Genomic DNA, 229,942 nt, shown 5'->3' on the forward strand with positions numbered 1-229,942 from the left:
GTGACGAACCGTGGCTCGTGCAGCACCTTGCGGACCTGCTCGGACAGCAGGGGCAGCGCGTTGCGGATCGACGTCACCTGCAACCCGGCCACGTTGTCGTGGTCGTTGCGCAGGCAGTGCAGCCCGACGTAGTCCGGACGGTAGACGTGGAAGGCGTTCTCCACGTGCATGGACAGCGTCACCGAGCCCGCGTTGCCCTGGAACTTCTCCATGCCCGGCACCGGCACGACGTCCTGCACCAGCGCGCCGCTCTTCTCCTCCTTGAAGGCGATGAGCTCCCCGAGTTGCAGCCCGAGCAGCACCTGCGCGGCGGCGGGCACGGTGGACTCGCGCTGCGCCGAGCCGGCCACCGTGGGCGTGCACGGCAGCTCGTCGGCGTCCACGGGCAGGTTCCGCACCAGCAGCACGGCGTCGGGCCCGGGATCCCAGGCGAAGCGCCGCACCATCTGGCGCAGGCGTACGGGCAGGTTGCTGGAGAGTTCGCGGGCCGTTTCGAGCCAGGCGGCCGAGTCCACCAGGCGCGGCGGTCGGCCCGCCAGGTAGCGGGCGATCGTGTCGACCTCGATGTTCTCCTCGCGGGTCAGGACGATCGATCGGTCTGTACTGCGTGTGGGCTGGACGTCGACGGTCACGCCGAGCCTCCTCTGCTGAGGTCCGAGACGGTGTGGGGGTTGAGCGATCGGTCAGTCGTCGTCCTCGTCGTCGTCCCAGAACGCGTCCTGCAGGTGCTCCGCGAGCTGCCGTGGCGTCGGGTTGGCGAACAGGTCGGCGAGCTGTACCGGCATCGACAGTTCGGTCCGCACCCGCTGCACGAGCTGGGCGCCCAGCAGCGAGTGGCCACCGCTGGCGAAGAAGTTCGAGTCCGCGTGCAGGCCCGGCCGGTCGAGCATCTCGGTCCAGATCCCGACCAGGGCGGCGGTCGTCTCGTCCGGCGGGTCGACCTCGGCCGCCGCCCGCGCCGCCGCGAGCGCGACGAGGGCCGCGCGGTCCACGGTGCCCGCCACGGTGACCGGCAACTGGCTCAGCACGACCAGGTCGGGCGTGAGCGGCAGGGCGGCACGGGCGTGCTCGCGCAGCCGCTCCGCCACGTCGGGCTTGCGGGACTCGACGAACGCGACGACCGTGCCGTCCTGCGCGTCGCCGGTGGACCCGACGGCGGCGACCGCCTCCACGTCCGGGTGGGCGGCGAGGACGGACTCGATGTCGCGGAGGTGGATCCGCTGGCCGGCGACGCGTACGTGGGCCGACAGGGGGCCGACGACGTCGATCCGGCCGTCCGGCAGCAGTCGCGCGAGATCCCCGGTGCGGTGGAACCGCCCGTGCGTGGGGTGCTCGCCGAACCGGGCGGCGGTCAGCTCCGGCCGGCCGTGGTAGCCGGCGGCCAGCGTGTCGCCCGCGACGCACAGCTCCCCGCGTACGCCGATGCCCAGCTCGTGATCGGTGCCGGGCTCGGTGACGAACACGCGGGTCGCCGGGAGGACACCGGTGCCGTCCCGTCCGCCGTCGAGCGCGGCGTACCCGGCGACGCCGGGCGTGGTGTAGCCGTGGTGCGGCGTGCAGCCGGTGGCGCGCAGCTGCGCGGCGAGCGGGCGGGGGAGCGGTTCGTGGGCCACCAGGACGGCCCGGCCCGCGAGCCGGGCGCCCGCGTGCTCGACCACCTGGCGCCACACCGCCGGCGACGCCTGCACCACGGTCACGTCGTGCCGCTGGACCAGCTCGCCGAGCGCGTGGCCGTCGGCGCGGGCCTGGTCGGGGGCGACGACGACCCGGCCGCCGGTGGTCAGCGCGACCAGCAGCTCCGTCAGCGCCGCGTCGGTGGCGGCGCTGCCCAGCCAGGCGGTGACGGCCGGCCCATTGGCGGCGACCCGCTCGGCGAGCCGCGCGACGGCGCAGGCCAGCGCCCGGTGGGTGACGGTCACCGCGAGCGGGGCGGGCGCGTCGAGGTCGTACTCCAGGTAGGCCACCGCGTCGAGGTCGACAGCGGACGGCGCGTCGGTGCGGACCGCGTCGGTGGCGGCGGGGATGGCGGGGATGGCGGGGATGCGTACCGCGCCGGGCACGGGGAGGCCCTCGGCCGCCAGCACCGGGGCGGCACCCGAGTCGGCCAGCCGCGCGGCGAGGTCGGGGATCGGCTGGGTCGGATCGAGCAGGACGCAGCGCCTGCCCGCCAGCCACACGCCGAGCCACGCGGCGGCCAGCTCCGCGCCGCGCGGCGCCAGCACCGCGACCGTGCTCCCGTCCGAGGCGGCGACCAGGTCCCGGGTGGCGAGCGCCGCCGACCACAGCCGGCCGTACGACACGTCGTCCGCCCCGTCCCGCACCGCGACGAGGTCCGGGCTCGCGGCGGCCGTCGCGTGCACGGCGTCCAGCACGGACGCCGTGGTGGCCGTCTCCGGCGCCGACGCCGGCAGGGCGAGGTCGTCCGCGCCCCGGCGGGACAGCTGCGCCACCGGCCGCTCCAGGTCGTCGCCCAGCCGCACGAGCAGCGCGTCGTACCGTTGCAGCAGCAGCCCGACGTCGGCGGCGTCGAAGGCGTCGACGCAGAACGCCGCGCGGACGGTGGTCGCGTCCTCGCCCGGCATGATGAAGAACTCCAGGTCGAAGCGGCTGTAGCCGTTCTCCACCATGACGTGGCGCAAGGGCATCCCGGTCAGGGTGGCGGAGGCGTCGACGGTGCCGGGCACGTAGTTGAACAGGTGCCGGAAGAACGAGCTGCGCCACGACGACGGCGCGTCGCCGAGCACGGCGGGGGAGACGTGCTCCAGCGGCACGTCGGCGTGGCTGATCGCCTCCAGGAAGGTGCTGCGCGTCTGCTTGACGACGGCGCGGAAGTCGGCGTCCGGGTCGACCCGCACCCGCAGCGGCACCAGGTTCGCGTGATAGCCGATGGCGTTCATGCTGCGCTGGTCGCGCACGTTCACCGGGGTGCCGATGACCACGTCGGAGCCCGCGCCGTGCTGGGCGAGCAGCACCGAGTACGCCGCGAGCAGCACGACAGCCTCGGAGGCGCGCAGTTCGCGCTGGAAGCGGCGCACCACGGCGCGGGCCGGCGCGGAGAGCTCGTGGTGGACGGTGCGGGCGCGCAGGGACGGCGCCCCGACGGGCGGCAGGGCGCACCACAGGCCCGCCTCGGCGGCCCGCAGCCCGTCGAGGTTCTTGCGCCAGTACGCGACGCTGCGCTCGTTCGGCGTGCGCTCCGCTAGCGCGGCCATCGGGGCGTCGTCGGGCCGGCCGCCCGCCGCGAGCGCCTCGTAGCCGGCGAGCAGTTCGCGGAGCAGGATCGTGGTCGACATGGCGTCGAAGTTCAGGTGGTGCACGACGACGCAGCACACGTCGGCGTCCGCTCCCGCGCGGATCCCCGCCCGCAGCAGGGGGCGGCCGTCGATCTCGAAGGGCTCGGCGGCGAACGCGGTCAGGTCGGCGTCCATCCCGTCGTCACCGGCCGGGATGTCCACCACGGGCACGTCGAGCTGGTCGGCGGCGAGCACCTCCCGGGTCAGCGTCGCGTCGTCGGAGCGGAACACGGTGCGCAGCACCTCGTGCCGGGCCAGCACCGCCCGCAGCGCCGCCGTGAACAGCCCGCGGTCGATCCGGCCGGCCACCTCGAAGGCGACCGCCACGTTGTTGACCCCGGTGTCCGGCACCAGCCGCTCGAGCAGCCACATGGCTGCTTCCTTCCTGCTGGCCGCGATGCTCATGCTCACTCGTCCCCTCGGTCGGTGTCGGCGCAGACCTCGGCGAGCCGCGCCACGGTCCGGTTTTCCAGCACGTCGCGCAGCGACAGGGTGAGCCCGCGCCGGCGTGCCTCGTTGACCAGTTGGGCGGCGCCGAGGCTGGTGCCGCCCCGGACGAAGAAGTCGTCGTCGACGCCGATCGAGGAGACGGCCGTGTAGGTGGCGAAGAGCTCGCAGAGCAACGCCTGCAACTCGTCGGCCGGCGCCCGCCCACCCGGGGTCGCCGCGACCTCCGGCGCCGGCAGGGCCGCCGTGTCGAGCTTGCGGTTGACGGTCAGCGGCAGCGCCGGGAGGCTCACCACGGCGCTCGGCACCATGTACTCCGGCAGCGTCTCGGCGAGGTCCTTGCGCACCTGCTGCGCGTCGATCCTCGCGCCCTCCCCGGGCACGACGTACGCGACGAGCTGCTTGACCTCCGGCGTGTCCGTACGGATCACCGCCGCCGCGTGCCGCACCTCGGGACGGCGCAGCAGTGCCGCCTCGATCTCGCCCAGCTCGATGCGGTAGCCGCGGATCTTGGCCTGGTTGTCGACCCGCCCGCAGAACTCGTACTCGCCGTCCTCGGTGGGCCGGACCCGGTCGCCGGAGCGGTACATGCGCGAGCCGGGCGGGCCGAACGGGTCGGGCAGGAACCGCTCGGCGGTCAGGCCCGGCCGGTGCAGGTAGCCCCGGGCCAGCTGGCCGCCCGCGATGTGCAGCTCGCCGATCTCGCCGGGCCGCACCGGGCGCAGCTCGTCGTCCAGCACGTGGTAGCGCACGTCGGGCATGGGCTGGCCGATGGGCAGCGGCCCCGGCGGCACCGGCTGGTCGGGCTCGATGACCACGGTGCTGCACCCGACGGTCGTCTCCGTCGGGCCGTACTCGTTGACGACCCGCGCGCCGGGGTGCCGGCGGCGCCAGGCGTCGACGGTCTCGCCGAGCAGCAGCTCGCCGCCGGCCATCAGCTCCCCGGTCGGGGACGCCTGGGCCGGCAGCGCGGTGAGCAGCGGGATGTGCGACGGCGTCACCTTCACGAAGGTGGGCCGCTGCTGCCCGGCCGGTCCGGCGGCGGGCGTGCCCATCTCCTCCAGGGCGCCGATGTGCACGCAGCCGCCCGTCATCAGCGGCGCGTAGAACGCGGTGACCGTCAGGTCGAACGCGAACGAGGAGTGCAGCAGCGCCCGGCCGCGTACGCCCGGGTAGGAGCGCACGACGTGGCGCAGGTACGTGCCGAGCTGGCGATGCTCGATCATCACGCCCTTTGGGCTGCCGGTGGAGCCGGAGGTGTAGATGACGTACGCGACGTTGGCGGGCCGCAGCGGGGCGAGCCGGTCGGCGTCGGTGACCTCGGTGTCCGGCTGCCCGGCGTACGCGTCCGGGTCGTCGAGCAGGACCCGCGGCAGGTCGGCCGCCGGCACCGCGTGCTGGTCGTCGCCGGTGGTCAGCAGCAGCATGGGCCGCGCGTCGGTGAGCATGTGCTCCAGCCGCTGCGGCGGGTAGCTGAGGTCCAGCGGCAGGTAGGCCGCCCCGGCCTTGAGGGTGGCGAGGGCGGCGACCACCAGGTGCGCCGAGCGGATCCCGATCGCCACGAGCCGCTCCGGGCCCGCGCCGAGCGACACCAGCCGGTGCGCGAGGCGGTTCGCCTCGGCGTCCAGCTCGGCGTACGTCCTGTGGTGCTCGCCCCACATGACGGCGATGGCGTCCGGGGTGCGCCGCACCTGTTCCGCGAACAGGTCGGTGAAGAGCGCGGGCTCGCCGCCCGCCGGGCCCGGTGCCACCGCGCTACCCCGCGATCCGCTGACCGGCGTCCGCACCGGTCATCAGGCCGGAGACCGTCGCGGCGACGTCGGGGTGACGCAGCATCTGGTCGTGGTCGACGGCGAGCGGGATGGTGCGCCCGAAGCCCTGCCCGCGCTGGGTCGAGTGCGCGGAGGTGATCGCCGTCGCCGTCGCCCACTGCGGGGCGGGGTCGATCTCCGTCGCCGCCCGCAGGTAGCCGACGAACGAGGCGAAGCTGCCGCCCAGTTCGGCCCGAACGTCGTCGTCCAGGCCGAGCCGGCGGCCCGCCACGTCGATCGCGTCGGAGAAGATCCCGGCGAGCGCGGGACCGATGAGGGTGAGGTCCTCGAGCCCGTGCTTCTCCTGCACCGCCTGGCCGTCGGCGTGGAACGCCGCGATCTCCTCGGGGGTGAGGATGGTCCGCAGCGCGTCCGCGGCGGCGTGGAAGTCCCGGTACAGCCCGACGATGTTCGGCAGCTCCGGGTCCAGCAGGACCAGCCTCGGCGCCTCGTCCTGCGACTCGGCCAGCCGGGACGCGAGGGGGGCGGCGAACACCGCGCCCACGCAGTAGCCGATCACGGTGTCGACGGTGCGTTCCCGCCGGCGTACGCCCTTCGCCCACCGCTCGACGTAGTCGGCGCCGGACATGGTGTCCTCGGCGCCGGAGGCGGGTGCCACGGTCTCCCAGATCTCGCCGGGCGCGCTCAACAGGGGCACCAGGTCGCGGAAGCACGCCTGGGTGCGGCCGGTGCTGGTGAAGTCGACGGTGAGCGTGAGGCCGCCCGGCCCGCCCTTGCGCAGTATCTGCCAGGAGTTCTTCTTCACGATGGGATCCCTCGTCGTAGCGGTGCGTACGTTCGTCGTTCAGGGGGTGCGGCCCGTGCGCTCCCGGTCGCGGGCGCTCAGACGCGGGCGCTGTCCTTCAGGTACCGCAGGATCACGGCGCCGCCGAGCACGACGGTCCAGCCCGCGAGCACCACGGCGGCGAGCCCGAGCCGGGCGGTGTCCTCGAACGGGCTGTGTCCGATTTCGGCCAGCCAGTGGCTCGGCATGATCGCGGACGCCGTCTGCATCCAGTCGGGGAACGCGACCGACGGGACCAGCGCGCCGCCGAGCACGCCGAGCAGCATGTGCGAGACGGAGGTGAGCACCTGCACGCTCTCGGCCGTGGCGACCTGGCCGATGAAGACGCCCAGCAGCGCGAACGGCAGCGTGCCGACCCACACCCCGAGCACCAGTTGGAGCCAGCCGCCCACCGGCAGCCGGACGCCCTCCAGCAGCGCGCCGGTGAGCGCCACCGCCGTGATCGCCGGTAGCGCCACCACCATCGCCGCGGTCAGCTTCGCCGCCAGGTAGGAGGTCGGGGACAGGGGGGTGATGCGCAGTTGGCGCTGCCATCCGGTGGACCGCTCGATCGCCACCCTGGTGCCGACGTTCAGCGCGACGAAGAGCGCCCCGAAGGCGGCGAGACTGCCGAGCAGGTGCTCACTGAAGTTGATGCCGGCGCCTCCGCCGGCCAGGTTGGCCTGCATCATGTCGAACAGGTTGGCCTGCATCAGGTAGAGCAGCGTCGGGAACAGGAACGCGACGATCCAGAACTTGCGGGCCCGGAGCACCCGCTTCACTTCGAGCTTGAGGAAGCCGGCGCTCATCAGGCGGCCCCGCCCTTCGTCGCGGTGAGGGCCAGGAACGCCTGTTCCAGGCCGAGGGCGCCGATCTCGACGTCGTACGCCTGGGGGAAGCGCGCGAACAACTCGCGGGCGGTGGCGTCGGAGTCGGAACTGACGATCTCGACGCGCTGGCCACGGGCCTCGGCGGTCATCACGCCGGGCAGCAGGCGCAGCTGCTCGACCGTCGCGTCCGGGACGGTGGCCGACAGCGAGCGGCCCGCCACCACGGAGCGGATCTCCGTGACCGTGCCGTCGGCGATGATCTTCCCGGCCTGTACGAGCACCACCCGGTCGGCGAACTCCTCGGCCTCCTCCATGTAGTGGGAGGCGAACACCACGGTGCGTCCGGAGTCGGTGAACTCCCGCATGGCGGCCCAGAACACGTGGCGGGACTCGACGTCCATCGCCACCGTCGGCTCGTCCAGCACCAGCAGCTTCGGGTCGGACACGAGGGTCATGGCCAGCCGCAGCCGCTGGCGCTGACCGCCGGAGAGCCGGCTGCGGCGGTCGGCGACGTCGGTGAGGTCGGTGCGGCGCAGCACCTCGGCGATCGGCAGCGGGGCGGTGTGCAGCGACGCCACCATCGTGAGCAGCTCGCGGATCGACACGTCGTCGAGCAGGGCGCCGTCCTGGAGCGTCGCCCCGATGACGCCCCGGGTGATGGCCTCCCGGGGGGTGTGCCCGAAGACGCGGATCTCGCCACGGTCGGGGCGGGTGAGCCCCAGGATCATGTCGACGAGCGTGGACTTCCCCGCACCGTTGGGCCCGAGCAACGCGACCACCTCGCCGGGAGCGATCCGCAGGTCGATGCCGTTGACGGCGCGCACGTCGCCGTAGCTCTTGTGCACGTCCGCCACGTCGATCGCCTGTGGGTCCACCGCACCGGGCGTGGGTGTGGCCACGAGGTTCGCGATTGCGTTGCTCATTGATTTCCCCATTTAGATCGGTGCGGGTATGCGAATAGTATTTAGCAGCGCTAGGGAGCGGGGAGCCAGGAATTCCGGGGCCGCCGCCGCGAGAATTGGCGTCCGAGGCGCCTTATTCCGGGGTGGTGAGGGGTGACCGTAGGGGTTACCCCGCGATGGCCGTACCCGCCATCGTCGGACCTGTCGTGGTCCTGGGCTGCGCATTCCGTGGCCCGTGCGGGGAGGTGTTCGTGACACGTCAGAGGCGGAACGGTGACGGTCATTCGTCGACCGTCGACGCGGGAACGGATGTCATGGGTCGTGACGACGCCACGGCCGAGTTGTTCGCCTTTCCACACACCGACTTCTTTCGGGAAACTGTGACGGGCACCGAACGGGAATTGGCCGGTAATCGGCCCGTCAATTCCGCCGCCCCGCGAACCGTCGCGACCGGCCGGCCCGATCACCAGGTGGTGAGCTGACATGGACCGCCTCGCCGCCGCAGCCGAGCGGGCCGACCGGCTCGGGCCGATGCTCGGCACCTTCCTGCACCGCTTCCCTGTCGACGACCCCGGCACGGACGGGCCGCTGCGCGGCACGCTGATCGGCGTCAAGGACGTCGTCGCCGTCGCCGGCGCGCCGAGCACCTGCCAGAGCGTCGTGCACGACGCGGGCTGGTGGGCCGACCGCGACGCGACCGTGGTGGCACGGCTGCGCGCGGCGGGCGCGGTGATCGTGGGCAAGACCACGATGGCGGAGCACGCGCTGTCCCGGCCGGACCCGGACGCGTCCTTCCCGGTGCCGCGCAACCCGTGGGACCCCCACCGGTGGACCGGCGGGTCGAGCTGCGGCAGCGCCAACGGCATCCCCGCCGGGTTCTTCGACGCGGGTGTCGGCACCGACAGCAACGGCAGCATCCGGATCCCGGCCGCGCTGTGCGGCGTGACCGGGCTGAAGCCGACGCAGGGCCTCCTGCCGGCGGCGGGTGTCCGCCCGCTGGCGCGGTCGGTCGAGACGGCGGGTCCGCTGGCCCGTACGGCCCGGGAGTGCGCGCGGCTGCTCGCCGTGATGGCGGACCGGCCCGCGGAGCTGTCCCGGCCGGCGCTCGCCGACCTCGCGGGCGTCCGTGTCGGCGTCCCGGGGGACCTCGTGCGGTACGCCGCCGCGCTGACCGACGACACCGCCGCCGCCTTCGACGCCGCGCTCGACGAGCTGCGGGCCGCCGGGGCGGAGGTCGTCGACGTGCCCCTCGACGAGGCGTTCCCGCTCTTCGCCGCGCAGCTCGTGACGATGCTGGTGGAGGCGTTCGAGGTGCACGGGGCGCAGTTCCGGGCGCGCTGGAACGACTACGGCCGGCCGTTCCGGTGGAACGTCGCGCTCGGCGGCGTGCTCCCGGCGGAGACGTACCTGCGGGCCCAGCGGGTGCGTGGGTGGGGCGCCGAGGCCCTGCGGGCGCGGTTGCGGGACGTCGACGTCATCGCCACGCCCGCCTGGCCGTCCGCCGCCCCCCGCTACGACGACCAGGCCAGCCTCCAGACGATCTCCTTCCTGCCCAGCATCTGGAGCGCGGTCGGCTTCCCCGCGCTGGCGCTGCCGATGGGGGCCGACGGCGACGGGTTGCCGCTGTCGCTGCAACTGGCCGCCGCCCCCGGCCGCGACTTCGAGCTGGCCGCCGTCGCCGACGTCTACCAGCGGCGTACGGGCTGGCACGAGCGCGAGCCGAAGCTGGAGGTCGTGACGGACCTCGCGGCGGTCTGCGCCCCGGAGGCGCCCGCCGACGGGGTCGACCCCGTCCGGCGGGAGCGGCTGGCCCAGGCGTTCGGCGAGCTGGGCGTCCCGCTGGGGGAGGGGGACCTCGACCAGGTGACCATGACGTGGTCGAAGGTCCAGGCTCTCGCGGGGGTACTGCCGGAACTCCCGGTGGACGTGCCGCCGTTCGTCGCCACCACCGGGTGAGCCGCCGGGGGCGGGCGTCGCGCACGTGGCGGACGCACGGGTGAGGCATGCGTACGACACGGTCGGAACGTGACGCGGCGGGGGTTGGTTCTGTCGCCGGTCGACGGCAGCCTGTGAAGCATGGATGACGTCGTGATCGAAGTGGACGGGCTGCGGCGCAGCTACGGGGAGTTCGAGGCGGTGCGGGGGATCTCGCTGCGGATCCAACGAGGCGAGCTGTTCGCCCTGCTGGGCACCAACGGTGCCGGCAAGACCACCACCATCGAGGTCCTGGAGGGACTGCAACCGGCCACCTCCGGCCGGGTCCGGGTGCTCGGGCTGGATCCGGTGCGGGAGCGGGCCGCGCTGCGTCCCCGGACGGGGGTGATGCTCCAGCACGGCGGGTTCACCGGTGCGCTGACCGTCCGGGAGACGGTGGAGATCTGGCGCTCCCTCACCGTCCGGCCGCAGACCACCGCGGAGGTGCTGGACCTGGTCGACCTCGGCGACCGGATGAACGTGGCGGTCGAGCAGCTCTCCGGCGGCGAGGGCCGGCGGCTGGAGCTGGCGCTGGCCGTGCTCGGCCGCCCGGAGGTGCTCTTCCTCGACGAGCCGACCACGGGCATGGACCCGGCCTCCCGGCGCCGCACCTGGGACGTCGTCCGCGAGCTCCAGAAGGGTGGGACCACCGTCCTGCTCACCACGCACTACCTGGAGGAGGCGGAGGTCCTCGCCGACCGGGTGGCCATCATGCGGGGCGGGAGCATCGTCGCCACGGGCGCCCCGGAGGACGTCGTACGCACCCTGCCCGCCCGGATCAGCTTCCGGCTGCCGGCGACGGACGCCCTTCCCGACCTGCCGCACGCCGCCCGCATGGTCGAGGGCGACCGGGTCACGTACGAGTCCCGCCAACTCCAGAGCGACCTCACCCGGCTGCTCGAATGGGCCAACGCGGGCGACATCCGACTGGCTTCCCTGTCGGCCCGACCGGCCACCCTGGAGGATGTCTTCCTGGACATCGCCGCCGACCACGACCAGACCGACCAGCACGCGGAACCGGAGGCCGCCCGATGAGCGGGACGATGACGACGCAGAGCCCCACCACCACCGCCACCCCGCGCGACCGGGCGACCAGGCCGCTCTGGCAGATGGCCGCGATGCTCAAGATGGAGCTGCTGGCGCTGCGTCGCAACTGGACGGCCACCGCCATGTCCGTGGTGACCCCGCTGATGATCGCCATCCTGCTCATCAGCGAGTACGGGGGCGAGGCGGTGGCCGGCGTCCGCCGGGTCGTCAGCATCACCACCCTGATCATGGTCTTCCTGGTGCACCACCACCTGACCACCGTGTACGCGTCGCGCCGCCAGGAGTTGGTGCTCAAGCGGCTGCGGGCGGGGCTCGCCTCGGACCGCACCATCCTGCTCGGCACGGCCAGCAGCACCGTGGCGATCTTCCTCGCCCAGTTCGTCGTGCTGGTCGGTTACGCCCTCCTGGTGCTGGGCCTGCCGATGCCGAAGAACCCGCTGGTCATGGCGCTGGCGCTGCTGATCGGGTCCGCGATCATGGCGGCCTTCTCGGCGGCGCTCTCCGCGATCACCCGCAGCTCCGAGGCGGCCATGCTGACCACCCTGCCGACCCTGGTGATCTTCCTGGCCACGCCGGGTGCGCTGCTGCCGCTCGGCGCGCTGCCGGAGTCGCTGGAACGGATCCTCTGGTTCCTGCCCATGGGGCCGTTCACCGAGATCATGCGCGTCGGCTGGCTCGCCCGCACCGACGAGGGCCAGGCCCTGAGCTTCGCCGGGACGCTGGTCGAGACGCTGCCCTCCTTCGGGGTGCTGCTGGTCTGGCTGGCGGTGTCGCTGTTCACGGCCGCCCGGTACTTCCGATGGGAGCCCCGGCACGGATGATCGAGGTCATCGCGCCACCTGGCATCGGGAGCGTGAGCATGGAGCGGGCGCAGGTCGAGCGTGACGTCGGCCTGCGCCGCGCCCGTGCCGTCACGTTGAGCACCGTCGGCAGCGGCGTCCTGGGCACGTTGCTGCTGGCCGCCGTCGGACTGTCGCGGGAGGAGGATCCCCGCTGGGCGGCGGCCGGGGCGGTGGGCGTCGTCCTGTTCGTCGCCGCGCAGAGCGGAGCGCTGTACGGGGCGATCACCCCGTGGCTGGCCGAGCCGACGCGGCGCCGCCTGCTCGCCGGGTTCGTCTGCGCCGCCGTGCTCTCCGTACCGCTGGTCGGGCCCGTGGGCGGGCCGGAGTGGGCGACCTGGGGATTTCTGGGGGCGTCGGTGATCGGCTCGGTGTCCCTGCTGCGGCAGTGGTGGGCCGCCGGCCCGGCGGTGCTGCTGTCCGTGGCGACGGCCGCCGGGGTGGCGGCCTGGAACGGGGCCCCGGTCCGCGGCCAGGTCACCATCGTGCTGGTAGCCGGCCTCTCCATGGCCGCGTGGAACGCCCTCCAGCTCTGGCTGTGGGGGCTGCTCGTCCAGGCGCAGCGGGGACGGGCCGCCCAGGGGCGGCTCGCGGCCACCGAGGAGCGGCTGCGCTTCGCCCGCGACGTGCACGACCTGCTCGGGCACAGCCTCTCGGTCATCGCGCTCAAGGCCGAGCTGGCGTCCCGGCTGGCGGCGACGGACGCCGGGCGCGCCAGCCGGGAGGCCGCCGAGGTGCAGCGGCTGGCCGCGTCGGCGCTGGTCGAGCTGCGCGAGGTGGTGCACGGGTACCGTGCGGTGGACCTCGGGGACCAGATCGCCGCGGTCGAGCAGGTGCTGCGTTCCTCCGGCATCCGCTGCGCGGTCGCGCTGCCGCCGGACGACGTACCGTCGGAGATCGCCCGGCAGCTCGTCGCGGTGCTGCGGGAGGCCAGCACCAACGTGTTGCGGCACAGCCGGGCCACCTGGTGCACCATCGAGATCAGCCAGGACGAGGACGAGGTACGGATGACAATGACGAACGACGGCGCCGAGGGGGCGTCGCCGGACCGGCACAGCTTCGGGCTGCGCGGGCTGGCCGAGCGGCTGGCCGAGGCCGGGGGGACCCTGCGCCACCGGATCGACGACGGGGTGTTCCGCCTCGACGTGACGGTACGGACCCGCCCGTGATCAGGGTGCTGCTCGCCGACGACGAGGACCTGATCCGCGCGGCGCTGGCCGCCCTGCTCGGTCTGGAGTCCGACCTGGAGGTGGTGACCGAGGCGCCGGACGGGCGGGCCGCCGTGACCGCCGCGCTCGCCCACCGGCCGGACGTCGCCGTGGTGGACCTCCAGATGCCGGCCCTGGACGGGCTGGAGGTGACGGCGGAGCTGGCGCGCGTCCTGCCCGCCTGCAAGGTGGTGATCCTGACCGGGCACGGCCGGCCGCCGCACCTGCAACGCGCGCTGGCGGCCGGGGCCAAGGGGTTCCTGCCCAAGGGCGCGCCGGGCGGGACGCTCGCCGACGTCATCCGCCGCGTGCACGCCGGCGGCCGGTACGTCGATCCGGCGCTGGCCGCCGACGCGCTCACCGCGCCCGAGTGCCCGCTCACGCCGCGCGAGCTGGACGTGCTGCGGCTGGCCGAGTACGACACGCCGGTGGCGGAGGTGGCCCGGCGTACCCACCTGTCGGCGGGCACGGTCCGCAACCACCTCTCCGCGGCGGTCAGCAAGCTCGGGGTGGCCAACCGGGCGGAGGCGTTCCGCACCGCCCGGGACAACGGCTGGCTCTGACGGGCCCGCTCAGATGAGCACGCTCCAGGTCACCGGGCCGACGAGACCGTCGACGACGAGGCCGTTGCGGCTCTGGAAGCTGCGTACCGCGTTGGTGGTGACCGCACCGAAGCCGCCGTCGACGAGGAGGCTCGCCCCCCGGGCGTTGAGCGCGGTCTGGAGGCCGCGCACCAGGTCACCGGAGTTGCCCTCCCGCAGGGGCAGCACGAGCGCGGTCCAGGTGATCGGGCCGACCATGCCGTCGGCGTAGAGGCCCCGGCCGCTCTGGAACGACCTGACCGAAGCGGCGCAGCCCGGCCCGTAGACCCCGTCCACCACGACGGAGACGCCGCGCGCCCGCACCAGGTACTGGATCACCCGGGGCACCCAGCCCGAGGCGCCCTGGCCGACGCTCGGGTAGCCGGTGCTGCCCACCGGGGCCGTGGAGCCGAGGGTGATGCCCCGGTTGGCCAGGAAGACCCGGGGGTCCATCGAGGTCAGCCGGGGGTTGTGGATCTCGAAGTGCAGGTGCGGGCCGGTCGAGTTGCCGGTGGTGCCCATCAGGCCGACCAACTGGCCGCAGCTGACCTGCTGGCCGGCGCTGACCAGCACCCGGTGCAGGTGGCCGTAGTAGGAGAAGTAGCCGTCGGCGTGGTTGATGTGGACGCTGTTGCCGGTGCGGCCGCCCAGCGGACCGCTCGCGGTGTCACCCGGGTACGAGTTGGTCTTGATGTCCCGGACGGTCCCGGCGGCCGTGGCGTAGACCGGGGTGCCCTGGCTGTTGGCCACGTCCCAGCCCAGGTGACCGGGCCGGCTGGGGCTCTTGTAGCCGGAGGTCAGCGTGCCGCGCGTCGGGTTGCTCCAGCCGGCGACGGCGGCCATCGCGGGGCTGGGCAGGCCGACGACCCCGATCCCCACGCCGACGCCGAGCGCCGTGAGGAGGGTGCGGCGTCGGGCCGGTAGGTGGCTCAGGCCGGCTGTCTCCGGTGCGTCACACATGTTGCCTCCGATGTTCGTCCCGAGGGGGCGGTTGGACGATGGAGACCGGATCGTAAATCTTCTATATCGTCGGGGGCAATGGTGAAACTTTCCTACGGCCCGTCACGCACCGTGATTCGACGGGGTCGCGGGCCCGGGGTGCGCCACGGACGATTGCCGTCAACTTCAGGTTGACGGTCGACCGTCGTCAACCTATGGTTGACGCATGACGGAACCAGTGCAGATGAACAACCCGGTACGCCTGGACGACCTGATCCAGGCGATCAAGAAGGCGCACACCGATGCGCTCGACCAGCTCACCGACGCGGTCATCGCGGCCGACCACCTCGGCGACGTCGCCGACCACCTGATCGGCCACTTCGTCGACCAGGCCCGCCGCTCGGGCGCGTCCTGGACCGACATCGGCCGCAGCATGGGCGTCAGCAAGCAGGCGGCACAGAAGCGCTTCGTGCCGAAGGCGGACGAGACGCCGCTGGACCCGCAGCAGGGCTTCGCCCGGTTCACCCCCCGGGCCCGCAACGTGGTGATGGCCGCGCAGAACGAGGCCCGCGCCACCGGCCACGCCGAGACCCGCCCCGAGCACCTGGTGCTGGGGCTGCTCAGCGAGCCGGAGGCGCTGGCCGCGAAGGCGATCGTCGCCCAGGGAGTGTCGCTGGAGCGGGTGCGCGAGGCCGCGACGGCCGCGCTGCCGCCCTCGTCCGGCGAGGTGCCCGACCTGATCCCGTACGACGCCCAGGGCAAGAAGGCGCTGGAGCTGACCTTCCGGGAGGCCCTGCGGCTGGGGCACAACTACATCGGCACCGAGCACATCCTGCTCGCGCTCCTGGAGCACGAGAACGGTGCCGGCGCCCTCAGCGGGCTCGGCGTGACCAAGGCCGCGGTCGAGGCCTCGGTGGCGGCGGCGTTGCGGGCCGTCCAGGAGCAGGGCTGACCCGGCTCAGGGCGCGGCGGGGAAGCCGTAGCGGGCGGCGTGCTCGGGATCTGTCGGGTCGACCTGACGGATCCCGGCGTCGGCGAGCCGCTTGTTGACCTCGTCGAGCCGCTCGCGCACCAACCGGGCCTCCTCCTCGGTGACCCGGCCCCGGTGCGGCCGGCCGGCGTGCTCGATCGTGCCGTAGTCGACCCGTTCCGCGCCCTTGCGGGCCTTCGGCGGGCGGACCCGCTCGGCCGTCTTCAACAGCTGCGCCATCGGCACGTCGGTCGCCATCGCGTCGAACTCGCTCGCGGTGAGCACCACCCGGCGCGGCTCGCCGTCGCCGTGCCGGTCGTGGATCTCGACCACCGCGACGTCCAGCGCGGCGTCGTCGATGCCCTCCACCTCGACCGGGGTGGCGTCCAGCCGCACGGGCCCCGCGACCAGGTCAGGGTGCTCCAGGACGACGACGCGGACCACCTCGTCGTCGGGCTGGATGACCGTGCCGCTGAAGTCGGAGACGTGGATCGTCTTCTTGCCCATGCGCGGAGCTTCTCCTGTCGTAGGCCGGGATGCCGGACCAGAAGAAATTACCCGACAGGTGTGCGAAAGCCGCCGGTGGACCGTCCGGGTGTGTCGCGCAGCCGCCCCCCGCCACGCGGGACGGTCAGCGGGTGTTCAGGCCGCCGCGCGAGGCGGCGCCGGCCGGCTGCTTGTCCACCTCGCTCCACGGCAGCGCCTCGGCCCCGGCGCGGTGACCCCGGTACGCCGACTGGGCCGGGAACCGCCCGGTGGCCTCGGTGGCCCGCCAGAGTCGCTCGGGGGCCTGGTGGTACCGGTCGTTCGGCTGATTCGGCATGACCATACCGTCCCAAACAAAGTTGTCCATGTATGAAAATGAATATGACGGACGGTCGATGCGTCTGGTTCCCGTGATCGGCCGCCGTCCCACGAACCCGCGGTCATCGACGTACCTGTACGTCTACCCGCCCGCCGCGCTGCCCAACCCTCGACGCCGGCCCGCGTGCCACGGCGCCGGGCCCGCCGGGTCACGGGACGCCGGGCGGGCCCGCCCCGTGACGGATTCCGTGACGTGGTGCCGCCGTGCCCGCGTACGGTGATCGTCGGCGAGGCGGGCCGGGTGTCGGCGGCCCGGACGCCGAATGACCACGACGGCCGCGGGGAGGTGGGCGGCGATGCTCGACCGGCGGCTGCACCTGCACCTGGCGAGCTGGCTCGGCCAGTGGCCGGCGGGGCCCGGGCTGCACGTGGTCGGCTCGCACCGGCGGGCCCGACCGGCCTGGGACGGCCGGCTCCGGCCCGCCGTCGCGGTGACCGCCGGCGCGAGCACCGTGCTCTCCGTGGCTCCCGACCGGGTCGCGGCGGTCCGCGAGCTGGCCCGGCTGCCGGGCGGGCCGCCGCTTCCGGCGCTGCCCGCCGCGGCCGGACGACCCGGCTGGGCGGTGCACGACGACGTGTTCCGGTGGAGCGTGGCGCCGGCCCCGCTGCCGGACGTGGGGGAGTGGACACCTCCGGGCGCCGCCGGGCTGCCGTCCTGGCTGCGCCTGTTCGACCGGCCGGTGCTGGTGGTGCGCGACGCCCGGGGGCGCTATCTGGCCGGGGTCGGGATCAAGCGGCACGACGCGTACGGCCACGAACTCGCCGTCGGCACCGTGCCGGCGGCCCGGGGGCGGGGGCTGGCCCGGCGGCTGGTCGCCCAGGCGGCGCGCCGGGTGCTCGACGAGGGGGCCGTCCCGACGTACCTGCACGACCCCGCCAACACCGCCTCTGCCCGGGTGGCGACCGCCGCCGGCTTCCCCGACCGGGGCTGGCGCTCGTTCGTCGTCTACCCGCCCCGAGCGCGCCCGGACCCACTCTGACCGCGTGCCCCCTCACGGCGGGGCGCGGACCGTGGATCCCGGGCCGGATCCACGGTCCGCAGTCTCCCCCAGGGTCCCGCAGGTGACGTGCGCACCGATCACGCTACGTAACTGTGGGGGTGAAGGCAAGATGCCGTAGGTGCGATCCGGGTGTCGAATAACGGACTTGACCTGCGGCTACTCGGGGGATGGCGTCGTAAGGGTCAGTGACGCAGCGTACGAATGAGGTCGAGCACCTGCCGGGTCACCGGGCGCAGCACGCGCAACCGGGACAGCCCCACCAGCCGGTCGACCAACGGCACCGCACCGTCGATGAGCTGCCGGGTGCGGGTCTGGCCGGGCGAGCGGTCGTAGACCCAGTAGAGCACCACCCCCATGTACCCCAACCAGAGCAGCTCCGGCAGGTGCGGGCGCAACTCCGGGTCGACCCGGGCGGTGGAGCCCTCCAGCGCCTCGGCGAAGAGACCGATCGCCGCCTCGCGCGGGCCGGACGACTCCGCCGAGAAGGGGCTCAGCGGGGAGGTCGGCTCCGCCGCCGTCTTGAAGAAGCTGGCGGCGAAGGAGTGCGACGGGGTGAGCACGTCGATCCCGGCGTGCATCACCCCCGCCAGCCGGGCGGCGAGGTCGGGTTCCCGGGCGAGCACCGGCCCGGCCGCCGCCCGGTGCTCCACCTGGGAACGGGCGTAGAACTCCTGGATCAGGTGTTCCTTGGAGCCGAAGTAGTAGTAGGCGTTGCCCACCGCCACCCCGGCCTCCTGGGCGATGGCGCGCATGGTGGTCCGGGCGTACCCGCGCTCGCGGAACAGCCGCATCGCGGTGTCCAGGATGAGCTGCCGGGTCTGCTCGCCGCGCGCGGTCGCCGGCTCACCCGCAGCGGTCGTCGGCGCAGTCTGCTCGGTCATCGGGGTCACCGTATCCCGCCAGGTCGTCGCCCGGCTCCGCCCACGGGTCGCGAACGCGTTCGCGGACCGAGGCGGCGGCGGCGACCACCCGCCGGGCCAGAGGGAGCAGGTGCGGTCGGGCCAGCCGCTCGGCGGCGCCCCGGTGGTCGGCCAGGGCCCAGAGGCAGGCGAACCAGGCGCCGTCCCCGGCGTACACCTCGCCGGTGTCCGCGACCACGGTCAGGTCGCGCAGCGTGGCGTCGTGGTCCAGGCCGGGGAAGCGCCGCCGGGCCTCGGCCGAGCCGGCGGGCACGAACTCCAGGGGTACGAGCTGGGCGCGGGACGCCAGCCAGCGCCGGGCGGACCGGCAGAGTGGGCAGTGCGCGTCGTAGAGGACGGTGAACCCCCGGACGCCACCGCCCCCGTGCGCGGTGGCGTCCGGGAGTCCGCCCGACCCGAGGGGCCTGACGGTCATCGGACGGGCGGGCTGCCGGCCGGCCCGGTCTCCGCCCCCGGGCCGGCGGGGTGCGGGCCGGTAGGGCGCGGGCCGGCGGGCTGAGCGCCGGCGGGCTGGGCGCCAGCGGGGTGCGGGCCGGCAGGGTGAGCACCGGCGGGGTGCGGGCCGGCGGGATGCGGGCCGGCGGGGTGCGGGCCGGCGGGATGCGGGGCGGCCGGGTGCGGGCCAGCCGTGTGCGGGCCGCGGGGCGCGGGCGGCATCGGCAGTCGGCCGACCGGGGCGAGCGGCGGATGGGTGGCGAACTGGCGCAGCCGACCACGGCGGTACCGGCCGAGCGCGAAGACGTTGAAGAAGTGCAGCGCGCCGAGCACCAGCAGCACCAGGCCGATCTTGAGGGACAGCTCCTCCATGGCCTGGGCGGTGGACCCGACCGGGTCGGGGTGCTTCATGGCCACCGTGACGTAGCCGAGGTTGAGCAGGTAGAAGCCGACGACGAGCAGGCTGTTGACGGCCTTGGCCAGCCGTTCGTCGGCGAAGACCTCCTCCAGGAAGACCAGCCCGTTGCGCGACAGCGCCCGGGCCACCCAGACGGTCAGCCCGATGCTGATCGCCAGGTAGACCAGGTACATCCAGACCTTTGTATCCATCGCCGACGCCCCTTTTGAACGTGTTCAAATGTTGTCGCCTCAGCGTAGGCGACTTCTTGAACACGTTCAAGAGGGGCGTCGTGACCGTCGGCGTGGTCCGGTCGGGCGGGGGTCGGTAAGGTCGAGTCGCGCCGGTGCCGGCGCGACCTTCGACGGTGAGGCGGCCATGGACCGGGGTGAGCGGAACGCGGAGCCGGGCCAGGTGGTCCTACGCCCGGCCGGTGAGATCGACATGGCCACCGCCGGCGAGTTCGAGGCGACGCTCACCGAGGCGCTGCGCCGACCCGGCGTCCGGGAGGTCGTAGTCGACCTGGCCGACCTGCGGTTCCTGGACTCCAGCGGCGTACGCGTCCTGGTGCACGGCGTCTCCGTGGGCCGCGAGCGCGACGTGACGATGCGGGTGACCGGCCCGCAGCCGGGCGTGGCGCGGGTCCTTCGGATCACCGGGGTCGGCACCCTGCTCGGGCTCGTCGACTCCGACGCCGACGAATCCGTCGCGCGGGGATGGCGCGGGCTGGACTGACTCAGGGCTCCGAGTTCGCCGCCGCGGCGGCGGACCACTCGACCAGTAGCAGGGTCGCGTCGTCCTGGTGCGTCCCGCCCTGGTGTTCCGTCACCGCGTGACTGAGGCGGCGCAGCGTCTCCGCCGCCGGGCGACCGGAACCGATGTGCCGCTCGGCGAGATCCGCCAGGCGGGAGAGCCCGAACATCTCGCCCGCCGCGTCGCGCGCCTCGGTGACTCCGTCCGTGTACAGCAGCAGCCGGTCACCGGGCTCCAACCGGGTCCGCGCCACCTCGACGCGGCCGTCGGGCAGGCCGAGCGGGAGCCGGCGGCCCCCGGTCAGCCCCTGCACGGCCCGTCCCCGGCGCAGCAGCACCGGCGGCGGGTGTCCCGCGTTGACGTACCGCAGCGTTCCGGAGCCGGTGTCGAACTCGGCGAGCACGGCGGTGACGAACCGCGCGTCGTCCCACTGGCCGGCGATCGCGGCGTCCACCGCCCGGACCAGGCCGGGCAGGTCGGAGCCGGTACGCCGGGCCGCCCGCAGCGCCGCCAGCGCCACCGAGGTGGTGAGCACCGCCGGCAGGCCGTGCCCGACCCCGTCGAGGATCGCCAGCGTCAGGGTTCCGCCGTGCACCGCGTAGTCGAAGGCGTCCCCACCGACCTCGTAGCAGGGCTCGAGCAGGGCGCTGACCACCGCCTCCGAGGTGGCGAAGGTCAGCGGCGGGAGCAGGTTCCAGAGCAGCTCGGCGGAGACCCCCATCGGCCGGCTGCGCCGCACCCGGTGCAGGGCGTCCCCGTAGTCCCTCTTGCTGGTGACCAGGTGGCCGACGAGCCCGGAGACGAGCCGGCAGCCGTCCCGTAGCGCCCCGTCGGCGAGGTCGGCGTCGGCCGGCGGAAACACCTCCAGCAGTCCCAGCCGGTCGGTGCCGTTGACGATCGGGACCCACAGCCGGGGCGGTGGCCCCTGCCCCGCGTGCACCTCGACCTGGGTGAAGGCCCGCCCCGCGAGGCTGGTGTCGATCGGCAGCACCTCCGGCGCCGCCCGCCTCGTCCCGGGCAGCGGGCGCAGGCCGTGCTGCTCGGCGTCGACCAGGTACACGGTCGCCGTCACGCCCAACGGCCCGAGCGCGGCGTCGACCGTGGCGGCGAGCTCGTCCGGGGGCAGCCGGTGGGACCGGGACACGAGGTCGGCCAGGGCCCGGTGCCATGGGTCGGTGGCGGTCATGCTGTCGCATACCCCGGCCGGGCCCGGTCGAAGCGGCCGGGCCCGCCCGTGAGTGACCGCCACCTGCCGGCGCGTACCCCCGGTGCCCGCGTCAGCCGGTCAGGCCGAGCACCTCGGCGGCCGCGCGGCCGCAGGCGTGGCTCGCGCCGTACGTGGTGACGAACGCCCGTACGCCGGCCGGACGCCACCGGGAGGGCCAGCCCATCTCGACCACGGTCACCGGGTGCTCGGCGGCCAGCGCGGTCACCAGGTCCGCGCCGCCCGGCAGCCGGTGCAGATGGCGGCCGACCAGCACGATCGGCCGGTCCCCGGCGAGCTGGCGCAGGGCGGCCGGCCCGGTCTCGGTGGCGACCACCCGCAGCTCCTCCGTGCCGTCCAGGTGCGGGCCGAGGCCCCACGGCACCCGCCCCTCGGCGATGGTCGACGCGGCGTGCAACTGGACGATCAGCGGGCGGTCCAGGCCGGTCAGCTCCCCCTCCACCCGCACGGCGCGCCGCGCCGCGGCGTACCCGAGTCCGTCGGGGGCGGCCGGCGTCGTGCCGGCGGTCCGGGTCCAGGCGGCGAGCGCGGCGGCGCGGCCGGCCGCCTCCTCCACCCGCGAGCGGTCCAGGCGGCCGTCGCCGAGCGCGCCGACGATCTCCGCGACCACCCGCTCGACCAGCTCGGCGTCGACCTGGGCGCCGATGCACAGCAGGTCGGCACCGGCGGCCAGGGCCCGGACGGCGGCCGGGCCGACCCCGCCGGCGGCCACCGCGGCGCCCTTCATCTCCAGCGCGTCGGTGATGACGGTGCCGGTGAAGCCGTACTCGCCGCGGAGCAGGTCGACCAGGACCGCCCGGCTGAACGTGGCGGGGCCGTCGCCGGTCAGCGCCGGCACCCGGATGTGCGCGGTCATGACGGCCCGCGCGCCGGCCTCGACGACAGCGGCGAACGGCGGCAGGTCGCGCCGGCGCAGCACGTCGAGCGGCACGTCCACGGTGGGCAGTTCGTGGTGGGAGTCGGCGACCGTCGCGCCGTGGCCCGGGAAGTGCTTGGCGCAGGCGGCGACCCCGGCGGCCTGGAGGCCGGTGACGGCGGCGGCGGAGTGCGCGGCGACCCGGGCCGGGTCGGCGCCGAACGAGCGGGTGCCGATCACCGGGTTCTCGTCGGCGGTGTTCACGTCCACGGTCGGCGCGAGGTTGACGGTGACGCCGAGGGCGGCCAGCTCCGCGCCGATGGCCTCGTAGACGCGGCGGGTCAGCGCCACCTCGTCGATCGCGCCGAGCGCCGCGTTGCCCGGGTACGGGCTGCCGGTGGCGTGCGCCAGCCGGGTGACGTCGCCGCCCTCCTCGTCGATCGCGATCAGCACGTCCGGGCGGCCGGCCCGCAGGGCGGCGGTGCTCGCCGCCACCTGCCCCGGGTCGTGGACGTTGGTGCCGAACAGGGTGTGCCCCGCGAGCCCCTCGGCGACCAGGTCGACCGCCCAGCCGGGAGGAACCGGCCCCGGGTACGCGGCGAGCAGCGTGCCGAGCGCGAGCCGGCGCAGTCCTGGATCCAGCCCCACGTGATCTTCCCCTTTCGTCCCCGCGGCACGGAAGTCGTACCGGCGGGGGTCGGTGACGTACCGGGTCGGCCGACCACCCCGCTCCCGGGCGGCCGATACGCTGTCGGCTACCCGCTCGCAGGTCGGTTTACAGTTAGCAAGGTTTACCAAAACTAGAGGACGTGGCATGAGTGCGACCCGGCTGCCCGGCACCCCCCGCCTGTTGCGGGCGCTGAACGACCGCGCGGCGTTGGAGCTGCTGCTGGAGCGGGGGCCACTGACCCGGGCCCGGCTCGGCGAGCTGACCGGGTTGTCCAAGGTCACCGCGTCCCAGCTCGTCGAGCGGCTGGAGGAGCGGGGCCTCGTCACGCGGGTCGGCGAGCAGGCCGGCGGGCGGGGGCCCAACGCCCAGCTCTACGCCGTGCGGCCCGGCAGCGCGCACGTGGTCGGGGTGGACGTGGGCGCCGACCGGGTGGTGGCCGCCTGCGCGGACATCACCGGGGCGGTGATCGGCCGCGTCGAGCAGTCGGTCCGCGACACCGACGACCCCGTCGGGGTGGTGCACAACGCGGTCGTCCAGGCCGCGAGCAGCGCCGGGGCGCAGCTGTCGAGCGTACGGCGGATCGTGCTGGGCACCCCGGGCCTCGTCGACCCGGGGACGGGCGACATCACGTTCGCCTTCAACCTGCCCCGTTGGCACACCGGTCTGCTGGCCGCGCTCCGGGACGACCTGCACACCCCGGTGGTCTTCGAGAACGACGTGAACCTGGCCGCCGTCGCCGAGGCGCAGTCGGGCGCGGCCCAGGGACTGACGGACTTCGTGCTGGTCTGGGTCGGCGCCGGCGTCGGCCTGGCGATCGTGCTGGGCGGCCGGCTGCACCACGGCAGCAGCGGCGCCGCCGGCGAGATCGGCTACCTGCCGGTGCCCGGGGCGCCCATCCCGCGTGACGTGTCCCGCCGGGCGAAGCCGGCGTTCCAGCAGCTGATCGGCGCGGACGCGGTCCGCGACCTGGCCCGCGCGCACGGCTACCCGGACGACAGCGGCGCGGTGGCGGTACGGGCGGCGGTGGCCGACGGCACGGCGGGCGGTCCCATGCTCGACGAGGTGGCCCGCCGGCTGGCGCTGGGCGTGGCGAGCACCTGCGTGGTGCTGGACCCGCCGCTGGTGGTGCTCGCCGGCGAGGTCGGCCAGGCCGGCGGGGCGGCGCTGGCCGAGCGCGTGCAGCACGAGGTCGCGGCGATCACGCTGGTCCGTCCCCGGGTCGTGCCGACCGGACTGACCGAGGAGCCGATCCTGCGGGGTGCGCTGCGTACCGCGCTGGACGCCGTCCGCGACGAGGTCTTCGGCTCGACCGTCGGCTGACCGGGGCCGGCCGCCCGCCGGCGCGGACCGCGCGCCGGACCCCGCCGACCAGGGTCGGCGAGGTCGGCGGCGGTCCGGCGTCATGTGAAGGAATATTTCATCGCGGTCCGGGATGCTGCAAGGTCCTGCCGCGCTCGCGCCCGCATCGTCGACGGCGGCCGGGCGTCACATCAGGTCGCGGCGGCGGAACGCCACGAAGGCGGCGGCGACCAACGCGCCGGTCAGCCCGAGCAGCAACACCAGCGCCGGCTGCCAGGTCACCACGTAGAGGCCGTTGCAGGAGTTGGAGACCCCGTTGTCGCACGCCCGGTAGTCCCAGAACTCGACCCGGCCGTTGAGCAGGGCGGCGGCGTAGCTGGAGAGCATGTACCGGTCCACCTTGACGACCTCCAGGATCTCCATCACCAGCCGGGCGCCCAGCTCCCACACCACCAGGTAGCCGGCGATCGCGCCGAGCGCCGCCGAGGTGTGCCGGCCCAGGGTGGCGACGGCGAACCCGACCACGGTGAGCAGCAGCACCAGCAGCATGCCGCGCCCCCAGTTCGCGCCCAGCGAGCCCCAGAACTCCCCGTCGAGCCGCCCCGGCCGCCCGGCGACCTGCGCGATCAGCCAGAACGTCCCGAGGTACGCCGCCGAGGCCAGCACGGACAGCAGCGCCGTCCCGCCGAGCAGCGTGCCCAGCTTGGTGCCGAGCACGGTCATCCGCCGGGGACGCCAGAGCAGCAGGTTGACCACGCCACCGGAGTTCAGGTCGGCGCCGATGTAGGAGGCGCCGACCAGGAAGCCGAAGAGCGCGAGGAAGGCGATGAGGAAGTAGAGCAGCGGCTTGGCCTCCTCGGCGAAGGTGAACACCCCGGCGAGGTAGTCGGACGCCACGGGCGCCCGCTCCGCCAGAGCCGGGTCGACCTCGCTGCAGTCGTCGGGGACGTACTCCTGCACGTCGTCCGCCTGCACGACGCCGCGCTGCCGGTCCAGGCAGAGCTGGTGGGTGCGCTCCAGTTCGCTGCGCGCCGCGGCGGCGGACTGCTGGGCGTCGAAGACCTCCTGGGCGGTGGGCCGGTGGGAGCTCGCCAGGGTGGTCGCCGCCGTGACGCCGAACGCGAGCACCAGCAGGACGAGCATGAGCTGCACGAAGCGCCGGGCGCCGAGACGCTCCAGCTCGGCACGGACCAGGTTCACGCGTCCACTCCCCGCTCGTCGAGGTCGATCACCGGTTCGGAGGGCCCGCCGTCGGGCAGCACCGAGTCGTCCACCTGCCGGGGCAGCGTCGGGTGCGCCGCCGGGCCGGTCAGTTCGAGGAAGGCGCTCTCCAGGTCGGGCCGCAGCGGGGTCAGCTCGCGCACCCAGAGGCCCGCCTCACCGAGGGTGCGGCTGACCTCGGTGGCGTCGTCCACGTCGGCCACCACCAGGTGGTCGTCGTGCCCGGTCGCCGCCAGCCCGGCCGCCGTCAGCAGCTCCACCGCCCGCTGCGGATCGTCCACCCGCACCAGCAGCTCGTGCCGGTCGAAGCCGGCCAGCACCTCGTCGACGCGCCCGGCGGCCACCCGCCGGCCCCGCGAGATGATCGTCACGTGGTCGCAGATCAGCTGGATCTCGGCCAGGATGTGGCTGGAGACCAGTACGGTCACGCCGGCCTCCGCCAGCGAGCGCATCAGGTCCCGCATCTCCCGGATGCCGGCCGGGTCCAGGCCGTTCGCCGGCTCGTCCAGGATCAGCAGCTCCGGGTCCTTGAGCAGGGCGGACGCCACCGCCAGCCGCTGCTTCATGCCCAGCGAGTAGCCCTTGACCCGTTCGTCGCCCCGGTCCCGCAGGCCCACCTGCTCCAGCACCTCGTCGACCCGGGCGACCGGCACGCCGCCGGCCCGGGCGAGCAGGCGCAGGGTGCGGTGGCCGGTGAAGTTGCCGAAGAACTGCGGGCTCTCCACGATCGCGCCGACCCGCCCGGCCACCAGGGGCAGCCCGTCCGGCGAGGGGACGCCCAGCACCGTCATCCGACCCGCGTCGGCCCGTACCAGCCCGAGCAGGGCGCGCAGCGTGGTGGTCTTGCCCGACCCGTTGGGGCCGAGGAAACCGTGGATCTGGCCGGCCTCCACCAGCAGGTCGAAGCCGTCGACCGCCACCCGGCGGCCCTGCCGCACGCTGTGGAAGGTCTTGCGCAGCCCCTCGATCTCGATGACCGCGCTCATCCGCGCGGCTCCCTGCTCCGACCGGGCATGGACCGTCCTCCGCTTGTGGTGACCAACGACACGGCGCCCCACCCTATGGCCGGGGCGCCGCCCGTGGGGGGCGCCCCGCGTTGCGTGGTTGGATGGTCGGGTGACTGGGGACGAGGATCTGGTGGTCAGCCTCGACGGCGTCGGCGTACGCCGGGCTGGCACGGCACTGCTGCACGACGTCGACTGGCGGGTCGAGTTGGACGAGCGCTGGGTTGTGCTCGGGCCGAACGGCGCGGGAAAGACGACCCTGCTCAACCTCGCCGCCGGGCGGCTGCACCCGACCACCGGCACCGCCCACGTGCTCGGCGAGCGGATCGGCCGCACCGACGTCAACGAGCTGCGGACCCGCATCGGGCTCTCCACCGCCGCCCTCGCCGAGCGGGTGCCCGCCGAGGAGCGGGTCAGCGACGTCGTCGTCACGGCCGCCTGGTCGGTGCTCGGTCGCTGGCGGGAGAGCTACGACAGCAGCGACGAGGCCCGGGCCCGCGCCCTGCTGGGTCAGCTCGGCATCGGCGGCCTCGCCGAACGCGCCTACGGCACCCTCTCCGAGGGGGAACGCAAGCGGGTGCAGATCGCCCGCGCGCTGATGACGGACCCGGAGCTGCTGCTGCTCGACGAGCCCGCCGCCGGGCTCGACCTGGGCGGGCGCGAGGACCTGGTCGCCCGGCTGGCCGAGCTGGCGTACGACCCGGACGCCCCGGCGCTGGTGCTGGTGACCCACCACGTGGAGGAGATCCCGCCCGGCTTCACCCACGCGCTGCTGCTGCGCGAGGGCGGCGTGGTGGCGCAGGGGCTCCTCGACGACACGCTGACCGGGGACAACCTCTCCAAGACCTTCGGGCTGCCGCTGGTGGTCGAGCGCTCCGGCGACCGGTTCACCGCCCGCGCCGCCTGACCGACGCCCCGGCCCGGACGACAGCCACCGGCCGGGGTCCTAGACTTCGCCGCAGCGCAACCCGGCGGCGAGGAGGTGGCGATGCGGCAGACCCGGGTCGTCGTGGTGGGCAGCGCCAACATGGACCTGGTGGGCACCGCCCCCGCCCTGCCCCGACCGGGGGAGACCCTGCTCGGCACCGACTTCGTCATGGTGCCCGGCGGCAAGGGCGCCAACCAGGCCGTCGCCGCCGCCCGGGCCGGCGCCTCCTGCGCGTTCCTCGGGGCGATCGGCTCCGACTCGTTCGGCGTCACCCTGCGGGCGCGGATCACCGCCGCCGGGGTCGACACCGGGCAGCTCCGCACGACGTACGGCACGTCGGGCGTGGCGCTGGTGATGGTCAACGCCGAGGGCGAGAACGCGATCCTGGTCAGCCCGGGGGCCAACGCCTCGATGACCGGCCTGACCGAGCCCGAGCTGACCGCCGTACGCGGGGCGGACGTGCTGCTCGCGCAGCTGGAGATCCCGGTCGCGACGGTGACCGAGGCGGCCGTCGTCGCCCGGGCGGCCGGCACCCGGGTGGTGCTCAACGCCGCCCCGGCCGTGCCGGTGCCGCCGGAGCTGCTGGCGGCGACCGACCTGCTGGTGGTCAACGAGACCGAGGCACAGGCGCTCACCGGGCGCGGCCGGGACGAGCCGTCGGCTCTGCTCGACCTGGCGCCCCGGGCGGTGCTCACCCTCGGCGCGGAGGGCGCCTGGTACGGGGACCGGGACGGCACCGCCGTGCACGTGCCGGCGGTCAAGGTCGACGTGGTGGACTCCACGGCCGCCGGGGACGCCTTCACCGCCGCGCTCGCCGTGGCCTGGGGCGAGGGCCGGGACGTGGTCGACGCGGTGCGCTGGGCGGCGGCGGCCGGGGCGGCCTGCGCCCGCCGACTCGGCGCCTCCGTCGCGCTGCCCACCCGGGCCGAGATCGACGAGCTGTACGTCCCCGCCTGATCCGGTCGACCCACCACCCGGGGGAGTCCGTCCGACAGGATCAGCGCGACGATCCGCGACGGTGCGCGGCGGTCACGCCTCGGCGTCGTCGGTGAGCTTCTCGCCCCGGCGGCGGAGCATGCCCAGCCCGGGGATGCCGGCGACGGCGAGCTTCAGGTCGCGGGTGACGTCGAGCAGGTCGTGCAGGTCCGGGCCGACCCGGTCCAGGGTGGCCAGAATCGGCAGGATGTCCGCGGTCAGGTGCTGCTTGAGCTTCGGCAGCTCGTCGACGAGCCGGATCGCGGCGTTCACCTCCTCGTGGCTGAGCTGCTCGACGAAGCGGTTCGCCATCGGAGCGCCCCGGCGCAGCGCCGGCTCGTACGCCGTCAGCAGCTCCGCGGCGGTGGCCGCCGCCTCCGCTGCGGTGCCCACGGTGCCGGCGGCCCGTACGGCCACCGCGTCGGCCTCGGCGACCACCGCGCCGGCCGTACGGGACACCTTCTCCGCCTCGCCGACCACGACGGCCGCGGCGGCCGCCACCTCGGTGGCCGTCTCGATCGCGGTGGTCGCGGCGGCGCTGATGACGGCCACCTCCCGTACCGCGCCCTCGGCGTCGGTGAGCACCCGGTCGGTGCGGTCGAGGGTCTGCTCGATCCGGTCCACCACACCGTCGATGCGGTCCACCACGCCGTCGACCCGCTTCAGCAGGGCCTCCACCGAGTCCAGCACGGCGAACGCGCGGGCCGGCACGGCGGCGAACGAGGCCGCCGAGCCGAGGGCCTGGTCGAGGGCGGAGCGGGTCAGACCGACGACCGCGGCGGGCCGGGGGAGGGGAATCACCATGGCACCAAGTGTGCGTCGCCCGCGCCCGCACCGCCGGACAGGGCGGCGGGAGCGGGGTCAGGAGTCGGTGTACTGCTCGACCGCGCGCTGCACCGCCCGGTAGATCTGCCCAAACCGCAGCGCGTCCGGGGTGCGCAGCAGCAGCACCTCCCGGCCGTGGTGCTGGACCCAGAGCTCGTGCACCTTGCTGCCCCGCTCGTAGGAGCGGTCGAGCCAGCCGAGCGGGATCTCCAGGAAGGGGGCGAGGGCCAGCGCGCCGACCACGCACGCGGCAAGAATGATCAGCGCCAGCTGCCACTCGCCCCGGTCCTGCGCCGACCAGGCCAGCGAGAGCACGCAGACCACCGCGACCAGGGGAGGCAGCGAGAGGAGCAGGACCAGGACGCCGCGCCCCAGCACCCGCCCCCGTACCGCCAGCGTCTTCGGCCCCTGCGCATGCCAGACGTACGTCACGTCGGCGATCGCCACGGCGTGGCCCCCGGCCCGGATCGACTCCGACGTCACCTGCACCGCGTCGTCCCGGTAATAGATGGTCATCACTAAGCCTAACCACTGCGGGGCGGGTCGCGCCGCTCGCGCCGCCCGCTCCGGCGGAGGTGGCGTCGGGCGGGTCGCGCCGGGCGGAGGTGGTGCCCGGCGGGGTCATGTCGGGCGGAGATGGTGTCGCGTCGGCCCTATGGAGCTGAATCGTCTATGACATCGCCCTCTGGGTCGCTGGCGCTCGTCCCGATGCCGGACCGGCTGAGTCGTTCACGTCATCAGCTCGAAAGGACGCGCGAGGCGCATCCGCCGCTGCCGCGCGACGGGTGCGCCTGGATCCGCCTCGATCCGTTCTCCGGACCGGCGCCAACGGCAAGGCGTTGGAACGTCACCGCAAGGGTGTCCGAGCGACCCCGGAGTTGGTCCCCGGAGCCGGCCACGGCCGGGCAGCTGTCGAGCTGCCCCGTTCATGGGACCGCCCGGGGCGTGCGAGCCGGGGGCCGACTGGCGCGCCTGCCCCGTCGGGCGGGGCAGCTCGACAGCGCGGGCGGCAGGCCATCTTGCCCGACGAGGGGCCTCAAGGCCCGCGTCGCCAGCGCGTCGTCCCTGGCGGCCCGGACGTCCCTGGCGGCCCGGGCCGCCAAGGACGGCCCGGGGCGGTACCGTGACCGGTCATGACGGAGCAGGAGCGCAACGTCGAGGTGGTCCGCCGCTACCTGCGGACCTTCGTCACGAAGGACCTGGCGGAGTTGCGCGCGGTGGTCGACGAGGACGTGCTGATCTACGGTTCCGGCACGCCGGTCCGGGGGCGGCAGCACGTCGAGGGGGCTGTCACCTCGCCGGGGCTGACGGTGCTCGATCAGGAGATCGTCGAGATCTTCGCGGCTGGCGACCGCGTGGTGGTGTCGCTGGCGCAGACCTACCGGCGGGACGCCACCGGCGCGACGGCGGTGCAGAGCGCCTGCAAGATGTACCGGCTGGCCGGTGGCCGGATCGTGCAGTTCTGGGGCGAGCAGGACCTGTTCGGACTGCTGCGCGGCCTGGGCATGCTGCCGGACGGGCCGATCAGGTTCTAGCGGCGGCGGGGCGACACGGGCTGGCCCGCCTCGACGGCCCGCTGCACCGCCCGGTAGATCTGGCCGAAGCGCAGCGCGTCGCCGGTGCACAGCAGACGCACCGGCTGGCCGCGCCAGCGGGCCCAGATCTCCAGCTGCCGGCTGCCCCGGGCGTACGAGCGGTCGAGGTGCTCGAAGAGGAAGTCGGCGACCGGGCCGACCGCGAGCCCGATCAGCACCGAGGTGCCGACGATGGCGATGGTGACGGTGAGGGAGCGGTCCAGCCAGAGCGCCAGCGCGATGCCGAGGGCGGCGGCGACCAGGGGGCCGGCGAGCGCCGCGCCGATCGCGCCGCGTCCGACGAGCACCCGCCAGGACCGGCTGCCGCGTTGGTGCCAGACCATGCTGATGTCGGCCAGCCGGAAGGTCCGGCCGTCCACCCGGACGGCGGTCGAGGTGACCTGCACGGACCTGTCGTCGTAGTACGTGATCATGGCGGTACTCCCGGTGGCGGGCCTGAGACCACAGTACTTACCCCAACGATCCGGGCCGTAAGGTTGGCACGCGACTTCGACGAGGAAGTGAGGGCCAGCGTGGGCGAGTTCGTGCGGTTGGAGACCAAGGACGGCATCGGCACCATCCGGCTGGAGCGGCCGCCGATGAACGCCCTGAACACCCAGGTGCAGGAGGAGTTGCGCGCCGCCGCCGCGGCGGCCACCACCGACCCGGGCGTCCGTGCCGTCATCGTGTACGGCGGGGAGAAGGTCTTCGCGGCCGGCGCGGACATCAAGGAGATGGCCGACATGTCCTACGTGGACATGGCGGACCGGGCGGCCGGCCTGTCCAGCGCGCTCGGCGCGATCTCCCGGATCCCCAAGCCGGTCGTCGCCGCGATCACCGGCTACGCCCTCGGCGGCGGCTGCGAGCTGGCGTTGGCATGCGACTGGCGGGTGGTGGCCGAGGACGCCAAGCTCGGGCAGCCGGAGATCAAGCTCGGCATCATCCCCGGCGCGGGCGGCACCCAGCGGCTGGCCCGCCTGGTCGGCCCGGCCCGTGCCAAGGACCTGATCATGTCCGGCCGGATGGTCGACGCCCAGGAGGCCCTGCGGATCGGCCTGGCCGACCGGGTCGCGCCGGCGGCCGAGGTCTACGACACCGCGGTCGAGCTGGTCCGCCCGTACCTCACCGGCCCGGGGCAGGCCCTGCGCGCCGCCAAGCTCGCCGTCGACGCCGGTCTGGACATGGACCTGAACTCCGGCCTGGCCTGGGAGAGCCAGCTCTTCGCGGCGCTGTTCGCCACCGACGACCGGCGAGAGGGCATGGCGGCGTTCGTGGCGAAGCGCAAGCCGGACTTCACCGGTCGTTGACCGGCCCCGGGCCGGCGGGGTGACCCGCCGGCCCAGGCATCGAGTCGAGAACTGTTCACATTCCGCCTACCGGTGAGTAGCGTGTGACTCCGGCCATGCGGACGAAGGGAAGAGCGGCGATGACGGAGCGGATCGAAGGTCACGGCGGGGAGCTCGCACTCGCGGCGCTGCGTGCGTACGGGGTGCGGGAGATGTTCACCCTCTCCGGCGGGCACGTCTTTCCGCTCTACGACGCCGCGCACAAGACCGGCTTCCCCCTCTACGACGTACGGCACGAGCAGTCGGCGGTCTTCGCCGCCGAGGCGGTGGCGAAGCTCCAGCGCCGACCCGGCCTCGCCGTGCTCACCGCCGGCCCCGGCGTCACCAACGGCATCTCGGGGCTGACGAGCGCGTACTTCAACGCCTCCCCGGTGCTGGTGCTGGGCGGCCGGGCCCCGCAGTTCCGCTGGGGCTCGGGCAGCCTCCAGGAGATGGACCACCTGCCGCTGGTCGCCCCCGTCACCAAGCACGCCGAGACGGTGTTCAGCCCTGACGACATCCCGCGCGCGGTGACCGCGGCGCTGACCGCCGCGCTCACCCCGCACCGGGGCCCGGTCTTCCTCGACTTCCCCCTCGAGGCGGTCTTCTCGGTCTCCGACGCCGAGCTGCCCGCGCTGCCGGGCATCGCGCCGGTCGAGCCCGACCCCGACGAGGTGGCGAAGGCGGCCGGCCTGGTCGCCGCCGCGAGCCGCCCGGTGATCATCGCCGGCTCCGACGTCTATGCCGGGGACGCGGTCGACGCCCTGCGGGCCGCCGCCGAGTCGCTCCAGGTGCCGGTCTTCACCAACGGGATGGGTCGGGGCGCGCTGCCGCCGGAGCACCCGCTCGCCTTCGCCAAGGCCCGTCGCGTGGCGCTGCGGGGCGCCGACGTGGTCGTGGTGATCGGCACCCCCCTCGACTTCCGGCTCAGCTTCGGCGACTTCGGCGACGCCCAGGTGGTGCACATCGTCGACGCGCCCAGCCAGCGGGCCGCGCACGTGCAGCCGGCCGCCGCCCCCGCCGGCGACCTCCGGCTGATCCTCACCGCCCTGGCCGACCACCCGGGCGACCGGGCCGACCACGCCGACTGGATCGCCGAGCTGCGTACCGCCGAGGACGCCGCGAAGGCCCGCGACGCCGAGGAGATGTCCGCCGAGACGGACCCGATCCGGCCCGCCCGGGTCTACGGCGAGCTGCGCAAGGTGCTGGCCCGCGACGCCATCACCATCGGCGACGGCGGCGACTTCGTCTCGTACGCCGGCCGCTACCTGGAGCCCGCGCAGCCCGGCACGTGGCTCGACCCCGGCCCGTACGGCTGCCTGGGCACCGGCATGGGCTACGCGATGGGCGCCCGGGTCAGCCACCCCGACCGGCAGATCTGTGTCCTCATGGGCGACGGCGCGGCCGGCTTCTCGCTGATGGACGTGGAGTCCCTCGCCCGGCAGAAGCTGCCGGTGGTGATCGTGGTCGGCAACAACGGCATCTGGGGGCTGGAGAAGCACCCGATGCGGGCCATGTACGGCTACGACGTCGCCGCCGACCTCCAGCCGGAGCTGCGCTACGACCACGTCGTGAGTGCCCTCGGCGGGGCCGGCGAGACGGTGGCGAAGGCGGGCGACCTCGGCCCGGCGCTGCGGCGGGCGTTCGACGCCGGCGTGCCGTACCTGGTCAACGTGCTCACCGACCCGGCCGACGCGTACCCCCGCTCGTCGAACCTGGCCTGAGCCGGGCCCGCTGCCGTCGCCGGGAGGCCGGCGACGGCGGCGGGCTCAGGACGCGGGCGTGGACCCCTCGGGCCGGTCCTCCTCGCGCGGCGGCTCGCCGTCGCGGCGGCGCATCTCGTCCTCGCGGCGGCGCAGGTCCTCCTCCCAGCGGCGGAACAGCTCGCCGTCCTCGCGCCGGGAACGCTCGCCGAGCGAGCGGAGGAACTCGGGGTCGTCGTCGGGGGCGACCGGGCGGGGCCGTTCCCGGGGCGGTAGGAGCCGGCCCTTCGGCGTTCCGCCGGCGAGCTGCCCGGGGACGCGCTCGCGCCCGGCGGCGAACCAGGCGAGGGAGCCGAGCAGCGGGAAGAACAGGATGATCAGCACCCAGGCGATCCGGGGCAGGGCTTTGATCTCGCCCTCCTCGGCGGAGAGGCAGCTGATCAGCGCGCAGACGGCGAGGACGATCTGCACGACGAAGAGGAGGACGTAGAACCGGGCCATGCGTCAATCATGGCGCACCGGGCCCCGTCAACCCAGGCCGCTCGCCGCCAGGAGGGTGCCGAGCAGCGCGAAGCCGGCCGTGGCGAGGGCGACCAGGGGCAGCGACCGCCCGTAGCCGGGGAACGGACCGGTGCCGGTGGCCCGCCGCCAGCAGACCGCCAGCGCCGCGCCCCAGCCCAGCACGGCGACCCCGGCGACCAGCGCGCCGAGCGTCCCGTCGGCGGCCGGGCCGGTGAGCGCGAGCCGCACGGTCAGCACCATGATCACGGTCAGCGCCAGCGCCGTACGCCGCCAGGCCAGCCGGGTCCGCTCGGGTTGCAGCCCGGGGTCGCGCGCCGGCCGGTCCCGCCGTGGCGGCTCCGTCTGGTGGCTCACGGGCCGCCGACCGCCCGGGCCAGCACGGCCGCGACCAGCAGCAGCGCGCCGAGGCCGACGGCGAGGGCGAGCACCGCCGGGAAGCGCGAGGCGGGCAGCTCCTCGCCGAGCCGGATGGCCCGCTCCGTACGCGCCCAGTGGTCGACCGCCCGCACGGCGACCGTGCCGCCCAGCAGCAGCAGTGCGACGGCGATCGCCTCGCGCAGGTGCGCCAGCGGCAGCGGCGGCAGGAACTGCGCGGCGGCCAGCCCACCCGCGACCAGCGCCAGCCCGGTACGCAGCCAGGCCAGGAAGGTCCGCTCGTTGGCCAGCGAGAACCGGTAGTCGGGGGTGCTGCCGACCGCGCGCAGTTCGCGCGGGTCGAACCATCGCCTGATCGCCTGCCACACGTGGCTATTATCCGTTTCCGTCCGGTCGTAGCCTGGTGCGGTGACGGATCTTGACGTGACGACGCTGCGGAAGACCTACGACGACCAGTTGCGGGCGCTGGTGCCCGACCCGTTGCCGGCCGGGGTGGCGGTGGAACGGGACGGCCCGCTGATCCGCATCCTCGGCCTCGACCACGGCGGTTTCCTCACCTACCGCGACCTCGGCGGGCTCAGTGGCGCGGCGCTGGACGCGCTGATCGCCCGGCAGGTGGAGATCTTCCGGGCGCGCGGCGAGTCGGTCGAGTGGAAGCTGCACGGCCACGACGAGCCGGCGGACCTGCCGGACCGGCTGCGCGCGGCGGGATTCGTGCCGGAGGAGCGGGAGACCGTGGTGATCGGGCTGGTCGCGCCGCTCGCCGCCGCGCTTCCGGTCGTCCCCGAGGGCGTACGCCTGCGCGAGGTGACCGCCCGGGCGGACCTGGACCGGATCGTGGCGATGGAGGAGGCGGTCTGGAACTCCGACCGCAGTCACCTGGCGATCGCCCTGGAGAAGGAGATCGCCGCCGACCCGCAGTCGATCACCGTGGTGGTGGCCGAGGCGGGCGACGAGGTGGTGAGCGCGGGTTGGGTGCGGTACGTGCCGGGGACGGGGTTCGCCACGCTGTGGGGCGGTTCGACGCTGGCGCCGTGGCGCCGCCGGGGCATCTACCGCGCGCTGGTCGGCCATCGGGCCCGGCTGGCGGCCCAGCGCGGCCGGACGTTGTTGCAGGTGGACGCGTCCGACGACAGCCGGCCGATCCTGGAGCGGCTCGGTCTCGTCCCGGTCACGACCACCACCCCGTACGTCTACACTCCGTGATCATGGAGCAGCGGTTGACGGCCGAGGAACGGCTGACCCTCAAGACGGGCGCGTTCGGGGCGGTGTTCCTGGTGGCCAACGCGGATCCGGGGATGCTCGCCCTGTTCCGGGAGAGCTTCGCCGCCTCCGGTGCGATGGCCGACAGCAGCGGGGTGGTGAAGGAGGCGCTGACCAGCGGTCCGCTGCCGAAGTTGCCCCGGGACTCGGCGCTGGAGATCGAGGCGGTGGTGCTGCCGGCGCTGGGCAGTTCCGTGCGGATTCTGCGGGAGAAGTCGCCCGGGGACGTGGCGGGCTACCGCGAGGTCGTGCTGTCCGCTGCCGAGCGGGTGGCCGCCGCGCACCGGGGGGTGGCCCCGGCCGAGGCGGCGGTCATCGAGCGGATCCGGGACGCGCTCGATCAGCCGGCGTGAGCCGGGTCGGCGACCAGAGCGCCCGGACGGTGGCCCGGACGCAGCGGTCGCGGAGCCGGCCGCAGGCGCACCGGTACGCCTCGGGCCGCGTTCGGCGGCAGCGGTGCCGCGGGACGTCGGGACGACCTTCGCTGGCCTTTTCTGACATTTCGTGACACCTCCCGATTCGTCAGATTACCCGCCCGCGGGGCCGTTCGTGAGCTGTGTCACCCTGAGGTTGCCGGAGGCGGATGCTACTGGCAGGTAACATTGCGCCGTGGGCAACTGCACAGCACCGCGCGGTTGACCGGCGTCAACGGACGCGCGAGGCTGCGCCCCAGACCGGGCGAGCGATCGCAACACCAACAGGAGGGTCGTCGAAGCGCGATGAACATCGTCGTACTCGTCAAGCAGGTGCCCGATTCGGGCGCGGACCGCAGCCTGCGTGCTGACGACAACACCGTCGACCGCGGTTCGGCGAACAACGTGATCAACGAGATGGACGAGTACGCCATCGAGGAGGCGTTGAAGATCAAGGAGGCGCACGGGGGCGAGGTGACGGTTCTGACGATGGGTCCGGACCGGGCGACCGAGTCGATCCGTAAGGCGCTGTCCATGGGTCCGGACAAGGCCGTGCACGTGGTGGACGACGCCCTGCACGGGTCCTGCGCCGTGGCCACCTCGAAGGTCCTCGCTGCCGCGCTCGGTCAGTTGAACGCCGATCTGGTGTTGTGTGGCAGCGAGTCGACCGACGGCCGGGTGCAGGTCCTGCCGCACATGCTCGCCGAGCGGCTGGGCATCGCGGCGCTGACCGGCGCCCGCAAGCTCACCGTGGACGGCTCGACCCTGACCGTGGAGCGGCAGACCGAGGAGGGCTACGAGGTGGTCACCGCCACCGCGCCCGCCGTGGTCTCCGTCTGGGACACCATCAACGAGCCGCGCTACCCGTCCTTCAAGGGCATCATGGCCGCCAAGAAGAAGCCGGTGCAGACGCTCTCCCTGGGTGACCTCGGCGTCGCCCCGGCCGAGGTGGGCTTCGAGGGCGCGACCAGCGCCGTGCTGGAGCATTCGAAGCGCCCGCCGCGTTCCGGTGGGGCGAAGGTCACCGACGAGGGCGACGGCGGCGTGAAGCTGGTCGAGTTCCTCGCCACCGAGAAGTTCGTGTGAGGGGTTGGGGTCATGTCTGAGGTTCTGGTCGTCGTCGAAGCCACTCGGGAGTTCGGCGTCAAGAAGGTCACCCTGGAGATGCTCACCCTCGCCCGCGAGTTGGGCACGGCGAGCGCGGTCGTGCTCGGTGGCCCCGGTGCCGCGGAGGCGTTGAGCGCCAAGTTGGGTGAGTACGGCGCGGAGAAGATCTACGCGGCCGAGAGCGAGGAGATCGACGGCTACCTGGTGGCCCCGAAGGCGACCGTGGTGGCCGAGCTGGTCTCGCGCGTGCAGCCGGCGGCGGTGCTGTTGGCGTCGTCGCAGGAGGGCAAGGAGATCGCTGCCCGGCTGGCGGTGAAGTTGGACAACGGCATCCTGACCGACGTGGTCGGCCTGGCCGCGGACGGCACTGCCACGCAGGTGGCGTTCGCCGGTTCCACGATCGTGAAGTCGAAGGTGACCCGTGGTCTGCCGCTGGTGACGGTCCGGCCGAACTCGGTGAATCCGGTCCCGGCGGCGGCCGCTCCGGCGGTCGAGCAGCTGACCGTCGCGGTGGCGGACACCGACAAGCTGGCCAAGGTCGTCGACCGGGTCGCCGAGCAGAAGGGCTCCCGCCCGGAGCTCACCGAGGCCGGCGTGGTTGTCTCCGGTGGTCGTGGTGTGGGTAACGCCGACAACTTCAAGCTGGTCGAGGAGCTGGCCGACCTGCTCGGCGGCGCCGTGGGGGCGTCGCGCGCGGCTGTGGACTCCGGCTACTACCCGCACCAGTTCCAGGTGGGCCAGACCGGCAAGACGGTCTCCCCGCAGCTCTACGTCGCGCTCGGTATCTCGGGTGCGATTCAGCACCGGGCCGGTATGCAGACCTCGAAGACGATCGTCGCGGTCAACAAGGACGGCGAGGCGCCGATCTTCGAGCTGGCCGACTTCGGTGTGGTGGGCGACCTGTTCAAGATCGTCCCGCAGGCCGCGGACGAGATCCGCAAGCGCAAGTGAGCTGACGTCCGTCCGAGTGAGGGCCGGGAACCGTGGCGACGGTTTCCGGCCCTCGCCGTTTCTCCGGCCGCCGGAACGAGCCGCCGCAAGCTGGCCCCAGACGCGACTGGCGGCCAGAGGATGGGCACCGAACCATCGGGGGCTGAGCCCGCGGGAACCGCCGGCCGGGGCCGGCGATGGGAGCTGATCGGCGGGCCGGGGAGCTGAGCCGGCCCGCCGATCAGCCCGTCAGGGTGCCCCTCACCAGGCTCTTGCCGGAGTGGGCGGTGTTGTTGTCGTACGTCTCGGCGGAGACGTCGACAACCGAGTATGCCTCAAGGTCCACGTTCGGCGGCAACGGCAGCAACTCGTCCGTCGCGTCGCCGAGCACGCCGACCGAGAACATCTTCATGGTCCGCGGGTCGATGAGCCACACCTCGTAGTACCCCGGGACGTCCGGGAGATTCGCCAGGTGCAGGTGCAGCCGGCCGTCGTCGAAGACCCGGGCCTTGCCGTTGGCGTCCGGCGGCGTCTCCCCGTACGCCTTCAGCGGCGCGCTGGCCAGCACCACCCGCTGCGGGGCGGGCTCCGGCGTCGACCCGGTCGCGTCGAGCACGGCGACGGTGCCGACGACCCCGATCGCGGCGGCGGCCACCGCCGTCGCGGCGGTCACGGCCCAGCGCGACCAGCGCCCACGCCTCGGCGCGAGGAGCACCCCGCCCGACCGGTCGGACGGCCGTTCGCCCGAGGGGCGCTCGTCGGGCGACCGCTCGGCGCGCGGCCCGGGCAGCGCCGGGAGGGTCTGCGCCGCGCGGATCTCCGTGACGATGCCCTGCCAGACGTGCTCCGGCGGATCGGGCAGGTCGTGCAGGCCCTGGGCGTCGGCGCCGAGGCCGGCCACGTGCTGGAGGGTCTCCATCTCGGCCCGGCAGTGCGCGCAGGTGTCGAGGTGGGTGTTCTCTCCGGCGTCCGCCTCGGTCTCACCGAGCGCCAGGAAGACCAGCCGGTCGTGGTCCAGGTGCGGCACCGTCCACCTCCCATCTGCGTTTCAAGCTCGCCATGCCGCGCCGGATGTGACTCTTGACCGTGCCGAGCGGCACCCCGGTCACCGTCGCGATCTGCTGGTGGGTCAGGTCGTCGAAGAACGCCAACTCCAGCATCCGCCGCTGGTCGTCGGGCAGTCGGGCCAGCTCGTCGGCGACCACCAGCCGGTCGACCACCGTGTCCGGATCCGGGCCGGTCGGCGCCGACTCCGGCAGCTGCCGGACCGTATCGACCACCCGGGTCTCCCGCGCGGAGGCTCGCAGCCGGTCGACCACCTTGCGGCGGCCGATGCCGAGCAGCCAGCCGACCAGCGAACCCTTGGCCGGGTCGAAGGTCTCCCGCCCCAGCCAGGCGGCGACGAAGGTGGTCTGGGTCACGTCCTCCGCGTCGCTGCGGTTGGCCAGCGTGCTGGTGGCCAGGTGCAGGACCGCCCGGCCGTACCGGTCGTACGCCTCCCGCAGTGCCCGTTCGTCGCCCGCACGGAAGCGGGCGGCGAGGTCGTCCTCGGGTGGGTACGGCTCCTGCCGTGCCGCTGTCACAGGGCGGCTCGCCTTCCAGGGGGCATGCCCGACTGTAGCTCCCACAGCCATCGCCCCCACCTCCGGTCGGTCTGGTCTCAGCAGCTCTTCGCTCCGCGGGCGGCTCTCGGATGCGGCTCCGCCGGACGAAAAGAAGTTGCCTCCGGTCGCATCCGGCGGCGGTGGACCGGGCGTAACTCGTTTTGCACACCAGGCCTGACGAACCAGCACCAATCATCAGGAGGCAGACATGCAGCTCTCGTACTTCCGTCGGGTCGCCGCGGGCGGCGCGGTCGCCGCGCTGACGTTCGCCGGAGCCGGCGCCCTCACCGCCACCCCGGCGTACGCCGCCACGTCCAAGGTCTCCGTCGTGCACGGCATCCCGGACACCCCGGTCGACGTGTACGTCAACGGCGAGAAGACGCTGGACAACTTCAAGCCCGGCGACGTGGCCGGCCCGCTGAACCTCGAGGAGGGCGCGTACGACATCGCCCTCACCAAGCCCGGCGAGCCGATCGCCCAGGCCATCCTCAGCGTCGACGACGCCGCGGTGCCGGGCGGCGCCAACATCAGCCTCGCCGCCCACCTCGACGCCGCCGGCAAGCCGAAGATCACGCCGTTCGTCAACGACACCGGCAAGGTGGCCGCCGGCAAGGCCCGGCTGATCGTCCGGCACACCGCCGCCGCCCCGGCGGTGGACGTGCGCGCCGGCGGCACCCCCGTCTTCGAGGACCTCACCAACCCGAACGAGGCCAAGGGCGACGTCGACGCGGGCGCCGTCAAGGCGGACGTGGTGCTCGCCGGCACCGACACCGTGGCGATCGGGCCGGCGGACCTCGACCTCAAGGAGGGCACCGCGACGATCGTGTACGCCATCGGCTCGGCCGAGGCGAAGAACCTCGGCGTCGTGGCGCAGACCATCACCGGCCTGCACTCGGCCCCGGCCGGCGTGCCCAGCGGCGACGGCGGCCGGGCCGGCACCGGCGTGGACACCTGGTGGTACGTGCTGACCGGCGCCGGCGTGCTGCTCCTGGTCGGCGGCGGGGCGCGGGTGGCCACCGCCCGGACCGGTCGCCGGTGACGGTGCGCCACCGCGGGGCGCTGGCGGCCGTGGCCGCCGGCGTCGCCGCGCTCACCGTCGCGGCCGTGGTCGCCTGCGGCTCCCGGCCGGCCGGGGACGTCGGCGCGACCGAGGCCGCCGACCTGGCCGGCGCCACTGCGAGCCCGCCGGCCGCCGGCCCGTCGGTGCCGGTCACCCGGGGCGGGCTGCCCGGCGGTACGCGGACCGTCCCGCCCGTACGGCTGGTCATCCCCGCCATCGACGTCACCGCCACGGTCGACGCGGTGGGCGTCAACGGCGCGACCGGCGAGTTCGAGGTGCCGCCCAGCGTGGACCGGATCGGCTGGTACCGCCACGGCCCCGGGCTGGAGGCGCAGGCCGGGTCGGTGGTCGTCGCCGGGCACGTGGACAGCGCCACCCAGGGCGAGGGCGCCTTCTTCCGGCTCCGCGAGCTGGACCGCGGCGACACCCTCACCGCCGCCGGCGGCGACGGCGTCCGCAGGGAGTACCGGGTCGTCGCCCGGGAGGAGTACCGGAAGACGAAGATCCCCCTCGACCGCTACTTCGCCCGGGACGGCAAGCCCCGGCTGACCCTGATCACCTGCGGCGGGCCGTTCGACGCCGAGGCACGCCGGTACCGCGACAACATCGTGGTCACCGCCGTGCCGGCCTGACCGGATCGCCGGTTCCACGCGGGCGCGGGCCGGGACGGGAGCGCACGCCTCCCGCCCCGGCCCCGCACGGCCTACTCCGGCCTCCGCCGGGTCCGGCTGCGGTCGTAGGCTCAACCGTGATGGCTTACCTGGATCACGCGGCGACCACTCCGATGCTCGACGAGGCACTGGAGGCGTACGTCGCCACCGCCCGCGAGGTCGGCAACGCGTCCTCACTGCACGCGGCGGGCCGCCGCGCCCGGCGACGGGTGGAGGAGTCGCGGGAGCGGGTGGCCGCCGCGCTGGGCGCCCGGCCCTCCGAGGTCGTCTTCACCGGCGGCGGGACCGAGAGCGACAACCTCGCGGTGAAGGGCATCTTCTGGGCCCGCCGGTCCGCCGACCCCCGGCGGGACCGGGTGGTCTCCAGCGCCGTCGAGCACCACGCCGTGCTCGACGTGGTGGACTGGCTCGTCGACCACGAGGGGGCCGGCGTGGGCTGGCTCTCCGTCGACGCCGCCGGCCGGCTCAGCCCCGACGAGCTGCGCGCCGAGCTGGCCGCCCACGGCGACCGGGTCGCGGTGGTGACCGCGATGTGGGCCAACAACGAGGTCGGCACCGTGCAGCCGGTCGCCGAGCTGGCCGCGGTCGCCGCCGAGCACGGGGTGCCGTTCCACACCGACGCGATCCAGGCGGTCGGGCAGGTGCCTGTCGACTTCTCCGCCGCCGGGATCGCCGCGCTGACCGTCACCGGGCACAAGCTCGGCGGTCCCGCCGGGGTCGGCGCCCTGCTGCTCGCCCGCGACGTGTCGGCCACCCCGCTGCTGCACGGCGGCGGCCAGGAGCGCGACGTGCGCTCCGGCACCCTCGACACCGCCGGCATCGTGGCCTTCGCGGTCGCGGTGGAGTCGGCGGTCAAGGGCCAGCAGGAGTACGCGACCCGCGTCGCCGCGCTCCGCGACGACCTGGTGGAGCGGGTCCGGCACGCGGTGCCCGAGGTCGTCTTCAACGGCGACCCGACCGACCGGCTGCCGGGCAACGCGCACTTCTCCTTCCCGGGCTGCGAGGGCGACGCCCTGCTGCTCCTGCTGGACGCGCAGGGCATCGCCTGTTCGACCGGCTCCGCCTGCTCCGCCGGGGTGGCCCAGCCCTCACACGTGCTGCTCGCCATGGGCGCCGACGACGACCGCGCCCGCTCCTCGCTGCGCTTCACCCTCGGCCACACCAGCACCCCCGCCGACGTCGACGCCCTCATCGCCGCCCTCCCGGCCGCCGTCGAGCGCGCCCGCCGCGCCGCCGCCCTCCGCACCCCCCGCTGACCCTCCTTCCCCTCCCACCCCCGCCCCACCCGTGGGCCGATCATGCAGTTGTGGTGCCCGAACCGTAATCTTTCGCGGCATTCGCCCACCACCACAACTCCATGATCGACGAGGCGGGCGGGAGGACGGGGAGGGCGGGTGGGTGGGGGAGCAGCGTGGCGGGTGGGCGGGGTGGGTGGGTGGGGGTGGGGCGGGGATAGGGTCGGTGGGGTGAAGGGAGTGAGCCGGTGAGGGTGTTGGCGGCGATGTCGGGCGGGGTCGACTCGGCGGTCGCGGCGGCGCGGGCCGTCGAGGCGGGACACGACGTGACCGGCGTGCACCTGGCGCTGGCCCGCAACCCGCAGACCTATCGCACCGGCGCGCGCGGCTGCTGCACGCTGGAGGACTCCCGGGACGCCCGGCGGGCCGCCGACGTGATCGGCATCCCGTTCTACGTCTGGGACATGGCCGACCGGTTCCACGAGGACGTGGTCGACGACTTCGTCGCCGAGTACGCGGCCGGCCGTACGCCGAACCCCTGCCTGCGCTGCAACGAGAAGATCAAGTTCGCCGCGGTGCTGGACCGGGCCGTGGCCCTGGGCTTCGACGCCGTGGTCACCGGCCACCACGCCCGGCTCGGCGCCGACGGCCTGCTGCGCCGCAGCGTCGACCTGCCCAAGGACCAGTCGTACGTGCTGGCGGTGCTCACCCGCGAGCAGCTGGACCGGTCGATCTTCCCGCTCGGGGACTCGACGAAGGCGCAGGTCCGCGAGGAGGCCGCGCGGCGGGGGCTGGCGGTGGCCGACAAGCCGGACTCGCACGACATCTGCTTCATCGCTGACGGGGACACCCGCGGCTTCCTCGCCCAGCGGCTCGGCGAGGCGCCCGGCGAGGTGGTGGACGCCGCCACCGGCGCGGTGGTCGGCAGCCACACCGGCGCGTACGCGTACACGGTCGGGCAGCGGCGTGGCCTGCACCTGGACCGTCCGGCGCCGGACGGCCGGCCCCGCTACGTGCTCTCCATCACGCCGAAGACCAACACCGTGACCGTGGGCCCGGCCGAGGCGCTGGAGGTCTCCCGGGTGCGCGCCGAGCGTCCGGTGTGGACGGGCGGCCCGCGCCCCGACGCGCCGCTGGAGTGCGAGGTGCAGCTGCGGGCACACGGGGACGTGGTGCCGGCGACGGTCGAGCTGACGGCCGACGGGCTGCGCGCCGAGCTGCGTCGCCCCGTCCGTGGGGTGGCCGCCGGCCAGGCCGTCGTGGCGTACCGGCCGGACCCGGCCGGCGACGTCGTGCTCGGCTCCGCCACCATCGCCGGCTGACCGGGACCGGGAACGTGCCTCCGGCGCGGGCGTCGGCAGAGCGTCCCCGTCCGGTCCCGGGCGGCCGGCGTCCGCGTACCGGATAGTCTTCGGCCGTGGCAGATCAGGTGTGGCCCTGGCCGGCCGGCGCGGCGACCGGCATCGGTTCGCTTCCCGGCACCGACATCGCCGAGGCGCAGCGGGTCGTCCTCGGCGAGCTTCCCGCCCTGCCCCACCTGCCGGAGCTGCCGGGCCGGGGCCCCGGCGCCGACCTCATCGGCCGGACCGCCGGCCTGCTGGTCGAGCTGCCGGTGGAGCTGTACGCCGCCCGCTGGCGGATCGCGCCGCGCCCGGGACGGGACGTGCGCCGCGCCCGCGACCTGATGGAACGCGACCTCGACCAGCTCGCCGAGCAGGCCGAGGAGTACGCGGGGCCGGTCAAGATCCAGGTCGGCGGCCCGTTGACCCTGGCCGCGTCCCTGGAACTGCCGATCGGCGGCCGGATGCTGCGCGATCCCGGCGCGGTCCGGGACCTCACCAACTCGCTCGCCGAGGGGCTGCGCGGGCACGTGGCGGCGGTCGCCCGCCGGCTGCCGCGCGCCACCGTGCTGCTCCAGCTCGACGAGCCGTCGCTGCCGACGGTGCTCGCCGGGCGGGTGCCCACCGAGAGCGGGCTCGGCGCGTACCGGGCCGTGGATCCGAGCGTCGCCGCGTCGCTGCTGCGTACGGTCGTCGAGGCGGCCGGGGTGCCGACCGTGGTGCACTGCTGCGCGCCGAACGTGCCGCTGGAGCTGATCCGCTCGACCGGCGCCGTCGGCGTGGCCCTCGACCTCGGCCTCGTCACCGACCTGGACCCGCTGGGCGAGGCGATCGACGCGGGGCTCGGGCTGCTGGCCGGCGCCGTGCCCACCACGCCGTCGGCCGCCGGTCGCGCGCCGACCTCGGCGCAGGTCGCCGATCGCGTACGCCAGCTCTGGGACCGCCTCGGGTTCCCCCGCCGGCAGCTTGCCGAGCAGGTCGTGGTGACCCCGGCCTGCGGCCTCGCCAACGCCACCGGGCAGTACGCGCGCGCGGTGCTCGCCGCCTGCCGGGACGCGGGTCGGCGGCTCGCCGAGGACTGACGTTTGCCGTCGTACGGGCGGGGCAGGAAGGCCGACATGATCGGACAACTGCGCACCGTGGTCATCGACTGCCCCGACCCCCGGGCCCTGGCCGGTTTCTACGCGGAGCTGCTGGGCCTGCCCCTCGACGGCGACGCCAGCGACGACGGCTGGGTCGTGATCGCCGGTTCGGGGCACCGGCTCGCCTTCCAGAAGGCACCCGACCTGCGCCCGCCGACGTGGCCCGACCCGGAGCGCCCCCAGCAGTTCCACCTGGACGTGCAGGTGGCGGACGTCGAGGTGGCCGAGAAGCGGGTGCTGGAGCTCGGCGCGCGGCGGCTGCCCGGCGAGGGCGACGACTTCCGGGTCTACGCCGACCCGGCCGGTCACCCCTTCTGCCTGGTCTTCTCCGACTGACCCGGGCCCGTCACGCTCCGGGCGGTCCGGCACGCCCTCGCGGCCGGGTGGCGGGTGCCGGCGACGGCGTCGAGTGGTGCGGGTTGCGGGCGGGCGGCATGATCGCGGGAATGATCGACACCTCGCTCCGGCGGGCCGCCGGCTCCCTCTTCGGCCTCGCCTACGGTGACGCGCTGGGCAAGCCGACCGAGTTCCTGACCGTCGCCGAGATCGTTCGCCGCTACGGGCCGGCCGGCCCGCGTGACCTTGCCGGCGACCCGGCGCTGGTGACCGACGACACGCAGATGGCGCTGGCGGTCGGCTGGGCGCTGCACGACGCGCCGGCGCCGACCCCGGAGGCGGTCGAGCCGCTGCTGCGGAGGCGTTTCCTCGACTGGGCGGCCAGCCCGGAGAACAACCGGGCGCCGGGCATGACCTGCCTGCGCGCCTGCGCCGAACTGGAGCGCGGGGTGCGCTGGCAGGAGGCGACGGTGGCCGGCTCGAAGGGCTGCGGGGCCAACATGCGGGTCACCCCGGTCGGCCTGGTCGACGTCGACCTCGACACCTTCGCCGGGCTGGCCCAGCTCCAGGCGGGGCTGACCCACGGCCACCCGACCGGCCTCGCGGCCAGCGAGCTGACCGCGTACGCGGTGCGGCTGCTGCGCGACGGCGCGGCGCTGGCGGAGCTGCCCCGGCTGCTCGTCGACCGGGCCCGCGACCAGCGGCGGGTCTACCGCGCCGACTGGCTCGGCGACCTGTGGCAGCGCCCCGGCGTGGACGCGCCGGAGGACTTCATCGCCCGGGGCTGGGACGAGTGCCTCGCGGTCCTCGGTCGCCTGGACGCCGCGCTGGCCGCCCCGGACGACGGCGGCGACCCGTGCCGGCACACCGGCGAGGGCTGGATCGCCGAGGAGGCGCTGGCCACGGCCCTGTTCTGCGCGATCCGGCACGCCGACGACCCGGTGGCGGCGCTGGCCAGGGGCGCCACCACCGCCGGCGACTCCGACTCGATCGCCGCGCTGGCCGGCGCCTTCGTCGGCACCGCGCTGGGCATGGCGGCCTGGCCCGCCCCGTGGGCCGCCCGCATCGAGTACGCCGACCAGCTCACCACCCTGGCCCGCGCCTGGGACTGACCCGCGAAGCTTCCCCGGCCGGCGGCACCGGCGGCGCGGCCGCCCCGGACGGCGGGCCGCCACCGTCGCCGGCGGCCACGCTGCAACGCGGGTCAGGCGCCCGGCACGGTCGCCCGTTCGGCGCGGGTCAGGCGCCCGGCACGGTCGCCCGTTCGGCGCGGGTCAGGCGCCCGGCACGGTCGCCCGTTCGGTGCGGGTCAGGCGCCCGGCAGGTGGGGGAGGCGGCGGATGCGACGCCACAGGACGGGGTCGCAGTCGCCGGCACGGCGGGAGAAGTCGGCGAGCGGGACGTGCGCCGGCTCGGCCAGGTCGACGAAGCTGTCGTGGTCGGCGTCGGGGTCCCACTCGCGGGTCGGGATGCGGATGTGGTCGTCGCGGGCGCTCTTGTCCTGACTGGTGATCTTCAGGACGTCGGCGCCCCCGTCGTCGGTCCGCAGCACCAGGCAGGGCCGCACCTTCGAGCCGGTGCCGTCGGCGTACGGCACGTCGGCCCACCAGATCTCGCCGGGACGCGGCGCCCCGGCGGGAGACCGCTCGGCGGTACGCGGTCGGGGCGGCGCGGTGGACCGGCCGGGACCGCCCGACGGTCTCCGGCGGCCGGGCCGGGTGCCCGGTCGACGGGGCGGACGCGGAGCGGCGTCACGGCCGCCCCGCCGCCGATCGTTCCACGCCCAGCCGGCGGCCACGGCCAGCACGATCACCGCCGCCCAGAGCAGCCATTCCGGCATCCGTACCCCCGCCTGGTCAGTGGGCGCGGCGCGGACGCCGCGGGTTCGACGGCGGAGCGGATCCGCCCCCGCGGCCCCGCCGTCCGGCGATCCTCGCACGGCCGGGGCCCCCGCGCCGATCGGGCGCGACGGGTGGCCGGCGGATTGTCCCACCGGACCGATACGGTGCCGAGGTAGCGGAATCACGGGAGGTCGCACGGTGTCCGAGGAAACCATTGCCCAGCAGGTCACTCCGGCACAGGAGGCGGCGGCCGGCGCCGAACCGACCCCCGACGCCCGGGAACGGCACGCCACGCTCAGCCAGGAGCTGACGGAGCACCAGTACCGCTACTACGTGCTGGACGCGCCGACCATCCCCGACGCCGAGTTCGACCGGCAACTGCGGGAGCTGGAGGCGCTGGAGGAGCAGTTCCCGGCGCTACGCACCCCCGAGTCGCCGACGCAGCGGGTCGGCGGCACCTTCTCCACCGACTTCACCCCCGTCGCCCACGCCGAGCGGATGCTCTCGCTCGACAACGCCTTCGCCGACGAGGAGCTGGCGGCCTGGGCCGAGCGGGTCGAGCGCGACGCGGGCGGGTCGGTTCCCTACCTGTGCGAGCTGAAGGTCGACGGGCTCGCCATCAACCTCACCTACGAGCGCGGGCGACTGGTCCGGGCGGCGACCCGGGGCGACGGCCGCACCGGCGAGGACGTCACCGCCAACGTGCGCAGCATCCGCGACGTGCCGGGCCAGCTCGCCACGTCGGCCGAGTTCGGCGACGTGCCCGAGTTCGTCGAGGTCCGGGGCGAGATCTACTTCCCGGTGGCGGCCTTCGCCGACCTCAACGCCGGCCTGGTCGAGCAGGGCAAGCCGCCGTTCGCCAACCCGCGCAACGCCGCCGCCGGCAGCCTGCGCCAGAAGGACCCGCGGGTCACCGCCTCCCGGCCGCTGCGCCTGGTGGTGCACGGCATCGGCGCCCGCCGTGGCTTCCAGCCGGTCACGCAGTCCGAGTCCTACGCGGCGTTGAAGGCGTGGGGGCTGCCGACCAGTGACCGCTGGCGGGTGGTGCCCGACCTGGCCGGTGTCGCGGAATACATCGCCCACTACGCCGAGCACCGGCACGACGTCGAGCACGAGATCGACGGCGTGGTGGTCAAGGTCGACCCGGTCTCCATCCAGGGTCGGCTCGGCTCGACCAGCCGGGCGCCGCGCTGGGCGATCGCCTTCAAATATCCGCCGGAGGAGGTGAACACGAAGCTGCTCGACATCGACGTCGAGGTCGGACGCACCGGCCGGGTCACGCCGCGCGCCGTCCTCCAACCGGTCAAGGTGGCCGGCTCCACCGTCGCCTACGCCACCCTGCACAACGCCCGGGAGGTCGAACGCAAGGGCGTCCTGATCGGCGACATCGTGGTGCTGCGCAAGGCCGGCGACGTGATCCCCGAGGTGCTCGGCCCGGTGGTCGACCTGCGTCCCGCCGACGCCCGGCCGTTCGTCATGCCGACCACCTGCCCGGCCTGCGGCACGCCGCTCGCCCCGGCGAAGGAGGCGGACGTCGACATCCGCTGCCCCAACTCGCGCACCTGCCCCGGTCAGCTGCGCGAGCGGGTCTACCACCTCGCCGGCCGCAAGGTGTTCGACATCGAGGCGCTCGGCCACAAGGGCGCGGCAGCACTGCTCGACGCGGAGGTCATCACCGACGAGGGCGACCTGTTCTCGTTGGACGAGAAGCAGCTCGCGCGCTCGCCCTTCTTCGTCAACAAGGACGGCACGCTCGGCAGCAACGCCGTCAAGCTGCTGGACAACCTGGCCGTGGCCAGGGAACGCGACCTGTGGCGGGTGCTGGTGGGCCTGTCCATCCGGCACGTCGGCCCCACCGCCGCGCAGGCGCTCGCCCGGCACTTCCGCTCCATCGAGGCGATCGACCGGGCCGGCGAGGAGGAGCTCTCCTCTGTCGACGGCGTCGGGCCGACGATCGCGGCGAGCATCCGGGAGTGGTTCGCCGTCGACTGGCACCGCGAGCTGGTCCGCAAGTGGCGCGAGGCCGGCGTACGGATGGCGGAGGAGGCGGTCGACGAGGGGCCGCGTCCCCTGGAGGGGCTCACGGTCGTGGTGACCGGCACGCTGCCCGGGTTCAGCCGCGACCAGGCGTCCGAGGCGATCCAGAGCCGGGGCGGCAAGGTGAGCGGGTCCGTCTCCAAGAAGACGTCCTTCGTCGTGGTGGGTGAGAATCCCGGCTCGAAGGCCGACAAGGCGGCCAGCCTGAAGGTGCCGGTGCTGGACGAGGACGGCTTCCGGGTGCTGCTCGACGCCGGCCCGGAGGCCGCCCGGGAGGTCGCCCGCACCGAGGAGTGACGACCGGGCGGAGGCGGCCACCGCCCCGGCGGGGCAGGCAGGACGGGGCGACCGACCGGGCCGCGACGGCGGGAGGCGCCCGGTCGAGATACCAACTTAATTACGACTACGACCGATTCGCGACTGTCGTGCCGGGCATTGAGACACGGAGGGCGTTTCATTGGTGGCACGGCGTGCGACCGGTCACGCCCGTGGACAGAGCCCTCGGGAGGTGTGATGGAGTCCGCGGACTCGCGAAACTCCGTTCCGCCTGGCCGGGCACGCCCGTTCTTCGCCTTCGTCTGGTCGGTGGCCGCGCTGGCGGCGGTGCTCTGCGTACGCCCGCTGCTCGACCTCTCGGCCGAACTGCCGCGACTGCCGGTGGCGTTCTGGGTGATGGCGGCCCTGGCCGTCGGCTGCGACGCGCGCCCGTTCGTCCCGCCCGGGCGCCGGCAGACCTCCGCGGTCTTCCCGTCCACCTGCTTCACCTTCGCCATCCTGCTCGGCTGGGGGTTCGGCCCGGCGGTCCTGGTGCAGGCGGTGGCCGTCGTCGTCTCCGGCTGGCGGATGGGCCACGCCCCATGGCGGACCGCCTTCAACGCCGCCCAGTACGCGGCAGCGCTGGGCGCCGCGTACGCGGTCACCTGGCTGGGGCCCGGCAGCATCTTCGACGGCGGCCGGCTGCGCGGCACGGACGTGCTGGCGGTGGGCGGCGCGACGGTGGCCTGGTTCGCCGTCAACTACGCGCTGGTCAGCACGGCCGTCCGGCTGCGCTTCGGCGACCGGTGGTGGCCCAGCCTGCGGCAGGGGCTGGGCTTCGAGCTGCTCTCCACCGGCTCGTTGCTGCTGCTCGCTCCGGTGCTGGTCGCGGCGGCGCGGGCCAGCGCGGCGCTGATCCCGCTGGTGCTGGTGCCGCTGTTCGCCGTCTACCGGATGGCCCGGCTCAGCGTCGAGCAGCAGCAGCTCGCCTCGCTGGACCCGCTCACCGGCCTGCCCAACCGCAAGGCGTTGCTGGCCGAGGTCGGCGAGCAGGTGCACGTGCACTCCGAACGGGCGGCCCGCGGCGAGCCCGCCGCCCGGCTGGCCCTGCTCCTGATCGACCTCGACCGGTTCAAGAACGTCAACGACGCGCTCGGGCACGCGGTGGGGGACCGGCTGCTGGTCGAGGTGAGCGCGCGGCTGACCGACGTGGTCGGCGAGGGCATGGTCGCCCGGCTGGGCGGGGACGAGTTCGCCATCGTGATGACCGGCCTGGCCGACGTCGACGAGGCCCGGGAGCTCGCCGGCCGCGTGGTGCGGGCGCTGGCCGAGCCGGTGTCGCTGGACGGGTTGCCGCTCGACGTGGGCGGCTCGATCGGCGTCGCGCTCTTCCCGGAGCACGGCGAGGACTTCGCGACCCTGATGCGCCACGCCGACGTGGCGATGTACGACGCCAAGCACCGCAACGACACCGTGGCGGTCTACGCGGCCGAGTCCGACCACAACTCCGCCGAGCGGCTCGGCCTGCTCGCGGACCTGCGCCGGGTGCTCGAGGCGGGCCGTCCCGAGATCGCCCCGCCCGCCGGGGACGGTGCCGGCGCCCCGGGCGACGACGGGGCGGTGGCCGTCCCGGCGGGACCGACGCCGGGCGGCCGGCTGCCGGGTGACGGGCGGGCCGGCGGCGCGCGGGGCGGGGACGGGGCCGAACTCCCGGCCGACGTCGCCGGCCTCACGCCCGGCTCCGGCCTGACGTCCGGCTCCGGCCTCACGCCTGGCTCCGGCCTCACGCCTGGCTCCGGCCGCTGGCGGCTGCGCCGCCGCCGGCCGCGGCCCGGTCCGCCGCCCGGCGACGAGCTGATCAACCGGATCGTGACCGCCGCGGACCCGATCCGCCGCCGGACGATGGCGGCGGGGGAGATCGGCCCCGACCGGGGCGACGGTCCCGGCCGCCGCAACGGCGCCGGGCACCCCGGCGGGCAGGGCGGCGCGGTCGTACGCCGGCAGGGGCCGCCCGTCGACGACGGCGCGGGGGATCGCGGCGGCGACCTGGCCCCGACGGGCCGGCGCGGTGCCCGGCACGGCGCGGCCGGCCGGCGGGACGCGGACACCGCTGCGGCCGTCGACGCGGGCGAGATCACCATGTACTACCAGCCGCAGGTCGCCATCGCGACCGGCGAGGTGGTCGGCGTGGAGGCGCTGCTGCGCTGGCGGCACCCCCGCCGGGGGATGGTGGACCCGGAGGAGCTGATCCGGGTCGCCGAGCAGAGCGCGGTGATGCGGCTGCTCACCCGCCGGGTGGTGGACGACGTGGTGGAACAGCTCGCCAAGTGGTCGGCCGCCGGAATGGGCCTGCCGGCGGCGCTCAACGTCAGCGTGCGGGACCTGCACACCGGGGAGATCGCCGACCAGATCGCCGACCGGCTCGCCCGCTACGGCGTGCCGCCGCAGCGGCTGCAACTGGAGATCACCGAGGGCGCCCTGATGGCCGACCCGCGTCGGGTGCTGGCCACCATCACCCGGCTGCACCGGATCGGCGTGGGCATCTCGTTGGACGACTTCGGCACCGGCTACTCCTCCCTCCAGCACCTGCGGCGGCTGCCGCTGTCCGAGGTGAAGGTGGACCGCTCCTTCGTGCTGGGGATGGCCGAGGACGCCGACGACGCGGCGATCGTCAAGTCGACGATCGAGCTGGCGAAGGCGCTCGGGCTGCGAGTGGTCGCCGAGGGCGTCGAGGACGAGCGCACCTGGCGCATGCTGCACGCGGCGGGCTGCGACGCGGCACAGGGCTGGTTCTACGCCCGCCCGATGCCGGCCGAGGAGCTGGTCGGCTGGCTGGCCCGCTACCGGCCGGTCCGCCCGACGCCCAGCCCCGACGCGGAGATCCCCCGTCGGCACGCCCGCTGAGCCACCCCGCCCCGCCCGGCGCGGCCGTCGGCACACGACGCCCCGCCGCGCCGGTCGCGCCGTGTCCCGGCCGGCGGTCCGGTGGCGCGGGCTCGGAGGGGAGTTGGAGGCGCCCCGCCGCGCCGGAGGGGGAGTCGGGGACGCGCCGTCGGGGCGGAACAATAGACTCGCTCCGGTCACCGCGCGTCACGCATCTCGGCCGCGCGGCCGACACCCGGTCCGACCCGCAGCACCGTCACGAAGGGGGCACCGATGGCCGCCATCTCCCGCGAGGAGGTCGCGCACCTGGCGCGACTGTCGCGGCTAGCCGTCTCGGAGGAGGAGCTGGACACCTTCGCCGGCCAGCTCGACGTGATCCTCCAGGCGGTCGCGCAGGTCGGCGAGGTCACCGCGGCGGACATCCCGCCGACGTCGCACTCGGTGCCGCTGACCAACGTCCTGCGCGACGACGTCGTGGTGCCCGGGTTGACCCCGCAGGAGGCGCTGTCGGGTGCGCCCGACGCCGAGGAGCAGCGGTTCCGCGTACCGCGGATCCTGGACGAGGATGTGGCGTCATGAGCGATCTGATCAGACTGACCGCGACGGAGATCGCCGGGCTCGTCGCCGCCGGTGAGGCCTCCGCCGTCGAGGTGACCCGGGCGCACCTGGACCGGATCGCCGCCGTCGACGACCGGGTGAACGCGTTCCTGCACGTCGACTCCGAGGGCGCGCTCGCCGCCGCCGCCGAGGTCGACGCCCGCCGCGCCGCCGGCGAGGAGCTGGGCCCGCTGGCCGGCGTGCCGGTCGCCGTCAAGGACGTGCTGACCACCAAGGGCGTGCCGACCACCGTCGGGTCGAAGATCCTGGAGGGCTGGCGCCCGCCGTACGACTCGACGATCGTGCAGCGGCTGCGCGCCGCCGGCACGGTGATGCTCGGCAAGACCAACATGGACGAGTTCGCGATGGGCTCCTCCACGGAATACTCGGCGTACGGGCCGACGCACAACCCGTGGGACCTGAGCCGCATCCCGGGCGGCTCGGGCGGCGGCAGCTCCGCGGCGCTGGCCGCGTACGAGGCGCCGCTGGCGATCGGCTCCGACACCGGCGGCTCGATCCGCCAGCCCGGCGCGGTCACCGGCACCGTCGGCGCGAAGCCCACCTACGGCGGCACCTCCCGCTACGGCCTGGTGGCGTTCTCGTCCTCCCTGGACACCCCCGGCCCCTGCGCCCGTACGGTGCTGGACGCCGCGCTGCTGCACGAGGTGATCGGCGGGCACGACCCGCGCGACTCCACCTCGATCCCGCAGCCCGTGCCGGACGTGGTGGCCGCCGCCAGGCTCGGCGCGACCGGCGACCTGACGGGCGTGAAGCTCGGCATCGTCACCGAGTTCGCCGCCGAGGGCGCCGAGCCGGGCGTGCTGGCGGCGTTCCGCGAGTCGGTCGACGCGCTGGCCAAGCTGGGCGCCGAGATCGTCGAGGTGTCCTGCCCCCACTTCCGCTACGCGCTGCCGGCGTACTACCTGATCGCCCCGAGCGAGGCCTCCTCCAACCTGGCCCGGTTCGACGGCGTCCGCTTCGGCCTGCGGGTCGGCGACGACGGCAACCGGTCGCTGGAGGAGGTCATGTCGCTGACCCGGGAGGCCGGCTTCGGCGCCGAGGTCAAGCGCCGCATCATGATCGGCACGTACGCGCTCTCGTCGGGCTACTACGACGCCTACTACGGGCAGGCGCAGAAGGTCCGCACCCTCATCACGCGGGACTTCACCGCGGCGTTCGAGCGGGTCGACGCGCTGATCTCGCCGACCACCCCGTTCGTGGCGTTCCCGCTCGGGGCGCGCACCGCCGACCCGTACCAGATGTACCTGGCCGACCTGTTCACGATCCCGACGAACCTGTACGGCGGGCCGGGCATCTCGGTGCCGTGCGGGCTCTCCGACGGGCTGCCGGTCGGTTTCCAGATCATGGCCCCGACGATGGCCGACGACCGCATGTACCGGGTCGCCGCCGCGCTGGAGAGCGCCGTCGGCACGTTCACCCCACCGGCACTGTGAGGCAGGAGCTCAGATGACGACGACACTGCCCGCGTACGACGAGGTCGTCGCGCGCTACGAACCGGTGATCGGCCTGGAGACCCACGTCGAGCTGGGCACGAACACCAAGATGTTCTGCGGCTGCCCGACCGACTTCGGTGGCGAGCCGAACACCCGGGTCTGCCCGGTCTGCCTGGGCCTGCCCGGCTCCCTGCCGGTCGCCAACCGGGCCGCCATCGAGGCGACGATCCGGATCGGCCTGGCGCTGAACTGCTCGATTGCCGAGTGGTGCCGCTTCGCCCGGAAGAACTACTTCTACCCGGACATGCCGAAGGACTTCCAGATCAGCCAGTACGACGAGCCGCTGTGCTTCGAGGGCTACCTGGACGTCGAGGTCAACGGCGAGCTGGTGCGCATCGGCATCGAGCGGGTGCACCTGGAGGAGGACACCGGCAAGACGCTGCACGTCGGCGGCGCCACCGGTCGCATCCACGGCGCCACCGAGTCGCTGGTCGACTACAACCGGGCCGGCATCCCGCTGGTGGAGATCGTCACCAAGCCGGTCCCCGGCACCGGTGCGCTCGCCCCCGAGGTGGCCCGCGCGTACGTCACCGAGCTGCGCGACGTGCTCCGCTCGCTGGGCGTCTCCGACGTGCGGATGGAGGAGGGGTCGCTGCGCTGCGACGTGAACACCTCCCTCAACCTGCCCGGCGAGGAGTGGGGCACCCGCACGGAGACCAAGAACGTCAACTCGCTGCGGTCGGTCGAGCGGGCGGTCCGCTCGGAGATCATCCGGCAGGCGTCCGTGCTCGACGCGGGCGGCCGGATCACCCAGGAGACCCGGCACTTCCACGAGGACACCGGCGACACCACGCCGGGCCGGTCCAAGGAGACCGCGACCGACTACCGGTACTTCCCGGAGCCCGACCTGGTGCCGCTGGCGCCGGACACCGCATGGGTCGCCGAGCTGAAGGCCGCCCTGCCCGAGCTGCCCCGGCTGCACCGCCGGCGGCTCCAGGAGCAGTGGGGCCTCTCCGACGCGGACATGCAGTCGGTGCTCAACGCCGGTGCCGTCGAGCTGATCGAGGCCACGGTCGCCGCGGGCGCCACCCCGGCCGCCGCCCGCAAGTGGTGGCTGGGCGAGCTGTCCCGGCGGGCCAACGAGACCGGCGTGGAGCTGGCCGACATCGGGGCCACCCCGGCGCAGGTCGCCGAGCTCCAGGGCCTGGTCGACGCCGGCAAGCTCAACGACAAGCTGGCCCGTACCGTGCTGGAGGGCGTGGTGGCCGGCGAGGGCTCGCCGACGCAGATCATGACCAACCGGGGCCTGGAGGTCGTCTCCGACACGGGCGCGCTCACCGCCGCCGTGGACGAGGCGATCGCCGCCAACCCCGACATCGCCGACAAGATCCGCAGCGGCAAGGTCGCCGCGGCGGGAGCCCTGGTCGGCGCGGTCATGAAGACCACCCGTGGCCAGGCCGACGCCAAGACCGTCCGCGAGCTGATCCTGGAGCGCCTCTCCGCCTGACCTGAAAGGAAGGGCACCTTCCTGACGTTTTCCGGATAGGAAGGTGCCCTTCCCTACACCTGAGCCGCCGCGTGCGTCCGTCGTGCGCGGCGGCTGTGCACGCCGCGCAGCCCGCCCGCCCCCGACCGGCCGTCAACGGTGACTGCCGGACCCCTGGAGTCGACCGTGAACCGTACCGACCTCGACGTCCTCGACGAGATCCAGCAGCGGGTGCTCTGGCTCGCGACCCGGATCGTGGACGCGGCCAACCACGACCGGGACACCGGCGACGGGGTGAAGGTCGGCGGGCACCAGGCGTCCAGCGCCTCGCTGGTCACCGCCATGACGGCGCTGTGGTTCGCGCACCTGGACGCCGAGGACCGGGTGGCGGTCAAGCCGCACGCCTCGCCGGTCTTCCACGCCATCCAGTACCTGCTGGGCAACCTCGACCGCTCCTACCTGACGAGGCTGCGCGCCCGGGGCGGGCTCCAGTCGTACCCGTCGCGGACGAAGGACCCGGACGAGGTCGACTTCTCCACCGGCTCCGTCGGGCTCGGCGCGGCGGCGCCGCTCTTCGCCGCCGCGACCCGGCGCTACGTCGACGCGCACTTCGGCGCCCGCCCGCACTCCCGGTTCGTCGCGCTGATCGGCGACGCCGAGCTGGACGAGGGCAACATCTGGGAGGCCGTCGCCGACCCGGCCACCACCGGCCTGGGCAACGTGACGTGGCTGGTCGACTTCAACCGGCAGTCGCTGGACCGGGTGGTGCCCGGGGTGCGGATCAACCAGTGGCGGGGCCAGTTCGAGGCTGCCGGCTGGCACGTGGTGGAGGTCAAGTACGGCCGTCGGCTCGCCGAGGCGTACGCCCGGCCGGGCGGCGAGGCGCTGCGCGACTGGATCGACGCGATGCCCAACGAGCAGTACCAGTCGCTGTTCGGGCTCACCGGTGCGGCGCTGCGCAAGCAGTTCCTCGACGGCGCACCCGACGGCATCGAGGCGTTCATCGCCGACGTCGGCGACGACGAGCTGGGGCCGCTCGTCACCGACCTGGGCGGGCACGACATGGCGGCGATGCTCGACGCGTACGCCCAGTGCGACGCGGTCACCGACCGGCCCAGCGTGGTCTTCGCGTACACCGTGAAGGGTTGGGGTCTGCCGATCGCCGGCAATCCGCGCAACCACTCGGCGCTGCTCACCGCCGAGCAGGTCGACGCGCTGCGCGCCGCGCACGGGCTGACGCGCGAGACCGAGTGGGACCGCCTGGACCCGGCGTCGGAGGCCGGCATCCGGGCCGGCGCGCGCCGGGAGGCGCTGTCCCGCGCGCCCCGCGAGCGGGCGCTGGGCGTCACCGTCCCGGAAACGACGCGGGTACGCGCGAACAAGCCGATCTCGACGCAGGAGGTCTTCGGCCGGGTGCTGGTCGAGCTGGCCCGCAACCCGGAGGTGGGCCGCTACCTGGTCACCACCGCGCCGGACGTGGCGACCTCCACCAACCTGGCCGGGTTCATCAACAAGACCGGCGTCTTCGCCCCGACCGAGCAGCGCTCCTGGACCGAGGACCGGATGCTGCGCTGGACGGAGAGCCCCGCCGGGCAGCACATCGAGCTGGGCATCTCGGAGATGAACCTGTTCCTGCTGCTCGGGCAGCTCGGCCTGTCGTGGGACCTGTCGGCGCAACCGCTGCTGCCGGTCGGCACGGTCTACGACCCGTTCGTGCTGCGCGGCCTGGACGCGTTCCTCTACGGCACCTACTCCGGCTCCCGGTTCGTGGTCGCCGGCACCCCGTCGGGCATCACGCTCGCCCCGGAGGGCGGCGCCCACCAGTCGACCATCACCGCCTCGGTTGGCCTGGAGCTGCCCGGGGTGACGTTCCTCGAACCCGCGTACGCGGCCACCCTGGACTGGCTGCTCTGCGACGCGCTGGGCCAGATCGCCGGCGGGGCCGCCCCGTCGGCGACCGCCGCTCCGGCCGAGGACGGGGCGTACTACTTCCGGCTCAGCACCCGCCCGATCGACCAGGCGCCCTTCGAGGCGGCGCGGGCCCGGCTCGGCGACGCGGTGCTGCGTCGGCAGGCGGTCGCCGGGGCGTACCGGCTGGTGGACGCCCACGAGGCGTACCCGCACCTGGCCGACGCCCCGGTGGTGCAGCTCGCCGCCTCCGGCGCGGTGCTGCCCGAGGTGCTCGCCGCGGCGGCGGAACTGGCCGAGGAGGGCATCGCCGCGCACGTCGTCGACGTCACCTCGCTGGACCGGCTCTACCGGGCCTGGCAGCGCACCCTGCGCCAGGGCGTACGCACGGCCACCGTGCCGAGCGTGCCGGGCGCGCTGCGCTCGGCGTTCGTCGACCGGGTGCCGGTGGTGACGGTGCACGACGCCGCCTCGCACGCCATGGCCTGGCTCGGCTCGGCGCTCGCCGCCCCGGCGGTGCCGCTGGGCGTGGACGAGTTCGGCCAGTCCGGCAGCGTCCACGAGCTGTACGACCTGCACGATCTGCTGCCCGGCAGCATCGTCAACGCCGCCCTCGCGGCCCTGTCCCTGCGCTGACCCGCAGGAGCCTGTCGCGGCCCGTCACCCGCCGCGCGGGCGGGCGCGGTTGCGGGTGGACGGCGGCGGCTGGGCGGGCCTGCGGCGTGGGTGCAGGAGGGCGGCCGGGACCCGGTCCCCAGCCTTGTGCTGCGAGACGCTCGAGCCATCGCCGAGCAGCGTCAAGGCCTCCTACGGTCATCCGGCGCAGGGCCAGCCGACGATCGCGGGGCTGATTACCGACAGTAGTTCAGGCCCTGTGTGACGGAGTGTGATGGCGAGCGAGAGGTGCGGCGGTGCCGCTTGCGCCCTTTGCTCTGCAGCCACGGATGCACCATGCCTCTGAACAGCTACGGCGCAAAACGCGCCCGGCGAATGCCGACAGCGGATCGTTGCTGTCAGTCACTGGTGCATCCATGGCTGCAGAGCAAAGCGTCCGAGGGCGTGGTCGGCACCGAACGAGGTCGCTTACTGAAGGTGACGGCGGCAGGTGACGGACGGCGGCGCGGTGACGGCCGCAGGTGGCGGACGGCGGCGTGGTGACGGCCAAGAACGACCGCTCGATGCCGTCGATGGCCAGCATCACGACCGCGGCCACCTCGGCGTGCGCGACGACTCGGGGACCAAGGCCGGGCGATCAGGGGCAGGGCAGGGCAGTCGGAGGCGCGGCGGTCAGGCGGGGCGCGATCACTCGCGCGGCGTTCGGGGCGTGCCGGGTCGACGCGGCGGCGGTCAGCGGGTCGGGGTGGGGGTGACGGGGACGGGAGCACCGGCCTTCGGGTCCTCCACGACGTGCCGCTCCAGGTTCACCTGCGCCTGCCCCGTGCCGCCGACGGTGATGTCGTCGTACGCCTGGAGCAGCTTGTCCTTGTCGAAGTAGAGCACCGTCATCGACAGCGGGGTGGGCTTCTCGCCCTCCAGGCCGCGCAGGCCGGCACCGCCCGTGGACCCCTGCACCATCAGCTGGGTGGGTCCCTTCCCGGGCACCTCGGGCAGCTTCGAGACCTGCCGGTCGTGGGTGTGCCCGGCGAGCACCAGCGGGCACGCGCCCGACAGGGGACCGGCGGAGGCCGGGTCGTGTACCAGCGCGATGTTCACCGGGCGCGGCGAGCTGCCTACCGTGGCCGCGAGCTGGTCGCCGACGCCGATGAGCTGGTCCGCGGTCTGCTGGGTGAGACCGCTGCCCGCCGGCGAGGTGTTCTTGTCGGGGGTGAAGCGCGGGTCGCCGATGCCGGCGATGGTCAGCCCCGCGACCGTGGTGGTCGTGTTGCTCAGCACGATCGCGTTCGGCTGGCGGGCCACGGCCGCCGCGGTCCGCCCCGAGTCGTGGTTGCCCCGGATGTAGACGTACGGCTTCCTGAGCAGGCCGATCGAGCCGACGTACGAGGCCTCCGGCTCGGAGCCCCAGTCGGTGATGTCCCCGGTGTCGATCACCACGTCGATGCCGAACTGCTCGACGACGGTGCGGATGAGCTGCCAGCCGGTCGGGTTGAGGTGCATGTCGGAGACGTGCAGTACGCGGGTCGTGCCGGGGGCGGGCTCGTAGACCGGCAGCGACGACACGGTGGTGTAGAGCTGGCTGACGTTGCCGACGATGCGCTGGAGCTGCTCGGCGTACCGGGTGTAGTCGTTCGCGATCCGCCGGGCGTCACCGACGATCGCGGGGGCGTTGACCAGCAGCCCCTCGTAGCGCGGCTCCTCGATCGACTCCGGCCGGATGGTGGCCGCGGCGGTGCCGAGGCTGCTGGCGGTGATCACCAGCGCCAGCCCGCCCGCCCAGGCCGCCCGGCGGGTGTCGCGGAAGAGCAGCAGCGCCAGCAGCAGGGTGACCAGCACCGCCGAGGCGAGCGTCCGCAGGCCGAGGCGCAGCACGCCCTCGCGGACGTCGTCGACGGCCGACTGGCTGGCCCGGTTGATGCTCGCCGGATCGTCGAGCAGCGCCTCCGTGCGGCTCTGGTCCAGCGCGCCCAGCTCCACCGTCAGGTGGGTCGGCCCGTCGTGGCTGTCGAGCAGCAGTGCGCCCAGCGGCGGGATGTCGACGGTGGTGCCGCCGCCCAGCGCCGGCGCGACCGTGAGGTCGGCCTGGAACGGGCCGATGTCCGTGCTGACGCGGCCACCGGCGAGCACGCCGATCACCACGCCGACCAGGGCTACGACGAGGACCGCCAGGGTCCACCCGGTCGCGCGGAGGGCGCGCCGGCCGGTCCGGTCGGCGCCACCCCGCCGGAGCGGGCGCGGGGCAGGACCGGTCGCCGGGGCGTCCTCGTCCCGGTTCGCGTGCTGTTCGTTCTCCTGGCCGTCCATGGTGAGATTCTGACCTGCCCACTGAAGGATCTTGGGAAACCCGGATGAGCCGGTGCGTCAGCTCCGGCCGGCCCCGCCGCCCGCGAAGACCAGCCGCAGCAGCCGGTCGTCCTCGGGTTGCGGCTGGCCCCGCCCGTCGTGGTTCGAGGTGCTCACCCAGATCGAGCCGTCGGGAGCGGCGGCCACGGCACGCAGCCGCCCGAAGCGGTCGGTCAGCAGCTCGCGCGGCTGGCCGAGCACGGTGCCGGTGTCGGTCAGCTCGACCAGCCAGAGTCGCTTGCCGCGCAGGCACGCGGTGACGAGCAGCCGGTCCACGGCGGTGAGCCCGGAGCAGGACGCGTCCGACGTCGGCCACTGGGCGATGGGGTTGACGAAGCGCTTGTCGTCGCCGCGCCCCTCGACCGTCGGCCACCCGTAGTTGCGCCCCTTGGTGACCTGGTTGATCTCGTCCCAGGTGTTCTGGCCGAACTCCACGGCGTACATCCGCTTGCCGGCGTCCCAGGCGATGCCCTGGACGTTGCGGTGGCCCAGCGACCACACGGGGGAGTTCGGGAACGGGTTGCCGGGCGCCGGCTTGCCGTCCTTCGTGATCCGCAGGATCTTGCCGCCGAGGCGCTTGACGTCCTGCGCCTGCGGCCGGTCGCCGGCGTCGCCGGTGCTCGCGTAGAGCAGGCCGTCCGGGCCGAAGGCCAGGCCGCCACCGTTGTGGATGCCGGCCTTGGGGATGCCGGTGAGGATCGGGGCCGGCGTGCCGCCCAGCTCCAGCCGGGCGATCCGGTTGTCCCGCTCGGTCGTGTAGTAGACGAAGACCGACTTGTCGCGCTGGTAGTCGGGCGAGACGGCGATGCCCATCAGCCCGCCCTCGCCGGACGCCGCCACGTCTGCGATGGTCTGCACCGGGGTGACCTTCAGCCCGTCGGGCCCCGACTCGGGGCCGACCCGCAGGATCCGGCCGCTGTCGCGCTCGGTGACCAGCGCGGCGCCGTCGGGCAGGAAGGCGATCGCCCACGGCACCCGCAGGCCCTTGGCCAGCACGGTGGTGACGACCTCCTGGCCGGCGCCGCCGGGGCTCGCCGTCGCCGACGGCGTCGGGAAGGTCGGCGGCTCACCGGCCGGGTCGGGCTCCGGCTCGCCGAGGCTGCAACCGGCGGTCGCCAGCAGCAGCGTCGCGCACGAGGCCGCCAGGGCCGTCCGGAGACGGCGGGTGCGGGGGTACGGGGGACGGGCGCTCACCCGGCCCAGGGTAGCCCGCCGGAACGTCCCACCGGGGTCGACGGATCGGACCGACTCGGTGGGGCGGTCAGATCGCCCGGACGGCCAGCAGCGCGACGTCGTCCTCCCGGTGGGGCGCGGCGGTCAACAGCAGGTCGCAGAACTCGCCCAGCGGCAGCCGGTCCGTACCGCCCAGCCGGGCGACCAGCTCGGTCATCCCCTCGTCGATGGACCGGTCCCGCCGCTCGATGAGGCCGTCGGTGTAGAGCAGCAGGGTGTCCCCGGTGGCCAGGTGGGCGTGCCGGCTGGTCCGCCGCACCGGACGGTTCAGCCCGAGCAGCGGCTCCGGCGTCCCGGCGAGCACCTCCACCGTGCCGCCGGCCCGCACCACGAGCGGCGCGGGGTGGCCCGCGTTGCACCAGGTGACCCGCTGGCCGCCGGCGTCGTCGGCGCGCAGCCGCACCAGGGTGGCGGTGGCCGCGGCGGGGATGCGCAGCCCGCGAATCGTCTCGTCCAGGCGGCTCATCAGCTTGTCGACCGCGTCGGGCCGGCCGTACGCGTTGCCCCGCACGAGGTTGCGCAGCTGTCCCATGGTCGCGGCGGCCTCGATGTCGTGCCCGGCCACGTCGCCGATCGCCGCGATCAGCTCCCCGCCGGGCTGACGGAAGGCGTCGTACCAGTCGCCGCCGACCTCGACCCGGTCCGCCGCCGGCTGGTAGCGGGCGGCCAGTTCGAGGTCGTCGGTGACGGGCAGCCGCGGCAGCATGCTGTGTTGCAGGACGTGCGCGACGTGCCGCTGTTCGCCGTACATCCGGCTGTTGCCGATCGCCTGTCCGGCCCGGCGGCCGATGTCCTCGGCGATGAGCAGGTCGCTGTCGTCGAAGTGCCGCCGTTGCGGCCCGTTGATCAGGGTGATGCAGCCCAGCACCCGCCCGGCGTCGGTGATCGGCACGCTGAGGTGCGAGGAGAAGCCGAGGCGGGCGGCGATCTCCGGCATCTCCGGCCCGATCGTGCCCCGCCGCACGTCGGCGAGGGTGGCGGCGCTGCCCAGCACGGGCCGCCCGGTACGCAGCACCGCCCGGGTGATCGAGTCGGGGCTCAGCCCCGTGCGCATCAGCTCGGCGAAGCGGGCGACGTCGGGGGCGCGGGCCGGGTCGCGGTGCGCGGCGGTCACGTCGCGCGGCGCCCCGTCGGGCCCGACCAGGGTCACCAGCGACCAGTCGGCCAGCAGCGGCACCATCGTGTCGCGCAGGCGGCGCAGCGCGGTGGCCACGTCGAGCGTCCCGGCCAGGGTCCCCGCCAGCCCGGCCAGCAGCTCCAGCCGGCCGTTGGCCTCCTCGGCGCGCCGCCGGGCCTGCTCGGCGCCCTCCAGGGCGATCCGCAGCCGCAGCTCCGAGGAGCAGGCGGCGGCCAGGTCGGCGAGCGTCCGCAACTGCTCGGCGGTCCAGTCGCGCGGCTTGTCGTCGATCGCGCAGAGCGACCCGAGGACGCGTCCCTCCAGGTCGGTCAGCGGCATCCCGGCGTACGCCACCACGCCCAGCTCGGGCACGGCGAGGTTGTCCCGCAGGGCGGGATGGAGCCGGGCGTCCGGCAGCACCATCGGGGTGCCGAGGTCGACGACGTGCTGGCAGAACGAGTGGCTCAGCGGGGTCTGCCGCCGGGCGGCCCACGGCCGGGCCAGGCCCACCTCGCCGGGGAAGAACTGACGTTCGGCGTCGACCAGGGAGACCAGCGCGACCGGCACGTCGAGCAGGTCCCCGACCAGCCGGGCGAACCGGTCGAACGCCTCGTCGGGGGCGGCGGTCAGCCGGGTCTCGGCGAGGGAACGCAGCCGGTCGGGATCGCGGAGCGCCGGGATCGGGTCGGCCCGCTCCGGGGTGTCGTCGCGGGAGCCGTCGGTCATTGACCCACCTGTCCGTGCCGGATGGAGGCCGACCGGCACTCCGGTCCTCCCTTATACCCCCTCCGGACCAGAATCGACGCGGTCGCCGGAGCGTCGCCCTGATCACCTCAGCCGCGTCGGGCGGGCCCGTCCGGGTGCCGGGGGCCGCCCCGCGCGGCGGGCACCCTCGCCGGGGGCTATCGTCGGCGGGCGTGAAGGTATGGATCCCGCACCAGGCCGGCCGGACGCTCCTCGGTGAGCTGCCGCCGGAGGTCACGGTCGAGGTGGCCGAGGACGTCTCCCGGCTCCCCTCGGAGGCTGCCGGCGTCCGGTTCTGGGTGCCGCCCTTCCTGGCCGGCGGGGACGCCACCGCCCTGCTGGGCGAGCTGCCCGACCTGGCGGTGGTGCAGCTCCTCTCCGCCGGGGCGGACGCGTGGGCCGGCCGGGTCCCGCCCGGCGTGACGCTCTGCGACGCCCGGGGGGTGCACGACCCGTCCACCGCCGAGTGGGTGGTCGCGGCGATCCTGTCCCAGTTGCGCGGCTTCCCGGCCCTCGCCCGCGCGCAGGCCCGGCGCGACTGGGCGTACGACGAGGTGGCCCCCACCGACGAGCTGACCGGCAAGCGGGTGCTGATCGTCGGGGCGGGCTCCATCGGCACGGCGGTGCGGGACCGGCTCGCGCCCTTCGAGGTGAGCTTCACGCTGGTGGCCCGGACCGCCCGCCCGGAGCAGGGCGTGCACGGCGTCGAGGAGCTGCCGGGGCTGCTTCCCGAGGCAGACGTGGTGGTGCTGCTGGTGCCGCTGACCGAGCACACCCGGGGGCTGGTCGACGAGAGGTTCCTCGCCGCGATGCGGGACGGCGCGCTGCTGGTCAACGCCGCCCGTGGGCCGGTGGCCCGGACTCAGGCACTGGTCGCCGAGCTGCGTACCGGCCGGATCTCGGCCGCGCTGGACGTCACCGATCCCGAGCCGCTGCCCGCCGACCACGAGCTGTGGGCGATGCCGAACGTGCTGCTCACCCCGCACGTGGCCGGATCGGTGCGCGGCCTGCTGCCGCGCGCGTACCGGCTGGTCGGCGACCAGGTCCGCCGGTTCGCCGCCGGCGAGCCGCTGATCAACACGGTGGTGGACGGCTACTGAGCGGTGCCGGCGCGACGGTGCTCAGCCGGTCGCGCCGGGCAGGGCCTGGCCGGTGGCCGAGATCAGCCGGGGCAGGTCGGTGCCGCGTACGGCCGGCAGCGTGACGCGCTGGCCGTCGTCGAGCCGGGCGACCGCCCGGCCGCGCGGGTCGGCGGCCAGCTCGACGACCCGGTCCCAGCTGATCCGGCGCTGCCCGACCAGCGCCCGCAGGCGCAGCTCGTGGGCGTCCGCGTCGGTGCCGGCCCGCCACGCCCACACCGTGACGGCGAGCGGGACGAGCAGCACCGGCAGCAGGTACCACCGGGCGCCGGCCACCGGCAGGGCACCGAAGAAGGCGACGATCGCGGCGGCCAGGATGGCCTGGTTGTGCCGGAAGTGGACGGTGTCGGAGCTGCTCACCCTCCGATGATCCCACCCCCGCCGGCCCCCGTACGCGCCGGGCGGCACCGGGGCGCACCGCGAGCGTCAGTGACGGGGATCACGGTCGACTCGGCGTCACCGCCTTCCTGTCCGCTCGTTCACGTCTGGTGGGCAGCGGACCGACCCCGGGTCCGGCGCCCCGCACCGTCGCACCGCCCGTGCCCCCTCACGAAGGCGACCGCCGTGCCCCTCGCGTACCCGCAACGCGCGTCCATCCCCCGTCCCACACTGCCGGACACCCTCGTCCTCGCCGCCGTCGCGCTGCTCCTGCTCGCCGGCGCGGCCGGTCGGGTGCCCGCCCTGGCCGTCGTGGCGCTGGCCGGCGCGGCCAGCTGCGCCCTGGCCGGCGCGCGGCTCTCCCGGCTCACCGCCGTCCCGCCGCCGACCCTCGCACCGGTCCCCACCCGGTCCCGCGCCGCCCGCCGGCGCGCGGCGCCGCCCCGACGCGTCGCCGTGCTGCTCGACGCCGCGGTCGTGACGGCGGGGCTCACCGCCGCAGTGCTCCCGCTCGCCGAACCGGGCCGACGCTCCGCCGTCGTCGTGTCGGGGCTCGCCGCCTCCGCCGCGTTGTTCGTCGCGGGTCTGCCTCCGGCGGCGCGGCGACCCCGCCCGTCCGCCCGGGTCCGGCTCCGTGGGGCCGTCGACGCGACCGCCGCCGGCCTGGGGCTGGTCCTCGCCGGCTGGCTGCTGCTGCCCCGCGACGCCCTCGACCCGCCGGTGCGGTTCGCCGTTGCCGTGGTCCTGGGCGGCCTCGCGCTCGCCGTGCTCATGGTGCTGACCGGGCCGCAGCGGCGGACCGGCGCGGCCCGCTGCCGGGGCGGGGCGGCGCTCACCCTGTCCGGGCTGGTGGTGCTGGCCGTCCTGCAGACGGGCACGGCACCAGAACGGGCGGCGCTGGTGTCCGTACCCCCGCTGGTGGGTGGGGTGCTGCTGACGGCGGCGGGGGCGCGGCGGGCGACCCGTCCGGAGCCCGACCCGCCCGCCCCGCCGACCAGGGTGTGGCCCCGGGCCGTGGTCCCGGCCGCCGCGGCGGTGGCGGCCGTCGGATGGCAGCTCCGCGACGGCGGGCCGCCGGACCTCACCGCGGTCCTGCTCGCGCTCGCGCTGGCCCCGCCGTTGGTGCTTCGCGACCTGCTCCGGGCGCACGATCCGGCGCAGCCGACCGGCCCCGGCGACCCGCCGGTCGGGCACCGCCCGGCGGACCCGGACCGGTCCGGCGCGCCCGTGGACCGGCCGGCGCTGCTGCGGGCCCTCGCCGCCCTCCGGAACGCGCCGGCCCCCGCCGGCGCGCTGCTCGTCGTCGACCTCGACGGACCCGGCCCCGCCTCCGACGGGCACCAGGGCCGCGAGGACGTGCTGGCCGAGGTGCTCCGCCGGGCCCGCGCGGTGGTCGGCCCCCGGGACCTGCTCGCGGACGTCACCGCCACCGGCTTCGCCGTGGTGACCGAGGTCGGGCCGGTGCTGGCGTACGCGCTGGGCACCCGGCTGCTCGCCGCGCTCACCGAGCCGTACCGCGCGGCGGGCGGGCTGCTGCGGCTGCGGGCCGGCATCGGGCTCGCCGAGATCGGCAACGGCGGCCCGGAGGACGTGCTGCGCCAGGCGGACCTGGCCCGGCGGCGGGCCGTTCAGCTCGGCCGGGACCGGGTCGAGTGGTACGACGCCTACCTGGAGGAGCAGCTCGTCCGTCGGCTCGACCTGGAACGGGAGCTGCCCGGGGCGGTCGCCCGGGGCGAGTTGGACCTCGTCTACCAGCCGGTGCTCGACCTGACCGACCGGCAGCCGGTCGGCACGGAGGCGCTGCTGCGCTGGCGCAGCCCGGTGCTCGGCACGGTGCTTCCCGCCGAGTTCCTGCCGGTGGCCGAGGACCTCGACATCGTGGGCGAGCTGGGCTGCTGGGTGCTGGACCGGGCCTGCCGGCAGCTCGCCGCCTGGTCGGCGGGGAGCCGGCAGCTCTGGATGGCGGTGAACGTGACCGTCCGGGAGCTGACCTTCCCCGACTTCGTGCCGCGAACGGCGGCCGTGCTCGACGCGTACGGGTTGTCGCCGGACCGGCTGGTGGTCGAGGTGGCGGAGCCCCGGGTGGGTGCCGAGCTGCCGACGGTGGTGGCCCGGCTGGCCGGGCTGCGCTCGCTGGGCGTGCGCACCGCGCTGGACGACTTCCGGGCCGAGCACGCCTCGCTGGCGCAGCTCCGCCGGTTGCCGATCGACCTGCTCAAGGTCGGCCCGCAGCTGGTGGACCCGGCGGACCCGCAGCGCCCGCTGATCGACGTGGTGGTGAACGTGGGGGACCGGCTGGGGCTGGACATCGTGGCCGAGGAGTTGGAGTCGGCGAGCCTGGTCGACGGCGCGCGGGGGGCCGGCTGCCGGTACGGGCAGGGCTTCGCGCTGGCCCGCCCGGCCACCGCCGAGCGGGTCGAGGCGTACTTCGAGGAGTTCCCGTCGGCCTCGCGCTGACCGGGCGGCGACGTTCCCCCGCCCCCGCCTGGTTGACTCTGACACCGTGTCAGGGCCGAACGTGTGAGGGGCCATGTTCACCATCGGAGACTTCGCCAGGCTCGGCCGCGTGTCGGTCCGCATGCTGCGTCACTACGACAGCATCGGGCTGCTCCGCCCGGCCGCCGTGGACCCGCACACCGGGTACCGGTCCTACCGGGCCGAGCAGCTCCGCCGGCTCAACCGGGTGATCGCCCTCAAGGAACTGGGACTCACCCTCGGGCAGGTGCGGGCGATCATCGACGACGCCGTCGAGGTCGCCGAACTGCGCGGCATGCTGCGGCTGCGCCGGTCCCAGCTGGAGGCTCAACTGGCGGCCGACACCGCCCGCCTGGCCGGGGTCGAGGCGAGGCTCCGCATGATCGAGACGGAGGGGCGGATGACCAGCCAGGACGTCGTACTCAAGGAACTGCCCGCGGTCCGGGTGGCGGAGCTGACCGGGGTGGCCCGCAGCTACGAGACGCCGGACATCTCCACGGTGATCCAGCCGCTCTACCCGGAGCTGTTCCGGCGCCTCGGCTCGGCGGGCGTCGTGCCCTCCGGCCCGGGGCTGGCCTGGTACGAGGCGACGGGGGAGGGCGAATCCGTCGTGGTGCACGCCGGGGTGACGGTGGCCGCCGACCCCTCGGCGGCCCGGGACTTCGGCGTCGTCGACCTGCCCGCGGTGCCCACCGCGGCGACGATCATCCATCACGGGCCGATGGACGAGGTGGAGGGCAGCATCCAGGTGCTCGCCACCTGGATCGAGGCGAACGGCTGGCGGGCCGACGGGTACACCCGCGAGTTGTACCTGGACTACTGCCCGGACGAGCCCGAGAAGGGCGTCACCGAACTCCAGTTGCCGGTGGTCGCGGCGTGAGCGGCGGCCCGACCCGGGTGCGGGTCGGGCCGCCGGTGGTGTCGGAGGCGGCCGGTCCGGCCGCCTTCGACACCGGCGTCACCGCAGGTAGGGGCCGGTGTCGCCGACCTTGCCCGGCGCCGGGTTGCCCGGCAGGTCCAGCACGTACACCCGCAGGTTGCCCTGTCCGCTGACCGTCGCCGTCAGGGTCCCGTTGGTGACCGTCCGGACGTCGCCGGTGACCGCGTCGGTGTAGCGGCCGTTGGGCACGCCGGTGAACGTCGCGCTCCCGGAGACCGTGACCAGCGCGAAGCTGTCCAGGCCGCCGGCGGTGAAGCGCCGCTTGTACGCCATGGAGTTGCCGCTGATCCCCTCGGTCGAGTACTGCCCCTTCTGCAGGGCCGGCACTGCCCGGCGGATCAGGTTGAGCCGCTGCACGTGCTTGACCAGCGGCTTGTCCAGCGTGCTGGCCACGGGGCCGGTGGCCGAGGCGACCCGGCCGAAGCCCGCCGCGGTGACCGTGCCCGCCAGGTGACCGCCGTAGTAGGCGCGCCCGGTGGTGGCCAGCGGGCAGGTCGGCCCGCAGTCGATCTTCGCGCCCTTCTGGAACTCGATCTCCGAGCCGTAGTAGAGCGTCGGGATCCCCCGGAACGTCCACATGAGGCTCATGTTCTCCGCCCAGGCGCCGGTGCCCCCGGTGTAGCGGGTGTTCGACTTGTTCGGGCCGTAGTCGTGGCTGTCGACGTACACGACGTTGTAGGTCGCGTCGTTGTAGCTGTCGTCGGAGTCCTTGCCGTTGCCGAAGGCGTTGTTCGCGTCGCCGAAGTTCATGTGCATGCGCATGTCGATGACGTTCATGCCGGAGAACTTCGAGCGGTCCGGCGCGTGGTAGGTGTTCCCGCGCAGGAACGCGTTGTCGCTGGTCGGCTGCCCGTTCGGGCCGAGCAGCTGCTCGTGGTCGTACTGCTCGATGGCGGCGCGCACGTCGTCGGGGCTGTACTCCTTGCGCTCCTTCCAGGTGAAGAACTGCGCCGAGTGGTTCACCGAGCCCCGGTTCCACTTGTCGTTGACGAACGCGGCGACCTCACCGAAGACGTAGAAGTCCCGGCCCTTCTCGCCGTGCCTGGCCAGCGCGTGCTGCTGGATCGCCGGCAGGAAGCGCCGGTTCCAGGTGACGCGGGGGATGTGCACGGCGGTGTCGATGCGGAAGCCGTCGACCCCCATGTCGATGAACTTGTTGTACGTGTCGATCAGGTACTTCTGCACGGTGGCGTTCTCGGTGTTGAAGTCGGCCAGGTCCTCGTGCAGCCAGCAGCTACGTGAGTCCTCGCCCTCCCAGTTGCCGATCCAGCACTGGTGGTACAGGTCGGCCGGGAAGAGCTTGCTGGTCGGGGTCGGCCACTGGCACTCGTAGAGGCGGAAGCCCTCGGGGCTGGTGCCGGCCGGGGCACCCCAACGCGGGCACTGGTTGCCGGTCGGCGCGGTGGTCGACCAGACGTCGCCGTTGTAGGGCCGTCCCTTGGCGAGGGCATTCTGCGCCGGGGTCAGCTCCGGGTCGGTGCCGGGGTGCTCGACCATGGGGTCGTACGAGCGGCCCGGCTCCTGCTTGCTGTACATCCACTTCCACTGCTCGTCGCGGGCGCCGTACACCGTGGGGGTGAACAGGCCCTTGGCGCCCCAGCGGGAGCTGTGGTTGTAGACCACGTCCTGGAAGACCTTGATCCCCTTGGCGTGCGCGGCGTTGATCAGGTCCTGGTAGCTCGCGCCGGGGCTCTCCAGCCGCGGGTCGACCCGCTGGAAGTCCCAGCCGTGGTAGCCGTGGAAGTCGTAGTCGGACCGGTTCAGCACGACCGGGGTGATCCAGAGGGCGGAGAAGCCGAGCCCCTTGACGTAGTCGAGCTTGTCGATCAGGCCCTTGAAGTCGCCGCGGAACATCGGGTCGTCGTTGGCCGCGTTGCCCGACTTGACGTGCTGGCTGCCGCCCCGGTTGTTGGTGGCGTCGCCGTCGGCGAACCGGGCGGTCATCACGAAGTAGATGCTGTCCTCGCGGGGGTCGCCGCCGAGCGGGGTGCCGGCCGCGGGCGGGGGCGTGCTGGTGCCGGTGGTGACCGCCACGGGGGCACTGGCCGGGGAGGTGTTGCCGGCCGCGTCGTACGCCCGGACGGTGTACTCGTAGCGGGTCTGCGGGCTCAGCGCGTCGTCGACGTGGCCGGTACCGGCGGTGGTCACCGTGACGGTGCCCTGCGACCCGCCGGTGCGGGTGAGCCGGTAGCCGGTGACCCCGCGGTCGTCGGTGGCCGCGGCCCAGGAGACCGCGACGCGCAGCCCGTTCGCGGTCGCGCCCAGCCCGGTGGGGGTGGACGGCGCGGTGGTGTCCGGCGTGTCGGGCGGGCACGGTGCGGCCGCGCCGGCGGTCACCACCCCCGCCTTGACGGTGCTCACCCCGGCGCCCAGGGTGTAGTCCGCGCCGTTGTTGTTGTCCCAGGCGCCGGCGCCGTTGTTGAACGCCGCCCGGAGCGTGGCGGCGGTGCCGAGGTCGACCACCCGGCGGGCCCATCCGGCGCAGCCGGCCTGCATCGGCGCGCCGGGGACGGTGGTCCAGGCCCCGCCCGCGGGCTGGTAGTGGATGTTCGCGGCGGCCCAGCCCCTGGTCCCGACGTGGTACCAGACGTCGGCCGTCCGGCCGGCCGGCGGGTTCGACGGGGTGGGCGTGGGCGAGGGGGTGCCGGCACAGGGGTCGCCCGTGCCGACCACGCCGTCCGCGACGGTCACCGTCCCGGTGCCGGTGCGGTAGTTCGCGCCCCGGTTGTTGTCCCAGGTGGCGCCGTTGTGGTTGAACACCACCTGGAGGCCGGTGGCGGTACCGGCGTCGATGGTGCGTTTGCGCCAGCCGGCGCACGCCGCCTCCATCGCCACCCCGGGCACGGCCGTCCACGCGCCGCCGTCCGGCGCGTAGTGGACGTTGACCTGGCCGGTCCAGGTGGCGGCGGGTCGGTAGTAGACGGTCACGGAGTTCGCGGCGGAGGCGGTGCTGAGCGGGGCCAGCCCGACGGCGATCCCGGCGGCCAGCGCGGCCGCGATCGTCCGTCGTCGTCGTCCGGTGCTGGGATGCATCGGAGCTCCTCGGGGGTGGTAGTCGGCGAGGGCCGAGGGGGACGGGGTGCCTTGCGTGACAGCCGTCGACTGTGGGGGATTGTCCGGACCGGACAGTGACGTGACGGATCACGTCACAGGATGACGAATGTTTCTGCAAGGTCTTGCAAGTGGCGAGAAAGTTACCACCATCAACGTCACGACACCAGACGTTCACACTGATCGGACAGAGGCCCGCCGGCCCCGGACGTGCGGAGCCGGACGGATGGCGGCTCCGGCCGCTACGGCGCACCTCGGGGTGGTCAGTTAACCGGTTAAGGTGGACGGCGCCTACGGCTCACGCCGTCGCCCCGGCCGGGAGGCCGACGGGCGGGGCGCCCGGGTCGGCGCGGTCCGGCTCAGCTCGCGCGCGGCGGGGCCGTGCTGCCCCGGGGCGTGAGGTGGGCGGTCCCGTCCTGCACCTGCCGGGCCGGCGCGCCGCCGATCACCGCCAGCAGTTCCCGGGCGGCGTGCGCGCCGTACGCCGGGATGTCCCGGCCGAGCGCGGTCAGCGGCGGGTGCACCAGCTGGCAGAGCGGCGAGTCGTCCCAGGCCACGATGGACACCTCGCCCGGCACGGCGAGGCCCATCTCCTGGGCCACCGACAGCCCCGCTATCGCCATCACGTCGTTGTCGTAGATCACGGCGGTGGGGCGGCCGGCCGAGCTGAGCAGCCGCCGGGTGGCGCGCGCCCCCTCCTCGCCGGTGTAGTCCGACGGCACGGTGACCGCGTCGGCCAGACCGAGCCGGCGGCACACCTGGGTGAACGCCTCGGTGCGGATCTCGGTGTGCAGCAGGGCGGGCAGGCCGCCGACGCGGGCGATCCGGCGGTGGCCGAGGGCGACCAGGTACTCCACGGTCTCGACCAGCGCCGCCGCGTCGTCGGACCAGACGCTGGCCAGCCCGCCGGTGCCGCCCGGGCCGCCGATCACCACCGCGGGCAGGCCCAGCTCCTCCAGCACCGGCACCCGGCGGTCGTCGGCGCGCAGGTCGCAGACGAGGACGCCGTCGACGCGGCGCTCACCCCACCACCGGCGGTAGACGGCGACCTCCGCCTCCTGGTCGGCCACGACCTGGAGGGTGAGCGCGTACGACCGGGCGGAGAGTTCGGCCTCGACGCCGCTGATCAGCTCCATGAAGAACGGCTCGATGCCGAGCGTGCGGGCGGGGCGGCAGAGGGTGAGGCCGACCGCGGCGGCGGTGGCCCCGGAGAGGGAGCGGGCGGCGCGGCTCGGGTTGAAGCCGATCTCGGCGGCGATGGCGAGGATCCGCTGCCGGGTGGCCTCGGAGACCCCGGGCTGGCCGTTCAGCGCATAGGAGACCGCCCCCTTGGACACCCCGGCGCGGCGGGCGACGTCGGCGATCGTGGGTCGCTTCACCGGCGTACTCCTCCACTCTCCCGCCCGGGCGGGTGTCACCACGAGGCCGGGGCGACCGGCGGCGGTCCACGCTACTGCACCCGGCCCGGGGAAGGCCGGCGCGACCGGTGCGCGGCGTCGGGCCGGTCGCCGGCTTTCCCGGTTAAGTGATCTGGTGTGGCTCGGCTCAATCCCTTGCCGCACCGCCAGCCTGCGTTCCGCTGTCTCGCAGGAATGCCTCCACCTCCCATGATCGCGCTCCCATGACAGGTGCAGATTACCGTGAGACACCGATCGTGACTGCCCGTTGACAGCGCCGAAACTGCCCCGTACGGTGGCGGAACTTATCCGGTTCAGTCAACGACTCTCGATGTCGGGAGCGTTCCCATCTGGCGCGGAGGATGACATGAGACGGTCCTTGACGCACTGGGCCAGGGCGGCCGCCGTCGGCGCGGTCAGCCTGGTCATGGTCGCGGCGTGCAGTGGCAACAGCGGAGGTGGCGGCGACTCCCAGGCGGGTGGCCAGGTCACCCTGAAAATCAACTTCTGGGGCGACTTCGGGCTCGACGAGCTCAAGGCGAAGTACGAGGACGCCAATCCGAACGTCAAGATCAGCCTGAACACCGGCGAGTACAACGCCCAGCACGAGGACCTCCAGAAGAAGCTCGTCGCCGGCTCCGGCGCGCCGGACATCGCCGCCGTCGACGAGGGCTTCGTCGTCCAGTTCCGCGGCCAGGCCGACAAGTTCGTCAACCTGCTCGACAAGGGCGCCGGCACGTACGAGCAGAAGTACCTGCCGTGGAAGTGGAAGCAGACCCTGACGCCCGACGGCAAGACCCAGATCGGCCTCGGCACCGACGTCGGCGGCCTGGCCATGTGCTACCGCACCGACCTGTTCAAGGCCGCCGGCCTGCCCACCGGGCGCGACCAGGTCTCCGCGCTCTGGCCCACCTGGGACAGGTTCATCGAGGTCGGCCAGCAGTACACGGCCAAGAGCGGCAAGAAGTTCATCGACGCCGGCACCAACATCTTCAACCCCGTCCTCGGGCAGCAGCCGGTCGGCTTCTACGACGAGAGCGAGGCGCTCAAGATGGACGGCGGCCCCAAGGTCGCCTTCGACGTGGCGGCCCGGACCATCGCCGCGGACCTCTCGGCCAACCTCACCGCGTTCTCGCCCGAGTGGAACAGCGGCTTCGTCAAGGGCAACTTCGCCGTGCTCGCCTGCCCGGCCTGGATGCAGGGGCACATCAAGAACACCGCCCCCGGCACCAGCGGCAAGTGGGACGTGGCCGCGATCCCCGGCGGGGGCGGCAACTGGGGCGGCTCGTTCCTGACCATCCCCAAGCAGGGCAGGAACGTCGACGAGGCGTACAAGTTCGTCGAGTGGCTGATCCAGCCCGAGCAGCAGATCGAGATCTTCAAGAAGGTCGGCAACCTGCCCTCCCAGCCGGCGCTCTACCAGGACCCGGCGATCAAAGACTTCACCAACCCCTTCTTCAACAACGCCCCGGTGGGTCAGATCTTCTCCAAGACCGCGGAGAGCCTGACCCCGCAGTACCTCGGCAAGCGCAACGGCCCGACCCGGGTGGCGGTGGAGAACGTGCTCAACCGGCTGGCCACCGGAAACCTGAAGGGCAAGCCCGACCAGGCGTGGACCGAGGCGGTCAAGGAAGCCGAGAAGGCCGCCAGGTCCTGACCGCGCGCCGGTCGGGGCGGGCCCGCGCCGCGCCCCGACCGGCCCTTACTTCGGTGCCTGGAGGTGCCCCGATGTCCACCACCCGCGCCGCCCCCACGGCGCCCCGGCCCGGCCAGGAGCCCGGCGCGACAGCCGAACGCCGGGGCCGCCGACCAGAGCCGGGCGGCTGGCGTACCCGGTTGTACCGCTTCGACGTGCGCTACGTGCCGTACCTGCTGATCGCCCCGTTCTTCCTGCTCTTCGCCGTCTTCGGGCTCTTCCCGATCGTCTTCAACGGCGTCGTCGCCCTGCGCCACTGGCGGCTCGACGATCCGACGCTCACCGGCTGGGCGGGGCTGGAGAACTTCCGCCGCCTCTTCACCGACGACGACTTCTTCAACGCGCTCGCCAACACCTTCGGCATCTTCCTGCTCTCCACCGTGCCGCAGCTGCTGCTGGCGCTGATCGTCGCGTCGCTGCTGAACCGGAAGCTGCGGGCCCAGACCTGGTTCCGGGTCGGGGTCCTGCTGCCGTACATCACCCCGGTGACGGCCTCCACGCTGATCTTCTCCGTGGTCTTCGCCCGGGACACCGGCATCGCCAACTGGGCGCTGTCGCTGCTCGGCATCGGCGAGACCGAGCCGATCGACTGGCGGTCCGCGAAGTGGTCCTCGTGGATCGCCATCGCCACCATGGTCAACTGGAAGTGGATCGGCTACAACGCGCTGCTCTACCTGGCCGCCATGCAGTCCATCCCGCGCGACGTCTACGAGGCCGCCGCCGTCGACGGGGCCGGGCCGTGGCGCCAACTGTGGCGGATCACCGTGCCGATGATCCGGCCCGTGGTCATCTTCACCGTCGTGCTCTCCACCATCGGCGGCCTGCAACTGTTCACCGAGCCGATGCTCTTCGACGCCAACCCGGCCCTGGGCCTCGGCGGCGACGACGGGCAGTGGCAGACCGTCGCGCAGCTCATCTACAAGGTCGGCTGGCGGGACCTCAACCTCGGCTACGCCGCCGCCATGTCCTGGGCGCTCTTCCTGGTCATCCTGCTCGTCGCGGCGATCAACGCCGTCATCACCAACCGCCTGGGAGGTGGTAAGCGGTGAGCGCGAGGAGTGAGCTTGCGAGCCCCGCAGTCGCGAACGAAAGGTGGCACAGGTGAGCGCCTCGAATCCCCGGCGGGGGGTGCTTATGGGCCGGGCGCCGCAGCACATGCCCGGCACCGTCTGGACCTACCTGTTCCTGAGCGTCGTGATCGCGTTCTCGGCGTTCCCGCTCTACTGGATGTTCGTCATCGCCACGAACACCGACGAGGCGCTGGCGCAGATCCCGCCGCAGGTGCTGCCCGGCGGTCAGCTCGTCACCAACCTGCGGGAGGTCTTCTCCATGCAGGACGTGTTCTTCCTCCAGTCGCTCGGCAACAGCGTGATCGTGTCGTCGGTGGTGACGGCGTCGGTGCTCTTCTTCTGCGCGCTGGCCGGCTTCGCCTTCGCCAAGCTGCGGTTCAAGGGGCGCAACGCGCTGATGGTCATGGTCGTCCTGACCATGACGGTGCCGAACCAGCTCGGCGTCGTCGCCCTCTACATCCTGATGGGCCGGATGCCCGGCGAGGGCGGCTGGAACGGCACCCTCCTCGCGGTGATCGTGCCCGGCCTGGTCACTGCGTTCGGCGTCTTCTACATGCGGCAGTTCATCCTCGACGCGGTCCCCGACGAGCTGGTCGAGGCCGCGCGGATGGACGGCGCGAGCACCATGCGGATCTTCTGGAGCGTGGTGGTGCCGGCGGTCCGGCCCGCCATGGCGGTGCTCGGCCTGCTGACCTTCGTCGCCACCTGGAACGAGTTCCAGTGGCCGCTGATCACCCTCGGCGGCACCGACTACCCGACCTCGATGGTCGCCCTCTCCGACCTCGCCAGCGGCAACTACGTGCTGTACCGGCGGGTGCTGGCCGGCGCCCTGGTCGCCACCCTCCCGCTGCTGGTGATGCTCTTCATCGGCGGCCGTCAGATCGTCCGAGGAATCATGGAAGGCGCGGTGAAGTCGTGACCCGGCAAGCGTTGCACGAGGGCTGGACCCTGCGGGCGGTGGAGGGGCCGCAGGTGCCGGCCGCGATCGCGGGCCGCGCCGTGCCGGCCACCGTTCCCGGCTGCGTGCACACCGACCTGCTGGCCGCCGGCCTGATCCCCGACCCGTACCTGGACGACAACGAGAAGGGGCTCGCCTGGATCGGCCGCACCGACTGGGTCTACGAGACCACCTTCACCCATCGGCCGGGCGGCGACGAGCGGGTCGACCTCGTCTGCGCCGGCCTCGACACCGTCGCCACGCTCACCCTCAACGGCACCGAGGTCGGCCGCGCCGAGAACATGCACCGTGGTCACCGCTTCGACGTCCGGTCGCTGCTGGTCGCCGGGTCCAACACCCTGGCCGTACGCTTCGACTCCGCCTACCGCTACGCCGAGGCGCAGCGGGACCGGCTCGGGGACCGGCCGAACGCCTACCCGGAGCCCTTCCCGTTCATCCGCAAGATGGCCTGCAACTTCGGCTGGGACTGGGGGCCGACCCTGGTCACCGCCGGCATCTGGCAGGAGATCGGGCTGCACGCCTGGTCCACGGCGCGGCTGGCCGTCATGCGTCCCCTGGTGACCGTCGAGGGCGGCGACGGCCGGGTGGAGCTGCACGTCGAGGTCGAACGGGCCGGCGCCGCGCCGCTCACCGTGCGGGCGACCGTCGCCGGCGCGGCGGCCGAGGCGACGATCCCGGCGGGGGAGCGCACGGCCGTGCTGACCCTTACCGTCCGCGACCCGGCGCTCTGGTGGCCCAGGGGGTACGGCGAACAGCCGCTGCACCCGCTGGAGGTGACCCTGCACGACGCCGACGACCACCCGCTCGACACCTGGTCGCGGCGGATCGGGTTCCGCTCCGTACGCCTCGACACCACCCCCGACGCGCACGGCACCCCGTTCGCCCTGCACGTCAACGACACCCCGGTCTTCGTCCGGGGGATGAACTGGATCCCCGACGACGCCTTCCCCACCCGGATCACCCGGGACCGGTTGGCGCACCGGTTCCGGCAGGCCGCCGACGCGAACGTCAACCTGCTGCGCGTCTGGGGCGGCGGCCGGTACGAGTCGGACGACTTCTACGACCTCGCCGACGAGCTGGGCCTGCTCGTGCAGCAGGACTTCCTCTTCGCCTGCGCCGCCTACCCCGAGGAGGAGCCGCTGCGCGCCGAGGTCGCCGCCGAGGCCGCCGAGCAGGTGGTCCGGCTCGCCCCGCACCCGTCGCTGGTGCTCTGGACCGGCAACAACGAGAACATCTGGGGCTGGCACGACTGGGACTGGCAGGAGCCCCTCGCGGGGCGCACCTGGGGACGCGGCTACTACCTGGAGCTGCTGCCCCGGATCGTCGGCGAGCTGGACCCGACGCGGCCGTACTGGCCGGGCAGCCCGTGGTCGGGCCGCGAGGAGATCCACCCCAACGACCCGGCGCACGGCACCACGCACATCTGGGACGTCTGGAACACCGACGACTACACGAAGTACCGCGAGTACGTGCCGCGCTTCGTCGCCGAGTTCGGCTACCAGGCCCCGCCCGCGTACGCGACGCTGCGCCGGGCGCTGTCCGACGAGCCCCTCGCACCCGACTCGCCGGGCATGGCGCACCACCAGAAGGCGATCGACGGCGACGCCAAGCTCCGGCGGGGGCTCGACGCGCACCTGCCGGCACCGGCGGACTTCGACGACTGGCACTGGCTGACCCAGCTCAACCAGGCGCGCGCGATCCAGCTCGCCGTCGAGCACTTCCGCTCCCACCGGGACGTCTGCGCCGGCACCATCGTCTGGCAGCTCAACGACTGCTGGCCGGTGACCTCGTGGTCGGCCGTCGACGGCGACGGCCGCCGCAAGCCCCTGTGGTACGCGCTGCGCCGGGCGTACGCCGACCGGCTGCTGACCGTCCAGCCCCGCGCGGGTGGCCTGGCCCTGATCGCGGTCAACGACGGGGCGACCCCGTGGCGGGCGACCGCATCGGTGACCCGGCTGACCCTGGCCGGCGAGCCACGGGCGAAGACCACGCTGGAGCTGGACGTCCCCGCGTACGCCAGGATCGAGCTGGCGCTGCCGGCGGAGCTGGCGCGGCCGGACGAGGCCCGGCGCGAGCTGCTGGTGGCCGAGGCGGGCGGGACGGCCGAGCGGGCGCTCTGGTTCTTCGCCGAGGACCGCGACGCCGACTGGCCGGCGGCCCGGTACGACGCGGCGGTCGAGCCGGTCGACGGCGGCCAGCGGGTCCAGGTCACCGCCCGCACGATCCTGCGGGACGTGACGCTCTTCCCGGACCGCCTCGACCCGGCGGCCGAGGCCGACGAGGCGCTGGTCACCCTCCTGCCGGGGGAGTCGGCCACGTTCACGGTGCGCGCGGACGCCCCGCTGGACCCGGCGGCCCTGACCACCCGCCCCGTCCTACGCTGCGTCAACGACATCGCCGGCTGACCCGGCCGGTGCCACGACGGTGATCTTGGCAAGATTCGGCCCCCGGAGGGGCCGTTCCGCACCAAGATCTCCGTCGGGCGCACCCCCAGGGCGGGCGGCCCGGTGCCTGGGGAAGGATCCATCAGGAGCGGAGGGCCGGCCGGGGGCGGGAGCCGACCCGCCGGAGGTCGCACCAGCCACAGGGAGAACCATGATCGCGGAGCACATTCGTGACGCGTCGGCCACGGCGGTCGTGTTCGGTTTCTTCGCGTCCGGCTGGTTCGGCTGGGCGCAGGAGGCGCCGCCCCGGCGGTGGCCACCGTTCCTCGGCGCCGGCTCGGTGCTCTCGTTGCTCACCGCGGTCGCCGGCGGCATCCTGACCTGGCGGCGCTGGTCCGACCCGACGGCCTTCGACGCCGACACCAGCCGTGCCTTCGGAGTCGTCGTGGGCATCGAGTTCGGCGTCGCCGCGCTCGGTGCCGGGCTGCTCGCCCTGCGGCGCCGACGGGACCTGATCCCGGTCTGGGTCGCCCTCGTGGTGGGCCTGCACCTGTTCCCGGTCGCGGCGCTGATCGACTATCCGCTGGTCCACGTGGTCGCCGCCCTGGTGACGGCGACGGCGCTGGCGGCGGTCCCGGTGGCCCGGGCCCGCGCCGTCGCGGTGAGCGCGGTGGTCGGTCTCGGCGTGGGCGCGGTGCTGCTCGCCGCCGCGCTGTCGTCGCTGGTCATCGCTTTGGTGGCGTACTGAGGCGGGCGGCACCTGCCGCAGGTGGAGCGGCGGCCGGGCCGTCCGACGCCCACTCCGGCCCGCAGCGGTAGCCGCCCCTGCCCGACCGCCGTCGCCCCGGATGGGGCGGGTGCGGCCGACGCTGTGAGTTGAAGATTTTCGCAAGTGCTAAAGTTGGCAATTGAATGTGGCGTCGCGTGACGGAGGCTGACGTGTCGGTACCGCTCTACCAGGCGAAGGCGGAGCTGTTCCGCACCCTCGGCCACCCGGTGCGGATCCGCGTGCTGGAGCTGCTCCAGGACGGGCCGAAGCCGGTCCGCGACCTGCTGGCGGCGATCGACGTGGAGGCGTCCAACCTGTCCCAGCAGCTCGCGGTGCTGCGCCGGGCCGGCATGGTGACCTCCAGCCGCGACGGCGCCCTCGTCGTCTACGCCATCAGCACCCCGGACGTGGCGGACCTGCTGGCCGCCGGCCGCCGCATCCTCGGCGCCGTCCTCACCGACCGCGACGCGCTGTTGGACCAGCTCCGGGCCGACGGGCGGGACCGGTGAGCACACTGTCGGTGCGTGACCGGTTCGTCGGGCTGCTGCCACCACGCGCCGACTGGCTGGCGGTGCGCCGCGCGCCCCGGCGCGACCTGCTCGCCGGGCTGACCGTGGCCGTGGTGGCGCTGCCGCTGGCCCTGGCCTTCGGCGTCACCTCCGGCCTCGGGGCCCAGGCCGGGCTGGTGACGGCGGTGGTGGCCGGCGCCGTCGCCGCCGTCTTCGGCGGCTCCCACCTCCAGGTCTCCGGGCCGACCGGGGCGATGACCGTGGTGCTGGTGCCGGTGGTCCAGCAGTTCGGCCCCACCGGGGTGCTGATGGTCGGGGCACTGGCCGGGCTGGTACTGATCGCACTGGCCCTCGCCCGCCTCGGTCGGTACGTCCACTACCTGCCCGTCCCCGTGATCGAGGGGTTCACCGCCGGCATCGCGGTGGTCATCGCCCTGCAACAGGTGCCGGCCGCGCTCGGGGTCACCGATGCGCACGGCGACCGCGTCTGGGCCGTCGCCGCCGACGCGGTCGTCCGGTTCGTCGCGGATCCACGGCCGGTCCCTGTCGCGGTGGCCCTCGGCGTGGCGGCGATGATGCTGCTCGGTGCCCGGTGGCGTCCCGGTCTGCCGTTCTCGCTGCTCGGGGTGGCCGCCGCGACCGTCCTGGCCGAGACCGCTCCGGTCGAACTGGTCCGCATCGGCACCCTGCCCGCCGGCCTGCCCGCGCCCTCGCTGGGCTTTCTCGACCTTGACGCCGTCGGGGTCCTGCTGCCCTCCGCCCTCGCGGTCGCGGCGCTGGCCGCGTTGGAGAGCCTGCTCTCCGCCACCGTGGCCGACCAGATGACCGTGGGCCAGCGCCACGACCCCGATCGCGAACTCTTCGGCCAGGGGCTGGCCAACCTCGCCGCCCCCGTGTTCGGCGGGATCCCGGCCACCGCCGCCATCGCCCGTACGGCGGTGAACGTGCGCGCCGGCGCGAGTTCGAAGCTGGCCTCGCTCACCCACGCCGTCGCCCTCGCCGGGATCGTGCTGGCGGCCGCGCCCCTGGTGGGCCGGATCCCGCTTGCCGCGCTGGCCGGTGTCCTACTGGCCACCACGGTCCGGATGGTCGAGGCCGGGTCTCTGTGGGCGCTGGCCCGCGCCACCCGGGGCGACGCCCTCGTGCTGGTGCTCACCTTCGCGGTCACGGTGGCGCTGGACCTGGTCACCGCCGTGGCGGTCGGGGTGGGCGTGGCGATCGTGATCGCGCTGCGCGCGGTGGCCCGTACGGCCCGCGTGGAACAGGTTCCCCTCGACCCCGGCGAGCACAGCGCCGAGGAACAGGCCCTGCTCGCCGACCACATCGTGGCCTACCGGCTGGACGGCCCGCTCTTCTTCGCCGCCGCGCACAGCTTCCTGCTCCAACTCTCCGACGTGGCCGACGTACGCGTGGTCATCCTGCGGATGTCCCGGGTGAGCACCCTCGACGCGACCGGAGCGCAGGTGCTCGGCGACGCCATCCTCCGGCTCCAGGAACGCGGCATCACCGTGCTGCTCTCCGGCATCGTCCCCGGCCACGACCAGGTGTTGGCCACTCTCGGTGTGGCCGACCAGCTGCGCCGCGACGGCCTGGTCTTCCCCGACACCCCGGCCGCGATCCGGTACGCCCGGGCCGTCGTGCTGCCCGGCGGAGAAGGCCTGGCCGGCGACGACGCTCAGGAGGCGGCCAGGGCTGGGTGAGCAGCGTCGTCACGCTCCGGATGAGGAAGAAAGTGCGAGCGGCAGCGACGAGGTCGGGGTGGTGACTGGCGGCCCGTGCCCGCCGCTACCAGACGATCACGTCGAAGGTGAACGTCTTCCCTGGTTCGTAGCGCTTGACGGTCAACCACGCCCAACGTTTTTCTGTCGTCCGCACACAGAAGGACTGGTCTGTCCGGAGTTGTTCGCTGAGGATGTCGTTCTGTCGGGTGACGGACGTCTCGCAGGCGCTTTCGGACGGCGTCCCGTCGATCACGACGACGTCACCAGGGGTCCGCACCGGTGGGGTCCCGCGGTTCAGATACACGTCCAGGCCCTGGCCGGCCGAATAACCGTACTGGACGTTCCAGTTCGTAGCCGTGGAGTCGAGGTCGAGGGAGTAGCTCATCGAGAGAGTGACTCCCTCGTCGGCGCGACTCGGAGGCTTCACGCCGTCGGAGGTCGGGCTCACGGTGCTGCTCGGAGCGGGGGCGTCGGTCGGGTCGGTGGGACGGCCGGTCGGTGTCGCCGGGAAGGTCGGCGCTGAGGTGGGGGACGTCGGGACAGCGCTGGTCGGTCGGTCGTCGGGGCTGGGGGTCGCCGCGACCGTCGTGGGTTTACCCGTACTCCGGCCCACGATGCGGTCGGTGGCCGCGCCGGTCACCGCCGACAGGACCACCAGGATCATCACCACCACGGTGGCGAGTACGGGGCGGCGCTGCATCCAGAGCCACCCCAGCGCCCAGCAGGCCGCGGCGAGGCCGGCGAGCCCGACCGCCACCACGGCCCAGGCGCCGGCGCTGGTCAGGTACTGCATGACGCCCGCCACCGCGCCCACCACGCCGGCAGCCGTCGACACCAGCACGACCCGTCTGTCCGAAGGTGGTGGACTCGGCTGGTTCACTGCGCCGCTCCGGGTCGCTCACCGGTGCCGAGGCAAAGATCGGGGGACATGGCTCAATTCGACGCCGCACTCCTCAGTGGAGCCAGGAAGTGTTGCCCATCCGACAGTCCTGCTCGGGGCGCGGTTACGGGATGGACAAACGTCCTTGCTGCGCCTCATTGCATCGACAGGCAACAATGACGAGGCATCGACGTCTCTCTCGGGAGGTATTACATGAGTCGTTTTCGTCGCATACTGCTCGCGATGGCGCTCGTCGTCACTGCGGCGCTGCTGGTACCGGCCACACCAGCCAGTGCCGTTGGTCAGCCGGTGAAGATCTGTTTCCAGGTCGGTGAGTTCGGCGGTCGGCCGATCTTCGACTGTCATGAGATCGTGCTGCCGGAGTTCAAACCGAGACCGATCGGGCCGATCGAGTGTCTGAGTTGCCCGCCGGTCTACGAGTTGTGGGACCGGATCGACCCGGAGAAGCGCTTCGAGTATCTGAACCGGCTGGGTCGGGGCATGTCGCTGCTGGGGGAGGCGGCACAGGCCGTGGACCCGATCAAGGCGGAGCGCCTGCGGGAGTTGGCGACGGAGAGCTTCTGGTCGTCGGCGAAACTGCTGGAGGGTTCAGAGGTGAAGCTCCGCCAGGTCGGCTGGGCGGACCTGGAGAACGAGAAGTTCCACGGCGACCCGGATCCGCAGCCGTCGCTGGTGGCGAGCGGGGAGAACCTGGTTGGCGGGCTCGAACTGATGCAGAAGGCGCTCGGTGATCCGCAGCCGGAGCCCAACATCGCGGCGGCGATGGCCCGCTTCGACCAGGCGTACAAGGACCTCGGAACGCTGTTCGCCGGCTGAGCCCTCGGTTGCCACGGGTGCGACGGTCCCGGATGCGTCGCACCCGGTGCACGACACCGTTGTCCTTCTGACGTCGTGGACGATTCGCCGCCGGCTGGTGGCGCGGCGCGGCCCGGACGTCACCGCCTGATGTCACCAACGACTCAGCTCGACAGCGTCGTACGACCCTTCGCCCCAGGCGAAGGGTCGTACGGCGTCACCGTCCCGGGAGCACGGGTTCCCGCTCACGAAGACGGCCCGCCGCGGCGGCTACTCCGGGACGCGGCGGTAGGCGCCGTCGCTGGCCGAGGTGGCCATCGAGGCGTACGCGCGCAGCGCCGCGGACACCGGCCGCTGCCGGTCGACCGGGGTGTACGGCTTGTCGCGCTTCTCCTGCGCGATGCGCCGGGCCTCCAGCACGTCGGGGGCCACGTTCAGCTCGATCGACCGGCCCGGGATGTCGATGACGATCTCGTCGCCGGACTCGACGAGGGCGATCAGCCCGCCGGAGGCCGCCTCCGGGGAGGCGTGCCCGATGGAGAGCCCGGAGGTGCCGCCGGAGAATCGGCCGTCGGTGAGCAGCGCGCAGGAGCGGCCCAGCCCCCGGCCCTTGAGGAACGAGGTGGGGTAGAGCATCTCCTGCATGCCGGGGCCGCCCTTCGGCCCCTCGTAGCGGATCACCACCACGTCGCCGGCGACGATCCGCTTGTTGAGGATCGCCTCGACGGCGTCGTCCTGGGACTCGTAGACCTTGGCCGGGCCGCGGAAGGTCAGGCACTCCTCGGGCACCCCGGCGGTCTTCACCACGCAGCCGTCCGGCGCGAGGTTGCCGTGCAGGATCGCCAGGCCGCCGTCGGCGCTGTAGGCGTGCGCGAGGTCCCGCACGCAGCCCCCGGCGGCGTCGGTGTCCAGCGACGACCAGCGGTTGGTGGTGGAAAACGGCTCGACGGTGCGCACCCCGCCCGGGGCGGCGTGGAACAGCTCGACCGCCTCCGGCGTCGGCGAACCGCCCCGGACGTCCCAGTCGGCGAGCCAGCGCTCAAGGTTGGGGGAGTGCACCGCGTGCACGTCCCGGTGCAGCAGGCCGGCTCGGTCCAGTTCGCCGAGGATGGCCGGGATGCCACCGGCCCGGTGCACGTCCTCCATGTGGTAGTTCGGGGAGTTCGGGGCGACCTTGGCCAGGCAGGGCACCCGGCGGGAGACGGCGTCGATGTCGGCGACGCCGAAGTCCAGCTCGGCCTCGCGGGCGGCGGCGAGCAGGTGCAGGATCGTGTTGGTCGAGCCGCCCATCGCCACGTCGAGCGCGACGGCGTTCTCGAACGCGGCCCGGCTGGCCACCGCGCGGGGCAGCACGGAGGCGTCGTCGCCGTCGTACCACCGCTTGGCGATCTCCACGGCGGTGCGGCCGGCCTCGACGAAGAGCGACCGGCGCGCGGCGTGGGTCGCCAGCGTCGAGCCGTTGCCCGGCAGTGCCAGGCCGATCGCCTCGGTGAGGCAGTTCATCGAGTTGGCGGTGAACATGCCGGAGCAGGAACCGCAGGTCGGGCAGGCCGACCGCTCGATCTCGCCGAGCTGGTCGTCGGTGACGGCCTCGTTGGAGGAGGCGATCATCGCGTCGATCAGGTCGATCTTGGAGTGCACGACACCCTCGATCGCCACGGTCTTGCCGGCCTCCATCGGCCCGCCGGAGACGAAGACGGCCGGGATGTTCAGCCGCAGGGCGGCCAGCAGCATGCCCGGGGTGATCTTGTCGCAGTTCGAGATGCAGACCAGGGCGTCGGCGCAGTGCGCGTTGACCATGTACTCCACCGCGTCGGCGATCAGCTCCCGGCTGGGCAGGGAGTAGAGCATGCCGCCGTGGCCCATGGCGATGCCGTCGTCCACGGCGATGGTGTTGAACTCGCGGCCCACCCCGCCGGCCTCCGCCACCGCCTCGGCGACCAGACCGCCCATGTCCTTGAGGTGCACGTGACCGGGTACGAACTGGGTGAAGCTGTTGGCGATGGCGACGATCGGCTTGCCGAAGTCGTCGTCGGTCATCCCGGTGGCCCGCCAGAGGGCCCGGGCGCCGGCCATCGTCCGACCGTGCGTGGAGGTCTTCGACCGCAGCTCAGGCATGCCCACAAGTGTTACACCGTCGCGGGGACGGCCGGCTGCCGTGCGCGACGTGTCCCAAAGGTTGCACACCCGGCCCCCCACGCCGCGCGCACATCCGGCACAGTTGGGACGTGCAGTTCCCCCCGGGCATGGTCGCGGTCGCGGTGCTGTGCGGGCTGGTCGCCGCGGCGGCCACCGCGCTGTCGGCCGTCGGCGCCCGGCGCAGCGCCGGGCCGCACCGGCAGGCGTACGCGCTGCTCGCCGCCGCGTCCGGGGTGGCGCTGGTCACCCTGCTGGTCGGGGTGGCCGTGGCGCTCTCCACCGCCGGGCATGCGGGGCACGCCCCGGACGGGCACACCGGCTGGGCCGGCGTCGTGTCGATCGGCACGGCGACCAGCGGGCTGCTCTTCTCCGCCGGGCTGCTCCGGCTGCCGGGCGTGGCCACCACGGCGGCGGCCACCGTCCGGCTGGCGCTCGACGGCCTGGTGATGGCGACGGCGTTCTGGTTCGTCGGCTGGGTGGTCTTCTCCGAGCCCACCCGGCTGCTCGGCGACGCCACCCCGGTGGCCTGCGTGCCGATCCTGCTCGCCACAGTCAGCGCGGCCCTGACCGCCGGGCTCGCCCTGATCGTGGCCTTCCGCGCCCCGCCGCCGCGCGGTCGCGCCGCCTGGGTCGGCGCCGGGGCCACCGCCGTGACCTGCGGCGGGCTCGGCATCGCCACCGGCCTCTGCCAGGCCGGGCCGGGCATGGCGCTGGTCGGGGCGGGAGTGCTCGCCGCCGGCCTGGTCGCCGCCGCGTCGGCCGCCCGCCGGCCGGACGCGGCGGACCGGCCGCCCCCCGACCTGATCCGCCGCGACGGCGCGTACGCGTTCGTCCCGATGTTCGCCATGGCCGCCTCGGCGATGTACCACCTGCTCCAGGACGGCCGGTTCGACGCGCTCGGCATCGTCGCCGGCAGCGTGGAGGGCTTCGCCCTGGTGACCCGGCAGTACCTCACGCTGCACGACGTGCGCGGCTACGCCCGGCGGCTGGCCGAGCGGGAGGCGCACTTCCGCGAGCTGGCACACACCGACCAGCTGACCGCGCTGGCCAACCGGCGGGGGCTGTTGCAGGCGCTGCACCGGTGCGCCGAGGCCGGCGCCCCCTGCGTGCTGCTCGGGCTCGACCTCGACGGCTTCAAGCACGTCAACGACATGCGCGGCCACGACGTGGGCGACGCGGTGCTGGCCGAGGTCGGCGAGCGGCTGCGCGCCAACCTGCGCCCCGGCGACGTGGCGGCCCGGCTCGGCGGCGACGAGTTCGCGGTGCTGATGCACGGCCAGCCCGCCGACGCGGACCGGGTCGCCGAGCGCCTGCTCGGCGTGCTCGGGCGCGCCTACGACCAGCCGGAGGGGCCGGTCTTCCTGTCGGTGAGCATCGGGGTGGCCGGCTGGACGGGCGAGCCCGACGTGGAGCTGCTGCTGCGCCACGCCGACCTGGCGCTGCGCTACGCCAAGCAGCGCGGCAAGAACCGGATCGAGCGCTACGACGCCGCGTACGACCAGCTGCTGCGCCGGCGTACCACGCTGGAGCACGAGCTGCGCGGCGCGATCGAGCGCGACGAGCTGCGCCTGGTGTTCCAGCCGGTCGCCTCGCTGCCCTCGGTGCGCCCGGTCGGCGCGGAGGCGCTGCTGCGCTGGCGTCACCCGGTGCTGGGCAAGGTCGGCCCGGACGAGTTCATCCCGCTCGCCGAGGAGTGCGGGATGATCGCCAAGCTGGGCGCCTGGGTGCTGCACCAGGCGTGCCACCAGCTCTCCCGCTGGCTGGCCGACGGCCACGACGTCTGGGTCTCGGTCAACGTGTCCCCCCGCGAGCTGCACGCCCCGGAGTACGTGGTCCAGGTCGCCGAGGCGCTGCGCGCCCACCGGGTGCCGCCGCAGCGGCTGGTGCTGGAGGTCACCGAGCACGCCGTCGCGACGGACCTGGACGAGCTGATCCGGCGGCTGACGGCGCTGCGGCTGACGGGTGTCCGGATCGCGCTGGACGACTTCGGCGCCGGGTACTCCTCGCTGGGCCAGCTGCGCCGCCTGCCGATCGACATCCTCAAGATCGACCACGGGCTGGTCGCGGAGCACGAGCCGGTGCGTCCGGTGGGCCGGGACGGCCCGGCGTTCGCGCCGATGGTCGACATCGTCATGCGCCTCGGCCACCAGCTCGGTCTGGAGGTCATCGCCGAGGGGGTGACCACGCCGACGGAGCTGGCCGCCGTGGTCGCCGCCGGCTGCCGGTTCGGCCAGGGGGCGCTCTTCGGCTGGGGCGTGCCGGCCGAGCACCTGGAGGCGATGCTGGAGGCGGCCACGTCCCCGGGGGCCCGCCCGGCCCCGGCACCCGCCCCGGCCGGCCCGCCCGCGGCGCCGCCGCCCCGGCGGCTGCCGACGCTGCCCGCCCCGCGCCCCTCCGGGCCGGGGTCCGCGCAGGTGGAGCAGGGTTCCTAGCGCCCCGGACGGGTGAAACCCGGCGGTCCGTGAACCAACATGTGGGATCAGTTGACTCATCGCGTGAGATGCGTCAGGCTTGCCGCATGTCGTCGTACCGGTCGCTGCGAGTACTTACCTGAGCGCACTCTCCACGTCGAGAGTGCGCTGGCCCCGTGCAACCTGCACGAGGGCTTTTTTGTTGCCGTCGGACCCATCGACGCCGGGCGTCGCCCCGCGTCACCCGCTCGAACAGCCGCACCCACTCCAGCCGAAGGCCTGAACCGCCATGACGAGACCCACGCCAGAGACACTCGCCCACTCCGCCCGGCGGGCCCGCACGGTCGCCGAGCCCGCGAGCGACGCCGAGCACGCCGGCGCCGCCCGCACCGCGGCCACCCCGGCCGTCCCGGGGGTACGCACACCCGCTCCGGCCCAGGTCAGCGGCGCCGGTTCGCTCGTGCGGTCCCTCGAGGCGCTCGGCGTCGACGTCGTCTTCGGCATCCCGGGCGGCGCCATCCTGCCGGCGTACGACCCGCTCTACGACTCCACCGTCCGGCACATCCTGGTCCGCCACGAGCAGGGCGCCGGGCACGCGGCGACGGGCTACGCCCAGGCGACCGGCCGGGTGGGGGTCTGCATGGCCACCTCCGGCCCCGGCGCGACGAACCTGGTCACCCCGATCGCCGACGCGTACATGGACTCGGTGCCGATCGTGGCCATCACCGGTCAGGTCGCGCGGCCCTCGATCGGCACGGACGCCTTCCAGGAGGCGGACATCCAGGGCATCACCCTGCCGGTCACCAAGCACAACTTCCTGGTGCAGGAGGCCGAGGAGATCCCCCGGGTGCTGGCCGAGGCGTTCCACCTGGCCGCCACCGGCCGGCCCGGGCCGGTCCTGGTCGACATCCCCAAGGACGTCCTCCAGGCGCCCACCACCTTCACCTGGCCGCCGACGCTGGACCTGCCCGGCTACCGCCCGACCCTGCACCCGCACGGCAAGCAGATCCGCGAGGCGGCCCGGCTGATGGCCACCGCCCGGCGCCCGGTGCTCTACATCGGTGGCGGCGTGCTGAAGGCCGGCGCCACGGAGGGGCTGCGCCGGCTGGCCGAGCAGACCGGGATCCCGGTGGTCACCACGCTGATGGCCCTCGGCGCGTTCCCCGACTCGCACCCGCAGCACCTGGGCATGCCCGGCATGCACGGCACGGTCTCCGCGGTCTACGGCCTGCAGAAGGCCGACCTGATCGTGGCCCTGGGCGCCCGCTTCGACGACCGGGTCACCGGCAAGCTGGACTCGTTCGCCCCGGACGCGGCGGTGGTGCACGCCGACATCGACCCGGCCGAGATCGGCAAGAACCGGCACGCGGACGTCCCGATCGTCGGCGACGCCCGGCACGTCATCGACGAGCTGATCGCGGCGGTGACCAACGAGCAGGCGGCCGGCCGACGTGCCGACCTCGCCGACTGGTGGACCCAGCTCGACGACCTGCGCAAGCGGTACCCGCTGGGCTACGAGGAGCCGGCCGACGGCACCCTCTCCCCGCAGTACGTGATCAAGCGGCTCGGCGAGCTCGTCGGCCCGGACGCGATCTACGTCGCGGGGGTCGGCCAGCACCAGATGTGGGCCTCGCAGTTCATCTCCTACGAGAAGCCGTACACCTGGTTGAACTCCGGCGGCCTCGGCACGATGGGCTACGCGGTGCCGGCGGCGATGGGCGCCAAGGTCGGCAAGCCCGACACGGTGGTGTGGGCGATCGACGGCGACGGCTGCTTCCAGATGACCAACCAGGAGCTGGCCACCTGCGCGCTGGAGGGCATCCCGGTCAAGATCGCCGTGATCAACAACGGCAACCTCGGCATGGTGCGGCAGTGGCAGACCCTGTTCTACGGGGAGCGCTACTCCAACACCGACCTCGGCACCCACAAGCACCGCATCCCCGACTTCCTGAAGCTCGCGGAGGCGCTCGGCTGCGTGGGCCTGCGCTGCGAGAACGCCGAGGACGTCGACGCGACCATCGCCGCCGCGATGGCCATCGACGACGCCCCGGTGGTCATCGACTTCGTCGTCGGCAAGGACGCCATGGTGTGGCCGATGGTCGCCGCCGGCACCAGCAACGACGAGATCATGTTCGCCCGGGGCGTCCGCCCGGCCTTCGACGAGGATGACATCTGATGACCATGCACACCCTGAGCGTCCTGGTGGAGAACAAGCCGGGCGTCCTGGCCCGGGTCTCCGGACTGTTCTCCCGGCGCGGCTTCAACATCGACAGTCTCGCCGTCGGGGAGACCGAGAACCCGGACGTCTCGCGGATCACCATCGTGGTCAACGCCGAGTCGTCCCCGCTGGAGCAGGTCACCAAGCAGCTCAACAAGCTGGTCAACGTGCTCAAGATCGTCGAGCTTGACCCGCAGGTCTCGGTCGCCCGGGAGCTGCTCCTGGTCAAGGTGCGCGCCGACCGTGCCGCCCGGGCCCAGGTGCTGGAGACGGTGGGCCTGTTCCGGGCCCGGGTGGTCGACGTGGCGCCGGACACGCTGACCATCGAGGCCACCGGCACCCCGGACAAGCTCGACGCGCTGTTGCGCGACCTCGAACCGTTCGGGATCAAGGAGATGGTCCAGTCCGGGCTGGTGGCGATCGGGCGCGGCTCGCGCTCCATCACCGCCGGACCCTCGCTCCGGGCCGCCTGACCCCGACCCGGCCGGCGCCCCGCGCCGGCCGGGACCGCCCGACCAGTGCCGGCGCGTAGCGCCGCCTGGGACCGACACCGCACAGATCCACGACGGGCCGCCCGGGCCGCCGTACGAAAGGGAAATCATGAGCGTTGAGGTGTACTACGACGACGATGCCGACCTGGGCCTGATCCAGGGCCGCAAGGTGGCGGTGATCGGGTACGGCAGCCAGGGCCACGCCCACGCGCTGTCGCTGCGCGACTCCGGGGTCGACGTGGTGATCGGTCTGCCGGAGGCCTCCAAGAGCCGGGCCAAGGCCGAGGAGCAGGGCCTGCGGGTGCTCACGCCGGCCGACGCGGCGGCCGAGGCCGACGTCATCATGATCCTCGCGCCGGACACCGCCCAGCGCAGCATCTACGCCGAGTCGATCGCGCCGAACCTGGCCCCGGGCAAGGCGCTCTTCTTCGGCCACGGCTTCAACATCCGCTACGGCCTGATCAAGCCGCCGGCCGACGTTGACGTGGCGATGGTCGCGCCGAAGGGCCCGGGCCACCTGGTCCGCCGCCAGTACGCCGACGGCAAGGGCGTGCCCTGCCTGGTGGCCGTCGAGCAGGACGCCAGCGGCAGCGCCCTCGCACTGGCCCTGTCGTACGCCAAGGGCATCGGCGGCACCCGGGCCGGCGTCATCCGGACCACCTTCACCGAGGAGACCGAGACCGACCTCTTCGGCGAGCAGGCGGTGCTCTGCGGCGGCGCGGCGGCGCTCGTGCAGACCGGCTTCGAGGTGCTCACCGAGGCGGGCTACGCCCCCGAGGTGGCCTACTTCGAGTGCCTGCACGAGCTGAAGCTGATCGTCGACCTCATGTACGAGGGCGGCATCGCGAAGATGCGCTACAGCATCTCCGACACGGCCGAGTACGGCGACCTCTCCCGCGGCCCGCGCGTCATCGACGCCCGGGTCAAGGAGGAGATGCGCAAGATCCTCAGCGAGGTCCAGTCCGGCGAGTTCGCCCGGGAGTGGGTGGCCGAGGACGAGGCCGGCCGGCCCAACTTCAGCAAGTGGCAGGCCGAGGGCGCGGCGCACCCGATCGAGGAGACCGGCAGCAAGCTGCGCGGCATGATGAGCTGGGTCGACCGCCCGATCACCGAGACCGCCTGACGTACACCCCCGGCGGCCCGGCCCGGGCGCTCTCCCCGGCGCCCGGACCGGGCCGCTTTCTGTACGCACCGCCACGCCGCGCGTCGTTCACCGGCGCGTCGTCACCCGTTGTGAGGGCACTCACCCCGTAGTCCGGGACATGCCGGCCGGCCGGCCCCCTACGATCGCGGGGTAGGTGCGTAGCCGGCACCTGACGGCCATGGCCCGGATCAGCGCAGGGCGCAGCGCGGCGTCCCGCAGCCCGGCCCACCTCTGACGACAACTACGAGGACCAATGACTCCTGTCGTACTGATCGCCGAAGAACTCGCCCCCGCCGCCATCGAGGTGCTCGCCCACGACTTCGACGTCCGTCACGTCGACGGCACCGACCGTCCGGCCCTGCTCTCGGCGCTCTCCGAGGCCGACGCCGTCATCGTGCGCAGTGCCACCCAGATCGACGCCGAGGCGATCGCCGCCGCGCCCCGGCTGAAGGTCGTCGCCCGGGCGGGCGTGGGTCTGGACAACGTCGAGGTGCCGGCCGCCACCGCGCGGGGCGTCATGGTCGTCAACGCTCCCACCTCCAACATCGTCTCCGCCGCCGAGCAGGCCCTCGCGCTGCTGCTCGCCGTGGCCCGCAACACCGCCAGCGCCAGCGCCGCGCTGAAGGCGGGGGAGTGGAAGCGGTCGAAGTACACCGGCGTCGAGATCCAGGGCAAGACCGTCGGCGTGGTCGGCCTCGGCCGCATCGGCGTGCTCTTCGCCCAGCGGATCGCCGCCTTCGGCACCCGGCTGATCGCGTACGACCCCTACATCCAGCCGGCCCGCGCGGCCCAGCTCGGCGTCCGCCTGGTGGGCCTGGAGGAGCTGCTGCGGGAGAGCGACTTCATCTCGATCCACCTGCCGAAGACCCCGGAGACCGTGGGCCTGATCGGCGAGAAGGAGCTGGCCGTCGTCAAGCCCGGCGTCCGGATCGTCAACGCCGCCCGGGGCGGGCTCGTCGACGAGCAGGCCCTGGCCGACGCGATCGCCGAGGGCCGGGTCGCCGGCGCGGGCGTGGACGTCTACGCCAAGGAGCCCTGCACCTCCTCGCCGCTGTTCGCGTTCGACAACGTGGTCGCCACCCCGCACCTGGGCGCCTCCACCGGCGAGGCGCAGGACAAGGCCGGCCTGGCCGTGGCCAAGAGCGTGAAGCTGGCGTTGCAGGGCGAGTTCGTGCCGGACGCCGTGAACGTGCAGGCCGGCGGCGTGGTCGCCGAGGACGTGCGGCCGCTGCTGCCGCTGGCCGAGAAGCTCGGCCGGGCCTTCACCGCCGTCGCGGGCGGGGTGGCCGCCAGCGTCACCGTCGAGGTGCGCGGCGAGATCGTCAACCACGACGTGTCGGTGCTGAAGCTCGCCGCCACCAAGGGGCTGTTCAGCTCGGTGGTCGAGGAGCAGGTCACCTACGTCAACGCGCCGCACCTGGCCGCCGAGCGCGGCGTCGAGGTAACGCTGGTCGCCCAGTCCGACTCGGCCGACCACCCCAGCCTGGTGACCGTCCGCGGCGCGCTGCCCGACGGCCGTACGGTCAGCGTCTCCGGCACGGTGACCACCGCTGGCGGCCGCGACGTCCTCAAGCTCACCGAGGTCGACGGCTTCGACGTGGAGATCGGCGCGGAGGGCATCCTGGTCTTCCTGCGCTACGTCGACCGCCCGGGCGTGGTCGGCACGGTCGGCACGCTGCTCGGCGAGGCCGGCGTCAACATCGCGGCGATGCAGGTGGCCCGCCGCGAGGCCGGCGGCGAGACCCTGATGACCCTCACGGTCGACCAGGCGCTCGGCGCGGACCTGCTCACCTCGGCGGCGGAGTCGATCGGCGCGGTCGCGGCCAGCGCGGCGGACCTGCGCGACGAGTGACCTGAGCGCGCGACAGCGGGGGCCCGGCGATCCGCCGGGCCCCTCGTCGTGTCCGGGCAGTGGTCAGCCGGGCAGTCGGGCCGGCGGCGGGTAGACCGAGCCGTCCTGCGCGTCGAAGAGCATCAGGTCGTACGCGCCGGCCAGCCGTTCGATGTCGAGCAGCACCTGGTCCTCGCAGGTCGGGTGCAGGTTCAGCTCGATGTGGTCGCTGGCCGCGTGCAGCGGCGCCACCGCCCACGGGGTGCCGGGGCCGGCCGGCCGGTCCGGATAGCTGCCGGTGATGGCGCGGTAGAACGCCACCACCCGCGGGTCCGGGTACCGGTCGACGTGCTGTCCCTGCCGGCACCGCAGCACCGCCGCCCGCACGTCCTCGGGTGTCGCCCCGTCCGCCAGGGCCCACACGCTCAGATCGAAACTCACGGCGGACAGCGTGCCATCCGCCGTTCGCCGCGTCGAAATCGGCCCGCCGGCCCGGATCGGCACGCTCCAGTCACGACGGTCCGCTGTGGAGACCCTTGCGTTGAGTTGCGTCGATTCGCTAGCGTATCGGTGCGGTCACTGGCCGAGCTCGCGGCGTGGGCCCGTCTTCGGGTGACGAGGTCGACGTCGGGCCGACCGGCCCGCACCCCTCGATTGCGCGAGCCACGCGCACTCGTCGCTGACCGGCCCTCACGGTCGTTGCCGAGACCGTGGGGGCCGATCGCGCGTCCGGCCCCCACGCCGACGCGGGAACGGCTCAGCGGCGGTGGGCGAAGAGCACGCGGTAGTCCGACCCGTCGCGGAACCAGTCCAGGCCAGCCGGCCCGGCGGCGTAGAGCGCGGTGGCGTAGGCGTCGGCGACGGCGAGGTCCGGCCCGACGACCGTCGCGGCGGCCAGCTGGTCGGCGGGCTCCCCGGTGTGCGGGTCCACCACGTGCCCCTGCCGGCCGCTCACCCCCGAGGTGCCGACCGCGCCCGCGGTCATCTCCAGCACGAGCGGCGCCCGGTGCTGGTCCGTCGGGTGGTGCACCGCCACCCGCCACGGGCCGCCGTGCGCCGCGTGCCCGCGGACGACCAGGTCGGCGCCGCTGAGCACGGCGTAGTCGTGGATGCCGGCGGCGCGCAGCCGGGCGGCGGCCCGCTCCACCGCCCACCCGCCGAGCAGGCCGCCGGGGTCGAAGCCGCCGGGCACCGCCCAGGCGTCGAACCAGCCGTCGGTGGCCGCCCGCATCGCCGCGCAGCGGTCCACCAGGTCGGCCAGCGGCGGGTACGAGTCGGGGCTGATCTCGCCCCGGCGCAGCCGGGAGACCAGGCTCTCCGGCCGGGTCGGCCCGTAGGTGAGGTCGATGGCCCGCAGTTCCGCCACCGCGTCCCGCAGCGCCTCCCCGACACCGCGACGGCCCAGCCACTCGGGGGCGTTGAGCAGCAGCGAGTATTCCGCCGTGGAGGTCCGCACGGCGTGCTGGACGGCGATGCGGTCCTCGCCGACGGTGCCGGGCCGGTCCACGCGGTGACTGCGGGCGCCCAGCCGCAGGTCCGGCCGGCGCGGCTGGAAGGCCGACTGGTCCACCCATCGGGTCCGTGGCTGCTGGTCGATCCGCATGGCACTGCTCCCTCGCTGACGCCGGCCGCGTCCTCGCGGCCTCCGTCACGGGCCCCCGTTGACCCGCTCGTCATCACGCTAGGCAGCGGAGATGACCCCCCCATGAATGCCACCTGGGAGGATCCTGTGCATCCTCCTTTCCCGCATTCTGGAAGGTCCGTACCGGGAGGCGGGACGGCGGCGTACGGTCGGACGAAACGGCGAGGCGAGGGAGCACAGGGACGTGGCACGGATCGCGGTGGTGGCCGGGGACGGGATCGGACCCGAGGTGGTCGCGCAGGCCCGCAAGGTCATCGACGCCGTGCTGCCGGGGGTGGACGCCACCGAGTACGACCTCGGCGCAGCCCGCTGGCACCGCACCGGCGAGGTGCTGCCCGACTCGGTGCTCACCGAGCTGGCCGGGCACGACGCGATCCTGCTCGGCGCCGTCGGCGACCCGACCGTGCCGCCGGGCGTGCTGGAGCGGGGCCTGCTGCTCAAGCTGCGCTTCGCCTTCGACCAGTACGTCAACCTGCGCCCGTCGCGGCTCTGGCCCGGCGTGGCCGGGCCGCTGGCGAGCGTCAAGCCCGGCGAGGTCGACCTGGTGGTCGTCCGCGAGGGCACCGAGGGCCTCTACGCCGGCGCCGGCGGCGCGCTGCACCGGGACACCCCGGCGGAGGTAGCCACCGAGGAGAGCCTGAACACCCGGCACGGCGTGGAGCGGGTGATCCGCGACGCCTTCGCCCGCGCCGCGCGCCGGGAGCGGCGCAAGGTCACCCTCGTGCACAAGACCAACGTGCTCACCCACGCCGGATCGTTGTGGGCGCGCGCGTTCGAGGCCGTGGCGGCCGAGCACCCCGACGTGACCACGGAGTACCAGCACGTCGACGCCGCCGCGATGTTCCTGGTCACCCAGCCGCAGCGCTACGACGTGGTGGTCACCGACAACCTGTTCGGCGACATCCTCACCGACATCGCCGCCGCGGTCACCGGCGGGATCGGGCTGGCCGCCAGCGGCTGCATCAACCCCGAGGGGACCTACCCCTCGATGTTCGAGCCGGTACACGGCTCGGCGCCGGACATCGCCGGGCGCGGCGTGGCCGACCCGGTGGCGGCCGTACTCTCGGCGGCCCTGCTGCTCGACCAGCTCGGGCACGCCGACGCCGCCGCCCGGGTCACCGCGGCGGTGGGCGTGGAGCTGGCCGGCCGGGCCCCGGGCGCGGCACTGCGCACCGAGGAGGTCGGCGACCGGCTGGCCGGGTACGCCACCTCCTGAGGCCGCCGGCCCCCACCCCGAGGTTCCGACGACGCCGCCCGGCCGCACCCCGGTCCGACGGCGCTGCCCGGTCGCACCCCGGTCCGACGGCGCGCGCACCCGTCCGGCGCTGCCGGTACGCCGGGCGCCGCTACCCGCTGAACGACCGTTCGGGGTAAGTTTCTCGCACCAGATTTCTCGGCATGCGGACCCGTGTGCCGTAGTCCCGCAGGGAGGTCAGCGCGATGAGCGGTGGTGACAAGCTCGACTTCGAGATCCGTCCGAATCCCGCGCCGGTATCCGTCGCAGACCGGGCCGCCCTGCTGGCCAACCCGGGGTTCGGGCGGGTCTTCACCGACCACATGGTCACCATCCGGTACGCCGACGGCAAGGGCTGGTACGACGCCCGGGTCGAGGCGCGGGCGCCGATCCCGATGGACCCGGCCGCCGCGGTGCTGCACTACGCGCAGGAGATCTTCGAGGGGCTGAAGGCCTACCGGACGGCCGACGGCGGGGTCACCATGTTCCGCCCGGAGGCCAACGCGGCCCGGTTCGCCGCCTCCGCCCGGCGCATGGCGATGCCGCCGCTGCCCGAGGAGACGTTCGTCGACTCGCTGCGTCAGCTCGTGGACGCCGACCAGGGCTGGATCCCCGAGGGCGAGGACGGCAGCCTCTACCTGCGGCCGTTCATGTTCGCCAGCGAGGTGTTCCTCGGCGTCCGGCCCGCCAACGAATACCTCTACGTGGTGATCGCCTCGCCGGTCGGCGCGTACTTCTCCGGCGGGGTGAAGCCGGTGACGGTCTGGGTCTCCCCGGACTACACCCGGGCCGCCCCGGGCGGCACCGGCGCCGCGAAGTGCGGCGGCAACTACGCCGCCTCGCTGGTGGCGCAGGCCGAGGCGATCGAGCACGGCTGCGACCAGGTGGTCTTCCTGGACGCGGTGGAGCGGTGCTACGTCGACGAGCTGGGCGGCATGAACGTGTTCTTCGTCTACGACGACGACACCGTGGTCACCCCGCCGCTGACCGGCACGATCCTGCCCGGCATCACCCGGGAGTCGGTGCTCACCCTCGCCGCCGACGCCGGGCACCGGATCGAGGAGCGGCCGGTGAGCTTCGCCGACTGGCAGGCGGACGCCGCGAGCGGCCGGCTCCGCGAGGTGTTCGCCTGCGGCACCGCCGCGGTCGTCACCCCGATCGGGCGGGTGCGCTTCCCCGACGGCGAGTTCCTGGTGGGTGGCGGCGAGCCCGGGCGGGTCACGACGGCCCTGCGCCAGCAGCTCGTCGACCTCCAGCGCGGAAAGGTCGACGACCCGCACGGCTGGGTCCGCCGCATCCTCTGATCCCCCCTGACGGCACCGTCCCCCGCCCCCGCGCCGCCCGGTGCGGGGGCGGCGCCGTCACGGGAGGATGGGGTCAGGTCAGCAGGTGCTCGCGCAGCGCGGTGAGTTGGGCGTCGGTGACGCCGGCGTGGCGCAGGTAGCCCTCCACCGAGCCGTGGGCCTGCCGCAGCTCGGTGAGGAAGAGCGTCATGGCCTCGGCGGGGCAGGTCAGCACCGGCAGGGTGTGCCCCGCCCGCTGGCCGGTGGCCTCGAACCAGGCGCGGTACCGCTCGCCGGCCTCGGTGCTCAGGGCGTAGTCGGCGGCGATGTCGTCGTCGGCGACGCCGAGCACCGCGAGGGTGAGCCCGCAGACGATGCCCGTGCGGTCCTTGCCGGCGACGCAGTGCACGACCACGGGGGCGCTGGCGTCGTCGGCGATCAGCCCGATCGCCTCGGCGAGCCCGGCGGTGCCCGTCCCGGCGAGGTCGGCGTACCGGTCGGCCAGGTAGCGGGCCAGGTCGGTGCCGGGACGGTAGGGCCGCTCGCCCCACTCCGCGTGCTCCGGATGGATGTTGCGCCAGGTCAGGCCGTCGAAGTGGGGGACGCGGCCGTCACGCTCCACCTCGTACGGGCGGCGCAGGTCGATGACCGTGCGGACGCCGAGGGCGGCGAACGCCTCCCGGTCGGTGTCGTCGATGCGGTGCAGCGAGTCGGAACGGTAGAGCCGCCCCGGGCGCACCGTGCGACCGTCGTGGCCGACGTGGCCGCCCACGTCGCGGAAGTTGAACGTCGCGGAGAAGGGGATCCTGCGACCGACCTCGATGGAGTCCACGCTGACACGGTAACGGCCTCCCACGATCCGCGGGAGGCCGTCGCGCGCCGTGCCGGTCAGCGGGCGGTGCCGGGCGGGATGGCCGAGTACGTCTCGCCGTAGTAGCCGCCGAGGCGGTCCCGGTAGGTGGGGTCGGTGTCGGCGGTCTCGTCGTACTCCGGGGCGGCCTTGATCTGGTCCTTGCTCCGGTCGACGTACACCTTGCGCTCGTCGTGGTCGACGTGGTTGACGGTGCCGGCGGGGACCATGACCTTCCGGCCGAAGATCCACGGCCCGGTGTCCACCACGAGGTAGCTGTCGTTGACCTCGTGACTGGCGCTGTCGATCTTGCCGATGCCGCCGTCGGTGGCCTCGACCTTGTAGCCGACCAGGTCGGCGTCGGCGACCCTCGCGGTGTCGCGGTAGCGCCACGGGTCGAACGTGCCGGCCGGGGCGCCGCCGGCGAACTCGCCCTGGCCGCCGCCGCGCAGCGGGTCCGGGCTGCCGTGGGTGCTGTGCGGGTCGAGCCTGTCCATCTGACAACTCCTGCCCCGACTGTCGCCAGTCGTCTCGCCGGTCCGGGTGTCTCTCGTCTGCTCCCGAGGAGCTACCCGGGCCGTCCCCACCGGAAACGGCGGGGCGGACGCCGGGGACGACGCGGGGCGGACGCCGGAGCAAGACGCGGGGCCGGTGCCGGGGACGACGCAGGGCCGGCGCCGCATCGCGGCGCCGGCCCTGCGTGTCGTACCCGTCAGGCGAGCGCGGCCTGGGCGTCCAGGGTCACCGCGGCGGCGTGCACGACGGCGGCGATGCGCAGTCCCTCGTGCACCTGCTCGCGGCTGAAGCCCGCGTTGCGCAGGGTCTTCTCGTGCGACTCCAGGCACACCCCGCAGCCGGTGATCGCCGAGACCGCCAGGCACCAGAGCTCGAAGTCGGCCTTGTCCACGCCCGGCTTGGCGATGATCTGCATCCGCAGCCGCGCCGGGATCGACTGGTACTGCTCGTCGCCGATCAGGTGCTTGGCCCGGTAGTAGACGTTGTTCATCGCCATGATCGCGGCGGCGCCCTTGGCGGCCTCGACCGCCTCCGGCCCGAGGTGGGTGGCCGCCTCGGCCGCGATCTCGCGCAGCACCACCGGGTTGCGCGCCGCGACGGCACAGGCCAGGGCGGTGCCCCACGCCTGCTCCGGCTTCAGCGTGCTGGTGGCGATGGTGGAGCCGAGGTTGAGCTTGATGTCCTTGGCGTACTCGGGCAGAGCCGCCTTGACCGCGTCCAGACCCATGGTCAGGCCCCGGCGCCGGCGAGGAGCTTGGTGGCGTCCAGGGTGTCGCCGCCCTTGTTCCAGTTGCACGGGCAGAGCTCGTCGGTCTGGAGGGCGTCGAGCACCCGCAGCACCTCGGAGACGTTGCGGCCGACCGAGCCGGCGGTCACCATGACGAACTGGATCTCGTTGTCCGGGTCGACGATGAAGGTCGCCCGCTGGGCCACGCCGTCCTCGCCGAGCACGCCGCAGGCGGCGGTCAGCTCACGCTTGACGTCGCTCAGCATCGGGAACGGCAGCTCGCGCAGGTCCGGGTGGTCCTTGCGCCACGCGTAGTGGACGAACTCGTTGTCCACCGACACGCCGAGGACCTGGGCGTCCCGGTCGGCGAACTCCTCGTTCAGCCGGCCGAACTCCGCGATCTCGGTCGGGCAGACGAAGGTGAAGTCCTTCGGCCAGAAGAAGACGACGCGCCACTTCCCCTGGTGCGACTTGTGGTCGATCGACTCGAACGCCTTGTCGGCGTCCAGCGACACGCAGGCGGTGAGTTCGTACTCGGGGAAGCGGTCACCGACAGTGAGCACAGGTCCTCCTTGACAGCGGCACGAGGCCGGTAACTGGATCGGTTCCAGATACTTCCGCAGCTCCGTTTCCGCCGGTCGGCGGCCGGGTGACTTGTGAAGTCGATCACCGACGGCGGGTCGTGCCGGCGAGCCGTTCACCCGTGCGGTACCGGGACCCTCCGTCACCGTCCCGCCATGTGGATTACGCCTCCCAAAACCGGGTCCCAGATGGCAGAGTGGCGATCGTGACCAGCACCGACCTGATTATTCGCACCTAGCGCGCCGGCCTCCCCTCCGCCGAGCGCGCAGACCTCCCGCATCCGCGGGGGGTCTTTTTGTTGCTCTCCGAAAGGACTCCCTGATGACGTTCCAGGTGTACGACACCACGCTGCGCGACGGCGCCCAGCGCGAGGGGCTCAGTTACTCGGTGGTCGACAAGCTCGCGGTGGCCCGCCTGCTCGACGAGTTCGGGGTCGGCTTCATCGAGGGAGGCTGGCCGGGCGCCGTGCCGAAGGACACCGAGTTCTTCCGCCGGGCACGCGCCGAACTCGACCTGAAGCACGCGCTGCTGGTCGCGTTCGGGGCCACCCGCCGGGCCGGGGTGGCCGTCGGCGAGGACCCGCAGGTCCGTGGCCTGCTCGACGCGCAGACGCCGGCGATCGCCCTGGTCGCCAAGGCGGACCTGCGGCACGTCGAGCGGGCGCTGCGCACCACCGGGGCCGAGAACCTGGCGATGGTCCGCGACACGGTGGCGCACCTGGTGGCCGAGGGGCGCCGGGTCTTCGTCGACGGAGAGCACTTCTTCGACGGCTACCGGTCCGACCCGGCGTACACGGCCGCCGTCGTGGAGACCGCCCTCGCCGCCGGCGCCGAGCGGGTGGTGCTCTGCGACACCAACGGCGGGATGCTGCCCTCCCAGGTGACCGCCGCCATCGCCGACCTGACCGCGCGGCTCGGGGTCGGCCCGGAACTGCTCGGCATCCACTGCCAGAACGACACGGCCTGCGCGGTGGCCAACACCGTCGCCGCCGTGGAGGCGGGGGTACGCCACTTCCAGGGCACCGCCAACGGCTACGGCGAGCGCCCCGGCAACGCCGACATCTTCGCCGTGGTCGCCAACCTCCAGCTCAAGCTCGGGCTGCCCGTCCTACCGGAGGGCTGCCTGGGGCAGATGGTGCGGGTCTCCCACGCCATCGCCGAGATCGCCAACATCGCCCCCGACACCCACCAGGCGTACGTCGGGGCCGCGGCCTTCGCTCACAAGGCGGGGCTGCACGCGAGCGCGATCAAGGTGGATCCGCTGCTCTACAACCACGTGGACCCACAGGTGGTGGGCAACGACATGCGGATCCTCGTCACCGAGATGGCCGGCCGGGCCAGCGTCGAGCTCAAGAGCCGTGAACTCGGCCTGGACCTGGCCGGCCATCCGGAGGCGCTGTCGCGGGTCACCCGGCGGGTCAAGGAGCTGGAGGCCGACGGCTGGTCGTTCGAGGCCGCCGACGCGTCGTTCGAACTGCTGGTCCGCTCGGAGCTGGACACCGCCCCCGCCAGGCCGTTCGCGCTGGAGTCGTACCGGGTGCTGGTGGAGCACCGGGAGGATGGCGCGGTGGTCTCGGAGGCGACCGTCAAGATCCGCGTACGTGGGGAGCGGGTGATCGCCACCGCCGAGGGCAACGGTCCGGTCAACGCCCTGGACGAGGCGCTGCGGGTCGGGCTGGCCCGGCACTACCCGGAGCTGCGCGACTTCGAGCTGGCCGACTACAAGGTGCGGATCCTGGAGGGCACCCACGGCACCGGCGCGGTGACCCGGGTGCTGCTGGAGACGGTCGACGGCAGCAACCGCGACTGGACCACGGTCGGCGTGCACCCCAACGTCGTCGAGGCGTCCTGGCACGCCCTCGTCGACGCGCTCACCTACGGCCTCGACCGCGCCCGGGTCTGAGCCGCCCCGGCCCCCACACACCGGCAGCCGGGGGCCTCACCCGACCGGGAGGCGCAGCTCGGCCAGGACGGCGCGGTGGTCGCTGCCCCGCACGGGGTGCACGGTGACTGCGCGCACCGCGATCCGCCGGTCGACCAGCACGTGGTCGATGGTCACCGGCGGGATCGGGTCCCCGTCGTACGGGCCCCAGGTGCCGACCAGGCCCGCGCCGACCTGGTCGGCGGCGTCGACGTAGCCGGTGTCCAGCAGGGCGCGCAGCGGGGCGTGGTCGAGGGTGGCGTTGAAGTCGCCGGCGAGGATCCGCAGCGGCCCGTCCGGGGTGGCGGGCGGCTGCGCCGCCAGGTCGGCGCGCCAGTGGCCGACCTGGTCCACCGCGTAGGGGGCCGACGGGTGCGCCGACTCGACCCGGACCGCCGGCGCCCCGGGGACCGCCACCGTGCCGTAGGCCTGGTCGAATCCCCAGCCGCCGCGGTTGTGCCGGACGCCGCCGTCGCTGATCGGGAACCGCGCGTAGAGGCCGGAGCCGACGGTGCCGGTCTGCGGGTGGAGCTGTCGGTGGGGGAGCAGCCCGGGCAGGCCGAGCCGGTCCAGCTCCGCCTCGGCGTCCGGGGTGAACTCCTGCACGGCGAGCACGTCGACCCGGTGCCGCCGGACCAGGTCGACCAGCGCCCGCGCGTCGCCGGCCCCGGCGAGCAGGTTGGCGGTCAGCAGCCGCACCGTCGGCCCGCCGGTCGGGGGCTGGCCGGACGGCAGTGCCCGGGGCGCCACCACGGCCACCAGGGTTGCCGTGACCAGCGCCGCGACCACCGCGGGCCACCGGCGCCGCAGGGCGAGCGCGAGCACCAGCGGCAGGAGGCTCCCGGCGGCGGCGTACGGGGTGAAGGCGAGCAGTTGCACCAGCGGCCCCCGGTCGAGACCGCCCAGTCGTACCGCCGCCCAGGCGACCCCGGGCGCGACGGCGGCCCAGCAGAGCGCGGTGCGCAGCGGCGCCGTCCGGCGGCCCGTCGCCGGCCGCGCGGTCTCGGTGATCACGGCCGGAGAATAGCGCCCGAGCGCCCGTCCGGCGGTCCCGAACGCGCCCACGCGGCGGCCCCGAAGCATCTCGCGTGACACTTTCGTGAATGGTCCAGCGTTCGCTTCTCACAATTATGTGATCCCGATTCGAGTAATTGACGGGGCGTGATCGACTATTGACCCGCGGCATTTCGTGGTGCTACCTTCCAGTGGGTTGAGACGTCGAAACTCTGAGTAGTAATACCTGCTCAGAGCCGGTGAGAAATCGTTGAAGCGGCAACATCTAGGTGCGGCCTGACGGTGTGGGCTCCAGGCGGTTGTCGCTATTTTCCCGGCCCGAAAAAATGGAAGTCAACCGTCCCGCTTTCAAGTGGGGCCGGTCGAATCCGCACGGTCAACAAAAGGGAGACCTGTCATGACCACACTCTTCCGACGCAAGGCGGCGGCGGTGGCGTTCGCCGCGCTGGCGCTCACCCTGGCCGGAGGCGGGATCGCCGTCGCCCAGCCGGCGGCGCAGGCGCCCGCCGAGGTCGCCCAGCCGGCCGCCCGCCAGCCCGGTTCCGGCAGCCAGCCGGCGGTGACCCCCGCCGAGGCGCGCAAGGCCAGGGCCGCGCTGGCGCAGGGCCCCTCCGCGCTGGCGAGCGCGCCGGGCACTGTCGCCTCCGCCGTCGTCGCCAGCAACGGCACCCTGCTCCGCGGGTCGCCCGAGGTGGTCTCCGCCACCCGGTACGGCCCCGGCGAGTACCACGTGGTGTTCAACTACAACGTCTCGCTGAAGACGTTCGTGGCCACCATCGGCACCACCGACCCGTACAACGTGCCCCCGGGCGGCGAGATCTCCGTCGCGCCGCGGCTCCAGACGCCGAACGCGGTCTTCGTCCAGACCCGCAGCTCGTCGGGGAACGGGGCCGACCGGCCGTTCCACCTGGTCATCGCCAACTGAGCGCCCGCTGACGGCGCCGGCCCCTCACCTGGATGCGGGGGCCGGCGCCGCCGTCCCCGCCGCCCCGCCCCGCCCGCCCCGTCGCAGGGTCGATCATGCAGGTGTGGTGGGGGTTGTGCCCCGAATCGCGCCTTGTGCGGGGCGCCGCAACTGCATGATCGACGCGGGGCTCGGGGGCGTGGGCCGACGCGGGGCTCAGGGGGTGTGGGCGACGCGGGCTCGGGGTGTGGGGGCCGGGTCGGGAGGGTTGTCCCGGTTCGGGCCGCTAAGGGCCGTCCCCGCGCCGATAATCCGACGTTTGTCCGACCGCCGGCACGGGAAGCAAGCACCGTGACGGACATCTCGGACACCCTGGCCAGCGTGCCCAGCCCGGCCGATCCCGATGCGACCCCGGCCGACCTGGAACAGACGCTCTTCGAGGTCAAACGCGTGATCGTCGGGCAGGATCGGCTCGTCGAGCGCCTGCTCACCGCCCTCATCGCAGACGGGCACTGCCTCCTGGAGGGCGTGCCCGGGGTGGCCAAGACGCTCGCCGCGCACACCCTGGCCACCGTGGTCGGCGGCACCTTCTCCCGGATCCAGTTCACCCCGGACCTGGTCCCCTCCGACATTGTCGGCACCAGGATCTACCGCGCGTCGCGCGAGGACTTCGACATCGAGCTGGGCCCGATCATGGCGAACCTGGTGCTCGCCGACGAGATCAACCGGGCCCCGGCCAAGGTGCAGTCCGCCCTGCTGGAGGCGATGGCCGAGCGGCAGGTCTCCATCGGCGGGCACAGCTATCCCGTGCCCGAGCCGTTCCTGGTGCTGGCCACCCAGAACCCCATCGAGTCGGAGGGGGTCTACCAACTGCCGGAGGCGCAGCGCGACCGGTTCATGATGAAGGTGGTTGTCGACTACCCGAGCGACGCCGACGAACTCGCCATCCTCTACCGGATGAGCGCCGACCGGCCCGTCGCCCGGCGGGTGCTCGACCCGCAGCGACTGCGGGACCTCCAGGCCCGCGCCACCCACGTCTTCGTGCACCACGCGATCGCCGAGTACGTGGTCCGGCTGATCTTCGCCACCCGGGACCCCGGCCGGTTCGGCCTGCCCGAGATCGCCCCGCTGCTCGCGTACGGGGCCAGCCCCCGGGCCACCCTCGGCCTGGTCCGCGCCGCGCGGGCCCAGGCGCTCCTGCGCGGTCGCGGGTACGTGCTGCCCGAGGACGTCCGCGAACTCGCCGTCGACGTGCTCGCCCACCGGCTGGTGCTCTCCTTCGACGCGGTCGCCGACGGGGTGGCCGCCGAAGCGGTGGTCCGGCGGCTGGTGGAGGTCGTGCCGCCGCCGCGCGTCGCCACCGCCCACCCGGAACACGCGGCCGACCTGGCGGCGGCATGAGGTGGCGCGGGGCCACCGCGCCGGCCCCCGGGCCGGCCGACCCGGGACTGGCCGACCTCACCGGGGACCGGCGGCTGCGCCGGCTGGAGCTGACCGTCACGCGCCGGCTCGACGGGCTGCTGCACGGCCGGTACCGCGGCCTGCTGCCCGGGCCCGGCAGCGAGACCGCCGGCAGCCGGGAGTACCGGCCCGGTGAGGACGAGGTGCGCCGGATGGACTGGGCGGTGACCGCCCGCACCACGGTCCCGCACGTACGCGAGGTCGACGCCGACCGGGAACTGACCACCTGGCTGTTGGTCGACGCGAGCCCCAGCATGGAGTACGGCACCGCCGAGCTGGACAAGCGGGAGCTGGCCGTGGCGGCCGTCGCGGCGGTCGGCTTCCTCACCGGCGGCGTGGGTAACCGCCTCGGCGCGCAGGTGCTCGGCCCGGACGGGCTGCGCCGGTTCCCGCCCCGCAGCGGACGTACCCATCTGCTGGGGCTGCTCCGGGCCCTGCTGACCGCCCCGCGCGTCGGCGGCCACGACCGCGACGAGCCGGCGCCGGCGGGCCCCGACCTGGCCGACGGGCTGGCCGCCGTGCACCGGGTGGCGCTGCGCCGCGGCCTCGTCGTGGTGGTCTCGGACTTCCTCGACGGACTGCCCGACGACCCACGGCAGGCGCCGTCCTGGGAGGTGCCCCTGCGCCGCCTCGCCGCGCGGCACCAGGTGCTCGCCGTGCAGGTCACCGACCCCCGGGAGCTGGAGTTGCCCGACGTCGGCCTGGTCACCCTCGTCGACCCGGAGACCGGGCGGCGGCGCGAGGTCTGGACCGGCGACCGCGCGCTGCGCGAGCGCTACGCCGCCGCCGCGACCGCCCAGCGCGAGCAGGTACGCCAGGCGCTGCGCCGCAGCGGGGCCACGCACCTGCCGCTGCGCACCGACCGGGACTGGGGCGCCGACATCGTGGGGCACGTGCACGCCCAGCGGCGCCTCGCGGCCGCCCCGGCGCGGGCGGCCCGGGGAGGTGCGGCGTGATCTGGCAGTCGCCCGCCCGGCTCTGGCTCCTGCTCGGGGTGCTCGCCCTGGCCGGCGGCTACCTGCTCATGCAGCGCCGACGCAGCCGGTACGCCGTCCGCTTCACCAACCTGCGGCTGCTCGACCGGGTCGCGCCGCACCGTCCGGCCTGGCGGCGGCACGTGCCGGCCGGGCTCTTCGTGGCCATGCTGGCGCTGCTGGTGGTCGGCTTCGCCCGGCCCACGGCGGAGGTCCGGGTGCCCCGCGAACGGGCCACGGTGATGGTCGCCGTGGACGTCTCCACCTCGATGCTCGCCGGCGACGTGGAACCGGACCGGCTCAGCGCCGCCAAGGAGTCCGCCCGGCGCTTCGTCGACGGCCTGCCGGACGAGTTCAACGTCGGGCTGGTCGCCTTCGCCGGCAGCGCGGCGGTGCTGGTGCCGCCGAGCACCGACCGGGAGGCGCTGCACGAGGGCGTCGAGCGGCTGGTCGAGGGGGCCACCGGGGTGCAGGGCACCGCCATCGGAGAGGCCATCAGCACCTCGCTCGGCGCGGTGAAGGGCTTCGACAGCCAGGCGGCGAAGGACCCGCCGCCGGCCCGGATCATCCTGCTCTCCGACGGGGCGAACACGTCCGGCATCGACCCGATGGAGGCGGCGTCCGAGGCGATCGACATGAAGGTGCCGGTGCACACCATCTCCTTCGGCACCCCGGGCGGCACGGTGGACCGGGGCGGCCGGCCGATCCAGGTGCCCGTCGACGGGCAGACCCTGCGCGCGGTCGCCGAGGAGACGGGTGGCGTGTTCCACGAGGCCAGCACCAGCGACGAGCTGCGCGCCGTCTACGAGGACATCGGGACCTCGGTCGGCTACCGCATCGAACGGCAGGACGTCTCGGCCCGGTTCATCGGTCTCGGGCTGGTGTTCGCCATGGGCGCGGCGGCCGGCTCGATGCGCTGGTTCGCCCGGCTGCCCTGACCCCGTACGGCCACCGTCGAGAAGGACACGTGAGGAGCGTACGCATGGCAGTGCAGACCGGGCTGGGCGAACCGCGCGGCCCCTGGTTCATCTCGCCGGAGCTGGATCCGGACGGGCGGGCCCGGTGGGGCGGGCCCGGACCGGACGGTGGCTCGGCGGGCCGCGGCCCGCGCGGGCGGGTGCTGGCCGCGCTGGCGGTGGTGGCCCTGTCGACCGCCTCCGGGGCGGTGGCCGGCGGCATCGTGGCGGGCCGCGACGAGGCCCCGGGCCCGGCGGCGGCCTCGGCGGCCCCGGTCCCGGCGGAACTGGTGACCGCGGCCGGGAAGACCGTGCCGGGGGTGGTCTCGGTGCTGGTGGGCGGGGCCGGCGGCGCCTCGGCCTCCGGCTCCGGCTTCGCCGTCGACGACCAGCAGCACATCATCACCAACGACCACATCCTGGCCAAGGGGCGCGGCGGCTCGGTGACGGTGGAACTGCCCGACGGGCGGCGGTTCGCCGCCGAGGTCGTCGGGCGGGAGCCGCGCAGCGACCTCGCCGTGCTGCGGGTGCCGCCGTCGGCCGGCCTGGCGGCGTTGCCGCTGGCCAAGCCGGGATCCACCCGGGTGGGGGAGCCGGTGCTGGCGGTCGGCTCGCCGCTCGGGCTGTCCGGCACCGTCACCGCCGGCATCGTCAGCGCCCTGGACCGGCAGGTACGCCTCGGCGACAACCGGCACACCGCCGTGCAGACCGACGCCTCGATCAACCCGGGCAACTCGGGCGGCCCACTCGTCAATGCGCGCGGCGAGGTGGTCGGGGTGAACACGGCCATCGCCACGATCGACGGCAACGGCTCGATCGGCATCGGCTTCGCCATTCCCATCGAACAGGTGCAGCAGACCGCCGACACGATCATCGGGAAGGGTGGCTGAGCTGCGGGCCCGCCGTCGGGGGCGGCCCGGGAATGTGAAAACTGTCGGATACCCGGCGCGAAATGATCGGCCAATGGAAATATCACGCTGAGTATGGATAACTGGCTCGGGTGGAGCGTCCTGGAATCGTGGTCCTCCTGCTGGTGGGCCTGTTGATCGGTACCGGTGTGGGGTCGGCGTACGCCCGGGCACGACGCGGGTGGGCCGACTACCAGACCGTCAAGAAGACCGTGCCCGGCGCCCGGAGCGCCGCGTGGCTGCTGATCAAGGCGGCCACCACGAAGATCGGGGTGATCGCCCTGCTGCTGGTGGGGGCGGTCGCGTACGCCGCCGCCGACTCCGACGGGAGTCCCGACCCACCCGCGCAGACCCCGGGTCCGTCCGCTACCCCGAGCGTCCGGCAGGGGCGCTAGCCTCGGGGGGTGGACGACGGACTGCGGGTGAACGACCGGTGGACCGTTCCCGCCGCCGAGTTGCGGGAACGGTTCTCCCGGTCGTCCGGGCCCGGCGGCCAGGGTGTCAACACCACCGACTCGCGCGTCGAGCTGAGCTACGACCTGGCCGCCTCGCCCGGCGTGCCCGAGCCGCTGCGGGCGCGGGCGCTGGAGCGGCTCGCCGGCCGGCTGGTCGACGGCGTGCTCACCGTGGCCGCCAGCGAGCACCGGGCGCAGCTGGCCAACCGGGAGGCCGCCCGCGAACGGCTGGCCGCGCTGCTGCGCGAGGCCGCCGCCCCGCCGCCCCCGCCCCGCCGGCCCACCCGCCCGTCGCGGGGCGCGAAGGAGCGCCGGCTGGCCGACAAGAAGCGCCGGTCACAGCGCAAGCGCGACCGCCGCGTCGACGGCGACTGACCCGAGACTCCCCACGGGGCCCGGTGCTCCTCGCCGTCATCGACGGGGTCCCCGGCGGCCAGCTCCACGGCTCAGCGGGCAGACCGCTGGCTCAGGGGGTCACGCCCCCCCACCCGTGTCGATGGCGCCGCCTGTTCGAGCAGCGCCGCGCAGACACCGATGAGCCGGGCGCGTAGCTGGCCGGCACGCTGTGCGAACTCGCGTTGACGCGCCGCGTACTCGGCCTTGCCCTCCGGCGTCTCGATGGCCACCGCGGGCTGCCCGTAGGAGGAGAAGTCGTACGGGGACGCCTGCATGTCGAGTAGCCGGATGTCCCTCGCCAGCTCGAAGCAGTCGAGCGCCAGGTCCCCCGGAACCGCGGGCCCCAACTTGGTCGCCCACTTGTGGCAGTCCATCGATGCGTGCAGGCAGCCCGGCTGGTCGAGTTCCACCTGGCTCTCCCTCGTGGGTCGGAGCCGGTTGAGGCCGACCGCGTCCGGGGTGAAGAAGCGGTACGCGTCGAAGTGCGTGCAGCGGATCTGGTGCGACTCGACGACCGCGTCGGTGCCCTCCTGCCCGAGTCGCAGGGGGAGCGGGTGCCGATGCTCACGCTGGCGGTACACCATCGCCCACTCGTGCAGGCCGAAGCAGCCGGTGAAGGCCGGTCGCGACGCGATCGCGGACAACAGGCGGTGGATGAAGCGCACCGACTCGGCCCGGTCGACGAGGAACGCCGCGACGTCGAAGCTCACCGCCCCGTCCGCCGCCGTCGCGTACCAACGCCACTGCCGGTGCGGGGCGGAGCCGTCCGGGCCCGGCGCCAGGGAGACGCCCACGCCCGGGTGCCACCGGCGGAGCACCGAGGGCCGGGTGCCGTAGTAGTCGTACAGGAAGTCGTCGATCGCGTGGCGTTCCCCCGTGGCCCTGCGGGCGCGGTGGCCTGCGGTCAGGGCGTCCGCACGCCTCTCGTGCGCCTCCAGGAGGGCAACCCAGGTCGGCGGGGCGAGGGCGGCGGTCACGAAGCCAAGGGTACGACCGCCGCCCGGCGCCCGGTCAGGGCACGTCCACCCGGACCCCGGCGGAGAACACCCCGCTGCGCAGCTCAAGCTGCTCCGGCGGCGCCTTCCCGGCGACGGTGAAGACCAGCGGCAGCACCGTCCGGCTGCCGGCCGCCATCGGCTGGGCGAAGACGTCCCGGCCCTGGTTGGCGGCCCGGGTCGCCTGCTCGTCGGTGCTGACGAAGTTGCCGTCGGGCAGGTACGCCCGTTGCAGCCGGCCGTGCCAGCTCTGCTGCTCCGGGGTGAGGTTGCGCACCCCGACCGTCGCCTCGCACTGCCGGGCCGCGGCGCCGGGCTCGCACGCGACGCGGTACACGGTGAACTCGAACGCCGACTCGCGCAGCGGCTCGCCGACGGCGCCGTTGACCCCCTGGCCCAGCCACGCGCCGCTGGTCGGCTGGCTGTCGGTGTCGACGGCCGCGACCTGCCGGGTGGCCGTCCAGGCGGCGGTGCCCACCGTGCCGGCGAGCACGACGGCGGCCACCGGGACGATCAGCCAGACGGACGGCTTGCGGCGGAGCTGTTCCGGTCGTGGCGCGGCCGGGCGCGGGTAGACCGTCCCCGGATGCTGGCCGGAGAGGGCCGCGGCGACCGGTCGGCGGCGCCGGCGCCAGGTCCACACCCCGCCCACCGCGAGCACCGTCACCGTGCCGAGCCCGGCCAGCAGCACCGGCGTCCGGCGCCACGGCGGCGTCTCGGAACGCTGGGGCGCGGCGGCCGGCACGCCCGCGGTCCAGGTCGCGGTCGCGCAGTCGTACGGCCGGCTGCCGTCGCGGGCGTAGGCGCAGGCCGGCGCGGTCAGCGGCCGGGCGGGGGCGGCGGCGGTGAGCGCCGTGCCCAGGGTGGTGGTGCTGCGGGCGGGCAGCTTCAGCTGCCAGGTCACCTCGGTGGCCGACTGCCCGGTGCCCCGGGCGGCCCGGGTGGCCCGGCCCCCGGCGGTGATGGCGGTCGCCGAGGCCCCGGGCGGCAGTTCCTGCCGGACGGTGGTGTCCACCGGCGTGCCACCGCTGTTGCGGACCTGGATCCGGTAGCGCGGCGCCGGCGTGCTCTCCGGCACCACCGCGACCGTGACCGGCGGCTTCGCCACCGGCGGGGCGGCCCGGGTCGGGGTGGGCACCGCCGGCGGCGCCGACGGCATCGCCGGCTCCGGGGTCGGCGCGACCACCGGTGGTGGCGCGGCCGCCGCGGGTGGGGCCGCCGCCGGCAGTGCCGGCACGGCGGAGAGAATGCCGAGGCAGTGTACGAACACTGCGAGGGCCCTGTGGTGTCGTGTCGATGCAGGCATACGAACGAACCTCCGGAGCCGACGCTAGGGGCGCGACGACACCGGGCGGGTACGAAGTCGCGAACTCCGCCCCCGCGAGCGGACGGTGTCGTAGGGTGCGCCCTCCCGGCGTCCCGGGCGCGCCTGACTGCGGCCTCGGCCGGGTCGCGGGTCGCCGGGGCTAGATTGGCCTGGTGCGTATCGCTCGTTTTGCTCATGCCAAGGGAATGTCGTTCGGGGTCGTCGAGGGCGAAGCGGAGGCGGGCCCGCAGGGCCTGACCATCGCCGAGATCGAGGGCCACCCGTTCGGCCAGATCACCTTCAGCGGTGCCCGCTGGGCGCTGTCGGACGTCCGCCTGCTCTCGCCGATCCTGCCCAGCAAGGTCGTCTGCGTCGGCCGCAACTACGCCGAGCACGCCGCCGAGCACGGCAGCGAGGTGCCGAAGGAGCCGCTGCTCTTCCTCAAACCGTCCACCTCCGTGATCGGGCCCCGGGACGCGATCCGGCTGCCGATCTTCTCGAAGCAGGTCGAGCACGAGGCCGAACTGGCCGTGGTGATCGGCGCGCCGGGCGCCCGCCGGGCCGACCGGGCCGCCGCGGAGCGGGCCATCTTCGGCTACACCTGCGCCAACGACGTCACCGCCCGGGACCTCCAGCGCTCCGACGGGCAGTGGACCCGCGCCAAGGGCTTCGACTCGTTCTGCCCGATCGGGCCGTGGATCACCACCGGGCTCGACGTCCGCGACCTGGAGATCCGCTGTGAGGTGGGTCGCAATCCGGAGGAGATGGAGGTCCGCCAGCTCGGCCGGACCCGCGACATGGTCTTCGACGTGCCGGCCCTGGTGTCGTACGTCTCGCACGTGATGACGCTGCTCCCCGGCGACGTGGTGCTCACGGGCACGCCGGCCGGGGTTAGCCCGCTGCTGGACGGGGATACGGTCACCGTGCGGATCGAGGGGATCGGAGACCTCACCAACCCGGTGGTGCCCGTCGCCTGATCCGCGTCGAGGCCCCGTTTCCGCAGTTCAGGGGCGGTTTGGGGGACTCGATTTGGCCTGCTGGCACCGGGAGGGTAAAGTTTGATCCCGGCACCGCAAGGGGCCAATGGGGTATGGGGTAATTGGCAGCCCGACTGATTCTGGTTCAGTTAGTCTAGGTTCGAGTCCTGGTACCCCAGCGCAGCCGAGGTTCGCAAGAGCTTCGGGCGCTGGATCTCGTAGGAGACGACTCCGGTTCCCGTTCAGGGGATCGGGGTTCTCTCTGATAGAGTCCAGCGGCACCGCTCGGCAGAGTGGTGCCGCAAGTCAGTTCTGGCCCCGTCGTCTAGCGGCCCAGGACGCCGCCCTCTCAAGGCGGTAGCGCCGGTTCGAATCCGGTCGGGGCTACATCTCAGAACGGCCCGTTCCACTCCGGTGGGGCGGGTCGTTTCGCATGTCCCACGCCGGCGCTGTTCGTTGCCGCGTGGTTGCCTGCGCCGCGACACGGGTGGCAAACGCCGGCGGCTGCGACCCGCCGTGTGCGGCTCGGGCTCGCCCCTGCGGGCCGACCCGTCTCCGCCCCGCCGTGGTGCGGCTCGGGTCCGCCCCTGCGGGCCGACCCGTCTCCGCCCCGCCGTGGTGCGGCTCGGGTCCGCCCCTGCTGGCGACCGGTTTCCGTTCCGGCCGGTCGTGGCCTCGGCCGAAGCGTGGTCTCCGGTCGTCCGATCCTGGTCGTCCGGGTGGTGGAGTGCCGGGACGACCGTCCGGTCGCCCCGATTTCCGTCCCGGTGGGGGCCGCCGCTAGACTACAGCGGCACCGCTCGCAAGGGCGGTGGAAGCAGTGAAGTCTTGGCCCCGTCGTCTAGCGGCCCAGGACGCCGCCCTCTCAAGGCGGTAGCGCCGGTTCGAATCCGGTCGGGGCTACATCTCGAACGGCCCGTTCCACTCCGGTGGAACGGGCCGTTCGGCATTCCACCCTCCCGCCCGGGCTGTCCCCGCGCGCGGTACCCCCGCCCCTGGCCGCGCCGCTGCCGGTCGTGTCGACCAAGAAGTTTTCGCCCGGTCCGGGGTCGAACCCGGGCGGAAACTTCTTGATCGACACGGGGCCGATGGGCGGCGGTGGGGGTGAGCCGGCGGGTGGGCCGGGGTGGGTGGGGTGGGTGGGGGCGTCAGAGGCCGGAGAGGCGTTGGCCGGCTCGGACCACGGCCATCGCGTGGCGTTCGCCGGGGCGGCGTCCCAGGCGCTCGATGGGCCCGGAGATGCTGATCGCGGCGATGACCCGACCGGTGCGGTCGCGGATCGGCGCCGAGACACTCGCCACACCGGCCTCCCGCTCGGCGACGCTCTGCGCCCAGCCCCGGCGGCGTACCTCGGCCAGGGTGCGGCCGGTGAACTTCGACCGGGGCAGCAGCGGCATCACGGCCTCGGGCGGCTCCCAGGCGAGCAGGATCTGCGCCGCGGAGCCCGCCGTCATCGGCAGCACCGAGCCGACCGGCACGGTGTCCCGCAGGCCGCTGGCCCGCTCGGCGGCGGCCACGCAGATGCGCTCGTCGGCGCGGCGCAGGTAGAGCTGGGCGCTTTCGCCCGTCGCGTCCCGCAGCGCCGCCAGCAGCGGCTCCGCCGCCGTCAGGAGCACGTCCGGGGCGGCATTGGCGAGCTCACCCAGGCGCGGGCCGGGACGCCATCGACCCTGGGTGTCCCGGACGAGCATCCGGTGGATCTCCAGCGCCTGCGCCAGCCGGTGCGCGGTGGCCCGGGGCAGCTTGGTGCGTTCAACGAGTTCGGCCAGGCTGGCGCCGTCGACGCAGGCGGCCAGGATGACCACCGCCTTGTCGAGAACGCCGACACCGCTCATACTGTGTCCCACAAGCCGAAACTTACCTCCCAGAATTTAGGATGTCCAGATGGTGGGAGTCACTACTACCGAGCCGAGGACCCTGGCCGAGAAGGTCTGGGACGCGCACGTCGTACGGTCCGCCGAGGGCGAGCCCGATCTGCTCTTCATCGACCTGCACCTGCTGCACGAGGTGACGAGCCCGCAGGCCTTCGACGGGCTGCGCCTCGCCGGGCGCCGGGTGCGCCGCACCGACCTCACGCTCGCGACGGAGGACCACAACACCCCGACGGGGTACGCCGACCCGTCGTTCCGCCTGCGGCGCGGCGACCTGCTCACCATTGCCGACCCGACCTCGCGTACGCAGATCGAGACGCTGCGCCGCAACTGCGCCGAGTTCGGGGTGCGGCTGCACCCGCTGGGCGACGAGAACCAGGGCATCGTGCACGTCATCGGCCCGCAGCTCGGCGTCACCCAGCCCGGCATGACCATCGTCTGCGGGGACTCGCACACCGCCACCCACGGCGCGTTCGGCGCGCTCGCGTTCGGCATCGGCACGAGTGAGGTCGAACACGTGCTGGCGACCCAGACGCTGCCGCAGAGCCGGCCGAAGACGATGGCGGTGAACGTGACGGGGCAGCTCGGTCCCGGGGTCACCGCCAAGGACCTGGTGCTCGCGCTGATCGCCCAGGTGGGTACGGGCGGCGGCCGCGGGCACATCGTCGAGTACCGCGGCGAGGCGATCCGGTCGCTGTCCATGGAGGGGCGGATGACCATCGCCAACATGTCCATCGAGTGGGGCGCCAAGGCCGGCATGATCGCGCCGGACGAGACCACCTTCGCGTACCTGAAGGGGCGGCCGAACGCCCCGAAGGGCGCCGACTGGGACGCGGCGCTGGCCTGGTGGCGGACCCTGCCCACCGACGAGGGCGCCACCTTCGACGCCGAGGTGACCCTGGACGCCGGCGCGGTCACCCCGTTCGTGACCTGGGGCACCAACCCGGGCCAGGGTGCGCCGCTGGGTGCCGTGGTGCCGACCCCGGAGGAGTTCGTCACCGAGGCCGAGCGGACCGCCGCCCGGCGCGCGCTGGAGTACATGGACCTGCGCCCCGGCACCCCGCTGCGCGACCTCGCGGTCGACGTGGTCTTCGTCGGGTCCTGCACCAACGGCCGGCTGGAGGACCTCCGGGCCGCCGCCGACGTGTTGCGCGGGCAGCGGGTCGCCGACGGGGTGCGGATGCTGGTCGTGCCCGGTTCCGCCGCCGTGCGCGAGGCGGCCGAGTCGGAGGGGCTGGACAAGGTCTTCACCGACGCCGGCGCCGAGTGGCGCTTCGCCGGCTGCTCCATGTGCCTGGGGATGAACCCGGACACGCTCTCGCCGGGCCAGCGCTCCGCCTCCACCTCCAACCGCAACTTCGAGGGCCGCCAGGGCCGGGGCGGACGCACCCACCTGGTCTCCCCGCCGGTCGCCGCCGCCACCGCCGTGGCCGGCCGGCTGGCCGCTCCCGCCGACCTGTAGAAGGGCACCCAGATGGAGAGGTTCACCACCCACACGGGCACCGCCGTGCCGCTGCGGCGATCCAACGTGGACACCGATCAGATCATCCCCGCCGTGTACCTCAAGCGGGTGACCCGGACCGGTTTCGCGGACGGCTTGTTCAGCGCCTGGCGGGAGGACCCGGAATTCGTGCTCAACGATGAAACCTATTCGGGTGCGTCGATTCTTGTGGCCGGTCCGGAGTTCGGCACCGGCTCCTCCCGGGAGCACGCCGTCTGGGCGCTGCGCGACTGGGGGTTCCGTGCCGTGATCGCGCCCCGCTTCGGCGACATCTTCCGGGGCAACGCCCTCAAGGAGGGGCTGCTCCCGGTCGAGCTGGAATTGAAGGCGGTCGAGGAGATCTGGGACCTGGTGGAGGCCGACCCGACCACCCCCGTCACCGTGGACCTGACCGCCCGCGAGGTGCGTGTCGGCGAGGCCACCTGGTCGTTCCCGATGGACGACTTCAGCCGTTGGCGGCTGCTGGAGGGCTTGGACGACATTGGACTCACCCTCCGCCACGAGGCGGAGATCAGCGCCTTCGAGGCCGCCCGGCCGCCGTTCCTGCCCTCGGTCGCATAGCCGTACGCCCGATCCCACAGCGGTTTCCGCCCCCGCCGGTCTCACCGGTGGGGGCGAATCCGTTACGACACAAGGGCTTTTTTCGACCGAATGTTTGTGTCCCGGCAGCACAGGGCATACCGTGCGCGCAGAATGGCTCGCGTCGAGTCAGTTGCACAATCGGGAGGAAGTCGTGAACAAGGCCGAGCTCATCGAGGCGCTCGCCGTTCGCCTGGGGGACCGGAAGACGGCGACGGCCGCGCTCGACGCGGTCCTCGCTGAGGTCCAGGCGGCGGTCACCAAGGGCGAGAAGGTGGCGATCACCGGATTCGGAGCGTTCGAAAAGCGCGTCCGGGGCGCCCGAACAGCGCGCAACCCACGGACCGGCGAGGCGGTGAAGGTCAAGAAGACATCCGTCCCGACCTTCCGTCCCGGCGCCGGCTTCAAGGAGATGGTGGCCAGCGGCAAGGTGCCGAAGGCCACGGCGGCGGCGAAGAAGACCACGGCTGCCGCCGCCAAGACCACGTCCGCCACCAAGACCACCGCGGCGGCCAAGACGACGGGTGCCAAGGCCACCGGGGCGAAGGCCACGGGTGCCAAGGCCACGGGTGCCAAGGCCACGGGTGCCAAGGCCACCGGAGCCAAGGCCACCGGGGCCAAGGCAGCGGGCGCGAAGGCGACCGGGACCAAGGCGACCGCAGCGGCCAAGAAGGCCCCCGCGGCGAAGGCGACCAAGACCACCGCGGCGAAGAAGACCGCGACCACCAAGGCCGCCCCGGCGAAGAAGACCACCGCGGCGACCAAGGCCACGGCGGCGAAGAAGACCACCGCGACGGCGAGCAAGAGCGCGGCGGCGAAGAAGGCGCCGGCAAAGAAGGCGGCGGCGAAGAAGACCGCCACCAAGCGCTGACCCTGGCGGTACGACAAGGGCGTCCACCGACGGTGGGCGCCCTTCGCCGTGTCCACCCCCACCCGTTGACCCCGACCGTGCCCCGCCCGCAGAATCGCCGCACCCCTTCCGGTCGGCGAAAGGCAGCCCGGTGCGCTACCGCCACCTCACCACCGTCACCCTCGCCCTGGGCGTCGTGCTCCTGGTCGACGTGCTGCGCGTCTTCCTGCCGGCGGTCATCACCATCTTCGGGCAGGCCGCCTCGACCCCCGCCGAACTGCTGGGGGCGTTCGCGTTCGGCTGGTTCCTGCTCGCCCTGGCCGCGCCCGCGCTGATCCGTCGGGTCGGCGCCCGCCCCGTGACACTCGTCGCCGCGGTGCTGCTGGTCGTGGCCCGGCTCGCCGTCAACGGCCAGCCGGGCGGGCGGCTCCAGCTCTGGCTCGCCACGGCCGGGCTGCTCGCCGGGCTGGTCTGGCTCGCTGGTGCCGCCGCCGGCACTGATCGCCCCGTGCCCGGGTTGGCGCTCGGGCTGGCGGTCGGGGCCGTCCTGCACACGGTGCTGGACACGTACCGCTCGGCGTTCTTCGGGGACTGGCCGGCATGGTTGGCGGCCGTCGGGGTCGCGGGGCTCTTCCTGGCGGGGCAGGCGCGGCCCGCGCCGCCGGCCGGGACGGGCGGCGTACGGAGCTGGCTGCTGGCCGGGCCGGCGCTGCTGCTCGCCGGCATGGTGGCGCTCTCCCCGGCGGTCGCCCGGACGGCGACGTCGTACCAGTTCGGTCTGCTGCGGTCGGATCCCGCCGACGAGGTGGGGGTGGCCACCGTGCCGCTGTTCGGCCCCGCCCCGCTCGCCGTGGCGGTCGGCGGGTTCCTGCTCGCCGCGCTGGCCCCATCCCGCCGGGGCGCCTGGCGGTGGCTCGGGCCGGTGGCCCTGGTCGGCGGGGCCGTCCTCGTCGCCCTCGGACGCGGGGAGTTGCTGCTGCCGGCCGTCCTGCTCACCGCCGTCGGTCTCGGCGCGTGCCTGGCGTCGGCCGGTGCGGCGGACGGGCGGGGCGACGACGGCGCGGACCAAGCCCGCACCCCGGTCCCCGACGGCGCTGGGCAGGACCCGGCGCGGGCGGCCGGTGGCGCGGCGGCCCCGGCGCGGGCGGCCGGGCGGCGCGGGTACGCCGCCGTCGCCGGGATGCTCGTCTTCGCCGTCGCGGCGGTGGCCTACTACTCCGCCTACGACCTCGGCCACCCCAACGCCGGAGTGCCGGTGGCGGTGGCGGTGCTGGTCGCCGCCGTCGCGCTGGCGAGGCGTCCCACCCCGGGGCCGGCCCGGTCGCCGCTGCCGCCGGTGTGGACGGCCGCCACCGCCGCCGTGGTGACGCTGCTGGCCGCGGTCGCCAGCGACGAGCTGCTCTCCGCCACCAACCGGGACGGGCCGCCGGAGACGGTGCGGGTGGCGGCGTACAACGTCCGGATGGGGTTCGGGATGGACGGCCGCTTCGACCCGGACGCGCTGGCGCGGGCCGTCGCCGGGGCCGACGTCGTGGCACTCAGCGAGGTGGACCGGGGCTGGCTGCTCAACGGCGGCCACGACACGCTCGACCTGCTGGCGGAGCGGCTGAACATGCCGTACGTCTTCGCGCCGGCCGCCGATCCGCTCTGGGGCGACGCCGTGCTGAGCCGGTGGCCGCTGGACGCGGCGCGGACCCGGCCGCTGCCGGCGGTCGGCGCGCCCACCGGGGCGCAGGCCCTCGGCGTCACCGTGAACTTCAGCGCGGGCGTCCGCCTGGCGGTCGTCGCCACCCACCTGCAACCGCCGCCCGGCGAGGACCCGGTGGTCCAGGCCCGCGCGGTCGCCGACTTCGCCGTGCGGTACGCGGCCGGCCGGCCCCTGGTGGTCGCCGGAGACCTGAACACCGAGCCGGGGGACCCGGCGTTCGCCGAGTTCACCCGGGCCGGTCTGGTCGACGCGCTCGCCGCCGCCCGCCCCCTGCGGACCAGCCCGGCGGACGCCCCGCGCCAGCAGATCGACCACGTCTTCGTCACGCCCGACCTGGCCGCCGGCGACGCGGCGGCCCCGCCCGGGACGGCCAGCGACCACCTGCCGGTCGCGGTGACGCTGACCCTGCCACCGGCCTGACCCGCCGCCGAACGGGCCGGCCTGACCGCCGCCCGCCGCCCGCTGCCCACTGCCCGCTGCCCGCTGCCCACTGCCCGCTGCCCGCTGCCCGCTGCCCGCCGCCCGCCGTCCGCTGCCCGCCGCCCGACGGGGCGGCCTGACCCGCCGCCCAGCGGGCCGGTCGGGACCGGCCGGCCCCGGTGGCCGCGCGGTCAGAGGCGGTCGCCGGCGAGCAGGCGGTCGCCGGCGAAGGCGAGCAGCCAGCCGCCGCCCTTCGGGGTGGTGAAGTCACCCGGCCGCCCGCTGAGCCGGGCCAGGGCGCCCGGGATCACCTTGCCCTGGCTGCACACCCCCACCGGCTCGCCGGTGGCCGCCAGCGCGGCCAGGCGGGCGGCGGCGGCCAGCGCGCACTCGTCGGGCTGCTGGCCCGGCCGCGGCTCGTCCAGGTCGCCGTCGATCTCGATCGGCAGGTCGAGCAGCGCCGCCGCCGGGTCGAGGGTCTGTACGCAGCGGCGGGCCGAGGCCGACAGCAGCCGCGCCGGCCGGACCAGCGCCACCAGCGGGGCGAGCGCGTGGGCCTGCGCCCAGCCCTGGGCGTCGAGCGGCCGGCCGGTGTCCGGGCCCGACCAGGTGGCCCGCTTGCCGGCGTGGGCGTGCCGGACCAGCGCCACCGTCCCGGTGACCGCGGGCAGGGCCGCGTACGCGGCCAGCACCTCGGCGTCGTGCGGGTAGCTGACCAGCCGGACCGCCTCGTCCACGCCGAGCCAGCGCACGTCGTCGACCTCGGTGCCCGGCTGGAAGCCGCCGGTGCCCACCGCCCGCATCGACCAGTAGTCGACCACCTTCGGGCGGCCCTCGCTGCGGTAGCGCACGGTGGGCAGCCGCACCTGCGGCACCGCCCGGACGTCGGTCTCCTCGGCCACCTCCCGCACGGCGGCGCGCAGCGGATGCTCGCCCGGCTCCAGCTTGCCCTTGGGCAGCGACCAGTCGCCGTAGCGGGGCCGGTGCACGAGGCAGACCAGCACCCCACCGCGCGGGGCGGCGTCCGTGCTCCCGGCGGCCGGCCCTTCGACCGGCCCGGGGTCGTCGGCGGGGCGCCACACGACACCACCCGCCGCCCGGATCGGGGGCGCGGCGTCGGGGAACCCGGGCGGCCGGCCCCGGCCGGGGCCGGCCGCGTCCCGCTCATCCAGCATCAGGTCAGCCTATGCGGGTACCGGTCAGCCCGCCGTGCCACCGACGCGACGCAGCAGCAACTCCTGGAGGTGGACCCGCGGTTCCTCGGCCGTGCCGGTACGCCGGCTCCAGGTGCCGTCCGCCGCCAGCTCGAACGCGTCCACGTCGGGGCTCATCGCGGCGGTCAGCACGTGGTCCAGCTCGGCCCGGGCGACGGGGTCGCTCACCCGCACCAGCGCCTCGACCCGGCGGTCCAGGTTGCGGTGCATCAGGTCGGCCGAGCCCATCCAGAACTCGGCGTCGCCGTCGTTGCCGAACCGGAAGATCCGGGAGTGCTCCAGGAACCGGCCCAGGATCGAGCGGACCCGGATGTTCTCCGAGAGGCCGGGCACCCCCGGGCGCAGCGTGCACATGCCCCGGATCACCAGGTCCACGTGGACGCCGGCCCGGGAGGCCCGGTAGAGCGCGTCCGTGATCTTCTCGTCGACCAGCGAGTTCACCTTGATCTGCACGAGCCCGGGCATGCCCAGCCGGACGTGCGCGATCTCCCGCTCGATGCGTTCGATGAGGCCGCTGCGGATGCCCTGCGGCGCCACCAGCAGCCGGCGGTACGCGGTCTGCCGGCTGTAGCCGGTGAGGACGTTGAACAGGTCGGTCAGGTCGGCCCCGATCTCCGGGTCGGCGGTGAGCATGCCGAAGTCCTCGTAGAGCCGGGCGGTCTTCGGGTGGTAGTTGCCGGTGCCGATATGGCAGTAGCGGCGGATCTGGTTGCCCTCCTGGCGTACCACCAGGGCGGTCTTGCAGTGCGTCTTGAGCCCGACCAGGCCGTAGACGACGTGGCAGCCGGCGCGCTCCAGCTTGCGCGCCCAGCCGATGTTGGCCACCTCGTCGAAGCGCGCCTTCAGCTCGACCAGCACCACCACCTGCTTGCCGGCGGCCGCCGCGTCGACGAGCGCGTCCACGATCGGGGAGTCGCCGCTGGTGCGGTAGAGGGTCTGCTTGATGGCCAGCACGTCCGGGTCCGCGGCGGCCTGCTCGATGAAGCGCTGCACGCTGGTGGCGAACGAGTGGTACGGGTGGTGGACCAGGATGTCGCCGTCGCGCAGGGTCGCGAAGACGCTGCGCGGCACCTCGCCCTCGGTGAGGCGGGGGTGGGTGGCCGGCACGAACGGCGGGTCCTTCAGGTCCGGCCGGTCGGCCTCGTCGTAGAGCTGCCAGAGCGCGGAGAGGTCGAGCAGGCCGGGCACCCGCAGCACCTCCTGGTCGTGCATGTCCAGCTCGCGGACGAGCAGCTCCAGCACGTGGTCGGAGACCGAGGCGGCCACCTCCAGCCGCACGGGCGGGCCGAACCGGCGCCGGGCCAGCTCCCGTTCCAGGGCCTGGAGCAGGTCCTCGTCGCGGTCCTCGTCGACCTCCACCTCGGCGTTGCGGGTGACCCGGAACAGGTGGCACTCGACCACCTGCATGCCGGAGAAGAGCTGCCCCAGGTGCACCGAGATCAGGTCCTCCACCGGCAGCATCCGCACGCCCGGCAGGTCGCGGTGCACCCGGACGAAGCGGGGCACGTTGTTCGGCACCTTCACCCGGGCGAAGAACTCCGAGCCGCCGTCCGGGTCGCGGACCGCCACCGCGAGGTTCAGCGACCGCCCGGAGATGTACGGGAAGGGGTGCGCCGGGTCCACCGCCAGCGGGGTCAGCACCGGGAAGATCTGCTCCCGGAAGTACGCGCGCAGCCGTTCCCGCTCGGGGTCGTCCAGGTCGGCCCAGCGCAGGATCCGGATGTCCTCGGCGGCCAGCTTCGGCAGCACCTCGTCCGTGAAGCAGGCCGAGTGCCGGGCCACCAGCGTCGCGGCCTTCCCGGCGACCAGTTCCAGCTGGGTGCGCAGCGGCATCCGGTCCCCGCCGCGTACCGGCAGGCCGGCCTGGAGCCGGCGCTTCAGCCCGGCGACCCGCACCATGTAGAACTCGTCGAGGTTGCTGGCGAAGATGGCCAGGAACTTGGCCCGCTCCAGCAGCGGCGTGCGCGGGTCCTCGGCGAGCGCCAGCACCCGGGCGTTGAAGTCGAGCCAGGAGAGCTCCCGGTTGAGGAAGCGGTCCTCCGGCAGCGGCTCCGCTGCGGGGGGCTCGTCGACGAGGTCGGGCGCCGGCGCCTCGACGGGCGGCGCCGCATCCAGCACCTCCTCCAGCCCGGCGGAGGCGGCCGCACCACCGGCACCGGCGGCGTCGGCCGAGCCGGTCGCGGCGGACCCTCCGCCCGGGGTCGCGGCGGACCCTCCGCCCGGGGTTGCTGTGGGCGCCTCGCCGTGGGTCGCGGCCGGCGCCGCCTCCGGGGTCGCGGCCGTCGGGTCGGCGTGGAAGCGGCCGTCGGCGCCCCGGGACCGGGTGCCGTTGCGGGGGGCGGCCGGGTCGGTGGACGGTCGGTTGGCGGAGGGCTTGCGAGGGGTGCTCACCTGCCCATAATCACCCGGATGCGGTTAACGCAAAATGAACTTCGACCAGCCGCTCAGGCCATCGTCGGCAATGTCACCCGGACCACCGCGCCGGTGTCGTCGGTCTCGACGCGCAACCGCTGGCCGAGGCGGAGCAGGCGCAGGCCGGAGGCGTCGAACGCCCGGGCCGGGAAGGCCAGCTCGGTGCCGTCGTCGAGGAGCAGCGTCCCGCTGCGGGTCGCCGCGTCGTAGGTGGCCACCGTGCCCTGCATGACCCGCACGCTACACGCCCCTCAGGCCGGGCAGCCGGCGGCGGCCAACGCGGCCGTGCGGGGCCCCAGCCCGAGCCGGGCCGCCGCGGCCAGGTCGGCGGCGGTGTCCACGTCCCGGCGCAGGCTCGGCCAGTCCCCGGTGAGGGCGAGCGCCCCGCTCGCGGCGTGCGCGGCGGCCGAGCCGACCCCGAAGCGGGGATCCAGGGCCACGCCCGGCGGCGCCGCCAGCAGCACGGTGCCCTGGCCAGGGGCGTCGGCCACGTACCCGCGTACGCCCGGGGGCGCGGCCTGGGCCGCCCGCAGCGCCGCCGCCAGTTCGGCCGGGCGCAACGCGGGCAGGTCGGCGGTGAGCCCGGCCACCCAGCCGCCGCCCGCGACCGACGCGCCGTGCCGGAAGGCGGCGTTCAGCCCGGCGCCGGGGGCGTCGGGCAGCGCCCGGGCGCCCGCGCGGCGGGCGGCCTCGGCCACCCGGGCGTCGTCGGTGACGACCAGCACCCCCGCCACCGCCGGGCAGGCCCGCACCGCGGCGACCGTGTCGGCGGCCAGGGCCAGCGCCAGTTCCTCGTGCGGTACGGCCGGCAGCGCCCCCCGCAGCCGGCTCTTCGCGGCGGCCAGGCGCTTCACGGGCACCACCACGGTCCACCTCGGCTGACTCACACCGCCATCCTGCCAGCCGTACGGCGGTACCCTCTCTGGCCGGACCCGGGTCGAGCAGGCATGATTTCCGCTGCGGGCGTCACCGGGTGCGGATCCGGTGCGGGGCGGGGCGGCACGAGGAGGCGCGGTGACACGGCGGAGGCTGGGGTTCTGGCAATGGTTCGCCGTGGTGCTGGTCAAGCCGGTGATGACCGTCTGGACCCGGCGCAGCTGGCACGGCATGGAGCACCTGCGCGGCGACGGCGGCGTGATCATCGTGCCGAACCACATCTCGCACGCCGACCCGCTCGTCGCGGCCCACTTCGTCTACGACTCCGGCCGTTGGCCGCAGTTCCTCGGCAAGGCAAGCGTGTTCCGGGTCCCGGTGATCGGCTGGATCCTGCACCGGTGCCGGCAGATCCCGGTCGAGCGCAACACCGTGGACGCGGTGCGGTCGCTGGACCACCTCGTCGCCGCGCTCGACCAGGGCGGCGCGGTGGTGATCTACCCGGAGGGCACCATCACCCGCGAACCGGAGCTGTGGCCGATGAAGGGCAAGACCGGCGCCGCCCGCCTCGCGCTCGCCACCGGGGCGCCGGTGGTCCCGCTCGTCATGTGGGGCCCGGAGCGCATCTTCGACCCGCGCCGGTCCCGACTGGACCCGCGCCCCCGGATCCCGGTGACCGTGGTCGCCGGACCCCCCGTCGACCTGGGCCGATGGGCCGGGTCGACCCCGACGAAGGCCGTCCTCGAGGAGATGACCGACACCATCATGCTGCGCCTTCGTGACATGCTCACCGAGATCCGGGGCGGCACCCCGCCACCACTGTGGGAACGGACGGCGCGCCCCGCCGTCGATCGGCGGCGGCCGGGGGCGGCGGCGTGAGCGGGCACGTCGCGGTCCTGGGTGCCGGCTCGTGGGGCACCGCGTTCGCCAAGATCCTCGCCGACGCCGGGCGGGACGTCACCGTCTGGGCCCGCCGCCAGGCGGTCGCCGACACGATCCGGGCCGAGCGGCGCAACCCGGAGTACCTGCCGGACGTGCTGCTGCCGTCGCGGGTCACGGCGACGGGCGACGCCGCCGAGGCGATCACCGGGGCCGAGCAGGTGGTGCTGGCCGTACCGTCGCAGACGCTGCGCGGCAACCTGGCCGAGTGGACCGCCCACCTGCATCCGGACGCCACCCTGGTGTCGCTGATGAAGGGCATCGAGCTCGGCACCACCAGGCGGATGAGCGAGGTGATCGTGGAGACCGCCGGGGTGGCGGCGGACCGGGTGGTGGTGGTCTCCGGCCCCAACCTGGCCCCGGAGATCGCCGCCGAGCAGCCCGCCGCCACCGTGGTCGCCTGCACCGACGCCGACCGGGCCACGCAGGTGCAGCGCTCGATCACCACGCCCTACTTCCGTCCGTACACCAACGACGACGTGATCGGCTGCGAGCTGGGCGGCGCGGTGAAGAACGTGATCGCCCTGGCGTACGGCATCGCGGTGGCGATGGGGTTCGGCGACAACACCCGGGCCATGCTCGTCACCCGGGGACTGGCCGAGACGGCCCGGCTCGGGGTGGCCCTGGGCGCCGACCCGCTCACCTTCGCCGGCCTGGCGGGGATGGGCGACCTCGTCGCCTCCTGCTCGTCGCCGCTGGCCCGCAACCGCACCTTCGGCGAGCACCTGGGCCGGGGCGCGACCCTGGAGGAGGCACGCGTCGCCACCCGGCAGACCGCCGAGGGCGTCAAGAGCGCGCTGGCCCTGCGCGACCTGGCCCGGGCGCACGCGGTGGAGATGCCGATCACCGAGCAGGTCGAGCTGGTCTGCCACGAGGGCATGGACCCTCGGCTCGCCGTCGAGGCGCTGATGAGCCGCACCACCAAGCCGGAGTGAGCGACGTGACCGAGCACCACGACGGCACCCGCTGCGTCCGCGCCGGCCTGCCCGAGCCGGCTCCCGGCCAGCCGTTCCTGCCCGGGCCGGTGTTCGCCGCGCCGTACCACCTGGACCCGTGGGCGGGGCCGGCGGCGGCGCCCGACGGCTACGGCCGGCCGGACAACCCCACCCGGCGGCTGCTGGAGGCGGCGGTCGGGGAACTGGAGGGGGGCGACTGCCGGGTCTTCGCCAGCGGGCAGGCCGCGATCACCGGGCTGCTGCTGACGCTGCTGCGGCCGGGGGACACCGTGGTGCTCCCGTCGGACGGCTACTTCGCCGTCCGGGCCTTCGCCGCCGACACGCTGGAGGGCATCGGCGTACGGGTGCTCCTCGCCCCGACCGCCGGCCCGCACCCGGCCTTCGACGGCGTACGCCTGGTGCTGCTGGAGACCCCGGCCAACCCCGGCCTGGACGTCGCCGACGTGGCGGCGCTGGCCGCCCGGGCGCACGCCGCCGGTGCCCTGGTGGCGGTCGACAACACCACGGCGACACCGCTCGGGCAGCGCCCGCTCGACCTGGGCGCCGACGTCGTGGTGGCCTCCGGGACGAAGGCCCTGACCGGGCACTCCGACCTGCTGCTCGGCTACGTCGCGACCCGCTCGCCCGAGCTGCGGGACGCGGTCACCGCCTGGCGGAACGTCACCGGGGCCGTGCCGGGCGCGTTCGACGCCTGGCTCGCGCACCGGTCGCTGGCCACCCTCGACCTGCGGCTGGCCCGGCAGACCGCGAACGCGCAGGCCCTCGCCGGGCTGCTCGCGGGGCGCGACGACGTGACCGGGCTGCGCTGGCCGGGGCTGCCCGGCGACCCGGCCCACCCGGTGGCGTCGGTCCAGATGCGACGGATCCCCGGCGTGCTCTGCTTCGACCTCGGCGGCGCCGGGCGGGTGGCGCGGTTCCTCGACGCGGCCCGGCTGGTGGCCGCGGCCACCTCCTTCGGCGGCCTGCACACCACCGCCGACCGGCGGGCCCAGTGGGGCGACGACACCCCGCCCGGCTTCGTCCGGCTCTCCTGCGGGGTCGAGGACGCCGTCGACCTGGTCGCCGACGTGACCGCCGCACTGGACGCCAGCCGCTGAGCACCGGACACCGGCCCGGAGGTGCCCCGTGACCGTCTTCTCCTTCCGCCCCGACCGGCCCGCCCTCGTGCACCGGCTGCGCGCCGCCGGCTGCGTCTACGCCGAGGACGAGGCGGAGTTGCTGATCGCCGCCGCCGACTCGGCCGAGGCGCTGGCCGGCCTGGTCGACCGCCGGGTCGCCGGGCTGCCGCTGGAGTACGTGCTCGGCTGGGCCGAGTTCTGCGGCGAGCGGATCGCCGTCGACCCCGGCGTGTTCGTGCCGCGTGCGCGTACCGCCCTGCTGGTCGACGTCGCCGTCGCGGTGACCGGCCCGGCGGCGGCCGTGGTGGACCTGTGCTGCGGCTCCGGCGCCACCACGGTGGCGCTGGCCCGCCGGCTCGCGCCGCGCTGGCTGGCCGCCGCCGACGTGGACCCCGCCGCCGTGGCCTGCGCCCGGCGCAACCTGGCCCCGCTGGCCGTGCCGGTCTTCGAGGGCGACCTGTACGACCCGCTGCCGGCGCGCTGGCGGGGCCGGCTGGACCTGGTGCTGGCCAACGCCCCCTACGTGCCGACGGCGGCGGTGGCGCTGATGCCGCCGGAGGCCCGGCTGCACGAGGCGCCGGTGGCCCTCGACGGCGGGCCGGACGGCCTGGCGGTGCTGCGCCGCGTCGCCGAGGGCGCGGCGCGCTGGCTGGCCCCGGGCGGGCACCTGGTGGTCGAGGCGGGGGAGGGGCAGGTGGAGGCGCTCCGCGCGGCGCTGACCGCCGTGGGCCTGCACCCCACGGTGACCCGGGACGACGACCGGGACGCCACCGCCGTCTCGGCCCGCCGCCCGGGCTGACCCGCGGCGCCGTCCTCCTCAACGCGCTGCTCCTGAACGCGCCGTCCTCAACGCGCTGGTCCTCAGCGCGGTCGGGCCCGTCGGGTCGCCGGCGGCCCTCGACCGGCTGGGGTGTCCGCGTCACGGCGCTGTCGAGCTGCCCCGTCGGTGAGACCACCCGTCATCCGGCGTCAGCCGCGCGGCCTGGCGGGGGCGGGGAAGGGGAACTAGCCTCACGGCAGGCGTGGCGGCGGAAGGCGGGTTGTCGTGGGTGGTGCGGACGTGCCGGTGGTCGTCGGGCTGGACAACGGGGGGACCAGCAACAACGCCACGGTGCTCACCGTGGACGGCCGGTTCCTGGTGGACGGCCTGGTGGAGAACCCGAGCGAGGTACGCGCCGGCCCGGCGGCGGCGATCGAGGCGCTGGCCCGTGCGTTCGACGGGGTGCTGGCGCTGACCGGGGTGCCCCGCACGGCGGTGCGCGCGGTCGGGCTGGACACGCCGGGGCCGGCGAGCGCCACCGGGGTGATCTCCTCGCGCGGGTCGACCAACTTCTCCCAGCCGGCCTGGCGCGGCTACGACGTGCGGACGGCCCTGGAACGGCGGCTCGGCCTGCCGGTGCTCTACCACAACGACGGCAACGCCGCCGCGCTCTACGCCCACCACGCGCACTTCGGCGCGGAGGCGATGCGCCGCTCGTCGGTGTCGGCCATCGTCGGCACGGGGCTGGGCGGCGGTGTGGTCGAGGCGGGCCGGGTGGTCGCCGGGGCGGCCGGGATGGCCGGCGAACTGGGACACGTGCACATCCCGCTGACCGGGCTGCTCGCGCCGGACCAGCCGGTGCCCACGTGCGCCTGCGGCTTCGCAGGGGACGCCGAGAGCGTCGCCTCGCTGACCGCCATCGGGCGGAACCTGCTGCCGTACTGGCTGGGACGCTTTCCGGACCATCCGCTGGCCGCCGAGCCGCCGGAGCGGGCGGCGAAGCTGGTCCGGGGCTACGGCGAGCGCGGCGACGCGTTGGCCCGGGAGGTGTTCACCCAACAGGCGATGGCGCTGGGTCGACTCTTCACCGTGGCGGCCAACTTCACCGATCCGCATGCGTACTTCGTCGGGGGCGGGGTGGTGGAGGCGGCCCCGGAGTTCCGGGACTGGTTCCTCGCGACGGTGCGGGAGCACACGGTGCTGCGGGAGGAGCAGGCCGCGTCGGCCACCTTCGCCCTGGTGCCCGAGCGGGACATGGCCGGCGCCCGGGGCGTGGCCATCGCGGCGCTGGAGGCGCTGCGCGCCGGCCCCGCGCCCCGCCCGGTCGTCGCGGGCTGACCCGCCCGTCTCCCCGCCGGGCTGACCCGTCCGTCTCCCCGCCGGGCTGACCCGCCCGCCTCCCCGCCGGGCGAGGGCACTGCGCCCGCCTCCAATGCGAGGCGGTGCGGCCGATCGTCGCCCGTCGGGTCCGACCCCGCAGGGCGACGGCCCCACCGGCTCCCATCGGTGGGACCGCCGCCGGCGGGGCGCCGGCGCGACGGGTCAGCGGGCGCGCCGGCGCCCCCGGAGGGAGGGGTCAGTGTCCGGGCGGCGCCCCGACGAAGGCGGCCCAGGCGGCCGGCGGGAAGAGCAGCGCGGGGCCGGACGGGTCCTTGGAGTCGCGGACGGCGACCGTGCCCGGGACCACCGCCATCTCCACGCACGCCCCCTCGTCGCCGCTGCGGCTGCTCTTGCGCCACCGCGCCACGGCCAGCGCCGCGCTGATCGTCGGTGTCATGGTCCTACCGTCCCTTCAGGAGTTGGAGGAGCTGGTCGCGGCTGTCCGCCGGGCTGAGCGCGACGGTCCGCAGGTGCTCCATGATCTTGGTGCAGGTACGCAGGTCGCCCGGCCGGTCGAGGACCATCTGCCCGGCCACCGTCTCGACCGAGGCGATGATCGGGTCCTCCGGGTCTGCGAACTCCAGGATGTGCAGCGAGCCCCGGGTGCCCCGGTGGTAGCCGGCGGCGAGCGGGATCACCTGGACCGTGATGTTGGGCAGCTCGCCCATCTTGACCAGGTGGTGCAGCTGCGACTCCATCACCGACCGGTCGCCGACGGGCCGCAGCAGCGCGCCCTCGTCGATGATGGCGTCCAGGATCGGCGGCTGGTCACTGATGAGCCGCTGCTGCCGGTCGAGCCGGAACTGGACCCGCTGCTCCACCTCGTCGTCGCGCAGGGTGTGCGGGCCGCCGCGCATCACGCCCCGGATGTAGTCGGCGGTCTGCAACAGCCCCGGCACCACCGAGGGCTCGAAGTTGGCGATGCCGGTGGCCTCGGCCTCCAGCGCGATGAAGTCGATGGTGCGCCGGTCCAGCAGGTGCGAGTAGGACACCCACCAGCCGGGCTTGCGCGCGTCCTTGGCGAGCTGCACGGCGGCGGCCACCTCGTCCGGACCGACCCCGTAGAGGGTGAGCAGGGCGCGCACGGTGGCGGGGCTGACCAGCGTCTGCGCGTTCTCGTAGCGGGACAGGGTGCTGCGGGTGCTGCTGATCTCGTCCGCCGCCGCCTCCAGCGTGAGGCCGGCGGCTTCCCGGTGGGTGCGCAGCGCGATGCCCAGTCGCCGGGCACGGGCGGTCTTCGGAGCCATGCATCGATCGTCGCACATCTTCCCGGGAACGTGTAGATGAGAGAACGTCGATGAGAGTTGCATTCATGGCTGTAGACATGTCAGTCTGTCATCGCGTCCTCACTGCCGGTTGTCGTGGCGACGGCGGTGGTGAGCGACCGGAGGGGAAGGGGCGCGCGGCGATCGGGTTTCTCCCCCGTACCCGATCGCCGCGTGCCACGCCCCGTGGCCCGTCAGCCGGAAGGGGATCGACGTGCCTACTGCCCGACAGGCTCGCGCCGACCGCCCCGGCGGGCACCGATGACGCGGTTCCTGGTGGTGCTCACCGACGTGCGGCCGGCCGAGGGCGCCGGACGCGACGAACGCAACTGCCCCGAGCGCCGCCGTCAGGTGGTCGGGGCGAGCAGCCGCGAGGCGGCGGACCGGATCGCGGGCGCGTTCATGGCGCTGGGCATGGTGCGGGCCGGCCGGCAGCGGGTCAAGGTGATCGCCATCGGCCGGCGGCACGCGCGCGGCTGACGCCGCCGAGGGCGGTGCGTCGCAGGAGGCGGCCCCGCCGGGTGGGAGGGCCGCCCGGCAGGCGGCCCGGCCCGGCGGGAGGCGCGGCCCGGCGCCCCGCCGGGCCGTCCGCGTCACAGCATCCGGCGCCGCTTCAGGTAGGCGACCAGGTCGTCGTAGACGCCCCCCTCGTTGGCGAACATCGCCACGTTGCGGGCGGTGGCCATCCACGGCTTCGTCGACGGCCGGACCTCCTTGACCGCCCGCTCCAGATCCCGGTGCTCGATCATCCGCACCTCGCCGGTGCGTACCGAGTCGGCCATCGCGAACTCGGCGGCCGTCTCGCAGAGGTGGGCCAGGTCGGCGCCCGAGTAGTCCTCGGTGGCCGCGACGATCTTCCGCAGGTCGATCCCCGCGATCGGCCGCTCCCGCAGGTGGTACTCCAGGATGGCGCGGCGTGCCTCGGCGTCCGGCGGCAGCACCAGCACCACCCGGTCGAGCCGCCCGGGACGGCGCAGCGCCGGGTCGACGTCCCACGGGGTGTTGGTGGCGGCCAGCACGAAGACCCCCTCGTTGCTGCCCTCCATCCCGTCCAGCTCCGCCAGCAGCTGGTTGCCCAGCGTCCGCATCGAACTGGAGCCGACCTGCGAGCGCTTGTGCCCCAGCGCGTCGACCTCGTCCAGGAAGAGCACGCAGGGCGCGTTGCGGCGGGCCGCCTGGAACAGCTCGTGCAGGTTGCGTTCCGAGTTGCCCATCCACATGTCGAGCACGTCCACGATGGACAGCGAGATGAACTTCGCGCCCATCTCCCCGGCGACCGCCCGGGCCAGGAACGTCTTGCCGCAGCCGGGCGGGCCGTAGAGCATCAGGCCGCCACGGAGGCTCTTGCCGTACATCCTGCGCAGCTCCGGGTTGCGCAACGGGCCGAGGAAGGCCAGCTCCAGCCGCTCCTTGACCGCCGACATGCCGCCCACGTCGGCCAGCCGGATGCCGGAGGCCTCCACGTCGTACACCCGGTCGGAGTGGCCGGCGACCGGCTCCGGCTCGTCGCCGGCGCGGGCGAACCGCGGCGGCACCACGTCGGCCAGTTCCTGCTCGTAGGCCGCGAGGGGGTCGTCGTCGGCGGTCGTGGCGGGGCCGCCGGGCCCGGCGGCGGGCGCGGGCCGCTGCGGCGTCGTCGGGGCCGGCGGGGGTACGGCCACGCCGAGCGCCCGCTGCATCAGGGCCTGGGCCTGCTCGTTGCCCGGGTCCCGGGCGAGCGCCTGCCCGATCTGCGCGATCCCTTCCGGCCCCCGCCCGGAGTCGAGCAGCAGCCCGGCCAGGTGCAGCCGCAGCGGCAGGTCGTCGGGGCGGCCGTCGAGGGCGGCCAGCAGGCTGTCGATGAGGGCGTCGGAGCTCATAGGTGCAGCAGCGTAGCGACCGTTCCCGCCGCTCCGCTCACCCTCGTGCCCCCGCCCCCGCCCCGGCCGCGTCGCCCCGGCGGCCCGTCCGCCGCCGCCCTCCGTGCAGCAGCAGCGCCGTCCGGTACAGCAGCCGCACGACGACGGTCGACACCCAGCCGGTCACCAGCCCGTAGAGCCGGACCGCCAACGTGACGACAGTGATCATCACCCCGAGGATCGCGAGGTTGCCAGCGACGGAGTCCTCCGCCGGCCGGTACCCGCTGAGGACCGAGGCGACCGCCGCGGCGACCACGGCCGCCGCCCACAGCAGCACCGCCGGCTGGCGGCGGTCCGCCCGCACCTTCAGCCGGACCGCGAGCGGTTGGGCGCGCCACACCCACCGGAACAGCAGGGCGAAGGCGGCCAGGAGCAGGACCGCCGCGCCGAGGGCGAGCGGCCGTCGCCACGGCCCGAGCGTGCCCGCGACCAGCGCGAAGACCACGAGGTGCCCCACCGTGGCCGCGGCGAGGACGTCGTAGAGACGCCACAGGACCGCCCGGGCGCCCTGGCCGTGTGCCGTGCCGGTGGTCCGGTCGCCGGGGGCGAGGGCGAGCGCGGCGCTGAAGCCCCGACCCGCGCGGCCCAGGCGTTCCCGGCGCAGGTCGACCACCGCGAGGTCGTGCAGTGCCGCCTGGTTCTGCGGGTCCAGCTCCAGCGCGCGTACGCAGGCCCGCCGGGCCAGGGTCAGCTCGCCGGCCCGCAGGCACACCTGCGCGTCGACGACGTGGGCGTCGGCCTCGTCCGGCGCCAGCCGGAGCACCGTGTCCGCCGCGTCCCGGGCGAACACGAGCGCCCGGACACCGGGCTGGTGCAGCAGCACCTCGGTCAGCGTCGCGTGGGTCCGCCACTCGTGTGGCGCGGCGGCCACCGCGGCCCGCGCGCACAGCAGCGCCTCCCGCCTGCGCCTCATCGCCACCAGCGCCATCGCCCGCTGCCGCAGCGCCCACTCGTGCCCGGGCGCGACCGCGAGGACGCGCCCGGTGGCGGCCACCGTGCCGGGTGGGTCCCCGGCCAGGTCGTAGCAGCGGGCCAGCAGGCAGCCCGCCTCGACGTCGTCGGGGCACTCGCGCAGCACCCGGCTCAGCTCGTGGAACGCGTCCGGCCAGCGCCCGACCTCCAGCAGCATCCGGGCCCGCATGACACGGCCGTCCCTGGTGTCCATGGTCGCCTCCCCCGTCCGGCGCCCACCCTAACGACGCGCGACGGCGGCCGGGTGCCCGTCACCACCCGTACACGCCGTGTCGACCGGTTGCGCTGCCGCCCGCCTCTGCCCGGGTATCGGCTGTCGGCGCTCACCACGCACAGTAAGGTCAACCGGGTGAGCGCCACGACCGGAGCAGTCGCGTACGAAGAGGTGACGCAGTGACCACCCCAGGCAGGACCCGCGTGGCGATCGTGTTCGGCGGCCGCAGCCCGGAGCACGGCATCTCCTGCGTCAGCGCCGGCAGTGTTCTCGGCGCCCTCGACCCGGACGAGTTCGAGGTGGTGCCGGTGGGCATCACCCGGGCCGGCCAGTGGGTGCTGACCAGCGGCGACCCCGGTCAGTTGGCGATCAACGCGCGCCGGCTGCCGGAGATCACCGCCGAGTCCGGCACCGACATCGTGCTGCGGGCCGACCCGACCGGCAACGGGCTCATGGTGCTCGACCCCACCGAGGGGCCCAGGGCGCTCGCCGACGTCGACGTGGTCTTCCCGGTGCTGCACGGCGCGTACGGCGAGGACGGCACCATCCAGGGCATGCTGGAGATGGCAGGCATCCCGTACGTCGGGGCGAACGTCTTCGCCTCCGCCGCCGCCATGGACAAGGAGTTCACCAAGAAGCTCTGCGCCGTCGAGGGCATCCCGGTGGGCCCGTACGCGGTGCTGCGCAACGGGATGACGTTGAGCGAGGCGGACAAGGAGCGGCTCGGCCTGCCGGTCTTCGTGAAGCCGTCCCGGGCCGGTTCGTCGTTCGGCATCAGCAAGGTCGACGACTGGGCCGACCTCGACGCGGCGGTCGCCACCGCCCGGCAGATCGACCCGAAGGTGCTCGTCGAGGGTGCGGTCGTCGGGCGCGAGATCGAGTGCGGCGTGCTGGAGGGCGAGGCCGGCGGCGCGCCGGAGGCGTCCGTGCTGGCCGAGGTCCGGGTGGTCGGGGACTACGACTTCTACGACTTCGAGGCGAAGTACATCGACTCCGAGTCCGCCTGCGAGTACGACATCCCCGCCGGCCTGCCGGAGCGGGTGACCCGCCAGATCCGGGAGTACGCCACCCGCGCCTTCACCGCGCTCGACTGCGCGGGCCTGGCCCGGGTCGACTTCTTCGTCACCCCGGAGCTGGACGTCTACCTCAACGAGATCAACACCATGCCGGGCTTCACCCCGACGTCGATGTTCCCGCGCATGTGGGCGGCGTCCGGGCTGGAGTACCCGAAGCTGGTCAACCGCCTCATCCGCACCGCCCTGCACCGCGGCGTCGGCCTGCACTGAGCCGCTCGCGCCGGGAAGGGCGCCCTCCTGACGCCTGACGCACAGGAAGGCCACCCTCCTGACGCCTGACGCACGGGAAGGTGCCCTTCCCACCGCCCGCCCCGCGCACGCGAGGCGGGCCGGGTGCGGAGACCGTGTCAGGTCCGGCAGCCGCTGGGGGTGTCGGCGGCGGCGACGGAGGGCACGGAGGCCACGATCGTGTCCGAGACGGGGGCGACCCACTGCAACCCCTGCCCGTAGAAGTGCGGCACGCGGACCGTGACGGCGGTCTCCCGGTCCATGGTGGTGAGCACGGTGGCGTCGCGTTCCTCGCTGGCGTACCAGCAGACCCGGTTGACCGTCCAGACGTGGTCGGTGTCGTCGACGGCCGGCGTGGCCCCGCCGCAGGCGACGGTGACCGCCGGGTCGCCGTACGCGGCGTTCTGCTCCGGGCCGGCCGTGACCGGGCGCTGGGCGAGGTCGTTGACCGTGGGCGGCAACTGGGAGAGCAGGGCGCGGCAGACCGTGGCGGGCCGTTCGGCCAGCGCCGGCGCGGCCATCTCGACCGGGGCGGTGGAGCGCGGCCCGGCGCTCGTGGCGGTCGCGCTCGGCGTGGCGGCCGGCTCGGCCCGCTCGTCGGGGGAGAGTTGGGCGAACGCGAACGCGCCCACCAGCACGGTGACCGGCAGCGCGATCAGCGTGGCGACCAGCGCGGCGCCGCGTGTCGTGCGGTCGCGGGTCGGGCGGTCGGGGGTCACCTCGTCCGGCTGGGCGGAATCGGTCACGGGAGAGTCAGTGATCTTGTCCACTTACAGGCGCACCACCGAACATGTGAGGGTGCGGGTGATGCCGGGCACCATCTGCACCTTGCTGACGATGAGTTTGCCGAGCTCGTCGACGGTCTTCGCCTCGGTGAGCACGACCACGTCGTACGGCCCGGTGACGGCGTCGACGCGTACCACGCCGGCAAGGTCCGAGATGAGACCGGCCACGTCACGCGCCCGGCCGACCTCGGTCTGGATGAGGATGTACGCCTGTACCACGACTCGACCTCCGTCCGTCGCCGCCCTGGAGCGGCCCGAAGGGAGAAAGTACCTTACGGACCAGGTCTGATCCCTATCGGTGGTCAAGGAGAAGCGGTGAGCGAGCAGCACGGCGGAGGAGCGGCATGAGCGTCGCGGGGATCGGCGAGTTCGGCCTGATCGACCGGGTGACCGCCCGGTTGTCGTACGGATCGACGGTACTGCTGGGCCCGGGGGACGACGCGGCGGTGGTGGCCGCCCCGGACGGCCGGGTCGCGGCCTCGACCGACGTGCTGGTGGAGGGGCGGCACTTCCGGCGGGACTGGTCCAGCGCGCGTGACGTCGGCCACCGGGCGGCGGCGGCGAACCTGGCCGACATCGCCGCGATGGGGGCGCAGCCGACCGCGCTGCTGGTGGCGCTCTGCATGCCGCCCGAGCTGGATCCCGCGTGGGCCGAGGAGCTCGCCGACGGGCTGGCCGCCGAGGCGGCGAAGGTCGGCGCGAGCGTGGTGGGCGGGGACATGTCGGGCAGTCCGACGCTGACCATCGCGGTCACGGCCCTCGGCGACCTGGGTGGCCGGCCGCCGGTGACGCGCTCCGGCGCGCGGCCCGGTGACGTGCTGGCCCTGGCCGGCCGCATCGGGTACGCGGCGGCCGGGCTGACCGTGCTCTCCCGGGGCTTCCGTACGCCCCGGCTGCTGGTGGAGGCCTGCCGGCGGCCCGAGGTGCCCTACGCGGCCGGGCCGCACGCCGCCCGGCTCGGCGCCACCTCCATGATCGACGTGTCGGACGGGCTGCTGGCCGACGTCGGGCACGTGGCGAAGGCGAGCGGGGTCGCCGTGGACGTGCGCCGGGACGCCTTCGAGGTGCCCCGGCAGATGCGCGACGCCGCCCAGGCGCTCGGCGTCGACCCGTACTCCTGGCTCCTCGCCGGGGGCGAGGACCACGCGCTGGCCGCGACCTTCCCGTCGGCGGTGGCGCTGCCGGACGACTGGCGGCCGATCGGGCGGGTGACGGAGGGCTCGGGTGTCACGGTCGACGGGCGGCCGTACGACGGACCCGCTGGCTGGGACCACTTTCGGTAAGGCCCGATCGGCGTCGTACCCTTTACTCCGTGAGTGAGATCGAGATTCGGGCCGAGCGTTTCGACTCGCTGGTGGCGCAGCGGCTGATCCGCGCCGCGCTGGCCGACCTCGGTGCCCGGTACGGCGGCAGCGGCGACGAGACCCCGGTCGACCCGGGCGAGTTCGCGCCGCCCGCCGGCGCCTTCCTCGTCGCCCACCTCGGCGGCGAGCCGGTCGGCTGCGGCGGCTGGCGCAGCCACGGTGACGAGGGTGACACCGCCGAGCTGAAGCGGATGTACACCGCGCCGGCGGTCCGGGGCCGGGGCGTGGCCCGGGCGGTGCTGGCGGCGGTGGAGCGCTCCGCGCGGGAGCACGGGCGCAAGCGGATCGTCCTGGAGTGCGGCGACAAGCAGCCGGAGGCCATCGCCATGTACACGGCGGCCGGCTACGAGCGCATCCCGAACTTCGGCTTCTACCGCGACGCCCCGGGCTGCATCTCCTTCGCCCGCACGCTCTGACCGTTCCGCGCGTGCCCTGACCCGTTTCGGCGCGCCGAGGGCCGCCGGCCCCGTCTCGCGCCGGGGGCCGTTCCGGACCTCGGCGCCGGCACGGCCCGTGCGCGGACGGGCGTCGGCGGGGGAGCGTCGCCGGACACGACAGAACCGGCGGACCGCAACGGCCCGCCGGCAATGACGAGTGTGAAGCTGGGGCCTACCGCGTCAGGCGCGGGTGACCTTGCCCGCCTTGATGCAGGAGGTGCAGACCTTCAACTTCTTGGTGTTGCCGCCACCGGCCGGGGTACGCACCGACTGGATGTTCGGGTTCCAGCGGCGGTTGGTCCGCCGGTGCGAGTGGGACACGTTGTGGCCGAAGCCCGGTCCCTTGCCACAGACGTCGCACACGCTAGCCACGGGATACTCCTGGGATTGAAACGTTCATGAGGTCGCCGCCAGGCGCAGCCCGGGCAACCTGGCCAGGTTACCCGATGACCCGGGACCCGACCAACCGGCCCCGGACGCAGGCCCGAGGTGGGGCCGGCACCGCGCGACGCGGGTCCCGGTCGCCCGGCCCGCACCCGCCCCCGCGGCATCGCCGCACCTGGGGACACGCCACGAGGATAGTGGGTGCGCCGCGGCTGCCGGACACGCCGTGGGAGTCGCGTCGACCCCGGCGCGTGTCGGTGCGCGCCAGTAGGCTTCTCGCCGTGCTGGACACCCTCGACGCCGCCGCGGTCCGCCGTTGGTGCGCGGGCGGGCTGGTCGCGCTCAAGCGCCACCAGGGCGAGATCGACGACCTGAACGTCTACCCGGTGCCCGACGGCGACACCGGCACCAACATGGTGCTCACCCTCACCTCGGCCCAGCAGGCGCTCGCGATGGACCTCGGCACCCTCCCGGAGGACGGGCCCACCGCGCACGGGCACGCGTTGCGGCTGATGGCCCGGGGCGCGCTGCTGGGCGCGCGGGGCAACTCGGGGGTGATCCTGTCGCAGATCCTGCGCGGCTTCGCCGACGCCGTCGCCGCCGCGCCCGCCGTGCGGGGGCGCGAGCTGGCTGCCGCCCTGCGCGACGGCACCGCCGCCGCCTACGCCGCGGTCGCCCGCCCGGTCGAGGGCACGCTGCTCAGCGTCGTCGCCGCGGCGGCGCACGCCGCCGAGCGGGCCGACAGCGACGACCTGCGGGCGGTCGTCCGGGCGGCGGCGGGCGGGGCGGCGCACGCGTTGGCGCGCACCCCCGAGCAGCTTCCGGCGCTGGCCCGCGCTGGCGTGGTGGACGCCGGCGGCCAGGGCCTGTGCCTGCTGCTCGACGCCCTGGTCGAGGTCGTGACCGGCGAGAGCCCCGAGCGTCCCGCGCCCGCGCCGCGCCCGGTCCGCCCGCCGGCCACCGCCGTGCGCGAGACCGGTTCCGAGGAGTACGCGTACGAGGTGCAGTTCCTGCTCGACGCCGGGCCGGAGGCGGTGGCCCGGCTGCGGGAGGAGCTGGCGGCCCTGGGTGACTCGCTGGTGGTCGTCGGCGACGGAAACGCCGGCACGGGCACCTGGAACGTGCACGTGCACGTCAACGACGTGGGCGCGGCCATCGAGGCGGGCGTGGTGGCCGGCCGGCCGCACCGCATCTCGGTGACCCGCTTCGCCGACCAGACCGCACCGGTGTCGCCCCCCGCGGCGGCGGACGGGCGGGCCGCCGTGGTGGTGGCCGCCGGCGCGGGCATCGCCGAGCTGTTCGCCGGCGAGGGCGCGACGGTGGTGCCCGGCAACCCGTCGATCGGCGAGCTGCTGGACGCGATCCGCGCCACCGGGGCGGCCCGCGTGGTGGTGCTGCCCAACGACCCCGACACGCAGGCGGTGGCGAACGCCGCCGCCCGGGAGGCGCACGGGCTCGGCGTGAAGGTCAGCGTGGTGCCGACCCGCTCACCGGTGCAGGCGCTGGCCGCCCTCGCCGTACGCGACCCGGGGCGGCGCTTCGCCGACGACGTGATCGCGATGGCCGAGGCGGCCGGCGCGTGCCGCTACGCCGAGGTCTGCTACGCCCGCCGCGAGGCGCTGACCGTCGCCGGCCCCTGCCGTCCCGGCGACGTGCTGGCGCTGGTGGAGGGGGAGGTGCACCTGATCGGGTCCGACCTGACCGACACCTGCGCCGCCGTGGTCGACCGGATGCTCGGCGGCGGCGGTGAGCTGGTGACCCTGCTCTCGGGGGCGGACGCTCCCGACGGGCTGGCGGACGCGGTCCGCGAGCACGTCGGGCGGCGCTGGCCGTTCGTCGAGGTGCAGGCCTATCCGGGCGGGCAGCCGCACTATCCACTCCTGGTGGGGGTCGAATGACGTCCGAGCCGGCCACGATGGACACGCCGCTGAAGAAGCTGGTCGGCGAGAAGACCGCGAAGGCCCTCGCCGGGCACCTCGACCTGCACACCGCCGGTGACCTGGTCTACCACTTCCCGCGCCGCTACGACGAGCGCGGCGAGCACACCGACATCCGGTCGCTCGACGTCGGCGAGCAGGCCACCGTGCTGGCCCAGGTGCAGCGCACCGCCGTACGCCCGATGCGCCAGCGCCGGGGCAACCTGCTGGAGGTGACGGTCGGCGACGGCTCGGGCGGCACCCTGACCCTGACCTTCTTCGGCAACCAGGCCTGGCGCGAGCGCGAGCTGCGCCCCGGCCGGTGGGGGCTCTTCGCCGGCAAGGTCACCGAGTTCCGGGGCAAGCGGCAGCTCAACGGCCCGGAGTACGTCCTGCTCGGCGAGGGCGGCGACGGCGAGGCGGCGGCCAACGAGGAGATCGAGGAGTTCGCGGGCGCGCTGATCCCGGTCTACCCGGCCGCCGCGGCGGTGCCCACCTGGGTGATCGCCCGCTGCGTCCGGGTGGTGCTGGACACGTTCACCGCGCCGGAGGATCCGCTGCCCGCGACCCTGCGGGCGAGCCGCAACCTGGGCGGCATCGGCACGGCGCTGCGCGAGATCCACCGGCCGACCAGCAAGGAGGCGCTCTACCGGGCCCGGCACCGGCTCAAGTGGGACGAGGCCTTCGCCGTGCAGCTCACCCTGGTGCAGCGCAAGCACCGCGCCGCCGCCTCGCCGGCCCGGCCCCGCCCGGCGAAGCCCGGCGGCCTGCTCGACGCCTTCGACGCCCGGCTGCCCTACGAGCTGACGCCCGGCCAGCACGACGTGGGCGTGGAGATCGCGGCGGACCTGGCCACGGCCCACCCGATGCACCGGCTGCTCCAGGGCGAGGTCGGCTCCGGCAAGACGGTGGTCGCGCTGCGCGCGATGCTCCAGGTGGTCGACGCGGGCGGGCAGGCCGCGCTGCTGGCCCCGACCGAGGTGCTCGCCGCGCAGCACCACCGGGGCATCCTCGACCTGCTGGGGCCGCTCGGGCGGGCCGGCGAGCTGGGCGCGGCCGACGACGCCACCCGGGTCGAGCTGGTCACCGGCTCGCTGGGCGCGGCGGCCCGGCGGCGGGCCCTGGCCGAGGTCGCCGGCGGCGCCGCCGGCATCGTGCTCGGCACCCACGCCCTGCTCTACGAGGGCGTCGACTTCGCCGACCTCGGCCTGGTGGTGGTCGACGAGCAGCACCGCTTCGGCGTGGAGCAGCGCGACGCGCTGCGCGCCAAGGCCGAGCAGCCGCCGCACGTGCTGGTGATGACGGCCACCCCGATCCCGCGCACGGTGGCGATGACCGTCTACGGCGACCTGGAGACCTCCACGCTCTCCCAGCTGCCGCAGGGCCGCTCGCCGATCGCCTCGCACGTGGTTCCGGTCGCCGAGAAGCCGGCCTTCCTGGACCGGGCCTGGCGCCGGGTGCGCGAGGAGGTGGCCGCCGGGCACCAGGCGTACGTCGTCTGCCCGCGCATCGGGGAGGGGCCGGCGAGCGAGGAGGAGCCGCCGCCGGAGGACGACAACGGGCGGCGGCCGCCGATGGCGGTCACCGAGGTGGCGCCGTTGCTCGCCGAGGGGCCGCTGCACGGCCTGCGCATCGGCGTGCTGCACGGCCGGCTGCCGGCCGACGAGAAGGACGCGGTGATGCGCTCCTTCGCGGCCGGCGACCTCGACGTGCTGGTCGCCACGACCGTGGTCGAGGTGGGCGTCAACGTGCCGAACGCGACCGTGATGATCGTGCTCGACGCCGACCGGTTCGGCGTCTCCCAGCTGCACCAGCTGCGCGGCCGGGTCGGCCGGGGCTCCGCCCCGGGGCTCTGCCTGCTGGTCACCGAGGCGCTGGAGGGCACGCCCGCGCGGGAGCGGCTCGACGCGGTGGCCTCCACCACCGACGGGTTCAAGCTCGCCGAGCTGGATCTGGAGCAGCGCCGGGAGGGCGACGTGCTGGGCGCCACCCAGTCGGGGCGCCGCTCGCACCTGCGGCTGCTCTCGCTGCTGCGCGACGCCGACCTGATCCGCGACGCCCGGGCCGAGGCGATCGCCCTGGTCGAGGAGGACCCGGAGCTGGCCCGGCACCCGGCGCTGGCCGCGTCGGTGGCGGCCCTGGTCGACGAGGAACGCGCCGAATACCTGGAGAAGGGCTGATCTAGGCTTCGAAGGATGTCGGCATCCTCATTAGACAGTGGCGTGCTCCTGCTGGCCCGGGGCGACGAGATCGTGACGGAACAGGTCGCCGGGGTGGCCGATCGGAGCACCGGTGTCCACTGCGCTTCCGGGACCCGGTTCCAGATCGCCTCGATCAGCAAGCAGATGGCCGCCGCGGCGGTGCTGCTGCTCGCCGAGCGGGGTGCGCTGAGCCTGTCCGATCCGGTCGTGCGCTGGCTGCCCGGCCCGCCGCCGGAATGGTCCGGCATCACGCTGCACCACCTGCTCACCCACACCTCGGGCCTGGGCCACTGGGAGCAGTACCCGGCGGTCGATCTCGCCGACCCGGCTGAGCCGGACGACCTGCTCGGCTCGTTCGCCGCGGTGCCGCCGCTGTTCCGGCCCGGAGCCGGGTGGCACTACAGCAGCCCCGGCTACGTGCTGTTGGCCCGGGCCGTCGAGCGCGCGGCCGACCGGCCGTACGCCGAGTTCCTCGCCGAGGAGGTCTTCGCGCCGCTGGGCATGACGGGCAGCTTCGCCGGTGCGGGCGACGGACGGCCGGACGTGGCGGTCGGACACGAGGGCGGCCGTCCGGTGCCGTCCTGGGACCTGGCGACCGTGGGCATGGGCGCGGGTGACGTCTGGTGCACCGGGACGGACCTGCTCACCTGGCTCGACGTGCCGCGCCGGGGCCGGCTGCTCGCCCCGGCCTCGGTGACGGCGATGACCGCTGCGCACGCGCCCACCGGCCGGCCCGGGGAGGCGTACGGCTACGGGTTCTTCGTCGGCCCGCTGGCCGGCAGGCGGGCGCTGCACCACTCGGGGGACAACGGCGGCTACAAGGCGTTCGCGGCCTGGCTGCCCGACTCGGACCAGCGGCTCGTGCTGCTGACCAACCAGGCCGAGGTCGACCCGGTCACGGTCACGTCGGTGCTCGGTCCTCCCGAGGTGCGTTGATCGGGTGCGGACGCCGACCGGGTGGCGGGCGTGCCGCGGTGCGGGCCGGCGGGGCCGACAGGTCGTGGCGGGTCCGCTCGTCGCCTCGGGTGCTTCGTCCACCGGCCGGGCCGTCGCGTAGCGTCGGGGCATGGGCAGGGAGCGACGGTGACCCGGATCGTGGCCGGAACCCTTGGCGGGCGGCGGATCGCCGCGCCGCCCGGCGCGGGCACCCGGCCCACGTCGGACCGGGTGCGCGAGGCGCTGTTCAGCGCCGTGCAGGCCGAGGTCGACCTGGCCGGCGCCCGCTTCGCCGACCTCTACGCCGGCTCCGGGGCGGTCGGCCTGGAGGCCCTCTCCCGGGGGGCCGCGCACGTGCTGCTGGTGGAGTCCGACCCCCGGGCGGCCCGGGTGGTCCGGGAGAACGTGGCCGCGTTGCGCGCCGCCCCGGCCGCCCGGCTGGTCACCGGCAAAGTCGCCACCGTGCTGGCGGCCGGCCCGGACGGCGACCCGTACGACGTGGTCTTCGCCGACCCGCCCTACGCGGTGCCGGACACGGAGATCACGGCGATGCTCGTCGCGCTGGTCGACGGCGGCTGGCTGGCCCCGGACGCCCTGGTGGTGGTGGAGCGGTCCAGCCGCACGGGGCCCGTCGGGTGGGTGCAGGGCATCACCGGCGAGCGCAGCCGGCGCTACGGCGAGACGACCCTTTGGTACGGTCGCCGATCATGAGACGTGCGGTGTGTCCCGGCTCGTTCGATCCGGTCACCAACGGGCACCTCGACATCGTCGGCCGGGCGAGCCGGCTGTTCGACGAGGTGATCGTGGGCGTGCTGGTCAACCAGTCGAAGAGCGGCCTGTTCACCGTCGAGGAGCGGATCGACATGCTCCGCGAGGTGACCGCCTCCTACGACAACGTCCGGGTCGAGTCGTTCCGCGGCCTGCTTGTCGACTTCTGTCGGGCGCAGCAGGCGAGCGTCCTGATCAAGGGCCTGCGGGCGGTCAGCGACTTCGACTACGAGTTGCAGATGGCGCAGATGAACATCGGCCTGGCCGGCGTCGAGACCCTGTTCATGCCGACCAATCCGCTCTACTCGTTCCTCTCCTCGAGCCTGGTCAAGGACGTGGCGAAGTGGGGCGGCGACATCTCCGCCCACGTGCCCGACCGGGTCCGCGAGGAGTTGAGCGCCCGGCTCGTCCCGCCGTCGCGCGACTGACCGCCCGGGGCCGCAGTTCCCGCCGGCACCGTGCCCGGCGGGGACTGCGCCGTGGCGTACCGCGACGCGCCGGGCCGGGGTGAGCGGTGCGCTGTGGTCGGGGCGCGACATGATGTGTGCAGCGGGAAACCGGCCGTAGCCCGCATCATGTAGGTCGGCCCGACGAACGACAGGAGTGAGGTACCGGTGGACCCGCTCGATCGCATCGACGAACTGATCGCCATGGTGGAGCAGGCGCGCTCCGTCCCGATGTCGCGCAACAACTGCATGGTCGACCGGGGTGAGTTCATCGCGATCCTCGATGAGCTGCGCGCCGAACTCCCCGCCGACCTGCGTCGGGCCGCCGCGCTGCTGGACGAGCGGGACAAGATCATGGAGGCCGGCAAGCGCGAGGCCGACCGGATCATCAGCGAGGGTGAGGCGGAACACGCCCGGCTGGTCTCGGTGAACGAGATCACGGTCTCCGCCGAGCACGAGGGCGCGCGGATCATCGCGGAGGCCCGCGCCGAGGCGCAGCGCCTGCGCGAGGAGGTCGACGACTACGTCGACACCGCGCTGGCCAACTTCGAGCAGTTCCTCACCCGGGCGCTGGCCTCGATAGAACGCGGGCGGGACAAGATGCACGCGCTGCGCGAGATCGGCACCTTCGGTGGGGAGGAGGCGGACCGCCCGCTACCCTTCTGAGCGGCACCTCACCAGCCGGCAGATGGGGCGGGCGCCGCCCCCGGTTCGACGGTCCGGCGGTCGCCCAGGTAACCTTTTTTGTCGGCCTCTCACCGGCCGGAGTCTGACTATGCCCAAACACACGCCTTCGACACTCAACCCCAGGTCGCCGCTGGTCCTCGACACGAGGGAGCTGCCGCGCCGGCCTGGTGCGTTGCGTACGGAAAAGCGGGTGGTGCCGGCACCGGCGGACCTCGGCGGCGAGATGATCGCCGTGCCGCAGGGCGCTGACCTCGACCTCGACCTGAGGTTGGAGTCGGTGTCCGAGGGCGTGCTCGTCTCCGGGACCGTCAGCGGTCGCGTCCGGGGCGAGTGCGGTCGCTGCCTTCGCGAGATCGACGACTCGCTGGCCGTGCGGATCCAGGAGCTGTACGCGTACGAGAACAGCACCACGGACACCACGACCGACGAGGACGAGGTGGGCCGGATGCAGGGCGATCTGATCGACCTGGAACCGGCGCTGCGGGACGCGGTGGTGCTCACGCTGCCGACCAACCCGCTCTGCCGGGAGGACTGCCCAGGCCTGTGCCCCGAATGCGGGGTGCACTTGGACGATCTGCCGGCCGACCACAGTCACGAGCAGATCGACCCGCGTTGGGCGGGCCTGTCGCAACTGAACCGTAAAGAGGAGTAGGAACCGTGGCCGTCCCCAAGCGCAAGATGTCGCGCAGCAACACCCGCGCCCGCCGGGCGAACTGGAAGGCGACCGTGGTCGCGACCGTGGCCTGCCCCCAGTGCAAGTCGGCGAAGCTGCCCCACGCCGCCTGCTCCGTCTGCGGCACCTACAACGGCCGCCAGGTCCTCGAGGTCTGACCTGGACGCCGAGTGACGCCCCCGACCCCTGGTCGGGCGGCGCGCGCACCCTGGCAATCGCCCGGTGCCCCGGCTCCCTCCGACGCCGGCCGGCCTGTTCCGGCCGGCGTTCCGATGGAGCCGGGCACCGCGCGGATCGCCGTTGACCTCCTCGGCGGGGACGACGCTCCCGCCGTCGTGGTTGACGGCGCTCTGCGGGCCGTGCGCGCCGACCCGGACCTGCATCTGCTGCTCGTCGGCCCGGCCGAGGCCGCCGGCGAGGTGATCCGCGCCCTCGACCCGGCACAGCGTGCCCGGGTCACCGTGCGGCCGGTCCGCGCCGTCGTCGGCATGGCCGACCATCCCGTGGCCGCCCGTGCCGACAGCACCGTCCGCGCGGTGGTGCACGCCGTCCGCGACGGCGTCGCCGACGCGCTCGTCTCCGCCGGGTCCACCGGCGCCACCGTCACCGCCGTCGCGCTCGGCCTCGGCCGCTGGCCGGACGTGCGCCGGCCCGCGCTGATCGCCACCCTGCCGGCCGTCGCCGGCCCGGTGGTCCTGCTGGACGTGGGCGGCTCGCTGGAGCCGCGCCCGGCCACCCTGGCCCGCCACGCCGTGCTCGGCGCCGCCTACGCGGCGGTGGCCCACGCCGTCGTCGCGCCCCGGGTGGGGCTGCTGTCGGTGGGCACCGAGGCGGGCAAGGGCGATCGCGCCCGCCGGCTCGCCGATCCCGTCCTCGCCGCCGCGTCGCTGCCCTGCGACGGCCGCTACGTCGGCCTGGTCGAGGGGTACGACGTCTCCCTCGGCACGCGCGCCGATGTGGTGGTCACCGACGGGTTCACCGGTAACGTGCTGCTCAAGGCGATCGAGGGTGCGTACGCGATGGCCGGCGGGCCCCCGTCCGGCGGCGGCGCCCCGCGCGCGGCGGCCCTGCTCGGGGTCGCCGGGACGGTCGTCGTCTGCCACGGCGCCGCCCGCGCCGAGGACGTCGCCGCGGGCATCGCGCTGGCCGCCCATCTCTGGCGACGACGCGCCACCGACCACGTCCGCGCGCTGCTCGACGGCGCCGAGGCGGGCGACCGCGAGGAACGCACCGACCGCTCCACCGACACCGAGGTACCCACATCATGAGCAACGACAAGCGGCGGCGGGCGTCCGTCGGTCACCTGGAAGCCGCGTTCGGCGTCAGCCTGGATCCGGAGCTGCTCCAGCGCGCCCTGACCCACCGCTCGTACGCGTACGAGAACGGCGGCCTGCCCACCAACGAGCGGTTGGAGTTCCTGGGCGACTCGGTGCTCGGCGTGGTGATCACCACCGCGCTCTTCCACAACCATCCCGACCTGCCCGAGGGGCAGCTGGCCAAGCTGCGGGCCAGCGTGGTCAACATGCGGGCCCTCGCCGACGTGGCCCGGGGCCTCGGCCCGGACGGGCTCGGCGCCTATCTGCTGCTCGGCAAGGGGGAGGAGACCACCGGTGGCCGGGACAAGGCGAGCATCCTCGCCGACACCCTGGAGGCGCTGCTCGGCGCGATCTACCTCCAGTACGGGCTGGACACCGCCGCCATCGTCATCCACCGGCTCTTCGACCCGCTGATGGCCGAGTCGGCCGGCCGGGGTGCGGCCCTGGACTGGAAGACCAGCCTCCAGGAGCTGACGGCGGCGCTCGGGCTCGGCGTCCCCGAGTACCGCATCGAGGGCACCGGCCCGGACCACCTCAAGACGTTCACCGCCTGGGTGGTCGTCGCCGGCAACCGCTACGGCGGGGCCGACGGGCGCAGCAAGAAGGAGGCCGAGCAGCGGGCCGCCGAGGCGGCCTGGCGGACGCTCACCGAGCAGGCGGAGCGGGAGCCGGTCGGGCCGGAGGGCCCGGCGCCCGAGGACGGAACGGCGCAGACCGCCGAGGCGGGCCTGGGCCGTGCCTGAGCTGCCGGAGGTCGAGACCGTCCGGCAGGGGCTGGCCCGGTGGGTCACCGGCCGGCGGATCTCCGCCGTCGAGGTGCGCCATCCCCGCGCGGTACGCCGGCACGCGCCCGGCGGCGGGCACTTCGCCGACGTGCTGACCGACCGGACGGTGCTGGACGTGCGCCGGCGCGGCAAGTACCTGTGGCTGCCGCTGGACAGCGGCGACGCCGTGATCGGGCACCTGGGCATGTCGGGTCAGCTGCTGGTGCAGCCGGCCGACGCCCCCGACGAGACGCACCTGCGGGTCCGGTTCCGGTTCTCCGACGACGGTCCCGAGCTGCGTTTCGTCGACCAGCGCACGTTCGGCGGCCTGTCGGTCTCGGCCGGGGGCGCCGAGCTGCCGGCGGAGATCGCGCACATCGCGCGGGACCCGATGGACCCGCAGTTCTCCGACGCGGCGTTCGTCGCCGCGCTGCGCCGGCGGCGTACGGAGGTCAAGCGGGCGCTGCTGGACCAGACGCTGATCTCCGGCGTGGGCAACATCTACGCCGACGAGGCGCTGTGGCGGGCGAGGCTGCACGGCGCCCGCCCCACCGACGCGCTGACCGGCCCGGCCGCGCTGCGGCTGCTGGGCCACGTCCGGGACGTCCTCGGCGAGGCGATCAAGTCCGGCGGCACCAGCTTCGACGCCCTCTACGTCAACGTGAACGGGGAGAGCGGCTACTTCGACCGGGCGTTGAACGTCTACGGCCGGGAGGGGCTGCCGTGCCACCGGTGCGGCGCACCGGTGCGCCGCGAGGCGTTCATGAACCGTTCGTCGTACAGTTGCCCGCGCTGCCAGCCCCGCCCCCGGGCGGCCCTGCGGGGCTGACCCCACGCGGTCTCCGGGGCACGGGCGGCGCGTTCGCCCGGCCCGGCCCGCGAGGAGGTGCCGGTGGTCAGGGCGCCGCGCAGGGGAGTCGCCACGCGTCGAGCCGGCGTTCCTTGCGGATCGAGGAGAGACCGTAGCCCAGCGTGGTGACGCAGAAGTCCGTCGTCGAGCCGGCGTACTCCACGTGGAACACCGGCTTGCCCGCCTCGACGAACGGCAGCAGCCGGGCGCACTGGTCCAGCCGCACGCACTCCTCGTTGACGGCGAAGTCGAAGTCCGGGGCCAGTGCGGCCACCTGCCCCAGGTCGTTGATCAGGCCGGGGGAGAGGCTCAGCGAGCGGGCCAGCTCGGCCAGCCGGCGGTTGAACCGCAGTTGGTCGTCGAAGTCGAGCGGGAAGCCGGACCGGTGCGCGTACCCGTCGGCGTCGGCCAGGGCGACCGCCCCGAAGCCCTTGCCCCGGCAGAGCCGGAACCGGTCGGCCAGCACCGGCCGCAGCGCGTCCCACTGCCGTACGTCGAGCCAGCGGCCCTGCGGCCGGCGGGACGCGGCACCCCGTACGGCGGCCGGGAGACGGTCCGCGTCCGGGTCGGTCGGCAGGACGGAACCGACGTGCACCTGGCAGACCAGCCGGCGGTCCCGGGAGCGCAGCTCGGCGGTCTGCGCGGCGGTGGTGGAGACCGGGTCGAGCAGGAAGACGTCGGCGTCGACGGTGAGGTCCAGCACGCCGCTGAGCTGCCACTGCCACTGCCACCGGCCCGCCGACGCCGCCGGCCAGGCGGTCGGGGCACCGGGCGCGGCCAGGTCCGGCCGGCAGGCGGCGAGCACGCTCAGCAGGACGAGCGCGGCGCAGGCCGGCAGGGCCCGGCGCAGGCCCCACCCCACGGCGCGCGTACGCGGCCGGATCCGCATCGGCAGCTCCCGGGTCGCGGGCGGCGGCACACCGCCCGGAGCGGGTACGCCGTGTCGGCGTACCTCACCCGGTCAAACGAGTACGGCCCCGGCCACGACTCGCGTTCAGCGCGGCGCGGCGAAGACCTGCGTCCAGTACGGCCCGTTGCTGTTGGCGACGCCGACGCCGATCTCGGTGAAGGCGCAGTTCAGGATGTTGGCCCGGTGGCCGGAGCTGTTCATCCAGGCGTCCATGACGGCGGCCGGCGTCTTCTGGTTCCAGGCGACGTTCTCGCCGTAGGTGCGCCAGGAGTAGCCGACCCGGTCCAGCCGGGTCCCGACGTTGCTGCCGTCGCTGCCCGTGTGCGACATGTTCCGGTGGTCGGCCTGGTCCTGGCTGTGCCGCTGGGCGGCGGTCGTCAGCTTGTCGTCGACGCTCACCGCGCCGCAGCCGGCCTTGGCGCGCTCGGCGTTGACCAGGGCGACCACCTGGCTGGCCTGGCTACCGCCCCCGCTGCTGACCGGGGCCTTCGTGCCGCCGCCGGCCGGCGCCGTGCTCCGCTCGGCGCTGCGCCGCGAGGGCGCGGTGGTACGCGACGGCGCCGGCGTCGGCCTGGTGCTCTTCGTGGCCGACGGGGTGGGCCTGGCGGTGGTCGGCGCGGTGGTCGGCGCGGTGCTCGGGGTGGGCGGGGCGAGCGTGTCGCCGGGCGCCGGCGCGCCGCCCGGCAGCACCGGGGCGGCGGCGACCGTGTCGTCGACGGCGGTGGGGTCGGTCGCCGGGCCGTCGCCGGTCAGCGCGACCGCGCCGACGCCGAGGCTCACCACCAGCGTGGCGGCCGCGGCGGCACCGCCGATCACCAGCGGGCGGGGGAAGCGGCGGCGGGGGCGGTGGCGGCCCTCGGCGGTGGCCGGCGCCGTCGCGGCCGTCGCGGCCCGGAGCGCGGCGAGGTCGACGGGGGCGGTCGGGTCGTCGACCGGCCAGGCGCCGGCGGTCCGGTCCGCGGGGAAGGGGCGCTCCGCCGGGTACGCCCCGTCCGCCGGGCTGGCGGACCCGGGGGCCCAGCGGGGGTCCGGCTCGGCCTGCCAGCGGTCGGTGGGCTCGGGCCGCCAGGTCGCGGTCGCGTCGGTGGTCTGCGGCTGCCAGGTCCCGGCCGGCGCGGCGGGCTCGGGCTGCCAGCGGGCGGTCGGCTGGTCGCGGTGCCACTCGTCGGCGGGCTGCTCCGGGTCGTCCCCGAAGAGGTAGGCGGACCTCGGCTCCGGACGGTCGGTGAGCCAGGCCGGCGGCTCCTCGCCCAGCGGCTGCTCGCGGCGCCGGTCGGCGCCGTCCGGGTGGTACGGGTCGGTCCAGCCGTACACGCCTCTGCCTCCAGGGGGTCGGTTGCGGGCCGGGGTGACGCTACGTGGCGGGCGTGAACAGCGGCAACGTGGCTAAGGAAGAGTTAAGGGGAAGCCGGACGGCAGGGTGGGGACTTCCCGGGATCCGAGGCGTAGAGTCAAGGTGTCCGGACAGAGTGTGTCCGCGCCTTGTGGCAGCCCCCCGGCAAGTGGACAGGCCGACGTGGAAATGATCTACGGCCTGCGAGAACTTGACGAAAGAGGGGGTGTCGGCTCAATATGTAGGTGTCGCCAGTCGCGCCCGGTCATGCCCAGAATCGCCTGGGATGACAGCCGCGTACACATTTGGGCGCGCGTTGGCCGGCCCTTCCGGCAGCGCATATCAAGGAGTCAACATGGCTAAGGCCCTGTACGGCCACGTAGGTGCGGCGCCCGATCGGCGTCTGCTCGACGAGGTCACCCGACTGCGTACCACGGTTCGGGCTCTGGAGTTCGAGATCACGCGGCTGCGTGCCGAGAACGATCGGCTCGCGGCGGCTGCGGCGGAGGCGGACGATCTGCTTCGTCTGGCCGAGCCCGCGCTGACCTGATCTCCAGATCGCAAAACTGAATCGCATCACGCAAAAAGAGCGCGCCGACACTTCTGTGCCGGCGCGCAGCTCTGTCCGCACCCCTTTTCGCCGCACCAATTCGTGATCTTGTGCGGCCCGCCGCGACGATTCCCGTACGACTCCGGCCGACGGATGGTCCGCACCCGGGCGGGCCGGCCCGCGTCACCTGGGACGGGCGCCCGGCGGTCGCCAGGCGGGTCGCGTGCCCGGCGGTTCCCGGTCCCGGGTTAGTCTGCGGGTTCACCCAGGTCCGCGCAGCCGGCGACGGTACGGCGGCCACCGGACGAGGATCGAGAAGGTGCATCTCAAGAGCCTGACGGTGAAGGGCTTCAAGTCCTTCGCCTCCGCGACGACGCTCAAGCTGGAGCCGGGGATCACCTGCGTGGTCGGCCCCAACGGCTCCGGCAAGTCCAACGTCGTCGACGCCATCGCCTGGGTGCTCGGCGAGCAGGGCGCCAAGGCGCTGCGCGGCGGCAAGATGGAGGACGTCATCTTCGCCGGCACCGCCGGCCGGGCCCCGCTGGGCCGGGCCGAGGTGACCCTCACGATCGACAACACCGACGGCGCGCTGCCGATCGAGTACACCGAGGTGTCGATCACCCGCCGGATGTTCCGCTCCGGCGAGAGCGAGTACGAGATCAACGGCGACACCTGCCGGCTGCTCGACATCCAGGAGCTGCTGTCGGACTCCGGCATCGGCCGGGAGATGCACATCATCGTCGGCCAGGGGCGACTCGACGGGATGCTGCACGCCAAGCCGGAGGACCGGCGGTCGTTCGTCGAGGAGGCGGCCGGCGTCCTCAAGCACCGCAAGCGCAAGGAGAAGGCGCTGCGGAAGCTCGACGCGATGCAGACGAACCTCAACCGGCTCACCGACCTCACCGCCGAGCTGCGCCGCCAGCTCAAGCCGCTGGGCCGGCAGGCGGAGGTGGCCCGCCGTGCCGCCGCCATCCAGGCCAACCTGCGCGACGCCCGGCTACGGCTGCTCGCCGACGACCTGGCCACCCTGCGCGCCACCCTGGACCGGGAGATCGCCGACGAGACCGCCGTGCGCGAGCGGCGCGAGCAGGTCGAGGCCGAACACACCGAGGTGCAGGCGCGGCTGGCCGAGCTGGAGGCGGCCCTCGCCGAGGACGCGCCGCTGCTGGCCGCCGCGCAGGACACCTGGTACAAGCTCTCCGCCCTCTCCGAGCGGTTCCGCTCCATCGAGCAGCTCGCCCGGGAACGGCTGCGGCACCTCAGCGCCACTCCCGACGACGAGCGCCCCGGTCGCGACCCCGAGCAGTTGGAGGCCGAGGCCGAGCGGATCCGGGAGCAGGAGGAGGAGCTGCGCGGCGCGCTCACCGACGACCAGATCCGGCTGGCCGAGGCCGTCGAGCACCGCCAGGAGCTGGAGCGGCAGCTCGCCGCCGCCGAACGCGAGCTGGTCGCCGCGGCCAAGGCGATCGCCGACCGGCGGGAGGGCCTGGCCCGGCTGACCGGTCAGGTCAACTCCGCCCGCGCCCGGACCACCAGCGCCGGCGAGGAGATCGAGCGGCTCGCCACCGCGCACGCCGACGCGCTGGCCCGGGCCGACCAGGCCCAGGCCGAACTCGACGCGGTCGCCGAGCAGTCCACCGAGGCGGACCGGGACAACGCCGACCTCGACGCCCGGCACGCCGAGGCGGTCGCCGCCCAGGAGCGGGCGCAGGCCACCGTGCGGTCACTTACCGACGCGGAGCGGACGGCGGAGAAGGACGCCGCCACCTGGAAGGCGCGGGAGGAGGCGCTCGCCCTCGGCCTGCGCCGCAAGGACGGCGCGGGCGCGCTGCTGGCCCGCGCCGACGAGGTCCCGGGCCTGCTGGGCAGCCTGGCCGGGCTGCTCACGGTCGCGCCCGGGCAGGAGGCCGCGCTCGCCGCCGCGCTCGGCGGGCTCGCCGACGCGGTCGCGGTCAGCGGCGTCGACGAGGCGGTCGAGGCCATGCGGCTGCTGAAGATCTCCGACGCCGGTCGCGCCGGCCTGCTGGTCGGCAGCCCCGCCGGGCCGGGCATGGACGGGCCCGCCGACGCGCTGCGGCCGAAGCTGTCCGACGGCGCCCGCTGGGCGCCCGACCTGGTGGAGTGCTCCCCGCAGCTCCGCCCGGCGGTGCACCGGGCGCTGCGCGACGTGGTGCTGGTCGACGACCTCGCCGCCGCGGCCGAGGTGGTCGCCGGCAACCCGGAGCTGCGCGCGGTCACCCCCGACGGCGACGTGGTGGGGGCGTACGCGGCGGCCGGCGGGTCGGCCAAGGCGCCCAGCTTCATCGAGGTGCAGGCCGCCGTCGAGGAGGCCCGGTCGAACCGGCTCGCCGCCGAGGTCACCGGCGCGGAGCTGCGCGAACAGCTCGTCGACGCCCGCGCCGAGGTGGCCGCCGCCAAGGAGACGGTGCAGCACGCCGCCGCCGCCAAGCGGGAGGCGGAGAGCCACCGCAACGCCGCCGCCCGCCGGCTGGCCGAGCTGGGCGCGGCGGCCCGCTCGGCGAAGGCGGAGACGGACCGGCTCGGCGAGTCCCGGGCCCGCGCGGAGGCCGCCCGGGAGCGGGACCTGCTCACCCTGGCCGAGCTTGAGGAGCGGCTGCGGCTGGCCGAGGAGACCCCCGTCGACGCGGAACCCTCCACGGAGGAACGCGACCAGCTCGCCGCGATGGTGCCGCAGGCGCGGCAGAACGAGATGGAGGTCCGGCTCGCGGTGCGTACCGCCGAGGAGCGGGTCTCCTCGATCGCCGGCCGCGCGGACTCCCTGCGCCGGCAGGCCACCGCCGAGCGGGCCGCGCGGGAACGCGCGGCGGCCCGGCGCGCGGCGCGCACCCGGGGCGCCGGGATCGCCCGGGCCGTGGCGGGCGGGGCCCGGGAGGCCCTCACCCGGCTGGCCACCTCGATCGCCGCGGCCGAGGAGCACCGCGACGCCGTGGCGCGCGAACGCGCCGCCCGCGAGGCCGAACTCCAGGAGGTACGCGGCGCGGCCAAGCGGCTCGGCGCGGAGCTGGAGCGGCTGACCAGCCAGGTGCACCGCGACGAGGTGGCCCGCGCCGAGCAGCGGCTGCGCATCGAGCAGCTGGAGGCAAAGGCCGCCGAGGACTTCGGCCTGGACGTGGAGACCCTCGTCGCCGAGTACGGCCCGGCCCAGCCCGTCCCGCCCACCCAGGCCGACGTGGCGGCGGCCGAACGCGACGGCCTGCCGGTGCCCGAGCCGGTCCGCTACGAGCGGCCGGTGCAGGAGAAGCGGGCCGCCAAGGCGGAACGGGAACTGGCCCTGCTCGGCAAGGTGAACCCGCTGGCCCTGGAGGAGTTCGCCGCGCTGGAGGAGCGCTACAAGTTCCTCTCCGAGCAGCTGGAGGACCTCAAGGCCACCCGCCGGGACCTGCTCACCGTGGTCAAGGACGTCGACGACCGGATCCTGGAGGTCTTCGCCAGCGCGTTCGCCGACACGGCCCGGGAGTTCCAGCAGGTCTTCACCGTGCTCTTCCCCGGTGGCGAGGGGCGGCTCGTGCTCACCGACCCCGACGACCTGCTCACCACCGGCATCGAGGTCGAGGCCCGCCCGCCGGGCAAGAAGATCAAGCGGCTGTCGCTGCTCTCCGGCGGAGAGCGTTCGCTGACGGCGGTGGCGATGCTGGTGGCCATCTTCCGGGCCCGGCCCAGCCCGTTCTACATCATGGACGAGGTCGAGGCGGCGCTCGACGACGTCAACCTGGGGCGGCTGATCACGCTGCTGGCCCAGTTGCGGGAGAAGAGCCAGCTCATCGTCATCACGCACCAGAAGCGGACGATGGAGGTCGCCGACGCCCTGTACGGCGTGACCATGCGCAACGGGGTGACCCAGGTGATCAGCCAACGGCTCAACCGGGCCGACGGAGACGAGCGGCGTGGCCGCGGCGAGGAGAACGAGTAGTGGGTCGGGAACGGGCGACGGCGCTCCTGGTGGACTTCGACGGCGTCCTGCGCAGGTGGGACCCGGCGGTGGCCGCCGGGGTGGAGCGGGAGTACGGCCTGTCCGACGGCGTACTCACCGAGATCGCCATGCAGTGGGGGCGGCTCCAGCCGGTGCTGACCGGCCGGGTCAGCCACGCCGACTGGATGGCCAGCGTGGCCGACGCGCTGGCCGACTCCGTGGGCGGCCCCGAGCGGGCCCGGGCGGCCGTGGAGCAGTGGCAGCGCTACCGGGGCGAGGTGGACCCGGAGGTGCTCGCCTTCGTCCGCGAGGCGCGGGCCGGCGGCATCCGCGTCGGGCTAGGCACGAACGCCACGGACCTGCTCGATGCCGACCTCGCCGCGCTCGACCTGACGGACGAGTTCGACGTGGTGGTCAACTCGTCCAGGGTCGGGGTGAACAAGCCGGCGAAGGAGTACTTCCAGGCGGCCTGCGAGGCCCTGGAGACCCCGGCGGCCCGGGTGCTCTTCGTCGACGACGAGGACTGGGCGATCCGGGGCGCCCGGGTCGCCGGCCTGTCGGCGCTGCGCTGGAGCGGCCCGGCCGACCTGCGGTACGCGCGGGCCGCCCTGGCGTACTGACCGGTTCCGGCCCGCCCCGCCGGGGGCTACTCGCCCGTGACGCCGTCGATGCGTTCGCGGATCAGGTCGGCGTGGCCGTTGTGCCGGGCGTACTCCTCGATCATGTGCACGTAGATCCAGCGCAGGTTGAACGTCCGGCGCTTCGGGCCGACCTCGGTGAAGGTCTCGTCGAGCGACCGGCCGGCGGCGGCGGCGCGGGCCAGCGCCACCTCCCGGTGGTAGGTGGCGAAGTCGGCCTCGGCGTCGGCGGCGCTGACGTCATGGTCGGCGTCCGGGTTGTCGGGCGTGAAGTAGGGGTAGTCGACCTGCTGGCCGGCGAGGTTCTCCCGGAACCACCAGGCCTCCACCTCGGCCAGGTGCCGGACCAGGCCGAGCAGGGTGAGCCCGGAGGGCTCGACGCTGGGCGTCTTCAGTTGTTCGGCGGTCAGCCCGGCACACTTGAGCAGCAGGGTCTGCCGGTGGAAGTCCAGCCAGCCCTCCAGCATGGTGCGCTCGTCGCCGACGTAGGGCTCGGGGGTCCGGGTGATCTCCGGTGCTCGCCAGGTCATGCCGGTCATCCTGGCTGGCACCTCCGACAACCGGCGAGCGGTTTATCGGGGTGCCGGCGCGTGGGCGGTGGCCCGCCCGGCGCGGGTGGGCAGGCCGGGGCGCGGCGGGAGGCTCACCCGCCGGGGGTCAGGCCCTGCCGCATGACCTCGCGCAGGTGGCCGTCGCTGGTGGTGCCCTCGATCGTCACCTCGGCCGTCCGGCCGGCGTGCACCAGCGTGGCGACCGCGTTGCCGAAGTACGGCCCGGCCAGCCGCTTCCAGCGGAACGGCGGGCGGCGTACGCCGGCGGTGCGGGCCAGCGCCCGGGTGGCCCCGGACGGCCCGGACGACCAGCCGAGCTTCATCAGCGGGCGCATCCCGGCCGGGACCTGGTTGTGGATGGGCGAGCAGGTGAGCTGGTGCACCGGGGTGACCACGCTCCGGTCGTCGAACCGCGCCCGCGCCACGTACGAGTGGTGCACGTCGCCGGAGAGCACGCTGATCGACGCCGGTGGCGCGTACGCCGGGCCGGCCCCGACGCGCTCGCCGGGCTCGCCGGGGGTGCCGCTGCCGAGGCGGGCGAAGAGCGCGCCGAGCGCGTCGAACGAGCGGCGGAACGCGGCCCAGTGCTCCAGGTCCAGCCCCCGGCGCAGCTTCTCGGCCAGCCGGGCGACCCAGGGCCGCCGCGAGTCGGCCAGCTTCTCGTTCCACGCCTCCACGTGGTGGATGCCCGGCGGCAGCAGCCAGGGCAGGGACGCGCCGACCACCAGGTGGTCGTAGACGCCGTGGGCGCGGTCGAGGAACCACGACCACTCGCCCGGGGGCAGCATCGCCCGCTGGCCCGGCTCCAGCACCCGGCTGCACCGGTTGTCGAGCATGACCAGCCGGGTCCGGCCCAGGTCCAGCGCGTAGCTCCACTGGTACTGCACGGCCCGCCACCGTTCGGTGTCGTGGGCGAGGTCGGCCTCGGTGTCGACCCGCTGCCCGAACTCGCGCAGCACGCCGGTGGCGTCCTCCGCCGCGACGACCTTGGCGTAGACCGGGTCGGCGGCGATCTCGTCGGGGGAGAGGTTGCCCAGGTGCTGGTAGACCCAGTACGAGGCGAGGCCGCTGGTGATCCGCTCCGCCCACCACGGCTGCTCGCGCATGTCGGAGCGCCAGGAGGCCGAGGTGTTCCAGTCGTCGATGACCTCGTGGTCGTCGAAGATCATCACGCTCGGCACGGTGGAGAAGAGCCAGCGGATCTCCGGGTCCCGCCAGGACTCCAGGTAGAGCTTCGTGTACTCGTCGAAGCTGACCACCTGGTCGCCCGGCGCGCCCTTCGGCCGGCGGCGGCGCCGCTTCAGCAGCCGTCGGACCGTGGGCGACGTCACGTCCGCGTAGACCTGGTCGCCGAGGAGCACCAGCAGGTCGGGCACCTCGGTCGTAGCCGGGTCGGCCATCAGCCGCCGGGCGTACGCGTCGAGGGCGTCCGGGGGCAGCCGCCGGGTGGTGGCGTGCTGGGTGGTCTCCCGGCAGGAGCCGAAGACCAACCGGACCGGCTGGTCGAGGTCGTCGGCCGCCCGGGTGCGGATCACGCTGGGCGGGAAGTCGCTCTTCGGCACCGGCCAGGCGACCTCGTCGTCGATCAGCACCTCGTAGGTGGTGGCGCTGTCGGGGGTGAGCCCCTCCACGACGACGAGCGCGTAGTGGTGGTCGTACGCCGAGAAGGTGGGCGCGGTGCCGCCGGCGCCGTCGGCGGTGCGGACGGTGACCACCGCGGGCGCGCTGGTCTCCACCCAGACGGTGGCCGTCGTGCCGACCACCCTGCGGAGCAACGGGCCGATGAGCAGGTGTGCCGCGGGCATGGTCGACCTCCAGATGAGCGGACTTCATCTTTACTACCCGGCCGGCGGTCGCACCACTGCTGGCTGTGAGCGAGCCTACCGCCGGCCTCCGCGGACCCGGTCGGGAGCGGTGGCTGGGACAGCTTCGCCGGCATCTGACAGGATTCCGGCATGACCGAATACCTCCTCATCGCGCTCGCCCTGCTCGGCGTGCTGATCCTTGGCGGCATCGGGCTGGTCGTGCCGCGGTTGCGCCGGCGACCGGAGCCGCCGCTGCCGAAGACGGAGGTCGACACCCGGGCCGAGGAGGACCTGGCCGGCCCGCCGGTCCAGGCACCGGAGGCCGAGTTGTCCACCGGGATCCTGGTGGAGCCGCCGGTGGTGGAGGCCCCGGCACCGGTGCTGGAGGTCCCCGAGCCGACCGCCGGCCGGCTGGTCCGGCTGCGCTCGCGGCTGTCCCGCTCGCAGAACGTCTTCGGCAAGAGCCTGCTCGGCCTGCTCAGCCGCGACCACCTCGACGAGGACACCTGGGAGGAGATCGAGGACAGCCTGATCACCGCCGACGTCGGCGTCGACGCCACCCGCGACATCGTCGACCGGCTGCGCGAGCGGACCCGGGTCCTCGGCACCCGCTCCGGCGGCGAGCTGCGCGCCCTGCTCGCCGCCGAGCTGGTCAACGCGCTCGACCCGACCCTGGACCGGTCCCTGCGGACCGCGCCCAAGGAGGGCGTGCCGGCGGTCGTGCTGGTCGTCGGCGTCAACGGCGCGGGCAAGACCACCACCTGCGGCAAGATCGCCCGGGTGCTCGTCGCCGATGGCCGCAGCGTGCTGCTCGGCGCCGCCGACACCTTCCGGGCGGCCGCCGCGGACCAGCTGGAGACCTGGGGCGGTCGGGTCGGCGCGGAGACCGTGCGGGGCCCGGAGGCGGCCGACCCGGCCAGCGTGGCCTTCGACGCCGTCAAGCGGGGCATCGACACCGGCGTGGACACCGTGCTCATCGACACCGCCGGCCGGCTGCAGAACAAGATCGGCCTGATGGACGAGCTGGGCAAGGTCAAGCGGGTGGTGGAGAAGCACGGCCCGATCGACGAGACACTGCTGATCCTCGACGCCACCACCGGGCAGAACGGGCTGGAGCAGGCCCGGGTCTTCACCGAGGCGGTCAACGTGACCGGTGTCGTGCTCAGCAAGCTCGACGGCACCGCCAAGGGCGGCATCGTGATCGCCGTGCAGCGCAAGCTGGGCATCCCGGTCAAGCTGGTCGGGCTCGGCGAGGGCAAGGACGACCTGGCCCCGTTCGACCCCGCCCAGTTCGTCGACGCGCTGCTCGGTACCGAGCCGCTCGCCCGGGACGCGTAACCTCGCAGTGACGACCGACGATCGCGCCTACGCCGGGTGGCGCGACCCCAGCCACCCGTCGACGGGCCTCGGGAGACCGTACGTGACTTCGCAGGAGATCCCGCTGCACGGCGGGAACGTCAGCACCGTCGTCCGGGTCGGCGACACGGTCCGGCGCAACGCCGGGCCGTGGACGCCCTCGGTGCACGCCCTGCTGCGCCACCTGGAGTACGTCGGGTTCACCGGCGCCCCCCGCGCGCTCGGCATGGACGAGCGCAACCGGGAGGTCCTGTCGTACCTGGAGGGGGAGTGCGGGGAGTACCCGCTGGCCCCGCACTGGGTCACCGACGAGGCGCTGGTGACCGTCGCCACCATGCTCCGCATGTTCCACGACGCCCAGTACGGCTTCGTCCCGCCGCCGGGCGCGGTGTGGCGCTCGTTCGGACCGCCGCCGCCGGACACCGAGGTGATCTGCCACCACGACGCCGCCCCGCACAACGTGATCTGGCGGCCCGACGGCACCCTGGGGCTGATCGACTTCGACCTCGCCTCGCCCGGCGCCCGGATCTACGACGTGGCGTACGCGGCCTGGACCTGGGTGCCGATCTTCTCCGACCGGGACTCGATCACGCTCGGCTGGAAGCACCCCGACCGGCCGCGCCGGCTGCGCCTCTTCGCCGACGCGTACGGGCTCATCCCCCGGGACCGGCACCGGCTGATCCGGACCATCCGCAAGCGGATCGTGGACCACGTGGAGGGCATCCGCCGGATGGCCGCCGCCGGTGAGCCGGCCTTCGTCCGGATCGTGCACAAGGGGCACCTGCGCCGGCCGATGCGGGACCTGCGGCTGCTCGACTACGAGCGCAACGCCCTGGAGTACGCGCTGCGCTGAGCGGTCCGTGCTGTCGGCCGCGCCGGCCGGCGGTGAGCTTCTCTTCACACGTCCGAAACAACCCGTCACCGTTCGGAAATCGACGGGTGACGCTGGGGGAAACAGGGAGCGAGCAGGCTTCCGCCCATCCGGCGTACGGGCGACGCTGCCCCGGAAGCCGTGAAGGAGGGAACTTCACCTTTAGGAGGCCAGCGTGCCTGAGGCACCCACGATCGATTCCGGCAACACCGTGTGGTTGCTGGTGTCGACGGCGCTCGTGCTGCTCATGACGCCCGGACTGGCGCTGTTCTACGGCGGCCTCAACAGGTCCAAGGGTGTACTGAACATGATGATGATGAGCTTCTCCGCGATCGGGCTCATCTCCGTTTTGTGGTGGTTCTACGGTTTCAGCATCGCCTTCGGTAGCGATGTCAACGGGCTCTGGGGCGACCCGGGCGCCTACCTCGGTACCAAGACCTTCCTCGCCGAGACCGACCTCTGGGGCGCGACGGCGGAGAACCCGAGCGGCATCGGCGTCCCGCTCTACGTGTTCATGGCCTTCCAGATGATGTTCGCCGTGATCACCGTCGCGCTGATCAGCGGCGCGATCTCCGACCGGGCGAAGTTCGCCGGCTGGCTGCTCTTCGCGTTCGGCTGGGCGACGCTTGTCTACTTCCCGGTCGCGCACTGGGTGTGGGGCGGCGGCATCATCGGCGGCGACCTGCACGCGCTCGACTTCGCCGGCGGCACCGCCGTGCACATCAACGCCGGCGCGGCGGCTTTGGCCCTGGTGCTGGTGCTCGGCAAGCGGCTCGGCTGGCCCCGGGAGGGCATGAAGCCGCACAACATCCCGCTCGTCGCGCTCGGCGCGGGACTGCTCTGGTTCGGCTGGTTCGGCTTCAACGCCGGTTCCGAGCTCACCGTCGACTCGGTCGCCGGCCTGGCCTTCATCAACACCCAGCTCGCCACGGCCGCCGCCGTGCTCGGCTGGATCGTCGTCGAATGGATCAAGGACAGGAAGCCGACCCTGGTCGGCGCCTCGTCCGGTGCCATCGCCGGCCTGGTCGCCATCACCCCGGCCTGCGGCTTCATCGCCCCCTGGGCGGCGGTGCTGCTCGGGCTCGTCGCCGGGTCGGTCTGCGCGCTGGCGATCAGCCTCAAGTACAAGCTCGGCTACGACGACTCGCTCGACGTAGTCGGCGTGCACTTCGTCGGTGGCTGGATCGGCTCGCTCTGGCTCGGCCTCTTCGCCACCAACTCGGTCAACGGCGCGATCACCGACGTGATCGGCGCCTCCGACGGGCTCTTCTACGGCGGCGGGGTGACCCAGCTCGGCCGGCAGGCCCTGGCCGGCCTGATCGTCACCGTCTGGTCCTTCGCGGTGGCCTGGGTGCTCGCCTTCGGCATCGAGAAGACGATCGGCTTCCGCCTGCGGGCCGAGGACGAGGTCGGCGGCATCGACATCGCCGAGCACGCCGAGAGCGGCTACGACCTGTCGCCGGCCACCGGCAGCGGCGGGGGCAGCGCGTTCGCCATGGCCGGGCTGACCGGCGCCAGGCCGGCGACGGAGCCGGCGACCGCGCCTGCCGAGCCCACCGTGCCGGCTGCCGAGCCCACCGTGCCGGCTGCCGAGCCCACCGTGCCGGCTGCCGAGCCGGCCGAGCCGGCCGCCGGGTCCGCCGCCGAGACGGTCGCCCGTTAACGTTCCTGGGATGGAGGGGTTGGACATGAAGCTGGTGACCGCGGTCATCAAGCCGTACCAGCTGGACGCGGTGAAGGAGGCCCTGCACGCCCTCGGCGTGGCCGGCCTGACCGTCAGCGAGGTCCAGGGCTACGGGCGGCAGAAGGGGCACACCGAGGTCTACCGGGGTGCCGAGTACACGGTCGAGTTCCTGCCCAAGATCCGGGTGGAGGTGCTCACCGACGAGATCGACGTCGACAAGATCGTGGACGCCGTCGTCGGCGCCGCCCGGACCGGCAAGATCGGAGACGGGAAGGTCTGGGTGACCGCCGTCGAGGAGGTCGTCCGGGTCCGTACCGGCGAGCGCGGCCTCGACGCGCTCTGACCGGCCACTGACATGACCTCGTCGACCAGGAAGAACGCGTCGGGACACACCGGCAACGGCGCCGCCGCCCTCCTGGTCGACGAGGTCGTCGGCGTCGACGGCGGCATCGGGGCGACGGCGCGGGCCGCGCGGGCCGACGCGTACGACCGGTGGCTGCGCGGGCTGCTGCCGCAGCGGCCCGGGGTGGCGCTGATCGCCGTCGGCGGGCTGGGCCGCCGGCAGTGCGCGCCGCACGGCGACCTCGACCTCGTCCTGCTGCACGCCGGGGTGCCCGGCGTGGACGAGCTGGCCGCCTCGGTCTGGTATCCCGTGTGGGACGCCGGGCTGCGGCTGGACCACTCCGTCCGGACCGTCGCCGAGGCGCTCTCCGTCGCCCAGGACGACGTGAAGGTGGCCCTCGGGCTGCTCGACGCGCGGCTCGTCGCCGGGGACGCCGCGCTCGCGGACACCCTCGTCCGCACCGCCGCCGACCACTGGCGGCGCACCGCCGTACGCCAGCTCCCGGCGCTCCGCGAGATCACCGCCGCCCGCTGGGCCGCCCACGGCGAGCTGGCGTTCCTGCTGGAGGGCGACCTGAAGGAGGCGGCCGGCGGGCTGCGCGACGTGGGCATCCTGCGGGCGATCGCCACCGCCGGGATCACCGACGCGCTTCGCCCCGCCGTCCGCGCCGCGCACCTGCGGCTGCTCGACACCCGGGACGCGCTGCACCGGCAGGCCGGCCGCCGGGTCGACCGGCTGGTCGCCCAGGAACGCGACGGGGTCGCCGCGCTGCTCGGGCTCCGGCAGTCACCGGCTGGCGGGTCCGACACCGCGCAGCGGGCCGCCGCCGAGTCGATCGGCGACGGGGACACGCTGCTGCGCCGGGTCGCCGGGGACGCCCGGACCGTCAGCCACGCCCTCGACGACGCCTTCCGCGCCGCCGACCGGCTCCGCTCCGGCCGCCGCCGGGGCGGCGACGGGCGTCCGCTGCGCCGACCGGTCGCCCGGGACGTCGTCGAGCACGACGGCGAGCTGGTGCTGGCCCGCACCGCTATCGGGGCACGCCCCGACCCGAGCCTGTCGCTGCGGGTCGCCGCCGCCGCGGCCGTCACCCGGCTGCCGATCGCCCGGGCCACCTGCGAGTGGCTGGCCGCGTACTGCCCGCCGCTGCCGGCGCCGTGGCCGGCCGAGGCCCGGGCCGCGCTGGTCACCCTGCTCGGCGCCGGTCCCGGCCTGGTGCCGGCCTGGGAGACCTGCGACCGGTACGGGCTGATCGAGGGCTGGCTGCCCGAGTGGACCCGGCTGCGCAGCCTGCCGCAGCACAACCCCGTGCACCGGTTCACCCTCGACCGGCACCTCGTGCAGACCGCGTACGAGGCCAGCCGGCACACCCGCGAGGTGGACCGCCCCGACCTGCTGCTGCTCGGCGCACTCCTGCACGACGTCGGCAAGGGGCTTCCGGGCGACCACAGCACGGTCGGGGTGCCGCTGGCGGAGGCGGTGGCCGCCCGGATCGGCCTGCCCGCGCCGGAGGTGGCGCTGATCGGCACGCTGGTCCGGCTACACCTGCTCCTGCCCGACGTGGCCACCCGGCGGGATCTCGCCGACCCGGTCACCATCGCCGGGGTGGCCGAGCGGGTCGGCGACCCGACCACGCTGGACCTGCTGCACGCCCTGGTGCGGGCCGACGCCGCCGCCACCGGCCCGGCCGCCTGGTCGGACTGGAAGGGCCGACTGGTCGCCGAGCTGGTCACCCGGGTGCGGACCGCGCTGGACACGGGCGCGCTGCCCGCCCCGCCCGCCCCCGATCCGGCCCTGCTGGCGGGGCCCCTGCCGGTCGTACACCTGACGGCCGACCGGGTGGCGGTGGCCGCGGCGGACCGGCGCGGCCTGCTCGCGACGGTGGCCGGCTGCCTGGCGCTGCACCGGCTGGAGGTGCTCTCCGCCGACGCCTCCACCGTCGACGGCCGGGCCCTGGTCGAGTGCCGCGTGCAGCCCCGGTACGGGCTCGCGCCCGACCCGATCGCCCTCGGCGCCGACCTGCGCCGCGCGGTGAACGGGGACGTCTCGGTCACCCAGCGGCTGCGCGGCCGGGCCCTGGCGGCGCGGTCCGAGGGGGCCGCGCCCCGGGTGGTGTGGCACCGCGAGGCGGCCACCGACGCCGTGCTGCTGGAGCTGCGCGCCGCCGACGCGGCGGGCCTGCTCTACCGGGTCACCTGTGCCCTCGACGAGGCCGGCGCCCAGGTGCGGGCGGCCCGCATCTCCACCCTCGGCGGCGACGTGGTGGACGCCTTCTACCTCGTCGGCGGCTGGCCGGACGACGCCGCCCGGGCCCGTCTGGAGGCGGCGGTGCTGGCCGCCGTGTGACGATGTGCCTCCCGCCGGCCCGGGGAGCCTCGGCGCGCGCGGGCGTGCCGGCGCTCATCCGCGCCCCGGCTGTGCCCGGCCCGGAGCGGCCGTGCGGCCCGGCCGGCTACCCTAGCGGTGGCCGGACACCTCGCCCGGTCGCCGATGTGCCCGCCGGAACACTGACAAACGGGATGTTCGCGTGTTTGACACCTTGAGTGACCGCCTGTCCGGGATCTTCACCAAGCTCCGCGGCAAGGGTCGGCTCACCGACGCCGACATCGACGCCACCGCGCGCGAGATCCGCCTCGCGCTGCTGGAGGCGGACGTCGCGCTGCCGGTGGTCAAGGGCTTCATCGCCAACGTCAAGGAGCGGGCGCGCGGCTCCGAGGTCTCCCAGGCGCTCAACCCGGCGCAGCAGATCATCAAGATCGTCAACGAGGAGCTGATCAACGTCCTCGGCGGCGAGGGGCGGCGGCTCCAGTTCGCCAAGCAGCCGCCGACGGTGATCATGCTCGCCGGCCTCCAGGGTTCCGGTAAGACCACCCTCGCCGGCAAGCTGGCCCGCTGGCTCAAGGCCCAGGGCCACCAGCCGCTGCTGGTCGCCGCCGACCTCCAGCGCCCCAACGCCGTCGGGCAGCTCCAGGTGCTCGGTGGCCGCGCCGGCGTCGAGGTGTACGCCCCCGAGCCCGGCAACGGCACCGGCGACCCGGTACAGGTGGCGCGCGCCTCGATCGAGCACGCGAAGCGGGCCGCCCGGGACATCGTCATCGTCGACACCGCCGGCCGGCTCGGCATCGACGCCGAGATGATGCAGCAGGCCGCCGACATCCGCGACGCGGTCGAGCCGGACGAGGTCATCTTCGTCATCGACGCCATGGTCGGCCAGGACGCGGTGCGCACCGCCGAGGCGTTCCGCGACGGCGTGGGCATCACCGGCGTGGTCCTCTCCAAGCTCGACGGCGACGCCCGCGGTGGCGCCGCGCTGTCGGTGCGGGAGGTCACCGGGCAGCCGATCCTCTTCGCCTCCACCGGCGAGAAGCTGGAGGACTTCGACGTCTTCCACCCCGACCGGATGGCCAGCCGGATCCTCGGCATGGGCGACGTCCTCACTCTGATCGAGCAGGCCGAGCAGGCCTTCGACACCGATCAGAAGGAGAAGATGACCGCCAAGCTGATGGGCGGCGAGCAGTTCACCCTGGAGGACTTCCTCGACCAACTCATCGCGGTCCGGCGGATGGGCCCCATCGCCAACGTGCTGGCCATGATGCCGGGCATGGGGCAGATGAAGGACCAGCTCGCCGAGGTCGACGACAAGCACTTCGACCGGGTCACCGCGATCATCCGGTCGATGACCCCCGCCGAGCGCACCAACCCGAAGATCATCAACGGCTCGCGCCGGGCCCGCATCGCCAACGGCTCCGGCGTCACGGTGATGGACGTCAACCAGCTGCTCAACCGCTTCACCGAGGCGCAGAAGATGATGAAGCAGATGGGCGGCATGATGGGCCTGCCGGGCGGCGGCCGGCGCAAGGCGACCAAGTCGCCGAAGAACAAGCGCAAGGGCACCAAGGGCGGCAACCGGCCGCGCGCCGGGGCGGGCGCCGGGATGCCGGGCGGCTTCCCGGGCGGCATGCCGCAGCTCCCGCCGGGCATGGACCCGAACGACCTGGCCGGCGGCCAGGGCCTCCCGCCGGGCTTCAAGCTGCCGAAGATCGACTTCAACAAGCTCGGCAAGGGCGGCGACGGCCGGCCCCGCTGACGCGTGTCGCTGGCGACCGCTCGCCCGTCCCCGTCGAGGACGCGCTGCTGGCCGTCGAGGTCCTCTCGCCGACCTCGACGTTCCGCGACCTCTACGACAAGGCGAAGGTCTACGCGCACGCCGGGGTGCGGACGTACTGGGTGGTCGACCCGCTGCACGAGCGGATGACCCTCACGGAAGACACGCTCGGCCCCGCCGGCGAGTACGAGGCGGTGACGCACACCGAGGACCTCTTCGTCGCCGAGCGGCCCTGGAAGGTCTCCGTCGACCTGCCCGCGCTGACGGCAAGGCGGGCCGGGCTGCTGGCGCGCGACGAGGGCTGAACGCCGCCAGCCCGCGCGGGGCGGGAAGAATGGCGGCGGACCGCCCCCTTTCGCGCAGACGGAGGACGCATGGACTGGCACGTACGCGGCGTGGTGCTGCCCGACGACGAGGTCCGTGACCTGTGGCTGGTCGGCGACCGGGTCACCTTCACCCCGGTTGCCGGCGCGGAGACGATCGCCGACGGCGGGTTCGTGCTGCCCGGCCTGATCGACGCGCACTGCCACATCGGCATCGCCCGCGGCGGCGCCCCGATCACCTCGCTCGACCAGGCCCGCGAGCTGGCCCGCGTGGACCGGGACGCCGGGGTCCTCGCCATCCGCGACGCCGGGTCGCCCTACCCGTACCCCGAACTCGACGACGAGCCCGACCTGCCCCGGCTGGCCCGCGCCGGCCGGCACGTCGCGCCGCCGAAGCGCTACCTGCGCGACATCGGCGTCGAGGTCGGCGCGGCGGAGGTGGCGGCGACGGTGGCCGCGCAGGCGCGCGCCGGCAACGGCTGGGTGAAGCTGGTCGGCGACTGGATCGACCGGGGGGTGGGCGACCTCGCCCCGGCCTGGGACGCCGACACCATGGCGGCCGCCGTCCGGGCCGCGCACGCCGCCGGGGTACGCGCGGCCGTGCACACCTTCTCCGAGTCGGCCGTCGAGATCATGGTGCGCGCCGGGGTGGACTCGGTGGAGCACGGCACGGGCCTCAGCCTGGACCTGATCGACGAGATGGCCCGCCGGGGCACCGCGCTCATCCCCACGATGATCAACATTCGGACCTTCGGCGGGATCGCCGAGCAGGCCCGGGAGAAGTTCCCCGGCTACGCCGAGCACATGCTCGCCCTGCGCGACCGCTTCCCCGAGGTGGTCCGTTCGGCGCACGAGGCCGGGGTCCCGATCTACGTGGGCACGGACGCGGGCGGCGGCATCGACCACGGCCTCGCCGCGGAGGAGATGCTGCTGCTGCACGAGCAGGCCGGCATGTCCACCACCGACGTGCTCGCCGCCGCGTCCTGGCGGGCCCGCGAGTGGCTCGGCTTCCCCGGACTGGTCGAGGGTGGCCTGGCGGACCTCGTCGTCTACGCCGAGGACCCGCGCGCCGACCTGCGCGCCGTACGCACCCCCGCCCGCATCGTGCTGCGCGGTCGCGTCGTCCGCTGACCCGCCGCGCCGGGGCGTCGGCGCGGATGCTCCCGGTCGGGCCGGTGGCGCTCCCGACCGGCGGCGCGGCGCTGCCCCGGGGCGGCGCCCGGTCAGCCGGTGTGGGCCTGGGTGACCGCGTGCAGGAGCAGGTACACCGCGAGGTCGGCGAGGGCGGCGGCGGTCTGCGCGACGGGGGCGCCGGGCAGGACGATGTGGCTGATCACCAACCGGACGACCGAGTCCGTGGCGAACGCGACGGCGTTGCGGTCGGCGCCCGGCAGCACGCCGTCGGCCCACTCCAGCAGCACCTCGGTGGCCTCGGTCAGGACCAGCTCCGACCGGGTGGTGAGGTAGGGCAGCAGGTCGTCCGAGCCGCCCCGGGAGCTGGTCAGGACGGCCTTGATCAGCGGGTCGTCGGCCGCCTGCGTGAGGGTGTGCGAGATGGTGGCGTGCGCGGCGGCCCGCACGTCGTCGCCGTGGGCGCGCAGCAGGGCGCGTACGTCGCCGACGAACCGGTCGACCTCCCGCCGGGCGAGCGCCTCGGCCAGCCCCGCCTTGGTGCCGAACTCGTTGTAGACCGTCTGCCGGCTGACCCCCGCCGCGCGCGCGACGGCGCCCATCCGGACGCCGTCCCAGCCGGTCGCGATGGTCAATGCCCGGGCGGCCTCGACGATCGCGTCCCGGGAACGGGTGCCGTCCCTCACCTCGCCCATGGTGGTCGAATCCTAGCCCGGCCGCACCGCCCGGCACGGCGGAGACCGCCGACGTCGCGCCCGATGACGTCGTCCCTTCGGCCGACGCATAGGATGTGCGGTCATGGCACGCGTGCTCACTCCCCGTGCGGAGGACTTTCCCCGCTGGTACCAGGACCTGATCGCCAAGGCGAAGCTGGCCGACAACGGCCCGGTCCGGGGGACCATGGTCATCCGCCCGGCCGGCTACGCCATCTGGGAGCGGATGCAGGCCGAGATGGACGCCCGGATCAAGGCGGCGGGCGCGGAGAACGCGTACTTCCCGCTCTTCATCCCGGAGAGCTACCTCAAGCGCGAGGCCGAGCACGTCGAGGGCTTCTCGCCGGAACTCGCGGTGGTCACCCACGGCGGCGGCAAGCAGCTCGCCGAGCCGGTGGTGGTGCGCCCCACCAGCGAGACCGTCATCGGCGAGTTCATGGCCAAGTGGATCGACTCCTACCGGGACCTGCCGCTGCTGCTCAACCAGTGGGCCAACGTGGTCCGCTGGGAGCTGCGCCCCCGGATCTTCCTGCGCACCAGCGAGTTCCTCTGGCAGGAGGGGCACACCGCGCACGCGACCCGCGACGACGCCCGCGCCTACGCCCGCCGGATCCTGCACGAGGCGTACGAGGACCTGATGGTCAACGTGCTCGGCATCCCGGTGGTCGTCGGCCTGAAGACGGCCCGCGAGCGCTTCGCCGGCGCCACCGCCACCTACACCTGCGAAGGCATGATGGGTGACGGCAAGGCCCTCCAGCTCGGCACCAGCCACGAGCTGGGGCAGAACTTCGCCAAGGCCTTCGACATCAGCTACTCGTCGGCCGAGGGCGGCCGGGAGCACGCCTGGACGACCTCCTGGGGCACCTCCACCCGGATGCTCGGCGGCCTGATCATGTGCCACGGCGACGACAACGGGCTGCGCGTGCCGCCGAAGCTGGCGCCCGTGCAGGCGTACGTCATGGTGGTCAAGGACGGCGAGGGCCCTGGCGGCCCTGCCGAGGTGGCGAAAGAGCTTTGCGACGCGTTGCGCGACGCGGGCGTCCGGGTCGCGCTCGACGACCGCGTCGACACCCCGTTCGGCCGCCGGGCCGTCGACGCCGAGCTGCGCGGCTATCCCGTACGCGTCGAGGTCGGCCCCCGCGACCTGGCCGCCGGCAACGCGGTCGTGGTCCGGCGCACCGACGGCTCGAAGTCCCCGACGCCGGTGGCCGACGTGGTGACCGCCGTGCTGGCCGCCCTCGACGCCGACCAGCGGGCCCTGCACGACCAGGCGCTGGCCCACCGGAAGTCCCGCACGGTCGAGGTGTCGACCCTCGCCGAGGCGATCGAGGCGGCGGCCACCGGCTGGGCCATGGTGCCGTGGTCGGCGGTCGGCGTGCAGGGCGAGACGGAGGCGAACGGCCAGGGCGTCACCGTGCGCTGCCTGCTGCGCGCCGACGGCTCGGTGCCCGACTCCGAGGACGAGCCCGACCTGGTCGCCATCCTGGCCCGCGCCTACTGAGCCCCGCCGCACCCCTCAGGTGCCGCGGCAGCTCGCTCAGGCGTCAGGAAGGGATCCTTCCTGACGCCTGAGGTGGCGGAAGGGTCCCTTCCTCGCACCTCGGAGCGGTGGGCGGGCGCGGGGGGCCTGGGCCGGTAGGGTCGGTCCGTGAGATTCGAACCTGGGCGGCTGATCGTGCACCGCAACGTGCGCCGGGGCCGGATCGGCTGGGTACGCACCGCGCGGGTGGTCAGCGACGACGACCGGGGCCTGCTGCTCTGGGTGCCCCGCGACTCCCCGGTCGCGAGCGAGGTCACCGAGGCCGGGCTGGGCATGCGGGCGGTGCCGTTCAGCGAGTGGATCTCCTCGTCGTACCGCCTGGCCACCGGCCGGTGGGACGGCCCCTCCGTGCTCAAGTTCCTGCCCGCCGGGGCGGCCCACTCCGTGTGGTGGTTCCGCGACGCGCACGACCGCTTCGCCACCTGGTACGTCAACCTGGAGGAGCCCGGGGTGCGCTGGGACGACGGCACGCTCGCCGGCGTCGACATGGTGGACCAGGACCTCGACGTGGTCGTCCGCCCCGACCTGGGCTGGGAGTGGAAGGACGAGGGGGAGTTCGCCGAGCGGCTCGCCTTCCCCGACCACTACTGGGTGACCGACGCCGACGCCGTCCGGGCCGAGGGGAAGCGGGTGATCGCGCTGGCCGAGGCGGGGGAGTTCCCCTTCGACGGCACCTGGTGCGACTTCACCCCGCCGCCCGACTGGACCGTCCCCGACGGGTTGCCGCCCGGCTGGGACCGCCCCCCGGTGCGCTGACCCGGCCCGATCCGCCCGCGCGTCCCGGTGGCGCACCGCCCTCGATCGGCGGGGCCGGCCGCCGGCCGGCGACTGTGCTTTCGGTCACTTCTGCCGCCCGGCGGGTGACCGGGGGCGGTCCGGTGCGAGCGATCGGGGCCCGATCTGGCAGAATGGCTGGCTGGTATCCGGCGCGCGTCCGGCGCCCTCTAACCCGGGCACGTCGCCAGTCCACCGAGCAGTCTCCGGCCCAACCCCACTGTGCCGGTCGACACTCACCCGTGCACCGCCCGTACCGGGCAGGTGAGATCGCAACAGGAGCGAAACAACTGTGGCCGTAAAGATCCGGCTCCTGCGGATGGGCAAGATCCGCAACCCGCAGTACCGCATCGTCATCGCCGACTCGCGCACCAAGCGCGACGGCCGGGCGATCGAGTTCGTCGGGGTCTACCAGCCGAAGGAAGACCCTTCGGTGATCGAGGTCAAGTCGGAGCGGGTCCAGTACTGGCTGTCCGTCGGCGCCCAGCCGAGCGAGGCGGTGCAGCGGCTGCTGGAGCTGACCGGTGACTGGCAGAAGTTCAAGGGCCTGCCGGCCCCGCCGCCGCTGAAGGTCGCCCCGGAGCGGGTCGACCGCACCGCGGCGTACGAGGCCGAGGCGAAGGCCGCCGCCGGGCTGGCCGAGGCGCCGGCGAAGCCGGCCAAGAAGGCCGCCAAGGCCGAGGCGCCGAAGACCGAGGCGCCGAAGACCGAGGCTCCGGCCGAGGCGCCGAAGACCGAGGCTCCGGCCGAGGCTCCGAAGACCGAGGCTCCGGCCGAGGCCCCGGCTGCCGCTGCCGACGCCGGTGAGCAGGCCTGACATGCCTCTGCGTCCGGCGTTGGAGCACCTGGTCAAGGGCATCGTCGACCACCCCGATGACGTACGCGTCCGGATGGTCGACTCCCGTCGGGGCAAGCGGCTGGAAGTCCGCGTGCACCCGGAGGACCTCGGCACGGTGATCGGGCGGTCCGGCCGGACCGCCAAGGCGCTGCGCCAGGTGATCGGCTCCATCGGCGGGCGCGGCGTACGCGTCGACATCGTCGACTCGTACTGATGCTGCTCGTCGTCGGCAGGGTCGGCAAGCCGCACGGCATCCGCGGTGAGGTCACCGTGGAGGTGCGGACCGACGAGCCCGAAGCGCGGTTCGCCCCAGGCATGGTGCTGCGCACCATGCCTGGGGCGACGCCCCGGGCGCGCCGCACCGAGCCCGTGGCGCCGCAGCCGTCGCCGGCCGCGCCCGAGCAGGGGGTGGCCTTCCGGGTGCCTGCCGAACTGGTCGTGGAGTCCGCCCGCTGGCACCAGGGACGGATGCTTGTCGCGTTCGAGGGCAGCCTGGACCGGGACGTCGCCGAGGCGCTGCGCGGCACCCTGCTCGCGGTCGACAGCGCCGACGTCGCCGCGCCGGAGGACCCGGAGGAGTTCCACGACCACCAGCTCGTCGGGCTGGCCGTGGTCACCCCCGACGGCGACCGGCTGGGCGAGGTGGCCCGGATCGACCACGCCCCCTCCTCCGACCTGCTGGTGCTGCGCCGTCCCGAGGGCGGCACCGCGCTCATCCCGTTCGTCAAGGCGATCGTCCCCGAGGTTGACCTCGCCGGCGGTCGCGTCGTCGTCGACCCGCCGGCCGGTCTGCTCGATCTGTAGAACCGCTGGAGCACCCCCGCATGCGCGTCGACATCGTGTCGATCTTCCCGGAGTACTTCGCCCCGCTGGACCTGTCGTTGATCGGCAGGGCGCGGGCGAACGGCACGCTGCGGCTGGCCGTACACGATCTGCGGATCTGGACCCACGACGTGCACCGCACGGTCGACGACACGCCCTACGGCGGCGGGCCCGGCATGGTGATGCGGCCGGAGCCGTGGGGCGAGGCGCTCGACGCCCTCGCCCCGGCGGAGGTGACCGCGCCCCGGCTGGTGGTGCCGGCCCCGACCGGCGCCCCCTTCACCCAGGCGATGGCGCACGAGCTGGCCGCCGAGCCGCACCTGCTCTTCGCCTGCGGTCGGTACGAGGGCATCGACCAGCGGGTGCTCGACCACGCCGCGACCCGGATGCCGGTGACCGAGGTCTCCCTCGGCGACTACGTCCTCTTCGGCGGTGAGGTGGCGGTGCTGGTGATCCTGGAGGCGGTCACCCGGCTGCTGCCCGGCGTGCTCGGCAACGCGGGTTCGCTGGCCGAGGAGTCGCACGCCCACGGGCTGCTGGAGGCCCCCATGTACACGAAGCCGGCGACCTGGCGGGGGCTGGAGGTGCCGGAGGTGCTCCGCTCCGGCGACCACGGCAGGATCGCCCGCTGGCGGCGGGACGAGGCGCTGACCCGCACCGCGACGCGTCGTCCCGACATGCTCGCCGCGGTGGACCCGCAGCGCCTGGACAAACGGGACGTCGCCGCGCTGGACCGGGCCGGATTTCAGGTGCCGCCGGGGGATGTGGCAAAGTAGGGGGGTTGCCGCAACCGGCCGCGCCGCGGCCGGCTGCGAGGATCCTCGACCGGGGTCGGGTCACCGACCGCCACCCGGGGATCAGAATCACCCACCCGCGCACCGATTGACGGTGCGCCGTGAGCCTCACGAGGACGCAGCGATGAACATCCTGGACGCCCTTGACGCCCAGTCGAAGCGCACCGACCTCCCCGACTTCCGTGCCGGTGACACCGTCAAGGTGCACGCCCGCGTCGTCGAGGGCGCCCGGTCCCGTGTCCAGATCTTCCAGGGCGTCGTCATCCGCCGCCAGGGTGACGGTCTGCGCGAGACCTTCTCGGTCCGCAAGATCAGCTTCGGCGTCGGTGTCGAGCGCACCTACCCGATCAACAGCCCGGGTATCGACCGGATCGAGGTCGTGACCCGCGGTGACGTCCGCCGCGCCAAGCTCTACTACCTGCGCGAGCTGCGGGGCAAGAAGGCCAAGATCAAGGAGAAGCGCGAGAAGCAGCCGAGCTGACCTCGCGCTCGCCACGCCGCCGAGCTGCGCGTATGTCGTACCGACCGGACCGCACTACCCTGGTCGCTACGGGCGCAGCCGGGCGACGTCCCGCCACGACGGCGGAGCGACGACCACTACCGCCCGGGGAGCCCCGACAGGGTTCCCGGGCGGTAGTGTCATTTCTGCTGACCGGAGAGTGGCGTGGTGCAGACGCTTGACGAGGACGGCGCCGTCGACCCCTGGCGACGGCGCGCCCGCCGGCCCCGCCGACAGATGCCCCTCTGGCAGGAGCTGCCGCTGCTGCTGGTCGTCGCGTTCTGCCTCGCGGTGCTGATCCGCACCTTCCTGCTCCAGGCGTTCTTCATCCCCTCCGGCTCGATGGAGGACACCCTCCTCGTCGGGGACCGGGTCCTGGTCAACAAGGTCGTCTACGACGTGCGCGACCCGGTGCGGGGCGAGGTCGTCGTCTTCCGGGGCACCGACCGCTGGGCCCCGCAGGTCGCCGAGGGGCCGGAGCCCGGGTTCGCGGGCAAGCTCAGCCGGACCGTCGGCGACCTCGTCGGCGTCAGCCGCCCCGGCGAGAAGGACTTCATCAAACGGGTCATCGGCCTGCCCGGCGACCGGGTGAAGTGCTGCGACGCCGAGGGGCGGGTGCTGGTCAACGGCACGCCGCTCGACGAGTCGTCGTACGTCCTGCGCGACTCGCCGCTCGACATCCCGCCCAACCCCCGCGAGTGCCGGTCCCGGCGCTTCGACGAGATCGTGGTCCCGCCCGGGCAGATCTTCGTCATGGGCGACCACCGGATGGTCTCCCAGGACGCCCGCTGCCAGGGCCCGGTGCCGATCGAGAACGTGGTGGGCCGGGCGTTCACCGTGGTCTGGCCGTCGTCGCGCTGGAGCGCCCTGTCGGTGCCCGCGACCTTCGACGACGTCGCCGACCCGCCGGCCGCCACCACCGGCGCCCCGCCCCCGGTCCGCCCCACGCCGGACGGCGATCTGGTGCTGTTCGCCCCGACCGCTGTCGCGCTCGCCGTTCTCGCGCGTTCCGGACGGTGGCGCTGGGCCGGGCAACGTAGGCTCGTGCCGTGATTGACGAGCAGACCGACAAGCCGCGCAGTTCCTTCTGGAAGGAGCTGCCCATCCTCCTGGGTGTGGCGATCCTGGTCGCGGTGCTGGTGCGCGCCTTCGTGCTGCAGACCTTCTTCATCCCCTCCCCGTCGATGGAGAACACCCTCCAGATCGACGATCGGGTGCTGGTCAACAAGCTGGTCTACGACTTCCGGTCCCCGCACCGGGGCGAGGTGATCGTCTTCAAGGCCCCCATGGAGTGGAGCGCCAACCCCGACGGCGAGGACTTCATCAAGCGCGTCATCGGCGTCGGCGGCGACCACGTGGTCTGCTGCGACGCGCAGGACCGGCTGGTGATCAACGGCAAGTCGCTGGACGAGCCCTACATCTACCCCGGCGACAAGACCGCCGAGGAGTTCGACATCACCGTCCCGAAGGGCCGGCTCTGGGTGATGGGCGACCACCGCGAGGCGTCGGGCGACTCGCTGGAGCACTGGCAGCAGTCCGGTCAGGACATCACCGTCGCCACGATTCCCGAGGGCGAGGTCGTGGGGCGGGCCTTCACCGTCTTCTGGCCGTTCGGCCGGGCCACCTGGCTGAGCGTCCCGAAGCCGTACGAGGCCATCCCCGAACCGTAGGGGCCGCCGGGCGTGTGCGTTGTCGGCGGCGTCTGGCAGGCTGGTGCGGTGACCGTCTACACCCCCCGGCGTGCCGCGCGCGTCCTGCTCGTCGACGCGGCGGGTCGGGTGCTGCTCTTCTGCGGCTCCGACCCGGCCCGCCCCGAGCACGGGCGCTGGTGGTTCACCCCCGGCGGCGGCCTGGACGAGGGGGAGACCTACCCCGAGTGCGCGGCGCGGGAGCTGGCCGAGGAGACCGGGCTGCGGCTGCCGGCCCCGGCGTTCGGGGCGCCCGTGCACCGCGACGTGACGGAGTTCCCCTTCGACGGCGTGTGGTACCGGCAGGAACAGGAGTTCTTCCTGGTGCGGGTGGCGGGCCACGAGGTCGACACCGCCGGCTTCAGCGAGATCGAGCGGGCCACCGTCGCCGCCCACCGGTGGTGGTCGCCGGACGAGCTGACCGTCAGTGGCGAGCGGTACTACCCGCCGGACCTGACGACGGTGCTGGCCCGGGCGCTGGCCGCCTCGCCCGCGCCCACGGCCGGACAGGACGCGCCGTGCTGACGCCCCCGCGCACGGTGGTGCGCCGCGAGGGCGGGCTCTACGCGCTGGAGCGCGCGTTGCAGCGGCGCGGCTTCCGGCACGTCGCCGGGGCCGACGAGGCGGGTCGCGGCGCCTGCGCCGGGCCGCTGGTCGCCGCCGCCGCGATCCTGCCCGAGGGCCGCCGCGGCGAGATCGACGGGCTGGCCGACTCCAAGCTGCTCACCCCCGCCAGCCGGGAGCGGATCCACGACGAGGTCGTGGCCCGCGCGCTGGCGTACGCCGTGGTGGTGATCCCGGCCGAAGAGGTCGACGAGCGGGGCCTGCACGTGAGCAACCTGGCCGCGATGCGTCGCGCGCTGGCGTCGCTGACGACCCGCCCCGACTACGTGCTGACCGACGGCTTCGGCGTGGACGGCCTCGACGTGCCGGGGCTGGCCGTGTGGAAGGGCGACCGGGTGGCCGCCTGCGTCGCGGCGGCGAGCGTACTCGCCAAGGTCACCCGGGACCGGATGATGGTCGAGCTCGACGGGGCGTTCCCGGGCTACGGGTTCGCCGAGCACAAGGGTTACATCACCGCGGAACACACCGCGGCGCTGCGGGACCGGGGGCCGTGCCGGGAGCACCGGTTCTCGTACGTCAACGTGGCGACGGTGTCCGGTCGCGACGGCGCCCCGCCCCGGGCGCGCCGGCCGGCGGACGCGAGGCGGGACGAGCCGATGGAGCGCTCCTGCCCGCCAGGGGGTACCGTCGGCGTGGCGTTGGGCGAGCAGCCTCAGCCTCCGGCGTCGGTGGGGGAAGATGTGGTCATGGAAGGCGGAGTGCGATGAGCGCGGAAGACCTCGAGAAGTACGAGACCGAGATGGAGCTCCAGCTCTACCGGGAGTACCGCGACATCGTCCGCCAGTTCTCCTACGTGGTGGAGACGGAGCGCCGGTTCTACCTGGCCAATCAGGTCGACCTGCACGTGCGCAACTCCGACGGCGAGGTCTACTTCGAGGTCGAGATGCACGACGCCTGGGTGTGGGACATGTACCGTCCGGCCCGGTTCGTGAAGAACGTCCGGGTGATGACCTTCAAGGACGTCAACGTCGAGGAGCTGGAGAAGCCCGACATCTCGCTGCCCGCCGACTCCGGCTTCGGCGGCTGACCCACCGCTCCGCCGCCCGCCCGGCTGACCCACCGCCGGGCGTACGAGCCCATCGGCGCCCCCACCGCCGCGCGGCCGTCGCCCCAGTCCTCCCCGGCAGCCCGGCTCACCCCGCCAGCACCACGACCTCGACCCGCTGGACGAGGTTGTTGGCGAAGCCGCCCCGGTTCCACGCCTGCTCGACCGGCTGGCTGCGCCCGGAGGCGTCGGTGGCGCGGGCCCCGAGGACGTGCCACCCCGGCTCCGCCGCCCACTCGTAGCGCCACCGGCGCCAGGCGAACTCCCCGCCGACCTGCTCGTCCAGGATGGCCGGTCGCCAACTGGCCCCGCCGTCGGTGGTCACCTCCACCGAGACGACCGGGGCGTGGCCGGACCAGGCGCGACCGTCCAGCGTGCACGGACCGGGCCGCAGCACGCGGGTGCGGGACATGAAGTCGGGGAAACCGGGCGGCCGGACCAGCGCCCGCGGCTCGATCCGGGTCACCGGCACACCGGGGTCGTCCGCGTCCCGCCGCAGCCGGTAGGCGACCGCGTTCTGGTAGCCGTCGAACGCCTCGGTGCGCACGTCGATCGCGCGCAGCCACTTGACGTGCGCCATGCCGTACCAGCCGGGCACGATCAGCCGCAACGGGGCACCGTGCTGCGGCAGCAGCGGAGCGCCGTTCATCTCGTACGCCAGCAGCACCTCCTCGCCCAGCGCGTCGGCGACCGGCAGCGCCCGCTGGTAGTCCTGCTCGACGCCGCGTTCCACACCGTGGTCGGCGCCCGTGAAGACCACGTCCACGGCGTCGGCGGCGATCCCCGCCTCGCGCAGCAGCGGCGCCAGCGGGGTGCCGGTCCACTCCGCGTTGCCGACCGCCTCGACCAGCCACGGCTGGCTCACCGGCCGGGGATGCAGCAGGGCGCGCCCGTTGCCGGCGCACTCCAACGTGACCCGGCGGGTGACCCGGGGCCGCTCGCGCAGCGCCGCGAGGTCGAGGGTCAGCGGCCGGTCCACCGCGCCGGCCACCGTCAGCGCGTGCGCGTCCGGGTCGAGGTCCGGGATGTCGTAGTGGATGAGCAGGTAGTGCAGGCCGGCCGGGGTCACGTCGTAGCGCAGCGCCTCCAGCGGGATGCCGTGGTTGCGGGCGGCGAGCTGCAACTCCTCGGCGGTGATGCCCTCGCCGGGTTCCGCCACGCGGGAGGGCCCGCTGGCATCGTGCACAGTGGTCATCGAGGACCTCCCCGGCCGGACGGCGGCGGCTCCGCCGTGCGCCCGTCCCAGCCTAGGGCCTCGTCGGCGCTGCCGGGCACGCCCAGGAAGCAGCGCGCCTAGCAGACCGCCCGGCCCTCCGGGGGGCCATCCACAGGACGACCGTCGTCCACAGGCGAGCGTGCCGGGGGTGGCGGGGGCGGGCGGGTGCCGCGCAGGCTGCGCCCATGCGACCTGCCGCCCGTACCGCCGTCGCGCTCTGCGCGGCCCTGCTGTCCCTCGGACCCGCCGCGCCCGCCGCCCGGCCGGTCCCGGCGGCGGGGCGAGCGTTCGTCCCGGCGGCACCGCCCGGGGTCGCACCGCCCATGGTCGCGCCGGCCGGTGCCGTGCGGTTCCGGTGGCCGCTCGACGGCGTCCCGCGCCCGGTGCGCCGCTTCGACCCGCCGCCCCGGCCGTGGCTGCCCGGGCACCGGGGCGTCGACCTGGCCGCCGCGCCGGGCGCGACCGTGCGGGCCGCTGGCGTCGGCACGGTGCTCTTCGCCGGTCTGGTCGCCGGCCGTCCCGTCGTCACCGTCGGGCACGCCGACGGGCTGCGGACCACCCACGAGCCGGTGTCGCCGACGGTCCGCCCCGGCGAGACCCTGGCGGCCGGGGCACCGCTGGGCACCCTCCTCGCGGGCCACCCGGGCTGCCCCGCCCCCGCCTGCCTGCACTGGGGGTTGCGGCGCGGCGCCGACTACCTGGATCCGCTGGCCCTGCTCGGCCTGGGACCCGTGCGGCTGCTGCCGCTCGACGGGGACGACCCCGCCCTCAGCGCTGGGCGAGCAGCGGGGGCAGCCGCACCGAGAGCCGCTCGTACTCGTCGGGGGTGTTGTAGACCTGGGCGCAGAGCCGCAGCCAGCCGCGTCCGTTCCAGGCCATGACGGCGACCTCGGTGGCGAGCCGCTCGGCGATCCGTGCCCGCAGCGCCCGCGCCGCGTCGAGCGTGCTGCCCAGACCCGCCGGCAGCGGCACGATCCGCATGGCGATCCCCGGTCCGCCGGGGTCCGGCAGGTCGGCGGGGGCCACCCCGAGTGCGTCCCCCAGCAGCCGCTGGCCGTACGCCGCCAGCGCGGCGTTGTGCCCGCGTACCCGGTCCACGCCGAGGCTGCGCAGCGTGAACAGGCCCACCGGCGCGGCCAACCAGCCCGTGTAGTCCTGCGTCGCCGCCCACTCGACGCGGCCGGGGAACCCGGACTCCTGCTCCCAGGAGACGGCCAGCGGCTCGATCCGTTCCCGCCACGGCGGGGCGACCGCCAGCACGGCGGTGCCACGCGGCGCGTACGCCCACTTGTGCAGGTTGCCCACCCAGAAGTCGGCGCCGACGTCGCCCACCGGTGCCGGAAGCATGCCCGGGGCGTGTGCGGCGTCGACGAGGACCGGTATCCCGTGCTCCCGGGCCACGCCGACGATCGCGGCGACGGGGAAGAGCCGGGCGGTGGCGGAGGTGAGCTGGTCCACGACGAGCAGCCGGGTCCGGCCAGGGCGCAGCCCGGCGCGGACGATCTGGACGATCTCCTCGCCCGAGGCGGCCAACGGGACGGGCAGGGTCCGGTTGACCGCCCCCGTACGCCGGCACTCCCGGGCGATGGAGAGGCCGACCGCGCCGTAGCCGTGGTCGGTGGTGAGCACCTCGTCGCCGGGACGCAGGCCGATCGACTGGAGCACCACCGCCACGCCGGTGGTGGCGTTCGGGACGAGGGCGGTGCCGTCCGGGTCGGCGCCCAGGAACCCGGCCAGGTGCCGGCGGGTGTGGGCGATCCGGTCGACCAGGCCCTGCGTGAAGAAGCGCAGCGGGTTGGCCTCCATCTCGTCGCGCAGCCGCTGCTGGGCCCGCTGCACGGCGATCGGCACCGCGCCGAACGAACCGTGGTTCAGGTGGCTGACCGCCGGGTCGAGCGAGAAGAGCAGGCGGGCTGCCGCGATCGGCTCGGGCGGCTGCGGGAGGCTCACCCGATGATCGTAGCGACCGGTCGATCCATCGCCGCCGTTCCGCCGGGTACGGTCCGCCGGCCGCCCGCCCGGGACGCGGTTCCATCGAGCCCGTGCCGGTCGACCGTCCTCGATCCCGGAGAATCGCTGGTCATGGACGTCGAACTGCGCTGGCCGACCGCCGCCGACCGGCAGTTGCGCGCCGAGGTGCACCGGGTGCTGCACGCCGTCGCCGAGCGGGGCGGCGCGATCGGGTACGCGGTCCCGCCCGGCCGCGCCGAGACCGACGCCTGGCTGGACGGGGTGCTCGGTCTCGTCGAGGCCGGCGACGCCGCGCTCGTCCTCGCCGTGCTCGACGACCGGGTGGTGGGCACCGGGTCGTGGCGGCGCGGTCCGAAGCCGATCTTCACCCACTACGCCGACCTGGAGAAGATCACCGCACACCCCGCCGCCCGTGGCCGCGGCATCGGTCGGCTCGTCACCGGCGCGCTGATCGACGACGCCCGCAAGGCCGGCGTCGAGACCCTCGCGCTGGGAGTGCGCGGCAACAACCACGGTGCCATCGAGCTGTACGAGCGCCTCGGCTTCCGCGAGTGGGGTCGGCTGCCGAACGTCATCGAGGTGGGCGACGAACGCTACGACGACGTGCGGATGTGCCTGGACCTCGGGCGCGAGCCGCACGTCGTGCTCCGGGGCTCGGCCCCCGACGGGCCGGGCTCGTCGCCGCGCCGGACCTGAGCACCCGCCCCTGCCTGTCCGGCAGGTCGGGCCGGCTGCCGCACCCGGGCCGCTCGTGCCCGGGCTGTTCGGGCCCCGGTTCCCGCTCCCAGGCTGCTCGGGTCTGGGCGGCTCGGGTCCGGGGTGGCCTGCGACGGCGGGACTCAGGCGCGTGGGTGGGCCTGGCGGTAGGCGGCGCGGAGCCGCTCCACGGACACGTGGGTGTAGATCTGGGTGCTCGCCAGGGACGAGTGGCCCAGCAGTTCCTGCACCGCCCGCAGGTCGGCGCCGCCCTCCAGCAGGTGGGTGGCCGCCGAGTGGCGCAGTCCGTGCGGGCTGATCGGGGGCAGGCCGGCGGCCTCCGCGTACCCGCCGACGATCCGCCGTGCCGTCGTCGGGTTGAGCCGTCCGCCGCGGGCGCCGAGCAGCAGCGCGTTGCGGGAGTGCGGTGCGGCCAGCGCTGGCCGGCCGTGGCGCAGCCACTCGTCGAGTGCCCGCTGCGCCGGCACCCCGTACGGCACGGCCCGTTCCCGGCCACCCTTGCCGAACACCCGCACGACCCGTCGCGCGTGGTCGACGTCGGCGACGTCGAGGCCGCACGCCTCGCTGATCCGCACTCCCGTGCCGTAGAGCAGCTCCAGCAGCGCCCGGTCCCGCAGCAGTACCGCCTCGGCGACCTGGTCAGCCGCAGGGGGAGGACCTGACGACTCTGGCGACGCCGGCCCGGACCCGTCGTCGGCGGGCGACGCCGGTCGGGCGCCCTTCTGGTCGGGTGATGCTGGCCGGAAGCCCTCCTCGTCGGTTGATGCTGGTCGGGAGCCCTCCCCGTCGGGTGACGACGGTCCTGAGTCGTCCCCGTCGGGTGACGGCGGTCGGGAGCCGCCCTCGGCGGGGGGTGGCGGCCCGGTCGGGGCGAACCGGCCCGGCGCTTCGACCAGGGCGGCCGCCTGGTCGGCACGCAGCACGGTCGGCAGGTCCCGGTGGGCGCGCGGGCTGGACAGGGCGCCGGCCACGTCGGCGGGAAGCAGCCCGCAGCGGTGGGCCCACGCGCTGAACGTCCGCGCCGAGGCCGCCCGGCGGGCGAGCGACGTCCGTGCGGCCCCCATCGTCCGCTGCTTCGCCAGCCAGCTGCGTAGCACGGCGAGGTCCAGCTCCGGCAGGTCGGCGCAGCCCATCCGGTGGGCGTGGTCCAACAGCGACACCACGTCACCGACGTACGCCCGGACGGTGTGGGCGGACCGGTTGCGCACGGCGGCCAGGTACCCGGCGAAGTCGTCCACCGCCTCGCGCATCGCCGGTGGGAGCGCCTCGTGGGTCGCCCGGGTGCCGTTCGCCTCCCGGCTCACCGCGATCCCCTCGCCGCCACCCGCCGGGCGCCCGGTGCGCCTCGCGTGCGCGTCCCTCCCACGCCGGGCCGAGTTGCGAACGCCGCCTGGCCGGGCCGAGGTGCGAACGCCGCCTGGCCGGGCCGAGGTGCGGGCGCCGCCTGGCCGACCCGCACGGGGGGGCGCATCCCTCGGTACACCCCGGTGCGGATCGAGGCCGTGGTGGCGATGGGCGGCGGATCCTCGGGCGGCACGGGACCAGCCTACGGTCGCCCGACGCCACCGGCAGGCCACCGGGCCGGGCACGCACTGGCCGCCCGACGCCACCGGCAGGTGCCGGGGCCGGAAGGGCACTGGCCGCCCGACGCCACCTCGCCGGGCAGCGCACCTGGCCGCCGGTCACCGGCTGGGCTCCGGGGCCGGGCAGCGCACCGGGCTGCCGGCCACCGGCTGGGCGCCGGGCCGACCGGGCGCCGAGGCGGTGGCCGGCCGTGCGGGCTCGCGGGTGTTCCCGGCGCGGACGCGCGGCTCGGGTGGTGGATTGCGTCGGCCGGTGCGCGCAGACTTGTCGTACCAACGGGTGTGGGCCCTGGCCGTGGTCGCCGTGCGACGGGACCAGGCTCGACGAAGGGGGACCGGACATGGGGGTGGACGTCGTCCTCTACCGGGCGGTCGGGGTGGGCTCCGACCGGCGGCGCCTCGTGCCGGCCGAGGTGCTGCCCGATCCCGACGACGTACTGCTGAACCTCGTCCGGCGCGTCCGTGGCACCGGGCGTACCCCTCTGCTCGACCGGGTGGATCCGGTCGGCGAGCTGGTGGTCCCTGCCGGCCAGGCGCCGCAGCTCCTCGCCGAGGTGCACTGCCTCGCCGAGGTGTCGCGGTCGACGCCGGAGCTGACGCACGTGCGCCGGCTGGACCGGTTGGCGCGGCGCTGCCGGCAGGACCGCGCGATGGAGATCCGCTTCGAGGGTGACTGACGGCGGTTCACGGTCCCCCCGGCGTCGCCGGTCGTCCGGCGGTCGCGTTCCCGGCCGGCGGGGGCGCGAGGGCGTACCCGTCGTCACGGCGGAGCACCAGGGCCAGTTCCTCGAGCATCGACAGCTTCCGCAGCGCGGTACGGACGGGCACCCCGGCCCGCGCGGCGAGGACGTCCACACCGACTGCGCCCCGGCGGGGCAACGCCTCGACGACGGCCCTCGCGTCGTCGTCGAGCAGGTCGGCCGGCTGCTGCGGACCGCGCGGTACGGGCGCCAGGTCGCCGATCCGCCCGACCTCCTCCAGCACCTGCGCGACGCCGGTCACCAGCCGGGCTCTCGGATACTCCCGCAGCGTCTCGTGCGCGCCGACGGACATCGCCGACGTGACCGGGCCGGGCACCACCATGCTGGGCTTGCCCAGGGCGAGCGCCCGGTGGGTGGTCTGGGTGGCGCCGCTGCGGGCGGCCGCCTCCACCAGCACCGTGCCGAGGGTGCCCGCCGCGATCACCCGGTTGCGGATGAGGAACCGGGGCCGCAGCGGATCGGCTCCCGGCATCCACTCACTGACCAACAGCCCGGTGTCGGCGATCCGGTCGAACAACGCCGCGTTGCCCATCGGGTAGGGGCGGTCCACGCCGCAGGCGAGCACCGCTACGGTCAGGCCACCGGCGTTGAGCGCGCCCCGGTGGGCCGCGGCGTCGATGCCGAAGGCTCCGCCCGAGACGACGGTCCAGTCCCGGTCGGCCAGCCCGTAGCCGAGTTCCGTGGCGATGTGCGTGCCGTACCCGGTGGCGGCGCGAGCGCCGACGACCGCGACGGAGCGGTCGAACGCCTCTGCGAGTGGCCACGAGCCGCGTAGCCAGAAGCAGAGCGGCGGGGCGGTCTCGATGTCCACCCGCCGGTAGGCGCCGGGCAGCCGGAGCCGGCGCAGGTCGCCGACCCGGACGGGCCACTCGTCGTCGCCGGGGACGACGATCCGGGCGCCGAGGCGGTCCGTGCGGGCCAGCGCCTCGGCCGCGACGGCCCGGGCGTCGCCGGCCGCGCAACGGGCCGCCACGGTGTTCCGCAGCGTCTCCTCCGGCGCGCCCCCGTCGAGCAGGAGGTCGAGCGCCGCCACCGGGCCGAGCCGGTCGACCAGCCGGTGCACCGACCAGGTGCCGGGCTCGGCGAGCCAGGTGAGCGCCACCCTGGCCAGGGTCTCCTCGTCGGTGCTCACGTCGCGTCCCCCGTCCTGAGTTGGATGGCCTCCCGGACGTCCTCCCGGTCGGGGCGGTCCCGACCGTCCAGATCCGCGATCGTCCAGGCCAGGCGGATGATGCGGTCGAAGCCCCGGGCCGACAGCGACCCGGCGTCCAGCCGGACCCGCAGCTCGGCCGTGTCCGGCCCGGGCAACCGCCACGGCGGGCGGCGCAGGTACGGGCCGGGTATCTCGGCGTTGAGCCGGTGACCGAGCACCGCCCAGCGGGTGGCCGCCGCCTGCCGGGCCACCGCCACCCGCGCGGCGACGGTGGCGGAGGGCTCGCTGTCGACGGTGGCCTGCATCAGCTCGGCCGCGCGGACAGGTGGCAGCTTCACCTGCACGTCGATCCGGTCCAGCAACGGCCCGGAGAGCCGGCTGAGGTAGCGCCGCCGGGCCTGCGGCGGGCACTCGCAGTACGCGTCCCCGGCCGGCTTGGCGCACGGGCACGGGTTGGCCGCCAGCACCAACTGCGTACGGGCCGGGTACTCGGCGCCGCCCCGGCTGCGGACCAGCCGGACCCGGCCGTTCTCCAGCGGTTGGCGCAGCGCCTCCAGCGCGCCCCGGCTGAACTCGGGCGCCTCGTCGAGGAAGAGCACGCCCCGGTGGGCGAGCGAGATCGCGCCGGGGCGGGCCAGCCCGGAACCGCCGCCGACCAGCGACGGCACCGTCGCCGTGTGGTGCGGTGCCTGGAACGGCGGGCGGCGCAGCAGCCGGCCGCCCGGTGGCAGCAGCCCGGCGATGGAGTGCAGCGCGGTGACCTCCAGCGCGGCCTCGTCGTCCAGCTCGGGCAGGATCGACGGGAGGCGCTCGGCGAGCATGGTCTTGCCGGCTCCCGGCGGCCCGACCAGCGCCAGGTGGTGCCCGCCCGCCGCGGCCACCTCCAGTGCCCGCCGGCCCAGCCCCTGCCCGGCGACCTCGGCCAGGTCGGGCCCACCACCGGCCGGCGACGGGCCGTCCGGCTCCGGCTCGATCAGGGGCGCGCCGTCGCGGATGAAGCTGACCAGCCGGTGCAGCGTGTCGACCGCCCGCACCCGGACCCCGGGGACGACCGCCGCCTCGGCGGCGTTGCCGGCCGGGACGATCACCTTCCCGACGCCGGCCCGGGCGGCCGCGGCGACCATCGGCAGCACACCGCGCACCGGGCGGACCGTGCCGTCGAGGCCCAACTCGCCCAGGACCACCACGTGTTCCAGGGGCAGCAGCGGCAGCTCGCCGGAGCCGCCCAGCAGGGCCGCCGCGATCGCCAGGTCGAACGCGGAGCCGAACTTCGGCAGGTCGGCCGGCAGCAGGTTGAGGGTGATCCGCCGGTTGGGCCACCGCTGACCGGAGTTGACCACGGCTGCGCGGACCCGGTCCCGGGCCTCGTGCAGGGCGGTGTCCGGCAGCCCCGAGATGACCACCGCCGGCAGGCCGGCGGCCAGGTCGGCCTCGACCTCCACCAGGTGCCCGGTGAGGCCCACCAGGCCCACGCAGAGCACCTTCGCGTAGCTCACGACGCCACCCGCCGTCGCTCGACGCCGCACCCGGTCCGGTCGGGTCCGCCCATCAGAACGCCCCCTTGAGGTGCTCGACCCGGGCGGCGCCGGCGCCGGTCAGGCGTACGGAGACGACGTCGAAGCGCACCTCGTCGGCGGTGGTGCCGGTGTCGGCGAGCCACCGGGCGGCGAGCCCGCGCAGCCGCCGCGCCTTGGCCGGTACGACCGCCTCCGCAGGCGACCCGTACTCGTCGGTGCGGCGGGTCTTCACCTCGCAGAAGGCGAGCACCGGCCCGTCCCAGGCGATGATGTCGATCTCTCCGGCCGGGCAGCGCCAGTTCCGGGCCACCGGGCGCAGTCCCGCCCCGATCAGGTGCCGGACGGCGCACCGCTCCCCGTACGCGCCGACCGCCTGGTTCCGCTTCGTCATGTCCGGCACGGTGCACCCGGCGGGCGGGCAGCCGCCGCCCCGTGCCCCGGAAACTGTGGACGACGGGCACACTGTGGACGAACGGACGATCATGCCCTCGTCGTGCTATGCGGTCCGCCTCGGTGGACCGCCGCCACGAGCCACCGCGTTCGGCGCTGAGCTGGGCCTGCCCGCCCGCCGCCGTCCCCGCCGCCGCCGTCCCCGGCCAGCGGCGGCGGGTGACCGGTGCTCCCGGTGGCGCGGATGTCCCGGGGGCGAATGGCGCCCGTGGAGCCGGTCGCATACCGTGCCGGACGTGGACGGACGACGGAACTTTGTCGAAGATCAGGAGTCGCGCTGGTATCCGGCCGACCGCGACCGTGACCGTGACCGTGAGAGCGGCTACGGGGAGGCGGACTGGCGCGGTCCGGCCGAGAGCCGGTACCGGGACGACGACCTGAACGCCCCCGAGCAGCGCCGGTCCGCCGAGGACGGCCGCTACGGTGACTCCACGGGAACCCGACGCGGCGAACCAGGACGCTTCGGCACGTCGGCGGAGCCCGACTCCGGGCGCTTCGCGGCCGTCGAGCCCGACTCCGGCCGGTTCGGCGCCGTCGAGCCCGACTCGGGGCGTTTCGCGGCCGTCGACACCGACCGGGGCCGCTTCGGCGGGTCGGAGGACTCGGGCCGGTTCGCGGCCACGGGACGGGAGGACCCGAGCCGGTTCGCCGTGCCGGGACCGGAGGATTCCGGCCGGTTCGCCGTCACCGGCCCCGAGGATTCGGGCCGGTTCCCCGCCACGGGATCGGAGCCCGGGAGGTTCGGCGAGGCCGATTCGGGGCGCTTCGCGGCGGTGCCGCCGCTCGGGGAGGCCCGGTCGGAGACCGAGGGATACCGGACGAGCCGCTCGCGCCGGGCCGAGTCGGACCCGGACGTCTCCGGGGAACTGCCCGGCGACCGCCCGGGCCGGCGCGCCGCCCGGGAGTCGAGGGAGGCCCGCGACGCGCTGTCGACGTCGGGCGTCGACGCGCTGGCCGGGGCGGGACCCGTCGAGCGGACCGCGGAGCCGGCCCGCCCGGCCCCGCTGGGCGGCTACCCGATCGTCGCGCCCGGTCGGGTGGCCGAGGCCGCGAGCGCGGCGGAGACGCCGGTCGACGAGCCCGTCCGGCCGGTCGAGCCCCCGCACCCGCTGGAGATGCCGACCGGGCCGATGCCGCCGATCGCGCCCCGCGGCGACCTCGCGCCGGGGGAGCTGCCGGCGTACCCGCCGGTGGTCGCCCCGCTTCCGGGAACGCCGGCGGGCGACGGGGTCTACCGGACGCGGCGGCCGGCGCTGGCCGCGCTCTTCACCCTGCTGGTCCTGGTGTTCGAGGTGCCCGCGATGCGGGTGCTGCTCAACGGCGTGACCGGCGACCCGGTCTCGACGGCTGACGTCGTGGTGGGGATCTTCCTGGTCTGCGGCCTGCCGATCTTCGCGATCGGCCTGTACGGGCTGCGCACCGGCGGGCTGTCGCTCGCGGAGGGGAACCGGGGCTGGCTGCGTCCGCCGACGGCGTACCTGACCGTGGGCCTGGTGCTCTTCGTCGCCGCCGCGCTCGCGGTCCGCTGACCCTCGACCGTCAGGACCGCCCCGCCTGACGGCTGGCTCCGGCTGGGGCGGGCGCGCCGAGTGCCGGAAATGGGCGTTCCGACCCCTTCCCCGCACCCGAGGCATCGGGGGCGGGGAAGGGGCGTACACTGGTCGACTGGCGACCGCCTCGCGCGGTCGACCTCGCGCGCCCTCTCCACGAGTCGTCGTGGGGCGACGGCCTCCCTGGTCCCGATCTTGGTCGGGCCCGCCATGGCCGCCGACCGGGCGCCAGGACGCCCGGCCGCCTGGCCGGGCGGGACAACCAGGGACCACGAGGAGTACCCCACCATGGCCGTCGTGACCATGCGTCAGCTGCTGGAGAGCGGTGTCCACTTCGGGCACCAGACCCGGCGCTGGAACCCGAAGATGAAGCGTTTCATCTTCACCGAGCGCAACGGTATCTACATCATCGACCTGCGCCAGACCCTCGACTACATCGAGAAGGCCTACGCGTTCGTGCGCGGGACCGTCGCCGAGGGTGGCAGCATCCTCTTCGTCGGCACCAAGAAGCAGGCCCAGGAGGCCATCGCCGAGCAGGCGACCCGGGTCGGTCAGCCCTACGTCAACCACCGCTGGCTCGGCGGCATGCTGACCAACTTCCAGACGGTCTACAAGCGGCTCCAGCGGATGAAGGAGCTTGAGGCCCTGGGTGACCTGAGCGGCACCGCCGCCGGGTACACCAAGAAGGAGACCCTGCAGCTCTCCCGCGAGAAGATCAAGCTGACCCGCACGCTCGGCGGTCTGCGGGACATGCAGAAGCTCCCGGCCGCGATCTGGGTGGTCGACACCAAGAAGGAGCACATCGCCGTCGACGAGGCCCGCAAGCTGGGCATCCCGGTCATCGCGGTGCTCGACACCAACTGCGACCCGGACGAGGTCGACTTCCCGATCCCGGGCAACGACGACGCGATCCGCTCGGCCGAGCTGCTGACCAAGGTCGTGGCCGCCGCCGTCGCCGACGGCCTGATCGCCCGTTCCGGCCGTCGTCGCGGCAGCGACGAGAAGCCGGAGCCGGGCGTCGCCTCCGACGAGCCGCTGGCCGAGTGGGAGCGCGAGCTGCTCGAGGAGCCGAAGAAGGCCGACGAGCAGGCCCCGCAGGCCGAGCAGGCCCAGCCGGTCGAGCAGGCCCCGCAGGCTGAGCAGGCCCCGCAGGCTGAGCAGGCCCCGCAGGCTGAGCAGGCTGAGCAGGCCCCGCAGGCCCAGCCGGTCGAACAGCCGGCGACCGCCGCCGCGGAGTGACCGCACCGCCGCCTCCCCGCCGCCCGGTCTCCCGGGCGGCGGGGAGCGGCAGGTACGCCGGGCACGTCGCGCCCGGATCCGGGTAACCGGCACCAGGACCAACCCACCCGCAGTCTCAACACCGAAGAGAGAGCCATGTCCAACTTCACCGCCGCGGACGTCAAGAAGCTCCGCGACCTCACCGGCGCCGGCATGATGGACTGCAAGAAGGCGCTGACCGAGGCCGAGGGCGACTTCGACAAGGCCGTCGAGATCCTGCGCGTCAAGGGCGCCAAGGACGTCGGCAAGCGGGCCGGCCGTACGGCCGCCAACGGTCTGATCGCCCACTCCGGCAAGGCGCTGCTCGAACTCAACTGCGAGACCGACTTCGTCGCCAAGACCGACGCGTTCATCGAGCTGGCTCAGCAGCTGGTGGAGCACGGCGAGCGCAGCGGCGTCGGCACCGCCGAGGAGCTGCTCGCCACCGAGCTGGACGGCAAGACCGTCGCCGACCTGGTGCAGGAGCAGTCCGCCAAGATCGGCGAGAAGCTCGTCCTGAACCGGTTCGCCAAGCTCGACGGCACCACCGCCGTCTACCTGCACCGCAAGAGCCAGGACCTGCCCCCGGCGGTCGGCGTGCTCGTGCAGTACACCAGCACGGCCGGCGACGAGGCGTCCGACTCGGACGCCCGGGGCGTGGCGATGCAGATCGCCGCCATGCGGCCGAAGTTCCTCACCCGGGACGAGGTGCCGGCCGACGTCGTCGAGTCCGAGCGGCGCATCGCCGAGCAGACCGCCCGCGAGGAGAACAAGCCCGAGGCGGCCCTGCCGAAGATCGTCGAGGGTCGGGTGAACGCGTTCTTCAAGGACTACGTCCTGCTCGAGCAGGCGTCGGTCGCCGACAACAAGAAGTCGGTGAAGCAGCTGCTGGCCGATGCCGGCATCGAGGTCACCCGCTTCGTGCGGTTCGAGGTCGGCCAGGCCTGAGCCGCCCCGGGCGCTCTGCGCCCCGCGGGCAGGGAACGTCGACGAGGAGGCCGCCGGTGTACGTGACAGGCACCGCGGCCTCCTCGTCACATAGGGTCGGCTACGGCAGTTTCGCGGTACGCGGCGTACGGGACGTGCGCATGGGGAAGGGCGGGGCGGATGACGCAGGTTGTGAGTGACCGGAGTCTGGCGGCGGACGATCCGACGGCGCCACCCCCCGGTCGGGCCCGCCGGGTGGTGCTGAAGCTCTCCGGTGAGGTGTTCGGCGGGGGCGCGATCGGGGTGGACCCGGACGTCGTGCAGGCCATCGCCCGGCAGATCGCCACCGTGGTCCGCCGCGGCGTGCAGGTCTCGGTGGTGGTCGGCGGCGGCAACTTCTTCCGGGGCGCGGAGTTGCAGAAGCGCGGCATGGACCGCGCCCGGGCCGACTACATGGGCATGCTCGGCACCGTGATGAACTGCCTCGCGTTGCAGGACTTCCTGGAGAAGGAGGGCATCGAGACGCGCGTGCAGAGCGCGATCACGATGGCCCAGGTCGCCGAGCCGTACATCCCGCTGCGCGCCATCCGGCACCTGGAGAAGGGCCGCGTGGTGATCTTTGGCGCGGGCGCCGGCATGCCGTACTTCTCCACCGACACCGTGGCTGCCCAGCGGGCCCTGGAGATCCGTGCCGACGTGGTGCTGATGAGCAAGAACGGCGTGGACGGCGTCTACACCGCCGACCCGCGGATCGACCCGACCGCCAGCAAGTTCGACTCGATCACCTTCTCCGAGGTGCTGCGGCGTAACCTGCGGGTCGCCGACGCCGCCGCGTTCAGCCTGTGCATGGAGAACGGCCTGCCGATGCTGGTCTTCGGCGCGCAGGGCGACGACACCATCATCCGGGCCGTGGGTGGCGACAAGATCGGCACCCTGATCACCGCCTGAGCGGTCCGACCCGACCTCAGCGGTCCCTCCGACACGACAAGCCCACGACGAGCACAGAAGGAGGCGAGGAGACCGGTGATCGACGACACCCTCCTCGAGGCCGAGGAGAAGATGGAGCGTGCGATCGAGCACGCCAAGGAGGAGTTCGGCGCGATCCGCACCGGTCGCGCCAACGCCGCCATGTTCTCCAAGATCATCATCGACTACTACGGCAGCCCCACGCCGCTGCCCCAGATGGCGTCCATCGGGGTTCCCGAGCCGCGCATGGTGATCATCAAGCCGTACGACAACTCGCAGATCAACGCCATGGAGAAGGCGATCCGCGACTCCGACCTCGGCGCCAACCCGAACAACGAGGGCAACCAGCTCCGCATCCTGCTCCCGCAGATGACCGAGGAGCGCCGCCGAGAGATGATCAAGGTCGCCCGGCACAAGGGTGAGGAGGCCAAGGTGGCCATCCGCAACATCCGCCGCAAGGGCAAGGAGGAGCTGGACCGGCTCGTCAAGGACGGCGAGGTCGGCGAGGACGACGGCCGCCGCGCCGAGAAGGAACTCGACGACCTGACCCAGCGCTTCGTCGCCGCCGTCGACGACCTGGTCAAGCACAAGGAGAACGAGCTTCTCGAGGTGTGAAACGTGCGCCGGCACTCCGCCGGCGACGACGACGTCGTGGCACCGGCGCTCCACCGCCCGATCCCGGGCGGCGGGCCCGGTGCCACCGTCGTCGGCGGGCCGGCACGGGGCCGGTCGGACGTGAGGGATCGGCGGGTGCAGTAGGCTCGGCAGGATTCCCGGCACCCTGCGGTGAATGGTGGGAATCGGCCGGCCGTCGGGCGGGTCAACCGGACGGAACAGTCGCGCGGGTAGGGGAATGGTTGTGGTTGTGCGTCAGCTGGTGGATCTCGTACCGGTCCCGCTCGGTGCGTGATGTCCCACCTCGATCCCCACGGCAGCGCCGAGCCCCGCGGCTGGGACCGCCCCGACGCGCCCGCTCCCGCCCCGGCGCCCGCCCTCCCCTGGCCGGAGCCCGAGATCGATCCGGGTCGGTGGGACCGCCGTCCCGCCGTGCTCCCCGACGCGTACGCCGAGGCACCGGCCCGCTCCCGCCCGCACGCCGACGTGGCGGCGGCCGGTGAACCGGCGGCGATGAACGGCCAACGCGACCGTCCCGACGACTCGGATTACCCGACCACCCAGCTCGAACCGGTCCGGGACGTCGAGCCGGAGCCGGAGCCCGTGCCGCCTCCGGGCCGCCGGCAGCGCGGTCGGCGCCGGGCCGGCGCCGACCGGCCCCCGACCCAGCAGCCCGTTCCGAGTCGGGCCGGGCGCAACCTGCCGGCAGCCGTTGCCGTCGGCGTGGGCCTCGGCGCCCTGATCGTGGTGCCGCTGTTCTTCTACCGGACCGCCTTCCTGGTGGTGGTGGCCGCGGCGGTCGCCATCGGCATGTGGGAGATGGCCCGGGCGGTACGCCGCAGCGGCGCGCACCCGCCGCTGGTGCCGCTGATCGCCGGCGGGGTGCTCACCATCGGGCTGGCCTGGTTCTCCGGCCCCGACGCGCTCAGCCTCGGCCTGCTGGTGACCGTGCTGGGCACCATGGTCTGGCGGCTCGGCGACGGGCCGGGCGGCTTCCAGCGTGACCTGACCGCCGCCACCCTCATCGCCGTGTACGTGCCGTTCCTCGGCGGCTTCGCCGCGCTGCTGGCGGCGGTGCCCGAGGACGGCGACCTGCGGGTGCTGGTGACGCTGGCCGCGGTGGTCCTCTCCGACACCGGCGGGTACGCCGCCGGCGTCAGCTTCGGCAAGCATCCGATGGCCCCCTCGATCAGCCCGAAGAAGTCCTGGGAGGGCTTCGCCGGCTCGGTCACCGCTGCGGCGCTGGGCAGTGCCCTGCTGCTCTGGCTGCTCCTCGACGTGGCCCCGTGGTGGGGCGCGCTCTTCGGGTTGGCGATCTCCGGCGCCGCCGTCCTCGGTGACCTCGCCGAGTCCATGATCAAGCGGGATCTCGGGGTGAAGGACATGAGCAACCTGCTCCCCGGGCACGGCGGCCTGATGGACCGGTTGGACTCGATCCTCTTCGCGCTGCCGACCGCGTACCTGCTCCTGGCGGTCTTCGTCCCGGTGCTGGAGTGAGGCGTGAATCACCCGTCGTCAGTGGTCCCGCCCGGGCGGCGGGGGGCGATTCGGCACCTCCGGACAGGTGTGTCGGCCGTCCGGCGTGACAGACTGGACGCGCCATGACGAGCTTGCCCCTGATTCCCGCAGACCCCGACGCCCCCGGGCGGCGGCCCGCGATGCCTCCCCGTCACCTCGCCGATCTCGACCTCGCCGGCCGCCGCGCCCTGGTCGCCGAGCTGGGGGAGCCGGCGTTCCGCGCCAAGCAGGTCTCCACCCACTACTTCGGTCGGCTGGTGCGCGACCCGGGGCAGATGACCGACCTGCCGGCCGCCACCCGGGAGAAGCTCGCCGACCAGCTCCTGCCCCGGCTGCTCACCCCGGTCCGCGAGCTGGCCTGCGACGACGGCGCGACCCGCAAGGCGCTCTGGCGGCTGCACGACGGCTCGCTGGTGGAGAGCGTGCTGATGGGTTACCCGGACCGCGTCACCGTCTGCATCTCCAGCCAGGCCGGCTGCGGCATGGCCTGCCCGTTCTGCGCCACCGGGCAGGCGGGGCTGACCCGCAACCTCTCCACCGCCGAGATCGTCGACCAGGCGGTCTACCTGGCCGGGGTGGCCGCCTCCGGAGCGGTGGCGGGTTCGCCGCCGCGCCTGTCGCACGTGGTCTTCATGGGCATGGGCGAGCCGCTGGCCAACTACTCCCGGGTGGTCGCGGCGATCCGCCGGCTGGTCGCCCCGGCGCCCGAGGGGCTCGGGCTGTCGCAGCGCCACATCACGGTCTCCACGGTGGGCCTGGTCCCGGCCATCCGCCGACTGGCCAGCGAAGACCTCTCGGTGACCCTTGCGTTGTCGCTGCACGCCCCCGATGATGAGCTGCGCGACGAACTCGTGCCGGTCAACCAGCGCTGGAAGGTGTCCGAGGTGCTGGACGCGGCGTGGGACTACGCGGCCCGCACGGGGCGTCGGGTGTCGATCGAGTACGCCATGATCAGAGATGTGAACGACCAGCCGTGGAGAGCCGATCTGCTCGGGCGGCTGCTGGCCGGGAAGCTGACCCACGTGAACCTCATCCCCCTCAACCCGACTCCGGGCAGCCGTTGGGACGCCAGCCCCAAGCCGGTCGAGCGGGAGTTCGTCCGGCGGCTGCGCGAGGCCGGGGTGTCGACGACCGTGCGGGACACCCGGGGTCGCGAGATCGACGGAGCGTGCGGGCAACTCGCCGCCGCCGAGGACATTGACACCGACACCGACCGGGCCGGGGAGAAGGCGTGACCGGGCGTAGCGAACGAGACCAGGAGACATAGTGGCGAGTCAGGGTCAGCGTTTCCGGCGTAAGGCGCTCCGCCGGGGATACAAGGTCGACGAGGTCGACGCCTTCCTGGACCGGGTCGAGGCGACGCTCGACGGCCGGCCGGTGGGCGCCCCCGTCGCCTCCCAGGAGGTCCACGACGTCGTCTTCCGGGTCCGCTTCAACGGCTACGACGAGTGGCAGGTCGACCTGCACCTCGACCGGGTCGAGCGGCAGCTGGCCGAGCTGGAGGAGCGCGGTGGCGCCGGCGACCCCCGCGACGCCGACCGCCTCGGTCCGCCCGACCGCATGGGCCCGCCCGACCGCATGGGTCCGCCCGACCGCATGGGCCCGCCCGACCGCATGGGCCCCCCGGTGCGCGACGACCGCGGCATGTCGCCGGTCCCGCAGCCGATGCCGCCCCGGCCGATGCCGGCACAGGCCGGTCCGCCCGGCGACCGCTACGGCCGCTACGACGAGCCCACCGGTGCCTTCGCCGGTGGCTACGACGCCCCGCGGGGCGGCTACGAACCGCCGCGCGGCCCCGGTGGCCCCGGCGGACCCGGCGGCCCCGGCCCGATGGGACCGGGCGCCCCGATGGGCCACGGCGCTCCGCCGCCGCGCGGCCTGCCCGCCGGCCCCAGCGGCTACGGCGACGGTCCCGGCAACTACGGCGATGGTCCCGGCAACTACGGCGACCGCCCCGGCAACTACGGTGACGGCCCCGGCGGTGGCTACGGCGACGGCCCCGGCAAGTACGGCGACGGTCCGGGCGGTGGCTACGGTGACGGCCCCGGCGGTGGCTACGGTGACGGTCCTGGCGGCTACGGCGATCGCCCGGGCGGCTACGGCGACGGTCCCGGTGGCTACGGGGACGAGCCGCGTTTCGACGGGTTCGAGGCCGGCCGGCGCGCTCGCGCCGACATGACCGCCGAGATCCGGATGCCTGAGCGGGATCCGCGTGACATGCGGGGCCGGGGCCCGGCCGGGCCGCCTCCGCAGCCGCAGCCGGGCTTCGGCGGCCCACCGCACGCCGGTCCGCCGGTGGGTGGTCCGCCGGTCGCTGGCCCACCCGTCGGTGGCCCACCCGTCGGTGGCCCGCCACCGATGGTCGGCCCGCCGATGGCCGGCCCGCCCGGCAGCGACCTCTACCGCGTCGACCAGATCCGTCGCAGCTTCCAGGTGCGCCGGTTCGGCAGCGGGTACGACCCCGACCAGGTCGACCGGTTCTTCGACACGCTGCTGGGCGGCATGCAGGGGCGCAACCCGATGCCGGTGAACCCGAAGGAGCTGGACACGCTGCGCTTCGGGCTGGTGCCCGGTGGCTACTTCGAGGCCGAGGTCGACGCCGCGCTCAAGGACGTGCAGGACATCCTGTTCGGCCGCTGATCCGCGTACGGCGAGGGCCCGCTCCCCGGTCGGGGGCGGGCCCTCGTGCGTGTGGCCTCCGGCGCGCGGACCGGTGCGACGCCGGCTGACGCGGGTGCGGTCAGGACCGCAGGCCGTTGCGCCGCAGCACGGTGTCGCCGATGACGATGAGCAGCAGCAGCACGGCCAGGCCGATCAGCCAGATGTTCTCGACCCTGCCCTCGTGGTTGCCGCAGAGCATCGCCAGCAGGGCCAGCGCGGAGACCACCGCGCCGATCCGCCCGGACTTGCGGTGCCCGGGCTTGTGCTGGTCTGGCGACGTTACCGGCTCGCTTCCTGCCACTGTCGGTCCTTCCCTCGCGATCGGATCTCCGGTTAGTCTGGCACGCCTCGTGCCGGGCCCGGCGCTGGGTCCGACCGATGGGGCGGACCGCACGATCCGCACGGGCGCGGCGGGCGTCGGCCCGGGGTACGTACGAGGGCCGGCCGGGACTTCGGCACGGTGCCCGGCGTCGGGCAGGTGGCCGGGACCAAGGGCCCGGCTCCACCCGGGCGCATCGGCACTACCGGCGTCGCGGGTAGGTCGCCAGACTCCCTCCGGTAGCGTTTCTGGCGTACACCTTGTTTGTCGTTTTGAGGGGGAACTGCGGTGCGAGTGACCGGTACGGGGCACGCCAGCATGCGGATCGACACGGCCGCGGGCAGCATCCTGTGCGACCCGTGGGTCAATCCGGCCTATTTCGCCTCATGGTTCCCGTTTCCGGACAACTCCCTGCTCGACTGGGAGGCCCTCGGCGACGTCGACTATCTCTACGTGTCGCACCTGCACCGGGACCACTTCGACGCGGCGCACCTGAAGCGCTTCGTATCGAAGGACGCCACCGTGCTGCTGCCCGCGTTCCCCACCTCCGAGATGGAGGACGAGCTGCGGGAGCTGGGCTTCACCAAGTTCCTGAAGGCGCCGAACGAGCAGGTCGTGGAGCTGGACGGCGGCCTGAAGATCATGATTCAGGCGCTGACCAGCCCGACCGACGGCCCGATCGGCGACTCGTCGCTGTGGGTGGAGTACGACGGGGTGCGGCTGCTCAACCAGAACGACGCCCGTCCCACCGACCTGAGTGCCTTCGCCGAGCTGGGCCACGTGCACGCGCACATGCTCCAGTTCTCCGGTGCGATCTGGTACCCGATGGTCTACGAGCTGCCGCAGGCGGCGAAGACGGCGTTCGGCAAGCAGAAGCGCGACCGGCAGTTCGACCGCACCTGGCGCTACATCGACGACCTGAAGGCCGACCACGTCTTCCCGATCGCCGGCCCGCCCTGCTTCCTCGACGACGAGCTGTGGCAGTTCAACGACATCCACGGCGACGAGGGCAACATCTTCCCCGACCAGTCGGTCTTCCTGAGCGAGTACGCCAAGGTCGGCGGCACCAACGGCGTCGTGCTGCTCCCGGGCAGCGTCGCGGAGATCACCACCTCCGGAGCCAGCACGACACACCCGGTGCCCGTGGAGGAGTTCTTCGCCAACAAGGTGGCCCACCTGGAGGAGATGCGCGAGCGCAAGCGGCCGGTCATCGAGGCCGAGAAGGCGTCCTGGCGGCACCCCGAGGTGGACGTGCTCAAGGAGATGCAGCGCCGGATCGAGCCCCTGCTTGAGGAGTCGATCTACCTGGCCAAGGGGGTCGGCGGCCCGGTCCGCTTCGACCTGGTCAGCTACGACGGCGAGAGCGTCGAGTCGATCGTGGTGGACTTCCCGGGCAAGCAGGTCCGGCCGTACGCCGACGAGAAGGTCCGCTACCGGTTCCGCACCGAGCGGGCGTTGATCGAGCACCTGCTGCACATCGGCGAGGTGGACTGGGTCAACTCCCTCTTCCTCTCCTGCCGCTTCTCGGCGGCCCGGATCGGCCAGTACAACGAGTTCGTCTACGCGTTCTTCAAGTGCCTCTCCACGGAGCGGCTCCAGTACGCCGAGGGCTGGTACGACGAGCACGAGCGGAGCACCGACGCCGAGGACATCACCCTCGGTGACTGGGTGGTGCAGCGGCGCTGCCCGCACCTGAAGGCGGACCTGACCCGGTTCGGCATCGTCGAGGGCGACCAGCTCACCTGCCAACTGCACGGCTGGAGGTTCGACCTGGCCAGCGGCCGGTGCCTGACCAGCGTCGGGCACAAGGTCCGGGCACACCGGGCCGGCGAGCAGCAGACCCCCGCCCCGGCGGGCGAGGTGGCCAGCTAACGGCGATTTCCCCGCGCCCGCCGCCCCCGCCGGGTGACCATCAGGTCGACGAGGGGGTGACGTGGCCGAGGGAGTGCGCAAGAGCGGTTACCGGTACCGACGTGACCGGGAGATGGTCCGGGACGCCTCCCGGGTGGAGACGTTCAGCGACGGCGTCTTCGCGGTCGTGCTGACGGTGATGGCCGTCGAACTGCTCCAGAACGGCCCGGCGAGGGCCGGTGGGAGGGAGCTTCCCGACGCCCTCGCCCACGCCTGGCCGTCCTACCTGGCGTATGTGATCACCTTCGGCATCGCCGGCCAGATCTGGCTCGGCCACCACAACGTGTGGCGGTACGTGGTCCGGGTAGATCAGCTGCTGCTGGTGTTCAACCTGCTCGTGCTGCTCTTCGTGGCCGCGATCCCGTTCACCGCCGACCTGCTGTCGGACAACCTGCGCGGCGGGTCGACCGAGCAGCGGTTGACCGCCGCACTCTACTTCGGCACCGTGCTCGGCGAGTCGATCTTCTTCAACCTGAGCTGGTGGTGGGCACGGCGGCGAAGGCTGCTCCACCCCGATCTGGATCCCCGGCTGGCCCGTGCGGTGGCGCGGCGCCCACTGCTCTACCTGATCGCCTTCGCCTTCGTCTTCGTCAACGCGATCCTCAGCCTTCTGCTCTACCTGCTGCTCCTCGGTCTCTCCCTCATTCACCGTCCCGGCGACCTGCCCCCCGCCGAGGCCGGCGGCGAGGTCAGCGGCCAAGGTCGGTGAGGACGCGGCGGGCGGCGTTGTGGCCGGCGGCGCCGATGACGCTGCCGGCCGGGTGGCAGCCGGCGCTGCCCGCGTAGACGCCGTCGACACCGGTGGCGTACGGCATCCGATCGGTGAACGAGACCGTGTTGTCGACGTGGTGGATGTGCCCGCCGGTGATGCCGAAGTGCGCCTCGATGCCGGGCGGCGGCAGCGGCACGGCGTCGGCGATCAGGTCGGCGGTGCCCGGGGCGTACCGCTCGCAGATGCCGATCAGGCGGTCGACGTAGCCGGGCAGCGCCTCGCCCCAGGTGGCGCCGGCCAGCTCGTACGGCACCGACTGCACGAAGAGCGCCGACGAGTGGTGCCCCCGGCCGTCGGACAGCGACGGGTCCACGGTGGTGTGCAGGTACCACTCGATGGTCGGCTCGGCGGGCAGCCGACCCGCCTGCACGTCGGCCCACATGGCGCGCAGCGCCGCCATCGGCGACTCGCCGCCCCCACCGATCAGGGACTCCGAGCCGGGCAGCAGGTGGATGGTCGAGCCGAACGGGCTCGGGGAGCCCTGGGGCAGGCAGGAGAAGCGGGGCAGCCCGGTCAGCGCCAGGTTGAGCTTGAGCGTGGTGCCGGGGCGGCGGACCGCCGCCATCCGGTCGGCCAGCGGCGCCGGGAGCGCGCCGTCGGGCAGCAGGTCCATCAGCCGGTACGGGTCGCACGCGCCGAGCACCACCCGCGCGCCGATCTCCCGCCCGTCGGCGAGGACGACCCCGCTGGCCGCGCCGCCGTCCAGGGTGATCGCATGCACCGGCGTGCCGGTGCGGATCGTCGCGCCGGCGGCCCGGGCGGCGTCGGCGAACGTACGCGACACGGTGCCCATCCCGCCCTCGGCGATCATCCACGTGCCGTCGGAGCCGGGCAGCCGGCACATGTTGTGGACGAGGAAGTTGTGCCCGGTGCCCGGGTCGTCGGGGCCGGCGTTGAGCCCGGAGAGGCCGTCGGTGACCGCGTACATGCTCATCAGGAGCTCGGAGCGGAAGTCGAAGCGGGCCAGGTGGTCGGCGACGGAGCCGCGGACGAGGTCGACGAAGACCTGCCGCAGCGCCGGCCGGACGTACCGCTCGGCGGTCTCCTCGACGGGCAGCGGCTCGGCCAGCCAGGCCGGGGCGAGGTCGTCGCGCAGCGCGGCCAGCTCGGCCTGGAGGGCGTCGTCGGCGGCCACGTCGGCGGGGGAGAAGAACTCGGCGAGCTGCGCGCGGGTGGCCGCCGTGTCGCTGCCGAAGAGCAGGTACGGCGAGCCGGGGCCGCCGGGGGTGGGCAGGAAGTAGTGCGGGTCGCGGCGCAGCACGGGGATGCGCACGTCCAGCGTGGCGAGCAGTTCCGGCGGCATCAGCCCGAGCAGGTACGACCCGGTGGAGTGGCGCAGCCCCGGCACCTTCGGGAACGGCGCCTCGGTGCGGGTGGCCCCGCCGATGACGTCCGCCGCCTCCAGCACCAGCACGTCGAGCCCGGCGCGGGCGAGCAGGATCGCGGACACCAGACCGTTGTGCCCGGCGCCGACGATCACCACGTCGGCCCGGGGCGGCAGCTCGTCACCCATGCCGGTGGAGCCTAGCGCCCACAGGTCCCGCCGGTCAGCCCTTCCGCCGCCGGTCGGCCTAGGCTTGCCTGCCATGGCAGCACCCTTCAGCGCGCCCACCCCCGCCCCGAACGCCACGGTGCTACCCACCGGACGGCGCCGTGCCCGGGTCGGCCTGCCGCTCTCCCTGTTCCTCGTCCTGGCCGGGATCGGCGGCCTCGTCGCGGCTGTCGCGGTCGTCGGCGGAAGCCATCAGCCACGGTCACCTGTGGCGGGGCTCGTCGCGGCGGGCACCCTGGCGGCGCTCGGTGTGCCGGGTGTCCTGCTCTTCGTGGTGTCCTGGCGGCAACGGCGGACGAGGATCCTCGTCGACCACAGTGGCCTGTGGTTCGACAAGGGGGACCGGCGGAACGTCATCCCGTGGCACAGTCTCGCCGGCGTCGGCCTGTTCACGAGCCACGGGCACAAGGCCAGTTTCCACTCCCTGGAGCTGTACCCGACGGGCCACATCGACCGCGACGACCCGGTGCTGTGGACACTCGTGCGCGAGGAGGCGCCGTTCCGCCCCGGGCTGCCCCACCTGCGCCACCGTCTCCGTCTCGAGGCTGCCGACGTGCCCCTGGCGGTGTCGGCGGTCCGCCACCACGCGCCGCACCTCTGGCTCGGTGAGTCCCGACGCGAGGGCAGCCACATCGGGCGCCCCGACCGTGCCGGGCACCGGGAGCGGACCCGGGCGCGGGGGCGGTAGCCGGACGCCAGCGAGGTCAGGACGGCGGGCTGTCGTCCGGGGGCGGGCCGGCCAGCAGTTGGGCGGCGAACGTCTCCAGTTCCAGCTCGAACAGCGCCTCGGCCTCGGTGACCGCCCAGTCGAACTGGTGGAAGACCTCCATGGCGACCAGCCCGTAGAGGCGGGTCCAGCCCGAGAGGAAGGCGTACGCGACCTCGATCGGCACCTCGCCGTGGCTGAGCCGCAGCGGCTCCAGCCGCCCGTCCAGGTGCCGCCGGAGCAGTTCGCCGGGCGGGGTGCGGAAGGGGGAGCGGCGCCACAGGTCGAGGATCGGCTGGATGAAGACCGCGCCGAGGCGGGCGCCGGGGTGGTCCGGGGTGGCGTGGCCGCCGACGAAGGCGGTCCGTCCCGGGACGGGGGCGCCGAAGATCAGCCCGAACTCGGCGGGGTGCGCCAGCGACCAGGCGCGGAACGCCCGGGACATGGCCAGCAACCGCGCGACCGGCTCGCCCCCGGCGTCGTCCCCAGCCGCCTCCAGCCGCAGCCGCAGCTCGTTGTAGAGGTCGGCGGCGAGGTCCGCGACCAGCGCCTCCAGGCTCGGGAAGTAGCGGTAGATGGCCGGCGCCGTCATGCCCATGTCGCGGGCGATGGCCCGCAGCGAGATCGCGTCGATCCCACCCGTCACCAGCAGACGGCGTGCCCCGTCCTTGATCTCGGCGACGGTCGCCGTGCGCAGGCGTTCCCGCCGAGTGGGTGCGGCCATCGACAACCACCTTGACCAGAGGAAACACCGTTGCGATAGTTAACGGCGTTCACTGAAATTAGCGATGGTAGCAGCTTAGCCATCTGTGGAGGGAGAGGCGAATGTTCGCCTGGTGGGGACACATGGTGGTGCGGCTGCGCTGGGCGGTGCTGGCCGCCGCCCTGGTGCTGGTCGCTGTCGGATCGACCTGGGGGGCGGGTGTCTTCGGGCAACTGACCGGGGGTGGCTTCGACGACCCGGCCAGCGAGTCCAGCCGGGCCGCCGAACGGATCGACCGCGAGCTGGGGCCGCAGGGCGCAGACCTGGTGGTGCTCTGGTCCAGCGACACGGCGTCCGTCGACCAGCCGGCCTTCCGCGACCCGGTCACGGCCACCGTCACGGGGCTGCGCGCGCGTTCCGAGATCACCAGCGTCACCACCTGGTACGACACGCAGGCCCCCGCGCTGCTCTCCACAGACCGCCGGGCCACCTACGCGCTGATCCAGCTCCGGGCCGCTGACAAGGACGACAAGACCGCCGCGTACGAGGAGCTGCGGCCGGCCCTCGACGCGCCCGGCGTACGGACCGAGGTCGGCGGCGCGACGGCTGCCCTGCACGAGTCGAACACCCAGACGACCAAGGACATCACCCGCGCGGAACTGCTCTCCATGCCGGTGCTGCTGGTGCTGCTCGTGCTGATCTTCGGCGGGCTGGTGGCCGCGTCGACGCCCCTGCTGATCGGCGGGCTGGCCATCCTCGGCGCGTTCGTCACCGTCCGGCTGGTCACCCTGGTCACCGACGTGTCGGTCTTCGCCATCAACGTCATCACCCTGATCGGCCTGGGCATGGCGGTCGACTACTCCCTCTTCGTGGTCAGCCGGTTCCGCGAGGAGCTGGCGGCCGGCCACGACACCCCCGCCGCGATCCGGCGCACCATGCTCACGGCGGGGCGTACGGTGCTGGTCTCCGGGCTCACCATCGCGCTCGCCATGGCCAGCCTGCTGATCTTCCCCCAGGCGTTCCTGCGCTCGATGGGCCTCGGCGGGATCGCCGCCGTGCTGGTCGCCATGCTGGCGGCGCTGACCGTGCTGCCGGCCCTGCTCGCGGTGCTCGGCCGTCGGATCGACGCGCTGCGCGTACCGCTGCCGTGGCGGCGTGGGGCGCGCGGCGGGCGGCCGACGGCGGGGGAGACGGGCGGCGCCTGGGCCCGCATCGCGCACAGCGTGATGCGCCGCCCGGTGCGCTACCTGGTCGGGGTGACCGTGCTGCTCGCGGTGCTGGCCGCGCCGTTCCTGGGGGTCTCCTTCGGCGGGTTCGACGACCGGGTGCTGCCCCCGGACGCCGAGCCCCGGGTCGTCTCCGAGCGGGTCGCCGCGGAGTTCGCCGGCGGCACGATCTCGCCGATCGACGTGCTGGTCTCCGGGGCGTCTCCGGAACAGGCGCAGCCCTTCGCCGACCGGGTGGCCGCCGTGCCCGGCGTGACCGGGGTGCAGGTGGCGGCCAACCGGGGCACGTCGACGCTGCTGACCGTGACCTACCCGGGCGAGCCGGCCGGCGACACCGCGCAGGACGTGGTCCGGGCGCTGCGCGACCTGCCCGCGCCGGACGGCGCCCAGGTCCTCGTCGGCGGCCGGCCCGCCGTCGACCTCGACCTGATCGACGGCCTCGGCGACCGGCTGCCCTGGATGGCCCTGCTGATGGCCGCCGCGACCCTGGTGCTGCTGTTCCTCGCCTTCGGCTCGCTGGTGCTGCCGGTCAAGGCGGTGCTGATGAACCTGGTGTCGATCGGCGCGTCGTTCGGGGTGGTGGTCTGGATCTTCCAGGACGGTCACTTCGCCGACCTGCTCGGCTTCACCCCGACCGGGTTCATCGAGCCCAGCAACCCGATCCTCATGCTCGCCGTGCTCTTCGGGCTGGCCACCGACTACGAGGTGTTCCTGCTCTCCCGGGTACGCGAGGAGTGGGACCGCACGGGCGACAACACCGCCTCGGTGGCGGCCGGGCTCCAGCACACCGGGCGGATCATCACCGCCGCCGCGCTCCTGCTGATCATCGTGGTGGCCGGCTTCGCCACCGGCGAGATGGCGTACATCAAGCTCATCGGGATCGGCATGATCGTGGCGATCGTGGTGGACGCGACGCTGGTCCGGGCGCTGCTGGTGCCGGCCACGATGCGGTTGCTCGGCCACTGGAACTGGTGGGCTCCCGCCCCGCTCGCCCGCTTCCACCGCCGCTTCGGCCTGCACGAGTCCGCCGAGCCTGAGCCGGCGGCCCCGGAGACCCGTCACGCCGAGTTCACCAAATAGAGGCTTCCGTCGATGCCCCGTCGGCCCTGGCGTCGACGGGGCATCGGACCTGCCGGACCGGGACGGCTTCCCGGTGCCGACCCGCCGGCAGGTCGGCGCCGCACGGCACTTCGACGGCGGCGAGGGCTGCTGGTGCGACCGGGGCACCTGCTGGTTCACCACCCGGGCGCCAACCGGGTGTGGGCGTACGACGCGGTGAACCAGCGCCTCGACCTGGCCTACGACGACTCGCTGGTGCCGGCGGGCGCCGCGCCGCTGACCGGGGTGGACAACATCACCGGCACGGCCGGCGGAGACCTCTACGTCGCCCGGTCGGCGGGCGGCGCGGCGGCGCGGCGGGCGCGCCAGGCGGAGAGGGCGAGGGTGGCGGAGTAGCCGGCCAGCACGATCACGTGGAAGAGGTAGAGCCAGAGCAGGACCGCCACCCCCGCGCCGATTTCGTCGAAGCCCCCGAACGGCACCCCCAGGTCGATCGGGAGCGAGGCGAAGAGCACGAAGCCGTGCAGGAAGCCGGAGAGGTTCGCTGCGGTGAACGACCCGACGCCCAGCGCGGAGAGCCAGTCCGGCGACGCCGGGCCGACCACCCGGAACAGCCAGAGCAGCACCGGGGTGAGCACCAGCCAGACCGCCAGGAACGACAGCACCACCCCCAGCGCGCCGGTCCAGCCGCCCTGCCGGACCAGGCCGGTGGTCGTGGGCAGCGCCAGCAGGATCGACAGCAGCAGGGCCGGGGCCGGCGCCAGCAGCGGCAGCAGCAGCAGCCGGCCCCGCCAGCCGACCAGCGACTCCTCGCTGCGCGGCACGGCGACCGAGACGAAGGCGCGGCGCAGCCCCTCGCCGTAGAGCGACGCCGGCAGCAGCGACGCCAGCGCCAGCAGCGGGGTCAGGCCCACCCCGGCCTCGACGAGCGCCTGCACCGCGTGGGGCGCGCCGATCGCGTCCGGCAGCGTCTCCACGGCGTGCGAGGTGAGCCGGCGTACCCGCTCGGCGCCCGCCAGCAGCGAGGTCAGCCAGATCGCCAGCAGGGCCACCGGCACCACCGCGATCGCCCCGTAGAAGGTGATGGCGGCGGCGTGCAGGGACAGGTCCCGGCCCCGCAGCGGGCGGAACGCCGCACTGGTGACCCGCTTCGCCCGTTGCCATCCGCCGCCCATCGCGGCTTCTTTCCCCGTACCGCCCCGCGTCACTCATTATGATCACGGGCCATGAGCGTTCTCACCACCCGGCGCCTGGTGCTGCGGGAGTGGACCGTCGGCCCGGCCGACCTGGCCCGGATCTTCGACATCTACTCCCGGCCCGAGGTCACCCGCTGGCTGGGCGCGCCCGGCCTGCCGCTGACCGACCCGGCGCAGGCCGCCGACCGGCTCGCGATGTGGCGGGAGCGGCACGCGGGGCACGGCGGCCGGTACGGCACCTGGGCGATCGAGGTCCGCGACACCGGCGTGGTGGCCGGCACGGTGCTGCTCAAGCCGCTGCCCGGGCGGGACGAGGGCACGCTGACCGAGGACATCGAGGTGGGCTGGCACCTGCACCCCGACTCGTGGGGCCACGGGTACGCCACCGAGGCGGCCCGCGCCCTGGTGGCCCGGGAGTTGGCGACCGGCACCCGGGAGGTCTACGCGGTGGTGGCGCCGGGCAACGAGGCGTCCATGGCGGTGGCCCGCCGCCTCGGTATGACCCACGTCGGCCGCCGCACGGACTGGTACGGCGGCGAGGAACTGGAGACCTTCGTGCTGACCGGTGGGGTCACCGCGCCCGGACCCAGGTGATGAAGCGGTCGGTGAGGCCGTCCCGCCGGACCGAGATCTTGGTAAGAGAGCGCCCCTCCAGGGGCCGTTTCCTACCAAGATCTCGGGGAGCCGGCGGGCTCGGGCGGCCGGCCGCCCAGCCGAGGCCGGCCGGGGCCGGGGCGGGCGGGGCAGCCGGTTACGCCACCTCGACGAAGTCGAGTTCCGCCCAGCGGCTCAGGTGGGTGAACCGGAGCGTGTTGAAGCCCGCGTTGAGCGTGACGTCGACGCCCACCTGCCGCCAGACGTCCCAGCCCGTGTTGGGGTAGGTGACGACCTTCGGGTTCGCGCCGTTGACCGTCAGCGTGTGCTGGGCGTCGCCGTAGCCGGCCGCGTAGGCCACGTGGGCGCGGTACCCGCCGGCCCGGGGCGCGAAGACGGTCACCTCGACCCAGCTGTCCGCGTAGTCGATGTACGCCACCACCTGGCCCTGCGACGTGTTCGGGGCGGCGCGCACCCCGCAGTGGTTGAGCGCGCCGCGCTCGGCCTCGTAGCGCACCCGGCTGCCCCGCACCACGGGGTTGCCGCCGGCCCAGCCCAGCGCCGCCACGTACATGCCGCGGGCGGAGTAGTTGTTGATCCAGCCGTGGAAGACGATGTGGTCGCCGCCGGCCTCGCGGACCACGTCCGCGCCGCCCGGCCCCCGCACGGCCGAGTCCAGCGACGCCGTGGTCATCAGCGAGCGGTACGCCTTGGTGTAGGGGCCGGTCAGCGAGGCCGACGTGGCGTAGCTGGTCTGGTAGCCGTCGCCGCCGTAACCGCCGAGGGAGTAGAACAGCACGTACTGCGCGCCGACCTTGGTCAGCACCGGCGCCTCGATGATGCCCGCCTCCTCGGCGCGACCGCTGCGCAGCAACTCGACCCGGGCGCCCTGGAGGGTCACCCCGTCGGCCGCGACCCGTTGCAGCCAGAGGCTCGTCGGCTGGCCGATGGCGTTGCCGTCGTCCTTGTAGAGCAGGTAACGCAGGCCGGTGCTGTCGGTGAAGCTCGCCGCGTCGATGTCGCCGCCCTCGCCGGCGTTGCAGACCAGCGGTCCGGTGCCGACGGAGGTGAACGGCCCGAGCGGCGACGTGGCCAGCGCGGCGCCGAGGCACTGCCGGCCGGTGGCCCGGCTGCGGGCGGTGTAGTAGAGCAGGTACCGCCCGTCGGCCCGCTGGGACACGTCGGGTGCCCAGGTCAGGCCCCCGTTGGCCCAGGCGCCGAGGGTCGGCATCGCGTCGGGCCGCCTGGTCCACGCGCCGGTCAGCGAGGTGGCGGTGGCGACCGGGACGTTGCCGTGGCCGTTGTTGGTGGAGTACGCGTAGTAGGTGCCGCCGAACTTGACGACGTCGGGGTCCGGGAAGTCGCTGGCGATGACCAGCGACGGTGTCGTGGTGGCAGCCTGGGCCACTCCCGGGCTGACGAGCAGTGGGGCGGCGACCAGCACGGCCGCCAGCCAGACGAGAGCTCTTCGCATGACGGAAGTCAACCACAGTCATCGATGTACTGAAAGTTTCCTGCGAGCGGATCCGGCGCACTGTTCCGGGTTCCGTCGCCACCCGACCGCCCACGATCCTGTCGGATCGCCGGGCTACCCTCACCGGGCTTCCGAGAGATTTGCGAGGGGTTACGGATGACGGTGCTCGACGAGGAGACCCGGCGGTTCGTGCAGCAGGCCGTGGTGCTGCCGCCCAAGGCCCTCGCGCAGGCGTGGGAACGTCTGCTCGATCTGCATCCGCAGGGCGGTCGGGCGGCACTCGGCGCTGTCAGGGTCTCCGCCGCACAGAACTCGGAGATCGACAACGCGGTGCGGTCGGGGTTGCGGGCGCGGCTGGCAGACCTCGACGCCCACTCGCCGGGCCTGTTCTCCGACGCCATAGTTGCCACGGGCAACGTGGCCCGCGCGATTCAGGCCCGAAGCAAGCTGACCGGCGAGCAGTACCAACTGCTCACCGAGCCGTTCACCGCCGTCGGCATGGCGGTGCCGGAACACCGCTGACGGCGTCGACTGGTTCAGTAGTGGGTTCGTCGATCGCCTGCGCGTGCCTGGCGCCGGACCAGGCGTGCGATCCCGTGCGGCGGGGGCTGCGGCGGCTAGGCTGGACTGCGCAGAATGTCCGCTGAGGGGGTGAGCCCGGATGGGCCAGGCAGCTTTCGCGCCCGAGCCGGCGCCGCAGCAGGCCGAACCCGCGCCGCAGCCCACCGAGCCGTCGTTCGACGTGCTGCGGTGGCGCGACGAGCCGTGGACCGCTCAGCTCGCCCTCGACCTGTTGCCGGAGACCAACGGCCCCAAGGTTGAGGTCCTGAGCGGAAGCGTGATCGTGACGCCACCTGCCGGTTATGACCATCAGGACGCGGAGTTGGATCTCGCGTACCTTTCTCAAGCAGGCGGCCCGCCGGGCCAAGCTGTGGCTCTACCTCGAGGCGAACGTCGTCTCGGGCGACGACCTCTTCATCCCGGACATCGTCATTCTCGACGTGCCGGGTGGCGGGCGGACGACGATGGACATCGGGCACGCCGTGCTGCTCGGTGAGATCGTGTCGCCTGGCAACCGTCGCAAGGACGTCATCGACCGGCCGCGGGAGTACGCCGCCGCTGGCGTGCCGTTCTTCCTCCGCGTCGATCTGCGGAACCGGGTGCCCACCATCGCGTTGTTCGAGCTCGTCGAGGGGGAGTACCGGCCGGTGGCGGCCGCCGCCGCAGGTACCCGGTTCGTCATGAGGAAGCCGTTCGAGTTCTCCATCGACCCGGGCGACCTGCTCGGCGAGGAGGCGCCGGAGGAAGGCGAGGAAGACCCGGCGGGGCAGGCCGACGCCGAGGGTTGAGGCTCCCAGCGGGGGCACAGCGACGGTGGGGAAGAATGGCCCGGTGACTTCGCCCCGGGAACTCGTCCTGCTCGGCTCCACCGGTTCGGTCGGCACACAGGCCATCGACATCGTGCGGCGCAACCCGGACCGGTTCCGGGTGGTGGCGCTCGGCGCCGGTGGCGGCAACGTCGAGCTGCTCGCGGCCCAGGCCCTCGAACTGCGCGTCGACGCGGTCGGCGTGGCGAAGGCGTCCGCCGCGCAGGACCTCCAGCTCGCCTTCTACGCCGAGGCGAGCCGGCGCGGCTGGGCCACCGGCGACTTCAAGCTGCCCAAGATCGTGGCCGGCCCCGACGCGATGGCCGAGCTGGCGCAGTGGCCCTGCGACGTCGTGCTCAACGCGGTGGTCGGCTCGCTCGGGCTCGCGCCGACGCTGGCCGCGCTGCGCGCCGGGCGTACGCTCGCGCTCGCCAACAAGGAGTCGCTCGTGGCCGGCGGCTCCCTGGTCAGGGCGGCGGTGACACGGCCGGAGCAGATCGTCCCCGTCGACTCGGAGCACTCGGCGCTGGCGCAGTGCCTGCGCGGCGGTGGCCGGGGCGAGGTGCGGCGGCTGGTCGTCACCGCCAGCGGCGGCCCGTTCCGGGGCCGGCGCCGCGACGAGTTGACGCAGGTCACGCCCGAGCAGGCGCTCGCCCACCCGACCTGGAACATGGGGCCGGTCGTCACGATCAACTCCGCCTCGATGGTCAACAAGGCGCTGGAGGTGATCGAGGCGCACGAGCTGTTCGACGTGCCGTACGCCGACATCGCCGTGATGGTGCACCCGCAGTCGGTGATCCACTCGATGGTCGAGTTCACCGACGGCTCCACCCTCGCCCAGGCCAGCCCGCCGGACATGCGGCTGCCGATCGCGCTCGGTCTCGGCTGGCCCGACCGGGTGCCCGACGCCGCCGCCGCCGTCGACTGGACCAGGGCACACACCTGGGAGTTCGCGCCGCTGGACGACGAGGCGTTCCCAGCGGTGGCGCTGGCCAAGGCCGCCGGCGAGGCCGGCCGCTGCCGGCCGGCGATCTACAACGCGGCGAACGAGGAGTGCGTGGCCGCCTTCGTGGCCGGCCGGCTGCCCTTCCTCGGCATCGTCGACACCCTCCGACGGGTGCTGGAGGACGCTCCCGACTTCGACGAACCAGGTACCGTCGAGGACGTGCTCGCGGCGGAGTCGTGGGCGCGCGCGCACGCGCAGGAGATCATCATCGCGGGTTCGGTGGAAGGAGCTTGATGGCGTACCTGCTCGGGGTGGTGCTCTTCGCCCTCGCGATCCTCATCTCGGTGAGCCTGCACGAGGCGGGGCACCTGCTCACCGCCAAGGCGTTCGGGATGAAGGTCACCAAGTACTTCGTCGGATTCGGCCCCACCCTCTGGTCCTTCAAGCGGGGCGAGACCGAGTACGGCGTCAAGGGCATCCCGCTCGGCGGCTTCTGCAAGATCGTCGGGATGACCCCCCAGGACGACGACGTCGACCCGGCCGACGAGCCGCGCGCGATGTGGCGGTTCCCGGTGTGGAAGCGGACGATCGTGATGTCCGCCGGCTCGATCACCCACTTCGCCCTCGCCCTGATCGCCCTCTGGATCATCGCGGTCAGCGCCGGGCTGCCCAACCCGCAGTTCCCCAGCACCGAGGCCGAGATCCGCAAGGAGCCGGCGGTCATCCAGCTGTCGAAGTGCGTGGTCCCGGAGAACACCCTGCGCGAGTGCACCACCGCCGATCCCGCCAGCCCCGCCGCCCAGGCGCAGCTGCGCGACGGCGACCGGATCACCGGGATCAACGGCACGCCGATCAACGACTACGGGCAGCTGCTCACCACCCTGCGCGCCCTCAAGCCGGGCGACACGGCGCAGATCGCGTACGTCCGCGACGGCCAGCCGGCCACGACCAGCACGGTGCTCGCGCAGACCCAGCGGCCCCCGCTCGACGACCCGAAGGGCCAGGTCGCCGCAGTCGCCGCGCTCGGCGTCGGCCTCGTGCCCAGCACCCCGACCCGGGTGACGTACGGGCCGGTCGGGGCGTTCGGCGCGACCGCCGACTTCACCGGCGACATGGCGGTGAACACCTTCGAGGCGATGAAGCGCATCCCGCAGAAGGTCCCCGCGCTGTGGGCGGCGATCACCGGCGAAGAGCGGGACATCGACACCCCGATCAGCGTGGTCGGCGCCAGCCGGCTCGGCGGCGAGGCCGTCGAGAACGACGCCTGGCTGCTGTTCTTCATGCTCTTCGTCTCGCTGAACTTCTTCATCGGCGTGTTCAACCTGCTGCCGCTGCTGCCGCTCGACGGCGGGCACATCGCCATCGCCTGGTTCGAGCGGGCCCGGTCCTGGCTCTACGCCCGCATCGGCCGCGCCGACCCCGGGCGCGTCGACTACCTCAAGCTCATGCCCCTCACGTACGCGGTGATCCTGATCGGTGGCGTGTTCACGCTGCTGACCATCACCGCGGACGTCGTCAACCCGATCACGCTCTTCTCAAGGTGAGTGCCTGAAGTGACCGCTGTCAGTCTCGGTATCCCCGCCGTGCCGCCCCCGCCGCTCGCCCCGCGCCGGGTCAGCCGCCAGATCATGGTCGGTCCGGTGCCGGTCGGTGGGGGCGCGCCGGTGTCGGTGCAGTCGATGACCACCACCCTCACCTCCGACGTCAACGCCACACTCCAGCAGATCGCCGAGCTGACCGCGTCCGGCTGCCAGATCGTCCGGGTCGCCGTGCCCAGCCAGGACGACGTGGAGGCGCTGCCCGCGATCGCGAGGAAGTCGCAGATCCCGGTGATCGCCGACATCCACTTCCAGCCGAAGTACGTCTTCGCCGCGATCGACGCCGGCTGCGCGGCTGTCCGGGTCAACCCGGGCAACATCCGCCAGTTCGACGACAAGGTCAAGGAGATCGCCAAGGCGGCCGGCGACGCGGGCGTGCCCATCCGGATCGGCGTCAACGCCGGCTCGCTGGACAAGCGGCTGCTCGCCAAGTACGGCAAGGCCACCGCCGAGGCGCTCGTCGAGTCGGCGCTGTGGGAGTGCTCGCTGTTCGAGGAGCACGGCTTCCGCGACATCAAGATCTCGGTCAAGCACAACGACCCGGTGGTGATGATCCGGGCGTACCGCCAGCTCGCCGAGAAGTGCGACTACCCGCTGCACCTCGGCGTCACCGAGGCCGGCCCGGCCTTCCAGGGCACCATCAAGTCGGCGGTCGCCTTCGGCGCGCTGCTGGCCGAGGGGATCGGCGACACGATCCGGGTCTCGCTGTCGGCCCCGCCGGTGGAGGAGATCAAGGTCGGCAACCAGATCCTGGAGTCGCTCGGGCTGCGCGAGCGGGGCCTGGAGATCGTCTCCTGCCCGTCCTGCGGCCGGGCCCAGGTCGACGTCTACAAGCTGGCCGAGGAGGTCACCGCCGGCCTGGAGGGGCTGCCGGTGCCGCTGCGGGTCGCCGTGATGGGCTGCGTCGTGAACGGCCCGGGCGAGGCCCGCGAGGCCGACCTCGGGGTGGCCTCCGGCAACGGCAAGGGCCAGATCTTCGTCAAGGGCAAGGTCGTCAAGACCGTGCCCGAGGCGCAGATCGTGGAGACCCTGATCGAGGAGGCGCTGCGCATCGCCGACGAGATGGGCGCCGAGCTGCCCGAGGAGCTGCGCGGTCTGCTCCCCGGCGCCACCGTCAGCGTGCACTGACCCACCGCGCCGTCGCGCGCCGGCCCCGACCGCCCCCGCCAGCGGCCGGGGCCGGCGCGCTTCCGCCGGGCGTACGCTCCGCGTCGTCGTCACGGTGCAGGCGTCCCACTCGTCACTCGACCGGCGCGGCACGGGGCGGATCTGGCAGGCTGGTATCCGTGCTGACGGTGCCGGTACGCCAACTGGGGGAGTCGGAGCGCCGCGCGGTCGAGCGGCTGCTCGACCTCGACCCGTTCGCGGGCGCGCAGGTCGCCGAGCGGATCACGGCGCGCGGCCTGGCCTGGTGGCGTGCCGAGGGACGGGTGCTGGGCTACGGCAGCCGCCGCAACCTGGAGTCGATCTGCTGGCTCGGCGGCAACCTGACCCCCGTGCTCGCCACCGAGCCGGCCGTCGCCGCGTACGCCGACCTGCTCGCCGGCGAGGAGCGGCTCTGCTCGTCGATCGTGGGCCGGGCCGACGCGGTGCTCGGGCTCTGGGACCGCCTCTCCGCCGTCTGGGGGCCGGCCCGGGACGTACGCCCCAACCAGCCGTTGCTGGCGACCGACGCGCTGCCGGCGCTGCGGGCGGACCCGGAGGTGCGGCGGGTGCGCGCCAGCGAGGTCGACCGGCTCTTTCCGGCGGCGGTGGCGATGTACACCGAGGAGGTCGGCGTCTCGCCGCTCGCCGACGACGGCGGGCGCGGCTACCGGCGGCGGGTCACCGACCTGGTCCGGACCGGGCGGGCGTACGCCCGGTTCGTCGACGGCCGGGTGGTGTTCAAGGCCGAGCTGGCGGTGGTGACCCGCCGGACCGCCCAGGTGCAGGGCGTCTGGGTGGCCCCCGAGTGGCGGGGCCGGGGCATCGCGTCGGCGGCCATGGCGGCGGTGGTGCGCGACGCGCTGCTGCGGGTCGCCCCGACCGTCAGCCTCTACGTGAACGACTTCAACACGCCCGCCCGCCGGGTCTACGAGCGCTGCGGGTTCCGCCCCGTCGGCACGCTCGCCACCGTGCTCTTCTGAGCCACCCGTGCGGCGTCCGCTCTGAGTCACCCTTCGCGGCGTCCGCGCAGGGCGGCTCCCGGCCGGCGCGGCCCACGCACCGGCCTCCGGCCAGGTGAACGGCCGGTAAATGCGTTGAGCCGGCCGGCTCCACCGACCAGGCTGGATGCTCCGCCCCGGTCTGCGGAGAAGGGACTCCGTCATGCGTCTGCTCCGGGACCTGTGGGCCACCTCGCCCCGCCGAATGTCGATCGTGACCTGCCTGATCGTGCTCGGCGCCGGGGGTCAGGCCGCCGCCGCCGCGCTGGCCGGCCCCGTCCTGGTGCACCGCGCCGCCGGGTTCTTCGCGCTGCTCGCCGTGGCGCTGGTCGCCGCCGTCCTCACCGACCTCGCGGTGAGCCTGCTGATGGCCGGGCTGACCGCCGACTGGTCCGCCGACGTGCGGCGCCGGCTGTGCCGGGTCGCGCTCGGGCAGGACCTGCCGACCCTGGAGACCACCCCGGTCGGCGAGCTGCTAGACCGCATCGACGGCGACGTCTACCAGGTCGCCGCCGCGGTGCGCAACCAGGGCGTACGGATCGCGCAGGGCCTCGCCGCGGGCGTGCTGTCGACCGTCGTCGCCCTCGCGGTGTGGTGGCCGGCCGGCCTCGGGATGCTGCTGCTGACCGTGCTGCTGGCCGTCGGCCTGCGCAAGCCCACCGCGCGGATCGGCCCGGCCCGGATGGCCGAGGAGGAGGCCTGGTCCGACCTCGCCGCGGTGATGGAGGAGGCCATCCACGGCCAGGACGACGTACGCACCAGCCTGGCCCGGCCGTACGTGCTGCGCCTCTACGCCCGGCGGGCCGCCGAGGTGCTCAGTCGCGGGGTGCGCGTGTGGCGGATGTCCGCCCAGGTCACCACCGTGGCCGCCGGCGTCATCCGGGCCGGGATCGCGGCCGTGGTGCTCGGCGGCGCGTGGGCACTGGTCACCGGCCGGGTCGACGGCGCCCGGCTCACCGCGATCTGGCTGCTGGCCATCGGCTTCGGCATGACCGTCGAGCACGTCAGCCGGATGGTGCCCGAACTCCAGTACGCCCTCGGCGCCTGGGGGCGGGTGCAGCTGCTGGCGGGCTCCCGGCAGGAGCCCGTGGGCGGGGCCGCCCCGAACGAGGGCGACCTGGTGGTGCGGGGCCTCACCTTCCGCTACGGGGGTGCCGACGACGGGCGCGGCCCCGCGCTGCACGACGTCGACCTGACCTTCACCCGGGGCCGCTCGTACGCGCTGGTCGGCCGGACGGGCTCCGGCAAGTCCACCCTGGCGAAGGTGCTCACCCGGGCCGTCGACGTGCCGCCCGGCACGGTCTTCCTGGCCGGCGACGACGTGTGCGACCTCGACGTCGAGGCGCTGCGCCGGTGGATCGCCGTGGTGCCCCAGCGCACCGAGATCCTCGCCGGGACCCTCGCCGAGAACGTCGCGTTGTTCGATCCGGACCTGCTCGACGCCGCCGCCCGGGCGCTGCGCGAGCTGGGGCTCGACGGCTGGATCGCCGAGCTGCCCGCCGGCCTGGACACCCGGCTGGGCGACGGCGGGCACGTGCTCTCGGCGGGCCAGGAGCAGCTGGTCGCCTTCGCCCGGATCCTGGTGCGCGACCCGCACGTGGTGATCCTCGACGAGGCCACCGCCCGCCTCGACCCGGTGACCGAGGCGCGGGTGCAGCAGGCCACCGAGCGGTTGCTACGGGACCGGATCGGCATCGTCATCGCCCACCGCCTCTCCTCCGTACGCCGCTGCGACGAGGTGGTGGTGATGGCCGACGGCGCGGTCGTGGAGGCCGGGCCGCTGGACTCCTCGGAACGCTTCGCCGAACTGCTCGCCACCAGCCACGCCACCGCGTACGCCCACGCGGCACCGGGCGGTCGTTCCGGCGGGGTCGACCTGCTGACCGGCCCGTCGGACCCGTGGCCGACCACCGGCCCGGACGAGGCCCTCCCACCGGCGACGCCCCCGGTCGGCCCGCCGGCCGTTCCGTCGGCCACGCCCACGGCCGTGCCGCCGGTCGGAGTCCCGGCCGCGCCGCCGGTCGGGGCGGTTCCCGCGACCCCGACGGAGCCGGTCGGGTCGGCCGACGGCCGGGCGGGTCAGGGCGGGTCCGCAGCCCCCGGGGAGCCGGAGACGACGTCCCCGCGGGGGCTGCGCGGGCTGCGGGAGATCCTGCGGCTGTGCCTCAACGACGCGCGCTACGGGCTGGCCTCGCTGGCGTTGTTCCTGCTGCTCGTGCTCCTCGGCCTGGAGGGGCCGGTGCTGCCATGGCTCTGGGCGGACGTGGTCGACGGCACCGGCGACCCGTGGAAGCCCGCGCTGGGGATCGTCGTCGGCCTGCTGGTGACCCTGCCGGTGCCGTACCTCAACGGTCTGCGCTTCCCGCAGTGGTGGGTCCGGCAGATGCTGCGGATCAGCCTGCGCCTGGTGCACGGCCAGACCGGACCGCGCCGGGTCAGCCGGCACACGCCGGCGGAGGTGGTGGCCCAGGGCGGCGACACCGAGCGGGTGGTGCAGCTCGCCGACAACCTGATGGACCAGGGGCTCTCGCTGCTGCTCCTGGTCACGATGACCGCCGTCACCGGCAGTGTGGTGCCGGGGCTCTTCTTCGCGGGCACGATGCTCGTCTCCGGACTCGCCGCCACGCTGTTCGGCCCCCACCTGGAACGGTCGGCGCGGGCCACCGTCGCGGCGCGGGCCGCGTTCGCCACCGCGCTGGTCTCCTCGCTGTCGGCCGCCCGTACGGTCAAACTCGCCGGGGCCACCCGCCCGGTGCTGGCCCACCTGGCCGACCTCGACGTGGTGCGCAGCGACCGGCAACGCCGGGAGATCTCCGTGCAGGTCTGGTCCCGCTCGACCCCGTCGCTGGTCAGCGGCCTGCTGCCGATCGGCGCGTGGGCGCTCTTCCTGGCCGGGCAGCTCTCGGCCGGCGCCACCCTGGTCGCGGTCGCCACCCTGGCCGCCGCCCGCTGGTTCGCGTGGACGACGGCCTCGCTGATCTCGCAGATCCCGTCGGCGCGGGTGTGGACCCGGCGGACGGTGGCGATGACCGGCGTGGAGGCGTACTCGGCGGCGGTGCCGGGGGTGGACCTCGGCGCGGGGACCGCCCCGGCGCCCGTCGTGCCGCCCCGGCACCCGCTGCGCCGGCTGGAGCTGACCGGCTTCGGCGTCCGGCACACCGACGGGACGGTGGCCGTACGCGACGTCGACCTGACGGTGGAACGCGGCCAGCTGGTGCTGGTCGTCGGGCCGGTCGGCTCGGGCAAGTCGTCGCTGCTGCGGGCGCTGGCCGGCATCGCCCCGCACACCGGGCGGCTGACCTGGAACGGCGACCCCGTCACCGAGCCGGAGCTGTTCCTGCGCCCCCACCAGGTGGGCTACGTCGGCCAGCTGCCCCGGGTGCTCTCCGGCACGGTGGCCGACAACATCACCCTCGGCCACCAGGTGGACGCCGCGGCGGCGGTGTCGACCGCCCAGCTCGACCACGACCTGGCGGCGGCCGGCGGCGGGCTCGGGCTGCTGATCGGGCACAAGGGCACCCGGCTCTCGGGCGGGCAGTTGCAGCGCCTCGCGCTGGCCCGGGCGCTCGCCCCCCGTACCGAGCTGCTGGTGGCCGACGACGTCTCCTCGGCGCTGGACGTCACCACCGAGCTGGCGCTGTGGCAGGCGCTGCGCGAGCACGGCGTGACCGTGGTGGGTTCGACCTCGAAGCGCGCCGCCCTGGTCCGGGCCGACCACGTCGTGGTCCTCCGCTCCGGCACGGTCGCCGCCCAGGGCCCCTGGCGCGAGCTGGAACCCCACTGGTCCCACCTGGCCGGCTGACCCACCCGCCCCACCCCCACCTGACGGACCGGGGACGGGGCTGAGAGAGGGGCAGGTCAGGCGCGGGCGTACTGGGCGGGCCAGGTGGGGGTGGCGCCGAGCTTGGCGGCGGCCCGGTGCGGCCAGTACGGGTCCCGCAGGAGTTCCCGCCCGAGCAGGACCAGGTCGGCGTCGCCGGACGCGACGATCTCCTCGGCCTGCTCCGGCTCGACGATCAGGCCGACCGCGCCGGTGGCCACGCCCGCCTCCCGGCGTACCCGGGCGGCCAGCGGCACCTGGTAGCCGGGGCCGACCGGGATGGTCGCGGTGGCCGACGCGCCGCCCGACGAGCAGTCGACCAGGTCCACCCCGGCGGCGGCCAGTTCGCCGGCGAGCACCACGCTGTCCTCGGCCGTCCAGCCCGTCGGTTCCCAGTCGGTGGCCGAGATGCGGGTCAGTACGGGCACGTCCTCGCCGACCGCCGCACGGACCGCCCGCGCCACCTCCAGGGTGAGCCGCATCCGGCCGGAGCGGTCCCCGCCCCAGCCGTCGTCGCGGTGGTTCGTCAGCGGGGAGAGGAACTCGTGCAGCAGGTAGCCGTGCGCGGCGTGGATCTCCACTGCCGCGAACCCGGCGTCGACCGCCCGGCCGGCCGCCGCCGCGAACGCCTCGACGACGCCGGCGATGCCCGCTTCGTCCAGCGCGGTCGGCACCCGGTAGTCGGGCACGAACGGCGCGGACCCCGGGCCGACCGGGGTCCAGCCGCCCTCGGCGTCGGGCACCCCGCCCCGCCGGGACGCCCACGGGCGGTACGTCGAGGCCTTGAACCCGGCGTGCGCGAGCTGCACGACCGGCACCGCGCCGTGCGCGGCGACGAAGGCGGTCACCGGCCGCCAGGCGTCGACGTGCGCCCCGGACCAGAGCCCGGTGTCCTGCGGGCTGATCCGCCCCTCGGGCAGCACGGCGGTGGCCTCGGTCATCACCAGACCCGCGCCGCCGACCGCGCGGGCGCCCAGGTGCACCAGGTGCCAGTCGGTGGGCAGGCCGTCCGGGCCGGCGGTGTACTGGCACATCGGCGCCAGGGCGATCCGGTTGGGCAGGGTCACGCTGCGCAGGGTCAGCGGGGTGAACAGGACACTCATGCGGTCATCCTCTCGGACGCGGGGAGGACCCCGGGGCGGGGTCCTCCCCGACTCGTCGGGTCGCGCCGGGCCCGGGCGCGACGGTCGGGGCGGGCGCGGGCGGCGGCTCAGGCGCGGCTCGGGCCCACCGCGAGCGCCCCGGGGCGGCTCGGACCCGCCCGGGGCGCGCCGGGGTGGCTCAGGCCGGGACGGGGCTCAGCTCCTCAGCGCGGCGCGGGCCGTCGCCGTCGGCGTCCGCCGGGGCGAGCGGCGACCGCCGGCCCGCCGAGTCGTACGCGGCCCGGTCCAGGGTGCCCTCGCGGGCGGCGACGATCGTCGGCACCAGTGCCTGGCCGGCGACGTTGGTGGCGGTGCGGATCATGTCCAGGATCGGGTCGATCGCCAGCAGCAGACCGGCGCCGGCCAGCGGCAGGCCCAGCGTGCTCAGCGTCAGGGTGAGCATCACGATCGCGCCGGTCAGGCCGGCGGTGGCGGCCGAACCGACCACCGAGACGAAGGCGATCAGCAGGTAGTCGGTGACGCCGAGGTCCACCCCGAAGACCTGGGCGACGAAGATCGCGGCCAGCGCCGGGTAGATCGCCGCGCAGCCGTCCATCTTCGTGGTGGCGCCGAACGGCACCGCGAAGGAGGCGTACTCGCGGGGGACACCGAGGCGCTCGACCGAGCGCTGGGTCACGGGCATCGTGCCCACCGAGGAGCGGGAGACGAAGGCCAGCTCGATCGCGGGCCAGGCGCCGGCGAAGAAGCGCACCGGGTTGAGCCGGCCGGCGCCCACCAGCAGCAGCGGGTAGACCACGAACAGCACGATCGCGCAGCCGACGTAGACGGCGGTGGTGAACTTGGCGAGCGGGGCCACCAGGTCCCAGCCGTACGAGGCGACGGCGTTGCCGATCAGGCCGAGGGTGCCGATCGGGGCGAGCCGGATGACCCACCACAGGGCCTTCTGGACGATCTCCAGCAGCGCGCGGTTGATCGCCACGAACGGCTCCGCGGGCTCGCCGACCAGCAGCGCCGCCGCGCCGACGACGAGGGCCAGGAAGACGATCTGGAGCACGTTGCCGTCGACGAACGCGCCGACCGGGTTGGTCGGCACGATGCCGGTGAGGAAGTCGGTCCACGAGCCGGTCCTCGTGGGGGCGGTGGCGCCGGCGGTGTCGAGGGTGACGCCGCGGCCCGGGTCGGTGAGCAGGCCGAGGCCGATGCCGACGCCCACCGCGATCAGCGCGGTGACGCCGAACCAGAGCAGGGTCTTCAGGGCCAGCCGGGCGGCGTTGGCCACCCCGCGCAGGCTGACCACGCTGACCACGATGGCGGTGAAGACCAGCGGCGGTACGGCCAGCTTGAGCAGCTGGACGAAGAGGCCGCCGACGGTGTCGAGGGTGCTGGTGAGCCAGCTCAGGTCGTTGGCGCGGGCGAGGAAGCCGAGCGCCACGCCGAGGACGAGGCCGAGCAGGATCTGCACGGAGAAGGGGATCTTGCGCAGGGCGGAAGCCATGAGGGTGTGTCCCAGGGTCTGGAGGTCGGAACGGGGCAGCGTCAGGAGAGCGGCTGCGCCGGACAGACGCCGCTGGCCTGCAGTCGGAGGTCGACATACAGGCGCACGGTCAGGTGCCAGACGTTGGTCATCGCCGCCGAGGATAACGCCGGCCGTCGATGCTGCGGAAGGAGTGCCCTTGGTGACGCTCCTTACAGCAGGTGCACGAAGGGACCGATGCCCCATCTCAGGCGCTGCGAGGTGCCCCGGCTCACCGGCGGAGGGCGACGGCGGTCGCGGCGGCCGTGCCCCAGAGGACGGCCACCAGCAGCAGCAGCCGCTCCAGGACGGCGATCAGGCCGCCGCGCCCCACGAAGAGCATGGCCACGGCGGTCGCGCCCGCCAGCGGCAGGGCCGCCGCCAGGGCCACCGCGGCCAGCCGGCGCAGCGCCGACGGCGCGGCCCGGGTGAGCATGACCGCCAGCATCGCGAAGACCACCGCGGCCACCGCGAGGATGCTCGCCGCGCCGTGCACCAGGTCCGCCGTGGTCGCCCGCTCGAACGGCGGCAGCGGGCAGCCGGCGCTGCACGACACCGCCCCGGAGACCAGCGCGAAGACGCTCCCGGCCGCGAGCAGCCCGGCCGCCGCCCGCAGCACCGGGGGCAGCGCCGCCGCGAGCAGCAGCAACCCGGCCGCCAGGGCGAAGACCCCGATCCGGTACGCCGGGGCGTACGCGCTGTCGGTGACGCCCGCCTCGCTGACGTACCCGGTCAGGCCCGGCCCCGGACCGGCCACCACGGCGACGGTCACCGCGACCGCGCCCGCGACGACGCAGGCGGCGGAGGCCGACGCGGCGGCGGCCCGGGGCGGGGCGGTACGCGGGTCGGTCCGGCGCGGCTCAGCCACGCCCGTGCGGCGTGGTCCAGCCGGAGATGTCGGGGCCGAGCGGGACGATCCCCGTCGGGTTGATCGCCGCGTGGGTGCCGTAGTAGTGCCGCTTGATGTGGTCGAAGTCGACCGTCTCGCCGAAGCCCGGCGTCTGGAACAGGTCCCGCGCGTACGCCCAGAGCACCGGCAGTTCGGTGAGCTTCTGCCGGTTGCACTTGAAGTGACCGTGGTACGCCACGTCGAAGCGGACCAGGGTGGTGAAGAGCCGCACGTCGGCCTCGGTGATCGCGTCGCCCATCAGGTAGCGCCGACCCGCCAGCCGCTCGGAGAGCGCGTCGAGCCGGGCGAACAGCGCCGTGAACGCCTCGTCGTACGCGGCCTGCGAGGTGGCGAAGCCGCACCGGTAGACGCCGTTGTTGACGTCCCGGTGGATCTCCGCCATCAGCGCGTCGATCTCCGGGCGGAGCTCGACCGGGTAGAGGTCCGGCGCCCCCGGCCCGTGCAGGCCCCGCCACTCGGTGGACAGGTCCAGGGTGAGCTGCGGATAGTCGTTCGTGACCACCCGGCCGGTGCGCGTGTCGACCAGCGCCGGCACCGTGACCCGCCCGGTGTAGTCGGGGTCGGTGGCCAGGTACGCCTCGGAGAGGAAGCCGATGCCGAGCACCGGGTCGAACCCGTCCGGGTCGAGGGCGAACCGCCAGCCCCGCTCGTCGCGGATCGGGTCGACCGTGCCGAGGGAGATCGCGTCCGCCAGGCCGAGCAGGCCGCGCACGATCCGGGCCCGGTGCGCCCACGGGCAGGCCCGGCACCAGATCAGCCGGTAACGGCCCGCCTCCAGCGGCCACCGGCCCTGCGCGTCCGGCCCGCCGCCGGGCGGGGAGTCGGAGTCCGGGGTGACCCGACCGGTGAACCGGTTGGGCTGGCGGACGAACTCGCCACCGCCACTGGTCTCTGCGCTGAACTGGGCCCGGGCCATGCCGCCAACCTATCCGCTGCGCGCGCGGATATCCTGGCGGCCGGGCGTCCCCGCGACCCGGAACCGCCCGCCCCCCGCCCCTTCCCACCCCCCGAAGGATCGCGCTGATGACCGTGGCATACCTGGTGGCCGGTGTCCGCACCCCGATCGGCCGCTACGCCGGCGCCCTCGCCGGCGTCCGCCCCGACGACCTGGCCGCGCACGTGATCCGCGAACTGGTCGCCCGACACCCGTCGGTGGACTGGGCGCGGGTGGACGACGTGATCCTGGGCTGCGCCAACCAGGCCGGCGAGGACAACCGCAACGTGGCCCGGATGGCGGCGCTGCTCGGCGGGCTGCCCGAGGAGGTGCCCGGCAGCACGGTCAACCGGCTCTGCGGCTCCGGCCTGGACGCCCTCGCCACTGCGGCCCGCTCCGTCGTGGCCGGCGAGGCGGACCTCATGGTGGCCGGCGGGGTGGAGAGCATGAGCCGCGCCCCGTTCGTGATGCCGAAGGCGAGCACCCCGTTCTCCCGCACCGCCGAGGTCTACGACACCACCATCGGCTGGCGGCTGGTCAACCCGCTGATGAAGAAGCACTGGGGCATCGACTCCATGCCGGAGACGGCGGAGAACGTCGCCGCCGCGTACGGCGTCGGCCGCGCCGAGCAGGACGAGTTCGCGTACCGGTCGCAGCAGCGGGCCGCGAAGGCGCAGGCCGACGGCCGCTTCGCCGAGGAGATCGTGGGAGTGACCGTGCCGGCGGGGCGGCGCGAGACCAAGCTCGTCGAGGTCGACGAGCACCCCCGGGAGACCTCGCTGGAGAAGCTCGCCGCGCTGCCCACCCCGTTCCGCGAGGGCGGCACGGTGACCGCCGGCAACTCGTCGGGCGTCAACGACGGCGCGGTGGCGCTGCTGGTCGCCTCCGAGGCCGCCGTGGCCCGCTACGGCCTCACCCCGCTGGCCCGGGTCGCCGGCGCCGCCGCGGCCGGCGTACCGCCGCGGGTGATGGGCGTCGGGCCGGTGCCGGCCACCCGGAAGCTGCTCGACCGCCTCGGCCTCGGCCTCGACGCGGTCGACGTGATCGAGCTGAACGAGGCGTTCGCCGCGCAGTCCGTCGCGGTGCTGCGTGAGCTGGGCCTGCCGACCGACGCCGAGCACGTCAACCCGAACGGCGGGGCGATCGCGCTCGGGCACCCGCTCGGCGCCAGTGGCGCCCGGCTGGCGCTGACGGCCGCGCTGGAGCTGCGCCGCCGGGGCGGCCGGCGGGCGCTGGCCACCATGTGCGTCGGCGTGGGGCAGGGCATCTCGCTGCTGCTGGAGTCCGCCGGCTGACCCGGGGTCGGCCAGGGCGCCGCCGCTGCCCGCCCGTTCCGGGGGCTCCGATGCCGTGGGCGACGAGGGCTTGGCACCGGCGGGGGCGGAGCCGTGCCGGCGGGCGGGTCCGTGACGGACATCCGACGGGCCGACGAAGTGGGTCATGGGACCTCCCGGAGCCGGCAGTACGCGGCCTAGAGTGGTGAGCACCACACGACCCGCGGGTCGGCCGGTGCCTCGCGTACCCCCACGTGACCGCGGCACCGGCTCCCTCCCGCACCGCGGCGACGACCATGAGGTGCAGCAGTGCAGATGCCGGACGGACTTCCCGCCGAGATCGACCTCTCCCGGCCGAGCGCGGCCCGGGTGTACGACTACTTCCTCGGCGGGGCGCACAACTTCGAGATCGACCGGCAGCTCGCCGAGCAGATCGCCGGCATGACCCCGAACCTGGCGGCGACCATGCGCGCCGGCCGGGAGTTCCTGCGTCGCGCCGTACGCACGCTGCTCGACGCCGGCATCGACCAGTTCCTCGACATCGGCTCCGGCATCCCCACCGTGGGCAACGTGCACGAGGTCGCCCAGACGGCCAATCCGAAGGCCCGCGTGGTCTACGTCGACATCGACCCGGTCGCGGTGGCGCACAGCCGGGAGCTGCTCGCCGGCGACGAGCTGACCGGGGTGATCCACGGCGACCTGCGGGAGCCGGAGCGGATCCTGGCCGCAGCCCGTGACCTGGGGCTGCTCGACTTCAGCCGGCCGCTGGGCATCCTGCTCGCCGGGGTGGTGCACTTCGTCCGGGACGCCGACCGCCCCGGCGAGATCCTGGCCACCCTCCGGGCCGCCGCGGCCCCGGGCAGCCACCTGGTCGTCTCACACTCCACGTTCGAGGACCAGCCGCAGGAGATGCTCGACGCGCAGCGCCTCTCGGCGCGTACCGACACCGAGATCACGCTGCGCTCCCGGGCCGAGGTGACGAGCTTCTTCGGCGGCTGGACGCTCCTGGAGCCGGGTGTGGTGCACATGCCGCTGTGGCGCCCCGACTCGCCCTCCGACGTCGACGAGCACCCGGAGCGGTTCGGCGCCTTCGGCGGCGTCGCCCGGTACGACCAGCCCACCGCCTGAGCCCATGGCCGCCGTCCCGGAGCCCGGCGGCGACGACCTCAGCCGGTCGGGCGCGCAGTGGTACGCGGCCGAGTGGGCCAGGGCGGTGCGCCGGCTCGGTTTCGTGCCCCTCAGCGCGGCGGAGACCGAGCGCCTGCTGCACCTGCACACGGTCCGGCTGGCCCAGGCCCTGCTCGCCGAGCCCTTCTCGCCCCTGCCGGCCGAGGAGGTGGGGCGCGCGCTGGTCGAGGAGCACCTGACCGAGCCCCGGGTGCTCGACTGGTCGGTGCGGGCCCTCGGCGACCGGTTCGCCGCCCGGGTGGTGCCGGGCCGGGCCGACGGGGACGGGACGGCGCAACGGGTCGCGGCGTTGCAGGGCGCACTCGCCGCCGGCTTCGCCCGCGCCCTGCGCGACCGCACCTTCGCGCAGCAGGAGCGGATCGCCCGCTCGGCCTGGCAGGCCCGCGACGACGTGGAGCAGGCCCTGCGCGACAGCGAGGCCCGGTTCCGGGCCGTCTTCGTGGGGGCGGCCACGGGGATCGGCATCGCCGGTGTCGACGGCCAGATCATCGACGTCAACCAGGCGTTCGCGGACATGCTCGGCTACTCCATCGAGGAGCTGCGCGAGACCAACGTGGCCGCACTGTTCCATCCCGACGACGCGGCCGGGATGTGGGAGCTCTACCAGGAGCTGATCGAGGGCAAGCAGGACCGGGCCCGGGTGGAGAAGCGCTACTACCGCAAGGACGGCAGCGTGGTCTGGACGGACCTGTCCGTCTCGCTGATCCGCCACGACGACGGCCGGCCCCGGTTCACCGTCGCGATGATCGAGGACATCACCGAGCGGCACGAACTCCAGCAGCGGCTGCGCTTCCAGGCGTTGCACGATCCGCTCACCGGGCTGCCCAACCGGACGCTGTTCTTCGAGACGCTGGGCCGGGTCTTCGACGTCGCCGACGCGGCCCGACGGGTCGGGGTCTGCTTCCTCGACCTGGACGGCTTCAAGGCGGTCAACGACAGCCTCGGCCACGACCTCGGCGACCGGCTGCTCGTGGTGATCGCCAAGCGGCTGGCCGACTGCGTCGCGGGCCGCGGCCACCTCGTCGCCCGGATGGGCGGGGACGAGTTCGTCATCCTGGTCGACGACGGCGCCGGGATCGACGACGCGGTGGGTGTCGCCGAGCTGGCCCTGGCGGCGGTCTCCGCCCCGGTCCGCATCGGCGAGCAGCAGCTCGCGGTGTCGGCGAGCGTCGGGATCGTCGAGTGCCCGGTCGGCGGGACGAGCGCCTCGGAGCTGATGAAGGCCGCCGACACCACGCTCTACTGGGCGAAGGCGGAGGGCCGGGGCCGGTGGGCGGTCTACGACCCGGAGCGCGGCGCCCGGGACCTCGCCCGTTCCGCCCTGGCCGCCGGGCTGCCGGCCGCGCTGGACCGGGGCGAGTTCGTCGTGCACTACCAGCCGATCGTGTCTCTGGTCGAGGGCTCGATGCTGGCCGTGGAGGCGCTGGTCCGGTGGCAGCACCCGGAGCTGGGGCTGATCGGGCCGGACCGGTTCATCGGGCTCGCCGAGGAGACCGGCCTGATCGTCCGGCTCGGCGAGTGGGTGCTGCGGCAGGCCTGCCGGGACGCGGAGGCGTGGCGGCGCGAGTTCCCCCGGGCGCAGCTGGTGGTCAGCGTCAACCTGGCCGCCCGGCAGGCCGACGACCCGGGGATCGTGGACACCGTGGCCGACGCGCTGGCCTCCACCGGGCTGCCGGCGGATCTGCTGCAACTGGAGCTGACGGAGAGCGCGGTGATGGGCACCGCCGGGGAGCCGCTGCGGTCGCTGCACCGGCTGGCCGCCCTCGGCGTACGGATGGCGATCGACGACTTCGGCACCGGCTACTCCAACCTGGCGTACCTGCGCCGGCTGCCGATCCACTGCCTCAAGCTGGCCGGGCCGTTCGTCGAGGGCATCCGGGGTGAGGACGCCGAGGCGGTGCCCGACCACCGGGACGAACGGATCGTGGACGCGCTGGTGCGGCTGGCGCACGCGCTGGAGCTGTGGGTGACCGCCGAGGCGGTGGAGACCGGGGTGCAGGCCGAGCGGCTGCGCGCGCTGCGCTGCGACACCGGGCAGGGGCGCTTCTTCGGCCCGCCCGCACCGGCGGCGGAGATCACCGCCCGGCTACGTGGCGACGACGACCGGGGAGCAACGGCATGAGCCTGACGGACAGCGAGGCGGCGGTCGCCGTACTCGCCGGGTTGGCGATCCTCGCCGGGCTCGCCGGGGTGGTGGTGCCCGGCCTGCCGGCGCTGCCGCTGTGCTGGGGCGGGGTGCTGGTCTGGGCGATCTTCGGCGGCGCCGGGCCCGGCCGCTGGGCGGTGCTCGCCGCCGCGACCGTGGTCGCCGCGGGCGGCACCGTCGTCAAGTACGCCTGGCCGGGGCGGAACCTGAAACGCACCGGGGTGCCCACCTCGTCGCTGCTCGTCGGTGGGCTGCTGGGCCTGGTCGGCTTCTTCGTGGTCCCGGTGATCGGGCTGGTGCTCGGCTTCGTCGGCGGGGTGTGGGCGGCGGAGCGGCTGCGGTTGGGCGACTCCCGGCTGGCGTGGCCGGCGACGAAGCAGGCGGTCGCGGCGGCCGGCCTGTCCATGCTTGTCGAGTTCCTCGCCGGTCTGCTCGTCGCCGCGCTCTGGGTCGCCGGGCTGCTGCTCACCTGAGCAGACGCGGGCGGCCGCGCAGGATCGGACTAGTGCGGGGCCGGGCCGGTCGCTCGGTTCGAGCCGATGCGGGTGTGGTGCGGGCGGCGCGGGGCGGGCGTCGGGTACGGCGCAGCGCCGTACGGTGAGAGAGAGGTGACGTGCCCCGCGCCGCCGCGTGCCGGGCGGTCCGAGCGCCCGGCGGTGGCCCGTCGCGATCGGGCCTGGTCACGGGCTCAAGCATGCGGCGCACGCGCCGGCACGGCAACGCAATTTGCCCGGCTCGGCCGGCCTGCCCACCCGCGGTGGCGGCCTGCCCACCCGCGCGGTGCCGCCCTGCCCAGTTGCGGGCGCCGGGCGTGCCGGCCGGGGCCGCCGTGTGCCGTCTGGCCCCCTGTCGAGCTGCCCCACCGCACGGGGCAGCTCGACGGGGGCCGGTCGGACAGGGCGGGCGGCAAGGGCGGACAGACAGAGACAGGGCGCAGGGGCGGACGCTGCGAGGCGGGCCCGGGTGCGTTCCGGGGCGGTTGCCGGGATGCCCGGCGGGGCATTGACGGTCGACCGGTTCAGCCAGTAGACCTTGGTGATGGAGGCCCGCCGATGAGGAAAGCTCCGCTCACGTTGGAACAGCTGCGGGTCGCCGTCGCAGAGGATGAGATCGACACCGTGGTGCTGGCCCTGGTCGACATGCAGGGCCGGTTGCAGGGCAAGCGGTTCCACGCGCCCTACTTCCTCGACCAGGTGGCCGCGCACGGCAGCGAGGGCTGCAACTACCTGCTCGCCGTCGACGTCGACATGAACACGGTCGACGGGTACGCGATGTCGAGCTGGGAACGCGGCTACGGCGACTTCGCCATGGTGCCGGACTTCGACACCCTGCGCCGGGTGCCCTGGCAGCCGGGCAGCGCGCTGCTCCTGGCCGACCTGGCCTGGCTGGACGGGTCCCCGGTGGTCGCCTCGCCCCGGCAGATCCTGCGCCGGCAGCTCGACCGGCTGGCCGCGCACGGGCTGACCGCGTACGCCGGCACCGAGCTGGAGTTCGTGCTGTTCCGCGACTCGTACGAGGAAGCCTGGCAGCGCGGCTACCGGGATCTGACCCCGGCCAACCAGTACAACGTGGACTACTCGCTGCTCGGCACCGCCCGGGTGGAGCCGCTGCTGCGCCGCATCCGGCGGGAGATGGCCGGGGCGGGGCTCACCCCGGAGAGCGCGAAGGGGGAGTGCAACCTCGGCCAGCACGAGATCGCCTTCCGCTACGACGAGGCGGTGGCCTGCGCCGACCACCACGTGATCTACAAGAACGGGGCGAAGGAGATCGCCGCCCAGGAGGGCATGTCGATCACCTTCATGGCCAAGCCGAACGCGCGCGAGGGCAACTCCTGCCACATCCACTTCTCGCTGCGCGACGCCGACGGCCGCTCGGCGATGCTCGGCGACGGGCCGGCGCACCTGTCGACGACCGGGCAGCGGGTGCTGGCCGGGCTGCTGGCCACGATGCGCGAGTTCAGCCTCCTGTTCGCCCCGAACATCAACTCGTACAAGCGTTACCAGCCCGGGTCGTTCGCCCCCACCGCGCTGCGCTGGGGCACGGACAACCGCACCTGCGCGCTGCGGCTGGTCGGGCACGGCCAGGGCATGCGGGTGGAGAACCGGGTGCCGGGGGCGGACGTGAACCCGTACCTGGCGATCGCGGCACTCGTCGCCGGCGCGGTGCACGGCATCGAGCGCGAGCTGGAACTGGGCGAGGAGTGCACCGGCAACGCGTACGACGATCCGGCCGCCGACCGGGTCCCCGGCACGCTCCGCGACGCCCTGGCCCTCTGGGAGGGCTCGACGGTGGCCGTCGAGGCGTTCGGCGACGAGGTGACGGCCCACTACGCCAACCAGGCGCGGATCGAGCTGACGGCCTTCGACGC

The 229,942-nt window shown here is 74.2% G+C and carries 207 protein-coding genes, 3 tRNA genes and 3 pseudogenes (2 of these 213 cut by a window edge); 138 read left to right on the top strand and 75 right to left on the bottom strand.

Going from position 1 to position 229,942, the window contains the following annotated elements; all coding sequences use genetic code 11:
• From OG989_RS13615 to OG989_RS13640, 6 genes are all read right to left on the bottom strand, one after another.
• Positions 1-632, bottom strand: partial view of a TauD/TfdA family dioxygenase gene (locus OG989_RS13615; RefSeq protein ID WP_151457695.1) — the 5' portion only. It extends 364 nt beyond the left edge of the window; only the first 632 of its 996 coding nucleotides appear in the window; its start codon is at positions 630-632; the stop codon falls past the left edge of the window.
• A 51-nt stretch (positions 633-683) separates the two neighbouring features.
• Entirely contained in the window at positions 684-3,698 is a 3,015-nt protein-coding gene (locus OG989_RS13620) for a condensation domain-containing protein (RefSeq protein WP_327030697.1), read from the bottom strand.
• Positions 3,699-3,700: 2 nt separating this feature from the next.
• Positions 3,701-5,491, bottom strand: coding sequence for a non-ribosomal peptide synthetase (locus OG989_RS13625; RefSeq protein WP_327030698.1), 1,791 nt, complete (start codon positions 5,489-5,491; stop codon positions 3,701-3,703).
• A 4-nt stretch (positions 5,492-5,495) separates the two neighbouring features.
• Entirely contained in the window at positions 5,496-6,317 is an 822-nt protein-coding gene (locus OG989_RS13630; protein ID WP_151455670.1) for a hypothetical protein, read from the bottom strand.
• A 77-nt stretch (positions 6,318-6,394) separates the two neighbouring features.
• Positions 6,395-7,144, bottom strand: coding sequence for an ABC transporter permease (locus OG989_RS13635; RefSeq protein WP_151455669.1), 750 nt, complete (start codon positions 7,142-7,144; stop codon positions 6,395-6,397).
• The gene (locus OG989_RS13640; protein ID WP_151455668.1) at positions 7,144-8,088 is read right to left on the bottom strand and encodes an ABC transporter ATP-binding protein; all 945 of its coding nucleotides are present in this window, start codon (positions 8,086-8,088) and stop codon (positions 7,144-7,146) included. Before OG989_RS13640 ends, OG989_RS13635 begins: the two co-directional genes overlap by 1 nt.
• 230 nt (positions 8,089-8,318) lie before the next feature.
• Here OG989_RS13640 and OG989_RS13645 point away from each other — a divergent pair, with 230 nt between their 5' ends.
• From OG989_RS13645 to OG989_RS13670, 6 genes are all read left to right on the top strand, one after another.
• Positions 8,319-8,549 (top strand): hypothetical protein, encoded by a 231-nt coding sequence (locus OG989_RS13645; RefSeq protein ID WP_151455667.1) that lies wholly within the window; start codon positions 8,319-8,321, stop codon positions 8,547-8,549.
• 1 nt (position 8,550) lies between these two features.
• The gene (locus OG989_RS13650) at positions 8,551-10,023 is read left to right on the top strand and encodes an amidase (protein ID WP_327030699.1); all 1,473 of its coding nucleotides are present in this window, start codon (positions 8,551-8,553) and stop codon (positions 10,021-10,023) included.
• Positions 10,024-10,143: 120 nt separating this feature from the next.
• Positions 10,144-11,076 carry an ABC transporter ATP-binding protein gene (locus OG989_RS13655; protein WP_151455665.1) on the top strand — a complete coding sequence of 311 codons (933 nt, stop codon included), beginning with the start codon at positions 10,144-10,146 and terminating at the stop codon, positions 11,074-11,076.
• A gap of 8 nt (positions 11,077-11,084) precedes the next feature.
• Positions 11,085-11,909 carry an ABC transporter permease gene (locus tag OG989_RS13660; RefSeq protein ID WP_327030700.1) on the top strand — a complete coding sequence of 275 codons (825 nt, stop codon included), beginning with the start codon at positions 11,085-11,087 and terminating at the stop codon, positions 11,907-11,909.
• Positions 11,910-11,947: 38 nt separating this feature from the next.
• Complete coding sequence (locus tag OG989_RS13665) at positions 11,948-13,096, top strand: sensor histidine kinase (protein WP_327031157.1); 1,149 nt, start codon at positions 11,948-11,950, stop codon at positions 13,094-13,096.
• Positions 13,093-13,698 (top strand): response regulator transcription factor, encoded by a 606-nt coding sequence (locus OG989_RS13670; RefSeq protein WP_101411373.1) that lies wholly within the window; start codon positions 13,093-13,095, stop codon positions 13,696-13,698. Before OG989_RS13665 ends, OG989_RS13670 begins: the two co-directional genes overlap by 4 nt.
• A 9-nt stretch (positions 13,699-13,707) precedes the next feature.
• On the opposite strand, the gene OG989_RS13675 is transcribed toward OG989_RS13670, so the two are convergent.
• Positions 13,708-14,676, bottom strand: coding sequence for a peptidoglycan DD-metalloendopeptidase family protein (locus OG989_RS13675; protein ID WP_327030701.1), 969 nt, complete (start codon positions 14,674-14,676; stop codon positions 13,708-13,710).
• A gap of 205 nt (positions 14,677-14,881) precedes the next feature.
• Between OG989_RS13675 and OG989_RS13680 the strand changes: the two genes are divergently transcribed.
• Positions 14,882-15,607: a Clp protease N-terminal domain-containing protein gene (locus OG989_RS13680; RefSeq protein ID WP_151455662.1), complete on the top strand. Its 726-nt coding sequence runs from the start codon at positions 14,882-14,884 to the stop codon at positions 15,605-15,607.
• A gap of 6 nt (positions 15,608-15,613) precedes the next feature.
• Here the strand turns inward: OG989_RS13680 and OG989_RS13685 are convergent, their stop codons facing one another.
• Both OG989_RS13685 and OG989_RS13690 read right to left on the bottom strand, forming a co-directional pair.
• Positions 15,614-16,132, bottom strand: coding sequence for a hypothetical protein (locus tag OG989_RS13685; protein ID WP_132240844.1), 519 nt, complete (start codon positions 16,130-16,132; stop codon positions 15,614-15,616).
• Positions 16,133-16,256: 124 nt separating this feature from the next.
• Positions 16,257-16,448: a DNA repair protein gene (locus OG989_RS13690; RefSeq protein WP_151455661.1), complete on the bottom strand. Its 192-nt coding sequence runs from the start codon at positions 16,446-16,448 to the stop codon at positions 16,257-16,259.
• A 337-nt stretch (positions 16,449-16,785) separates the two neighbouring features.
• Between OG989_RS13690 and OG989_RS13695 the strand changes: the two genes are divergently transcribed.
• Positions 16,786-17,469, top strand: a complete 684-nt coding sequence (locus OG989_RS13695; RefSeq protein ID WP_327031158.1) for a GNAT family N-acetyltransferase — start codon at positions 16,786-16,788, stop codon at positions 17,467-17,469.
• 203 nt (positions 17,470-17,672) lie between these two features.
• Here the strand turns inward: OG989_RS13695 and OG989_RS13700 are convergent, their stop codons facing one another.
• The 3 genes from OG989_RS13700 to OG989_RS13710 are packed head-to-tail and all read right to left on the bottom strand — an operon-like array spanning position 17,673 to position 19,454.
• Positions 17,673-18,371, bottom strand: a complete 699-nt coding sequence (locus tag OG989_RS13700) for a TetR/AcrR family transcriptional regulator (RefSeq protein ID WP_132240842.1) — start codon at positions 18,369-18,371, stop codon at positions 17,673-17,675.
• Positions 18,334-18,825, bottom strand: a complete 492-nt coding sequence (locus OG989_RS13705; RefSeq protein ID WP_151455660.1) for a thiol-disulfide oxidoreductase DCC family protein — start codon at positions 18,823-18,825, stop codon at positions 18,334-18,336. The genes OG989_RS13700 and OG989_RS13705 overlap by 38 nt, the downstream gene beginning before the upstream one ends.
• Entirely contained in the window at positions 18,822-19,454 is a 633-nt protein-coding gene (locus OG989_RS13710) for a hypothetical protein (RefSeq protein ID WP_327030702.1), read from the bottom strand. The genes OG989_RS13705 and OG989_RS13710 overlap by 4 nt, the downstream gene beginning before the upstream one ends.
• 166 nt (positions 19,455-19,620) lie before the next feature.
• On the opposite strand from OG989_RS13710, the gene OG989_RS13715 reads away from it, so the two are divergent.
• Positions 19,621-19,977, top strand: coding sequence for an STAS domain-containing protein (locus OG989_RS13715; RefSeq protein WP_327030703.1), 357 nt, complete (start codon positions 19,621-19,623; stop codon positions 19,975-19,977).
• Between the two features lies 1 nt (position 19,978).
• Here the strand turns inward: OG989_RS13715 and OG989_RS13720 are convergent, their stop codons facing one another.
• Together OG989_RS13720 and OG989_RS13725 are read right to left on the bottom strand one after the other, a co-directional pair.
• A complete protein-coding gene (locus OG989_RS13720; protein WP_327030704.1) occupies positions 19,979-21,181 on the bottom strand; it encodes a PP2C family protein-serine/threonine phosphatase in 1,203 nt (400 codons plus the stop codon).
• A 91-nt stretch (positions 21,182-21,272) separates the two neighbouring features.
• A complete protein-coding gene (locus OG989_RS13725; RefSeq protein WP_151455629.1) occupies positions 21,273-22,724 on the bottom strand; it encodes a glycoside hydrolase family 3 protein in 1,452 nt (483 codons plus the stop codon).
• Between the two features lie 166 nt (positions 22,725-22,890).
• On the opposite strand from OG989_RS13725, the gene OG989_RS13730 reads away from it, so the two are divergent.
• On the top strand, positions 22,891-24,066 hold the full coding sequence (locus OG989_RS13730; RefSeq protein WP_151455628.1) for an ROK family transcriptional regulator: 1,176 nt from the start codon (positions 22,891-22,893) through the stop codon (positions 24,064-24,066).
• Between the two features lie 165 nt (positions 24,067-24,231).
• On the opposite strand, the gene OG989_RS13735 is transcribed toward OG989_RS13730, so the two are convergent.
• The gene (locus tag OG989_RS13735) at positions 24,232-25,245 is read right to left on the bottom strand and encodes an ABC transporter permease subunit (protein WP_151455627.1); all 1,014 of its coding nucleotides are present in this window, start codon (positions 25,243-25,245) and stop codon (positions 24,232-24,234) included.
• On the bottom strand, positions 25,242-26,252 hold the full coding sequence (locus tag OG989_RS13740; RefSeq protein ID WP_327030705.1) for an ABC transporter ATP-binding protein: 1,011 nt from the start codon (positions 26,250-26,252) through the stop codon (positions 25,242-25,244). The genes OG989_RS13735 and OG989_RS13740 overlap by 4 nt, the downstream gene beginning before the upstream one ends.
• 130 nt (positions 26,253-26,382) lie before the next feature.
• Between OG989_RS13740 and OG989_RS13745 the strand changes: the two genes are divergently transcribed.
• Complete coding sequence (locus OG989_RS13745; RefSeq protein ID WP_327030706.1) at positions 26,383-27,177, top strand: ABC transporter ATP-binding protein; 795 nt, start codon at positions 26,383-26,385, stop codon at positions 27,175-27,177.
• An 81-nt stretch (positions 27,178-27,258) separates the two neighbouring features.
• The gene (locus tag OG989_RS13750) at positions 27,259-28,155 is read left to right on the top strand and encodes a ribokinase (protein ID WP_327030707.1); all 897 of its coding nucleotides are present in this window, start codon (positions 27,259-27,261) and stop codon (positions 28,153-28,155) included.
• A 72-nt stretch (positions 28,156-28,227) separates the two neighbouring features.
• Here the strand turns inward: OG989_RS13750 and OG989_RS13755 are convergent, their stop codons facing one another.
• Positions 28,228-28,977 (bottom strand): hypothetical protein, encoded by a 750-nt coding sequence (locus OG989_RS13755; protein WP_132240830.1) that lies wholly within the window; start codon positions 28,975-28,977, stop codon positions 28,228-28,230.
• A gap of 57 nt (positions 28,978-29,034) precedes the next feature.
• Positions 29,035-29,514, bottom strand: a complete 480-nt coding sequence (locus tag OG989_RS13760; RefSeq protein WP_132240829.1) for a DUF6232 family protein — start codon at positions 29,512-29,514, stop codon at positions 29,035-29,037.
• 617 nt (positions 29,515-30,131) lie between these two features.
• On the opposite strand from OG989_RS13760, the gene OG989_RS13765 reads away from it, so the two are divergent.
• A complete protein-coding gene (locus OG989_RS13765) occupies positions 30,132-30,533 on the top strand; it encodes a nuclear transport factor 2 family protein (RefSeq protein ID WP_225852309.1) in 402 nt (133 codons plus the stop codon).
• On the opposite strand, the gene OG989_RS13770 is transcribed toward OG989_RS13765, so the two are convergent.
• On the bottom strand, positions 30,530-31,006 hold the full coding sequence (locus OG989_RS13770) for a DUF6232 family protein (RefSeq protein ID WP_151455623.1): 477 nt from the start codon (positions 31,004-31,006) through the stop codon (positions 30,530-30,532). The genes OG989_RS13765 and OG989_RS13770 overlap by 4 nt on opposite strands.
• A gap of 99 nt (positions 31,007-31,105) precedes the next feature.
• Between OG989_RS13770 and OG989_RS13775 the strand changes: the two genes are divergently transcribed.
• The gene (locus tag OG989_RS13775; protein ID WP_327030708.1) at positions 31,106-31,879 is read left to right on the top strand and encodes an enoyl-CoA hydratase/isomerase family protein; all 774 of its coding nucleotides are present in this window, start codon (positions 31,106-31,108) and stop codon (positions 31,877-31,879) included.
• Between the two features lie 119 nt (positions 31,880-31,998).
• Positions 31,999-33,621, top strand: a complete 1,623-nt coding sequence (locus OG989_RS13780) for an acetolactate synthase (protein ID WP_327030709.1) — start codon at positions 31,999-32,001, stop codon at positions 33,619-33,621.
• Between the two features lie 45 nt (positions 33,622-33,666).
• Here the strand turns inward: OG989_RS13780 and OG989_RS13785 are convergent, their stop codons facing one another.
• From OG989_RS13785 to OG989_RS13795, 3 genes are read right to left on the bottom strand one after another with little or no spacing between them, the layout of a single operon-like run.
• The gene (locus OG989_RS13785; protein ID WP_327030710.1) at positions 33,667-34,101 is read right to left on the bottom strand and encodes a PLD nuclease N-terminal domain-containing protein; all 435 of its coding nucleotides are present in this window, start codon (positions 34,099-34,101) and stop codon (positions 33,667-33,669) included.
• Positions 34,102-34,128: 27 nt separating this feature from the next.
• On the bottom strand, positions 34,129-34,476 hold the full coding sequence (locus tag OG989_RS13790; protein WP_327030711.1) for a DUF202 domain-containing protein: 348 nt from the start codon (positions 34,474-34,476) through the stop codon (positions 34,129-34,131).
• Entirely contained in the window at positions 34,473-34,865 is a 393-nt protein-coding gene (locus OG989_RS13795; RefSeq protein WP_151455619.1) for a YidH family protein, read from the bottom strand. Before OG989_RS13795 ends, OG989_RS13790 begins: the two co-directional genes overlap by 4 nt.
• A gap of 40 nt (positions 34,866-34,905) precedes the next feature.
• Here OG989_RS13795 and OG989_RS13800 point away from each other — a divergent pair, with 40 nt between their 5' ends.
• The 4 genes from OG989_RS13800 (at position 34,906) to OG989_RS13815 (ending at position 38,231) form a co-directional block, all read left to right on the top strand.
• Positions 34,906-35,703 carry a GNAT family N-acetyltransferase gene (locus OG989_RS13800; RefSeq protein ID WP_327030712.1) on the top strand — a complete coding sequence of 266 codons (798 nt, stop codon included), beginning with the start codon at positions 34,906-34,908 and terminating at the stop codon, positions 35,701-35,703.
• Between the two features lie 2 nt (positions 35,704-35,705).
• On the top strand, positions 35,706-36,113 hold the full coding sequence (locus OG989_RS13805) for a hypothetical protein (RefSeq protein ID WP_151455617.1): 408 nt from the start codon (positions 35,706-35,708) through the stop codon (positions 36,111-36,113).
• A 366-nt stretch (positions 36,114-36,479) separates the two neighbouring features.
• Positions 36,480-37,259, top strand: a complete 780-nt coding sequence (locus tag OG989_RS13810) for an electron transfer flavoprotein subunit beta/FixA family protein (protein ID WP_327030713.1) — start codon at positions 36,480-36,482, stop codon at positions 37,257-37,259.
• Between the two features lie 12 nt (positions 37,260-37,271).
• Entirely contained in the window at positions 37,272-38,231 is a 960-nt protein-coding gene (locus OG989_RS13815; protein WP_327030714.1) for an electron transfer flavoprotein subunit alpha/FixB family protein, read from the top strand.
• Between the two features lie 220 nt (positions 38,232-38,451).
• On the opposite strand, the gene OG989_RS13820 is transcribed toward OG989_RS13815, so the two are convergent.
• Together OG989_RS13820 and OG989_RS13825 are read right to left on the bottom strand one after the other, a co-directional pair.
• Positions 38,452-39,237 carry an anti-sigma factor gene (locus OG989_RS13820; protein WP_151457464.1) on the bottom strand — a complete coding sequence of 262 codons (786 nt, stop codon included), beginning with the start codon at positions 39,235-39,237 and terminating at the stop codon, positions 38,452-38,454.
• Positions 39,191-39,793, bottom strand: a complete 603-nt coding sequence (locus OG989_RS13825; RefSeq protein ID WP_151457463.1) for an RNA polymerase sigma factor — start codon at positions 39,791-39,793, stop codon at positions 39,191-39,193. The genes OG989_RS13820 and OG989_RS13825 overlap by 47 nt, the downstream gene beginning before the upstream one ends.
• Positions 39,794-40,022: 229 nt before the next feature.
• Here OG989_RS13825 and OG989_RS13830 point away from each other — a divergent pair, with 229 nt between their 5' ends.
• The 7 genes from OG989_RS13830 (at position 40,023) to OG989_RS13860 (ending at position 46,710) form a co-directional block, all read left to right on the top strand.
• A complete protein-coding gene (locus OG989_RS13830; RefSeq protein ID WP_151457462.1) occupies positions 40,023-40,853 on the top strand; it encodes a DUF4397 domain-containing protein in 831 nt (276 codons plus the stop codon).
• Positions 40,850-41,506 (top strand): class F sortase, encoded by a 657-nt coding sequence (locus OG989_RS13835; protein WP_151457461.1) that lies wholly within the window; start codon positions 40,850-40,852, stop codon positions 41,504-41,506. Before OG989_RS13830 ends, OG989_RS13835 begins: the two co-directional genes overlap by 4 nt.
• A gap of 119 nt (positions 41,507-41,625) precedes the next feature.
• On the top strand, positions 41,626-42,801 hold the full coding sequence (locus OG989_RS13840) for a cysteine desulfurase family protein (protein WP_327030715.1): 1,176 nt from the start codon (positions 41,626-41,628) through the stop codon (positions 42,799-42,801).
• 227 nt (positions 42,802-43,028) lie between these two features.
• Positions 43,029-44,102 (top strand): tRNA 2-thiouridine(34) synthase MnmA, encoded by a 1,074-nt coding sequence (gene mnmA, locus OG989_RS13845; protein WP_151456954.1) that lies wholly within the window; start codon positions 43,029-43,031, stop codon positions 44,100-44,102.
• A gap of 95 nt (positions 44,103-44,197) precedes the next feature.
• The gene (locus OG989_RS13850) at positions 44,198-45,202 is read left to right on the top strand and encodes a methionine synthase (RefSeq protein WP_327030716.1); all 1,005 of its coding nucleotides are present in this window, start codon (positions 44,198-44,200) and stop codon (positions 45,200-45,202) included.
• Between the two features lie 36 nt (positions 45,203-45,238).
• Positions 45,239-45,598, top strand: a complete 360-nt coding sequence (locus tag OG989_RS13855; RefSeq protein WP_151456952.1) for a VOC family protein — start codon at positions 45,239-45,241, stop codon at positions 45,596-45,598.
• Between the two features lie 110 nt (positions 45,599-45,708).
• Positions 45,709-46,710 carry an ADP-ribosylglycohydrolase family protein gene (locus OG989_RS13860; protein WP_327030717.1) on the top strand — a complete coding sequence of 334 codons (1,002 nt, stop codon included), beginning with the start codon at positions 45,709-45,711 and terminating at the stop codon, positions 46,708-46,710.
• A gap of 197 nt (positions 46,711-46,907) precedes the next feature.
• Here OG989_RS13860 and OG989_RS13865 read toward each other — a convergent pair whose 3' ends face one another.
• Positions 46,908-47,438 carry a type II toxin-antitoxin system PemK/MazF family toxin gene (locus OG989_RS13865; RefSeq protein WP_151456950.1) on the bottom strand — a complete coding sequence of 177 codons (531 nt, stop codon included), beginning with the start codon at positions 47,436-47,438 and terminating at the stop codon, positions 46,908-46,910.
• 199 nt (positions 47,439-47,637) lie between these two features.
• Between OG989_RS13865 and ligA the strand changes: the two genes are divergently transcribed.
• From ligA to OG989_RS13895, 6 genes are all read left to right on the top strand, one after another.
• Positions 47,638-49,773, top strand: coding sequence for an NAD-dependent DNA ligase LigA (ligA, locus tag OG989_RS13870; protein WP_327030718.1), 2,136 nt, complete (start codon positions 47,638-47,640; stop codon positions 49,771-49,773).
• A gap of 216 nt (positions 49,774-49,989) precedes the next feature.
• Positions 49,990-52,635 (top strand): putative bifunctional diguanylate cyclase/phosphodiesterase, encoded by a 2,646-nt coding sequence (locus OG989_RS13875; RefSeq protein ID WP_327030719.1) that lies wholly within the window; start codon positions 49,990-49,992, stop codon positions 52,633-52,635.
• Between the two features lie 252 nt (positions 52,636-52,887).
• A complete protein-coding gene (gatC, locus tag OG989_RS13880; RefSeq protein ID WP_151456241.1) occupies positions 52,888-53,193 on the top strand; it encodes an Asp-tRNA(Asn)/Glu-tRNA(Gln) amidotransferase subunit GatC in 306 nt (101 codons plus the stop codon).
• Positions 53,190-54,665, top strand: coding sequence for an Asp-tRNA(Asn)/Glu-tRNA(Gln) amidotransferase subunit GatA (gene gatA, locus OG989_RS13885; protein ID WP_151456242.1), 1,476 nt, complete (start codon positions 53,190-53,192; stop codon positions 54,663-54,665). Before gatC ends, gatA begins: the two co-directional genes overlap by 4 nt.
• A gap of 13 nt (positions 54,666-54,678) precedes the next feature.
• Positions 54,679-56,172, top strand: coding sequence for an Asp-tRNA(Asn)/Glu-tRNA(Gln) amidotransferase subunit GatB (gatB, locus tag OG989_RS13890; protein ID WP_151456243.1), 1,494 nt, complete (start codon positions 54,679-54,681; stop codon positions 56,170-56,172).
• Between the two features lie 165 nt (positions 56,173-56,337).
• On the top strand, positions 56,338-58,695 hold the full coding sequence (locus OG989_RS13895) for a transketolase-like TK C-terminal-containing protein (RefSeq protein WP_327030720.1): 2,358 nt from the start codon (positions 56,338-56,340) through the stop codon (positions 58,693-58,695).
• A 711-nt stretch (positions 58,696-59,406) separates the two neighbouring features.
• Here the strand turns inward: OG989_RS13895 and OG989_RS13900 are convergent.
• From OG989_RS13900 to OG989_RS13910, 3 genes are all read right to left on the bottom strand, one after another.
• The gene (locus OG989_RS13900; RefSeq protein ID WP_151456245.1) at positions 59,407-60,978 is read right to left on the bottom strand and encodes a metallophosphoesterase; all 1,572 of its coding nucleotides are present in this window, start codon (positions 60,976-60,978) and stop codon (positions 59,407-59,409) included.
• A gap of 57 nt (positions 60,979-61,035) precedes the next feature.
• On the bottom strand, positions 61,036-62,211 hold the full coding sequence (locus OG989_RS13905; protein ID WP_327030721.1) for a PQQ-dependent sugar dehydrogenase: 1,176 nt from the start codon (positions 62,209-62,211) through the stop codon (positions 61,036-61,038).
• Positions 62,212-62,278: 67 nt separating this feature from the next.
• Complete coding sequence (locus tag OG989_RS13910) at positions 62,279-64,093, bottom strand: SpoIIE family protein phosphatase (RefSeq protein WP_327030722.1); 1,815 nt, start codon at positions 64,091-64,093, stop codon at positions 62,279-62,281.
• Between the two features lie 191 nt (positions 64,094-64,284).
• Between OG989_RS13910 and OG989_RS13915 the strand changes: the two genes are divergently transcribed.
• The gene (locus OG989_RS13915) at positions 64,285-65,211 is read left to right on the top strand and encodes a 2-hydroxyacid dehydrogenase (RefSeq protein ID WP_327030723.1); all 927 of its coding nucleotides are present in this window, start codon (positions 64,285-64,287) and stop codon (positions 65,209-65,211) included.
• A gap of 21 nt (positions 65,212-65,232) precedes the next feature.
• Here the strand turns inward: OG989_RS13915 and OG989_RS13920 are convergent, their stop codons facing one another.
• The gene (locus OG989_RS13920; RefSeq protein ID WP_327030724.1) at positions 65,233-65,610 is read right to left on the bottom strand and encodes a PH domain-containing protein; all 378 of its coding nucleotides are present in this window, start codon (positions 65,608-65,610) and stop codon (positions 65,233-65,235) included.
• A 204-nt stretch (positions 65,611-65,814) separates the two neighbouring features.
• Here OG989_RS13920 and OG989_RS13925 point away from each other — a divergent pair, with 204 nt between their 5' ends.
• Both OG989_RS13925 and OG989_RS13930 read left to right on the top strand, forming a co-directional pair.
• Positions 65,815-68,085, top strand: a complete 2,271-nt coding sequence (locus OG989_RS13925; protein ID WP_327030725.1) for a bifunctional diguanylate cyclase/phosphodiesterase — start codon at positions 65,815-65,817, stop codon at positions 68,083-68,085.
• 73 nt (positions 68,086-68,158) lie between these two features.
• A complete protein-coding gene (locus OG989_RS13930) occupies positions 68,159-68,983 on the top strand; it encodes a MerR family transcriptional regulator (RefSeq protein WP_327030726.1) in 825 nt (274 codons plus the stop codon).
• A gap of 78 nt (positions 68,984-69,061) precedes the next feature.
• On the opposite strand, the gene OG989_RS13935 is transcribed toward OG989_RS13930, so the two are convergent.
• Both OG989_RS13935 and OG989_RS13940 read right to left on the bottom strand, forming a co-directional pair.
• Positions 69,062-72,076 carry a carbohydrate binding domain-containing protein gene (locus tag OG989_RS13935; RefSeq protein ID WP_327030727.1) on the bottom strand — a complete coding sequence of 1,005 codons (3,015 nt, stop codon included), beginning with the start codon at positions 72,074-72,076 and terminating at the stop codon, positions 69,062-69,064.
• Positions 72,077-72,453: 377 nt separating this feature from the next.
• Complete coding sequence (locus OG989_RS13940) at positions 72,454-73,473, bottom strand: LacI family DNA-binding transcriptional regulator (RefSeq protein WP_327030728.1); 1,020 nt, start codon at positions 73,471-73,473, stop codon at positions 72,454-72,456.
• A 385-nt stretch (positions 73,474-73,858) separates the two neighbouring features.
• On the opposite strand from OG989_RS13940, the gene OG989_RS13945 reads away from it, so the two are divergent.
• The 7 genes from OG989_RS13945 to OG989_RS13975 all read left to right on the top strand — a co-directional run bounded on the left by OG989_RS13945 (position 73,859) and on the right by OG989_RS13975 (position 82,577).
• Complete coding sequence (locus tag OG989_RS13945; RefSeq protein ID WP_327030729.1) at positions 73,859-75,148, top strand: ABC transporter substrate-binding protein; 1,290 nt, start codon at positions 73,859-73,861, stop codon at positions 75,146-75,148.
• Positions 75,149-75,219: 71 nt separating this feature from the next.
• Positions 75,220-76,236 (top strand): carbohydrate ABC transporter permease, encoded by a 1,017-nt coding sequence (locus OG989_RS13950; RefSeq protein ID WP_151455347.1) that lies wholly within the window; start codon positions 75,220-75,222, stop codon positions 76,234-76,236.
• Positions 76,237-76,321: 85 nt separating this feature from the next.
• Entirely contained in the window at positions 76,322-77,176 is an 855-nt protein-coding gene (locus tag OG989_RS13955; RefSeq protein WP_151455353.1) for a carbohydrate ABC transporter permease, read from the top strand.
• Entirely contained in the window at positions 77,173-79,620 is a 2,448-nt protein-coding gene (locus OG989_RS13960) for a glycosyl hydrolase 2 galactose-binding domain-containing protein (RefSeq protein ID WP_327030730.1), read from the top strand. The genes OG989_RS13955 and OG989_RS13960 overlap by 4 nt, the downstream gene beginning before the upstream one ends.
• Positions 79,621-79,810: 190 nt before the next feature.
• Entirely contained in the window at positions 79,811-80,347 is a 537-nt protein-coding gene (locus OG989_RS13965; RefSeq protein ID WP_327030731.1) for a hypothetical protein, read from the top strand.
• 191 nt (positions 80,348-80,538) lie between these two features.
• The gene (locus OG989_RS13970; protein ID WP_327030732.1) at positions 80,539-80,877 is read left to right on the top strand and encodes an ArsR/SmtB family transcription factor; all 339 of its coding nucleotides are present in this window, start codon (positions 80,539-80,541) and stop codon (positions 80,875-80,877) included.
• On the top strand, positions 80,874-82,577 hold the full coding sequence (locus OG989_RS13975; RefSeq protein WP_327030733.1) for a SulP family inorganic anion transporter: 1,704 nt from the start codon (positions 80,874-80,876) through the stop codon (positions 82,575-82,577). Before OG989_RS13970 ends, OG989_RS13975 begins: the two co-directional genes overlap by 4 nt.
• Before the next feature lie 85 nt (positions 82,578-82,662).
• Here the strand turns inward: OG989_RS13975 and OG989_RS13980 are convergent, their stop codons facing one another.
• The gene (locus OG989_RS13980) at positions 82,663-83,391 is read right to left on the bottom strand and encodes a hypothetical protein (protein ID WP_327030734.1); all 729 of its coding nucleotides are present in this window, start codon (positions 83,389-83,391) and stop codon (positions 82,663-82,665) included.
• Between the two features lie 330 nt (positions 83,392-83,721).
• On the opposite strand from OG989_RS13980, the gene OG989_RS13985 reads away from it, so the two are divergent.
• On the top strand, positions 83,722-84,315 hold the full coding sequence (locus OG989_RS13985) for a hypothetical protein (RefSeq protein ID WP_151455343.1): 594 nt from the start codon (positions 83,722-83,724) through the stop codon (positions 84,313-84,315).
• A 249-nt stretch (positions 84,316-84,564) separates the two neighbouring features.
• Here the strand turns inward: OG989_RS13985 and ilvD are convergent, their stop codons facing one another.
• Positions 84,565-86,412, bottom strand: a complete 1,848-nt coding sequence (gene ilvD / locus OG989_RS13990; RefSeq protein ID WP_151455342.1) for a dihydroxy-acid dehydratase — start codon at positions 86,410-86,412, stop codon at positions 84,565-84,567.
• Positions 86,413-86,522: 110 nt separating this feature from the next.
• Between ilvD and OG989_RS13995 the strand changes: the two genes are divergently transcribed.
• The 5 genes from OG989_RS13995 (at position 86,523) to serA (ending at position 94,549) form a co-directional block, all read left to right on the top strand.
• Entirely contained in the window at positions 86,523-88,865 is a 2,343-nt protein-coding gene (locus tag OG989_RS13995) for a putative bifunctional diguanylate cyclase/phosphodiesterase (protein WP_327030735.1), read from the top strand.
• Positions 88,866-89,133: 268 nt separating this feature from the next.
• Complete coding sequence (locus OG989_RS14000; protein WP_151455721.1) at positions 89,134-91,020, top strand: acetolactate synthase large subunit; 1,887 nt, start codon at positions 89,134-89,136, stop codon at positions 91,018-91,020.
• Positions 91,020-91,535, top strand: coding sequence for an acetolactate synthase small subunit (ilvN, locus tag OG989_RS14005; RefSeq protein ID WP_089001623.1), 516 nt, complete (start codon positions 91,020-91,022; stop codon positions 91,533-91,535). Before OG989_RS14000 ends, ilvN begins: the two co-directional genes overlap by 1 nt.
• 127 nt (positions 91,536-91,662) lie before the next feature.
• Complete coding sequence (gene ilvC, locus OG989_RS14010) at positions 91,663-92,676, top strand: ketol-acid reductoisomerase (protein ID WP_151455720.1); 1,014 nt, start codon at positions 91,663-91,665, stop codon at positions 92,674-92,676.
• A 274-nt stretch (positions 92,677-92,950) separates the two neighbouring features.
• Positions 92,951-94,549, top strand: coding sequence for a phosphoglycerate dehydrogenase (gene serA / locus OG989_RS14015; RefSeq protein WP_327030736.1), 1,599 nt, complete (start codon positions 92,951-92,953; stop codon positions 94,547-94,549).
• Between the two features lie 63 nt (positions 94,550-94,612).
• Here serA and OG989_RS14020 read toward each other — a convergent pair whose 3' ends face one another.
• Positions 94,613-94,969: a hypothetical protein gene (locus OG989_RS14020; protein WP_327030737.1), complete on the bottom strand. Its 357-nt coding sequence runs from the start codon at positions 94,967-94,969 to the stop codon at positions 94,613-94,615.
• 316 nt (positions 94,970-95,285) lie between these two features.
• Complete coding sequence (locus OG989_RS14025) at positions 95,286-96,131, bottom strand: FAD:protein FMN transferase (RefSeq protein ID WP_327030739.1); 846 nt, start codon at positions 96,129-96,131, stop codon at positions 95,286-95,288.
• Positions 96,132-96,354: 223 nt separating this feature from the next.
• On the opposite strand from OG989_RS14025, the gene OG989_RS14030 reads away from it, so the two are divergent.
• Positions 96,355-97,386 (top strand): 3-isopropylmalate dehydrogenase, encoded by a 1,032-nt coding sequence (locus tag OG989_RS14030; protein WP_327030740.1) that lies wholly within the window; start codon positions 96,355-96,357, stop codon positions 97,384-97,386.
• Positions 97,387-97,610: 224 nt separating this feature from the next.
• On the top strand, positions 97,611-98,708 hold the full coding sequence (locus OG989_RS14035; protein WP_327030741.1) for a branched-chain amino acid aminotransferase: 1,098 nt from the start codon (positions 97,611-97,613) through the stop codon (positions 98,706-98,708).
• Between the two features lie 73 nt (positions 98,709-98,781).
• Here the strand turns inward: OG989_RS14035 and OG989_RS14040 are convergent, their stop codons facing one another.
• From OG989_RS14040 to OG989_RS14055, 4 genes are all read right to left on the bottom strand, one after another.
• Positions 98,782-99,546: a tyrosine-protein phosphatase gene (locus OG989_RS14040; protein ID WP_442791951.1), complete on the bottom strand. Its 765-nt coding sequence runs from the start codon at positions 99,544-99,546 to the stop codon at positions 98,782-98,784.
• Positions 99,547-99,575: 29 nt separating this feature from the next.
• Entirely contained in the window at positions 99,576-100,034 is a 459-nt protein-coding gene (locus OG989_RS14045; RefSeq protein WP_121396159.1) for a PRC-barrel domain containing protein, read from the bottom strand.
• A 215-nt stretch (positions 100,035-100,249) separates the two neighbouring features.
• Positions 100,250-100,780, bottom strand: coding sequence for a carboxymuconolactone decarboxylase family protein (locus OG989_RS14050; RefSeq protein ID WP_132232570.1), 531 nt, complete (start codon positions 100,778-100,780; stop codon positions 100,250-100,252).
• Positions 100,781-100,782: 2 nt separating this feature from the next.
• Entirely contained in the window at positions 100,783-101,343 is a 561-nt protein-coding gene (locus OG989_RS14055) for a peroxiredoxin (protein ID WP_151455713.1), read from the bottom strand.
• A gap of 340 nt (positions 101,344-101,683) precedes the next feature.
• Between OG989_RS14055 and cimA the strand changes: the two genes are divergently transcribed.
• The gene (gene cimA, locus OG989_RS14060) at positions 101,684-103,264 is read left to right on the top strand and encodes a citramalate synthase (protein ID WP_327030743.1); all 1,581 of its coding nucleotides are present in this window, start codon (positions 101,684-101,686) and stop codon (positions 103,262-103,264) included.
• A gap of 36 nt (positions 103,265-103,300) precedes the next feature.
• Here cimA and OG989_RS14065 read toward each other — a convergent pair whose 3' ends face one another.
• A complete protein-coding gene (locus OG989_RS14065) occupies positions 103,301-104,248 on the bottom strand; it encodes an endonuclease/exonuclease/phosphatase family protein (protein WP_327031159.1) in 948 nt (315 codons plus the stop codon).
• 445 nt (positions 104,249-104,693) lie between these two features.
• On the opposite strand from OG989_RS14065, the gene OG989_RS14070 reads away from it, so the two are divergent.
• From OG989_RS14070 to arfB, 7 genes are all read left to right on the top strand, one after another.
• Positions 104,694-105,221, top strand: a complete 528-nt coding sequence (locus tag OG989_RS14070) for a hypothetical protein (protein ID WP_327030744.1) — start codon at positions 104,694-104,696, stop codon at positions 105,219-105,221.
• A 330-nt stretch (positions 105,222-105,551) separates the two neighbouring features.
• Positions 105,552-106,601: an AAA family ATPase gene (locus OG989_RS14075; protein ID WP_327030745.1), complete on the top strand. Its 1,050-nt coding sequence runs from the start codon at positions 105,552-105,554 to the stop codon at positions 106,599-106,601.
• Complete coding sequence (locus tag OG989_RS14080) at positions 106,598-107,617, top strand: DUF58 domain-containing protein (protein WP_327030746.1); 1,020 nt, start codon at positions 106,598-106,600, stop codon at positions 107,615-107,617. Before OG989_RS14075 ends, OG989_RS14080 begins: the two co-directional genes overlap by 4 nt.
• Positions 107,614-108,573: a VWA domain-containing protein gene (locus OG989_RS14085; protein WP_151457531.1), complete on the top strand. Its 960-nt coding sequence runs from the start codon at positions 107,614-107,616 to the stop codon at positions 108,571-108,573. Before OG989_RS14080 ends, OG989_RS14085 begins: the two co-directional genes overlap by 4 nt.
• A 44-nt stretch (positions 108,574-108,617) precedes the next feature.
• Complete coding sequence (locus OG989_RS14090; RefSeq protein ID WP_151457530.1) at positions 108,618-109,481, top strand: S1C family serine protease; 864 nt, start codon at positions 108,618-108,620, stop codon at positions 109,479-109,481.
• 110 nt (positions 109,482-109,591) lie between these two features.
• Entirely contained in the window at positions 109,592-109,894 is a 303-nt protein-coding gene (locus OG989_RS14095) for a hypothetical protein (protein WP_151457529.1), read from the top strand.
• 9 nt (positions 109,895-109,903) lie between these two features.
• Complete coding sequence (gene arfB, locus OG989_RS14100) at positions 109,904-110,329, top strand: alternative ribosome rescue aminoacyl-tRNA hydrolase ArfB (RefSeq protein ID WP_132232586.1); 426 nt, start codon at positions 109,904-109,906, stop codon at positions 110,327-110,329.
• A gap of 71 nt (positions 110,330-110,400) precedes the next feature.
• On the opposite strand, the gene OG989_RS14105 is transcribed toward arfB, so the two are convergent.
• Both OG989_RS14105 and OG989_RS14110 read right to left on the bottom strand, forming a co-directional pair.
• Positions 110,401-111,327, bottom strand: coding sequence for a 3-methyladenine DNA glycosylase (locus OG989_RS14105; protein WP_327030747.1), 927 nt, complete (start codon positions 111,325-111,327; stop codon positions 110,401-110,403).
• Positions 111,328-111,361: 34 nt separating this feature from the next.
• On the bottom strand, positions 111,362-112,651 hold the full coding sequence (locus OG989_RS14110) for a hypothetical protein (RefSeq protein WP_327030748.1): 1,290 nt from the start codon (positions 112,649-112,651) through the stop codon (positions 111,362-111,364).
• Positions 112,652-112,824: 173 nt separating this feature from the next.
• On the opposite strand from OG989_RS14110, the gene OG989_RS14115 reads away from it, so the two are divergent.
• From OG989_RS14115 to OG989_RS14130, 4 genes are all read left to right on the top strand, one after another.
• A complete protein-coding gene (locus OG989_RS14115; RefSeq protein ID WP_151457599.1) occupies positions 112,825-113,628 on the top strand; it encodes a fumarylacetoacetate hydrolase family protein in 804 nt (267 codons plus the stop codon).
• Positions 113,629-113,735: 107 nt separating this feature from the next.
• Positions 113,736-113,807: transfer RNA gene (locus tag OG989_RS14120), tRNA-Gln, on the top strand.
• A 135-nt stretch (positions 113,808-113,942) separates the two neighbouring features.
• Positions 113,943-114,015: transfer RNA gene (locus OG989_RS14125), tRNA-Glu, on the top strand.
• 443 nt (positions 114,016-114,458) lie between these two features.
• Positions 114,459-114,531, top strand: a tRNA-Glu gene (locus OG989_RS14130).
• A gap of 245 nt (positions 114,532-114,776) precedes the next feature.
• Here OG989_RS14130 and OG989_RS14135 read toward each other — a convergent pair.
• On the bottom strand, positions 114,777-115,463 hold the full coding sequence (locus tag OG989_RS14135) for an IclR family transcriptional regulator (protein WP_013284529.1): 687 nt from the start codon (positions 115,461-115,463) through the stop codon (positions 114,777-114,779).
• A gap of 49 nt (positions 115,464-115,512) precedes the next feature.
• Between OG989_RS14135 and leuC the strand changes: the two genes are divergently transcribed.
• The 4 genes from leuC (at position 115,513) to OG989_RS14155 (ending at position 120,557) form a co-directional block, all read left to right on the top strand.
• The gene (gene leuC, locus OG989_RS14140; protein WP_327030749.1) at positions 115,513-116,961 is read left to right on the top strand and encodes a 3-isopropylmalate dehydratase large subunit; all 1,449 of its coding nucleotides are present in this window, start codon (positions 115,513-115,515) and stop codon (positions 116,959-116,961) included.
• 12 nt (positions 116,962-116,973) lie between these two features.
• Positions 116,974-117,561, top strand: a complete 588-nt coding sequence (leuD, locus tag OG989_RS14145) for a 3-isopropylmalate dehydratase small subunit (RefSeq protein WP_151457654.1) — start codon at positions 116,974-116,976, stop codon at positions 117,559-117,561.
• Between the two features lie 172 nt (positions 117,562-117,733).
• Complete coding sequence (locus tag OG989_RS14150; RefSeq protein ID WP_327031160.1) at positions 117,734-118,450, top strand: HU family DNA-binding protein; 717 nt, start codon at positions 117,734-117,736, stop codon at positions 118,448-118,450.
• 130 nt (positions 118,451-118,580) lie between these two features.
• The gene (locus OG989_RS14155) at positions 118,581-120,557 is read left to right on the top strand and encodes an endonuclease/exonuclease/phosphatase family protein (protein WP_327030750.1); all 1,977 of its coding nucleotides are present in this window, start codon (positions 118,581-118,583) and stop codon (positions 120,555-120,557) included.
• Between the two features lie 191 nt (positions 120,558-120,748).
• Here the strand turns inward: OG989_RS14155 and OG989_RS14160 are convergent, their stop codons facing one another.
• The 4 genes from OG989_RS14160 to cofC are packed head-to-tail and all read right to left on the bottom strand — an operon-like array spanning position 120,749 to position 125,070.
• Positions 120,749-121,732: an NUDIX hydrolase gene (locus tag OG989_RS14160; RefSeq protein ID WP_327030751.1), complete on the bottom strand. Its 984-nt coding sequence runs from the start codon at positions 121,730-121,732 to the stop codon at positions 120,749-120,751.
• Positions 121,733-121,756: 24 nt separating this feature from the next.
• Positions 121,757-124,162: an RNA degradosome polyphosphate kinase gene (locus OG989_RS14165; RefSeq protein WP_151456687.1), complete on the bottom strand. Its 2,406-nt coding sequence runs from the start codon at positions 124,160-124,162 to the stop codon at positions 121,757-121,759.
• A gap of 53 nt (positions 124,163-124,215) precedes the next feature.
• Positions 124,216-124,413 (bottom strand): cold-shock protein, encoded by a 198-nt coding sequence (locus tag OG989_RS14170; protein ID WP_192581542.1) that lies wholly within the window; start codon positions 124,411-124,413, stop codon positions 124,216-124,218.
• 21 nt (positions 124,414-124,434) lie between these two features.
• Positions 124,435-125,070 (bottom strand): 2-phospho-L-lactate guanylyltransferase, encoded by a 636-nt coding sequence (cofC, locus tag OG989_RS14175; protein ID WP_151456688.1) that lies wholly within the window; start codon positions 125,068-125,070, stop codon positions 124,435-124,437.
• A 127-nt stretch (positions 125,071-125,197) separates the two neighbouring features.
• Here cofC and OG989_RS14180 point away from each other — a divergent pair, with 127 nt between their 5' ends.
• From OG989_RS14180 to OG989_RS14200, 5 genes are all read left to right on the top strand, one after another.
• A complete protein-coding gene (locus OG989_RS14180; protein WP_151456689.1) occupies positions 125,198-125,935 on the top strand; it encodes a lysophospholipid acyltransferase family protein in 738 nt (245 codons plus the stop codon).
• Positions 125,932-126,930 carry an NAD(P)H-dependent glycerol-3-phosphate dehydrogenase gene (locus OG989_RS14185; protein ID WP_151456690.1) on the top strand — a complete coding sequence of 333 codons (999 nt, stop codon included), beginning with the start codon at positions 125,932-125,934 and terminating at the stop codon, positions 126,928-126,930. The genes OG989_RS14180 and OG989_RS14185 overlap by 4 nt, the downstream gene beginning before the upstream one ends.
• Positions 126,927-128,048, top strand: coding sequence for a cystathionine gamma-lyase (locus OG989_RS14190; RefSeq protein WP_327030752.1), 1,122 nt, complete (start codon positions 126,927-126,929; stop codon positions 128,046-128,048). The genes OG989_RS14185 and OG989_RS14190 overlap by 4 nt, the downstream gene beginning before the upstream one ends.
• A 28-nt stretch (positions 128,049-128,076) precedes the next feature.
• On the top strand, positions 128,077-128,868 hold the full coding sequence (locus OG989_RS14195) for a putative protein N(5)-glutamine methyltransferase (RefSeq protein ID WP_327030753.1): 792 nt from the start codon (positions 128,077-128,079) through the stop codon (positions 128,866-128,868).
• Between the two features lie 246 nt (positions 128,869-129,114).
• A complete protein-coding gene (locus OG989_RS14200; RefSeq protein WP_151457844.1) occupies positions 129,115-130,167 on the top strand; it encodes an ROK family protein in 1,053 nt (350 codons plus the stop codon).
• A gap of 238 nt (positions 130,168-130,405) precedes the next feature.
• On the opposite strand, the gene OG989_RS14205 is transcribed toward OG989_RS14200, so the two are convergent.
• On the bottom strand, positions 130,406-130,606 hold the full coding sequence (locus OG989_RS14205) for a DUF397 domain-containing protein (RefSeq protein ID WP_121396135.1): 201 nt from the start codon (positions 130,604-130,606) through the stop codon (positions 130,406-130,408).
• A 4-nt stretch (positions 130,607-130,610) separates the two neighbouring features.
• Positions 130,611-131,456, bottom strand: a complete 846-nt coding sequence (locus OG989_RS14210) for a helix-turn-helix domain-containing protein (RefSeq protein WP_327030754.1) — start codon at positions 131,454-131,456, stop codon at positions 130,611-130,613.
• A 279-nt stretch (positions 131,457-131,735) separates the two neighbouring features.
• On the opposite strand from OG989_RS14210, the gene OG989_RS14215 reads away from it, so the two are divergent.
• A complete protein-coding gene (locus OG989_RS14215) occupies positions 131,736-131,954 on the top strand; it encodes a hypothetical protein (RefSeq protein ID WP_121396133.1) in 219 nt (72 codons plus the stop codon).
• Positions 131,955-132,067: 113 nt separating this feature from the next.
• Here the strand turns inward: OG989_RS14215 and OG989_RS14220 are convergent, their stop codons facing one another.
• The 3 genes and pseudogenes from OG989_RS14220 to OG989_RS14230 form a co-directional block, all read right to left on the bottom strand.
• The gene (locus tag OG989_RS14220; RefSeq protein ID WP_327031161.1) at positions 132,068-133,153 is read right to left on the bottom strand and encodes an ATP-binding protein; all 1,086 of its coding nucleotides are present in this window, start codon (positions 133,151-133,153) and stop codon (positions 132,068-132,070) included.
• A 3-nt stretch (positions 133,154-133,156) separates the two neighbouring features.
• Positions 133,157-133,342, bottom strand: a pseudogene (locus OG989_RS14225) (tetratricopeptide repeat protein); the annotation flags it as partial.
• A 28-nt stretch (positions 133,343-133,370) separates the two neighbouring features.
• On the bottom strand, positions 133,371-134,537 hold the full coding sequence (locus OG989_RS14230; RefSeq protein ID WP_327030755.1) for a tetratricopeptide repeat protein: 1,167 nt from the start codon (positions 134,535-134,537) through the stop codon (positions 133,371-133,373).
• Between the two features lie 200 nt (positions 134,538-134,737).
• Between OG989_RS14230 and OG989_RS14235 the strand changes: the two genes are divergently transcribed.
• Entirely contained in the window at positions 134,738-135,844 is a 1,107-nt protein-coding gene (locus tag OG989_RS14235; RefSeq protein ID WP_327030756.1) for a D-alanine--D-alanine ligase family protein, read from the top strand.
• A gap of 137 nt (positions 135,845-135,981) precedes the next feature.
• Here the strand turns inward: OG989_RS14235 and OG989_RS14240 are convergent, their stop codons facing one another.
• On the bottom strand, positions 135,982-136,632 hold the full coding sequence (locus tag OG989_RS14240) for a DUF3515 family protein (RefSeq protein ID WP_327030757.1): 651 nt from the start codon (positions 136,630-136,632) through the stop codon (positions 135,982-135,984).
• On the bottom strand, positions 136,633-136,866 hold the full coding sequence (locus tag OG989_RS14245) for an Lrp/AsnC ligand binding domain-containing protein (protein WP_132232626.1): 234 nt from the start codon (positions 136,864-136,866) through the stop codon (positions 136,633-136,635).
• A 125-nt stretch (positions 136,867-136,991) separates the two neighbouring features.
• Between OG989_RS14245 and OG989_RS14250 the strand changes: the two genes are divergently transcribed.
• Complete coding sequence (locus tag OG989_RS14250) at positions 136,992-137,930, top strand: thiamine-phosphate kinase (RefSeq protein WP_327030758.1); 939 nt, start codon at positions 136,992-136,994, stop codon at positions 137,928-137,930.
• A gap of 29 nt (positions 137,931-137,959) precedes the next feature.
• Positions 137,960-138,427: a GNAT family N-acetyltransferase gene (locus tag OG989_RS14255; protein WP_327030759.1), complete on the top strand. Its 468-nt coding sequence runs from the start codon at positions 137,960-137,962 to the stop codon at positions 138,425-138,427.
• 201 nt (positions 138,428-138,628) lie between these two features.
• On the opposite strand, the gene rpmB is transcribed toward OG989_RS14255, so the two are convergent.
• Positions 138,629-138,820 (bottom strand): 50S ribosomal protein L28, encoded by a 192-nt coding sequence (rpmB, locus tag OG989_RS14260; protein ID WP_011905179.1) that lies wholly within the window; start codon positions 138,818-138,820, stop codon positions 138,629-138,631.
• 293 nt (positions 138,821-139,113) lie between these two features.
• Between rpmB and OG989_RS14265 the strand changes: the two genes are divergently transcribed.
• From OG989_RS14265 to mutM, 11 genes are all read left to right on the top strand, one after another.
• The gene (locus tag OG989_RS14265) at positions 139,114-140,730 is read left to right on the top strand and encodes a DAK2 domain-containing protein (protein ID WP_327030760.1); all 1,617 of its coding nucleotides are present in this window, start codon (positions 139,114-139,116) and stop codon (positions 140,728-140,730) included.
• Positions 140,727-142,928 carry an ATP-dependent DNA helicase RecG gene (gene recG, locus OG989_RS14270; RefSeq protein ID WP_327030761.1) on the top strand — a complete coding sequence of 734 codons (2,202 nt, stop codon included), beginning with the start codon at positions 140,727-140,729 and terminating at the stop codon, positions 142,926-142,928. Before OG989_RS14265 ends, recG begins: the two co-directional genes overlap by 4 nt.
• Before the next feature lie 42 nt (positions 142,929-142,970).
• Positions 142,971-143,885: a serine hydrolase domain-containing protein gene (locus tag OG989_RS14275; protein ID WP_327030762.1), complete on the top strand. Its 915-nt coding sequence runs from the start codon at positions 142,971-142,973 to the stop codon at positions 143,883-143,885.
• 147 nt (positions 143,886-144,032) lie between these two features.
• Entirely contained in the window at positions 144,033-144,596 is a 564-nt protein-coding gene (gene rsmD / locus OG989_RS14280; protein ID WP_151455412.1) for a 16S rRNA (guanine(966)-N(2))-methyltransferase RsmD, read from the top strand.
• Positions 144,593-145,081 carry a pantetheine-phosphate adenylyltransferase gene (gene coaD / locus OG989_RS14285; RefSeq protein WP_132232638.1) on the top strand — a complete coding sequence of 163 codons (489 nt, stop codon included), beginning with the start codon at positions 144,593-144,595 and terminating at the stop codon, positions 145,079-145,081. Before rsmD ends, coaD begins: the two co-directional genes overlap by 4 nt.
• Before the next feature lie 186 nt (positions 145,082-145,267).
• A complete protein-coding gene (locus tag OG989_RS14290) occupies positions 145,268-145,765 on the top strand; it encodes a hypothetical protein (protein ID WP_132232640.1) in 498 nt (165 codons plus the stop codon).
• Positions 145,766-145,874: 109 nt separating this feature from the next.
• Positions 145,875-146,438 (top strand): YceD family protein, encoded by a 564-nt coding sequence (locus OG989_RS14295; protein ID WP_151455411.1) that lies wholly within the window; start codon positions 145,875-145,877, stop codon positions 146,436-146,438.
• A gap of 5 nt (positions 146,439-146,443) precedes the next feature.
• Complete coding sequence (gene rpmF / locus OG989_RS14300; RefSeq protein WP_018786309.1) at positions 146,444-146,617, top strand: 50S ribosomal protein L32; 174 nt, start codon at positions 146,444-146,446, stop codon at positions 146,615-146,617.
• 114 nt (positions 146,618-146,731) lie between these two features.
• Positions 146,732-147,727 (top strand): phosphate acyltransferase PlsX, encoded by a 996-nt coding sequence (locus OG989_RS14305; RefSeq protein ID WP_151455410.1) that lies wholly within the window; start codon positions 146,732-146,734, stop codon positions 147,725-147,727.
• On the top strand, positions 147,724-148,518 hold the full coding sequence (rnc, locus tag OG989_RS14310; protein WP_151455409.1) for a ribonuclease III: 795 nt from the start codon (positions 147,724-147,726) through the stop codon (positions 148,516-148,518). Before OG989_RS14305 ends, rnc begins: the two co-directional genes overlap by 4 nt.
• Complete coding sequence (gene mutM / locus OG989_RS14315) at positions 148,511-149,368, top strand: bifunctional DNA-formamidopyrimidine glycosylase/DNA-(apurinic or apyrimidinic site) lyase (RefSeq protein WP_151455408.1); 858 nt, start codon at positions 148,511-148,513, stop codon at positions 149,366-149,368. Before rnc ends, mutM begins: the two co-directional genes overlap by 8 nt.
• A gap of 67 nt (positions 149,369-149,435) precedes the next feature.
• Here mutM and OG989_RS14320 read toward each other — a convergent pair whose 3' ends face one another.
• Together OG989_RS14320 and OG989_RS14325 are read right to left on the bottom strand one after the other, a co-directional pair.
• Positions 149,436-150,278: an endo alpha-1,4 polygalactosaminidase gene (locus OG989_RS14320; protein ID WP_327030763.1), complete on the bottom strand. Its 843-nt coding sequence runs from the start codon at positions 150,276-150,278 to the stop codon at positions 149,436-149,438.
• A 105-nt stretch (positions 150,279-150,383) separates the two neighbouring features.
• The gene (locus OG989_RS14325; RefSeq protein ID WP_327030764.1) at positions 150,384-151,613 is read right to left on the bottom strand and encodes a CAP domain-containing protein; all 1,230 of its coding nucleotides are present in this window, start codon (positions 151,611-151,613) and stop codon (positions 150,384-150,386) included.
• Between the two features lie 374 nt (positions 151,614-151,987).
• Between OG989_RS14325 and OG989_RS14330 the strand changes: the two genes are divergently transcribed.
• The 3 genes from OG989_RS14330 to OG989_RS14340 all read left to right on the top strand — a co-directional run bounded on the left by OG989_RS14330 (position 151,988) and on the right by OG989_RS14340 (position 156,733).
• Positions 151,988-152,182, top strand: a complete 195-nt coding sequence (locus tag OG989_RS14330) for a hypothetical protein (RefSeq protein ID WP_091621030.1) — start codon at positions 151,988-151,990, stop codon at positions 152,180-152,182.
• 319 nt (positions 152,183-152,501) lie between these two features.
• A complete protein-coding gene (smc, locus tag OG989_RS14335; RefSeq protein WP_327030765.1) occupies positions 152,502-156,113 on the top strand; it encodes a chromosome segregation protein SMC in 3,612 nt (1,203 codons plus the stop codon).
• Positions 156,113-156,733 (top strand): HAD-IA family hydrolase, encoded by a 621-nt coding sequence (locus OG989_RS14340; RefSeq protein ID WP_151455315.1) that lies wholly within the window; start codon positions 156,113-156,115, stop codon positions 156,731-156,733. The genes smc and OG989_RS14340 overlap by 1 nt, the downstream gene beginning before the upstream one ends.
• 26 nt (positions 156,734-156,759) lie before the next feature.
• Here OG989_RS14340 and OG989_RS14345 read toward each other — a convergent pair whose 3' ends face one another.
• Together OG989_RS14345 and OG989_RS14350 are read right to left on the bottom strand one after the other, a co-directional pair.
• The gene (locus OG989_RS14345) at positions 156,760-157,281 is read right to left on the bottom strand and encodes a DinB family protein (RefSeq protein ID WP_151455316.1); all 522 of its coding nucleotides are present in this window, start codon (positions 157,279-157,281) and stop codon (positions 156,760-156,762) included.
• Positions 157,282-157,394: 113 nt separating this feature from the next.
• Positions 157,395-159,107 (bottom strand): alkaline phosphatase D family protein, encoded by a 1,713-nt coding sequence (locus OG989_RS14350; protein WP_151455317.1) that lies wholly within the window; start codon positions 159,105-159,107, stop codon positions 157,395-157,397.
• A gap of 150 nt (positions 159,108-159,257) precedes the next feature.
• On the opposite strand from OG989_RS14350, the gene ftsY reads away from it, so the two are divergent.
• The 8 genes from ftsY to OG989_RS14390 all read left to right on the top strand — a co-directional run bounded on the left by ftsY (position 159,258) and on the right by OG989_RS14390 (position 168,920).
• Positions 159,258-160,445, top strand: coding sequence for a signal recognition particle-docking protein FtsY (gene ftsY, locus OG989_RS14355; RefSeq protein WP_151455318.1), 1,188 nt, complete (start codon positions 159,258-159,260; stop codon positions 160,443-160,445).
• 7 nt (positions 160,446-160,452) lie between these two features.
• Positions 160,453-161,316, top strand: a complete 864-nt coding sequence (locus tag OG989_RS14360) for an aminoglycoside phosphotransferase family protein (protein ID WP_192581443.1) — start codon at positions 160,453-160,455, stop codon at positions 161,314-161,316.
• 193 nt (positions 161,317-161,509) lie between these two features.
• On the top strand, positions 161,510-162,997 hold the full coding sequence (locus OG989_RS14365) for an ammonium transporter (protein WP_327030766.1): 1,488 nt from the start codon (positions 161,510-161,512) through the stop codon (positions 162,995-162,997).
• Positions 162,998-163,022: 25 nt separating this feature from the next.
• Positions 163,023-163,361, top strand: coding sequence for a P-II family nitrogen regulator (locus tag OG989_RS14370; RefSeq protein ID WP_176733926.1), 339 nt, complete (start codon positions 163,023-163,025; stop codon positions 163,359-163,361).
• A 12-nt stretch (positions 163,362-163,373) separates the two neighbouring features.
• Positions 163,374-165,707: a [protein-PII] uridylyltransferase gene (locus tag OG989_RS14375; protein WP_327030767.1), complete on the top strand. Its 2,334-nt coding sequence runs from the start codon at positions 163,374-163,376 to the stop codon at positions 165,705-165,707.
• A 181-nt stretch (positions 165,708-165,888) separates the two neighbouring features.
• Entirely contained in the window at positions 165,889-167,448 is a 1,560-nt protein-coding gene (gene ffh, locus OG989_RS14380; protein WP_151455319.1) for a signal recognition particle protein, read from the top strand.
• Between the two features lie 44 nt (positions 167,449-167,492).
• Positions 167,493-167,771, top strand: coding sequence for a Uma2 family endonuclease (locus OG989_RS14385; protein ID WP_327031162.1), 279 nt, complete (start codon positions 167,493-167,495; stop codon positions 167,769-167,771).
• 69 nt (positions 167,772-167,840) lie between these two features.
• Complete coding sequence (locus OG989_RS14390; RefSeq protein ID WP_327030768.1) at positions 167,841-168,920, top strand: amidohydrolase family protein; 1,080 nt, start codon at positions 167,841-167,843, stop codon at positions 168,918-168,920.
• A gap of 92 nt (positions 168,921-169,012) precedes the next feature.
• Here the strand turns inward: OG989_RS14390 and OG989_RS14395 are convergent, their stop codons facing one another.
• The gene (locus OG989_RS14395; protein ID WP_151455321.1) at positions 169,013-169,615 is read right to left on the bottom strand and encodes a TetR family transcriptional regulator; all 603 of its coding nucleotides are present in this window, start codon (positions 169,613-169,615) and stop codon (positions 169,013-169,015) included.
• Between the two features lie 103 nt (positions 169,616-169,718).
• Here OG989_RS14395 and proS point away from each other — a divergent pair, with 103 nt between their 5' ends.
• The 12 genes and pseudogenes from proS (at position 169,719) to OG989_RS14455 (ending at position 178,239) form a co-directional block, all read left to right on the top strand.
• Entirely contained in the window at positions 169,719-171,134 is a 1,416-nt protein-coding gene (gene proS, locus OG989_RS14400) for a proline--tRNA ligase (protein WP_151455322.1), read from the top strand.
• A 147-nt stretch (positions 171,135-171,281) separates the two neighbouring features.
• Positions 171,282-171,929 (top strand): DUF402 domain-containing protein, encoded by a 648-nt coding sequence (locus OG989_RS14405; protein ID WP_327030769.1) that lies wholly within the window; start codon positions 171,282-171,284, stop codon positions 171,927-171,929.
• 310 nt (positions 171,930-172,239) lie between these two features.
• Entirely contained in the window at positions 172,240-172,764 is a 525-nt protein-coding gene (gene rpsP, locus OG989_RS14410; RefSeq protein WP_327030770.1) for a 30S ribosomal protein S16, read from the top strand.
• The gene (locus OG989_RS14415) at positions 172,739-172,999 is read left to right on the top strand and encodes an RNA-binding protein (protein WP_172862164.1); all 261 of its coding nucleotides are present in this window, start codon (positions 172,739-172,741) and stop codon (positions 172,997-172,999) included. The genes rpsP and OG989_RS14415 overlap by 26 nt, the downstream gene beginning before the upstream one ends.
• Before the next feature lie 2 nt (positions 173,000-173,001).
• On the top strand, positions 173,002-173,589 hold the full coding sequence (gene rimM, locus OG989_RS14420) for a ribosome maturation factor RimM (protein ID WP_192581565.1): 588 nt from the start codon (positions 173,002-173,004) through the stop codon (positions 173,587-173,589).
• A gap of 20 nt (positions 173,590-173,609) precedes the next feature.
• Positions 173,610-174,383, top strand: a complete 774-nt coding sequence (gene trmD, locus OG989_RS14425) for a tRNA (guanosine(37)-N1)-methyltransferase TrmD (protein WP_327030771.1) — start codon at positions 173,610-173,612, stop codon at positions 174,381-174,383.
• 142 nt (positions 174,384-174,525) lie between these two features.
• Entirely contained in the window at positions 174,526-174,882 is a 357-nt protein-coding gene (gene rplS, locus OG989_RS14430) for a 50S ribosomal protein L19 (RefSeq protein ID WP_101414582.1), read from the top strand.
• Positions 174,883-175,065: 183 nt separating this feature from the next.
• A pseudogene (gene lepB / locus OG989_RS14435) lies at positions 175,066-175,940 on the top strand (signal peptidase I).
• Positions 175,941-175,949: 9 nt separating this feature from the next.
• Positions 175,950-176,570 carry a signal peptidase I gene (lepB, locus tag OG989_RS14440; protein ID WP_151457074.1) on the top strand — a complete coding sequence of 207 codons (621 nt, stop codon included), beginning with the start codon at positions 175,950-175,952 and terminating at the stop codon, positions 176,568-176,570.
• Positions 176,571-176,618: 48 nt separating this feature from the next.
• Positions 176,619-177,113: an NUDIX hydrolase gene (locus OG989_RS14445; protein WP_151457075.1), complete on the top strand. Its 495-nt coding sequence runs from the start codon at positions 176,619-176,621 to the stop codon at positions 177,111-177,113.
• Positions 177,107-177,919 carry a ribonuclease HII gene (locus OG989_RS14450; protein ID WP_151457076.1) on the top strand — a complete coding sequence of 271 codons (813 nt, stop codon included), beginning with the start codon at positions 177,107-177,109 and terminating at the stop codon, positions 177,917-177,919. Before OG989_RS14445 ends, OG989_RS14450 begins: the two co-directional genes overlap by 7 nt.
• Positions 177,916-178,239 (top strand): DUF2469 domain-containing protein, encoded by a 324-nt coding sequence (locus OG989_RS14455; protein WP_007075222.1) that lies wholly within the window; start codon positions 177,916-177,918, stop codon positions 178,237-178,239. The genes OG989_RS14450 and OG989_RS14455 overlap by 4 nt, the downstream gene beginning before the upstream one ends.
• 106 nt (positions 178,240-178,345) lie before the next feature.
• Here OG989_RS14455 and OG989_RS14460 read toward each other — a convergent pair whose 3' ends face one another.
• Positions 178,346-179,452, bottom strand: coding sequence for a sulfite oxidase (locus OG989_RS14460; RefSeq protein ID WP_327030772.1), 1,107 nt, complete (start codon positions 179,450-179,452; stop codon positions 178,346-178,348).
• Between the two features lie 206 nt (positions 179,453-179,658).
• On the opposite strand from OG989_RS14460, the gene OG989_RS14465 reads away from it, so the two are divergent.
• On the top strand, positions 179,659-180,354 hold the full coding sequence (locus tag OG989_RS14465) for a murein hydrolase activator EnvC family protein (RefSeq protein ID WP_327030773.1): 696 nt from the start codon (positions 179,659-179,661) through the stop codon (positions 180,352-180,354).
• On the opposite strand, the gene OG989_RS14470 is transcribed toward OG989_RS14465, so the two are convergent.
• Positions 180,242-181,423 carry an aminotransferase class V-fold PLP-dependent enzyme gene (locus tag OG989_RS14470; RefSeq protein ID WP_327030774.1) on the bottom strand — a complete coding sequence of 394 codons (1,182 nt, stop codon included), beginning with the start codon at positions 181,421-181,423 and terminating at the stop codon, positions 180,242-180,244. The two genes, OG989_RS14465 and OG989_RS14470, sit on opposite strands and share 113 nt — an antisense overlap.
• A gap of 132 nt (positions 181,424-181,555) precedes the next feature.
• Here OG989_RS14470 and OG989_RS14475 point away from each other — a divergent pair, with 132 nt between their 5' ends.
• The gene (locus OG989_RS14475; RefSeq protein ID WP_327030775.1) at positions 181,556-182,140 is read left to right on the top strand and encodes a GNAT family N-acetyltransferase; all 585 of its coding nucleotides are present in this window, start codon (positions 181,556-181,558) and stop codon (positions 182,138-182,140) included.
• A 143-nt stretch (positions 182,141-182,283) separates the two neighbouring features.
• Here the strand turns inward: OG989_RS14475 and OG989_RS14480 are convergent, their stop codons facing one another.
• A complete protein-coding gene (locus OG989_RS14480; RefSeq protein ID WP_327031164.1) occupies positions 182,284-183,411 on the bottom strand; it encodes a tyrosine recombinase XerC in 1,128 nt (375 codons plus the stop codon).
• Positions 183,412-184,085: 674 nt separating this feature from the next.
• On the opposite strand from OG989_RS14480, the gene OG989_RS14485 reads away from it, so the two are divergent.
• A complete protein-coding gene (locus tag OG989_RS14485; protein WP_327030776.1) occupies positions 184,086-184,421 on the top strand; it encodes a hypothetical protein in 336 nt (111 codons plus the stop codon).
• Positions 184,422-184,428: 7 nt separating this feature from the next.
• On the opposite strand, the gene OG989_RS14490 is transcribed toward OG989_RS14485, so the two are convergent.
• The 3 genes from OG989_RS14490 to OG989_RS14500 are packed head-to-tail and all read right to left on the bottom strand — an operon-like array spanning position 184,429 to position 187,566.
• Entirely contained in the window at positions 184,429-185,637 is a 1,209-nt protein-coding gene (locus OG989_RS14490; RefSeq protein WP_327030777.1) for a DNA-processing protein DprA, read from the bottom strand.
• On the bottom strand, positions 185,634-187,154 hold the full coding sequence (locus OG989_RS14495) for a YifB family Mg chelatase-like AAA ATPase (RefSeq protein ID WP_327030778.1): 1,521 nt from the start codon (positions 187,152-187,154) through the stop codon (positions 185,634-185,636). The genes OG989_RS14490 and OG989_RS14495 overlap by 4 nt, the downstream gene beginning before the upstream one ends.
• 52 nt (positions 187,155-187,206) lie before the next feature.
• Positions 187,207-187,566 (bottom strand): YraN family protein, encoded by a 360-nt coding sequence (locus OG989_RS14500; RefSeq protein ID WP_151456854.1) that lies wholly within the window; start codon positions 187,564-187,566, stop codon positions 187,207-187,209.
• A gap of 295 nt (positions 187,567-187,861) precedes the next feature.
• On the opposite strand from OG989_RS14500, the gene OG989_RS14505 reads away from it, so the two are divergent.
• The 8 genes from OG989_RS14505 (at position 187,862) to OG989_RS14540 (ending at position 197,098) form a co-directional block, all read left to right on the top strand.
• Complete coding sequence (locus OG989_RS14505) at positions 187,862-189,154, top strand: hypothetical protein (RefSeq protein ID WP_327030779.1); 1,293 nt, start codon at positions 187,862-187,864, stop codon at positions 189,152-189,154.
• A gap of 309 nt (positions 189,155-189,463) precedes the next feature.
• The gene (gene rpsB / locus OG989_RS14510) at positions 189,464-190,414 is read left to right on the top strand and encodes a 30S ribosomal protein S2 (protein ID WP_327030780.1); all 951 of its coding nucleotides are present in this window, start codon (positions 189,464-189,466) and stop codon (positions 190,412-190,414) included.
• 135 nt (positions 190,415-190,549) lie between these two features.
• A complete protein-coding gene (gene tsf, locus OG989_RS14515) occupies positions 190,550-191,380 on the top strand; it encodes a translation elongation factor Ts (protein WP_151456852.1) in 831 nt (276 codons plus the stop codon).
• A gap of 159 nt (positions 191,381-191,539) precedes the next feature.
• Positions 191,540-192,307: a UMP kinase gene (pyrH, locus tag OG989_RS14520; protein ID WP_089001535.1), complete on the top strand. Its 768-nt coding sequence runs from the start codon at positions 191,540-191,542 to the stop codon at positions 192,305-192,307.
• Positions 192,308-192,382: 75 nt separating this feature from the next.
• Positions 192,383-192,940 (top strand): ribosome recycling factor, encoded by a 558-nt coding sequence (gene frr / locus OG989_RS14525; protein WP_089001534.1) that lies wholly within the window; start codon positions 192,383-192,385, stop codon positions 192,938-192,940.
• A 294-nt stretch (positions 192,941-193,234) separates the two neighbouring features.
• Positions 193,235-194,437: a phosphatidate cytidylyltransferase gene (locus OG989_RS14530; protein WP_327030781.1), complete on the top strand. Its 1,203-nt coding sequence runs from the start codon at positions 193,235-193,237 to the stop codon at positions 194,435-194,437.
• Positions 194,438-194,541: 104 nt separating this feature from the next.
• Positions 194,542-195,693 carry a 23S rRNA (adenine(2503)-C(2))-methyltransferase RlmN gene (rlmN, locus tag OG989_RS14535; RefSeq protein ID WP_132232738.1) on the top strand — a complete coding sequence of 384 codons (1,152 nt, stop codon included), beginning with the start codon at positions 194,542-194,544 and terminating at the stop codon, positions 195,691-195,693.
• A gap of 31 nt (positions 195,694-195,724) precedes the next feature.
• Positions 195,725-197,098 carry a DivIVA domain-containing protein gene (locus OG989_RS14540; protein WP_327030782.1) on the top strand — a complete coding sequence of 458 codons (1,374 nt, stop codon included), beginning with the start codon at positions 195,725-195,727 and terminating at the stop codon, positions 197,096-197,098.
• Between the two features lie 100 nt (positions 197,099-197,198).
• On the opposite strand, the gene OG989_RS14545 is transcribed toward OG989_RS14540, so the two are convergent.
• Positions 197,199-197,420: a DUF2631 domain-containing protein gene (locus OG989_RS14545; protein ID WP_121396083.1), complete on the bottom strand. Its 222-nt coding sequence runs from the start codon at positions 197,418-197,420 to the stop codon at positions 197,199-197,201.
• 306 nt (positions 197,421-197,726) lie between these two features.
• Between OG989_RS14545 and OG989_RS14550 the strand changes: the two genes are divergently transcribed.
• The gene (locus tag OG989_RS14550) at positions 197,727-199,310 is read left to right on the top strand and encodes a Rieske 2Fe-2S domain-containing protein (protein ID WP_327030783.1); all 1,584 of its coding nucleotides are present in this window, start codon (positions 197,727-197,729) and stop codon (positions 199,308-199,310) included.
• Between the two features lie 112 nt (positions 199,311-199,422).
• The gene (locus OG989_RS14555; protein ID WP_327031165.1) at positions 199,423-200,058 is read left to right on the top strand and encodes a TMEM175 family protein; all 636 of its coding nucleotides are present in this window, start codon (positions 199,423-199,425) and stop codon (positions 200,056-200,058) included.
• Here OG989_RS14555 and OG989_RS14560 read toward each other — a convergent pair.
• The gene (locus OG989_RS14560; RefSeq protein WP_327030784.1) at positions 200,039-201,634 is read right to left on the bottom strand and encodes a phytoene desaturase family protein; all 1,596 of its coding nucleotides are present in this window, start codon (positions 201,632-201,634) and stop codon (positions 200,039-200,041) included. The genes OG989_RS14555 and OG989_RS14560 overlap by 20 nt on opposite strands.
• Positions 201,635-201,707: 73 nt before the next feature.
• Here OG989_RS14560 and OG989_RS14565 point away from each other — a divergent pair, with 73 nt between their 5' ends.
• Positions 201,708-202,361 carry a hypothetical protein gene (locus OG989_RS14565; RefSeq protein ID WP_327030785.1) on the top strand — a complete coding sequence of 218 codons (654 nt, stop codon included), beginning with the start codon at positions 201,708-201,710 and terminating at the stop codon, positions 202,359-202,361.
• Positions 202,362-202,377: 16 nt separating this feature from the next.
• On the opposite strand, the gene OG989_RS14570 is transcribed toward OG989_RS14565, so the two are convergent.
• On the bottom strand, positions 202,378-203,103 hold the full coding sequence (locus OG989_RS14570; RefSeq protein WP_151456829.1) for a TetR/AcrR family transcriptional regulator: 726 nt from the start codon (positions 203,101-203,103) through the stop codon (positions 202,378-202,380).
• A 101-nt stretch (positions 203,104-203,204) separates the two neighbouring features.
• Here OG989_RS14570 and OG989_RS14575 point away from each other — a divergent pair, with 101 nt between their 5' ends.
• Together OG989_RS14575 and OG989_RS14580 are read left to right on the top strand one after the other, a co-directional pair.
• On the top strand, positions 203,205-205,388 hold the full coding sequence (locus OG989_RS14575) for an MMPL family transporter (protein ID WP_151456828.1): 2,184 nt from the start codon (positions 203,205-203,207) through the stop codon (positions 205,386-205,388).
• A gap of 49 nt (positions 205,389-205,437) precedes the next feature.
• A pseudogene (locus tag OG989_RS14580) lies at positions 205,438-205,709 on the top strand (translocation protein TolB); the annotation flags it as partial.
• Here the strand turns inward: OG989_RS14580 and OG989_RS14585 are convergent.
• Positions 205,688-206,542, bottom strand: a complete 855-nt coding sequence (locus OG989_RS14585; protein ID WP_327030786.1) for a YhjD/YihY/BrkB family envelope integrity protein — start codon at positions 206,540-206,542, stop codon at positions 205,688-205,690. The pseudogene OG989_RS14580 and the gene OG989_RS14585 sit on opposite strands and share 22 nt — an antisense overlap.
• 51 nt (positions 206,543-206,593) lie before the next feature.
• Between OG989_RS14585 and OG989_RS14590 the strand changes: the two genes are divergently transcribed.
• Entirely contained in the window at positions 206,594-207,157 is a 564-nt protein-coding gene (locus OG989_RS14590; protein WP_327030787.1) for a GNAT family N-acetyltransferase, read from the top strand.
• Positions 207,158-207,314: 157 nt separating this feature from the next.
• Here the strand turns inward: OG989_RS14590 and OG989_RS14595 are convergent, their stop codons facing one another.
• A complete protein-coding gene (locus OG989_RS14595) occupies positions 207,315-208,631 on the bottom strand; it encodes a family 43 glycosylhydrolase (protein ID WP_327030788.1) in 1,317 nt (438 codons plus the stop codon).
• 156 nt (positions 208,632-208,787) lie between these two features.
• Here OG989_RS14595 and OG989_RS14600 point away from each other — a divergent pair, with 156 nt between their 5' ends.
• The 7 genes from OG989_RS14600 (at position 208,788) to OG989_RS14630 (ending at position 218,488) form a co-directional block, all read left to right on the top strand.
• On the top strand, positions 208,788-209,153 hold the full coding sequence (locus tag OG989_RS14600) for a hypothetical protein (protein ID WP_327030789.1): 366 nt from the start codon (positions 208,788-208,790) through the stop codon (positions 209,151-209,153).
• 341 nt (positions 209,154-209,494) lie between these two features.
• Entirely contained in the window at positions 209,495-209,980 is a 486-nt protein-coding gene (locus OG989_RS14605; protein ID WP_327030790.1) for a Uma2 family endonuclease, read from the top strand.
• 43 nt (positions 209,981-210,023) lie between these two features.
• Complete coding sequence (gene dxr / locus OG989_RS14610) at positions 210,024-211,238, top strand: 1-deoxy-D-xylulose-5-phosphate reductoisomerase (protein WP_151456566.1); 1,215 nt, start codon at positions 210,024-210,026, stop codon at positions 211,236-211,238.
• Positions 211,238-212,488 (top strand): M50 family metallopeptidase, encoded by a 1,251-nt coding sequence (locus tag OG989_RS14615; protein WP_327030791.1) that lies wholly within the window; start codon positions 211,238-211,240, stop codon positions 212,486-212,488. Before dxr ends, OG989_RS14615 begins: the two co-directional genes overlap by 1 nt.
• 9 nt (positions 212,489-212,497) lie before the next feature.
• Positions 212,498-213,670 (top strand): flavodoxin-dependent (E)-4-hydroxy-3-methylbut-2-enyl-diphosphate synthase, encoded by a 1,173-nt coding sequence (ispG, locus tag OG989_RS14620; RefSeq protein WP_089001519.1) that lies wholly within the window; start codon positions 212,498-212,500, stop codon positions 213,668-213,670.
• A 158-nt stretch (positions 213,671-213,828) separates the two neighbouring features.
• Complete coding sequence (locus OG989_RS14625) at positions 213,829-214,668, top strand: GNAT family N-acetyltransferase (protein WP_151456564.1); 840 nt, start codon at positions 213,829-213,831, stop codon at positions 214,666-214,668.
• Positions 214,669-214,849: 181 nt separating this feature from the next.
• A complete protein-coding gene (locus OG989_RS14630; protein WP_327030792.1) occupies positions 214,850-218,488 on the top strand; it encodes an ABC transporter ATP-binding protein/permease in 3,639 nt (1,212 codons plus the stop codon).
• Positions 218,489-218,544: 56 nt separating this feature from the next.
• Here OG989_RS14630 and OG989_RS14635 read toward each other — a convergent pair whose 3' ends face one another.
• From OG989_RS14635 to OG989_RS14650, 4 genes are all read right to left on the bottom strand, one after another.
• A complete protein-coding gene (locus tag OG989_RS14635) occupies positions 218,545-219,609 on the bottom strand; it encodes an NADH:flavin oxidoreductase/NADH oxidase (RefSeq protein WP_327030793.1) in 1,065 nt (354 codons plus the stop codon).
• A 178-nt stretch (positions 219,610-219,787) separates the two neighbouring features.
• The gene (locus OG989_RS14640; protein ID WP_327031166.1) at positions 219,788-221,092 is read right to left on the bottom strand and encodes a dicarboxylate/amino acid:cation symporter; all 1,305 of its coding nucleotides are present in this window, start codon (positions 221,090-221,092) and stop codon (positions 219,788-219,790) included.
• 262 nt (positions 221,093-221,354) lie between these two features.
• A complete protein-coding gene (locus tag OG989_RS14645; RefSeq protein WP_151457571.1) occupies positions 221,355-221,990 on the bottom strand; it encodes a DUF998 domain-containing protein in 636 nt (211 codons plus the stop codon).
• Positions 221,983-222,948 (bottom strand): glutathione S-transferase family protein, encoded by a 966-nt coding sequence (locus OG989_RS14650; RefSeq protein ID WP_327030794.1) that lies wholly within the window; start codon positions 222,946-222,948, stop codon positions 221,983-221,985. Before OG989_RS14650 ends, OG989_RS14645 begins: the two co-directional genes overlap by 8 nt.
• A gap of 107 nt (positions 222,949-223,055) precedes the next feature.
• Here OG989_RS14650 and pcaF point away from each other — a divergent pair, with 107 nt between their 5' ends.
• From pcaF to OG989_RS14675, 5 genes are all read left to right on the top strand, one after another.
• Positions 223,056-224,261 (top strand): 3-oxoadipyl-CoA thiolase, encoded by a 1,206-nt coding sequence (gene pcaF / locus OG989_RS14655; RefSeq protein WP_327030795.1) that lies wholly within the window; start codon positions 223,056-223,058, stop codon positions 224,259-224,261.
• Positions 224,262-224,549: 288 nt separating this feature from the next.
• On the top strand, positions 224,550-225,368 hold the full coding sequence (locus OG989_RS14660; protein ID WP_327030796.1) for an SAM-dependent methyltransferase: 819 nt from the start codon (positions 224,550-224,552) through the stop codon (positions 225,366-225,368).
• Between the two features lie 4 nt (positions 225,369-225,372).
• Positions 225,373-227,550 carry a putative bifunctional diguanylate cyclase/phosphodiesterase gene (locus tag OG989_RS14665; RefSeq protein WP_151456928.1) on the top strand — a complete coding sequence of 726 codons (2,178 nt, stop codon included), beginning with the start codon at positions 225,373-225,375 and terminating at the stop codon, positions 227,548-227,550.
• Positions 227,547-228,047 carry a DUF456 domain-containing protein gene (locus OG989_RS14670; protein WP_327030797.1) on the top strand — a complete coding sequence of 167 codons (501 nt, stop codon included), beginning with the start codon at positions 227,547-227,549 and terminating at the stop codon, positions 228,045-228,047. The genes OG989_RS14665 and OG989_RS14670 overlap by 4 nt, the downstream gene beginning before the upstream one ends.
• Positions 228,048-228,626: 579 nt before the next feature.
• Positions 228,627-229,942: the 5' portion of a glutamine synthetase family protein gene (locus tag OG989_RS14675; protein WP_327030798.1), read on the top strand. It continues 46 nt past the right edge of the window; the window shows 1,316 of its 1,362 coding nt (coding positions 1-1,316); its start codon is at positions 228,627-228,629; its stop codon lies beyond the right edge, outside the window.

This window comes from Micromonospora sp. NBC_01740, assembly GCF_035920365.1.
Classification (GTDB): Bacteria; Actinomycetota; Actinomycetes; order Mycobacteriales; family Micromonosporaceae; genus Micromonospora; species Micromonospora reichwaldensis.

Coding starts and splice junctions, on each gene's coding strand:
- OG989_RS14665 (WP_151456928.1), top strand. CDS start 225,373: ATGGCCGCCGTCCCGGAGCCCGGCGGCGACGACCTCAGCCGGTCGGGC.
- OG989_RS14210 (WP_327030754.1), bottom strand. CDS start 131,456: ATGGCTCCGAAGACCGCCCGTGCCCGGCGACTGGGCATCGCGCTGCGC.
- ftsY (WP_151455318.1), top strand. CDS start 159,258: ATGACCGAATACCTCCTCATCGCGCTCGCCCTGCTCGGCGTGCTGATC.
- OG989_RS14465 (WP_327030773.1), top strand. CDS start 179,659: ATGCGACCTGCCGCCCGTACCGCCGTCGCGCTCTGCGCGGCCCTGCTG.
- OG989_RS13770 (WP_151455623.1), bottom strand. CDS start 31,006: ATGATCACGTACTACGACGACAGGTCCGTGCAGGTCACCTCGACCGCC.
- OG989_RS13705 (WP_151455660.1), bottom strand. CDS start 18,825: ATGACCGTCAGGCCCCTCGGGTCGGGCGGACTCCCGGACGCCACCGCG.
- OG989_RS14350 (WP_151455317.1), bottom strand. CDS start 159,107: ATGCCCGCGGCACACCTGCTCATCGGCCCGTTGCTCCGCAGGGTGGTC.
- OG989_RS14205 (WP_121396135.1), bottom strand. CDS start 130,606: ATGACACCGACGATCAGCGCGGCGCTGGCCGTGGCGCGGTGGCGCAAG.
- trmD (WP_327030771.1), top strand. CDS start 173,610: ATGCGCGTCGACATCGTGTCGATCTTCCCGGAGTACTTCGCCCCGCTG.
- OG989_RS14670 (WP_327030797.1), top strand. CDS start 227,547: ATGAGCCTGACGGACAGCGAGGCGGCGGTCGCCGTACTCGCCGGGTTG.
- rnc (WP_151455409.1), top strand. CDS start 147,724: ATGAGCAACGACAAGCGGCGGCGGGCGTCCGTCGGTCACCTGGAAGCC.
- OG989_RS13860 (WP_327030717.1), top strand. CDS start 45,709: ATGATCGACACCTCGCTCCGGCGGGCCGCCGGCTCCCTCTTCGGCCTC.
- OG989_RS13665 (WP_327031157.1), top strand. CDS start 11,948: ATGGAGCGGGCGCAGGTCGAGCGTGACGTCGGCCTGCGCCGCGCCCGT.
- OG989_RS13955 (WP_151455353.1), top strand. CDS start 76,322: ATGGGCCGGGCGCCGCAGCACATGCCCGGCACCGTCTGGACCTACCTG.
- OG989_RS14215 (WP_121396133.1), top strand. CDS start 131,736: ATGACGCGGTTCCTGGTGGTGCTCACCGACGTGCGGCCGGCCGAGGGC.
- OG989_RS14090 (WP_151457530.1), top strand. CDS start 108,618: ATGGCAGTGCAGACCGGGCTGGGCGAACCGCGCGGCCCCTGGTTCATC.
- OG989_RS13805 (WP_151455617.1), top strand. CDS start 35,706: ATGGAGCAGCGGTTGACGGCCGAGGAACGGCTGACCCTCAAGACGGGC.
- OG989_RS14330 (WP_091621030.1), top strand. CDS start 151,988: ATGGCTAAGGCCCTGTACGGCCACGTAGGTGCGGCGCCCGATCGGCGT.
- OG989_RS13945 (WP_327030729.1), top strand. CDS start 73,859: ATGAGACGGTCCTTGACGCACTGGGCCAGGGCGGCCGCCGTCGGCGCG.
- OG989_RS14475 (WP_327030775.1), top strand. CDS start 181,556: ATGGACGTCGAACTGCGCTGGCCGACCGCCGCCGACCGGCAGTTGCGC.
- OG989_RS14590 (WP_327030787.1), top strand. CDS start 206,594: ATGAGCGTTCTCACCACCCGGCGCCTGGTGCTGCGGGAGTGGACCGTC.
- OG989_RS13655 (WP_151455665.1), top strand. CDS start 10,144: ATGGATGACGTCGTGATCGAAGTGGACGGGCTGCGGCGCAGCTACGGG.
- recG (WP_327030761.1), top strand. CDS start 140,727: ATGACGTCCGAGCCGGCCACGATGGACACGCCGCTGAAGAAGCTGGTC.
- OG989_RS14390 (WP_327030768.1), top strand. CDS start 167,841: ATGGACTGGCACGTACGCGGCGTGGTGCTGCCCGACGACGAGGTCCGT.
- cimA (WP_327030743.1), top strand. CDS start 101,684: ATGACGTTCCAGGTGTACGACACCACGCTGCGCGACGGCGCCCAGCGC.
- OG989_RS13635 (WP_151455669.1), bottom strand. CDS start 7,144: ATGAGCGCCGGCTTCCTCAAGCTCGAAGTGAAGCGGGTGCTCCGGGCC.
- OG989_RS14600 (WP_327030789.1), top strand. CDS start 208,788: ATGACGGTGCTCGACGAGGAGACCCGGCGGTTCGTGCAGCAGGCCGTG.
- OG989_RS13930 (WP_327030726.1), top strand. CDS start 68,159: ATGTTCACCATCGGAGACTTCGCCAGGCTCGGCCGCGTGTCGGTCCGC.
- gatB (WP_151456243.1), top strand. CDS start 54,679: ATGACGACGACACTGCCCGCGTACGACGAGGTCGTCGCGCGCTACGAA.
- OG989_RS14000 (WP_151455721.1), top strand. CDS start 89,134: ATGACGAGACCCACGCCAGAGACACTCGCCCACTCCGCCCGGCGGGCC.
- OG989_RS13780 (WP_327030709.1), top strand. CDS start 31,999: ATGACGGAGCGGATCGAAGGTCACGGCGGGGAGCTCGCACTCGCGGCG.
- OG989_RS14605 (WP_327030790.1), top strand. CDS start 209,495: ATGACCATCAGGACGCGGAGTTGGATCTCGCGTACCTTTCTCAAGCAG.
- gatC (WP_151456241.1), top strand. CDS start 52,888: ATGGCCGCCATCTCCCGCGAGGAGGTCGCGCACCTGGCGCGACTGTCG.
- OG989_RS13840 (WP_327030715.1), top strand. CDS start 41,626: ATGGCTTACCTGGATCACGCGGCGACCACTCCGATGCTCGACGAGGCA.
- OG989_RS14565 (WP_327030785.1), top strand. CDS start 201,708: ATGGCAGCACCCTTCAGCGCGCCCACCCCCGCCCCGAACGCCACGGTG.
- OG989_RS14395 (WP_151455321.1), bottom strand. CDS start 169,615: ATGGGCGAGGTGAGGGACGGCACCCGTTCCCGGGACGCGATCGTCGAG.
- OG989_RS13660 (WP_327030700.1), top strand. CDS start 11,085: ATGACGACGCAGAGCCCCACCACCACCGCCACCCCGCGCGACCGGGCG.
- OG989_RS14485 (WP_327030776.1), top strand. CDS start 184,086: ATGGGGGTGGACGTCGTCCTCTACCGGGCGGTCGGGGTGGGCTCCGAC.
- OG989_RS14230 (WP_327030755.1), bottom strand. CDS start 134,537: ATGGACACCAGGGACGGCCGTGTCATGCGGGCCCGGATGCTGCTGGAG.
- OG989_RS14460 (WP_327030772.1), bottom strand. CDS start 179,452: ATGACCACTGTGCACGATGCCAGCGGGCCCTCCCGCGTGGCGGAACCC.
- ilvC (WP_151455720.1), top strand. CDS start 91,663: ATGAGCGTTGAGGTGTACTACGACGACGATGCCGACCTGGGCCTGATC.
- leuD (WP_151457654.1), top strand. CDS start 116,974: ATGGAGAGGTTCACCACCCACACGGGCACCGCCGTGCCGCTGCGGCGA.
- OG989_RS14035 (WP_327030741.1), top strand. CDS start 97,611: ATGAGCGGTGGTGACAAGCTCGACTTCGAGATCCGTCCGAATCCCGCG.
- OG989_RS14220 (WP_327031161.1), bottom strand. CDS start 133,153: ATGCAGCGGGCGCTCGGCGTGGCCGTACCCCCGCCGGCCCCGACGACG.
- rlmN (WP_132232738.1), top strand. CDS start 194,542: ATGACGAGCTTGCCCCTGATTCCCGCAGACCCCGACGCCCCCGGGCGG.
- OG989_RS13740 (WP_327030705.1), bottom strand. CDS start 26,252: ATGAGCGCGGTCATCGAGATCGAGGGGCTGCGCAAGACCTTCCACAGC.
- OG989_RS13675 (WP_327030701.1), bottom strand. CDS start 14,676: ATGTGTGACGCACCGGAGACAGCCGGCCTGAGCCACCTACCGGCCCGA.
- pyrH (WP_089001535.1), top strand. CDS start 191,540: ATGACGCAGGTTGTGAGTGACCGGAGTCTGGCGGCGGACGATCCGACG.
- OG989_RS14250 (WP_327030758.1), top strand. CDS start 136,992: ATGAGCGTCGCGGGGATCGGCGAGTTCGGCCTGATCGACCGGGTGACC.
- serA (WP_327030736.1), top strand. CDS start 92,951: ATGACTCCTGTCGTACTGATCGCCGAAGAACTCGCCCCCGCCGCCATC.
- OG989_RS13730 (WP_151455628.1), top strand. CDS start 22,891: ATGAGTGCGACCCGGCTGCCCGGCACCCCCCGCCTGTTGCGGGCGCTG.
- OG989_RS13685 (WP_132240844.1), bottom strand. CDS start 16,132: ATGGGCAAGAAGACGATCCACGTCTCCGACTTCAGCGGCACGGTCATC.
- OG989_RS14320 (WP_327030763.1), bottom strand. CDS start 150,278: ATGCGGATCCGGCCGCGTACGCGCGCCGTGGGGTGGGGCCTGCGCCGG.
- OG989_RS13785 (WP_327030710.1), bottom strand. CDS start 34,101: ATGGCCCGGTTCTACGTCCTCCTCTTCGTCGTGCAGATCGTCCTCGCC.
- OG989_RS14050 (WP_132232570.1), bottom strand. CDS start 100,780: ATGGGTCTGGACGCGGTCAAGGCGGCTCTGCCCGAGTACGCCAAGGAC.
- OG989_RS14170 (WP_192581542.1), bottom strand. CDS start 124,413: ATGCAGGGCACGGTGGCCACCTACGACGCGGCGACCCGCAGCGGGACG.
- OG989_RS14025 (WP_327030739.1), bottom strand. CDS start 96,131: ATGCGGATCGACCAGCAGCCACGGACCCGATGGGTGGACCAGTCGGCC.
- OG989_RS13810 (WP_327030713.1), top strand. CDS start 36,480: ATGAACATCGTCGTACTCGTCAAGCAGGTGCCCGATTCGGGCGCGGAC.
- OG989_RS14370 (WP_176733926.1), top strand. CDS start 163,023: ATGAAGCTGGTGACCGCGGTCATCAAGCCGTACCAGCTGGACGCGGTG.
- OG989_RS14530 (WP_327030781.1), top strand. CDS start 193,235: ATGTCCCACCTCGATCCCCACGGCAGCGCCGAGCCCCGCGGCTGGGAC.
- OG989_RS13710 (WP_327030702.1), bottom strand. CDS start 19,454: ATGGATACAAAGGTCTGGATGTACCTGGTCTACCTGGCGATCAGCATC.
- OG989_RS13650 (WP_327030699.1), top strand. CDS start 8,551: ATGGACCGCCTCGCCGCCGCAGCCGAGCGGGCCGACCGGCTCGGGCCG.
- OG989_RS13620 (WP_327030697.1), bottom strand. CDS start 3,698: ATGAGCATCGCGGCCAGCAGGAAGGAAGCAGCCATGTGGCTGCTCGAG.
- OG989_RS14650 (WP_327030794.1), bottom strand. CDS start 222,948: ATGGCCCGGGCCCAGTTCAGCGCAGAGACCAGTGGCGGTGGCGAGTTC.
- OG989_RS13640 (WP_151455668.1), bottom strand. CDS start 8,088: ATGAGCAACGCAATCGCGAACCTCGTGGCCACACCCACGCCCGGTGCG.
- OG989_RS14615 (WP_327030791.1), top strand. CDS start 211,238: ATGGCGTACCTGCTCGGGGTGGTGCTCTTCGCCCTCGCGATCCTCATC.
- OG989_RS13830 (WP_151457462.1), top strand. CDS start 40,023: ATGCAGCTCTCGTACTTCCGTCGGGTCGCCGCGGGCGGCGCGGTCGCC.
- OG989_RS13980 (WP_327030734.1), bottom strand. CDS start 83,391: ATGCAGTACCTGACCAGCGCCGGCGCCTGGGCCGTGGTGGCGGTCGGG.
- OG989_RS13755 (WP_132240830.1), bottom strand. CDS start 28,977: ATGGTGATTCCCCTCCCCCGGCCCGCCGCGGTCGTCGGTCTGACCCGC.
- OG989_RS13680 (WP_151455662.1), top strand. CDS start 14,882: ATGACGGAACCAGTGCAGATGAACAACCCGGTACGCCTGGACGACCTG.
- OG989_RS14575 (WP_151456828.1), top strand. CDS start 203,205: ATGTTCGCCTGGTGGGGACACATGGTGGTGCGGCTGCGCTGGGCGGTG.
- OG989_RS13855 (WP_151456952.1), top strand. CDS start 45,239: ATGATCGGACAACTGCGCACCGTGGTCATCGACTGCCCCGACCCCCGG.
- OG989_RS14595 (WP_327030788.1), bottom strand. CDS start 208,631: ATGCGAAGAGCTCTCGTCTGGCTGGCGGCCGTGCTGGTCGCCGCCCCA.
- OG989_RS13750 (WP_327030707.1), top strand. CDS start 27,259: ATGCGGCAGACCCGGGTCGTCGTGGTGGGCAGCGCCAACATGGACCTG.
- OG989_RS14630 (WP_327030792.1), top strand. CDS start 214,850: ATGCGTCTGCTCCGGGACCTGTGGGCCACCTCGCCCCGCCGAATGTCG.
- OG989_RS14070 (WP_327030744.1), top strand. CDS start 104,694: ATGACCACACTCTTCCGACGCAAGGCGGCGGCGGTGGCGTTCGCCGCG.
- rplS (WP_101414582.1), top strand. CDS start 174,526: ATGAACATCCTGGACGCCCTTGACGCCCAGTCGAAGCGCACCGACCTC.
- OG989_RS13700 (WP_132240842.1), bottom strand. CDS start 18,371: ATGACCGAGCAGACTGCGCCGACGACCGCTGCGGGTGAGCCGGCGACC.
- OG989_RS13695 (WP_327031158.1), top strand. CDS start 16,786: ATGCTCGACCGGCGGCTGCACCTGCACCTGGCGAGCTGGCTCGGCCAG.
- OG989_RS13965 (WP_327030731.1), top strand. CDS start 79,811: ATGATCGCGGAGCACATTCGTGACGCGTCGGCCACGGCGGTCGTGTTC.
- OG989_RS13760 (WP_132240829.1), bottom strand. CDS start 29,514: ATGACCATCTATTACCGGGACGACGCGGTGCAGGTGACGTCGGAGTCG.
- leuC (WP_327030749.1), top strand. CDS start 115,513: ATGGTGGGAGTCACTACTACCGAGCCGAGGACCCTGGCCGAGAAGGTC.
- OG989_RS14455 (WP_007075222.1), top strand. CDS start 177,916: ATGAGCGCGGAAGACCTCGAGAAGTACGAGACCGAGATGGAGCTCCAG.
- OG989_RS13910 (WP_327030722.1), bottom strand. CDS start 64,093: ATGACCGACGGCTCCCGCGACGACACCCCGGAGCGGGCCGACCCGATC.
- OG989_RS13935 (WP_327030727.1), bottom strand. CDS start 72,076: ATGCATCCCAGCACCGGACGACGACGACGGACGATCGCGGCCGCGCTG.
- OG989_RS13985 (WP_151455343.1), top strand. CDS start 83,722: ATGGCGCTCGTCGTCACTGCGGCGCTGCTGGTACCGGCCACACCAGCC.
- OG989_RS13875 (WP_327030719.1), top strand. CDS start 49,990: ATGGAGTCCGCGGACTCGCGAAACTCCGTTCCGCCTGGCCGGGCACGC.
- OG989_RS13900 (WP_151456245.1), bottom strand. CDS start 60,978: ATGGACGGCCAGGAGAACGAACAGCACGCGAACCGGGACGAGGACGCC.
- ilvD (WP_151455342.1), bottom strand. CDS start 86,412: ATGCCTGAGCTGCGGTCGAAGACCTCCACGCACGGTCGGACGATGGCC.
- OG989_RS13815 (WP_327030714.1), top strand. CDS start 37,272: ATGTCTGAGGTTCTGGTCGTCGTCGAAGCCACTCGGGAGTTCGGCGTC.
- OG989_RS14305 (WP_151455410.1), top strand. CDS start 146,732: ATGGAGCCGGGCACCGCGCGGATCGCCGTTGACCTCCTCGGCGGGGAC.
- OG989_RS14160 (WP_327030751.1), bottom strand. CDS start 121,732: ATGCTGGATGAGCGGGACGCGGCCGGCCCCGGCCGGGGCCGGCCGCCC.
- OG989_RS13720 (WP_327030704.1), bottom strand. CDS start 21,181: ATGACCGCCACCGACCCATGGCACCGGGCCCTGGCCGACCTCGTGTCC.
- proS (WP_151455322.1), top strand. CDS start 169,719: ATGGCACGCGTGCTCACTCCCCGTGCGGAGGACTTTCCCCGCTGGTAC.
- pcaF (WP_327030795.1), top strand. CDS start 223,056: ATGACCGTGGCATACCTGGTGGCCGGTGTCCGCACCCCGATCGGCCGC.
- ilvN (WP_089001623.1), top strand. CDS start 91,020: ATGACCATGCACACCCTGAGCGTCCTGGTGGAGAACAAGCCGGGCGTC.
- OG989_RS13865 (WP_151456950.1), bottom strand. CDS start 47,438: ATGCCGGAATGGCTGCTCTGGGCGGCGGTGATCGTGCTGGCCGTGGCC.
- rpsB (WP_327030780.1), top strand. CDS start 189,464: ATGGCCGTCGTGACCATGCGTCAGCTGCTGGAGAGCGGTGTCCACTTC.
- OG989_RS14500 (WP_151456854.1), bottom strand. CDS start 187,566: ATGACGAAGCGGAACCAGGCGGTCGGCGCGTACGGGGAGCGGTGCGCC.
- OG989_RS14570 (WP_151456829.1), bottom strand. CDS start 203,103: ATGGCCGCACCCACTCGGCGGGAACGCCTGCGCACGGCGACCGTCGCC.
- OG989_RS14555 (WP_327031165.1), top strand. CDS start 199,423: ATGGTCCGGGACGCCTCCCGGGTGGAGACGTTCAGCGACGGCGTCTTC.
- OG989_RS14135 (WP_013284529.1), bottom strand. CDS start 115,463: ATGAGCGGTGTCGGCGTTCTCGACAAGGCGGTGGTCATCCTGGCCGCC.
- OG989_RS13715 (WP_327030703.1), top strand. CDS start 19,621: ATGGACCGGGGTGAGCGGAACGCGGAGCCGGGCCAGGTGGTCCTACGC.
- OG989_RS13690 (WP_151455661.1), bottom strand. CDS start 16,448: ATGCCGAATCAGCCGAACGACCGGTACCACCAGGCCCCCGAGCGACTC.
- OG989_RS14110 (WP_327030748.1), bottom strand. CDS start 112,651: ATGCCTGCATCGACACGACACCACAGGGCCCTCGCAGTGTTCGTACAC.
- OG989_RS13765 (WP_225852309.1), top strand. CDS start 30,132: ATGACGGAGCAGGAGCGCAACGTCGAGGTGGTCCGCCGCTACCTGCGG.
- OG989_RS14080 (WP_327030746.1), top strand. CDS start 106,598: ATGAGGTGGCGCGGGGCCACCGCGCCGGCCCCCGGGCCGGCCGACCCG.
- OG989_RS14295 (WP_151455411.1), top strand. CDS start 145,875: ATGCCCAAACACACGCCTTCGACACTCAACCCCAGGTCGCCGCTGGTC.
- tsf (WP_151456852.1), top strand. CDS start 190,550: ATGTCCAACTTCACCGCCGCGGACGTCAAGAAGCTCCGCGACCTCACC.
- OG989_RS14585 (WP_327030786.1), bottom strand. CDS start 206,542: ATGGGCGGCGGATGGCAACGGGCGAAGCGGGTCACCAGTGCGGCGTTC.
- OG989_RS14480 (WP_327031164.1), bottom strand. CDS start 183,411: ATGCGCGAGGCGGTGGACGACTTCGCCGGGTACCTGGCCGCCGTGCGC.
- OG989_RS14375 (WP_327030767.1), top strand. CDS start 163,374: ATGACCTCGTCGACCAGGAAGAACGCGTCGGGACACACCGGCAACGGC.
- OG989_RS14045 (WP_121396159.1), bottom strand. CDS start 100,034: ATGGACAGGCTCGACCCGCACAGCACCCACGGCAGCCCGGACCCGCTG.
- OG989_RS14635 (WP_327030793.1), bottom strand. CDS start 219,609: ATGAGTGTCCTGTTCACCCCGCTGACCCTGCGCAGCGTGACCCTGCCC.
- OG989_RS14560 (WP_327030784.1), bottom strand. CDS start 201,634: ATGGGTGACGAGCTGCCGCCCCGGGCCGACGTGGTGATCGTCGGCGCC.
- OG989_RS13950 (WP_151455347.1), top strand. CDS start 75,220: ATGTCCACCACCCGCGCCGCCCCCACGGCGCCCCGGCCCGGCCAGGAG.
- OG989_RS14345 (WP_151455316.1), bottom strand. CDS start 157,281: ATGACCTGGCGAGCACCGGAGATCACCCGGACCCCCGAGCCCTACGTC.
- coaD (WP_132232638.1), top strand. CDS start 144,593: ATGAGACGTGCGGTGTGTCCCGGCTCGTTCGATCCGGTCACCAACGGG.
- gatA (WP_151456242.1), top strand. CDS start 53,190: ATGAGCGATCTGATCAGACTGACCGCGACGGAGATCGCCGGGCTCGTC.